195 protein-coding genes and 2 tRNA genes (2 of these 197 cut by a window edge) are annotated in these 228,349 nt (G+C 70.7%); 100 read left to right on the forward strand and 97 right to left on the reverse strand.

Features of this window, described 5'->3' with window-relative positions:
• The 7 genes in view from CRP50_RS17365 to pelG are tightly spaced (at most 25 nt apart) and all read left to right on the forward strand, a layout consistent with a single transcriptional unit that may run on beyond the window.
• Positions 1-364, forward strand: the end of a protein-coding gene (locus tag CRP50_RS17365; protein WP_097280454.1) for a tetratricopeptide repeat protein. It extends 3,047 nt beyond the left edge of the window; only the last 364 of its 3,411 coding nucleotides appear in the window; the start codon falls outside the window, past its left edge; its stop codon occupies positions 362-364.
• Positions 361-1,932, forward strand: coding sequence for a tetratricopeptide repeat protein (locus tag CRP50_RS17370; protein ID WP_097280455.1), 1,572 nt, complete (start codon positions 361-363; stop codon positions 1,930-1,932). Before CRP50_RS17365 ends, CRP50_RS17370 begins: the two co-directional genes overlap by 4 nt.
• 25 nt (positions 1,933-1,957) lie before the next feature.
• Positions 1,958-2,554, forward strand: coding sequence for a hypothetical protein (locus CRP50_RS17375; RefSeq protein WP_097280456.1), 597 nt, complete (start codon positions 1,958-1,960; stop codon positions 2,552-2,554).
• Positions 2,555-2,567: 13 nt separating this feature from the next.
• Complete coding sequence (locus CRP50_RS17380) at positions 2,568-3,977, forward strand: GAF domain-containing protein (RefSeq protein ID WP_097280457.1); 1,410 nt, start codon at positions 2,568-2,570, stop codon at positions 3,975-3,977.
• Positions 3,974-5,062 carry a hypothetical protein gene (locus CRP50_RS17385; protein ID WP_097280458.1) on the forward strand — a complete coding sequence of 363 codons (1,089 nt, stop codon included), beginning with the start codon at positions 3,974-3,976 and terminating at the stop codon, positions 5,060-5,062. Before CRP50_RS17380 ends, CRP50_RS17385 begins: the two co-directional genes overlap by 4 nt.
• Entirely contained in the window at positions 5,055-6,590 is a 1,536-nt protein-coding gene (gene pelF, locus CRP50_RS17390; RefSeq protein ID WP_097280459.1) for a GT4 family glycosyltransferase PelF, read from the forward strand. Before CRP50_RS17385 ends, pelF begins: the two co-directional genes overlap by 8 nt.
• On the forward strand, positions 6,590-7,969 hold the full coding sequence (pelG, locus tag CRP50_RS17395; protein ID WP_097280460.1) for an exopolysaccharide Pel transporter PelG: 1,380 nt from the start codon (positions 6,590-6,592) through the stop codon (positions 7,967-7,969). Before pelF ends, pelG begins: the two co-directional genes overlap by 1 nt.
• Here pelG and CRP50_RS17400 read toward each other — a convergent pair.
• Positions 7,930-8,880: an NAD-dependent epimerase/dehydratase family protein gene (locus CRP50_RS17400; protein ID WP_097280461.1), complete on the reverse strand. Its 951-nt coding sequence runs from the start codon at positions 8,878-8,880 to the stop codon at positions 7,930-7,932. The two genes, pelG and CRP50_RS17400, sit on opposite strands and share 40 nt — an antisense overlap.
• 397 nt (positions 8,881-9,277) lie before the next feature.
• Between CRP50_RS17400 and CRP50_RS17405 the strand changes: the two genes are divergently transcribed.
• The 16 genes from CRP50_RS17405 to CRP50_RS25245 all read left to right on the forward strand — a co-directional run bounded on the left by CRP50_RS17405 (position 9,278) and on the right by CRP50_RS25245 (position 41,597).
• Complete coding sequence (locus CRP50_RS17405; protein ID WP_176525242.1) at positions 9,278-11,029, forward strand: peptidase domain-containing ABC transporter; 1,752 nt, start codon at positions 9,278-9,280, stop codon at positions 11,027-11,029.
• The gene (locus tag CRP50_RS17410; protein ID WP_097280463.1) at positions 11,026-13,248 is read left to right on the forward strand and encodes a peptidase domain-containing ABC transporter; all 2,223 of its coding nucleotides are present in this window, start codon (positions 11,026-11,028) and stop codon (positions 13,246-13,248) included. Before CRP50_RS17405 ends, CRP50_RS17410 begins: the two co-directional genes overlap by 4 nt.
• Positions 13,249-13,264: 16 nt before the next feature.
• A complete protein-coding gene (locus CRP50_RS17415) occupies positions 13,265-14,635 on the forward strand; it encodes an HlyD family type I secretion periplasmic adaptor subunit (protein ID WP_097280464.1) in 1,371 nt (456 codons plus the stop codon).
• A 60-nt stretch (positions 14,636-14,695) separates the two neighbouring features.
• Positions 14,696-28,390: a hypothetical protein gene (locus CRP50_RS17420; protein WP_097280465.1), complete on the forward strand. Its 13,695-nt coding sequence runs from the start codon at positions 14,696-14,698 to the stop codon at positions 28,388-28,390.
• A 149-nt stretch (positions 28,391-28,539) separates the two neighbouring features.
• Complete coding sequence (gene rfbB, locus CRP50_RS17425) at positions 28,540-29,598, forward strand: dTDP-glucose 4,6-dehydratase (protein WP_097280466.1); 1,059 nt, start codon at positions 28,540-28,542, stop codon at positions 29,596-29,598.
• Complete coding sequence (rfbD, locus tag CRP50_RS17430) at positions 29,598-30,497, forward strand: dTDP-4-dehydrorhamnose reductase (protein ID WP_097280467.1); 900 nt, start codon at positions 29,598-29,600, stop codon at positions 30,495-30,497. The genes rfbB and rfbD overlap by 1 nt, the downstream gene beginning before the upstream one ends.
• A 2-nt stretch (positions 30,498-30,499) precedes the next feature.
• Positions 30,500-31,366 carry a glucose-1-phosphate thymidylyltransferase RfbA gene (gene rfbA, locus CRP50_RS17435; RefSeq protein WP_217992078.1) on the forward strand — a complete coding sequence of 289 codons (867 nt, stop codon included), beginning with the start codon at positions 30,500-30,502 and terminating at the stop codon, positions 31,364-31,366.
• Between the two features lie 106 nt (positions 31,367-31,472).
• Complete coding sequence (locus CRP50_RS25240) at positions 31,473-32,468, forward strand: hypothetical protein (RefSeq protein ID WP_141415189.1); 996 nt, start codon at positions 31,473-31,475, stop codon at positions 32,466-32,468.
• 189 nt (positions 32,469-32,657) lie between these two features.
• Entirely contained in the window at positions 32,658-34,103 is a 1,446-nt protein-coding gene (locus CRP50_RS17455; RefSeq protein ID WP_097280472.1) for a UbiA family prenyltransferase, read from the forward strand.
• A gap of 42 nt (positions 34,104-34,145) precedes the next feature.
• Positions 34,146-36,155, forward strand: coding sequence for a hypothetical protein (locus CRP50_RS17460; RefSeq protein WP_097280473.1), 2,010 nt, complete (start codon positions 34,146-34,148; stop codon positions 36,153-36,155).
• Positions 36,156-36,183: 28 nt separating this feature from the next.
• On the forward strand, positions 36,184-37,521 hold the full coding sequence (locus tag CRP50_RS17465) for an FAD-binding protein (RefSeq protein WP_245913513.1): 1,338 nt from the start codon (positions 36,184-36,186) through the stop codon (positions 37,519-37,521).
• Positions 37,522-37,544: 23 nt separating this feature from the next.
• Positions 37,545-38,306 (forward strand): SDR family oxidoreductase, encoded by a 762-nt coding sequence (locus CRP50_RS17470; RefSeq protein ID WP_097280474.1) that lies wholly within the window; start codon positions 37,545-37,547, stop codon positions 38,304-38,306.
• A gap of 12 nt (positions 38,307-38,318) precedes the next feature.
• The gene (locus tag CRP50_RS17475; protein ID WP_097280475.1) at positions 38,319-39,257 is read left to right on the forward strand and encodes an NAD-dependent epimerase/dehydratase family protein; all 939 of its coding nucleotides are present in this window, start codon (positions 38,319-38,321) and stop codon (positions 39,255-39,257) included.
• Positions 39,258-39,291: 34 nt separating this feature from the next.
• Positions 39,292-40,572 carry an NAD(P)/FAD-dependent oxidoreductase gene (locus tag CRP50_RS17480; RefSeq protein ID WP_097280476.1) on the forward strand — a complete coding sequence of 427 codons (1,281 nt, stop codon included), beginning with the start codon at positions 39,292-39,294 and terminating at the stop codon, positions 40,570-40,572.
• Positions 40,569-41,048 carry a GtrA family protein gene (locus tag CRP50_RS17485; protein ID WP_245913514.1) on the forward strand — a complete coding sequence of 160 codons (480 nt, stop codon included), beginning with the start codon at positions 40,569-40,571 and terminating at the stop codon, positions 41,046-41,048. Before CRP50_RS17480 ends, CRP50_RS17485 begins: the two co-directional genes overlap by 4 nt.
• Positions 41,049-41,189: 141 nt before the next feature.
• Positions 41,190-41,597 carry a hypothetical protein gene (locus CRP50_RS25245; RefSeq protein WP_141415190.1) on the forward strand — a complete coding sequence of 136 codons (408 nt, stop codon included), beginning with the start codon at positions 41,190-41,192 and terminating at the stop codon, positions 41,595-41,597.
• Here the strand turns inward: CRP50_RS25245 and CRP50_RS17490 are convergent.
• Positions 41,594-44,035, reverse strand: coding sequence for a beta strand repeat-containing protein (locus tag CRP50_RS17490; RefSeq protein ID WP_097280477.1), 2,442 nt, complete (start codon positions 44,033-44,035; stop codon positions 41,594-41,596). The genes CRP50_RS25245 and CRP50_RS17490 overlap by 4 nt on opposite strands.
• 389 nt (positions 44,036-44,424) lie before the next feature.
• Complete coding sequence (locus CRP50_RS17495; protein ID WP_097280478.1) at positions 44,425-44,709, reverse strand: hypothetical protein; 285 nt, start codon at positions 44,707-44,709, stop codon at positions 44,425-44,427.
• A 135-nt stretch (positions 44,710-44,844) separates the two neighbouring features.
• On the opposite strand from CRP50_RS17495, the gene CRP50_RS17500 reads away from it, so the two are divergent.
• The gene (locus CRP50_RS17500; protein ID WP_097280479.1) at positions 44,845-45,660 is read left to right on the forward strand and encodes a SapC family protein; all 816 of its coding nucleotides are present in this window, start codon (positions 44,845-44,847) and stop codon (positions 45,658-45,660) included.
• A gap of 52 nt (positions 45,661-45,712) precedes the next feature.
• Positions 45,713-46,798 carry a matrixin family metalloprotease gene (locus CRP50_RS17505; RefSeq protein ID WP_097280480.1) on the forward strand — a complete coding sequence of 362 codons (1,086 nt, stop codon included), beginning with the start codon at positions 45,713-45,715 and terminating at the stop codon, positions 46,796-46,798.
• Between the two features lie 75 nt (positions 46,799-46,873).
• On the opposite strand, the gene CRP50_RS17510 is transcribed toward CRP50_RS17505, so the two are convergent.
• The 4 genes from CRP50_RS17510 to CRP50_RS17525 form a co-directional block, all read right to left on the reverse strand.
• Positions 46,874-48,562 carry a hypothetical protein gene (locus CRP50_RS17510; RefSeq protein WP_097280481.1) on the reverse strand — a complete coding sequence of 563 codons (1,689 nt, stop codon included), beginning with the start codon at positions 48,560-48,562 and terminating at the stop codon, positions 46,874-46,876.
• A 19-nt stretch (positions 48,563-48,581) separates the two neighbouring features.
• Positions 48,582-48,902, reverse strand: a complete 321-nt coding sequence (locus CRP50_RS17515) for a helix-turn-helix domain-containing protein (protein ID WP_097280482.1) — start codon at positions 48,900-48,902, stop codon at positions 48,582-48,584.
• 111 nt (positions 48,903-49,013) lie between these two features.
• Positions 49,014-50,417: an HlyD family type I secretion periplasmic adaptor subunit gene (locus CRP50_RS17520; protein ID WP_097280483.1), complete on the reverse strand. Its 1,404-nt coding sequence runs from the start codon at positions 50,415-50,417 to the stop codon at positions 49,014-49,016.
• A 3-nt stretch (positions 50,418-50,420) separates the two neighbouring features.
• Positions 50,421-52,202 carry a type I secretion system permease/ATPase gene (locus CRP50_RS17525; protein ID WP_245913515.1) on the reverse strand — a complete coding sequence of 594 codons (1,782 nt, stop codon included), beginning with the start codon at positions 52,200-52,202 and terminating at the stop codon, positions 50,421-50,423.
• Between the two features lie 533 nt (positions 52,203-52,735).
• Here CRP50_RS17525 and CRP50_RS17530 point away from each other — a divergent pair.
• The 9 genes from CRP50_RS17530 to CRP50_RS17570 all read left to right on the forward strand — a co-directional run bounded on the left by CRP50_RS17530 (position 52,736) and on the right by CRP50_RS17570 (position 67,745).
• A complete protein-coding gene (locus CRP50_RS17530) occupies positions 52,736-54,259 on the forward strand; it encodes an FAD-binding protein (protein WP_097280485.1) in 1,524 nt (507 codons plus the stop codon).
• A 104-nt stretch (positions 54,260-54,363) separates the two neighbouring features.
• Positions 54,364-55,179: an ABC transporter permease gene (locus tag CRP50_RS17535; RefSeq protein WP_245913516.1), complete on the forward strand. Its 816-nt coding sequence runs from the start codon at positions 54,364-54,366 to the stop codon at positions 55,177-55,179.
• A complete protein-coding gene (locus tag CRP50_RS17540) occupies positions 55,169-56,587 on the forward strand; it encodes an ABC transporter ATP-binding protein (RefSeq protein ID WP_097280487.1) in 1,419 nt (472 codons plus the stop codon). Before CRP50_RS17535 ends, CRP50_RS17540 begins: the two co-directional genes overlap by 11 nt.
• 97 nt (positions 56,588-56,684) lie before the next feature.
• Complete coding sequence (locus CRP50_RS17545) at positions 56,685-60,365, forward strand: rhamnan synthesis F family protein (RefSeq protein ID WP_176525243.1); 3,681 nt, start codon at positions 56,685-56,687, stop codon at positions 60,363-60,365.
• Positions 60,362-61,321, forward strand: a complete 960-nt coding sequence (locus tag CRP50_RS17550; RefSeq protein WP_097280489.1) for an NAD-dependent epimerase/dehydratase family protein — start codon at positions 60,362-60,364, stop codon at positions 61,319-61,321. The genes CRP50_RS17545 and CRP50_RS17550 overlap by 4 nt, the downstream gene beginning before the upstream one ends.
• A 9-nt stretch (positions 61,322-61,330) precedes the next feature.
• Complete coding sequence (locus CRP50_RS17555) at positions 61,331-63,514, forward strand: glycosyltransferase (protein ID WP_097280490.1); 2,184 nt, start codon at positions 61,331-61,333, stop codon at positions 63,512-63,514.
• On the forward strand, positions 63,504-65,720 hold the full coding sequence (locus CRP50_RS17560) for a glycosyltransferase (protein ID WP_097280491.1): 2,217 nt from the start codon (positions 63,504-63,506) through the stop codon (positions 65,718-65,720). Before CRP50_RS17555 ends, CRP50_RS17560 begins: the two co-directional genes overlap by 11 nt.
• A gap of 82 nt (positions 65,721-65,802) precedes the next feature.
• Complete coding sequence (locus CRP50_RS17565) at positions 65,803-67,335, forward strand: methyltransferase regulatory domain-containing protein (protein ID WP_097280492.1); 1,533 nt, start codon at positions 65,803-65,805, stop codon at positions 67,333-67,335.
• Positions 67,332-67,745 carry a hypothetical protein gene (locus tag CRP50_RS17570; RefSeq protein WP_097280493.1) on the forward strand — a complete coding sequence of 138 codons (414 nt, stop codon included), beginning with the start codon at positions 67,332-67,334 and terminating at the stop codon, positions 67,743-67,745. The genes CRP50_RS17565 and CRP50_RS17570 overlap by 4 nt, the downstream gene beginning before the upstream one ends.
• On the opposite strand, the gene CRP50_RS17575 is transcribed toward CRP50_RS17570, so the two are convergent.
• The 8 genes from CRP50_RS17575 to CRP50_RS17610 all read right to left on the reverse strand — a co-directional run bounded on the left by CRP50_RS17575 (position 67,711) and on the right by CRP50_RS17610 (position 76,088).
• Entirely contained in the window at positions 67,711-68,601 is an 891-nt protein-coding gene (locus CRP50_RS17575) for a glycosyltransferase family 2 protein (protein ID WP_097280494.1), read from the reverse strand. The genes CRP50_RS17570 and CRP50_RS17575 overlap by 35 nt on opposite strands.
• Before the next feature lies 1 nt (position 68,602).
• Positions 68,603-69,208, reverse strand: coding sequence for a hypothetical protein (locus CRP50_RS17580; RefSeq protein ID WP_097280495.1), 606 nt, complete (start codon positions 69,206-69,208; stop codon positions 68,603-68,605).
• A 79-nt stretch (positions 69,209-69,287) separates the two neighbouring features.
• Positions 69,288-69,722 carry a hypothetical protein gene (locus CRP50_RS17585; protein WP_097280496.1) on the reverse strand — a complete coding sequence of 145 codons (435 nt, stop codon included), beginning with the start codon at positions 69,720-69,722 and terminating at the stop codon, positions 69,288-69,290.
• 11 nt (positions 69,723-69,733) lie between these two features.
• On the reverse strand, positions 69,734-70,300 hold the full coding sequence (rfbC, locus tag CRP50_RS17590) for a dTDP-4-dehydrorhamnose 3,5-epimerase (RefSeq protein WP_097280497.1): 567 nt from the start codon (positions 70,298-70,300) through the stop codon (positions 69,734-69,736).
• Positions 70,301-70,382: 82 nt separating this feature from the next.
• On the reverse strand, positions 70,383-71,354 hold the full coding sequence (locus CRP50_RS17595; RefSeq protein ID WP_097280498.1) for an NAD-dependent epimerase/dehydratase family protein: 972 nt from the start codon (positions 71,352-71,354) through the stop codon (positions 70,383-70,385).
• Positions 71,351-73,252 carry a sulfate adenylyltransferase subunit CysN gene (gene cysN / locus CRP50_RS17600; RefSeq protein WP_097280499.1) on the reverse strand — a complete coding sequence of 634 codons (1,902 nt, stop codon included), beginning with the start codon at positions 73,250-73,252 and terminating at the stop codon, positions 71,351-71,353. Before cysN ends, CRP50_RS17595 begins: the two co-directional genes overlap by 4 nt.
• A complete protein-coding gene (gene cysD / locus CRP50_RS17605) occupies positions 73,252-74,175 on the reverse strand; it encodes a sulfate adenylyltransferase subunit CysD (RefSeq protein ID WP_097280500.1) in 924 nt (307 codons plus the stop codon). The genes cysN and cysD overlap by 1 nt, the downstream gene beginning before the upstream one ends.
• Positions 74,172-76,088: a polysaccharide biosynthesis protein gene (locus CRP50_RS17610; RefSeq protein ID WP_322090857.1), complete on the reverse strand. Its 1,917-nt coding sequence runs from the start codon at positions 76,086-76,088 to the stop codon at positions 74,172-74,174. The genes cysD and CRP50_RS17610 overlap by 4 nt, the downstream gene beginning before the upstream one ends.
• A 174-nt stretch (positions 76,089-76,262) precedes the next feature.
• Between CRP50_RS17610 and pgmG the strand changes: the two genes are divergently transcribed.
• Positions 76,263-77,657 carry a phosphoglucomutase/phosphomannomutase PgmG gene (gene pgmG / locus CRP50_RS17615; RefSeq protein ID WP_097280501.1) on the forward strand — a complete coding sequence of 465 codons (1,395 nt, stop codon included), beginning with the start codon at positions 76,263-76,265 and terminating at the stop codon, positions 77,655-77,657.
• Between the two features lie 10 nt (positions 77,658-77,667).
• Here the strand turns inward: pgmG and CRP50_RS17620 are convergent, their stop codons facing one another.
• Positions 77,668-78,684, reverse strand: coding sequence for an MraY family glycosyltransferase (locus tag CRP50_RS17620; protein WP_245913517.1), 1,017 nt, complete (start codon positions 78,682-78,684; stop codon positions 77,668-77,670).
• A 705-nt stretch (positions 78,685-79,389) separates the two neighbouring features.
• Here CRP50_RS17620 and CRP50_RS17625 point away from each other — a divergent pair.
• On the forward strand, positions 79,390-79,575 hold the full coding sequence (locus tag CRP50_RS17625) for a hypothetical protein (RefSeq protein ID WP_097280502.1): 186 nt from the start codon (positions 79,390-79,392) through the stop codon (positions 79,573-79,575).
• Positions 79,568-79,750 (forward strand): hypothetical protein, encoded by a 183-nt coding sequence (locus CRP50_RS17630; protein ID WP_097280503.1) that lies wholly within the window; start codon positions 79,568-79,570, stop codon positions 79,748-79,750. Before CRP50_RS17625 ends, CRP50_RS17630 begins: the two co-directional genes overlap by 8 nt.
• Before the next feature lie 87 nt (positions 79,751-79,837).
• Here the strand turns inward: CRP50_RS17630 and polA are convergent, their stop codons facing one another.
• Both polA and CRP50_RS17640 read right to left on the reverse strand, forming a co-directional pair.
• Positions 79,838-82,624, reverse strand: coding sequence for a DNA polymerase I (gene polA, locus CRP50_RS17635; protein WP_097280504.1), 2,787 nt, complete (start codon positions 82,622-82,624; stop codon positions 79,838-79,840).
• 145 nt (positions 82,625-82,769) lie between these two features.
• The gene (locus CRP50_RS17640) at positions 82,770-82,964 is read right to left on the reverse strand and encodes a zinc-finger domain-containing protein (protein WP_097280505.1); all 195 of its coding nucleotides are present in this window, start codon (positions 82,962-82,964) and stop codon (positions 82,770-82,772) included.
• Positions 82,965-83,144: 180 nt separating this feature from the next.
• Between CRP50_RS17640 and CRP50_RS17645 the strand changes: the two genes are divergently transcribed.
• The 6 genes from CRP50_RS17645 (at position 83,145) to CRP50_RS17670 (ending at position 87,284) form a co-directional block, all read left to right on the forward strand.
• Positions 83,145-84,149, forward strand: a complete 1,005-nt coding sequence (locus CRP50_RS17645; protein WP_097280506.1) for an ABC transporter ATP-binding protein — start codon at positions 83,145-83,147, stop codon at positions 84,147-84,149.
• Complete coding sequence (locus CRP50_RS17650; protein ID WP_097280507.1) at positions 84,146-85,168, forward strand: alpha/beta hydrolase; 1,023 nt, start codon at positions 84,146-84,148, stop codon at positions 85,166-85,168. Before CRP50_RS17645 ends, CRP50_RS17650 begins: the two co-directional genes overlap by 4 nt.
• A gap of 168 nt (positions 85,169-85,336) precedes the next feature.
• Positions 85,337-86,311, forward strand: coding sequence for a TerC family protein (locus CRP50_RS17655; RefSeq protein ID WP_176525244.1), 975 nt, complete (start codon positions 85,337-85,339; stop codon positions 86,309-86,311).
• 107 nt (positions 86,312-86,418) lie between these two features.
• A tRNA-Arg gene (locus CRP50_RS17660) sits at positions 86,419-86,495 on the forward strand.
• Between the two features lie 160 nt (positions 86,496-86,655).
• Positions 86,656-86,994: a type II toxin-antitoxin system RelE/ParE family toxin gene (locus tag CRP50_RS17665; protein ID WP_097280662.1), complete on the forward strand. Its 339-nt coding sequence runs from the start codon at positions 86,656-86,658 to the stop codon at positions 86,992-86,994.
• Complete coding sequence (locus tag CRP50_RS17670) at positions 86,991-87,284, forward strand: helix-turn-helix domain-containing protein (protein WP_097280509.1); 294 nt, start codon at positions 86,991-86,993, stop codon at positions 87,282-87,284. Before CRP50_RS17665 ends, CRP50_RS17670 begins: the two co-directional genes overlap by 4 nt.
• Positions 87,285-87,288: 4 nt before the next feature.
• Here the strand turns inward: CRP50_RS17670 and CRP50_RS17675 are convergent, their stop codons facing one another.
• Positions 87,289-88,299, reverse strand: coding sequence for an NAD-dependent epimerase (locus CRP50_RS17675; protein ID WP_097280663.1), 1,011 nt, complete (start codon positions 88,297-88,299; stop codon positions 87,289-87,291).
• A 148-nt stretch (positions 88,300-88,447) separates the two neighbouring features.
• Here CRP50_RS17675 and CRP50_RS17680 point away from each other — a divergent pair, with 148 nt between their 5' ends.
• A complete protein-coding gene (locus CRP50_RS17680; protein WP_097280510.1) occupies positions 88,448-89,437 on the forward strand; it encodes an NAD(P)H-dependent glycerol-3-phosphate dehydrogenase in 990 nt (329 codons plus the stop codon).
• Positions 89,438-89,772: 335 nt separating this feature from the next.
• On the opposite strand, the gene nth is transcribed toward CRP50_RS17680, so the two are convergent.
• Positions 89,773-90,426 carry an endonuclease III gene (nth, locus tag CRP50_RS17685; RefSeq protein WP_097280511.1) on the reverse strand — a complete coding sequence of 218 codons (654 nt, stop codon included), beginning with the start codon at positions 90,424-90,426 and terminating at the stop codon, positions 89,773-89,775.
• A 114-nt stretch (positions 90,427-90,540) separates the two neighbouring features.
• Between nth and CRP50_RS17690 the strand changes: the two genes are divergently transcribed.
• Positions 90,541-91,878: an adenylate/guanylate cyclase domain-containing protein gene (locus CRP50_RS17690; protein WP_097280512.1), complete on the forward strand. Its 1,338-nt coding sequence runs from the start codon at positions 90,541-90,543 to the stop codon at positions 91,876-91,878.
• Here the strand turns inward: CRP50_RS17690 and CRP50_RS17695 are convergent.
• Positions 91,850-93,286: a DUF4139 domain-containing protein gene (locus tag CRP50_RS17695; RefSeq protein WP_097280513.1), complete on the reverse strand. Its 1,437-nt coding sequence runs from the start codon at positions 93,284-93,286 to the stop codon at positions 91,850-91,852. The two genes, CRP50_RS17690 and CRP50_RS17695, sit on opposite strands and share 29 nt — an antisense overlap.
• A gap of 90 nt (positions 93,287-93,376) precedes the next feature.
• Between CRP50_RS17695 and CRP50_RS17700 the strand changes: the two genes are divergently transcribed.
• Entirely contained in the window at positions 93,377-94,414 is a 1,038-nt protein-coding gene (locus CRP50_RS17700; protein WP_097280514.1) for a DNA recombination protein RmuC, read from the forward strand.
• A 239-nt stretch (positions 94,415-94,653) separates the two neighbouring features.
• Here CRP50_RS17700 and hslU read toward each other — a convergent pair whose 3' ends face one another.
• Positions 94,654-95,970: an ATP-dependent protease ATPase subunit HslU gene (hslU, locus tag CRP50_RS17705; RefSeq protein ID WP_097280515.1), complete on the reverse strand. Its 1,317-nt coding sequence runs from the start codon at positions 95,968-95,970 to the stop codon at positions 94,654-94,656.
• Positions 95,967-96,518 carry an ATP-dependent protease subunit HslV gene (gene hslV / locus CRP50_RS17710; RefSeq protein WP_097280516.1) on the reverse strand — a complete coding sequence of 184 codons (552 nt, stop codon included), beginning with the start codon at positions 96,516-96,518 and terminating at the stop codon, positions 95,967-95,969. Before hslV ends, hslU begins: the two co-directional genes overlap by 4 nt.
• Before the next feature lie 275 nt (positions 96,519-96,793).
• On the opposite strand from hslV, the gene CRP50_RS25640 reads away from it, so the two are divergent.
• A complete protein-coding gene (locus CRP50_RS25640) occupies positions 96,794-96,970 on the forward strand; it encodes a hypothetical protein (RefSeq protein ID WP_176525245.1) in 177 nt (58 codons plus the stop codon).
• 91 nt (positions 96,971-97,061) lie between these two features.
• Here the strand turns inward: CRP50_RS25640 and CRP50_RS17715 are convergent, their stop codons facing one another.
• Positions 97,062-97,538, reverse strand: a complete 477-nt coding sequence (locus CRP50_RS17715; RefSeq protein ID WP_097280517.1) for a helix-turn-helix domain-containing protein — start codon at positions 97,536-97,538, stop codon at positions 97,062-97,064.
• A 171-nt stretch (positions 97,539-97,709) separates the two neighbouring features.
• Here CRP50_RS17715 and hisB point away from each other — a divergent pair, with 171 nt between their 5' ends.
• A complete protein-coding gene (gene hisB, locus CRP50_RS17720) occupies positions 97,710-98,309 on the forward strand; it encodes an imidazoleglycerol-phosphate dehydratase HisB (protein ID WP_097280518.1) in 600 nt (199 codons plus the stop codon).
• Between the two features lie 206 nt (positions 98,310-98,515).
• Here hisB and CRP50_RS17725 read toward each other — a convergent pair whose 3' ends face one another.
• From CRP50_RS17725 to CRP50_RS17735, 3 genes are all read right to left on the reverse strand, one after another.
• Entirely contained in the window at positions 98,516-98,833 is a 318-nt protein-coding gene (locus CRP50_RS17725) for a nucleotidyltransferase family protein (RefSeq protein WP_097280519.1), read from the reverse strand.
• A 90-nt stretch (positions 98,834-98,923) separates the two neighbouring features.
• On the reverse strand, positions 98,924-99,268 hold the full coding sequence (locus CRP50_RS17730; protein WP_097280520.1) for a hypothetical protein: 345 nt from the start codon (positions 99,266-99,268) through the stop codon (positions 98,924-98,926).
• 75 nt (positions 99,269-99,343) lie between these two features.
• Complete coding sequence (locus CRP50_RS17735) at positions 99,344-104,215, reverse strand: NAD-glutamate dehydrogenase (RefSeq protein ID WP_097280521.1); 4,872 nt, start codon at positions 104,213-104,215, stop codon at positions 99,344-99,346.
• Between the two features lie 248 nt (positions 104,216-104,463).
• Here CRP50_RS17735 and CRP50_RS17740 point away from each other — a divergent pair, with 248 nt between their 5' ends.
• Positions 104,464-104,868, forward strand: a complete 405-nt coding sequence (locus tag CRP50_RS17740) for a hypothetical protein (RefSeq protein WP_097280522.1) — start codon at positions 104,464-104,466, stop codon at positions 104,866-104,868.
• A 4-nt stretch (positions 104,869-104,872) separates the two neighbouring features.
• On the opposite strand, the gene CRP50_RS17745 is transcribed toward CRP50_RS17740, so the two are convergent.
• From CRP50_RS17745 to CRP50_RS17755, 3 genes are all read right to left on the reverse strand, one after another.
• Positions 104,873-105,784 carry a DMT family transporter gene (locus CRP50_RS17745; RefSeq protein WP_097280523.1) on the reverse strand — a complete coding sequence of 304 codons (912 nt, stop codon included), beginning with the start codon at positions 105,782-105,784 and terminating at the stop codon, positions 104,873-104,875.
• Between the two features lie 155 nt (positions 105,785-105,939).
• Positions 105,940-106,614, reverse strand: coding sequence for an RES family NAD+ phosphorylase (locus CRP50_RS17750; RefSeq protein WP_176525246.1), 675 nt, complete (start codon positions 106,612-106,614; stop codon positions 105,940-105,942).
• A complete protein-coding gene (locus CRP50_RS17755) occupies positions 106,611-107,066 on the reverse strand; it encodes an antitoxin Xre/MbcA/ParS toxin-binding domain-containing protein (RefSeq protein ID WP_097280525.1) in 456 nt (151 codons plus the stop codon). Before CRP50_RS17755 ends, CRP50_RS17750 begins: the two co-directional genes overlap by 4 nt.
• A 357-nt stretch (positions 107,067-107,423) precedes the next feature.
• Here CRP50_RS17755 and CRP50_RS17760 point away from each other — a divergent pair, with 357 nt between their 5' ends.
• Positions 107,424-108,119, forward strand: a complete 696-nt coding sequence (locus CRP50_RS17760) for a hypothetical protein (protein WP_097280526.1) — start codon at positions 107,424-107,426, stop codon at positions 108,117-108,119.
• A gap of 163 nt (positions 108,120-108,282) precedes the next feature.
• Here CRP50_RS17760 and gshB read toward each other — a convergent pair whose 3' ends face one another.
• The 5 genes from gshB to htpX all read right to left on the reverse strand — a co-directional run bounded on the left by gshB (position 108,283) and on the right by htpX (position 113,198).
• Positions 108,283-109,233 carry a glutathione synthase gene (gene gshB, locus CRP50_RS17765; RefSeq protein ID WP_097280527.1) on the reverse strand — a complete coding sequence of 317 codons (951 nt, stop codon included), beginning with the start codon at positions 109,231-109,233 and terminating at the stop codon, positions 108,283-108,285.
• Between the two features lie 72 nt (positions 109,234-109,305).
• The gene (locus tag CRP50_RS17770; protein WP_097280528.1) at positions 109,306-110,154 is read right to left on the reverse strand and encodes a SirB1 family protein; all 849 of its coding nucleotides are present in this window, start codon (positions 110,152-110,154) and stop codon (positions 109,306-109,308) included.
• Positions 110,151-110,843 (reverse strand): BON domain-containing protein, encoded by a 693-nt coding sequence (locus tag CRP50_RS17775; protein WP_176525247.1) that lies wholly within the window; start codon positions 110,841-110,843, stop codon positions 110,151-110,153. Before CRP50_RS17775 ends, CRP50_RS17770 begins: the two co-directional genes overlap by 4 nt.
• 82 nt (positions 110,844-110,925) lie before the next feature.
• Complete coding sequence (locus tag CRP50_RS17780; protein WP_097280530.1) at positions 110,926-112,236, reverse strand: RsmB/NOP family class I SAM-dependent RNA methyltransferase; 1,311 nt, start codon at positions 112,234-112,236, stop codon at positions 110,926-110,928.
• Between the two features lie 74 nt (positions 112,237-112,310).
• Complete coding sequence (gene htpX, locus CRP50_RS17785; protein ID WP_097280531.1) at positions 112,311-113,198, reverse strand: zinc metalloprotease HtpX; 888 nt, start codon at positions 113,196-113,198, stop codon at positions 112,311-112,313.
• Between the two features lie 105 nt (positions 113,199-113,303).
• Here htpX and CRP50_RS17790 point away from each other — a divergent pair, with 105 nt between their 5' ends.
• The 4 genes from CRP50_RS17790 to CRP50_RS17805 all read left to right on the forward strand — a co-directional run bounded on the left by CRP50_RS17790 (position 113,304) and on the right by CRP50_RS17805 (position 116,825).
• Entirely contained in the window at positions 113,304-113,546 is a 243-nt protein-coding gene (locus CRP50_RS17790; protein WP_097280532.1) for a succinate dehydrogenase assembly factor 4, read from the forward strand.
• Positions 113,547-113,679: 133 nt separating this feature from the next.
• Positions 113,680-114,147 (forward strand): thermonuclease family protein, encoded by a 468-nt coding sequence (locus tag CRP50_RS17795; RefSeq protein ID WP_097280533.1) that lies wholly within the window; start codon positions 113,680-113,682, stop codon positions 114,145-114,147.
• A gap of 145 nt (positions 114,148-114,292) precedes the next feature.
• Entirely contained in the window at positions 114,293-115,666 is a 1,374-nt protein-coding gene (locus CRP50_RS17800) for a hypothetical protein (RefSeq protein WP_141415191.1), read from the forward strand.
• 133 nt (positions 115,667-115,799) lie between these two features.
• Positions 115,800-116,825, forward strand: coding sequence for an NAD(P)/FAD-dependent oxidoreductase (locus CRP50_RS17805; protein ID WP_097280535.1), 1,026 nt, complete (start codon positions 115,800-115,802; stop codon positions 116,823-116,825).
• A 103-nt stretch (positions 116,826-116,928) separates the two neighbouring features.
• On the opposite strand, the gene CRP50_RS17810 is transcribed toward CRP50_RS17805, so the two are convergent.
• A complete protein-coding gene (locus CRP50_RS17810; RefSeq protein ID WP_097280536.1) occupies positions 116,929-117,492 on the reverse strand; it encodes a hypothetical protein in 564 nt (187 codons plus the stop codon).
• Between the two features lie 163 nt (positions 117,493-117,655).
• Here CRP50_RS17810 and CRP50_RS17815 point away from each other — a divergent pair, with 163 nt between their 5' ends.
• Positions 117,656-119,086 carry an MFS transporter gene (locus CRP50_RS17815; RefSeq protein WP_097280537.1) on the forward strand — a complete coding sequence of 477 codons (1,431 nt, stop codon included), beginning with the start codon at positions 117,656-117,658 and terminating at the stop codon, positions 119,084-119,086.
• Positions 119,087-119,107: 21 nt separating this feature from the next.
• Here the strand turns inward: CRP50_RS17815 and CRP50_RS17820 are convergent, their stop codons facing one another.
• Genes CRP50_RS17820 through hemC form a run of 3 tightly spaced genes read right to left on the reverse strand, consistent with a single transcriptional unit; the run spans position 119,108 to position 123,636 of the window.
• Positions 119,108-120,472: a heme biosynthesis protein HemY gene (locus tag CRP50_RS17820; RefSeq protein ID WP_097280538.1), complete on the reverse strand. Its 1,365-nt coding sequence runs from the start codon at positions 120,470-120,472 to the stop codon at positions 119,108-119,110.
• A gap of 3 nt (positions 120,473-120,475) precedes the next feature.
• Positions 120,476-122,674 carry a uroporphyrinogen-III synthase gene (locus CRP50_RS17825; RefSeq protein WP_097280539.1) on the reverse strand — a complete coding sequence of 733 codons (2,199 nt, stop codon included), beginning with the start codon at positions 122,672-122,674 and terminating at the stop codon, positions 120,476-120,478.
• Between the two features lie 8 nt (positions 122,675-122,682).
• The gene (gene hemC / locus CRP50_RS17830) at positions 122,683-123,636 is read right to left on the reverse strand and encodes a hydroxymethylbilane synthase (protein ID WP_097280540.1); all 954 of its coding nucleotides are present in this window, start codon (positions 123,634-123,636) and stop codon (positions 122,683-122,685) included.
• A 54-nt stretch (positions 123,637-123,690) separates the two neighbouring features.
• Between hemC and tsaD the strand changes: the two genes are divergently transcribed.
• The gene (tsaD, locus tag CRP50_RS17835) at positions 123,691-124,737 is read left to right on the forward strand and encodes a tRNA (adenosine(37)-N6)-threonylcarbamoyltransferase complex transferase subunit TsaD (protein WP_097280541.1); all 1,047 of its coding nucleotides are present in this window, start codon (positions 123,691-123,693) and stop codon (positions 124,735-124,737) included.
• Here the strand turns inward: tsaD and CRP50_RS17840 are convergent.
• From CRP50_RS17840 to CRP50_RS17875, 8 genes are all read right to left on the reverse strand, one after another.
• A complete protein-coding gene (locus CRP50_RS17840) occupies positions 124,727-125,677 on the reverse strand; it encodes a hypothetical protein (protein WP_141415192.1) in 951 nt (316 codons plus the stop codon). The two genes, tsaD and CRP50_RS17840, sit on opposite strands and share 11 nt — an antisense overlap.
• Positions 125,640-127,079 (reverse strand): ParB/RepB/Spo0J family partition protein, encoded by a 1,440-nt coding sequence (locus tag CRP50_RS25645; protein ID WP_097280543.1) that lies wholly within the window; start codon positions 127,077-127,079, stop codon positions 125,640-125,642. Before CRP50_RS25645 ends, CRP50_RS17840 begins: the two co-directional genes overlap by 38 nt.
• Positions 127,076-127,885: a ParA family protein gene (locus CRP50_RS17850; protein ID WP_097280544.1), complete on the reverse strand. Its 810-nt coding sequence runs from the start codon at positions 127,883-127,885 to the stop codon at positions 127,076-127,078. Before CRP50_RS17850 ends, CRP50_RS25645 begins: the two co-directional genes overlap by 4 nt.
• On the reverse strand, positions 127,882-128,487 hold the full coding sequence (gene rsmG / locus CRP50_RS17855; protein ID WP_097280664.1) for a 16S rRNA (guanine(527)-N(7))-methyltransferase RsmG: 606 nt from the start codon (positions 128,485-128,487) through the stop codon (positions 127,882-127,884). The genes CRP50_RS17850 and rsmG overlap by 4 nt, the downstream gene beginning before the upstream one ends.
• Before the next feature lie 59 nt (positions 128,488-128,546).
• Positions 128,547-130,427, reverse strand: a complete 1,881-nt coding sequence (gene mnmG, locus CRP50_RS17860; RefSeq protein WP_097280545.1) for a tRNA uridine-5-carboxymethylaminomethyl(34) synthesis enzyme MnmG — start codon at positions 130,425-130,427, stop codon at positions 128,547-128,549.
• Between the two features lie 2 nt (positions 130,428-130,429).
• Complete coding sequence (gene mnmE, locus CRP50_RS17865; RefSeq protein WP_097280546.1) at positions 130,430-131,767, reverse strand: tRNA uridine-5-carboxymethylaminomethyl(34) synthesis GTPase MnmE; 1,338 nt, start codon at positions 131,765-131,767, stop codon at positions 130,430-130,432.
• Between the two features lie 221 nt (positions 131,768-131,988).
• Positions 131,989-132,366, reverse strand: a complete 378-nt coding sequence (locus CRP50_RS17870) for a (2Fe-2S) ferredoxin domain-containing protein (protein ID WP_097280547.1) — start codon at positions 132,364-132,366, stop codon at positions 131,989-131,991.
• Between the two features lie 10 nt (positions 132,367-132,376).
• Positions 132,377-132,634 (reverse strand): DUF6489 family protein, encoded by a 258-nt coding sequence (locus CRP50_RS17875; RefSeq protein ID WP_097280548.1) that lies wholly within the window; start codon positions 132,632-132,634, stop codon positions 132,377-132,379.
• A 133-nt stretch (positions 132,635-132,767) separates the two neighbouring features.
• Here CRP50_RS17875 and CRP50_RS17880 point away from each other — a divergent pair, with 133 nt between their 5' ends.
• From CRP50_RS17880 to CRP50_RS17890, 3 genes are read left to right on the forward strand one after another with little or no spacing between them, the layout of a single operon-like run.
• Entirely contained in the window at positions 132,768-134,795 is a 2,028-nt protein-coding gene (locus CRP50_RS17880) for a thioredoxin domain-containing protein (protein WP_245913518.1), read from the forward strand.
• Positions 134,796-134,837: 42 nt separating this feature from the next.
• The gene (locus CRP50_RS17885; protein WP_097280550.1) at positions 134,838-135,302 is read left to right on the forward strand and encodes a methylated-DNA--[protein]-cysteine S-methyltransferase; all 465 of its coding nucleotides are present in this window, start codon (positions 134,838-134,840) and stop codon (positions 135,300-135,302) included.
• A gap of 41 nt (positions 135,303-135,343) precedes the next feature.
• Complete coding sequence (locus CRP50_RS17890; RefSeq protein WP_097280551.1) at positions 135,344-136,318, forward strand: quinone oxidoreductase family protein; 975 nt, start codon at positions 135,344-135,346, stop codon at positions 136,316-136,318.
• A gap of 265 nt (positions 136,319-136,583) precedes the next feature.
• Here the strand turns inward: CRP50_RS17890 and rho are convergent, their stop codons facing one another.
• The 4 genes from rho to hemE all read right to left on the reverse strand — a co-directional run bounded on the left by rho (position 136,584) and on the right by hemE (position 140,786).
• The gene (gene rho, locus CRP50_RS17895) at positions 136,584-137,840 is read right to left on the reverse strand and encodes a transcription termination factor Rho (RefSeq protein ID WP_097280552.1); all 1,257 of its coding nucleotides are present in this window, start codon (positions 137,838-137,840) and stop codon (positions 136,584-136,586) included.
• A gap of 350 nt (positions 137,841-138,190) precedes the next feature.
• Complete coding sequence (locus CRP50_RS17900) at positions 138,191-138,631, reverse strand: CopD family protein (protein WP_097280553.1); 441 nt, start codon at positions 138,629-138,631, stop codon at positions 138,191-138,193.
• Between the two features lie 10 nt (positions 138,632-138,641).
• Positions 138,642-139,691: a ferrochelatase gene (gene hemH, locus CRP50_RS17905; protein ID WP_097280554.1), complete on the reverse strand. Its 1,050-nt coding sequence runs from the start codon at positions 139,689-139,691 to the stop codon at positions 138,642-138,644.
• Positions 139,692-139,736: 45 nt separating this feature from the next.
• Positions 139,737-140,786 carry a uroporphyrinogen decarboxylase gene (gene hemE, locus CRP50_RS17910; protein WP_176525253.1) on the reverse strand — a complete coding sequence of 350 codons (1,050 nt, stop codon included), beginning with the start codon at positions 140,784-140,786 and terminating at the stop codon, positions 139,737-139,739.
• Between the two features lie 443 nt (positions 140,787-141,229).
• On the opposite strand from hemE, the gene CRP50_RS17915 reads away from it, so the two are divergent.
• The 5 genes from CRP50_RS17915 (at position 141,230) to dnaQ (ending at position 144,977) form a co-directional block, all read left to right on the forward strand.
• On the forward strand, positions 141,230-142,054 hold the full coding sequence (locus CRP50_RS17915) for a pyruvate, water dikinase regulatory protein (protein ID WP_097280556.1): 825 nt from the start codon (positions 141,230-141,232) through the stop codon (positions 142,052-142,054).
• 117 nt (positions 142,055-142,171) lie between these two features.
• The gene (locus CRP50_RS17920; protein WP_097280557.1) at positions 142,172-142,768 is read left to right on the forward strand and encodes a Maf family protein; all 597 of its coding nucleotides are present in this window, start codon (positions 142,172-142,174) and stop codon (positions 142,766-142,768) included.
• Complete coding sequence (locus CRP50_RS17925) at positions 142,768-143,613, forward strand: shikimate dehydrogenase (protein WP_176525254.1); 846 nt, start codon at positions 142,768-142,770, stop codon at positions 143,611-143,613. Before CRP50_RS17920 ends, CRP50_RS17925 begins: the two co-directional genes overlap by 1 nt.
• On the forward strand, positions 143,610-144,242 hold the full coding sequence (gene coaE, locus CRP50_RS17930) for a dephospho-CoA kinase (RefSeq protein ID WP_097280559.1): 633 nt from the start codon (positions 143,610-143,612) through the stop codon (positions 144,240-144,242). The genes CRP50_RS17925 and coaE overlap by 4 nt, the downstream gene beginning before the upstream one ends.
• A gap of 3 nt (positions 144,243-144,245) precedes the next feature.
• Complete coding sequence (gene dnaQ / locus CRP50_RS17935) at positions 144,246-144,977, forward strand: DNA polymerase III subunit epsilon (protein ID WP_097280560.1); 732 nt, start codon at positions 144,246-144,248, stop codon at positions 144,975-144,977.
• Between the two features lie 19 nt (positions 144,978-144,996).
• On the opposite strand, the gene CRP50_RS17940 is transcribed toward dnaQ, so the two are convergent.
• The 5 genes from CRP50_RS17940 to CRP50_RS17960 all read right to left on the reverse strand — a co-directional run bounded on the left by CRP50_RS17940 (position 144,997) and on the right by CRP50_RS17960 (position 148,072).
• Positions 144,997-145,215, reverse strand: a complete 219-nt coding sequence (locus tag CRP50_RS17940) for a hypothetical protein (RefSeq protein WP_097280561.1) — start codon at positions 145,213-145,215, stop codon at positions 144,997-144,999.
• Complete coding sequence (locus CRP50_RS17945) at positions 145,203-145,667, reverse strand: hypothetical protein (RefSeq protein WP_097280562.1); 465 nt, start codon at positions 145,665-145,667, stop codon at positions 145,203-145,205. Before CRP50_RS17945 ends, CRP50_RS17940 begins: the two co-directional genes overlap by 13 nt.
• Before the next feature lie 54 nt (positions 145,668-145,721).
• On the reverse strand, positions 145,722-146,636 hold the full coding sequence (nudC, locus tag CRP50_RS17950; protein ID WP_097280665.1) for an NAD(+) diphosphatase: 915 nt from the start codon (positions 146,634-146,636) through the stop codon (positions 145,722-145,724).
• A 58-nt stretch (positions 146,637-146,694) separates the two neighbouring features.
• Positions 146,695-147,210, reverse strand: a complete 516-nt coding sequence (locus CRP50_RS17955; protein WP_097280563.1) for a MarR family winged helix-turn-helix transcriptional regulator — start codon at positions 147,208-147,210, stop codon at positions 146,695-146,697.
• A 151-nt stretch (positions 147,211-147,361) separates the two neighbouring features.
• On the reverse strand, positions 147,362-148,072 hold the full coding sequence (locus CRP50_RS17960; RefSeq protein ID WP_097280564.1) for a response regulator transcription factor: 711 nt from the start codon (positions 148,070-148,072) through the stop codon (positions 147,362-147,364).
• A gap of 154 nt (positions 148,073-148,226) precedes the next feature.
• Here CRP50_RS17960 and ribA point away from each other — a divergent pair, with 154 nt between their 5' ends.
• Positions 148,227-149,372 (forward strand): GTP cyclohydrolase II, encoded by a 1,146-nt coding sequence (gene ribA, locus CRP50_RS17965; protein WP_097280565.1) that lies wholly within the window; start codon positions 148,227-148,229, stop codon positions 149,370-149,372.
• A 2-nt stretch (positions 149,373-149,374) separates the two neighbouring features.
• Here ribA and CRP50_RS17970 read toward each other — a convergent pair whose 3' ends face one another.
• Positions 149,375-150,121 carry an SAM-dependent methyltransferase gene (locus tag CRP50_RS17970; protein WP_097280566.1) on the reverse strand — a complete coding sequence of 249 codons (747 nt, stop codon included), beginning with the start codon at positions 150,119-150,121 and terminating at the stop codon, positions 149,375-149,377.
• A 220-nt stretch (positions 150,122-150,341) separates the two neighbouring features.
• Here CRP50_RS17970 and CRP50_RS17975 point away from each other — a divergent pair, with 220 nt between their 5' ends.
• Together CRP50_RS17975 and CRP50_RS17980 are read left to right on the forward strand one after the other, a co-directional pair.
• Positions 150,342-151,460, forward strand: a complete 1,119-nt coding sequence (locus CRP50_RS17975) for a hypothetical protein (protein WP_097280567.1) — start codon at positions 150,342-150,344, stop codon at positions 151,458-151,460.
• Between the two features lie 68 nt (positions 151,461-151,528).
• Positions 151,529-152,029, forward strand: coding sequence for a L,D-transpeptidase family protein (locus CRP50_RS17980; RefSeq protein ID WP_097280568.1), 501 nt, complete (start codon positions 151,529-151,531; stop codon positions 152,027-152,029).
• A 118-nt stretch (positions 152,030-152,147) separates the two neighbouring features.
• Here the strand turns inward: CRP50_RS17980 and CRP50_RS17985 are convergent, their stop codons facing one another.
• The 8 genes from CRP50_RS17985 to CRP50_RS18020 are packed head-to-tail and all read right to left on the reverse strand — an operon-like array spanning position 152,148 to position 159,691.
• Complete coding sequence (locus tag CRP50_RS17985; protein WP_097280569.1) at positions 152,148-152,984, reverse strand: sulfite exporter TauE/SafE family protein; 837 nt, start codon at positions 152,982-152,984, stop codon at positions 152,148-152,150.
• A 4-nt stretch (positions 152,985-152,988) separates the two neighbouring features.
• Positions 152,989-153,756 carry a precorrin-4 C(11)-methyltransferase gene (gene cobM, locus CRP50_RS17990; protein ID WP_097280570.1) on the reverse strand — a complete coding sequence of 256 codons (768 nt, stop codon included), beginning with the start codon at positions 153,754-153,756 and terminating at the stop codon, positions 152,989-152,991.
• 2 nt (positions 153,757-153,758) lie between these two features.
• Positions 153,759-154,253: a hypothetical protein gene (locus tag CRP50_RS17995; RefSeq protein ID WP_097280571.1), complete on the reverse strand. Its 495-nt coding sequence runs from the start codon at positions 154,251-154,253 to the stop codon at positions 153,759-153,761.
• Positions 154,250-156,052: a precorrin-3B C(17)-methyltransferase gene (gene cobJ / locus CRP50_RS18000; protein ID WP_097280572.1), complete on the reverse strand. Its 1,803-nt coding sequence runs from the start codon at positions 156,050-156,052 to the stop codon at positions 154,250-154,252. The genes CRP50_RS17995 and cobJ overlap by 4 nt, the downstream gene beginning before the upstream one ends.
• Positions 156,049-156,750: a precorrin-2 C(20)-methyltransferase gene (gene cobI, locus CRP50_RS18005; RefSeq protein ID WP_097280573.1), complete on the reverse strand. Its 702-nt coding sequence runs from the start codon at positions 156,748-156,750 to the stop codon at positions 156,049-156,051. The genes cobJ and cobI overlap by 4 nt, the downstream gene beginning before the upstream one ends.
• Positions 156,747-157,964 carry a precorrin-6y C5,15-methyltransferase (decarboxylating) subunit CbiE gene (gene cbiE, locus CRP50_RS18010; protein WP_097280574.1) on the reverse strand — a complete coding sequence of 406 codons (1,218 nt, stop codon included), beginning with the start codon at positions 157,962-157,964 and terminating at the stop codon, positions 156,747-156,749. The genes cobI and cbiE overlap by 4 nt, the downstream gene beginning before the upstream one ends.
• Positions 157,961-158,617 (reverse strand): precorrin-8X methylmutase, encoded by a 657-nt coding sequence (locus CRP50_RS18015; protein ID WP_097280575.1) that lies wholly within the window; start codon positions 158,615-158,617, stop codon positions 157,961-157,963. Before CRP50_RS18015 ends, cbiE begins: the two co-directional genes overlap by 4 nt.
• Before the next feature lie 15 nt (positions 158,618-158,632).
• Positions 158,633-159,691: a sirohydrochlorin chelatase gene (locus CRP50_RS18020; RefSeq protein WP_176525248.1), complete on the reverse strand. Its 1,059-nt coding sequence runs from the start codon at positions 159,689-159,691 to the stop codon at positions 158,633-158,635.
• A gap of 247 nt (positions 159,692-159,938) precedes the next feature.
• Between CRP50_RS18020 and CRP50_RS18025 the strand changes: the two genes are divergently transcribed.
• Both CRP50_RS18025 and CRP50_RS18030 read left to right on the forward strand, forming a co-directional pair.
• Positions 159,939-160,838 carry a hypothetical protein gene (locus CRP50_RS18025; protein WP_097280576.1) on the forward strand — a complete coding sequence of 300 codons (900 nt, stop codon included), beginning with the start codon at positions 159,939-159,941 and terminating at the stop codon, positions 160,836-160,838.
• Between the two features lie 61 nt (positions 160,839-160,899).
• Positions 160,900-162,126, forward strand: a complete 1,227-nt coding sequence (locus tag CRP50_RS18030) for a DUF418 domain-containing protein (protein ID WP_097280577.1) — start codon at positions 160,900-160,902, stop codon at positions 162,124-162,126.
• Positions 162,127-162,135: 9 nt separating this feature from the next.
• Here CRP50_RS18030 and CRP50_RS18035 read toward each other — a convergent pair whose 3' ends face one another.
• Genes CRP50_RS18035 through CRP50_RS18055 form a run of 5 tightly spaced genes read right to left on the reverse strand, consistent with a single transcriptional unit; the run spans position 162,136 to position 165,516 of the window.
• Positions 162,136-162,549 (reverse strand): PRC-barrel domain-containing protein, encoded by a 414-nt coding sequence (locus CRP50_RS18035; RefSeq protein ID WP_097280578.1) that lies wholly within the window; start codon positions 162,547-162,549, stop codon positions 162,136-162,138.
• A gap of 49 nt (positions 162,550-162,598) precedes the next feature.
• Positions 162,599-163,246, reverse strand: a complete 648-nt coding sequence (locus CRP50_RS18040; RefSeq protein WP_097280579.1) for a VOC family protein — start codon at positions 163,244-163,246, stop codon at positions 162,599-162,601.
• A complete protein-coding gene (gene thpR / locus CRP50_RS18045) occupies positions 163,243-163,788 on the reverse strand; it encodes an RNA 2',3'-cyclic phosphodiesterase (RefSeq protein ID WP_097280580.1) in 546 nt (181 codons plus the stop codon). The genes CRP50_RS18040 and thpR overlap by 4 nt, the downstream gene beginning before the upstream one ends.
• Before the next feature lie 18 nt (positions 163,789-163,806).
• The gene (locus tag CRP50_RS18050) at positions 163,807-164,937 is read right to left on the reverse strand and encodes an FIST N-terminal domain-containing protein (RefSeq protein WP_097280581.1); all 1,131 of its coding nucleotides are present in this window, start codon (positions 164,935-164,937) and stop codon (positions 163,807-163,809) included.
• Between the two features lie 12 nt (positions 164,938-164,949).
• Positions 164,950-165,516, reverse strand: coding sequence for an arylesterase (locus CRP50_RS18055; RefSeq protein WP_245913519.1), 567 nt, complete (start codon positions 165,514-165,516; stop codon positions 164,950-164,952).
• Between the two features lie 205 nt (positions 165,517-165,721).
• Here CRP50_RS18055 and CRP50_RS18060 point away from each other — a divergent pair, with 205 nt between their 5' ends.
• From CRP50_RS18060 to CRP50_RS18070, 3 genes are read left to right on the forward strand one after another with little or no spacing between them, the layout of a single operon-like run.
• Positions 165,722-166,369: an ABC transporter ATP-binding protein gene (locus tag CRP50_RS18060; protein ID WP_245913520.1), complete on the forward strand. Its 648-nt coding sequence runs from the start codon at positions 165,722-165,724 to the stop codon at positions 166,367-166,369.
• Positions 166,366-167,100, forward strand: a complete 735-nt coding sequence (locus CRP50_RS18065) for a class I SAM-dependent methyltransferase (RefSeq protein ID WP_097280584.1) — start codon at positions 166,366-166,368, stop codon at positions 167,098-167,100. Before CRP50_RS18060 ends, CRP50_RS18065 begins: the two co-directional genes overlap by 4 nt.
• A 4-nt stretch (positions 167,101-167,104) precedes the next feature.
• Positions 167,105-169,651, forward strand: coding sequence for an ABC transporter permease (locus CRP50_RS18070; RefSeq protein WP_245913521.1), 2,547 nt, complete (start codon positions 167,105-167,107; stop codon positions 169,649-169,651).
• Positions 169,652-169,871: 220 nt separating this feature from the next.
• Here CRP50_RS18070 and CRP50_RS18075 read toward each other — a convergent pair whose 3' ends face one another.
• The gene (locus CRP50_RS18075; protein ID WP_097280585.1) at positions 169,872-170,753 is read right to left on the reverse strand and encodes an AEC family transporter; all 882 of its coding nucleotides are present in this window, start codon (positions 170,751-170,753) and stop codon (positions 169,872-169,874) included.
• Between the two features lie 138 nt (positions 170,754-170,891).
• On the opposite strand from CRP50_RS18075, the gene CRP50_RS18080 reads away from it, so the two are divergent.
• The 9 genes from CRP50_RS18080 to CRP50_RS18120 all read left to right on the forward strand — a co-directional run bounded on the left by CRP50_RS18080 (position 170,892) and on the right by CRP50_RS18120 (position 179,789).
• Complete coding sequence (locus CRP50_RS18080; protein ID WP_097280586.1) at positions 170,892-171,353, forward strand: HPr kinase/phosphorylase; 462 nt, start codon at positions 170,892-170,894, stop codon at positions 171,351-171,353.
• The gene (gene rapZ, locus CRP50_RS18085) at positions 171,350-172,312 is read left to right on the forward strand and encodes an RNase adapter RapZ (protein ID WP_097280587.1); all 963 of its coding nucleotides are present in this window, start codon (positions 171,350-171,352) and stop codon (positions 172,310-172,312) included. Before CRP50_RS18080 ends, rapZ begins: the two co-directional genes overlap by 4 nt.
• Positions 172,309-172,713: a PTS sugar transporter subunit IIA gene (locus CRP50_RS18090; RefSeq protein ID WP_097280588.1), complete on the forward strand. Its 405-nt coding sequence runs from the start codon at positions 172,309-172,311 to the stop codon at positions 172,711-172,713. Before rapZ ends, CRP50_RS18090 begins: the two co-directional genes overlap by 4 nt.
• Positions 172,714-172,741: 28 nt before the next feature.
• Entirely contained in the window at positions 172,742-173,008 is a 267-nt protein-coding gene (locus tag CRP50_RS18095) for an HPr family phosphocarrier protein (protein ID WP_245913522.1), read from the forward strand.
• Entirely contained in the window at positions 172,998-174,764 is a 1,767-nt protein-coding gene (ptsP, locus tag CRP50_RS18100; protein WP_097280590.1) for a phosphoenolpyruvate--protein phosphotransferase, read from the forward strand. Before CRP50_RS18095 ends, ptsP begins: the two co-directional genes overlap by 11 nt.
• A 338-nt stretch (positions 174,765-175,102) precedes the next feature.
• Positions 175,103-176,395, forward strand: coding sequence for an adenosylhomocysteinase (gene ahcY / locus CRP50_RS18105; RefSeq protein ID WP_097280591.1), 1,293 nt, complete (start codon positions 175,103-175,105; stop codon positions 176,393-176,395).
• Between the two features lie 133 nt (positions 176,396-176,528).
• Complete coding sequence (locus CRP50_RS18110) at positions 176,529-177,119, forward strand: zeta toxin family protein (RefSeq protein WP_097280592.1); 591 nt, start codon at positions 176,529-176,531, stop codon at positions 177,117-177,119.
• Complete coding sequence (locus tag CRP50_RS18115; RefSeq protein ID WP_097280593.1) at positions 177,116-177,328, forward strand: hypothetical protein; 213 nt, start codon at positions 177,116-177,118, stop codon at positions 177,326-177,328. The genes CRP50_RS18110 and CRP50_RS18115 overlap by 4 nt, the downstream gene beginning before the upstream one ends.
• 31 nt (positions 177,329-177,359) lie before the next feature.
• Positions 177,360-179,789 carry a sensor histidine kinase gene (locus CRP50_RS18120; protein ID WP_097280594.1) on the forward strand — a complete coding sequence of 810 codons (2,430 nt, stop codon included), beginning with the start codon at positions 177,360-177,362 and terminating at the stop codon, positions 179,787-179,789.
• 50 nt (positions 179,790-179,839) lie between these two features.
• On the opposite strand, the gene CRP50_RS18125 is transcribed toward CRP50_RS18120, so the two are convergent.
• On the reverse strand, positions 179,840-182,422 hold the full coding sequence (locus CRP50_RS18125) for an ATP-binding protein (protein ID WP_097280595.1): 2,583 nt from the start codon (positions 182,420-182,422) through the stop codon (positions 179,840-179,842).
• 153 nt (positions 182,423-182,575) lie between these two features.
• On the opposite strand from CRP50_RS18125, the gene CRP50_RS18130 reads away from it, so the two are divergent.
• The 3 genes from CRP50_RS18130 to CRP50_RS18140 all read left to right on the forward strand — a co-directional run bounded on the left by CRP50_RS18130 (position 182,576) and on the right by CRP50_RS18140 (position 185,279).
• Positions 182,576-183,628 (forward strand): transporter substrate-binding domain-containing protein, encoded by a 1,053-nt coding sequence (locus CRP50_RS18130; protein ID WP_176525249.1) that lies wholly within the window; start codon positions 182,576-182,578, stop codon positions 183,626-183,628.
• 36 nt (positions 183,629-183,664) lie between these two features.
• Positions 183,665-184,717 (forward strand): transporter substrate-binding domain-containing protein, encoded by a 1,053-nt coding sequence (locus CRP50_RS18135; protein WP_097280597.1) that lies wholly within the window; start codon positions 183,665-183,667, stop codon positions 184,715-184,717.
• A 76-nt stretch (positions 184,718-184,793) separates the two neighbouring features.
• Complete coding sequence (locus tag CRP50_RS18140) at positions 184,794-185,279, forward strand: hypothetical protein (protein ID WP_097280668.1); 486 nt, start codon at positions 184,794-184,796, stop codon at positions 185,277-185,279.
• A 94-nt stretch (positions 185,280-185,373) separates the two neighbouring features.
• On the opposite strand, the gene CRP50_RS18145 is transcribed toward CRP50_RS18140, so the two are convergent.
• The 3 genes from CRP50_RS18145 to CRP50_RS18155 all read right to left on the reverse strand — a co-directional run bounded on the left by CRP50_RS18145 (position 185,374) and on the right by CRP50_RS18155 (position 187,183).
• A complete protein-coding gene (locus CRP50_RS18145; protein WP_097280598.1) occupies positions 185,374-185,607 on the reverse strand; it encodes a DUF1150 family protein in 234 nt (77 codons plus the stop codon).
• A gap of 184 nt (positions 185,608-185,791) precedes the next feature.
• Positions 185,792-186,271, reverse strand: a complete 480-nt coding sequence (locus CRP50_RS18150; protein WP_097280669.1) for an Hsp20 family protein — start codon at positions 186,269-186,271, stop codon at positions 185,792-185,794.
• Positions 186,272-186,430: 159 nt separating this feature from the next.
• Complete coding sequence (locus CRP50_RS18155) at positions 186,431-187,183, reverse strand: tetratricopeptide repeat protein (RefSeq protein WP_097280599.1); 753 nt, start codon at positions 187,181-187,183, stop codon at positions 186,431-186,433.
• A gap of 83 nt (positions 187,184-187,266) precedes the next feature.
• On the opposite strand from CRP50_RS18155, the gene CRP50_RS18160 reads away from it, so the two are divergent.
• Complete coding sequence (locus tag CRP50_RS18160; RefSeq protein ID WP_097280600.1) at positions 187,267-188,145, forward strand: SDR family oxidoreductase; 879 nt, start codon at positions 187,267-187,269, stop codon at positions 188,143-188,145.
• 292 nt (positions 188,146-188,437) lie between these two features.
• Here CRP50_RS18160 and phoU read toward each other — a convergent pair whose 3' ends face one another.
• From phoU to CRP50_RS18180, 4 genes are all read right to left on the reverse strand, one after another.
• Positions 188,438-189,169, reverse strand: a complete 732-nt coding sequence (gene phoU / locus CRP50_RS18165; RefSeq protein ID WP_097280601.1) for a phosphate signaling complex protein PhoU — start codon at positions 189,167-189,169, stop codon at positions 188,438-188,440.
• Between the two features lie 86 nt (positions 189,170-189,255).
• A complete protein-coding gene (locus tag CRP50_RS18170; RefSeq protein ID WP_245913523.1) occupies positions 189,256-190,764 on the reverse strand; it encodes an ATP-binding protein in 1,509 nt (502 codons plus the stop codon).
• Positions 190,765-190,771: 7 nt separating this feature from the next.
• Positions 190,772-193,051: an NADP-dependent malic enzyme gene (locus tag CRP50_RS18175; RefSeq protein ID WP_097280602.1), complete on the reverse strand. Its 2,280-nt coding sequence runs from the start codon at positions 193,049-193,051 to the stop codon at positions 190,772-190,774.
• A 94-nt stretch (positions 193,052-193,145) separates the two neighbouring features.
• Positions 193,146-193,667 carry a hypothetical protein gene (locus CRP50_RS18180; RefSeq protein WP_097280603.1) on the reverse strand — a complete coding sequence of 174 codons (522 nt, stop codon included), beginning with the start codon at positions 193,665-193,667 and terminating at the stop codon, positions 193,146-193,148.
• Between the two features lie 248 nt (positions 193,668-193,915).
• Here CRP50_RS18180 and mutS point away from each other — a divergent pair, with 248 nt between their 5' ends.
• Complete coding sequence (mutS, locus tag CRP50_RS18185; RefSeq protein ID WP_097280671.1) at positions 193,916-196,549, forward strand: DNA mismatch repair protein MutS; 2,634 nt, start codon at positions 193,916-193,918, stop codon at positions 196,547-196,549.
• 240 nt (positions 196,550-196,789) lie between these two features.
• Here mutS and CRP50_RS18190 read toward each other — a convergent pair whose 3' ends face one another.
• The 10 genes from CRP50_RS18190 to CRP50_RS18235 all read right to left on the reverse strand — a co-directional run bounded on the left by CRP50_RS18190 (position 196,790) and on the right by CRP50_RS18235 (position 204,375).
• Positions 196,790-197,347 (reverse strand): ankyrin repeat domain-containing protein, encoded by a 558-nt coding sequence (locus CRP50_RS18190; protein WP_097280604.1) that lies wholly within the window; start codon positions 197,345-197,347, stop codon positions 196,790-196,792.
• A gap of 24 nt (positions 197,348-197,371) precedes the next feature.
• Positions 197,372-198,148, reverse strand: coding sequence for a cobalt-precorrin-6A reductase (locus CRP50_RS18195; RefSeq protein WP_217992075.1), 777 nt, complete (start codon positions 198,146-198,148; stop codon positions 197,372-197,374).
• The gene (locus tag CRP50_RS18200) at positions 198,135-199,214 is read right to left on the reverse strand and encodes a cobalt-precorrin-5B (C(1))-methyltransferase (protein ID WP_097280605.1); all 1,080 of its coding nucleotides are present in this window, start codon (positions 199,212-199,214) and stop codon (positions 198,135-198,137) included. The genes CRP50_RS18195 and CRP50_RS18200 overlap by 14 nt, the downstream gene beginning before the upstream one ends.
• Positions 199,215-199,266: 52 nt before the next feature.
• The gene (locus CRP50_RS18205; RefSeq protein ID WP_097280606.1) at positions 199,267-200,490 is read right to left on the reverse strand and encodes a multidrug effflux MFS transporter; all 1,224 of its coding nucleotides are present in this window, start codon (positions 200,488-200,490) and stop codon (positions 199,267-199,269) included.
• A 102-nt stretch (positions 200,491-200,592) separates the two neighbouring features.
• On the reverse strand, positions 200,593-201,171 hold the full coding sequence (locus CRP50_RS18210; protein ID WP_097280607.1) for an SIS domain-containing protein: 579 nt from the start codon (positions 201,169-201,171) through the stop codon (positions 200,593-200,595).
• A gap of 91 nt (positions 201,172-201,262) precedes the next feature.
• Complete coding sequence (locus CRP50_RS18215; RefSeq protein ID WP_097280608.1) at positions 201,263-201,529, reverse strand: glutaredoxin domain-containing protein; 267 nt, start codon at positions 201,527-201,529, stop codon at positions 201,263-201,265.
• 92 nt (positions 201,530-201,621) lie between these two features.
• Positions 201,622-202,029, reverse strand: coding sequence for a hypothetical protein (locus CRP50_RS18220; protein ID WP_097280609.1), 408 nt, complete (start codon positions 202,027-202,029; stop codon positions 201,622-201,624).
• Between the two features lie 75 nt (positions 202,030-202,104).
• Positions 202,105-203,484, reverse strand: a complete 1,380-nt coding sequence (locus tag CRP50_RS18225) for a TrkH family potassium uptake protein (RefSeq protein WP_097280610.1) — start codon at positions 203,482-203,484, stop codon at positions 202,105-202,107.
• On the reverse strand, positions 203,481-204,149 hold the full coding sequence (locus tag CRP50_RS18230; protein WP_176525250.1) for a potassium channel family protein: 669 nt from the start codon (positions 204,147-204,149) through the stop codon (positions 203,481-203,483). The genes CRP50_RS18225 and CRP50_RS18230 overlap by 4 nt, the downstream gene beginning before the upstream one ends.
• A gap of 151 nt (positions 204,150-204,300) precedes the next feature.
• Positions 204,301-204,375, reverse strand: a tRNA-Gly gene (locus tag CRP50_RS18235).
• A gap of 309 nt (positions 204,376-204,684) precedes the next feature.
• Between CRP50_RS18235 and trxA the strand changes: the two genes are divergently transcribed.
• The 4 genes from trxA to CRP50_RS18255 all read left to right on the forward strand — a co-directional run bounded on the left by trxA (position 204,685) and on the right by CRP50_RS18255 (position 207,028).
• Positions 204,685-205,611: a thioredoxin gene (gene trxA, locus CRP50_RS18240; RefSeq protein WP_097280612.1), complete on the forward strand. Its 927-nt coding sequence runs from the start codon at positions 204,685-204,687 to the stop codon at positions 205,609-205,611.
• A gap of 144 nt (positions 205,612-205,755) precedes the next feature.
• Positions 205,756-206,424, forward strand: coding sequence for an LON peptidase substrate-binding domain-containing protein (locus tag CRP50_RS18245; protein ID WP_176525257.1), 669 nt, complete (start codon positions 205,756-205,758; stop codon positions 206,422-206,424).
• A gap of 53 nt (positions 206,425-206,477) precedes the next feature.
• On the forward strand, positions 206,478-206,678 hold the full coding sequence (locus CRP50_RS18250; protein ID WP_097280614.1) for a Trm112 family protein: 201 nt from the start codon (positions 206,478-206,480) through the stop codon (positions 206,676-206,678).
• Complete coding sequence (locus tag CRP50_RS18255; protein WP_097280615.1) at positions 206,675-207,028, forward strand: gamma-butyrobetaine hydroxylase-like domain-containing protein; 354 nt, start codon at positions 206,675-206,677, stop codon at positions 207,026-207,028. The genes CRP50_RS18250 and CRP50_RS18255 overlap by 4 nt, the downstream gene beginning before the upstream one ends.
• A 17-nt stretch (positions 207,029-207,045) precedes the next feature.
• Here the strand turns inward: CRP50_RS18255 and queF are convergent, their stop codons facing one another.
• Positions 207,046-207,474, reverse strand: a complete 429-nt coding sequence (gene queF / locus CRP50_RS18260; protein WP_097280616.1) for a preQ(1) synthase — start codon at positions 207,472-207,474, stop codon at positions 207,046-207,048.
• A 125-nt stretch (positions 207,475-207,599) separates the two neighbouring features.
• On the opposite strand from queF, the gene dapB reads away from it, so the two are divergent.
• Complete coding sequence (gene dapB, locus CRP50_RS18265) at positions 207,600-208,406, forward strand: 4-hydroxy-tetrahydrodipicolinate reductase (RefSeq protein ID WP_097280617.1); 807 nt, start codon at positions 207,600-207,602, stop codon at positions 208,404-208,406.
• Positions 208,407-208,539: 133 nt separating this feature from the next.
• On the opposite strand, the gene CRP50_RS18270 is transcribed toward dapB, so the two are convergent.
• Positions 208,540-209,727 carry an O-antigen ligase family protein gene (locus CRP50_RS18270; RefSeq protein WP_101614016.1) on the reverse strand — a complete coding sequence of 396 codons (1,188 nt, stop codon included), beginning with the start codon at positions 209,725-209,727 and terminating at the stop codon, positions 208,540-208,542.
• 91 nt (positions 209,728-209,818) lie between these two features.
• Positions 209,819-210,892: a hypothetical protein gene (locus tag CRP50_RS18275; protein ID WP_097280619.1), complete on the reverse strand. Its 1,074-nt coding sequence runs from the start codon at positions 210,890-210,892 to the stop codon at positions 209,819-209,821.
• A 131-nt stretch (positions 210,893-211,023) separates the two neighbouring features.
• Between CRP50_RS18275 and truA the strand changes: the two genes are divergently transcribed.
• Positions 211,024-211,785: a tRNA pseudouridine(38-40) synthase TruA gene (gene truA, locus CRP50_RS18280; protein ID WP_097280620.1), complete on the forward strand. Its 762-nt coding sequence runs from the start codon at positions 211,024-211,026 to the stop codon at positions 211,783-211,785.
• Entirely contained in the window at positions 211,782-212,096 is a 315-nt protein-coding gene (locus CRP50_RS18285) for a DMT family transporter (RefSeq protein ID WP_097280621.1), read from the forward strand. The genes truA and CRP50_RS18285 overlap by 4 nt, the downstream gene beginning before the upstream one ends.
• Here the strand turns inward: CRP50_RS18285 and CRP50_RS18290 are convergent.
• A complete protein-coding gene (locus tag CRP50_RS18290) occupies positions 212,080-213,027 on the reverse strand; it encodes an alpha/beta hydrolase (RefSeq protein WP_097280622.1) in 948 nt (315 codons plus the stop codon). The two genes, CRP50_RS18285 and CRP50_RS18290, sit on opposite strands and share 17 nt — an antisense overlap.
• A gap of 16 nt (positions 213,028-213,043) precedes the next feature.
• Complete coding sequence (locus tag CRP50_RS18295) at positions 213,044-213,739, reverse strand: gamma-glutamylcyclotransferase (protein ID WP_097280623.1); 696 nt, start codon at positions 213,737-213,739, stop codon at positions 213,044-213,046.
• Positions 213,740-213,917: 178 nt separating this feature from the next.
• Here CRP50_RS18295 and CRP50_RS18300 point away from each other — a divergent pair, with 178 nt between their 5' ends.
• Complete coding sequence (locus CRP50_RS18300) at positions 213,918-215,165, forward strand: MFS transporter (RefSeq protein WP_097280673.1); 1,248 nt, start codon at positions 213,918-213,920, stop codon at positions 215,163-215,165.
• Between the two features lie 4 nt (positions 215,166-215,169).
• Here the strand turns inward: CRP50_RS18300 and CRP50_RS18305 are convergent, their stop codons facing one another.
• Together CRP50_RS18305 and rsmI are read right to left on the reverse strand one after the other, a co-directional pair.
• Positions 215,170-215,562 (reverse strand): YraN family protein, encoded by a 393-nt coding sequence (locus tag CRP50_RS18305; protein WP_097280624.1) that lies wholly within the window; start codon positions 215,560-215,562, stop codon positions 215,170-215,172.
• A complete protein-coding gene (rsmI, locus tag CRP50_RS18310) occupies positions 215,559-216,425 on the reverse strand; it encodes a 16S rRNA (cytidine(1402)-2'-O)-methyltransferase (RefSeq protein WP_097280625.1) in 867 nt (288 codons plus the stop codon). The genes CRP50_RS18305 and rsmI overlap by 4 nt, the downstream gene beginning before the upstream one ends.
• A gap of 167 nt (positions 216,426-216,592) precedes the next feature.
• Between rsmI and CRP50_RS18315 the strand changes: the two genes are divergently transcribed.
• The 3 genes from CRP50_RS18315 (at position 216,593) to CRP50_RS18330 (ending at position 220,633) form a co-directional block, all read left to right on the forward strand.
• A complete protein-coding gene (locus tag CRP50_RS18315; protein ID WP_097280626.1) occupies positions 216,593-217,690 on the forward strand; it encodes a penicillin-binding protein activator in 1,098 nt (365 codons plus the stop codon).
• Positions 217,687-219,063 carry a gamma-glutamyltransferase gene (locus tag CRP50_RS25250; protein WP_176525251.1) on the forward strand — a complete coding sequence of 459 codons (1,377 nt, stop codon included), beginning with the start codon at positions 217,687-217,689 and terminating at the stop codon, positions 219,061-219,063. The genes CRP50_RS18315 and CRP50_RS25250 overlap by 4 nt, the downstream gene beginning before the upstream one ends.
• Before the next feature lie 100 nt (positions 219,064-219,163).
• Positions 219,164-220,633, forward strand: coding sequence for a mannose-1-phosphate guanylyltransferase/mannose-6-phosphate isomerase (locus tag CRP50_RS18330; RefSeq protein ID WP_097280628.1), 1,470 nt, complete (start codon positions 219,164-219,166; stop codon positions 220,631-220,633).
• Between the two features lie 6 nt (positions 220,634-220,639).
• On the opposite strand, the gene CRP50_RS18335 is transcribed toward CRP50_RS18330, so the two are convergent.
• Positions 220,640-225,730: a FecR domain-containing protein gene (locus tag CRP50_RS18335; protein ID WP_097280629.1), complete on the reverse strand. Its 5,091-nt coding sequence runs from the start codon at positions 225,728-225,730 to the stop codon at positions 220,640-220,642.
• A gap of 216 nt (positions 225,731-225,946) precedes the next feature.
• Here CRP50_RS18335 and CRP50_RS18340 point away from each other — a divergent pair, with 216 nt between their 5' ends.
• The 3 genes from CRP50_RS18340 to ddpX form a co-directional block, all read left to right on the forward strand.
• Positions 225,947-227,185, forward strand: coding sequence for a glycosyltransferase family 4 protein (locus CRP50_RS18340; RefSeq protein ID WP_097280674.1), 1,239 nt, complete (start codon positions 225,947-225,949; stop codon positions 227,183-227,185).
• 86 nt (positions 227,186-227,271) lie between these two features.
• Entirely contained in the window at positions 227,272-227,862 is a 591-nt protein-coding gene (locus CRP50_RS18345) for a malonic semialdehyde reductase (RefSeq protein WP_245913524.1), read from the forward strand.
• Between the two features lie 14 nt (positions 227,863-227,876).
• Positions 227,877-228,349 carry the 5' portion of a D-alanyl-D-alanine dipeptidase gene (ddpX, locus tag CRP50_RS18350; RefSeq protein WP_097280631.1) on the forward strand. Its footprint extends 82 nt past the window's final position, so only the first 473 of its 555 coding nucleotides appear in the window; its start codon is at positions 227,877-227,879; the stop codon falls past the right edge of the window.

A 228,349-nucleotide genomic window follows, 5' to 3' on the forward strand; every position in this document is an offset into this window, starting at 1 on the left:
CTACATGGCCGAAATGCTTCAGCGCCGCGGCGAGACGGTGGCGGCGCGCGGGCGCTATGTGCGGGCGCTGGAGGTGATGGAGCGCGTCGCTGGGCGCGACCGCGACTACGTCCTGCGCCGCAGCCACGCCCTGCTGCTGCACCGCGCCGGCCGGTCGGACGCCGGCATCGCCTTGTTCCGCACCCTGCTGGAGGAACGGCCCGACGACCAGGCGACGCGCGCCGAACTGCTCGCCGCCCTGCTGGAGACCCGCCGCTTCGCCGAGGCCGCCGAGGTGATGCGCGGCCGCCAGCAGGACCGCCCCGCCCCCGTTCCGCCCCTGCAGCCGACACCCCGGCCGGCGCTGGCGGAGGCACCGCGATGATCCGCCGCGCTTCCCTCGCCGCCACCGCCGCCCTGGCCGCGGCGCTCGGCCTGCTGCCCGCCGCCGCCGCACCGGCCGCCGCCGCCGGCCGCGTGCTCGCCACCCTGGAAGCCGGGCGCGATCAGATCATCATCGTGCTGGCCCTCGGCGAGGCCTCGGACGTGACGTGGGAGGCCGGCGAGCGCGAGCTGCTGCTGCGCTTCGACGGCGCCGTCGAGGTGCCCGGCCTCGACCAGCTCGGCCCGCGGGCGCCCGAGTGGCTGGAGTACGCCAGCGCCGGCTTCGACACCATGCTGCTGCGCTTCGCCCGCCCGGTGGAGGCCGAGGTCGCCGCCGACGGTCGCGCTGTCGTCATCGTCGCCCGCGCCGCCACCGCCGCCCCGCCGGCCGGTCGCGACGACGAGGTGCGGCGCGCCGGCGCCCTGCGCGACGCCCTGCTGCGCGCCCGTCTGCTGGTGGAGGAAGGCCGCGTCCTGGAAGGCCGCCGCCTGCTGCGCCAGCTCGCCCGCGACTACCCCGACAGCGCCGAGACGCTGGCCTACCTGGGCGTGGTGGAGCAGAGCCTCGACCGCCGCCGCCACGCCCTGTGGTGGTTCGACCAGTCGCTGGCGGTCAATGCCGACGATCCCGGCGTGCGCGCCGCCCGCCGCACCCTGCAGGACGAGTTCCGCCCGCGCGCCTGGGTCGACGTCGACCGCGCCCAGGTGCAGAACGCCGACGAACAGATCATCGCCCTCACCGGTTTCGACAACTTGCCGGTGGGCGACGTGCTGCTGTCCGGCACCCTGGAGACCCGCAGCATCGACACGCCCTCGGTGCTGCGGCCCGACGGCACGCTCGCCCCCTATTCGGCCGACCGCCAGCGCCTGCGCCTGACGGCGGCGCTGCCGCTCGACCCCGAGTGGGAGGCGTCGGCGACGCTCCACCTCACCACCGACGGCGCCGGCCTGACCGGCACCCTCACCCGCCTCGGCCCGGTGGACGAGCTGACGGTGCTGGCGAGCCTGCAGGAGCCCTTCTGGGGCTTCGTCGAAGGTATCGTCGGCGGTGGCGTGCGCGATTCGCTCGGGATGCAGTACCGCCTCGACCTCGCGCCCGACACCGACCTGCTGGTCGGGCTGGCGGGCAACCTCTACGGCACCGACGGCAACGCCTGGAGCGGCGGCACCCTGGCGGCGCGGGCGGTGCTCGGCCACACGGTGCCGCTCGACCCCGCCACGTCACTGCGCCTGGAATACGGCATCGACGGCGAGTACGTCGGCTTCCGCGACACCCGCGACGACCCCAACGGCGTCGCCTTCCAGCCCATCCCGGTGACGACGCGCGAGACGCACAGCGCCGTCGCCACGGTCACCCACATCCCGGCCGCCGGCCTCGCCCTGTCGGGCTACGTCGGCTACGGCCACAACCGCTACGGCACCGGCGGCCTGCTCTACGGCCTGCGCCTGGAAGCCGCCCCGCACGACGACCTGCGCATCGAGCTGCGCGCCGGTCATGCCGAAACCACCTCGCGCGGAACCGGCGGTGCCCTCGACACCGTCGGCGGCCGCCTCACCCTCCTGTTCTGAGCCCCGCGTCCCTGGAGCCCGCCTCATGGTCCTTCGCCTGCTGTCCCGTCTTCTTCCCGGCCGCCGCGGTGCCGTCGTCGCCGTCGCCGCCACCCTCGGCCTCGCCGCATGCGGCGGCGCCGGCGACGGCGCCGCGCTGTCCTACGTGGCACGCGACCCGGCGCCGCAGCAGACCTTCAGCATCGCCGTGCTGCCCCTGGCGAACCTCACCAACCAGACGGAAGCCGGCATGATCGTCGGCCTGCTGGTGGAAAGCGCCCTCTACGACGCCGGCCTCTTCACCCTGCGTGAAGGAACGGCCGTGCGCGCCGCCCTGGCCGAGGCCAAGATCGACGCCGGCCGCCTCGGCAACGACATCGACAGCCGCCTGCTCGCCCAGTTGCTGGACGTCGACGGCGTGCTGACCGGCGCCGTCGGCGAATACGGCTACAAGTTCAGCCTGCGCGAGGAACCGGCCGTCGGCGTGACGCTGCGTCTGGTGGACCGCGAGGGCCGCGTGCTCTACGCCTCGTCCGACGCGGAACTCGGCGGCGGCCTGCTGGCCCGCGACAGTGTCAGCCACGCCGCCGCCCGTCTGGTCGACCGCATGGTCGGCCGCCTGGCCGACGGCGTGCAGCCCTGAGGCCCCGCCGCCCATGACCGCCGCGCCGCCGCGTTCCGCCCTCGCCCCCCGCCGCGCCGCCGCCGCCCCGGCGGACACTCTGGCGGCCGTGCCCCTGCCGGAGCCGCGCCGCCGCGGTTTCCGGCTGGTGGTGCTGGTGGAGATCGGGCTGTTCCTGGCGGCCGCCCTGGCGCTCGACTGGAGCCTGTTCGACGCCGACCGCTTCACCGACGTGCAGCCACATCCGTTCTGGATCATCGTCCTGGTCGCCGCCCTGCAGTACGGCACCAACGAGGGTCTGGCGGCGGCGGCGGCGGCGACGGCGGCGCTGCTGATCGGCAACATCCCGCCGCCGACCATCGAGCAGGACATCTACGACTACTACCTCAGCCTGTCGGCCAACCCGGTCATGTGGCTCATCGCCGCCGTGCTCATCGGCGAGATGCGCAACCGCCAGATCGTCGAACGCGACCTGCTGGCCGCCCGCGCCGCCGAGGCGGAGCGCCGCAACGCCGTGCTGGCCGAGGACTACCGCCGCCTCGACGGCGTGCGCGAGGGCCTCGAGGTGCGCGTCGCCGGCCAGATGCGCACCGCCCTGACCACCTACGACGCCGCCCGCGCCCTGGAGAGCAACGGCACGGCCCAGGTGCTGCGCGGCATCACCGAGCTGATCAACGTGCTGCTCGGGCCGGAGAAGTTCTCGGTCTTCCTGCTGGAGGACGGCGCCCTGGTGGCCGCCGTCACCGAAGGCTGGAGCGCCGAAACGCCGTGGCCGCGCCGCTACGAGGCGGGCTCGCGCCTGTTCGAGCAGGTGGTCGGCCGCCAGCAGATGGTGGCGGTGACCGATCTGGCCGGGCGCCTCGCGCTGGAGGACCAGGGACTGCTCGCCGGGCCGCTGCTGGCGGCCTCGGGCGAGGTGGTCGGCATGCTGAAGATCGAGGAGATGCGGTTCCTCCAGTTCAACCCGACGGCCATGGAGAACCACCGCGTCCTGTGCGCCTGGATCGGCACCGCCTACGCCAAGGCGCGGCAGTTCGAAAGCGCCCGCCGCGACAGCCTCTTCGATCCCGAGACCAACATGTTCTCGGAAGGCTTCTACGACCGTCAGGTGACTTTCCTGTCGGCGCTGGCACGGCGCGTCGGCTTCGACGTGACGGCCGTCGTCATCTCCATCGACGGCATGACCGACGGCGACCGCGCCCAGTTCGGCCAGGTGGTGGAGGCGGTGCTGGCGTCCGTCAACGCCGTGCTGCGCACCACCGACCTCGTGTTCGACCGCCTCGGCTCCGCCCGCACCTTCGAGGTGCTGCTGCCCAACACGCCGGTGGCCGGCGCCCAGATCGTGGTCGACAAGCTGGTCGCCGACCTGGGTGCCAGGCTGGCCGAGGGCACCACGGCCAAGGCCTCGGTCACCGTCCTCTACCACCACGAGGCGCGCCGATGACGGCCGCCGCCGCACCCTCGGTCGGACCGCCGGCCGAACCCTTGCGCATCTGGGCCGCCACCGGCCTCGCCACGGTCGCGGAATGGCTGCTGTTCGCCGCCGTCGCCGGCGGGACCGTGGGACCGGCCGAGGGCACCGCCCTGCACGTCGCCCTGGTCGGCGTCGTGGCGGCGGTGGTGCAGCCGTGGCGCCGCGACGGCGGCCGGTCGCGCTCGCGCTATGCCCTGCTGCTGCTGCCGGCGGTGGCCCTGATGGGGCCGTTCGGCGCCGGCGGCATCCTGCTGTCGCTCGTCGCCTATGCCGCCATGCGCCGCCGCGCCACCTCGTTCGAGGACTGGTACCTGTCGCTGTTCGACCAGGCGGGCGAGACCGACGTCGAGCGGCTGTACGAGCGCATCGTCGCCGGCCGCACCGCCGGCGGCGGCGACGTCGCCTCCTTCGCCGACATCCTGCGCACCGGCACGCTGGCCCAGAAGCAGGCGCTGCTCGCCCTGCTGGCGCGCGACTTCAAGCCGCAGTTCGCGCCCATCCTGCTCGCCGCCCTGAAGGACCCGACGCCGGTGGTGCGCGTGCAGGCGGCCTCGGCCGTGGTCGCCATCGAGACCCAGTTCACCGACGCCACCATCGCCCTGAAGAAAGCCGCCGACGCCGCGGCCGGCGACTTCGCCGCGGTGCACGCGCTTGGCCGCCATTACGACGACTATGCCTACAGCGGGCTGCTAGACCGCGAACGCGCCCGCGAGTGCCGCGCCGAGGCGCTCGGCTCCTACCGCGCCGCGCTCGCGCTGCGGCCCGACCGCCTGGACCTGCGCGCCCGCATCGCCCGCCTGCTGCTGCGCGACGACCGCGCCGAGGAGGCCGCCGACTGGCTGAGCCGCTGCCGCGCCGAAGGCTACCGCACCGCCGAGATGGACGACTGGCTGCTGGAGTGCTTCTACCGCCTGCGCCGCTGGGACGACCTGCGCGACCTGGCGGCGGAACGCGCCGCATCAGGCGAGCCGCTGCCGGCGCCGGTGGCCGAGGCGCTCGCCCTGTGGCGGCCGCAGGCGGCGGCGTCGGTGGTGGAGGCCCCGGCCCGTGGCTGATACCCGCTTCGACGCCGACGTCTGTCTGCTGCTGGAGGGCACCTATCCCTACGTCGCCGGCGGCGTCTCGACGTGGATCCACGACCTGATCCGCGCCCAGAGCCACCTGACCTTCCACATCGTCTGCATCCTGCCGCTGCCGGCGGACCGGCCGCTCAAGTACGAGCTGCCGCCCAACGTGGTCGGCGTCAGCGACATCTACCTGCACGCCATGCCGGCGGGCCGTTTCTGGGTTCCGGGCAGCGCCGCCCTGCTGAAGCGCATCGGGCCGGCGCTGGCGGGCATCCACCGCGGCGGCGGGCTCGACGACCTGCGCACGCTGGTGGAGGCCATCGGGCCGCAGCGCGACCGCCTCGGCCGGCGGGTGCTGATCAACTCGCGCGCGGCGTGGCAGACGCTGCTCGACATGTACGAGGCGACCATGCCGGCCGCCTCGTTCCTCGACTATTTCTGGAGCTGGCGCGGGCTGGTCGGCGGGCTGCTCGCCTGCCTGCTGGCGCCGCTGCCGCGGGCGGCCTGCTACCACGCCGTCTCGACGGGCTACGCCGGCATCCTCGCCACCCGCGCCAAGCTGGAGACGAACCGGCCGGTCCTGCTGACCGAGCACGGCATCTACACCAACGAGCGCCGCATCGAGATCAACATGGCCGACTGGCTGTTCTCGGGCGCGTCCCAGGGGCTGGCGGTGGACGGCCCGCGCAACGACCTGCGCGACGTGTGGATCAACACCTTCGTCAGCTACTCGCGCGCCACCTATGCCGCCTGCGACCGCATCCTCACCCTCTACGGCGGCAACCAGCTGCTGCAGCTGGAGGACGGCGCCGACCCGGCCCGCATGCGCATCGTGCCCAACGGCATCGACGTGGAGCGCTACGCCGCCCTGCAGCGCCGCCCGCACGCGCGGCCGACCATCGCGCTGATCGGCCGCGTCGTGCCCATCAAGGACGTCAAGACCTACCTGCGCGCCTGCGGCATCCTGCGCCGTGCCGTGCCCGACCTGCGGGCGCTGGTCATGGGCCCGACCGACGAGGACGAGGACTACTACGAGGAGTGCCTGCAGATCGTCGACATGCTCGACCTGCGCGACACGGTGGAGTTCACCGGCCGGGTGCGCATCGACGACTGGTTCCCCGAGATCGACGTCATCGTGCTGACCAGCATCAGCGAAGCCCAGCCGCTGGTGATCCTGGAGGCCGGCGCCGCCGGCATCCCGACGGTCGCCACCGACGTCGGGGCCTGCCGCGAGATGATCGAGGGCCAGCCCGGCGAGGACCCGCCGCTCGGCCACGGCGGCGCCGTCACCGCCCTGTCCAACCCGCGCGCCACCGCCGAGGCGCTGGTCCACCTGCTGTCGGACACCGGCTGGCGCCATGCCTGCGGCGAGGCCATCCGCGCCCGCACGCGGGCCATCTACAACAAGGCCGTCATCGACGCCATCTACCGCGACCTCTACGCCGAGGCCGTCGCGTCGCCGCCGACGCGCATCGACACCCTGCCGGTGACCCGGCCCGAGAAGGAGACCGTGTGATGGCCGGCATCGGCTTCACGCTGCGCAACCTGACGCGCCAGGACAACGTGGTCGGCATCGTCCAGGGCTACCTCTACGCCACCTTCGTGACGTCGGGGCCGTGGCTGTTCACCATCCTCGCCCTGGCGAGCCTCAACCTGGTGGCGCAGCGCTTCGTCGACCACGGGGCGCTGTCGGTGTTCCGGCTGGTGGTGATCTACAACTTCTCGTTCTCGCTGATCCTGTCGGCGCCGGTGACCATCATCGTCACCCGCTATCTCGCCGACAGCATCTTCGGCCGCGACACCCGCGACGCGCCCGGCCTGTTCGTCGGCGGCCTGACGCTGACGCTGCTGGTGCAGGCGCCGCTGGTGGTGTGGTTCTACGGCTTCTTCGTCGACCTCGCCATGCCCGAGCGGCTGGCCGCCATGTGGAACTACTGCCTGGTCACCAGCCTGTGGATGGCCGCCGTGTTCCTGACGGCGTTGAAGGACTACCGCACCATCTCGGTCGCCTTCCTGACCGGCATGGGGGTGTCCTTCGCCTCGGCGACGCTGCTGGTGCCGCACTTCGGCGTCACCGGGTTGCTCATGGGGTTCAACGGCGGGCTCGCCATCATCCTGTTCGTGCTGATCGCCCGCATCCTGGCCGAATACCCCGGCCCGGTGCGGCGGCCCTTCGCCTTCCTGCCCTATTTCCGCGAATACTGGATGCTGGCGGTGACGGCATTCCTCGCCAACACGGCGCTGTGGGTCGACAAGTGGATCATGTGGTTCGCGCCGGAAGGCGAGGTGCTGGCCGGCGGCATGGTGTTCTACCCCCACTACGACAGCGCCATGTTCATGGCCTACACCAGCATCCTGCCGGCGCTCGCTATGTTCGTCATGCACGTGGAGACGGCCTTCTTCACAGCCTACCAGCGCTATTTCCGCGACATCGACAACCACTGCACGATGGAGCGCATCCGCCGGAACCACCGCGAGCTGGTGGCGACGCTGGTCGGCGGCCTGCGCAACATCATGGCCCTGCAGGGGGCGGTGGCGATCACCCTGGTTCTGCTGTCGCCGCGCATCTTCGAGGCGCTCGGGCTCAACTTCACCATGATCCACATCTACCGGTTCGGGGTGCTGGGATCGTTCTTCCAGGTGACGCTGCTGTCGCTGTCGACGGTGCTGGCCTACTTCGACCTGCGCACCTCGAACCTCGTGCTGCATTCATTCTACCTGAGCGCCAGCATCACCCTGACGCTGGTCACCCTGTCCATGGGCTTCCCCTACTACGGCCTCGGCTACCTGCTGGCCGGCGGGTTCGGGCTGGTGGCGGGCTACCTGATCCTGTTCGCCCGCCTGGCCGACCTGCCCTACCTGACGTTCGTCGGCAACAACCCGTCGGTGCGCTGAGACACTGCCTTCAGGGTCGCCGCCAGACCGTCGGCCAGGGTCACCTCCGCCCGCAGGCCGAGCAGTGCCGCCATGCGCGACGCATCGCCGAGGGAGGTGTGGATATCGCCGGCACGCGGCGGCGCATGGCGGATCTCCGGCGCCCGCCCCAGCACGTCGCCGAGCGCGGCGGCCAGATCGAGCAGGGTGATGGCGGTGCCGGTGCAGACGTTGCTCACCGGCGCGGTGGTATCGGCCACCTCCAGCGCCGCCCGCAGCGCCCGCACCACGTCGCCGACGTAGACGAAGTCGCGCGTCTGGGTGCCGTCGCCGTAAACCGTCAGCGGCTCGCCCCGCGCCAGCCGGTCGGCGAAGATGGAGACGACGCCGGAATAGGGCGACGACGGGTCCTGCCCCGGGCCGAACACGTTGAAGAACCGCAGGCCGCACGACCGCAGCCCGAGCACCGGCCCGGCGGCGCGGGCGTGCAGCTCGCACCCCAGCTTGTCGGCGCCGTAGGCACTGATGGGCACGGTCGGCGAGGCTTCGGTCAGCGGCACCGTCGCCGGCACGCCGTAGACCGCCGCCGAGGAGGCGTAGACCACCGGCACGCCGGCCTTCACCGCGGCGTCGAACACCGCGAGCGTGCCGCGCAGGTTGGTGTCGTGGGAGCCGACGAGGTCGCGCGTGCAGCGCTCCACCGACGCCACCGCCGCCAGATGGAAGCAGCCAGCCGCGCCGTCCAGCGCCGCGGCCATGGCGGCGGTGTCGTTGATGTCGGCGACGGTCAGCGCCGCGCCCGCCGGCACCGCCTCGCGCCGCCCGACCGACAGGTCGTCCACCACCCGCACCGCATGGCCGTCCGCCAGCAGGTGCCGCACGAGGTGGCTGCCGATGAAGCCGGCACCACCGGTGACCACGTGAATCGCCATGACATCCCGTCCCCTGTTCCGAAGGTAGAGAAGCATGCCTGCGGGGGCCGGTCGCGCCAACGCCTTTCCCCCGGAGTCGCCGAGTCGCCGCCGTCGGAGCAGCGAATCGTAAGACGCACGGCGCCGCCGCGCCGCTCCGATGGATGTGGCGGCGCCTATACTTCCGGTGCATTAACCCTTCATAAGTCTTGTCCGCCCATGATGCGGGCGGGGTGCGAAGGGGCTGGCCGGCGGCGGCCCGCGGCGACGGTACGCCGCAACTGCGGGATGTGCGCCCCCGACCCGGAGGGATAGTGGATTATGCCCTTCGACGTAATCCTGGACTTCCGTCGAGGTGGATGGGCAGTCTCAAACCGCTAAAATTTTATCCAAATTAGGACGTGGCGAGGTCGGCATCGTGAGCAAGGGTTCCCCGACGCAGGCCCGCTGGGGCGGGTGGCGCCGCTTTTCCGGGGTCGGAAAGGCGGCGGTGCCGCTCGCCATCGGCACGATCTTTCTCAACCTGCTGGGACTGGTTCTGCCGCTGTCCCTGCTGCAGGTCTACGACCGTATCATCCCCAACAGCTCCACCGGCACGCTGACGCTCATCGTCCTCGGCGTGCTGTTCGCCATGGTGCTGGAAGTGATCCTGCGCGGCGCCCGCACCGCCATCACCGGCTGGCTGGCGGCGCGGTTCGAGCACAACGCCGGCATGGCCGCCTTCGACCGCGTCCTCGGCGCCCCCGTCCACGAGGTGGAACGCGAGGGCGCCGGCGGCCTGCTGGAGCGCATGTCGGCCATCTACTCGCTGAAGGAACACTACGCCGACCAGGGCATCGCCGTGTTCCTCGACCTGCCCTTCGTGTTCCTGTTCCTCGGCCTGATCTGGCTGCTCGGCGGCGATCTGGTGTGGGTGCCGGCGGCCGTGCTGGTGCTGTTCGGCGTCATGATGCTGTGGCACGGTCGCCAGCTGCGCCGCGCCATCCGCACCTACAACGAGGTGCGCGACCGCCGCCTCAGCTTCAACATCGAGATCCTGTCGGGCATCCACGCCGTCAAGTCGCAGGCCATGGAAGGCCAGATGACGCAGCGCTACGTGCGCCTGCAGGAAGCCGTCGCCCGCGCCGACCACGACGTGGTGCTGCGCAACGCCTCGGCCCAGACCCTCGGCAACATGTTCTCGCAGATGGTCATGGTGGCGACGGTGGCGCTCGGGTCCGTCTACGTCGTCAACAACATGATGACCGTCGGCGGCCTGGCCGCCTGCACCCTGCTGGCGGGCCGCGCCGTGCAGCCGGTGCAGCGCGCCGTCGCCATGTGGACCCGCATGCAGACCGTGTCGCTGGCCCGCGAGCGCGCCTCCGGCCTGTTCGGCCTGCCGGTCGCCGAGCGGCCCGCGGCGCCCTATGTCGCGGCGCTGGCCGGCAAGCTCGAGCTGCAGGACGTGTCGTTCACCTACGGCAAGGACGCGCCGACGCTGTTCGACGGCGTGTCGCTGACCATCGAGCCCGGCGAGTGCGTCGGCATCACCGGCACCAACGGCTGCGGCAAGTCCAGCCTGCTGCGCCTCATGGCCGGGTCGCTGCAGCCCACCGCCGGCCGCGTCCTGCTCGACGGCGTGCCGCTGACCGACTGGGCGCCGGAAGCCCTGGAGCAGGGCGGCATCGGCATCCTGCCGAGCGAGGCCTTCCTGTTCCGCGGCACCCTGCTCGACAACCTGACCATGTTCCGCCGCGAGCTGCGCGAGCGCGCCCTGCAGGCGGCCTCGGACCTCGGGCTCGACGACGTGGTGGCGACCTTCCCCAACGGCTACCTCACCACCATCGCCGGCGGCGCCGCCGACGCCATGCCGCGCGGCATCCGCCAGCGCATCGCCATCGCCCGCGTGCTGGCCCTCGACCCCCGCGTCATCCTGTTCGACGAAGCCAACACCGCCATGGACGGCCCCGGCGACGAGGCGCTGCGCGCCCACCTGGAAAGCCTGAAGGGCGACCGCACCCTGGTGATGGTCAGCCTGCGCCCGTCGCTGCTGAAGCTCGCCGACCGCCGCTTCGAGATCGTCGGCGCCCGCCTGGACGCGCGGGAAGATCCCTCCCTCACCGGCCGCTTCGGCGCCGGTGCCCCCTCGGTGCGCCGGTCTTCCGGCGGTGAAGGAGCCGTCGCGCAATGACCGACGCCGTCATGACCCCCGGCGACGCCGCCGCCCTGCCGGAACCCGGCGGCTGGGGCCGCCCGCGCGAGCAGGCGGCCCTGTCGCACGAACAGATCGTGTCGGGCCGGCTCGGCGGCTTCAAGGCCGTCACCGACCTCGCCCACTGCCTGCTGCCGCTGCTCGAGGCGCTCGGCTGGGACGGCGACCCGCGGCAGGTGTCGGAGGCGCTGCCCCACTTCGCCGACCAGCTGGACCTGACCGACTTCCTCAACGTCATGGCCAACCTCGGCTGGTCGAGCCGGTCGCTGCGCGTGTCGCTGCGCGGCATGGACCCGCGCCTCGCCCCCTGCCTGTTCCTGCCCGACCGCGGCCTCGCCAAGGTGGTGGTGCGGGTGGACGAGACGGGCATGACCCTGTTCGACCCGCAGAGCCAGGACTACGTCACCCAGGCCCGCCCGCGCGGCCGCGGCCGGCTGTACGTCTTCCACCGCGACGAGGACGACGTGGCGGCCGGCACGGCGTCGCGCCAGGCGCCGAGCGAGACCTTCGTGTCCGACATGGTGCGCCGCTTCCGGCCGCTGGTGATCCGTGCCCTGCTGGTCAGCCTGCTGGCCAACGTGCTGGCGCTCGGCGTGCCGCTGTTCACCATGACGGTCTACGACAAGGTGATCGCGACGGGGTCCATGGAGCTGCTGACCAGCATGCTCATCGGCGTCGCCATCGCCCTGCTCGGCGACTACCTGCTGCGCGCCCTGCGTGCCCACATGATCGCCTACATCGGCGCCCGCCTCGACCACATCCTCGGCAACGCCGTGTTCCAGCGCCTCATCGGCCTGCCGCCGGCCTATACCGAGATGGCGAACATCAACTCCCAGGTGGCCCGCCTGAAGGACTTCGAGGTGGTGCGCGAGTTCTTCACCGGGCCGCTCGCCACCGTCATCTTCGAGATTCCCTTCGCGCTGGTCTTCCTGCTGGTCATGGCGCTGCTCGGCGGCCCGCTGGCCTTCGTGCCGATGGCCGGCGTCGCCGCCTTCGTCATCGCCGGCCTGCTGCTGCGCCCGCGCATGCGCGCCGCCGTGGCCGAAGCCGGCCGTGCCTCGTCGCGCCGCCAGGAGTTCCTGGTGGAGAGCTTCTCGCGCCTGCGCGACATCGGCGGCACCGGCGCCCGCAGCGTGTGGCGCGACCGCTACCGCGCCATTTCCGCCGATGCCGCCATCAAGGGTTTCAAGTCGGCGCAGAGTTCGGCCTTCGCCGCCGGCCTGTCGCAGGCGATCATCGTCTGCACCGGCATCGCGACCCTCGGCTGGGGCGTCACGCGCGTGCTGGACGGCGCCATGACGGTGGGCGGCCTGATCGCCTCCATGATGCTGGTGTGGTGGGTGCTGCGGCCGCTGCAGGCCGGCTTCTCCACCCTGTCGCAGATCGAGCGCATGCGCGACTCGGTGGTCCAGATCAACCGCCTCATGCGCCTGGCGCCGGAGCGGCGCGAGGGCGTCTCGGCCCAGACCGCCGCCCGCAAGGCGTGGACCGGCCGAGTGACCTTCTCCAACGTCTCCATGCGCTACGTCGCCGACAACGACCCGGCCCTGTTCGGCGTCAACCTGCAGGTGGAGCCGGGCGAGATCGTCGGCATCGTCGGGCCCAACGGCTCGGGCAAGTCGACCATCCTGAAGCTGGTGCTGGGCATGTACCGGCCGCAGGCGGGCGGCGTGCGCCTCGACACCATCGACATCCGCCAGATCGACCCGGTGGAGCTGCGCCGCAACATCGCCTACGTGCCGCAGCACTGCGAGCTGTTCTTCGGCACCATAGGCCAGAACCTGCGCCTCGCCGACCCGACCGCCACCGACGAGGACCTGCGCTGGGCCTGCACCGAAGCCGGGTGCCTGGAGGAGATCGAGGCCATGGAGCGCGGCTTCGACACCCGCATCGGCGACGGCCGCACCGCGCACCTGGCGTCCAACCTGCGCCAGCGCCTGTCGCTCGCCCGCGCCTATCTGAAGCGGGCCCCGGTGATGCTGTTCGACGAGCCGGCCAACGGCCTCGACTTCGTCGGCGACCAGCAATTCATGAAGGTGCTGGAGCGCATCCGCGGCCACGCCACCGTGTTCCTGGTCACCCACCGCCCGAGCCACCTGCGCCTGTGCGACAAGGTGATCGTCATGCACCAGGGCCAGATCCGCATGATGGGCCCCGCCAAGCAGGTGCTCGACCGCCTGCCCGCCGGCATCTTCTGAGACAGAGACGACGATCATGAGCCAGCTTTCCACCGCCCCGTCGCCCACTGTCGGAAGCCCGCGCAAGGTCCAGCGGGGCAGCCGCCAGATCCGCTACCTCGCGCAGTTCGTGCTGCTGGAGGAAAAGGGCATGTCCTGGCTGGCCGGCGCCGCCGTGCTGGTGGTGGCCGCCCTGGTCACCGCCTTCGTGGCGTGGTCGAGCCTCATCAAGATCGACGAGGTGGCGGTGGCGTCCGGCTCCGTCATCCCGCGCAGCAAGGTGCAGGTGGTGCAGCACCTGGAAGGCGGCATCGTCCGCGACATCCTGGTGGAAGAGCGCCAGGTGGTGGAGCAGGGCGCCGTGCTGGCGCGCCTGGACCCCATTCAGGCGACGGCGGAACTGGAACAGATCCGCGCCCGCCGGATCAGCCTGCAGCTGCGCGAGGAACGCCTGCGCGCCTTCCTGTTCGGCCGCGATCCGGACTTCGCCTTCGTCGAGCCGCGCTACGCCCACCTCATCGCCGACCAGGTCGCCATCTTCCGCGCCGCCAAGGACCGCTGGGACTCGCAGCGCGCCGTGCTGGAAGGCGAAATCCTGCAGAAGGAAGCCGAGGCGGACGCCGCGATGCGCCAGATGGAGGCCGTCGGCCGCCAGGTGCGGCTGCTCGGCGAGGAAGTGGAGATGCTGCGCACCCTGTTCGAACAGGGCCACGCCTCCAAGGTCCGCTTCTTCGAGATCCAGCGCGAGAAGGCCGCGGCGGAAAGCGAGATGTCGCGCCTGCAGGGCCAGCGCGACACCGCCGAGAAGGCGGTGATCGAACTGCGCGAGCGCATCGGCGACCTCGACAACAACCAGCGCCAGGACGCCGTCGGCGAACTGGGCACCGTGACGGCCGAACTCGCCCAGGTGGACGAGGCCATCTCACGCGCCCAGGACATGGTGACGCGCCTGGAGGTGGTGGCGCCGGTGAAGGGCTACGTGCAGAACCTTCAGGTGCGCAACGCCGGCACCGTCATCCCCGCCGGCGGGGTGCTGATGGAAGTGGTGCCGGTCGACGACGAGCTCCGGGTGGAAACCAAGATCGCGACCCGTGACGTTGGTCATGTGGCCGCAGGTCAGATGGTCAAGGTCAAGGTTTCCAGCTATGACTTCGTTCGCTACGGGGCGGTGGAGGGCCGCCTCGAGTACGTGTCTGCCACCACCTACGTGGACGAGCAGAACGGTCAGCCCTACTACAAGGGGATGGTGAGCCTGCCGCGGACGTATCTCGGAGAGAACCCCAACGAAAACCGCATCCTGCCCGGCATGACCGTGCAGGCGGACATCGTGACGGGTGAGAAGACGCTGCTGCAGTACTTGTTGAAGCCGATCTACGTGTCGCTGGCCCACGCCTTCCGCGAACGCTGAGCGACCTAACCAATCCGTGCGGGATGGGCGCCGGGGGCGCCAGAGGGGAGAGAGCAGGTCATGGCCGAGAATGAAGATCGCGACGTGAACGTCACCGAGCCCGCCGCCCCGGGCGGCGAGGGGGCAGGCGGCGACGGTGCCACCGACGGCGGCCAGAGCGCCTCCGAAGGCCTGCACATTCACGGCCAGGGCCACGAGGCGCTGGAGGACGGCGTCGAGCAGCAGGGTACCCCCGACAACCTGCGCCCGTCGGAAGACGTGTTCGGCAACGCCAACGTCCAGAGCGGCCGCCGCTCCACCAACGAAGGCCTGCTGAACGGCCTGCCGGCGCAGGGCGAGACCGTCGCCGACCAGTCGCCGGTGATCGCCGACGACTACGTGCCGAGCGAGCCCGACAACGCCGTCGAGAGCGAGTTCGACGCCCAGCCCGAAGGCCGCCAGCGCACGGTCGCGGCCGACGGCGCCGACGAGGCGGACGAGGACGTCGTCGCCGAGGACGAGCCCGCCGAGCTGCGCCGCACCGAACTGCCGCCCGGCGAGCCGCAGGGCGCGCCCGCCGCCGACCCGGCCCCGCCCGCCGCTCCGCAGGCCGCCGCCTTCGCGCCGCCGCTGGCCGAGGACATCGTGCTGCCGCCGGCCGCCGCGGACGAGACGCCCGCCGACCCCGAGATCGGCGAGACCGATCCGGTCGAGGACCTCTTCCCGACCGACGAGACGCCGACCGCGACCGACCCGACGCCGACGCCGACGCCGACGCCGGATCCCGAGCCGACGCCCACTCCGGATCCCGAGCCGACGCCGCCGACCGACGGCCCGTCCGAACCGCCGCCGCCGCCGACGCCTCCCGAGGAGGAAGAGGAGGAGGAAGAGGAACCGGACACGCGGACCGCGCAGGATCCCAAGGTCGTGGCGGTCGCCGCCAATGGCATCGAAGACCTCGCCATCAAGCTCGACATCACGGCGTCCAGCACTGACAACGACGGTGGCGCGGAAACCCTGTCCGTCGTCATCCGCGACGTGCCGGGCGGCTTCTCCTTCGCCGACGGTGCGGGGGACGCCGTCGGAACGGAGCTGGAGCCCGGCGTCTGGAGCGTTCCCGTCGACGCTCTCGATGATCTCTACTTCGTGCGGCCTCAGCATTACAGCGGTGACGTCACCCTGACGATCGAGGTGACGGCGCGCGAGGTGACGGGGCATACCGCGACCACCACCACGACGCTGCCGGTGCATGTGGAAGCCGTGGCCGACGCACCGACCCTTCAGGCCACAAATGCGGCCGGTACGGAGAACGAGTGGATCGATCTCGACGTCCAGGCCGCCCTGGTCGACGCCGACACGTCGGAAACGCTGACCATCTACATCACCGGCATGCCCGACGGTGCGGTTCTGAACCACGGCACGCAACTCGCGGCTGATCTGGACCTGCCCGGCGGTGTCACCCTGCCCGCCGGAACCTGGGTCCTCTCCTCGACCGACCTGGGCGATCTCCAGGTCAAGTCGGCGGCGGATTCCTCGCGCGACTTCACATTGAACGTGTACGGCGTTACCGAAGAGGACATGAACGGCGACCGGGCCGTCACCGGCCCGGCGACGATCGAGGTCGATGTCGGCGTCGTGAAGCCGACGGTCACGGCGTCGGGCAGCGGTCTCGAGGACCAGTGGGCCGACGTGACCATCGACGCCCAGATCCAGGCCGATGCCGCGGGCGACGGCGAAGCCTTGACGCTCTATGTCGAGAACCTGCCGCCGGATGCCGTGCTCCGCGACAAGACGACCGGCACCATCATCACCGCCGGCCCGGACGGCCGGTACGACGTCACCGCATCGGCGACCTCGCTTCAGGTCCGATGGGCGGAAGGCTCGACCCACGAGCACTCCGACGAGGACATCACCTTCACCATCCGGGCCGTCGTGACCGACGACGACGTCGGGACCGATCGCGACACGCCCCGCGACACCAACGACCAGACCACGACGGTCACGGTCGACGTCAAGGCCGTCGCCGACGATGTCGTCGTGCAGGCCCAGAATAGCGGGATCGAGGATCAGACGGGCGGTATCGCCGTCACGCCGACCATCACGCTGATCGACAAGGACGGCACCGAGTCGCTGACCGGCGACGTGGTGCTGGTGACCACCGACGCGCAGATGGCCGAGGGTGTTCTCAAGCTGAACGGCGCGGCGGTGCCCGTCGTCCACGACGCGGCCGCCGGCACCTGGAGCTATACGCTCGCCGCCAGCGCCTTCACCTTCGACGCCGCGACCAAGTCCTATTCGATTTCCGGCCTGACCTATGAGCCGGAAACCCATTCCGACGTCGACATCAGCTATTCGGTGACGGCGACCGTCACCGACAACGACGGTTCGGTGAACACCAAGACGTACGACGGCGCCTCCATCACCGTCCGCGCCATTGCCGATGCGCCGGATCTGGCCGTCACGCAGGCCGGGGGTACCGAACACACGGGCGGAGCCGCGGACGGCTGGATCAGCCTGCCTGTGGCGGACTTGGCGCTGGTCGACCAGGACACCACCGAAAGCCTGACGCTCTACATCGGTGGCCTGCCCGACGGCGCGGAATTGCGCCTGGACGGCCAGCCTGTGTCCATGGTTGCGGCGCCGACCCTCGGAGGGACTGGTGCCGCCGGCCTGGCGGCCCCGGGTCTGACCGGCTCGGTCGCCATGATTCCGCAGGACATGATCGCCAAGGTTCTGGCCGGCGAGCTCGAAGTCCGCCTGCCCGCGGGCCGGTCGGAGGACTTCTCGCTCCGCTTCGTCGCCGTCACCGAGGAAGCCAACGGTGTCGCCGACCATGGCACCGCCGAGCAGAGCTGGACGGTCGCCGACATGCGCGTCGACGTCGGCGTTCTGGCCCCCGTGGCGTCGGCCGGGACCATGACCGGCACGGAAGGCCAGTGGGCCGCGCTCGATTCCCTGGCGGTGGAGGTCAAGGCACCCACCGCAGGCCTGACCCAGGAAACGCTGACGATCACCCTGAGCGGCGCCGACCTCGACCCGACCAAGTCGGAGTTGCGCGACAATACCGGCAAGATCCTGACGCCGGGCACCGACGGGTCGTACGACGTCTCCGCCTACTACAATGCCACCAGCGGCAAGGTCGAAGGGCTGAGCGCCCGTTGGAAGGATTCCTTCAGCTCGGACTCGCTCGATTTCACGCTGACGGCCAAGGTGGTCGACGGCGATGCCGGCACCGATACGTTCGATGCCGCCGGCACCCCCTATGCCGACGAAGCCAGCCACAGCACCACCGTCTCCGTCTCGTTCGCGCCGGTGGTCAATGACGCCACCATCGCGGCCAATGACAGCGGCAAGGAAGACGCCGACACGCCGTCCGTCGCCGGCGACGGCATCGCCCTGTCGCCGCGCATCACCTTGTCGGCGGACGGCAGCGAGGCCGTCAGCGGGCCGCTCGTGTTCACCTTCGACGCCACCAACGCCGGTCGCGGCACCTTGCGGTGGGTCCCCGCCGACGGAACCGGCGCGGTGGACGATGTACTGACGGCCGGGACCGTCGGGACCGACGGGACCGTGACGTACCAGCTCGCGTCCAGCGTCCTGGTTCCGGGCGCCGGCGGCGGGCTCGTCATCGACCCCTCCATGGGTCGCCTCGAACTGGTTCCGACGGAACACAGCGACGAAGACGTCACCTACGGGATCAGCGTCACCGTATCCGACGGAACCGCGCAAAAGACCTTCGACGGCACCGGTACCGTCACGATCGAGGCGGTGGCGGACAAGGTCGAAATCGTGTCGTCGGGCACCGGCATGGAGGATGAGTTCGCCGGGGCCATCACCGTGCCGCTGACCATCGCGCTCGTCGACAAGGACGGCTCGGAAAGCCTGACCGGAACCATCGACATCGTGCTGGATGCCGAAGCGGCGAAAGCCGGCACGCTGGCCTTCGCCGGCGACCCGTCCAAGTTCAGCGTCGAAACCGAGGCTGACGGCGGGCTCGTCTACCGCATCACGGTCGCCGACAACCCCAACGTCAGCTACGACGCGGCGTCCAAGAGCTACACGGTGTCCGGGCTCACCCTGGATCCGGCGACGAACAGCGACGCGGACGTGGCGTATTCGGTGCGGGCGACGACCATCGAGGCCGATGGCGGCGATACCCGGACCACGACGTTCGACGGCGGTCTCATTACCGTGAAAGCCGTCGCCGACAGGCCGGATCTGGAAGCCGGCGACGTCGGCGGCACGGAAAGCGCCACCGGTGACAACTGGATCACCGTGGATGTCACCAAGCTCGCCCTCACCGACACCGACACATCGGAAAGCCTGACGCTGTACATCGGCGGCGTTCCGGCCGGCGGTGCCCTGCGGTTCGACATGGCCAGCGGCGCGCCGGCGCTCGAAACCGTCGCGGCGGCGGATCTCGGGTGGAGCGGAGTCGACAAGCCGGACACCGTCCCCGCCCTGACCGGGACGGTCTACAAGATCACCGTGGCCGCCGATGCCGACATCGACGCCATCCTGTCTTCGCTGCAGGTGCGTCCGGCCGCCGGAAGCTCCAAGGACTTCAGCCTTCAGCTGGTTGCGGTGTCCGAAGAGCAGCGCGGCGAGGCCGACCACGACGGAGTGCCGGAGCGCAACTGGTCGACGGCCGAGGTGCGTGTCGACGTCGGCGTGCTCGCACCGACCGTCGATGTCTCCGCCACGCAAGGCGCGTCCGGCCTGGAGGAAAGCTGGACGCCGGTCGACGGCATCAAGATCGCACTTGCGGCACCGACCGGTGGCGAGGAAACGCTGACCGTCACCCTGACCGGGGACGACATCGGCGGCATGCTCTTCCAGAAGGGCGACGGATCGGCACTGACGGTGCAGACGGCCGCCGACGGAAGCAAGTATGTCGACGTCACCGGCCTTTACGACGAGGCTTCGAGCGAGATCAAAGGCCTGCAGGTCCGGTGGAGCGACGACGACCGCTCCGATGCGATCGACTTCACCGTCCGCGCCCATGTGGTCGACCAGGACGCGGTCGGCAGCCCGACCCACACTCCGCTCGGGCAGCAGTGGGCCGACGAGGCCGTCGCCGAACAGAGCGTCAGCATCGACATCAAGCCGGTGGCCGATGCCGCCACCGTCACCGCCTCCGGCGTCGGCGTCGAAAGCGATGATGCCGACGCCTGGGTGAAGCTCGACCTGACGTGGAAGGCGAGCGACTCGTCCGAGGTGGTTTCCGGGGTCACCCTGTCCGGCCTGCCGACCGGCGCCGTCGTCCGCTTCCCCGAGGCGGCCGGATCGAGCACCTTCACGGGCGTGACGGCCGATGCGACGGGTGCCGTCGCGCTGCCGACCTTCACGGACGCTGCAGACCAGAGCCGCATCTACATCGAATGGCCGGCGGACGCGAGCACCTGGAACGGCGGCAGCAACACCACGCAGCTGACGCTGTCGGTGACGACGCGGGAACCGGGCGCCACCAATCCGGAAGCCGAAACCACCCACGACACGACCTTCGACGTGCGGGTCTACGGCGATGCCGACACCCCGGAGGGCGCCACCGACGAAACCGCCCACCAACTGGCGGAAGGTGCGTTCCACACGATCCAGTGGAGCGCCGACACGACGCTGTCGGCCGGGGAAGACCTGTATGGTCGCGTGACGGATACGGATGGCTCGGAAAGCCTGACGTTCCGCATCACCCCCGACGACGCCGGTGCCCGCCTGATCATCGACGGCCGCCCCGATCAACCGCCCGGCGGCCCCTGGATCGTCTCCGCCGCCGACCTCGAAAGCGGCAAGGTACACATCGGCGGTCCCGAGCACTGGGGCAGCAGCGAGACCGATCCGGAAATCCGCTTCAAGGTGACGGCCATCGCCACCGAGGCGGATGCGGGTGAGTGGGACAACTCACTCACCGGTATCACCAATCCGGAGACCGGTGTTCCGCTGGCCCGGCAGGGCACGGCCGAAAAGGACATCGGCGATCTCGTGATCAAGGCCACCGCGGCGGCCGACTCGGTCAGCCTGATCGAGGGCACGGCCGGGGATACCGTGCTGGAGGATCAATCGGTCACGGTGGCGCCCAGCTTCACCCTGATCGATACCGACGGCTCGGAGTCCCTCTTCGACGCGCTCTATGTGGAAACGGCCGATCGCGACATGCTGCTCGGCACGCTCACGCTGAACGGTACCGCGCTCGAAGCCTACGAGATCACCGGCCGGGCGGCCGACGGACGGCCGATCGTGGCGACGACCGCCGTCGCTGCAGCCGACGTCGATGCCGGTCTCGACGCCGGCAAAACCTATGCCTACGTCCTGCCGCTTTCGGCGGCGGTGGCGACGACCGCCAACACCTTCGAAGTCCAGGGTCTCGTCTTCGCGCCGCGGGCACAGTCCGACGACGACGTCGACTACAAGCTTCTCGTCACCACCGAAGAAGCCTCCAACGGCGACACCAAGGTCACGTCCATCGACGGCACCATCACCGTGACGGCGGTGGCCGACGCCCCGACGGTCGCCAATGCGACGAACCAGGCGGTGATGGAGCAGGCCGGCACGGTGGACGTGCCGCTCGACTTCGACCTCTCCGCAGTCGACCTCGACACGTCGGAGACCCTGACGGTCTACCTGACGACCAGCCATGCGGGGGCGGGGACGCTGCTGTGGAACGGCACCGCGGTCGACCCTCTCGCTCAATCGACCACCATGCCGAACGGCTCCGTCTTGCCCGGCGCCAGAACCTATGCACTGGTCATCCCACAGGATCAGTTGGACAGCCTCGACACGGTTCTGGACAACCTCGTCCTGCGTCTGCCTGCCGGCGATTCGCGGGACGTCCTCGTCGACATCAACGCGGTCACGCGCGAAGACGACCCCAACGGTCAGCCGCGGGAAGCAATGGCTCTGGCCAGTCAGCAGGTCCGTATCGATGTGGGCACGGAAGAGCCGACGCTGACAGTCGTGGGCAACGGATCGTTCACACTCACGGAAGGCACGTCATTCTCAAATGGCTGGCAGCAGATCAACCTGCTGCAAGACCTCCAGGTGGCTGAGGCCTTCCCGAATGCGGCCGATGGCGGCAAGCTGTACCTGCATCTGTTCGACCTGCCGAGCGATTTGAAGCTGCGGGTGAAGGTTGGAAACACGTGGCAAGACATCAATAAGACCACCGTGCCCGACGAGAACGGCGGCACCAAAGAGGTGTATCGCTTCGAAGCGCAATACGCCGACGAAGTGCGCTTCCAATGGAAGAGCGGCGCGCTCAACGACGACACCAACTTCCAGATCAAGGCCCAGGCCGTCTACCAGGACAAGGACTACGGCACCGCCCTGAGCAGCGGTGTCGGCACCGCTGCCCCCGACATCGCCTTCAGCGCCGTTCAGACCCTCGACGTGGTCGTCGTGGCCAGGCCGGATGAGGCCACGCTGTCCGGGTCTGGCGTCGGCCTGGAGGAGGAGTGGTCGCCGCTGACGCTGAGCGTCGCGGTGAAGGACGCGTCGGAGGAAGTAACCGGCCTCACCCTGGCCGGCTTCCCGAGCGGAACGCAGTTGCGCTTGGACGGTGTCGTCATCACGGCCAACCCCGACGGCACCTTCACCTTGCCGACCGGCGACCTCGTCGCCTTGAATTCCAAGCTGGAGTTCAAGACCCCTGCCGACTTCTCCACCTACGACGGTCAGCTCAATCTCACCCTGAAAGCCACGACGGCGGAAAAGGACTTGGGCGACGGTCGCGAGATCGCGTCCACCAACGAGAAAGAGACGACGACCACCGTCAAGGTCACCGTTTACGGCGACGCCGACGCGCCGACTATCGATGTCGTCGACGCGACGCAGACACTCGCCGAAGACGGCTCCTACAAGCTTTCGGATGGCCTCACCGTCGACTATGGCGAGCCTGATGGCACCGACCTCGACAAGAGCGCCGACGGGTCCGAAAGCCGCTGGTACGAGATCAAGCTCACGGCAGACTCGCCTGCCGGCAAGGGCCGGCTGTTCCTCGACAACGACGGCGACGGCAAGCTCGGCGCCGGCGATACGGTGGTGGAGCAGACGGGCGGCGTCTGGCGCGTCGACGCGTCCGACATGGCGAAACTGCATGTCGGCGCAGTGGACAACTGGTCCGGCGACCTCGGGTTCGACGTGACCGTCTTCGTCCGCGAACACGACGCGGACGCGGCCGCCACCGGCCTGCCCGACGATCTCCTCCCGAAATGGCAGGGCCAGGCGGAAGCGACCGATACCCTGAGCCTGACCATCACCCCCGATGCCGACAGCGTCACCTTCGGCAGCACCGGCGGCGGCTGGGAAGACGGCGTCGAAGGTCATCCCATCGTCGTCACGCCGACCATCACCATGGTCGACGCCGACGGGTCGGAGCAGGTGACGTCCATCTATTTCGTGTCGTCCGACCCAACCCTGTTGGCCGACAGCGTGCGCCTGGACGGTGCCGTGCTGCAACGCCTGACGGTGACGGCGGTCGACGCCGACGGACGTCCGGTGGCGTTCTCCAGCGATCCCGCTGCGGTTGCCGTCACGGACGGTGGGCGGCCGCTTTACGCCTGGGACATCGCCGGCGCCTTCGACGGCACCATCGGCACCTCGCAGTCCGCCTATACCGCGTCGGGCCTGACCATCCAGCCCAAGGCCCACAGCTCTCAGGAGGTCGAGTACCGCCTGTTGGCGACGGTCGAGGATCATGGCGCGGGCGGCAGCACCTCCACGCGCCTCGCCTACAGCCCGAGCGCCCTCAGCATCCGCGTCGATGCCGTGGCCGACGCACCGACCCTGGGGCTGAGCGGTTCGACCGTTTCCGTGGTCGACGGCAAGACGCTGGTCACCGGCACGGAAGACACCTACATCGCCCTCGGCATCGGCACCGACCTGGTCGACAAGGACGGATCGGAAGTCCTGTCCGTCCGCCTCGACGACGTGCCCGACGGCTGGCGAATCGGCTTCATGAACGGCAGCACCTTCCAGGAGGTCAAGCGCCAGGACGACGGGTCGTTCGACCTGGGCGGCGATCCCGCGCGGATCGCGACGGCCGTCATCCTGCCGCCGAAGAACCTGCATACCGAAGTGTCGCCGACCGATCCGACCTACACACAGGCACCGACGATCCGGATCACTTCGACCTCTCGCGAAACCGAGAGTAGTGACAAAGTGGCCGTCGAGACGGCGTCGGTCAGCGAGACCGTCACCATCGTCGTCAATCCCACCGCGGACAAGCCGTTCCTGGTGGTCCGCAACGTCGTCATGAACGAAGACGCGGAGCCGATGTCAATCGACGTCCTGTCCGCTATTACCGACGACGTGAATCCGGAACAGCTGACGGTGCTGGTAAAGGCCGACCTGCCGGCCGGCACCAAGCTGTTCGGGACCGATGGTCAGGAACTGACCGCGACCGTCACCCGCGACGGCGCGACGTGGTACGACGTGACCGCCCACGTGGGGTCCCTGAAGGTTCAGCCGGCGGCCGACTCCAACGTCGACTTCGCCTTGTCCGTCCGCGCCATCTCCACGGAAATCGATGGCAGCGAAGCGGATCGCACCGGCGCTCTCAAGGTGACGGTCATCGGCACCGCCGACGACCCCACCTGGAACGGCGACGCCTTGGCCCCGGGCGCCACGGTCACCGTCGCCACGGTCGATGAAGACAGGACCGACAACGACGGCTGGTTCTCCCTGAACCTCGGCAAGCTCGGCACCGAGGATACCGATGGCTCGGAAACCATCACGCTGGTGCTGCGCGACATCCCCGACGGGATGCAGGTGGCCATGGCGGCGGGCTTCGAGAAGTACATGAAGTTCGTCGGCACCGTCGACGGTGCCCCCCGCTGGGCCATCGAGGGACAATACCTGGACAAGGTTCAGGCGAAGATCACCGACGCCAACTTCTCGGGCCAGAAGGCCGTGGGCGTCGATCTCATCGTGACGGAAGACGACGGCGCCACCAAGACGACGCAGCACATGCTCGCCGTGGACGTCGAGGCGGTGTCCGACCACGCCAACATCGGCATCGTCGCGCGCTCCGGTGGCGACGAAGACAGCTTCGGGGCGACCGGCGTCCCGGTGACCCTCTCGCTCACGCCCCAGGACCTCGTGTTCGAGGCCGAAAGCATCACCGGCGTCACCGTGAACTTCGATGCCCTCGGCCTGACCAATCTCACCCTGCGGGTGGCGGCCGTCGACGACAGCAACGATGTGCTCGAGGTCCAGATCGGCGATGGGGTCGAGCTGACTCTGTCGGGCCAAGACCTCGCCAAGTACTTCGACGCCGCCACCGGCAAACTCGGCGAGATGTCGATCAGCGGTCTGCCGGATCATTGGTCGACGGACATTCCCGTGACCATCACGGCCAGTTCCGGCCATGCCGGCAGTCCCGCCCAGACCACGACGGTCAATACCTCCGTGGTCATCGACGCCGTCGTGGACGAAGCGAAGACCTTCGCGGCCAGCAACGTGACCGGTACGGCTGCCGCCACATGGCACGCCCTGCCGATCGCCCTGGACCTGACCGATACCGACGGCAGCGAAAAGCGCTATCTGATCATCGACGGCGTCCCGGCCACCGCCAAGCTCAACCACGGCTATTTCGCCGGCGAAGGCCGCTGGATCGTCGCCCTGGATGACAAGGCCGGTGTCGATACGCTCGCCGATCTGAAGATCGCCGGCGCCGCAGGAACGTCGGGCACGCTCTCGGTTACGGCGATGATTCGCGACGTCGACCCCGACGACAAGGACGTCACGGTGTGGACCAGCACACAGCCCGTCTTCGTGGCGTTCGCCATCGACAACGGCGGCACCGGCGGCGGCAACGCCGGCGATCCGACCGACACCACGGTCGACACGTTCTTCGAACTGCTGCAACAGAACGGGCTCGAAGACCAGTCGATCGTGTTGCGGGGCAGCCGCGAGCATGTGGTCTCCGGTGAGACCGTACGCTCGGACGTCACCGCCATCGTCATCACCGGCCTCGTCGGCGCAACGCTGGTGGCGAAGACACCGGGCGCCTTCGCTTTCTATGAACCCACCGAAGGCACCTACGTCATCCCGGTCGAGAGCCTGGAAAACGGGGAGATCACCCTCCAGCAGACGCGCGCGGACTCCGATCAGCCCGTCACCTTCCAGATGAAGGTCGTGGCGCAAGGTGACGGCTTCACGACGCAGGAGACTGCAGCGGCTCCCGTCCAAATCCTCGTCGACCCCGAGACGGACGGCGTGACCATTTCGGCTGCCGTCACGACGGTGGCGGAAGACACGGCCTCCGTGCCCCTCGACCTGACGATCACTCCGAATGAACAGGCGAACTTCAGCGAAACCTTCGCCGAGGCCGATCCTGTTCTCGTCATCAAGATGACCAACGTGCCCGCGGGTGCGACCCTGTCGCTCAACGGCCAGACCTTGACGGCCGAATCCGACGGCAGCTTCAAGGTCAGGGTGGCCGACCTCCAGGACGCTGGCGAGTCCCCGGTCGCGGATCTGGCTGCGGCGCTCGAGGCTGGCCATCCCATAACCCTGACCGGGCTCGCCGTCGACAACTTACCCGAGAACTGGCACGGGACAGTCTCGCTCGAAGTGGCCGTGGACATCGCCGACAACGGGCAGGACGTGGAGACCTCGCTCGGCACCATCTCGTTCACCGTGACGCCGCAGACAGAGACCGGGACCTTTGACGTACCAAACGACCCGACTCCCGCAATCGAAGACAATCCGTTCGCGGTAACAGCACGGCTCGACATGGACGACCGCATCGGCAGCGGCGAAGCTCATGCCTCCGAACTCGTCTCGGTCGTCATCCGGGGCGTGCCGGCCGGGGCGGTTCTGAGCGGCGCCAGCAACAACGGCAGCTATACCGTCGACGGCGTCACCTACACCGAATGGGTGGTCAAGGCAGACAACATCGCCGCGGACGGCACGATCCAGGACGTGTCGCTTAGGCCGCCACTCGACTGGACCGGCGACATCAAGCTCGAACTGGTGGCCTACACCATGGAAGAGGATGTCAAGGTACCAGTGGAAGCGGCGCGCTCGACGGTCACGGTCGAGGTCAGCGGTGTGGCGGACGTCGCGACCATCGACCCGCAGGACGTGACGGACGCCCGGGAAGAAACACCCGTGAAGCTGGTCTTCGACGCCGAACTGAGTGACCAGACCGGTGAGACGCTTTACGTGGTCGTCAAGGGCGTGCCGGAAGGGGCGTCCCTCGTCAACGGCGATGGCACCGCCTTCATCGAGGTGAAGGTCGATGCCGACGGCAATGCGGTCTTCGATGTCGCGACAGGCACCCCCGTCGCCGCCGAAGCCGGCGAGGCGACGGGCGTCTGGGTCGTCACCAATCCCGAAGATGCCTACTTCAAGGGAGCCGAGAACGAGTCGGGCACCGTCGAAATGTCGGCGCGGGTCGTGACGGTCGAAGACGGCACCATCGCCCAGTCCGACGACATTCCCTTCACCGTCGAGGTGCTGGGGGTGGCCGATGCTCCGAACCTGAGCATCGCTCAAGACACCGTGACAGGGGCTGAGGATCAGGCCCGCAATCCGGACGGCAGCGCCGACGGCACGGCGGGCATCCCGCTCGGCATCACGGCGTCCCTCTCCGACCTCACCGGCGAAAGCCTGCAGCTGGTCATCACCGGGGCACCGGCCGGAAGCCTGTTCTTCGGCGCCGGCACCGCGCCCTACGAAGCGCAGACGGTGGCTGGTGTACCGACCTGGACCATCCAGGGCGACGACATCGCCGATCTGCGTCTGGTCACGCCACCCGACTACAATGGGACGGCGACGCTGCAGGTGACGGCGGTCAGCCTGGAGGACGGAACCGAGGCGTCATCCGTGACCATACCGCTCACGGTCGAAGTGGCGGCGGTCAACGATGCGCCGGTCATCAGCACCGACACCTTCTACAAGTCTCTGGAAGGCGGTGACGAGCCCGTGCTGGTTCTGCCCAACCCCGAGAATGGAACGGCAGATGTCGTCATCAGCGATGCCGACCTGAACGACGTCATCAAGAAGATGATGATCGCCATCAGCAAGGGCGCGCAGACCGGCGATACCCTCGGCCTCACCGATCAGACGGTGTTGTTCAACCCCTTGAATGGGCGGTTGGAGGTTTCGGTCGAGGGCCACGCCAGCCCCATTGCGCTCAGCTATGACGCCGCCACGCACACCATGACGTTCAGCGGGGAAGCCTCCCACGAGGTGTACGTGTCGCTCGCCAAGAGCGTCATTCTGACGAGCGGCGATGGTGAGCTCATCGGCAGTGAAGAAGAACGGACATTCACCATCACGGTCGAGGACAAGGAGGGCGCAACCAGTTCCGTCGAGACGCAGGTCTTGATAGAGAACGACATCACGCTCGAGGACGACGCCCGCGGCAACCTGTTCTTCATCACGGGCGACACTGCAACGATTACCGGCACGGACGGAGACGATCTCTTCGTCTATGGGGTGGCCGGTGCGGACTACAACGAAGACGTCGTCATCAACGGCATGGGGAACACGCCGGACGGCGCCGACACGCTGGTGATGATGGACGCTGGCGGCGTCGATGCCAATTGGCTGTTCCAGATCGACAGTGACGCGCCCTCGGCCGAGGATCCCGCCGACGGCACCGGCGGGCTGGTCTACGACGTCACTGTCGAGGAGGGCAACGCCACCGTGTCCGACGGCGGCCACACGGTCGATCTCGAACCGGCCGACGGCGGAACGGAAGTGGCGGCCACCATCACCTTCGACGACCACAAGACCGTCGAGACGCACGACGTGGAGCAAATCCTCACCTGAAGCGTTCATGCCCCGTAGCGACGGCGCGGCCCGGGTCGATCCCGGCCGCGCCGCTGCCATGCCCGCATCCGCTGGCCGCTTGAGTGGGGCCTGAAAAGCGGAGTAAGGTGCAGCCAGCTATTGTCACAATTTCGCGCGGAGCTTCTGACGTGAAAGTCCTGGTCACGGGCGGTGCCGGTTTCATCGGGTCCGCCGTCGTCCGCCTGCTCATCGAAGAGACGGATGCCTCGGTCGTCAACGTCGACAAGATGACCTACGCCGCCAACCCCTTCGCCATCGAAGGCGTCGAGGGCAACCCGCGCTACGCCTTCGAGAAGGCCGACATCTGCGACCGCGCCGCCATGGACGCGATCCTCGAGCGGCACCAGCCCGACGCCATCATGCACCTGGCGGCGGAAAGCCACGTCGACCGCTCCATCGACGGCCCCGACGCCTTCATCGAGACCAACATCGTCGGCACCTACACCCTGCTGCAGGCGGCGCTGGTGTACTGGCGCGCCCTGCCGGAAGAGCGCCGCGCCCGCTTCCGCTTCCACCACGTCTCCACCGACGAGGTCTACGGCACGCTCGGCGACACCGGCCTCTTCACGGAAGAGACGCCCTATGCGCCGAACTCGCCCTATTCGGCCTCCAAGGCGTCGTCGGACCATCTGGTGCGCGCCTGGCACCACACCTTCGGCCTGCCGGTGGTGACGTCCAACTGCTCCAACAACTACGGCCCCTACCAGTTCCCCGAGAAGCTGATCCCGCTGATGGTCATCAAGGCCTTCACCGGCCAGCCCCTGCCGGTCTACGGCACCGGCGAGAACGTGCGCGACTGGCTCTACGTGGAAGACCACGCCCGCGCCCTGTGGCTGATCCTCAACGAGGGCGAGCTCGGCGAGAGCTACAACGTCGGCGGCCACAACGAGAAGACCAACATCGACGTGGTGCGCGCCGTCTGCGACCTCATCGACGAGATCGAGCCCGACGCCCGCATCGGCCGCCGCCAGGACCTCATCACCTTCGTCACCGACCGCCCGGGCCACGACATGCGCTACGCCATCGACGCGAGCAAGATCGCCCGCGACCTGGGGTGGACGCCGCGCGAGAACTTCGAATCGGGCCTCCGCAAGACCGTTCAGTGGTACCTCGACAACCGCGGCTGGTGGCAGAACGTCGGCCAGTCCACCTACGCCGGCCAGCGCCTCGGCCAGGGTTCCAAGTGATGCGGCGGGTCCTCGTCGTCGGTGCCACCGGCCAGGTCGGCCGCGAACTCACCCGCGCCCGCTGGCCCGAAACCTTGCGCCCGGTGCAGCTCGACCGCATGGGGCTGGACGTCACCGACCCCGAGCGGGTGCGCCGCGTGATCGCCGAGCAGGCCCCGGCGGTGGTGGTCAACGCCACCGCCTACACGGCCGTCGACAAGGCCGAGAGCGACGCCGAGACCGCCTTCGCCGTCAACCGCGACGGTCCGCGCGCGCTCGCCGAGGCCTGTGCCGAGGCCGGTGCGGCGCTGATCCACATTTCCACCGACTACGTGTTCGACGGCAGCAAGGACGGCGCCTGGGTGGAAAGCGACCCGGTGAAGCCGCTCGGCGTCTACGGCGCCTCCAAGGCCGCCGGCGAGGATGCCGTGCGCGCCGCCCTGCCCGAGGCCCACGTCATCCTGCGCACGGCCTGGGTCTACAGCGCCTTCGGCGGCAACTTCGTGAAGACCATGCTGCGCGTCGGCGCCGAGCGCGACACGCTGCGCGTGGTCGCCGACCAGCACGGCTGCCCGACGGCGGCCGGCGACATCGCGCGCACCATCGTGGCCCTGGCCGACGGCATCGCCGGCGGCCGCCGCGACGGCTTCGGCACCTTCCACTACGCCGGCGCCGGCCCCACCACGTGGCACGCCTTCGCCTGCGCCATCTTCGAGCTGGCGGCGCGCCACGGTCACAAGGTGCCGCAGGTGGACGCCATCACCACCGCCGAATACCCGACGCCGACCGCCCGGCCGGCCAATTCCGTGCTCGACTGCACGGCGATCGAACGCACCTGGGGCATCGCCCCGCGGCCGTGGCGCGACGCGCTGGCCGAGGTGATCGACGAATTGCTGGGCAAGGAGGGGACAGCAGCATGAGCATGAAGGGCATCATCCTGGCCGGCGGCTCCGGCACGCGGCTCTATCCGTCGACCAAGGTGGTCAGCAAGCAGCTGATGCCGGTCTACGACAAGCCGATGATCTACTACCCGCTGTCGACCCTCATGCTGGCCGGCATCCGCGACATCCTCATCATCACCACGCCCCGCGACTCGGCGGCCTTCCAGGAGTTGCTGGAAGACGGCAGTCAGTGGGGCCTGAACATCCGCTACGCCGAGCAGCCGAGCCCCGACGGCCTGGCCCAGGCCTTCCTCATCGGCCGCGACTTCGTCGGCGACGACCCGGTGACGCTGATCCTCGGCGACAACATCTTCTTCGGCCACGGCTTCCCGGAGATCCTGGAGCGCGCCGTCGCCCGCCCGAGCGGCGCCACCGTGTTCGGCTACTGGGTGTCGGACCCCGAGCGCTACGGCGTGGTGGACTTCGACCGCGAAGGCCGCGCCGTCTCCATCGAGGAAAAGCCGGCCAAGCCCAAGAGCAACTACGCCGTCACCGGGCTCTACGTCTACGACAACGCGGTGCTCGACATCGCCGCCGCCGTGAAGCCCTCGGCCCGCGGCGAGCTGGAGATCACCGACGTCAACCGCACCTACCTGGAGCGCGGGACGCTGACGGTGGAACAGCTTGGCCGCGGCTTCGCGTGGCTCGACACCGGCACCCACGACAGCCTGTGCGACGCCTCATCCTTCGTGCAGACGGTGGAAAAGCGCCAGGGCCTGAAGATCGCCTGCGTCGAGGAAGTGGCCTTCCGCAAGGGCTTCATCGACGCCGAGCAGCTGATGAAGCTGGCGACGCCCATGCTGAAGAACGGCTACGGCCAGTACCTGACGCGCATCGCGGAGGGCTGATCCGGCCGGCATGACGCCCCTGTGCGCGCCATCACTGCCGGGGGGTGCCACAGCTTGAAAGAATAGCCACACTGCTTAAAAGACAAAGTCGTGTGGAGTTGAAGTCATGAGCAAGCCATCCTTCGCCGGCGGCGGCCCGTCCAACGGTGGTCCCAAGAAGACCGCTAGCGCCGTAACGGAACCCACCTCGCCCGAAGGTGACGACGCCCCGGCCCCCGTGCCGCTATGGCTGCCCAAGGGTCTGCGTGACGGCCTGCCCGAACATCTAGGGGGCGGCCTGCCGCCGGGCTGGGGCGGCAGCGTTCCCGGCCTGCTGAACACCAAGGCCAACCGGCCGTCCGTCGACGACGGCGGTGATGGCAGCGACGGGGGAGCCGGCAGCTTGCCGCGCTTCGCGGTGCTCGACGACGGCACCCTGTTCGATCGCGCCTTCTATCTGGAGCAGAACCCCGACGTGGCGGCGGCGGCCGTCGACCCGGCCCAGCACTTCCTGCTGTTCGGTCGCGACGAAGGCCGCGACCCCTTCGATCCCGAGGCTCCGCCGGCTCCCGGCGATGCCGGCATCGTGGAACTGGAGGACGGCACGCTCTTCGATCCGGCCTACTACCTGCTGCAGAATCCGGACGTGGCCGCCGCCGCCATGGACCCACTTGCCCACTATGTGGAGTTCGGCCGCCTGGAAGGGCGCGCCGCGTCGAGCATCGACACGCCGGTCGAAGGCACCGCGGATGACGACCTCCTGCAGGGCGACGTAGCCGACAACCTGATCCACGGCGGCGCGGGCAACGATACGTTGGAGGGTGGCGCCGGCATCGACCTGCTGAACGGCGGCGCCGGTGACGACACCTTGACGGGGGGCGAAGGCGTCGACGTCTTCTCGTTCGACTCAGGCAGCGGCAACGACACGGTCACGGACTTCGTGGTCGGCACCGACGTCCTGATGATCGGCGCTGGTTACGGGTTCGTCGACGCCGCGGGCGTCCTGACCGCGGCCGCGGACACCGACGTTGGGGTTGTCATCACCCTGGCGGAGGGCGAGACGGTGATCCTGCAAGGCGTCTCGCTCGCCGACCTGACGGCCGAGTCCCTCCTGCTCGGTTGACGGTCCACCTGCCAACACAGCGGATCCGACCGCCCGGCCCGTCTCGCGGTACCGGGCGGCATCGCTGACGAAGGCCATCGCTGCCAGCGACGATACCCCGGAGCGCGGGCGTCGGGCCGCAATTGGGTAGACAAGCGGTGACAGCGTCTCTATCACTGCCGCACAGGTTCTTCCCACAGCGTATCGGCGATGACATCCGCGCAGACTAATCCGGCTCCGACGGTCCCCGTGCCGCTGGTCGTCGATCTCGACGGCACCCTGATCCGGTCCGACATGCTGCTCGAAAGCTTCTTCGCGCTTCTGGCGACCCATCCGGTGCGCGCGCTGAAGGCGGCGGCGCACGTCCGGCAGGGGAAGGCAGCCCTCAAGGCCGCGCTCGCCGACGAAGCCGTGGTCGACGTCGCCCTGCTGCCCTTCGACGAGCGCGTGGTCGAATATCTGCGGGCGGAAAAGGCGGCGGGCAGGCCAGTCTACCTCGCATCGGCGTCGGATCAGCGCCTGCTGGAGCGTTTCGCCGAACACCTGGATTTCTTCGACGGCGTCTTCGGGTCGGACCGGTCGGTCAACCTGGCCGGCAATGCCAAGGCGAACCGGCTGGTTGCCGAGTTCGGCCGCGGCGGCTTCGACTATATCGGCAACGACACCGTCGACATGGCGGTCTGGAAGACCTGCCGCCGCGCGGTCGTTGTGAATGCGTCGTCCCGGCTGCTGGCTCGCCTGCAGGCCGAACACGCCGACCTCGTCGACCTGGGCGCGCCGGCGCGCAGGCCGCAAAGCTACCTGAAGGCGCTGCGGCCCCATCAGTGGATCAAGAACACGCTGGTCTTCGTTCCGCTGGTGGCCGGGCAGTACCTGGCGGCCATGGAGGTGGTGCTCGCCGTGCTCGCCTTCTGGGCCTTCAGCTTCGCTGCGTCGAGTGCCTATCAGCTGAACGACCTGCTCGATCTGGCCGGCGACCGCGACCACCCGACCAAGCGGTTCAGGCCCCTGGCCAGCGGCGTGGTGCCGCTGCTGCACGGCTCCTTCATGGTGCCGGGGCTATTCCTGGCGGCGGTGATCCTCGGCCTGTTCGTCTCGTACCAGTTCCTGCTGGTCCTGCTGCTGTATTATGCCATCACCATCGCCTATTCCCTGCACCTGAAGCGTCGCATGATGGTGGACGTGATGACACTGGCGGGGCTCTACACCCTGCGCATCGTCGGCGGCATCGTCGCCTTGCAGGCCGAACCGTCGCCGTGGCTGCTCGGATTCTCTCTGTTTGTGTTCTTCAGCCTCGCCATCGTGAAGCGCTATGTCGAGCTGATCGGGCGCCTGCGGGCCGAAAAGGGGCCGCCGCGCGGCCGCGGCTACGTGCTCGAAGACATGAGCATGCTCGCCGCCCTGGGCGCCGCGAGCGCCTTCAGCGCCGTCGTCGTGCTCGCCCTGTACCTGACCAGCGCCGAGGTCAACGCCCTCTATGACCACCCGGAGATCCTGTGGGTGGTCTGCCCGCTCTTCATGTACTGGATAAGCCGCGTGCTGCTCATCGCCCACCGCGGCGAACTGCACGACGATCCCGTCCTGTTCGCCGCCAAGGACCGCATCAGCCTCGCCATCGGAGGCGTGATCGTCGCCCTCGTGATGCTGGCGGTGTGACCCTGGCGGCGCCGCCTCCGCCCCCCTCAGACGGACTCCCGCATGCCCCCCTTCCTGCAGCATTGGCCGGCGCGGCTTTCTTCGGCTCTTCCGGCGCTGCTCTTCGCCGCCGCGGCGATATGGAGCCTGGTCGTCCTGGTCGGCTGGATCGGCGGCCCCATCCTCGACATGTTCGGCTTCCGCCAGACGCAGACGGCCATCAGCAGCGCCTATATGCTGAAGGACGGCCTCGCTCTGCGCTACCAGACGCCGGTGCTGGGCGCGCCGTGGAGCATTCCGTTCGAGTTCCCGACCTACCAGATCCTGACGGCGATCCTCGCCATGGCGGGCCTGTCGGTGGACGTCGCGGGGCGCATCGTCTCCTACGTCTTCTTCCTCGGCTGCCTCCACCCCATCGCGACGCTGTGCCGTCACGCCGGCATCGGCCGCGAGGGCTTCCTGGTGACCGGGGCCCTGTTCCTGTCGTCGCCGCTCTATGTGTTCTGGTCGCGCACCGTGATGATCGAGTCGGCGGCGCTGTTCTTCGCTCTGGTGTGGCTCGCCTTGCTGCTCGACCTGTTGGCGGCCGACCGGCCGGCGCGGCGACCGGTGGCGAGCTGGGCGCTCTGCCTGACGGCGGGTGTTCTCGCGGTCCTGACGAAATCTACCACCTTCCCCGCCTTCTGCGTCGCCGGCTGTCTGCTGGTGCTGGGCGCGGTGCTGCGGGACGTCCCCGATCTGCGCCGGCCGACGGTCGCCGACCTGCGCGGCGGCGTGACGCGGCTGACGGTGGCGGTGGGGGCGTGCCTGCTTCCCATTGCACTCGGTTACGTGTGGGTGCTCTACAGCGATCAGGTGAAGGCCGAGAATCCGTTCGGCGCACTGCTCACCTCGGCCGCACTCGCCAAATGGAACTTCGGAACTCTCGACCAGCGCGTCAGCGCCGCCCTGTGGAGCGACGTCGTGCTCGGCCGCGCCGTGCCGCAGGTCCTCGGCGCCGCGGCCTGGATCGCGCCGCTGGTGCTGGGGGCCGGCCTGGTGCTCCGGCGGGTGTCGTGGCCGCTGGCCGTTTTCGCCGCGGCCTTCGCGGTGCCGTTCGCCGTGTTCACCAACCTGCACATGGTCCACGGCTACTACCAGTACGCCAACGGCCTGTTCCTCGTGCTCGCGGTCGGCATCGCCGTAGCCGCCATCGGGCAGCAGCGCTCGCGCATCGCCGCGCTTGCGCTACTGGCGCTGTTCCTGGCCGGCAATGCCTGGACCTTCCGCACCATCTTCTATCCGCCCATGACGGCGAACTGGAGCGCCAGCGAAGTCGTGCGCATCGGCGAGAAAGTGCAGGCACTGGTGCCCGAGGACGCCGGGATCGTCGTGCTCGGCCAGGACTGGTCATCGGAGGTTCCCTACTATAGCGACCGCCGCGCCCTGGCCGTCGCCGCCTGGTTCCCGCCGGAGCTGGCGCAAGCCGCCCTGGCGGACCCGGACGCCGCCCTGGGCGAGGCCGCTTTCGGGGGGGTGGTGGCCTGCGGTGCCTCCGACCTCTATCCGCCGGCGCTGCGCCCCATGATCGAGTCCTTCAAGGCCGGTCGCCGCGTGCTCGCCACCGCCGGGGGATGTCGCCTGCTGTCGCCGGAGCAGGACCCAGCCGCCGGCGGGGCGAATCGCCTGCAGGTCACCGAACTGCTGGCGGCGGCCCGGGTGGAACGGGCCGACGTGCCGGTCGGCCCGGTGCCGGAAGGGTTCTTCGCGCATCCGTCGTCGCGCCTGGTGGCGAGCGCCCCGGCCGGCGAACGGCTGGACGGTCTGTACGGCTTCCTCGACAAGGTATGGGCGGAAGGCGGCAATCCGCCCCCGGTGACATTCACCCTCACCGCCCGCACCGCCGATGGAAGCGATATGCAGTTGCTCGCCCGCACCCTGGATCCGGCGGCCGGCGAGGCGGCACGCCTGCCGCAGACCTTCTCGGTCGAAGTCCCGGGCGTCGCCGGCACCACCACCGAACTGGTGTTCGAAACGGCCATCTCCGGCACCGACAACTCTTGGGGATGGACCTACTGGGGAAACGCATGGTAATCCCGCCGCACGTCCGGTACGGGAGGCCATGACGGACAGGACCATGCTGCAGCAGCGGACGGTTACATCGTGGGGCAACGTGCGCAAGGGCCGCCACCTGACGGCTGCCCCGGCCTTCCGCGATGACGTGCCCGCCGCCGTCGCCGCCCTGGTCGGCGCCGGGAACGGCCTGCTGCCCTACGGCCTCGGCCGCTCCTACGGCGACAGCTGCCTGAACGTCGGAGGCGGACTGATCGAGACGACCCGTCTCGACCGCGTCCTCGCCTTCGACACCGAGGCCGGCATCCTCCGCGCCGAGGCGGGCCTCAGCCTCGACGCCCTGCATCGCATCACGGTGCCGCGCGGCTGGTTCGTGCCGGTCACTCCCGGCACCCGCTTCGTGACCCTGGGCGGCGCCGTCGCCAACGACGTCCACGGCAAGAACCACCACCTGGCGGGCAGCTTCGGCTGCCACGTGCGGCGCCTGGCGCTGCGGCGGTCCGACGGAACGCTGATGGAATGCGGCCCCGACTGCGAGACCGGCCTGTTCCGCGCCACCATCGGCGGCCTCGGCCTCACCGGCCTGATCGAGTCGGTGGAGATCACCCTCGTCCCGCTGGCTTCCGCCGAGGTGGAGGTGGAGAACATTCCCTTCGACCGTCTGGAGGCGTTCTTCGACCTGTCCGCCGACAGTGCCGACTGGCCCTACACGGTCGCGTGGGTGGACTGCCTCGCGCGGCCGCCGCACCTCGGCCGCGGCATCTTCTCGCGCGGGCGACCGGCGGCGGACGGACCGCTGACCGCGACGCCACCCGGCCGCCCCCTGACCATGCCGCTGGAAGCCCCGAGCGGCCTCATCAACGGCCTGACGGTGCGCGCCTTCAACGCCCTGTACTATCGCCGTCCGGGCGCCCGGTACTGCGGGCGGAGCCATTTCCAGCCGTTCTTCTACCCGCTTGACGGCATCCTGCGGTGGAACCGCATGTACGGCGCCGCCGGCTTCTACCAGTACCAGTGCGTCGTGCCGCCCGACACCGCCCGCACGGCCGTGCCGCGCCTGCTCGACGCCATTTCGCGGGCCGGCGAGGCGTCGTTCCTGGCAGTGCTGAAAACTTTCGGAGACGTGCCGCCGCCCGGCCTGCTGTCGTTCCCCGGGCCCGGCACGACGTTGGCGCTCGACTTCCCCAACCGCGGCCGCAGTACCCTGCGGTTGATGACCGCCCTGGACGACATCGTGCGCAAGGCCGGCGGTCGGCTCTACCCGGCCAAGGACGCCCGCATGCCGGCCGACCTGTTCCGGTCCGGCTATCCGCAGTGGCGAGCCTTCGCCGAGTACCGCGACCCCGCCTTCGCGTCCGACCTGTGGCGGCGCGTCGGCGCCGTCTGACCCCTCTGGAGGACCTGCCCGGCATGTCTGGCGAGACAGTTCTGATCCTCGGCGCCACGTCGGCCATCGCCGAGCGCTTCGCCCGTCTGCGCGCCGCCGACGGCGACCGCCTGCTGCTGGTCGGCCGCGACGCCGGACGCCTGGATGCCATCGCCACCGACCTGAAGGCCCGTGGCGCCGACCCGGCGACCGCCACCCTGGCGCTCGATCTCGCAGCACCGGCCGAGGGGTTCGCGGCGGCGTTCGCGGCCATGACGGCGGCCCTCGGCGGGCATGTGGACGTGGTGCTCGTCGCCTACGGCCAGCTCGGCGACGCCGCCGTCACCACGGCCGACGCCGACCCGGCGGCGGTGGTCGACCTGCTGACGGTGAACATGACCAGCGCCTGCGCCTGGGCGAGCGTCGCGGCGGCCCACATGGAGCGGCGCGGGCGCGGCACCATCGCCGCCATCGGCTCCGTCGCCGGCGACCGCGGCCGGCGGTCCAACTACGTCTACGGCGCCGCCAAGGGCGGTCTGGCGCTGTTCATGGAGGGGCTGGCGCATCGCTTCGCCGGCACGGCCGTACGGGTGGTGACGGTGAAGCCCGGCTTCGTCGACACGCCCATGACCGCCGGCATGGCCAAGGGTGGCCCCCTGTGGGCGACGCCGGACGCGGTGGCGGCCGACATCGACCGCGCGATCGCCAAGGGCCGGCCCGTGCTCTATACGCCGTGGTTCTGGCGCATCATCATGACCATCATCCGCGCCCTGCCGCGCCCGATCTTCAACCGCATGAAAATCTGAGGTCCGCGCCCCATGACGCCCAACGGCAAGATCGTCATCACCGGCGCCGCCGGCCTGGTCGGGCAGAACCTGATCGTGCGGCTGCAGGCGGCCGGCTTCACCAACCTGGTGGGCATCGACAAGCACCCCGCCAATACCGACACGCTGGCCCGCCTCCACCCCGGGGTGACGGTGATCCGCGCCGACCTGTCGCGCGACGACGGCTGGCAGCACGCCCTTGAGGGGGCGGAGGCGCTGCTGCAGTTGCACGCCCAGATCGGCGGCCTCGACTACGCCGAGTTCGAGGCCAACAACATCACCGCGACGGAGCGCGTGCTGGCCGCCGCCACGGCCGCCGGCGTGCCCTACATGGTGCACATCAGCTCGTCGGTGGTGAATTCGGCCGCCGTGGACTTCTATACCGAGAGCAAGAAGGCGCAGGAAAAGCTGGTGGACGCCTGCGCCATTCCCCACTGCACCCTGCGCCCCACCCTCATGTTCGGCTGGTTCGACCGCAAGCACCTGGGCTGGCTCGCCCGCTTCATGCAGAAGGTGCCGGTGTTCCCCATTCCGGGCAGCGGACGCTATATGCGCCAGCCGCTGTTCGTGGGCGACTTCTGCGACGTCATCGTCGCCGCCCTGCAGCAGCAGCGCACGGGCACCTACGACATTTCCGGCCAGCGCAAGATCGACTACATCGACCTGATCCGCGCCATCCGCACGGCGACGGGCGCCCGCACGCCCATCGTGCGCATCCCCTACGGCCTGTTCCGGGCGATGCTGGCGACCTATGCCCTGGTGGACCGCAATCCGCCCTTCACCACCCGCCAGCTGGAGGCGCTGGTCACCCCCGACGAGTTCGTGGTGATCGACTGGCCCGGCCTGTTCGGGGTACGGTCGACGCCGCTCGACGAGGCGCTGGACATCACCTTCAACGACCCGCGTTACTCGCAGGTCGCGCTGCAGTTCTGAGCGACGGAACCAGGAACGGAAACGGGAACGACACATGGCGACGTTGGCTGTCATCGGTGCCGGGGCCATGGGCCTCGCCGCCGCCTACCATGCGCTGAAGGCCGGCCACACGGTGGAGGTCTTCGAGGCCGACGACCGGCCGGGCGGCATGGCGGCCCACTTCGACTTCGACGGCCTGAGCATCGAACGCTACTACCACTTCATCTGCAAGGCCGACCGCCCCACCTTCGCCCTGCTGGAGGAGCTGGGCATCGCCGACACCCTGCGCTGGCGCGACACCTCCATGGGCTATTACATCGACGGCCGCCACTACCGCTGGGGCGACCCGCTGGCGCTGCTCGGCTTCCCGCTGCTCGACCCGCTGAGCAAGCTGCGCTACGGCCTGCAGATGTTCCGCACCAGCCGCATGGCGTCGTTCGACAGCCTGGAAACCGTCTCGGCGCGCGACTGGATCGTCCGCGGCTCCGGCCGCAAGGTCTACGATCTGCTGTGGAAGCGCCTGTTCGAGCTGAAGTTCTACGAACTGGCCGACGACATCTCGGCGGCCTGGATCGCCACCCGCGTCAAGCGCGTCGGCACCTCGCGCAAGTCGCTGATGCAGGAGCAGATGGGCTACCTCGAGGGCGGCTCGGAAACCCTGGTGCGCGCGCTGGTGGACGCCATCGCGGCGCGCGGCGGCCGCATCCATCTGTCCTGCCCGACGGAGCGGGTGGAATGCGAGGGCGGCCGCGCCGTCGCCGTGCATGCGGGCGGGCAGCGCCACCCCGTCGACGCCGTGATCTGCACCGTCCCGACGCCCTTCGTCGCCGGCCTCGTCCCCGACCTGACGGCGGCCGAGAAGCAGGCCTACGCCGACATCGTCAACATCGGCGTCGCCTGCGTGGTGATGAAGCTGAAGCGCTCCGTCACGCCGCACTTCTGGCTGAACGTCAACGACCCGCGCCTGCCCGTGCCCGGCATCATCGAGTTTTCCAACCTGCGCCCGACGCCCGAGCCGGTGGTTTACGTGCCCTACTACATGCCGACCACCAACCCCAAGTGGGGCTGGAGCGACGAGGCGCTGGTGGCCGAGGCCTTCCAGTGCCTGCGCACCCTGAACCCGGCGCTGGCCGAGGACGACCTGCTGGCCAGCCACGTCGGCCGCCTGCGCCACGCCCAGCCGGTGTGCGAGCCGGGCTTCGCCGCCCGCATCCCGCCCATCCGCACCTCCATCGCCAACCTCCAGGTCGCCGACACCTCCTACTACTACCCCGAGGACCGCGGCATCGCCGAGAGCGTGCGCTACGGCCGCATGATGGCCGAGGCGGTGGCGTGAGCGCCGCCGGCAGCGGCGGCGGGGGGCCGGCGGCCGGCGAGGGTGCGGCCGGCGCGACGGCGGACGATCGCCCGGCGGTGGCGCGCGGCGGCGAGTTCCTGCGCTTCCTGATCACCGGCGGCATCGCGGCTGGCGTCAACGTCGGCAGCCGCTGGCTGTTGAGCCACGCCATGCCCTACGAGGCGGCGGTGCTGGTGGCCTATCTGTTCGGCATGACGACGGCCTACCTGCTCGCCCGCGCCCTGGTCTTCGCGCCGTCGGGCCGGTCGCGGCGCGACGAGTTCCTGCGCTTCGCCCTGGTCAACGTGGCGGCGGCGGCGCAGGTGTGGATCATCAGCGTCGGCCTCGCCCGGGTGGTCTTCCCCTGGGCCGGCATGACCTGGTACGCCGAGGACATCGCCCACGTCATCGGCGTCGTCTTCCCGGTGTTCACCAGCTACCTGGGCCACCGGCACTTCTCCTTCGGCCGGAAGTAGGCGGCGCGACCTGGGCAGCCGTAGACGGCCCAAGGGGGGGAGGACGACCAGGTCGGGCATCACGTCCACGACGACGACACGGACCACCAGGACGAGCTCGTCGCCCGCCTGTCCCGCATGTCACCGCGCCACCATGCCGCCTTGCAGATGATCCTGCGGGGCGCCGAGAACAGCGAGATCGGGCGACGGTTCAGCGTCTCCGAGAGCGGTGCGAAGACTTACGTGTGGGGTCTCTACCAACACCTGGGCCTGACCCAGACGCATGGTCACAACAAGCGGGCAAACGTCATCGCGTTGCTGAAAAGCCTGATCGGCGGAATGTCCGATGAGGACTACCTGCGGATTGCCAGCATCCCGAAGGACTGGGTTCGTCGCTACGACCAGATTGGTCAAGACTGGCAGCACGTCTTCGACAAGTCGAGGCGCGTAAACCGGCGACCAGTGTACGGCCCTAGCGGAAACGACTTAGGTTTGTCCGTCTTTTCACAAAACAAAAGGGGTGGTCCCGAAGGACCACCCCAGTTGCATCCGCTCGGGAGAGAGGATTAGGCGATCAGGGTGAAGTCAACGAAGGCACCCTGGTCGACAAGGTTGGCAGCCGTCGCCGCGGTGGCGTAGCCGACCAGAACAACGCCGGAGAAGTCGGAAGTGCCGCCGGTGTCGTCAACGTCGGCGACGAACAGGCTGTCGGCACCCGTCGCGCTGATAACAAACTGGCCGTTGCTGCTGTTGTAGGTGCCGCGAACCAAGTTGGCACCGTTGTCAGCGAACGTGGTGTTGAAAGCAACGGCGGTAACGGCAGTGTTAGCGGCAGCAGCGCCAACGCCGGTGTAGTTGGCAGCCATACGGATAGTGTCGCCAGCGGACATGCCAGTCACGATGTCGAAGCCTTCGGCAACGGTATCGATCGTCGTTCCACCGGTGATGGTGATAGCGGTGTTCTTATCCCCGAGGTCGCCCATCCGGAAATCGTCGGTACCGGTACCGACGTTGATGCGGTCGTTGCCGAGCGACTGGATAATGACATCGTTGCCAGCACCGGCATTGATCACGTCGAGCTGGTTGGAGCCCGTGATGGTGTCTGCACCAGCAGAACCAGTAACCGTAGCGCCGGAGTTAGCAGTACCGTTGAGGGTGATGGTGACAGCGCCAGCACCCGTCACGCCGCTGGCGTCGACCGAGCTGACATTGGCACCCAGAGTGCCGGTGTTGAAGGTCGCCGCGCCGGTGTTGACAATCTTAAGCGTAGTCAGCGCACCATCGGTCATCGCGAGGGTGTGTGCAGTGGTTGCGTTGCTGGCATCCACGTTGACCGTCTCAACACCATTCATCGTAAAGGTGCTGGTGGCCGAGGTGCCGCGGACGTCAAGATTGACAACGTTCGCGGTACCCGGAAGCGTCGCATCCTTGACGTTCAGCGTGACACCAGCAACGGAGCCGTCGAGGCGCACGCTCGCGGTTCCGGTAGAACCGCCGAGGTTATTCACGGTCACGGTTTCGCCACCGGCCTGCGCCTGGGCAGCCAGCCGGAGGTTCACAGCACCAACAAGCGATGCATCAATGGTGGCGTTGACACCCGACGCCGCATCGTCGGTCACCCGAAGAGTCTCAAACTCGGTGACCGAGGTGAGGACAGCTCCGGCAGTGTTGAGCGTATTCCAGTTAGCGGCAGTCGAGGCAATCGTGTCAGTACCGGTGCCACCCTTGACGGTGTCAGCAGAGGTCAGATTGCCACCCATGTCGACGGAATCGTTGCCGGATCCGAGGGTGATGGTGTGCGCGGCAGCACCAATACCGGCAAGCGTGATTGCGCCACTGGCCGCACTAGCATCAATGGTGGTCGCAGTCGTGGTGATGTTCGTTCCCATCGTCAGATTGCCAGCGGAGGAACCGCTAACGACAACCTTGGAGAGGGAGGCTGCAGCGTTGGTGTTCAGGGTAACGCTGTTGGCAGCAGTTCCCGCAGCGCCGGCGAGGACGACGTTGAGGGTCTCAATGCCAGTGGCGCCAGTGGTCGTCGACGTCGTGTTCAGGCTGACAGCGGCGGCATTAGCCTGAGCCACATTGTTCAGCGTCAGCGTGACAGCGTCGGCAGCGCCGGCCACAGCAGCGTCAGCGTAGACAACGCGAGTATCACCGTCGGTGTTCAGAACCTCAACGTTAGCGGCAGAGGCGACGTTGGTAAACTGCTGAACGTCGTTACCACCGGTGGCGTTATTGGCAGAGCCGTTGTTGCGAATGGTGGTCAGGCCGCTGATGCCGGTAAGATTAAAAGTACCACCAGCGGTGCCCACGCCGTCAGTCACCGTAGACGTCACCGACATCACTTCGATGCCGGTAATCTTTGCGCCTCCAGCATAGCTCGCGTTAAGTTCGAGCGAGAGAGTGTCGGTACCAGCGCCGCCGCTGATGCTGTCCACCGCCGAAAACTGCGTGGTGGTCGCGTTGTTGATACCCCCGAAGGTGTCATTGCCGGAGGTGCCATTCAGGTTGTCCGCATTCGCGGTCAGCGTGAAGGTCGAACCAGTCTGACCGGTCGAAGAACCCGGGAGAGTCACAGCGTTGCTGACCGGCGTGCCGTCCTTCAGAACAGCGCCCGGACGGCTCTCGTACTGACCGTTCAGGACGAAGTGCTGCCAAGCGGTCATCTGACCAGCGTCGACAGCAAGCTTCACGTCGTTGTTGGCGGCGAGGTAGGCGGTGGCGTCGAAGTTGTCGGCAACCGACTTGTACTCGGACGACGGAGCGCGGCCTTCCTTGGCACCGTTCGACAGGAAGTGGTTGAACGGGTTGATCTTCGCGTTCAGCACGTCGGTGTAGAGGGTGACGTAGTCCGAGGTGTCGAACACGGCGTTGGGATCGCGCAGCTCACGCCAGCCGAAGTTGTCGAAGTGGAAGCGCGCGCTCGGCATGGAGCCGTTCAGCACGGCGGCCAGCACGTCCGGGTTCTGCTGGAGATAGTACTGCTCGTCAAAAGCGAAAGCCATTGGTTTACCCCTCAATGGACTCGAGTTGGTATGTGCCGATCGATCGGCCCCCCTACGCGAAGAAGGCCCGAAGCGGTGGCGACCGCTCCCCCAGGAACCCGCCATCAATGTGGCGGGCGGGTCGCTGGGGGAGCGGTCGGCGACCCTAAGCGGTACAGCAACTACAACACTTAAGATCGTCGTGCAAGTCGCTGATACGTCATTGGATCGCGGTCAGGCGGGATTTTGCGGCACTGTGACCGGAAAACCCCACTTCGGCTAACCCGATGAGTCGGCGCCTACCTCCCGGGTACAGTAACTTTCACACCATAACCGGTCAACAGGATTCGAAAGGCAGGGGGTGCTCGTGGACCCGGAGGAGTCCAGGAGCACCCGATCTGCCGTCGGCATTAGTTCTGCTTGGCGCGATCCGACAGGTGGCGGCCGATATCCTGCAGCAGCTCGCCGGCGGCGCGCGGGCCGAGCAGCGACGCCAGGTATTCGGCATGGACGTTCACCAGCGCGTCGATGAACTGGCCCGCCGTCAGCTCCATGGCGTGGGCCTTGTCCATCAGCCCGCGGAAGGCGGCGGCCACTTCCTTCTCGGCGAAGGCCGAGGCGACGGGGCCGGTGGACAGCTGGAAGGTGCTGATCTCGGCGGCGGTGAACGTGTTGAGGGAGTCGTCTTTGCTCATGGTGAATTTCCGTTCCTGTGTGGGTGGGGGCGGCCGCACGCCATTGGCCCGGCCGGCCGGTGCCTGCTATGGTGCAGCGGGGCGCCGGTCGTGGCGGTGCACCCCTCCTGATACACATCCTGGGTCAGAATCACCATGTATACCTCGCTCGTCGCCCTCGGCCGGGAGGCTCATGCCGGGCACCGGCTCGCCGCCTCTCAGTCCTTCGCCTTTGCCGCCGCGCTGCCCGTCGTCGGGCTGGTGGGGTCCGAACTGGCGCGCGCCGCCGTCGCCATGCCTGTCGCCTTCGCGCCCGACGGCGCCGAGGACGATGGGGCGCCGCGCTTCACGCCGGTGGCGGTGATGGGGGTGCGGCAGGGACAGAACCTGTTCGTGGCGCCCGACGGCCGCTGGCTCGGCGAATACGTGCCGGCGTTGCTGCGGCGCTATCCCTTCGCCCTGGTGCGGCCCGACGGCGCGGAGCAGGACGCCCGCATTCTGGCGGTCGACGAAGGCTCCGGCCGCCTGACCACCGACGGCACCGGCATTCCCCTGTTCGACGAGGCCGGCGGCCTGTCGGAGCACCTGCAGCGGGTGGTCGGCTTCCTGCAGCAACTGGAGGCCAACGGCGTCGTCACCGCCGCCGCCTGCGCCACGCTGGCGGCGCACGGCGTGATCGTACCGTGGGAGCTTTCCGTGCAGGGGGCCGACGGCGCGCAACAGCCGGTCGGCGGGCTCTATCGGGTGGACGAGGCGGCGCTCAACGCCCTGCCCGACGACGCCTTCCTGGAGCTGCGCCGGTCGGGCGCCCTGGTGGTGGCGCAGTTGCAGCTCGTGTCCATGCAGCGCATCTCCGTGCTGTCGCACCTGGCGCGCGTGCACGAACAGATCGCCGCCGCCGAGGCACAACGGCCCAAGCTCGACGAGATGCTCGATCTGGGCGGCGGCGACGAGATCGCCTTCACGTTCTGATTTCCGTGTTCCGGGCGGCGCCCGCCGTGGCGCCCTTGCAGGACCTTCCGCCATGAGCCAGTTCACCGCCCCCACCACCCTCGCCTGGGCGACGGCGCCCGTGCGGTGGAGCGTCGCCTCCTACACCCTGCTCGATTCCGTGCTGGGCTATACCTACGGCGGCTATCCCGCCTTCGACCGCGCCCTGACGTCGCAGGAGACGGGGCTCGTGCGCCTCGCCTTCGACGCCTGGGCGACCGTATCGGGCATCAGCTTCCAGGAGGTGAGCGACGGCACCTCCACCCAGATCCGCCTGGGGGTGGACGCCGTCGACGGGCCGGGCAACACGCTGGCGCACGCCACCTATTGGTGGACCGGCGGAACCGGCGCCATCGCGCAGGCGGCCGTCGCCTTCGACAGCAGCGACCTGGCGACCGCCTGGATGGGCACGGCCGCCCCGCCGAACGGGCAGTGGTCGTTCTACACCACCGCGGTGCACGAGATCGGCCACGCCATCGGCATAGGCCATCTCTCCGACAGCCAGGCGATCATGTACCCCTACGCCAACGCGACGACGACGCTCACCGCCGCCGACATCGCCGAGGCCGTGCTGCGCTACGGCGCCCCGGCGGTCACCGCACCGGTCACCGTGGCGGCCCCGGCCGACGCGGTCCCGGTGGCGCGCCCGACGACGGCGGTGGCCGCGGTCGATGCGGCGTTCTACCTGGCGCGCAATCCCGACGTCGCCGCCGCGGGCATCGACGCCCAGACGCACTACGCCACCACCGGCTGGCGCGAGGGGCGCGACCCGGTGGCGTGGTTCGTCACCCGCAGCTACCTCGACGCCAATCCCGACGTGAAGGCGGCGGACGTGAACCCCTACGCCCACTTCCTCGACAACGGCCGGCACGAGGGCCGCGACCCCAACGCCTGGTTCGACACCAGCTGGTATCTGTCGCAGTACGGCGACGTCGCCGCCGCCGGCATCAACCCGGTGGCGCACTACTGGTCCAACGGCTGGAAGGAAAACCGCGACCCCTCGGCCGGGTTCGACACTTCGGCCTACCTCGGCCGCAACCCGGACGTCGCCGCCGCGGGCATGAACCCGCTGGAGCACTGGCTGCTGCACGGGCAGGCGGAAGGCCGCGCGCTCGCGTGACGGCCGAGCGGCGGCGGCCCGAGAGAAGGACGGGGCGGATGACCGGAACGGGCGGCGCCGTGGATCCCGGTGTCGTCAGCCGCCGGTGAGGTAGGCGGACAGGACCAGGTCGTGCAGCACCAGCTGCGAGCCGTCGGCGAAGCTGAGCACCGCCGTGCCTTGATCGACCGGCACGCTGGCCTGCCAGCGGTCGGCCAGCAGACGCGGATCGACCAGCAGGACGTCCTCGCCCGCGACGAAGCCGGAGACCGTGGCGTTGCCGCCACCGAAGTAGATCACCTGCTGCCCGGCGCCGAGCACCACGTCGTGGCGATTGTCGACGGTCATGGGAGGCGGGGGTGGGGGCGGCAACGTCGCCTTGCCCGTGCTGCCGGTTGTCGCCGTGCCGTCGGCCGTCGCCGTGGTCGCCGTGGGGGTCGCGGCCTCTGGCACTGCAGCCGCGCCGGCCGGGGCGGTGTCGAGGTGCGCTTCGGTCGGGACGATGAAGGTGATCTGTGTATAGGCGCCCTTGCGGTTGGCCAGCAAGACGTCGTCGATCCGCAGGTCGACCATCATGCGGCCGCTGCTGTCGCCCCCGTCGGTGACGGCGTTCGTGAGGCTGGGCGCAGCCACCCGCGATGCACCGGAGCTGCCGCCCGGTGGCGGTGCCGCCGGCTCGGCGACGGCGACGAGTTGAGCGGGGGCCGGCACAGGAGCCGGCTGCACGTCGAAGGCGGAGCGCTCGCCGTCCCCACTCACCCCAGCAGCAACCGCGGGCGTCACCGGTGCTGGGCCGATGCTGAACTGGTCGGCAGGATCGAAGGCCGCAGCCGCGGCCGCCCACGATGCCGCGTCCCAGGCGGCGGGAAGCGCCGTAACGGTGCCCGAATGCACATCCGCGCCGTCGAGCAGGAAAGCAACCCGTCCGTCGCCGGCAGCGATGGTCACGCGCACTTCGCCACCCAGTGTTTCGACGGCGGCGGGGGCCGCACCCGAGGGGGCATCGTCGTCGGCGGTCAGCGCGAGGCCGCCGTCGAGCCCGACCATGCGGCTTTCCGGCGCGGCGAGACGCAGGCTGTCGGCTCCCGCGGCGGCCTCCTCCGTCTTCAGGACGGTGGAGATGAGAGCGGCTGCGGACGCGAACGTGACGGCGGTGCTCTGGCCGGCCATGGCGGTCAGGAAGTTGGGGCCGCCCGGCAGGCCGCTTTCCCCGTGCCCCGTCGCAGCCTGGCTGGTGCCGCCGAGGCCGCTGCCGACGGCGGAGCCTGCGGCCGGCGCAGCATCGCCGGACTTGCCGGCACGCCGACCGACGCCGTCAGCGTCACCCTCGGTCGCCGCCATGGACTTGTTGGACCACAGCAGGGCCGTCGCGACAAAGGCCGTGAGGACCACCATGGGATGGAGGTAGAGGTTGGTCACCTTGCCCGACCGCTTGCGCGGCTGCGGGAAGACCAGGGGCTCGCAATCCATGATCTTCTGCACGAGATCGCGGAAGCAGGTGCCACGCAGGGGCTTCTCCTGCCCGGCCGCGACGGCGATGTAAACACCGCCGATGCGCGCGAAGTGGGCGATCACGTCACCCGAGTCGGGCGCGAAGAAGACGAACCACGGCTCGTTCTCGTCCGATACGCCAGAGTCTGTTCCCACCGCCATGCCGGCGCGACCCAGCAGATCGGCGATGCGGTAGAGTTCCGCCAGCTCCTGGTTCGTCCAGGGTCCGGGCACGGACTCGGTGCTGCGGCCACGGCCCAGCAGCGAGCGGAAGGAGATGACGGAAGCACCCATGCTCCACCCCTGGCGCAGTTCAGAGACCGTTGCGGTTGGACGCGGTGCGTTCGAACAGCAAGTGGTAGGTTACCGGATCGTAATAACTGAGCAGCCGCTTCACGAAGTCCACCACATCGACGCCCAGCGCCGTAGCGAAGGCCTCGTAACGGTCCGGCGGAATGCGACCGCGGCCGGCCTCGATCTGCGAGATGAACGTGTAGTAGTCCACCCCGACCTCCCGGGCGAGATCGCGCTGCGACAGGCCGGCGGCCTCACGCAGGGACTTCAGCCAGCGGCCGGCATCCTGCCGCAGCTTGGCGACGTCCGTTCCGACACCCTGTTGGGGATGGCTGTACATGGCGCTTCCAATGGCATCATGGCTGGTGAGAATAATACTATGGAAGTCACTGTACAGGACGGCGAAGCAGGAGTCCACCCGCTCCGTCGCCGTTCGATCCCGGGCTACGCCTTATTCTTCCTTCATCGCCCGCATGCTGAACTGCTCGATAGGCTTCAAGAAGTAGTCGAGGGCGGTGCGCTCACCCGTGGTGATGACGACGTCGGCAGGCATGCCGGGCACAAGATGGCGATTGCCGATCTTCAGCAATTCTTCGTCATCGACTTCCACTCGCGACAGATAATACGGTACGCCAGTACGCTCGTCTGTCAGGCGGTCGGCCGAGACGACCGTGACGATGCCGTGGATGGCAGGAATGTCTTGTGTGTGAAAGGCGGAGAAGCGCGCCTCGGCGAGCTGGCCGACCTGCACCTGGTCGATGTCCATTGGCGAAAGGTGTGCCTCGATGACCAAGCGGGCGTCCTGCGGCACCACCTGCATCAGCTCCTCGCCAGGGCGGATGACGCCGCCGACGGTGTGGACTGACAGCTTTTGCACATAACCGGTCTGCGGTGCGCGGATGACGGTGCGCTCCAGCACGTCGCTGGCGACCGTCAGCTTTTCACGCAAATCAGAAACCTGCACCTGAACGTCGCGCAGCTGCCCGACCACTTCCTCGCGGAACCGCTGGCGGGTCTGCTCGATCTGCAGCTTGGCCTCACCGATGCTCTTTTGGGCGCGGGCAATGCCGGACACTGCAGCACCGATTTCGCCTTCCAGCTCGGCGACTTCGCGCTCCATGGCGAGGATGCGGGTGCGCGGCGTGTAGCCCTTCTCGAACAGCTCGCGCAGACCCTTCAACTCTTCGGCAAAAATCCGGACCTGACGCTCCTTGGAGGCTTTCTGAACCTTCAGGCCCTCGATCTCCTGCTGGTTCTGGCCGATGCGCGCGTTGAGAATGCTCACCTGCCCCTCGAGCGACTTGCGGCGCTCGTCGAACTGGCGTTCCTGGGCAGCGACGATGGCGGAGATCTCAGCGTTGCCGACAGCACGTTCCAGCAGTTGGTCGGGGAACACGACCTGCTTGGCGTCGTCGCGCTCTGCCATGAGCCGGGCTTCCTGCGCCAGGGCGGCCCACAGCTGGTTCTCGACCAACGACGAGCTCGCCTGGGCCTGCACTTCCTGCAGGCGGACCACGATCTGACCGGCTTCCACCAGATCGCCGTCGCGCACCAGAACTTCCTTGACGATCCCGCCCTCGAGGTGCTGAACCGACTTGACGTTGCTTTCCACCACGACGGTTCCTGGCGCCACCACCGCGCTCTGCAGCGGCGCGAAGGCAGCCCACGAGCCGACGCCGCCGAAGGCGACCAGGATGATGAGAAGGCCGGCGATAATCGGCCAACGCATGTCCACCGAGGGCGGGGCGACGTCAATCAGATCGGGCGGCAGGGGAACCGCCACCGGACGCAGCTTACGCTCTTCAGCCGAGGGAACGCCGCCAGCAGGAGCGGCAGCAGGCACGGTGTTGGACATGACTCAGGCCTTCGAAAGACTTGCCACGGATGCAGCGGGCGCGGCGGACCCGGCCGAGGCAGGGGCTGTCGGCACAGCCGTCGGGCGGGTGAACTTTGCCAGCACCTCGTCACGGGGACCGAGCATCTCGACCAGCCCTCCGCGCAGCACCAGCACCTTGTCGACCACCGACAGCAGCGACGGCTTGTGGGTGATGACGACCACTGTCTGGCCATTCTCGCGCATGGCGCGGATAGCGGCGGTCAGGGCAGCCTCGCCCTCGGCATCTAGGCTTGCATTGGGCTCGTCCATCACGACGAGGGACGGGCTGTCGTACATGGCGCGCGCCAGGGCGACTCGCTGGCGCTGACCGCCGGACAAGGTCTGACCGCCGGCACCGATGGGAGTGTTGTAACCCTCGGGCAGTTGCTGGATCAACTCGTGCACGCCGGCTTTGGTGGCGGCCTCGATCACCTTGTCGGGATCGACCTCCGTGAAACGGCATATGTTTTCCGCGACCGTGCCATCGAACAGTTCCACGTCTTGCGGCAGATATCCAAGGTAAGGACCGAGCAGACTGCGGTCCCAATGGCTTATGTCGCTGCCATCGAGACGCACACTGCCCTGGAAGGTCGGCCACACCCCGATCATGACACGGGCCAGCGTGGACTTCCCGGCCGCCGACGGACCGATGACGCCGAGCACTTCGCCCGGCTCGAGATTCAGGCTCACGCCGCGCAGGGCCGGTAAGCGGCTTCCCGGCGGGACGGCCACCACCTGGCTGAGCGACACCCGGCCGGCCGGCCGGGGCAGTGGCATCGTGTCGCGGTCGGCCGGGGTCGAGTTCAGAAGGTCGGTCAGGCGGCCATAGGCGGCCTTCGCGTTGATCATGTTGCGCCAGTTGCCGACCGCCATCTCGACGGGCTGCAAGGCGCGCCCCATGATGATGGAACCGGCGATGATCATGCCGGCGCTGATCTGGTTTTCGATCACCAAGTAGGCCCCTAGCCCGAGGACCGCCGACTGCAGCGCCATGCGCAGGGTCTTCGAGATTGACAGCATCATTCCGGCGGTATCGCTGGCGCGGCCCTGCAGGCCGAGCACGGCGCGATGGCGCAGGGCCCAACGCTCGCGGATCTGCGGCAGCATGCCCATGGCCGTCAGCGCCTCGCCGTTGCGCAGCGACGACGAGACATAACCCGTGGCGCTGGTCGAGACGTCGGAGGCCCGCTTCAGGCTCTTCTGCGTGAACCAGTTGTTGGCCAGCGCCAGCACCAGCACCAGCACCATGCCGAAAAGCGACAGCAGGCCGATCAGCGGATGCAGCAAGAAGGCGACGGCCAAGAACAGCGGCGCCCAAGGCCCGTCGAACAACGCCAGCAACCCGGCGCCAGTCAGGAACTCGCGCACCGTGTCGAGGTCGCGTAGCGGCTGCGCCGAGGCGGCACCCGGCTGGTTCACAGTACGCTTGAAGATCGAGGAAAAAATGCGACCGTTCAACTCCTCGTCGAGACGCACGCCAACGCGCACCAGCACCCGCGACCGCATCCACTCCAACAGCGCCATCACGCCGAGAGCACCGAAAGCGGCGATGGTCAGCATCACGAGGGTGGGGACGCTGCGGCTGGTCAGCACACGGTCGTACACCTGCAGCATGTAGAGCGGGCTGACGAAAAGGAGGAGGTTGATGAAGAAGCTGAAGGCCGCCGTGGCGATGAACGCGCCGCGCACCTTCTTCAGCGCGAGGCGCAGCTCGGGCGGCATCTTCTTGTTCGGCGCGTTGTTCATCGCAGGCTGCAAGGCCACGATCGGTCTCCCCCTCGGAACTCGGGCGGGGATCGGTCGCCCGCCCAATGCGACGACAAATCCCGGATGATTATGGCGGAATAGTGATCGCACTATGGGATGCGGTCGGACAGCGATTACCACCAAAGAGGACCAAATGCAAGGACGGCCCAGCGGCGCAACACATCATTAGTGAATCAGTATGAAGATAGCGTTGACTGCGGAAGTCTAGAGCAAAATATCTAATCCACCTCGAAATATCGCTCTCAACAGTAGGCGATCGGTTCCCTCGCCTACACCATGAAAGTCTTGCAGCACTAGCCGTCGCACTGCCACCGAGCCGGGCACGGATCGCTCGGAGATCGCAACCGGTTCTTTCGAAAGAACTTTCCAACCGGCCGGCTGCCGCGCTGGCACCAGGCTTGCCATCCGGTTGATCAACTCGACGTACACACGAAGGCGCGAAGATGGTACTCTCAGCACCCGAAAGAGCCAGATTCACCATCAGACGACGGCGCTGACCAGGGGCCGACGCGCAAGACACGGACTGGGCCATGGACCTGAACTATTTCTTCAACGAGGCTTACTATCTGCGGCGCTACAGCGACGTGAGAGACGGTGTCAACAAGGGTGTCTTTACTTCCGGCCTGCAGCACTATCTCGAGTACGGTGTGCGTGAGGACCGTGATCCGCACCCCTTCATCGATGTCAGTTACTATCTCGACAACAACTCCGATATTGCCGCGAGCGTGGCGGCCGGGCGCACCTTGCCGTTCCACCACTTCCTGGTTAAGGGTGCGGCCGAAGCGCGCGCACCGTCCGCCTTCTTCGACTCCGCATTCTACCTGCTCTACAATACCGACGTCCGGGTTGCCGCCTTCCGCGGTGAGACCACGGCCTTCGAGCACTTTTCGAAAAACGGCCGCGGCGAAGGCAGAGTAGGATCACCCTTTTTCGATCCTATAGCTTACCTGAACGCCAATCCGGATATCCGCACCGCAGTCAACAGCGGCATCATTTCGGCACACGACCACTTTGTGAACTTCGGCGTCGCCGAGTACCGCAATCTCGGCAATGGCATAGACTTGGCGTTCTTCCGGCAGGACACGACCTTCACCACCGCCATCAACGTCGGCAATTTCGGCGCCGCTTTCGACCGGGTTTCCGACGTCGCTCCGTTCATGGCCTCGTGGCAGAAGCCGAAGGACTATGTGCTGCCGAGCACGCTGGCGGTGCCGGAAACCTTTACCCCGCCGGCCGGGCAGGGGCTGGTGCTGCCGGCCGGCAGCACGCTGAAGGCGCCGAGCAAGTCGACGGTGTTTTCGACCCTGACGGTCTCTCTCGATGCCGCCAGTTCCACCGTCACACTGGGCGGAACGCCGTCCAAGGACGGCACCGTCGTCGACCTTTCGGCGACCACCCAGGCGATCACCGATGGCACCCTGACCCTGTCGCTCGGCACCGGCGCCACGTGGGCCAATGTCAGCGCGGCGGCGATGAAGGACGGCGGGCTCACGCTGGTGGGTAACGGCAGCGCGAACACGCTGACCGCGTCCATCGGCGGCAGCACTCTCAACGGCGGCGGCGGCGACGACGTCCTCAAAGGCGGCGCCGGCGTAGACACCTTCATCTTCGCCGACGGCACCAAGGATGCTGCCTGGACCGGTGGCGCCGACACCATCACGGGCTTCACCAAAGGATCCGACAAGCTCTCCATCACACAAGCCGATCTGGGCGGCCTCGGCAACGGCGACACAGTGGTGGACAACGTCTACATCGGCGCGGTCGGAGCTGCGACCGCCGGTACCGACTACGAGGTGATGATCCTCACCGGCGCCGGTTATGCCGACGCCGACGCCGCCGAGGATGCCATCGCCGCGCAGATCACCAGCAACGGCAAGGGTGGCACTTTCATCTTCTACGACAGCGACGACAGGGTGGCCCGCATGGCCTTCGACCCCGACATGGGGGCAGACGGCGCGACCGGCACAGCAAGGGTCATGGCGACCTTCACGGAGATCACTTCGGTCGCATCGCTGGCCACTGCCTTCGGCGCAAGCGACTTCGTCTTCGCCTGAGGAGCTTGCCGGCTTGGGCCGGCAGGTGGCACATGAGGCTTGCAAGGCGGGACGGCGGGGCCTAGATTTCCGCCTCCCCGTCCCGAGGCGAAGAAGCACGTCCCATGACTCCTGTCCATGGCAAGATCAGGCCGCGCGGCGCGCCCCGGCACGAACTCGCCATGGCGCTGGTGACTCGCGACGTGCTCGGCCGGTACCGCGGATCGGCCATGGGCCTGACGTGGACCTTCGTCGTCCCGCTGCTGATGCTGGCCATCTACACCTTCGTGTTCGGCAACATCTTCAAAGCCCGCTGGGGCGGTCATGGCGGAGACGGCAGCACGCTCGACTTCGCCCTGTTGCTGTTCGTCGGCCTCATCCTCCACAGCCTGCTGTCCGAGGTGCTGACGCGGGCGCCGACCATCATCGTCGCCCACACCAACTTCGTGAAGCGCGTCGTCTTCCCGCTGGACCTGCTGCCGGCCATGACGGTGTTCACGGCGCTGTTCCATTTCTTCATCAGCTTCGGCGTGTTCCTGGTGTTCTTCGCCGTGGTGAAGGAGACCATCCACCCGACCGTGCTGTGGCTGCCGGTGATCGTCGCGCCCTTCGCCCTGCTGCTGACCGGCTGCGCCTGGTTCTTGGCCGGTGCGGCGGTCTATTACCGTGACGTCGGCCAGATCATGGGCCTTGCCGCCACGGTGCTGCTGTTCCTGTCGCCGGTGTTCTACCCGGCGTCCATGGTGCCGGCGAACCTGCTGCCGCTGTTCAACCTGAACCCGCTGACCTTCATCATTGAGCAGGCCCGTGCAGTGTCCTTCACGGGAACGGCGCCGGACTTCATCGGCCTCGCCATCTACACGGGGGTGGCGACGGTCGCGGCGCTGCTCGGCCGAGCCTCCTTCCAGGCCATGCGCAAAGGCTTCGCCGATGTCCTCTGATTCGGGCGCGGCGCCCGTCATCACCGTCGAAGGCCTGTCCAAGGTCTTCCGTATCTACGACCGCCCGCGGCACCGCCTGCAGCAGCTCCTGACCTTCGGCGCGAAACGCTACTACCGCGAGTTCACGGCGCTGGACGACATCTCGTTCACCGTCGGCCGTGGCCAGGCGGTCGGCATCATCGGCCGCAATGGATCGGGCAAGTCGACGCTGCTGCAGCTGATCTGCGGTACTTTGTTCGCCACCCGCGGCAGCATCGCGGTCGACGGCCGCGTCGCCGCCCTGCTGGAACTGGGGGCGGGTTTCAATCCGGACTTCACGGGGCGCGAGAACGTCTACATGAACGCCGCCCTGCTCGGTCTGTCGCGGGCCGAGGTGGACGACCGCATGGACGCCATCCTCGCCTTCGCCGACATCGGCCCCTTCGTCGACCAGCCGGTGAAGACCTACTCCAGCGGCATGTTCGTCCGCCTGGCCTTCGCCGTGATCGCCCATGTGGATGCCGACGTCCTGGTGATCGACGAGGCGCTCGCCGTCGGCGACGCCGCCTTCGGCCAGAAATGCATGCGCTTCCTGCGTCGCTTCCGCGAGACCGGCACCATCCTGTTCGTCAGCCACGACACCGCCGCCGTCACCGGCCTGTGCGACCGCGCCATCTGGCTGGACGGCGGCAAGCTGCGTGCCGCCGGCGAGGCCAAGGCCGTGTGCGAACAGTACTTCGGCCACATCTTCGCCGGCGACGCGCCGCCGGTCGCCGAGCCGTCGCCGACGGCCGCTCTGCCCACCCCCGAGGACGCCCAGACCGCCCCGCCCGCCGCCGACCGTCGCCGGGTGGCACCCGAGGATTGGTTAGACGCCCGCACGCCATGGCTCAACCGCACGCCGTTGCGCAATGACATCGAAGTCTTCGCCTTCGATCCGTCGGGCGCCGACTTCGGCGCTGGCGGTGCCGAGATCGAGGACGTGCGCCTCACCGACGACGACGGCCGCCCCTACCGCTGGATCGTCGGCGGCGAAGCCGTGAGCCTGTCGGTGCGTGTGCGCGCCCTGGCGACGCTGGACAGCCCCATCGTCGGCTTCTTCGTCAAGGATCGCCTCGGCCAGACCCTGTTCGGCGACAACACCTTCCTGACCACCCGCGAACCCGCCGGAGACGGGGCCAGCCTGCGTGCCGCCGCCGGCGACGTGCTGCTCGCCACATTCCGCTTCCCCATGCCGATCCTGCCGCGCGGCACCTACACGCTGGCGGTGGCAGTGGCGGACGGGACGCAGGAGGAGCATACCCAGCACCATTGGCTGCACGACGCCCTGACTTTCGAATCCCACACCTCCCATGCCGCTGCGGGCCTGGTCGGCATTCCCATGCTGGACATCCGCCTCGACCGGGCCACGGTAGACGCCGCCTCGTGACTGAACCCGGTTCAGGTGCGTTGCCGGTGGACAAGCCGGCATCGTCTGGCGCAAACATTCCTGTCCGACCCGGTTTGCCAATGAAACGAGTATGGTCATGACCCACGTTCCCGATGCCGCCGTCGCCGCTTCCACCCCGCCGTGGGCACAGGCGCGTCCGGAGATGATGGAGCCGGAACGGCTGGTGCCGCCGGATTCCTGGGTCGGCCACATCCCCTTCATGTTCTGGCTGATGGAGCGCAGCAGGCCGCGGCGCTTTGTCGAGCTCGGGGTGCACACCGGCAATTCCTACTGCGCCGTCGCGCAGGCGGTCACCCGCTTCGGCCTCGGCACCGAATGCTTCGGCGTCGACCACTGGATGGGCGACCCGCAGGCCGGGCACTACGGCGAAGACGTCTTCGCCGACCTGCGGGCCTGGCACGACCCGCGCTACGGCGCCTTCTCGCGGCTGCTGCGCATGAGCTTCGAGGATGCTCGCGACCACGTCGCCGACGGCACGGTCGACCTGCTGCACATCGACGGCCTGCATACCTACGAAGCCGTGCGGACCGACTTCGAGACATGGTTCGCGAAGATGAGCGACCGCTGCATCGTCCTGTTCCACGACACCAACGTGCGCGCCGGCGACTTCGGGGTGTGGCGATACTGGAAGGAAATCCAGGCGCGCTACCCCACTTTCGAGTTCCTCCACAGCAACGGGCTCGGCGTTGCCTACACCGGCAGCCGGCCGCTGCAGGACCCGGACCTCGCCGCCCTGTTCGCCGCCGACTCCCCGGTGGAGGAGGTCAACGCCCGCCGCCGCTACTTCGCGCGCCTGGGCGACGGACTGACGGCCCGCGTACAGCTGACGGAAACCCGTCGGCGCGGCGAGACCGTGGCGCGCGACCTGGCACGAGCGCACCACGTCCTGGCCGAGATCGACCGCGACCGCCTCGGGGTGCGCAAGGACCGCGAACACTGGATGGAGCGGGCCAAGATCGCCGACCGGTGGGAACGGCTGGCGCTGCACTTCGGCGAGGCCCTGCACGTCAACCTCGACGAGGTCGCCGAAGCCATCCGCCGCCTGTACAACGCCGGCAACCCGCAGGCCATGCAGGATCGCCGGATACTCCAGCGCACGCTGACGCGCCTCGTGCGCGAGGGCCGGGTGGAGGTCGGGCTGGAGGATCGCGCCCGTGCAGCCCTGCGCCGGGCCCGCCGCCGGCTCTCGGCCGCGCCCCAGGATGCCGCCAGCCCCGCTGCGGCGGCCGAGGGCGATCCGGTGCTGGCGCAGATGCGTGCCTCCGGCCTGTTCGACGACAGCCATTACGCCCTGACCGACCAAGCGCGGTCGGAAGGCTGGGATCCGCTGGAGCACTACCTGGAGATCGGCGAGCACCTTGGGATCGCGCCGTCCGCCTTGTTCGAGCCCGAGTACTATGCCCGCCGCCATCCCGACGTGGCTGCCTCGGGCGTCGGGCTCCTGCGGCACTATGCCTGCTTCGGACGCGCCGAAGGCCGCCACGGAGTGTCGCCGGCCCGCCGCATGACCATTCCCGCTCTGCCGTCGACCGAGCGGCCGCGGGTGCTGCTGCTGCTGCACGAGGCGTCCCGCACCGGGGCGCCGATCCTGGGCTGGAACCTGGCGCTCAAGCTGCGTGACAGTCACGAGGTGGTCGTCTTCCTGAAGAAGGGAGGCGAGTTGCGCGCCGCCTTCGAAGGCCTCGGCAGCGCCGTGGTCGAGATGCCGGCCGAGGACGCCATCCTGCGCCCCGACGTGGAGGCGGTGGCCCATCGCCTCGCCGCCGAGATCCGCCCTGCCTACGCCATCGCCAACACGGCCGAGGTGCGCGGCTTCATCCCGGGGCTGGTCGCCGCCGGCATCGGGGTCGTCAGCCTGATCCACGAGTTCTCGGCCTACGTGCGGCCGAAGAACGAGGTCTACGACGTGCTCGCCTGGGCCCACCGGGTGGTGTTTCCGGCCCGGGCGGTCTCCGATTCCTTCGCCCATGAACATCCCTACCTGGCCCAGCGGCGTATCGAGATCCTGCCGCAGGGCCTGCCGGCGCTGCCGCCGCGTCCGGAGGACGCCTTCGGCGCCGAGCAGTATTCCGCCGAGGTGAAGCGCCTGCTGCGGCCCAAGGGCAGCGACGGCGACCTGCTGGTGGTGGGCATGGGCCGCGTGCAGTTCCGCAAGGGCGTCGACCTCTTCCTCATGGCTGCCGCCGCCGTGCTGCGGGCCCGACCCGAGGCGGCCGTGCGCTTCGTCTGGGTGGGTGGCGGGCTCGACCCCGCCGACACCCACGAGTTCCCGAGTGCGCTGACCGACCAGTTGGGCCGCGCCTCCCTCGGCGACCGTTTCGCCATGGTCGGCGAGTTGGAGAACCTGGGCGAGGTCTACCGCCAGACCGACGTGCTGGCGCTGACCTCGCGCCTCGACCCCATGCCCAACACCGCCATCGAGGCGATGCTGGAAGGGGTTCCCGTCGTCTGCTTCGACCGCGCCAGCGGCATCGCCGAGCTGCTGGCGAGCGAGCCCCGCACCGCCGGCCTCGTCGCCCCCTACCTCGATGCCGCCGGAATGGCCGACGTCATCCTGCGCCTGCTCGACGATCGCGCGCAGCTCCACGGCCTCGGCGAGGCGGCGCGCGAGCTGGCGACCGCCACCTTCGACATGGACCGTTACGTCCGCGACCTCGTCCGCCTGGGCGGCGAGGCCGCCGCCGACGCCGCGGCCGTGGCGCGGGACCGATCGGTCATCCTCGAGGCCGGTACCGAGGCCTTCGACGCCGGCGTCTACATCGGTGCCCATGCCGATCAGGTCTCGCACGAGGCCGCCGTACAGGCCTATCTGGTGCGCAGCCGCATCGCCAGGCCCGGCCCCGACGGATCGCCGCCGGTGGGCCTGCGCCGCCCGCGTAGCGGCTTCAACCCGCTGGTCTACGCCGAGGACGTGCTGGCGGGAGTGCGGGAGACCGACCCGCTCGCCCACTGGCTCGCCGCCGGCCGTCCGGCGGGACGCTGGACGCCACCGACGGTGACCATCGCACCCGAGACTGCCGTCGCCCCGTCGGCCGGCGGCCAGAAGATCCTTCTGCACGGTCATTTCCACTACGTCGACCTGATCGCCGATCTGCTCTCCCGACTGACCGCCAACGACCTGGCCTGCGACCTCGTCCTGACCACGGCGGACGAGGATCGCGCCGCGGTTCTGCGGCAGGCCGTCGCGGGGTGGGAGCGCGGCACCGCCGTCGTGCGCGCCGTCGGCAACCGCGGCCGCGACATCGGCGCGTTCCTCACCGGCGTCGCCGATCTCGTCGCGAACTACGACATCGTCGGGCACGTCCACGGCAAGAAGTCGCTCCGCCTCGGCGGCGGCGACGGCGACGTGTGGCGCGACTTCCTGTGGGAAACCCTGATCGGCGGGAAGGCGCGGGCCGCCGACGCCTGCGTAGCCGCCCTCGCCGCCGATGGACGCCTCGGTGTGGTGTTTCCCGAGGACCCCAACCTGTGCGGCTGGGACGGCAATGCCGCGCTCGCCCGGGTCCTGGCTGCCCGCATGGGCCGCAACACGCCGCTGCCGGCCGCCTTCGACTGGCCCGTCGGCACCATGTTCTGGGCGCGCCGCGAGGCGCTGGCACCGCTGTTCGCCCTGGACCTGCAGTGGGGCGACTATCCCGAGGAGCCCGTGCCCGAAGACGGCACCATCCTGCACGCCCTCGAGCGCCTGATCCCGCTGGCCGCGGAGCAGGCCGGCTTCGCCTATGCCACCAGCCACCTGCCGGGGGTCACCCGATGACGCGTCACCTCGTTCTCGGCGGTTGCGGCTTCATCGGTCGCCACCTCGCCCTCGCCCTCGCCCGCCGCGGTGACCCTGTGGTCGTCGCCGACATCATGCCACCGCCGCCGGAGCTGGGCGAGGCCGGCATCGAGTACCGGGCTGTCGAGCCCGGCGAGCCGGCATGGGAACCCCTTATCGACGGCTGCGAGGTGATCCACCACTACGCCTGGACCACAGTCCCCGCCACTGCCAACGACGACCCGCTCGGCGATCTCGACGCCAACCTGCGCAATACCGTGCGCCTGCTGGAGACGTTGCGGCGCGAAGGCGGCCGGCGGTTGCTGTTCTCGTCCTCAGGCGGAACGGTCTACGGCCGCCTGACGCAGACGCCGGTGCCCGAGACGCACGCCTTCGCTCCCATCACCGCCTATGGCGCCTCCAAGGCGGCGGCGGAGATCTACATGGGGTTCTATCACGGCTGCCACGGGCTGGACTGCCGCGTCGCGCGCATCTCCAACCCCTTCGGTGCCGGCCAGGACCCGCGCCGCAAGCAGGGCGCCGCAAGCGCCTTCCTGTTCCAGACATTGGCGGGCGAAGAGATCACCATCTGGGGCGACGGTTCGGTGGTGCGCGACTACATTCACATCGCCGACCTGGTGGAGGGCCTGCTGGCCGTCGCCGACGCGCCGGTGCCCACGGCCGCCGCCGCCGCCATGCCGGTCTACAACATCGGCAGCGGCGTCGGCGTGTCGCTCAACGGCATCGTCGACGTGCTGCGCTCGCGCCTGCACCTCGACCCCACCGTCACCTATCTGCCGGGCCGCCCCTTTGACGTGCCCGTCAGCGTACTCGACATCAGCCGCGCCGCGGTCGAACTGAACTGGCGCCCGCGCCTGTCCTTCGCCGACGGCTGCGCCCGCATGCTCGCCGATCTGCGGCGCGGGCAGACCTCCTTCTCGACGCTGTTGGACTAGGATCGCCGCATGCCGAACACGCCGCTCGTCTCCGTGGTGATGCCGGTCTACAACCACGAACGCTATGTGATCGACGCCATCCGCTCGGTGTTCGACCAGACGTGGCGGCCGCTCGAACTGATCATGATCGACGACGGCTCGACCGACGGCAGCGCCGCGGCGATCCGCCGCTTCCTCGCCGACACGCCGGCGCCCGAGGGAGTGACGGTGTCCTTCGACTCGCGCCCCAACAAGGGCGCCCACACCACCATCAACGAGGGATTGGCGAAGGCCGCCGGCACCTACATCGCCGTCCTCAACTCCGACGACGCCTACCTGCCCGAACGTCTCGCGAAGTGCGTGCGGGCGGCGCAGGAGCACGCGGCGCGGCTGATCTTCACCTACGTCGACCCCATCGACGACGACGGTGCACCGCTGCCCCAGGGCCACCGCTGGCGGTCGTGGTACGCCGACGTGATGCTGGAGGAGATGGAACTGTCGCCCAGCATCTCCACCCTGCTGCTGCGCTACAACGTCGGCATCTCCACCGGCAACTTCGTCTTCCACCGGTCGCTGCTCGACGACATCGGGCCCTTCGCCGATTTCCGCTACGCCCACGACGTCGACTTCCTGCTGCGCGCCTGCTTCCTGGAAGAGCCGGTGATCCTGCGCGAGAAGCTCTACCGCTACCGCGTCCACGCCAGCAACACCATCGCCGAGAGCGACGACCGCATCACCGACGAGTATGCCGAGATCGTGCGCCGCTACCTCGCGCGCACGCTGGCGGAGCCGCCGGTCAACCCCGTCGCGCCCAGCTTCGACAACTGGACGTGGTCGCTGGCCGCCGCGCCGTGGCCGCCGCACCTCGGCCGGGCCATGGACCGCCTGCTGACACCGCCGCCGGCGCCACGCGGACCGGCGCGTCCGGCCGCCGCCACCGCGCCGGAACGGGTGCGGGCGCCGCAGGGGGCGCCGCACGTCACCCTGGTCACCCACGAGCTGAGCTACACCGGCGCGCCGGTCCTGCTGCGCGACGTCGGCGCCGCCCTGCACGGACACGGTGTCGCCACCAGCGTCATCAGCCTCACGCCGGGTCCCCTGGCCGCCGACTTCGCGACCATGGGCAGCCCGGTGGTGCAGGAAAGCCGGCTGGCACGCACGCTCACCAGTGCCGGCAACTTCCTCGCGCGCCAGACCCAGCACCCGCGCATGCCGGCCCCGCTCGGCAAAGGCCTGCGCGCCGTGGCCCGGGTGTCCGACGCCGTCGGGCATCGCCTGCGCATCCGCACCTACATGGCGGCGGCGGAAGGCACCCTGCTCATCAACTCCTTCGCCTGCTGGCCGCTCGCCCTGGCGCTGCTGAAGCGCTGGCGCGGCCGCGCTTTCTGGTACATCCACGAGACCTACGAGCCGGGCCTCATCATGCGCAGCGGCGCCATGCACGATCGCCTGCGAGCCCTGGTGGACGACGGCCGGGTGACCCTCATGTTCGGCTCGGACGCCACGCGCGCCGTGTGGGCCGCCGCCGGCTACGACGGCATCGTGCGGTACTGGAGCGGCCTGCCCGCCGCCGGCACCGAATCGTCGCCCGACGATGCGGCGGGCCATCCCGTCGTCCTGTCGGTGCAATCCACCGGCACCCGCAAGGGGACCCGCGCCCTGATCGAGGCCTTTGCCCTCGGCCGCCGCAAGGGCTGGATCGCCGCCGACGTGGAACTGCGCATCATCGGCTGCCACAAGCCGTCGCAGAACCCGCTCATGCGCGACCTGCTGAAGCGCGTTCACCAGCCCGATCTGCGGGGAGCCGTCAGTCTGGTGCCCGGCCAACCGCCGGCGGCGCTCGACCGCCACTACCGCGAAGCCGCCGTCTATGTGCAGTCGTCCATCATGGAATGCCTGCCGCTGGCGCTGCTCACAGCCATGGCGCACGGCCTGCCCATCGTGTCCAGCGACGCCGACGGCTGCCGCGAAGCCATCCTCGAGGGCCGCACCGGCCGTCTGGTGCCGCAGCGCCAGAGCGAGCTCATGGCGCGCGCCATCGCCGACCTGTTATCCGACCGCACCACCGCCGCCGCCCTGGGCCGGGGCGCGCGGGACTGGTTCGTGGAACGCTTCGCCCTGGAAGCGACGGTGCCGCCCCTGGTGGAGACACTGCTTCCGGGCAACGCCGCCATTGCTCCCGTCGGTCGGCCGGAAACCGCCCATGGGCGCTGAGGCACCGCGCCTCCGCCCGGTGGACGTGGTGGTTCCCGTCTACCGCGGCCTCGACGAGACGCGCCGCTGCCTCGAAAGCGTGCTGGCGACGGTGCGCCCGCCCGACGGCATCGTCGTCATCGACGACTGCAGCCCCGAGCCCGAAGTCACGCAGTGGCTTCGCGCCCTGGCGGCGCGCGAGCCGCGCCTGCGGCTGCTGCGGAACGAGGTCAACCTCGGCTTCGTCGGCACCGTCAACCGGGCCATGGCGCTGGAACCGGAGCGCGACGTCCTGCTGCTCAACAGCGACACCGAGGTGTCGGGGGACTGGCTGGCGCGGATGCAGCGAGCGGCCTATGGCGACCCGCGCATCGCTACGGTGACACCGTTCTCCAACAACGCCACCATCTGCAGCTGGCCGCGGTTCTGCGCCGACAACGCCCTGCCGCCCGGCATCGGGCGGGAGGAGCTTCACACAGCCTTCGCCGCCGCCAACGACGGCGCGATCATCGACGTGCCGACGGGTGTCGGCTTCGCCATGTACATCCGGCGCGACGCCCTCGACGCGCTCGGCCTGTTCGACGCCGAGGCCTTCGGCAAGGGGTACGGCGAGGAGAACGACTTCTGCCGGCGCGCCGCCAAGGCCGGCTGGCGCAACGTGCTGCTGGCCGACACCTTCGTCTACCACGCCGGTGCCGTCAGCTTCGGCGTCGATGCCGCGCGGCTCGATACCGCCACCAAGGCGCTACTCAAGCTGCACCCCGAATACCTGCAGGAAGTGCGCCGCTTCGTCGAGGCCGATCCGGCGCTGCCATGGCGCTGGCGGGCGGCCCTGTCGGTCATGCGCCACGGTCACCTGCCCGTGGTGCTGTTCGTCGTCCACCGGCGCGGCGGCGGCACCCTGGTGCACGTGGAGGACCTCGCCCGCCGGCTGGAAGGCCGGACATGGCCGCTGATCCTGGCGCAGGGCGACTGGAATGCGGTCGACCTCACCCTGCCGGCCGGGCTCGGCGGCACGGTGCTGCCCTTCGACCCCGCCGACGAGTGGGACGAACTGGTGGCGATCCTGCGCCACGTCGGCGTCGACCGCATGCACATCCACCACCTGCTCGACATCCCCGAGCGGGTGCTGGACCTGCCACAGACCCTGGGTGTGCCCTTCGATTTCACGGCCCACGACTTCTATGCCGGCTGCCCGCGGGTCGCTCTCGGCGGCACCGACGAGCAGTTCTGCGGCCAGCCCGACGTCGCCGGCTGCAACGCCTGTCTGGCGGCGCCGCCGCGCGCCCCCGTCGGAGACGTCGCCGCTTGGCGCCGTGCCACCGCCACCCGCCTCGGCCGCGCGGAGCGTCGTTTCGCCCCCCATCACGATGCCGCCCGCCGCCTCCAGGCGATGGTGCCGGAGCTGACGTTCCGGCCAGTCCCGCACCCCGATGCGGCCGGGCTCGCCGCCGCTCCGCCGCCCCGGCTGATCCTGCCGCCGCCGGGAGAACGCCTGCGCGTCGTCGTCCTGGGCGCCCTGAGCCGCCTCAAAGGCGCCGACCTCATCGAGGCGACGGCCCTGGAAGCCGCCCGCCGCGACCTGCCGGTGGAGTTCCACCACCTCGGCTACGCCTACCGCACGCTGAACCGCGCCGGAGGCCGCCTGATCCAGCACGGCCGCTATCGGCAGGACGAGGTGGAGAAACGGCTCGCCGCCATCGCACCGCATGTCGCCTGGTTGCCCGCGTGTGTGCCGGAAACCTACAGCTACACCCTGAGCGAGGTGATCCACATGGGATTGCCGGTGGTGGTGAGCGACCTCGGGGCGCCGCCGGACCGCGTCGCCGGCCGTTCCGCGTCGTGGGTCCTGCCCTGGTCGGTGACGCCGGCGGAAGCAGCCGATTTCCTGGTTTCCCTGCGAGAGTCGCCGCCGCCGCCGGAACCGCGGCGCCCGCTGCCACCGCTGCCCGACACCTTCTACGACGAAGCCTATCTGGCCGAGACGGGCCTGCCGGGCGCCCGCCCGCCGCGATCGGCCGAGGCACCCCCGCCGGCCGTGCTGCGCGGCCTCGCCCTGGCCCGCGCCCGCGCCGCCCGCCGCGAGGCCCTGCAGGGGGTGGCGGCCCTGCGGCAGCGGCTGTGGCGCATCATGGTCGTCACCCTGTCCCACCCCGCCTTCGGGCGGCTGGTCCGGCACATCCCCCTCGCGACGCGCGAATGGGTCAAGCGGCTCATCAAGGGTTAGGCGAAGCAGGTCCATTTCCGTTGCGTCGTACAGCCACTCGCCTATCATGACGCCCGCTGAGCAAGGCGTGCAGAGGGGCACCATGAGCGACTGGACCTACGGTTACGTTTCCGACATCGACTACACCCATGGGTTCTACCGTGAGCTGGCACCGGCGCACCTGCGTTTCTGCCTGCTGAGCAAGGGGATCCGGCCGCCGGAGATCGACGGCGACTTCACGTATTGCGAGTTGGGGTTCGGCCAGGGCGTGACGCTGAACGTGATGGCGGCAGCCAATCCGCGCGCCCAGGTGTGGGGCACCGACTTCAATCCCAACCATGCCGCCGGCGCCCGCCAACTGTCCCATGACGGCGGCGTCGCCAACAGCCACTTCTGTGACGACAGCTTCGAGGAGTTCCTGGCGCGCGACGACCTGCCGCAGTTCGACATGATCGTCCTGCACGGCATCTATTCGTGGATCAGCGCCGAGAACCGGGCCGTCATCGCCGCGTTCCTGCGCCGCCGGCTGAAGGTGGGTGGCGCCGTCTACATCAGCTACAACACCCTGCCCGGCTGGGCGCCGGTGATGCCGCTGCGCGAGCTGATGATCCAGCACGCCGCCGGCGGCCGCGACGGCGCCGCGCAGCGGGTCGACCGCGCGCTGGCCTTCGCCAAGAGCCTGGCCGACGACAACGCTGCCTATTTCGGGGCCAACCCGGGCGTTGCCCCGCGGCTGGAGAAGATGGTGAGCATGTCGCGCAACTACCTGGCGCACGAGTACTTCAACCGCGACTGGACGCCGCTCTATCACGCCGACGTCGTGCGCGAGTTGAGCGACGCCAAGCTCACCTTCGCCGCCACCGCCAACGTCATCGACCTGATCGACGCCGTGGCGCTGACCGCCAAGGCACAGGAGCGGCTGGCCGAGGTGTCGGACCCGGTGTTCCGCGAAACGCTGCGGGACTTCATCGTCAACCAGCAGTTCCGCCGAGACCTGTTCACGCGCGGCGCCGTGCGCATGAACGCCTACGAGCAGGCGGAGCGTCTGCGGGCGCTTCGCATCGCCCTTGTGGTGCCGCGCAAGACCATTCCGAATCAGGTCGCCTTCCCCATCGGCACATCGGACCTGAAGGCCGAGGTCTACGCCCCGCTGTTCGACCGCCTGGAGAAAGGTCCCGCCACCATCGGCGAGATCGCGGCGGGCGATCCGGCGCTCGCCGCCCTGCCGCTGGCGGCCATGTTGCAGGCGGTGCTGGTGGGCGTGTCGCAGGGCTGGATCGCCCCCTGCCTCGACGCCTCGGGCGACGGCGCCCGCCGCACCTCCGCCCGCCGGTTCAACGGTGCCGTGCTCAACCGCGCCCGCACCTCGGCCGACCTGACGGTCCTGGTGTCGCCGGTGCTGGGCAGCGGCGTGCCGGTCGACCGCATCACCCAGCTGTTCCTGCTCGCCCGACAGGAGAAGCAGGGCGACATCGCCGCCTTCGCGTGGCAGATCCTGGCCTCCCAGGGCCAGCGCCTGATCCGCGAGGGCGCGACGCTCGAGAGCCCCGAGGACAATCTGGCGGAACTGCGGGCCCGGGCCCAGACGTTCACCGATGGCTTCCTGCCCGTCTACGAAAAGCTGGGACTCGCATGATCATCACCCGCCGCTCCGCCGCCGTCACTTTCGCCGCCGCCTGGCTGCTTCTGCTGCTGGTGGCGGTGCCGGGGGCGAAGGCCGCCCCCGACACCCTGCCGGGGCGCTATGCGGTGCAGGGTATCGGCGCCGACGGCGCCACCACCTACGGCGGCGAGGCGGTGGTGGAGGCGACGGGGGAAACCTACAAGGTGACTTGGCTGCTGCCCGGCGGCCAGGTCTATGTCGGCACCGGCATTCGCCAGGGCGAGTCCTTCGCCGTGACCTACCTCAACGCCCGTGCCGAAGGCGCCTCGGCACCGGGCATCGTGCTCTATACCGTGCGGCCGGACGGAAGCCTGACGGGCATCTACAGCCAGCTCGGCAGCGCCACCATCAGCGCGGAGGCGTGGAACCCGAAGGGAACCTGAGCCCCTTCGGCCCGCGCAGGCCGTTGCGGCGGAAGAAGGTGACGGCCGAGCGAAGGAACAACCTCACGTGCGCCGCCCCCTTGCGCGCCGTGTTGCCGCCGTGATGGACGATGCGCATGGCCGGCAGATAGACGATCCCCCCCGCCTGCGCCAGCCGCAGGCTGAGGTCGAAATCCTCGAAGTAGAGGAAGTACGCGTCGCCGAAGCCGCCCACCGCCCGGGCGGCAGCGCTGCGCATCAGCATGAAACAGCCGCTGGCGATGACGATGCCCGGCACCGGATCGACCGTCTGCGGGCCGAGCACGTCGCGCATCTCGTAGCGCGCCAGCCGCCGCCCGAACAGGCGCCGCACTGCGGCGGGCGCGAAGCCGCGCAGCGCCAGGGTCACCACGTCCGGGTAGCGCTTGCACAACGGTTCGAAGGTGCCGGACGGCGTCTCCACCCGCGGCGCCACCATGGCGACGGTGGAGTGGCGGTCCAGGTAGCCGATGCCCTGGCGCAGGGCATCGGGAGCGATCACGACGTCGGGATTGAGCACGAGGTGGTACGGCGCGGGGTCGGGGCGCCGAATCGCCAGATCGTGGCCGCGGCCGTAGCCGACATTGCCGTGGCCGGCGAGCACGTCCACCGTCACGCCGGCTGCGCGGACCGGCGCGGCGGCACGATCCAGCAGCGCGCGGTTGTCGTCCGGCCCATTGTCGACGAGATACAGCCGTACCGCCGGTCCCGGAAGATCCGGTCCGACGGCGTCCGCCAGGCTTCGAAGGGTGGCGGCGAGCAGCGTTTCGTCCGGCCGGAACACCACCACGGAAACGTCGAGGATCAGCGGCGCCGCCTCTACCGCCGGACCCGTCATGTCAGTTCGCCGGTCGCGACGGCGACGCATCGACGGTGGTGGCCTGCATCCACGCCGACGGCGCCTCCAGATTCCACGCCGCCAGCTTCGCCTTGTCGTGCAGGAGCGCCAGCACCCGATGGGTGTCGCCGCGGTCGAGAGTCATGGCGCAGGCGGGTTCTGCCGCCGCTCCCACCCCGGCTGCGGGGGTGCCGCCGAGCGGCAATCCGATGAAACCGACCAGCAGGTGCGTGGCGCTCGCCCGGACCTTTATCTCGACGGCGAGGAAGGCCGAGGCCGGCTCTTCCTCGGGCGCCGCCTCACCGGCCGCGGCGGTCCCCGCCTGTCCGGGATCCTGCGCCTGCACGGCGGTCAGGGCACCCTGGTGCTCCATCTGCAGGACCTCGACGCGGTGCTCGCCGGGTGTCCGCGCCACCGTTCCCGTGGTCTCGAGGACCTGCGTGACGTGGGCGAGGAGAACGCGCAGCATGCGCCGGGTCAGCAGCACGAGCCGCCGTCCGTGGCCTTGAGTGTGGGCCACCAGAACCAGACGGTCTTCCACCAGATTGACCCCGATGTCGATCGTGCGGGTCACCGGGAAGGTGATGGTGGCGTCGGCGTTCGACATGCTGCCTCCGGCTGCGGATGGATTGGCCCTTCTGCGGCCTGCCTTAACGGAAACCCGCCGCCGCCGCAAGGCTGACGGGTCACGACGCCGCGAGGTGGTCGAAGGCCCAGCGGATGCGCTCCTGCAGTTCACCCACCTGGCGCGCCACCGCCGGGTGGAAGGCGCGCAGAACGGCCTGCGTCTCCTCCCCCGGTTCCGGGAAGACGCGCACCAGATAGCGGTCGCCGCCGTCGGGCCGCTCCACCGAGCGGTAAAGCCGCAGCGGCGCCGTGCGCTGATTGAGAAGCGCGAGGATGCCTAGGAAGACGGCGCCGTCGGTGCAGAAGGCCGAGGGGTATTCGACCGTCGCCTCCTCGTCCAGGTCGGCGGGGCGCAGGGCGTTGCCGTCCAGGCCGACGTCGGCGACGGCCCGGCGCATCTCGCCGGCCGGCCCGACCAGCCGCCAAACGGCGACGCTGGCCGGCAGGTCGTAGTCGAGATGGTCTTCGACCTGTTCGCCCCGGTTCCCCCCCACCACCACCTCCGTCAGCCGTAGGTGAACCAGGCCGGCAGGTCGGCCAACACGGGATGCCGCGTATCTTTTTCCGACAGAACCGCATCACCCGGCGCCACCCGCCAGTCGATGCCGATGGCCGGGTCGTTCCACAGCAGGCCCTTGTCGTGGTCCGGCGCATAGGGTGCCGTGACCTTGTACTGGACCTCGGTATCGGGTGCCAGGGTGGCGAAGCCGTGGGCGAAACCCGCCGGCACCAGGATCTGGCGCCAGTTCTCGGCCGTGATCTCCGCAGACACCCAGCGGCCGAAGGTCGGCGAGCCGCGCCGGATGTCCACCGCCACGTCGAGGATGGCGCCGCGGGTCACCCGCACCAGCTTGTCCTGGGCGTAGGGCGGCGTCTGGAAGTGAAGACCGCGCACCGTCCCCTGTTGACCCGACAGGCTGTGGTTGTCCTGCACGAAGTCGAGATCGATGCCGAGGTCGCGAAACGCCGCGCGACTGTAAGTCTCGCTGAAGAAGCCGCGATGGTCGCCGAAACGGTCGGTCTCGATGATCTTCACGTCCGGGATGTCGAGGGCGCGGATCTTGAATGCCATGTCGTCTGCCGTCGCTGTGGGAGGGAGGGCCACCTAGTGATACCTGCTTCCGGTGGCGTGCGATAGAGAGCGTGGTGGTGGTTCAGCCACGCCCGAGCATCCGCGCGAGGCCCTGGTCCAGCGTCAGCGGCGGCTGCCAGCCCAGCTCCGCCCGGATGGGGCCGTCGTCGACGGTCAGCGAGCCGAACAGCCGGTCCGCCAGCGCACCCCGGCCGAGCAGCCGCAGGGCCGCCGTCATGGCTCCTTGCGGCACCGGAACGAGTCGCGCCGGCCGGCCCTGCGCCCGGCGCAGGCGGCGGATCAGCTCGCCGGTGGAGACGTCTTCGCCGTCGCGCACCAGATAGGTCCGTTGGCCGGCCGCGGGCGCCGCCAAGGCGACGGCGGCCGCGTCGGTCAGGTTGTCAACGGAGATCAGGCTGCGGGCGTTGCGGGTGGCGCCGAAGGGCAGCGGCAGGCCGGTGTCGCACAGGCGGGCGAGGGCGGCGATGTTGGCCGCGACGCCGGGGCCGTAGACCACCGGCGGGCGGATCACCACCGTCTCGAAGCCCGGATGCGCCGCCGCCACCGCCGCCAGGGCGGCCTCCGCCTCGGCCTTGGAGCGGCCATAGGCGTCGGTGGGGGCGGGCGGGTCGTCGGCGCGGTAGGGGCGGCCGGGGGCGGTGCCGTCGCCGTTCACCTTGATGGTGCTGAGGAACAGGAAGCGCCGCACCCCCGCCGCCGCTGCGGCCTCGGCGAGGCGGCGGGTGAGGTCGGTGTTGACGCGGCGGAAGTCGGCCTCGTCGGCCGGCGTCGGGCGCATGACGTGGACCTTGGCGGCCAGATGCGCCACCGCGTCGGCCCCCGCCACCAGGGCGGCGAGGTCGGCGTCGGGCGCCGCCAGGTCGCCGACCACCCGCGCGGCGACTCCGGCCGGCAGGTCGGGCGACGGGCGGCGCACCAGCGCCGTCACCTGCCAGCCGTCGGCCGCCAGCCGGGCGCACAAGGCCCGGCCGACGAAGCCGGCGGCGCCGGTGACGACGACGCGGCGGCCGCCGCCCGGTCCGTCCTGCGTCACACCATGCCCCGCTCGCGCAGCAGCGCCACGACGCGGGCCGCCAAAGCCTCCGGCGTCTCCTCGCCGGCTGCCAGACGCAGTTCCGGCGCCTCCGGCGGCTCGTAGGGGCTGCCGATGCCGGTGAAGTTGGGCAGCTGGCCGGCGCGCGCCTTGCGGTACAGGCCCTTGGGGTCGCGGCTTTCGCAGACGTCGAGCGGCGCATCCACGAAGACCTCGAGGAACTCGCCGTCGCCCATCAGCTCGCGCGCCATGCGACGCTCGCTGCGGAAGGGCGAGATGAACGACACCAGGGTGATGAGCCCGGCCCCGACCATGAGCTTCGCCACCTCGGCGACGCGGCGGATGTTCTCGACGCGGTCCTCGTCGGTGAAGCCGAGGTCGCGGTTGAGGCCGTGGCGCACGTTGTCGCCGTCGAGCAGCATGGTGTGGCGGCCCATGCGGTGCAGTTCCTGCTCCACCAGGTCGGCGACGGTGGACTTGCCGGCGCCCGACAGGCCGGTGAACCACAGCACGCAGGGCACCTGCCCCTTGGCGGCGGCGCGGGCGGCCTTGTCCACCTGGGTGGCCTGCCAGTGGATGTTGCCGGCGCGGCGCAGGGCGAAGTCGATCATGCCGCAGGCGACGGTCGCGTTGGTCAGGCGATCGATGAGGATGAAGCCGCCCATGTCGCGGTTGGCGGCATAGGGGTCGAAGGGCACCGGCCGGTCGAGCGACAGGTTGCACATGCCCACCTCGTTGAGGTCGAGGTGCTTGGCGGCGCTGTGGTCGAGGGTGTTCACGTCCACCCGGTGCTTCAGCTCCGTCACCTGGGCGCCGACGGTGGTGGTGCCGAGGCGCAGCAGGTAGGGGCGGCCGGGCAGCAGCGGCTGGTCGTGCATCCACACCACGTGGGCGGCGAACTGGTCGGTCACCTCGGGCCGCGCCGCGGCGCTGGCGATGACGTCGCCGCGGCTGACGTCGACCTCGTCGGCCAGCGTCAGCGTGACGGCCTGGCCGGCGACGCCGCGGGCGAGGTCGCCATCCATGGTCACGATGCGCGTCACCGTGCTGGTGCGCCCCGACGGCAGGATGGCGACGGTATCGCCCGGCTGCACGCTGCCGCCGACGATGGTGCCGGAGAAGCCGCGGAAGTCGAGGTGCGGGCGGTTGACCCACTGCACCGGCAGGCGGAACGGCTTGGACCGCGCGTCGGACGCGACCTGCACCGTCTCCAGGTGGGCGAGGAGCGTCGGACCCTCGTACCACGGCGTGTCCGGCGACGCCGTCGTCACGTTGCCGCCGGTGATGGCGGAGACGGGCACGCAGGTGACGTGGTCGATGCCGAGCCGCCCGGCGAAGGTGCGGTAGTCGGCGGCGATGCGCTCGAAAGTGCCCTGGTCCCAGTCCACCAGGTCCATCTTGTTCACCGCCATCACCACGTGGCGGATGCCGAGCAGAGACACGATGTAGCTGTGCCGCCGCGTCTGGGTCAGCACGCCCTTGCGGGCGTCCACCAGCAGCACCGCCACGTCGGCGGTGGAGGCGCCGGTCGCCATGTTGCGGGTGTACTGCTCGTGCCCCGGCGTGTCGGCGACGATGAACTTGCGCTTGTCGGTGGTGAAGAAGCGGTAGGCGACGTCGATGGTGATGCCCTGCTCGCGCTCGGCCGCCAGACCGTCGACCAGCAGCGCCAGGTCCAGGTTGCCGGTTCCGGTGGTGCCGAAGCGCGTGGAGTCGCTCTCCAGCGCCGCCAGCTGGTCCTCGAACAGCAGCTTGCAGTCGTACAGCAGGCGGCCGATCAGGCTCGACTTGCCGTCGTCGACGGAGCCGCAGGTGATGAAGCGCAGCAGGTCCTTGCCTTCCTGGCGGGCGAGGTAGTCCTCGACCTCGGTGACGGCGGTATCGCGGGCCTCGGTCATCAGAAGTAGCCCTCCTGCTTCTTGGCTTCCATGGAGGCGCCGGCGTCCTTGTCGATGACGCGGCCCTGGCGCTCGCTGGTGGTGGCGAGCAGCATCTCGCGGATGATCTCGGGCAGCGTCTCGGCGCGGCTTTCCACCGCCCCGGTCAGCGGGTAGCAGCCGAGGGTGCGGAAGCGCACCCACCGCATGTCCGGCGTCTCGCCGGGGTTCAGGGGCATGCGCTCGTCGTCGACCATGATGAGGGCGCCGTCGCGCTCCACCACCGGGCGCGGCTTGGCGAAGTAGAGCGGCACCACCGGGATGTCCTCGCGGTAGATGTACTGCCAGATGTCCAGCTCGGTCCAGTTGGACAGGGGGAAGACGCGGATGCTCTCGCCCTTGTCGATGCGGCCGTTGTAGAGGTTCCACAGCTCCGGCCGCTGGTTCTTGGGGTCCCAGCGGTGGGTGCTGGTGCGGAAGGAGAAGATGCGCTCCTTGGCGCGGCTCTTCTCCTCGTCGCGGCGGGCGCCGCCGAAGGCCGCGTCGAAGCCGTACTTGTCCAGCGCCATCTTCAGGCTCTGGGTCTTCATGACGTCGGTATGGGTGGCCGAGCCGTGGCTGAACGGCCCGATGCCGGCGCGCACGCCGTCCTCGTTGATGTGCACCATCAGGTCGAGGCCGAGGCGCTCCGCCGTCTGGTCGCGGAAGGCGATCATCTCGCGGAACTTCCACGTGGTGTCGACGTGCATCAGCGGGAACGGCGGCTTGGACGGATGGAAGGCCTTCATGGCCAGGTGCAGCATGACGCTGCTGTCCTTGCCGATGGAATAGAGCATGACCGGGTTGCGGAACTGGGCCGCCACCTCGCGCATGATGTGGATGCTTTCCGCCTCCAGCCGTTGCAGGTGGGTCAGGCGGTCGGGGGAGAGCAGGGCGTCCGTCATGGCGTCACTTTCTCGGGCAGGGCAACGGGGGACGAAGGGGCGTATTCGGGCACCATGGCCCGCACGCCGTCGAGCACGGCGGCGGCGTCGCCGGCACGGGCGGCGGCTTCCAGGGCATCCACGGCCTCCGCCACGGCGGCGGCGTCGCCACCGCGCACGGCGGCCAGCAGGATGCCCTGGCGGCCGGTGGGCAGCGGCGGCTCGGCGCCGTGGAAGATTTCCTCGAACAGTTTCTCACCCGGGCGCAGGCCGGTGAAGACGATCTTCACGTCCTCCTCCGGCCGCAGACCGGCGAGGCGGATCATCTGGCGGGCGAGGTCGACGATCTTCACCGGCTCGCCCATGTCGAGCACGAAGATGCGGCCGCGGAACTCGGGTTGGCGGAAGCCGTAGGCGCTGGCCTGCAGCACCAGCTCCACCGCTTCCCGGATGGTCATGAAGTAGCGCGTCATGTCCGGGTGGGTGACGGTCAGCGGCCCGCCGTTCTCCAGCTGGCGGCGGAACAGCGGCACCACCGACCCGGTGGAGCCGAGCACGTTGCCGAAGCGCACCGTCACGAACTGGGTGCCGGCGCCGCCGGCGGTGTCGCGGGTCTGGCAGTAGCGCTCGGCGATGCGCTTGGTGGCACCCATGACGTTGGTCGGGTTCACCGCCTTGTCGGTGGAAATCAGCACCATCAGCTCGACGCCGTGGGCGATGCAGCCGTCGGCGACGATGCGGGTGCCGCCGACGTTGGTCAGCACGCCTTCCACCGGGTTCGACTCCACCATGGGCACGTGCTTGAGCGCCGCGGCGTGGAACACCAGTTCCGGGCGCTGGGCGCCGAACACCTCGGCGATGCGGCGGCGGTCGCGCACGTCGGCGATGAGCGGCCGCACCGGCAGGGCAGGGTGACGCTCGCGCATCTCGGTGTCGATGGTGTAGAGGGCGAACTCGGAGTTCTCCACCAGCACCAGTTCCGCCGGCCCCAGCGCCGCCACCTGGCGCACCAGTTCCGAGCCGATGGAGCCGCCGGCGCCGGTCACCAGCACCCGCCGGCCCTGCACCAGCGCCTGCATGGCGGGGCGGTCCAGTACCGCCTGCGGACGGCCGAGCAGGTCCTCGATGGCGATGGGGCGCAGTTCCAGCTTGTCGGCCATGCCCTGCTTGAGCGCGCTCAGCTCCGGCAGGCGGGCGAGGCCGAGGCCGAGGCTGTCGCACACGTCGAACAGCGCCTTCAGCTGCGACCGTTCCAGCGGCGGCCGGGTCAGGATGACGCGCTGCGGCCGGTCGCCGCGGGCGGCCAGTTTCTCCACCGTCTCGCGCAGGGTGTCGACCGAGCCGAGCACCCGCACCCCCTGGATGTCGCGCCCGACGCGGCCCGGCTTGAACGACAGCATGCCGACGACGCGGTAGGGGGCGTTCTCGCGGCGGGCGTCACGGATGAACAGGTCGGCCCCGTCGCCGGCGCCGATGAGCAGCACGGGGACACGCGGATTGCCGTCCTCGGCGAAGACGCCGATCAGCCCGTCCTTCATCAGGCGGTAGAGGAAACGCGGCGCGCCGAGCATGAACAGCAGGACGAACCAGTTGATGAGAAGCGCCGAGCGCGGCAGCCCCTCCAGCCGCGTCCACAGGAACATGACGCCGAGGAACACCAGGATCGCCAGCGTCACCGCCCGGCCGATGGTCATCAGGTCGCGCAGCGAGGCGTAGCGCCAGATGCTGCGGTACATCCCGTGGCTCCAGAACGCGATGCCGCACAGCGCCGTGAACAGCAGCGTCCAGCGCACCAGCGTCTCGGGCGGGATGAAGTCGAACAGGATGTCGTCGAGCCGCAGATAGAGCGACAGCACGAACGACGCCGCCGCCATGACGAGGTCGTGCAGGAAGACGTAATTGGCCTTGCGGAAGGCGCTGGCGTTGAACTTCACGATCGCACGGTCCTGGCGGGTACGGGCGCTGCGGCGCGCGCGTCAAGATAAAGGGACCACGCGCAAAGGATCAAGCCGATAACCCGCCCGACGACCCGCCGACGGAGGGGGTTGCACCCGCCCCGGTGCCCGGCGCAGACTCGCGGCTCGACCCTTCGATGTACAGAGGACCGCATGGCGCCGCTCGCCCATACCTTCGATCCGACCATCCTGCGGGAATACGACGTGCGCGGCATCGTCGGCGAAACCCTGTCCGCCGCCGACGCCTACGCCCTCGGCCGCTCGCTCGGCACCATTGCGGTGGAGGAGGGCGGCAGCACCGCCTGCGTCGGGCGCGACGGCCGCCTGTCGAGCCCCGAGCTGGAGGCCGCCCTGGTGCAGGGCCTCGCCGACTGCGGGCTTGCCGTCACCCGTGTGGGCTGCGGGCCGAGCCCGATGCTCTATTTCGCCGCCGTAACGTCGAAGGCCGACGTGGCCGTCGCCGTCACCGGCTCGCACAACCCGCCGAGCCACAACGGCTTCAAGATGATGCGCCGCGGCAAGCCGTTCTTCGGCGCCGATATCCGCCGCCTGGGCGAAATCGCCGCCGCCGGCGCCTGGGCGAAAGGGCAGGGCAGCGTGGTGGAGGCGCCCGCCCGCGCCGCCTACGTCGCCCGCATCCTGGAGGACTGGGACGGCGGCGAGCGTGGCCTCACCGTCGTGTGGGATGCCGGCAACGGTGCGGCCGGCGAGGTGATGGCCGATGTCGCCGCCGCCCTGCCGGGCCGCCACGTGCTGCTCAACGCCGCCATCGACGGCACCTTCCCGGCCCACCACCCCGACCCCACCGACCCCGCGACGCTGGAACAGCTCATCGCCGCCGTGCAGGCCGAAGGCGCCGACATCGGCATCGCCTTCGACGGCGACGGCGACCGCATCGGCGTGGTGGACGGGCAGGGCCGCATCCTGTGGGGCGACCAGATCCTGCAGATCCTCGCCGAGGACCTGCTGAAGACCCGCCCCGGCGCCACCATCATCGCCGACGTCAAGGCGAGCCGCGCCCTGTTCGATGAAGTGGCGCGCATGGGCGGGCAGCCGCTCATGGGCCGCACGGGCCATTCGCTCATCAAGACGCTCATGGCCGAGACCGGCGCGCCGCTGGCCGGCGAGATGAGCGGCCACATCTTCTTCGCCGACCGCTGGTACGGCTTCGACGACGCGCTCTATACCGCCGTGCGGCTGCTCGGCATCCTGGCGCGCATGGAGGAGCCGCTGGCGGCCCGCTTCGACCGCATGCCGCGCCTCGTCAACACCCCGGAACTGCGCTTCGACTGCGCCGAAGACCGCAAGTTCTCCGTCATCCAGGCGGTGAAGGACCGGCTGGCGGCCGAAGGGGCGGAGGTCAACACCATCGACGGCGTGCGGGTGAACGCGCTGGGCGGCTGGTGGCTGCTGCGCGCCTCCAACACCCAGGCCGTCCTGGTCGCCCGCGCCGAGGCGCCCGACGCGACGACGCTCGACGCGCTCATGGCCACCCTGCGCGGCCACCTGGAGGCGGCCGGCGTGGCGGCACCGGAAACGGTGGGGTAGGGCGCGCGGCTTACCGCAGGACCCCGGCCGCCCGCGCCCGGCGGGCGAGCAGGGCACAGAAGCCGGCCACCAGCACGGCGGCGGCGGCGAGCCCGGCCCACGGCGCGCCGGCCGCCGCCGCCAGGGCGCAGCCGATCAGGCCGGCGTTCACCACCGCCACCGCACCGCTCACCCGGGCATGGCTCAGGCCGGCGCGGACGGCGCGCTGGTAGAAGTGGCTGCGGTGGGCCTGCCACGGCTTCTCGCCGCGCAGCAGGCGGCGGATCAGCGTTACGCTGGCGTCGACCACGTAGTAGAGCGGCAGGATCAGCGCCGCCGCCAGGTGCCCCGAGCCCGCCAGCACGATCAGCAGGAAGCCGAGCAGGAAGCCCAGCGGCACGCTGCCGACATCGCCCATGAACAGCCGCGCCGGATGCCAGTTCCAGAACAGGAACCCGAGCGCCGCCGCCGTCACCACCAGCCCCGGCATGCCGAGCGCCGCCGGCGCCAGCCCCGCCGCCGCCAGCAGCACGAGGCCGCCGCCGAGGCTCGCCGTCTGCACGCCGGTGATGCCGTCGATGCCGTCCATGAAGTTGTAGAGGTTGACGAACCACAGCCAGCACAGGCCCGCCAGCAGGCGGTCGAGCGGCAGCGGCAGGACGCCCTGGAACACCAGCGCCTCGCGCGGCAGCACCAGCAGCACCGCCGTCACCGCCACGCCCTGCACGAGGAAGCGGGGCAGGGCGGGCAGCGTGAGCAGGTCGTCCAGCCACGACAGCACCGCCAGCACGGCGGCGAAGGCGAGCGCGGTGGCCTCGGGCAGGGCGTCGCCGGCCAGCGTCCAGCCGGTCGCCACCGCCCAGGCCGGCAGCACCACCGCCATGACCGCGAGCCCGCCGCCGCGCGGGGTGGGGCGGGTATGGCTCGACCGCTCGTTGGGCCGGTCGAGGATCTGGCGGCGACGCAACCAGCCGAGCAGCACCCCGGTGGCGAGCACCACGGCGGCAGCGACGGCGGCGAAGAGGGGCAGGGCGTAGGCAGGCATCATGGCGGCGGATGATGCCGCACGATGAGGTGACAGGAAAGCCTCGGCTATAGAACAGGAACGGAAGGTCGTCGCTTCCGCGATGCCTCTAAAGGCGCAAGAGGCCGAGTCGGTGTGAAAGCCACCGTGAGACGAGAAGACTGACGGGCAAAGTAGCCAGGCCGCTCGTGCGGATTGCCGACGACAAGCCATCCGTCATCGCTCGGCTTTTTGCCGTTGGCGGCGCCGGTCGCTCTGGCGTGATAACTGCGTGCGCTACGTTCAGATAGGGACGCGCAGACATAGCTTGGCCAATCACCGGTCAACATTAACAGGATTCAGCAATAACTTGGCAGCCAACCCTCACGTGCGACGCGAAAACGAGAGCCACCCGAAAGAGTGGCGTCAGATTCGCGCTTTAGACGGTCGCTGGCGCGCGAAAGGTCTTTGATGGCAAAATTGGCGTGGAGAGGTGGCATCGTGCACCCAGAGCCGGAAAAGCGGCCTTAGCGGCGACTGACACACCACAGGTGCGTAAAGGGCTTGCCACGTGCCCAAGATATTGAGATGATCTCCACATGCCAGAGGCGAGTCTGCGCTAACAGACCCGCCTCCGAGATGCCCTTCAACCTCGTTGCGATTATCTCGCACCGGGCTGTGAGGTCTTTCCACGAGACTCACGTTACCCGGTTACGTGGCAGATCGCAACCTCTTAGGAGGATCGCCGCCATGGCATCCGTTAACGACCTGTCGGCCCAGGATGTGGCCATCATCAAGGCGCGCCTCAAAAGAGGCGACTACCAGCATGTTATCGCCGCGGACTACGGCATCAACCAGGGGCGGATCTGCGAAATCAACCGCGGAAAGCGGTTCTCGTCGATCAAGCCCGCCCAGGAGGTGCCGTCCCATGGCTAACATCTACAAGCCGGGGCAAGAGACCCCGAAGTCAGGGCAGTACGAGATCGTCGGTCCGCGCGGCGGTCGTACTGGTGTCGAGCGAACGTCCACCGCGGGGAACCCGCTTCCGCCCACTGAAAAGGCCGGCCAGGGTTACATCCTGGTGGATCCTACGAAGCACCGGAAGCCGTGACGAGGGCGGCTGATTTCCTGAGGCCAGGAGCAACTTCCTGAACGAGGGGAGCACGAGGGGAGGCCGTTGCCTCCCCTCGTTTTCTTTTCAGTGCGCTTCCGCCCAGGTGTCGGCGATGCCGGCGTCCACGTCCAGCGGCACCGACAGGGTCGCGGCTTCCTGCATCACTCGCTTGATGACCGGCACCGCCGCCTCCGCCTCGTCGACCGGGGCCTCGAAGATCAGTTCGTCGTGGACCTGCAGCAGCATGGTCGTCTTCAGGCCGGCGTCGGTCAGCGCCAGCGGCAGGCGGCGCATGGCGGTCTTGATGATGTCGGCCGCGCCGCCCTGGATGGGGGCGTTGATGGCGGCGCGCTCGGCGAAGGCCCGCATGTTCGGGTTGCGGTCGTTGATGCCGGGCGTGTAGCACTTGCGGCCCATGAAGGTGGTGACGAAGCCCTGGCGCTTGGCCTCGGCCTTGGTCGCTTCCATGTAGTCGCGGATTTCCGGGAAGCGGGCGAAGTAAGCGTCGATGTAGGCCTTGGCCTCGCCGCGGTCGATGCCGAGCTGGGCCGCCAGCCCGAAGGCCGAGATGCCGTAGATGATGCCGAAGTTGATGGCCTTGGCGCGGCGGCGGATCATGGGGTCCATGCCCTCCACCGGCACGCCGAACATCTCGCTCGCGGTGATGGCGTGGATGTCCTGCCCCTCGTGGAAGGCGCGCTTGAGGGCGGCGATATCGGCGACGTGCGCCACCAGCCGCAGCTCGATCTGCGAATAGTCGGCCGACACCAGCTTGCAGCCCTCGGCGGCGACGAAGGCGCGGCGGATCTTGCGCCCTTCTTCCGTGCGGATGGGGATGTTCTGCAGGTTGGGGTCCTGCGACGACAGGCGCCCGGTGGACGCCACCGTCTGCGAGTACGACGTATGCACCCGCCCGGTGCGCGGGCTGATCTGGCCGACCAGGCTGTCGGCATAGGTGCTCTTCAGCTTCTGCACCTGGCGCCAGTCGAGCACGCGGGCCGGCAGGTCGTGGCCTTGCGCCGCCAGCTGTTCCAGGATGTCGGCGCTGGTGGAATAGGCGCCGGTCTTGCTCTTCTTGCCGCCCTGCAGGCCCATCTTGTCGAACAGGATCTCGCCCAGCTGCTTGGGCGAGCCGGGGTTGAAGGTCTCGCCGGCGAGCGCGTGGATCTGCACCTCCAGCTCCGCCATGCGGGCACCCAGGTCGTCGGACAGACGGCGCAGTTCCACCGCATCGACCTTGACGCCGGCCGCTTCCATGTCGGCCAGCACGCGCACCTGCGGCCGGTCGAGCCCCTCGTAGACGCCCATCATGTGCTCTTCCACCAGCCGGCGGCGGAACAGGGCGTGCAGGCGCAGCGTGATGTCGGCGTCTTCGGCGGCGTAGGCGCAGGCCTTGTCGAGCGGCACGCGGTCGAAGGTGATCTGCGCCTTGCCCTTGCCGCACAGGTCGGTGAACGAGATGCAGGTGTGGCCCAGGTGGCGCTTGGCCAGTTCGTCCATGCCGTGGCCGGTGGTGGTGCCGTCGAGCACGTAGGACATGACGATGGTGTCGTCGATGGGGTCGACGCGCACGCCTTCGCGGGCCAGCACGTGCATGTCGTACTTGATGTTGTGGCCGATCTTCAGCACCGCCGGGCTTTCCAGCAGGGGCTTCAGGCGGGCGATCGCCTCGGCGAGGTCGATCTGCTGCGGGCGCTGTGCCGGTTTGGCGGCGACGCCGCCGAGCAGGTCGCCCTGGGCGCTCTCCGGCTCCGGCGCGGCATCGGGATCGACGTGGCGCAGGGGGATGTAGCAGGCCTTCCCGGGCGCGATGGCCAGCGACACGCCGACCAGCGCGCATTCGTGGCAGTCGAGCCCGTCGGTTTCCGTGTCGACGGCGACGAAGCCCTGCGCCGTGGCGGCCTCGACCCACCGTTCCAGGTCCGCAACGGTCTGGATCAGCTCGTAGGTCACCTCGGCCGGCACCGGCACGGCGGTGCCCCCGGCGGCGGCGGGCGGGGCTTCGCCAGCGTCGGCCAGCTTGGCCTGCATGCGGGTCAGGATGGAGGTGAAGCCGTTGTCTTTCAGGAAGGCCGCCAGCTTGTCGGCGTCGGGCTTCTTCACGGCGAAGGTGTCGAGCGGCACCTCCACCTCGCAGTCGTCGCGCAGCAGCACGAGGCGGCGCGAGACGCGGGCGGCCTCGGCGTGCTCCAGCAGGTTCTGGCGGCGCTTGGGCTGCTTGATCTCGCCGGCGCGGGCGAGCAGCGACTCCAGGTCGCCGTATTCGGCGATGAGCTGGGCGGCGGTCTTCACGCCGATGCCGGGCACGCCGGGCACGTTGTCGGTGGGGTCGCCGGCCAGGGCCTGCACGTCGACCACCTTCTCGGGCGGCACGCCGAACTTCTCCACCACCTCCTCGCCGCCGATCACCTTGTTCTTCATGGCGTCGAACAGGGTGACCTCGCCGTCGCGCACCAGCTGCATGAGGTCCTTGTCCGACGACACGATGGTCACCTTGGCGCCGGCCTCCCGCGCCAGCCGGGCATAGGTGGCGATCAGGTCGTCGGCCTCGAAGCCGTCCATCTCGACGCACGGCAGGTCGAAGGCGCGCACCGCCTCGCGGATCAGGGCGAACTGCGGGATCAGGTCGTCGGGCGGCGGCGGCCGGTGGGCCTTGTACTCGGGGTAGAAGTCGTTGCGGAAGGTCTGGCGGGCCGTGTCGAACACCACCGCGATGTGGTCGGCGTCGGTGTCGGCGACCAGCTTCATCAGCATCTGCGTGAAGCCGTAGACGGCGTTCACCGGCACGCCGTCGGGCCGCGTCATGGGCGGCAGGGCGTGGAAGGCGCGGAAGATGAAGCCCGATCCGTCGACCAGGAAGACGTGTTTCATGGCGCTCGCCCTTCTCGCGGAACCGCCGGACGCGGCACGGGGGACAGGGCGGGACCGAAAGAGGCGGCGGGGCCGCGCCCCGGCCCCACCCAAAGAAGCGGCGGGACCGTCACCGGCCCCGCTGGGGGGATATGACGAAGAGGCCTCAGTGCTGGACGGCGGCGGCGGTCACGCCCGCGTCCAGCACGAAGCGGCGGCTGCAGTACGGGCACACGACGTCGCGGGTGGCCGGGTCGATGTGCAGCCACACGCGCGGGTGCCCGCCGGAAGCGCCGGTGCCGTCGCAGGCGACGTCGTTGGTGGTCACCGCGACGGTGTCGATCAGGTCCTTCTGCGTCATTGCCTCTGTCTCTCTGTGCCCTGGCGGCCGCCGCTGCCGAACGGTCGGCCGGTGCGAAAACGATGCCGGATGATGCCCCGACGCCCGCTCGCGATCAATGGGGGACTCGACCGCCGGCCCCGACCGGACCATATAGGGACGGCCCGCCCGTTTCCCATCCCCGCCTGAACGTCCGAGACCATGCCCCGCGACCTGCCGCCCGACGCCCTGCCCGCCCCCGACAACGCCATCGAGATCGACGGCCTGACCAAGACCTACCGCGGGCGGTTCGGCCAGAAGGAGAAGCGCGCCCTGAAAGGGGTGTCGCTCAGCGTGCCGCGCGGGTCGTTCTTCGGGCTGCTCGGCCCCAACGGCGCCGGCAAGTCGACGCTCATCAACATCATGGCCGGGCTGGTGACCAAGACCGCCGGCACCGTGCGCATCTGGGGCGCCGACATCGACCGCGACGAGCGCGGCGCCCGCCTTGCCATCGGGGTGGTGCCGCAGGAGCTGAACCTCGACCCCTTCTTCACCCCGCGCGAATTGCTGGAAGTGCAGGCCGGCCTCTACGGCGTGCCCAAGGCCGAGCGCCGCACCGACGAGATCCTGGCGCTGGTGGGCCTGTCCGACAAGGCCGACGCCTATGCCCGCACGCTCTCGGGCGGCATGCGCCGCCGCCTGCTGGTCGCCAAGGCCATGGTGCACGCCCCGCCCATCCTGGTGCTCGACGAGCCGACGGCCGGCGTCGACATCGAGCTGCGCCAGCAGCTGTGGGAGCAGGTGAAGGAGCTGAACCGCCGCGGCACCACCATCCTGCTCACCACCCATTACCTGGAAGAAGCGCAGGAGCTGTGCGACCGCATCGCCATCATCAACCACGGCGACGTGGTGGCCTGCGAGCCCAAGGACACCCTGCTCAAGCGCCTCGACAACAAGGCCCTGCACGTCACCGTGCGCGAGGCCCTGACGGCGGTGCCGCCGGCGCTGGCCGCCCTGGCGCCGGAACTGGTGGAGCCGCGCAAGCTGGTGTTCCGCTTCAAGCCGTCGGAGACGGTGATGGGCGAGATCCTGGAGGCGCTGCGCCGCGCCGAGTTGTCGGTGGTCGACCTGTCGACGGAAGAGGCCGACCTGGAGGACATCTTCCTCCAGCTCACCAGCAGCGCCGCCGCCGCCGGCGGCACCAGCAAGGACGCGGCCCGCGCATGAGGCCGACGGCGACGGCGGCGCTGCGGCGGCTGGCCGTCGCGGCCCTGGGGTTGACGCTGGCCGCCTGCACCCCCCGCCTGCTCGATCCCGGCCCCCTGGCCGCCCGACCGGCGCCGCCGGTGCTGACCGACGAGGCCTTCCTCACCCCCGACGGCACCGCCCTGCCGCTGCGGCGGTGGGAGCCGGCGGGCGCGCCGCACGCCGTGGTGCTGGCCGTGCACGGCTTCAACGACCATTCCCGCTCCTTCGAGGGCTTCGGCGAGGCGCTCGCCAACCTGGGCTTCGCCGTCTGGGCCTATGATCAGCGCGGCTTCGGGCAGGCACCGGGGCGCGGCCTGTGGCCGGGGACGGAGACGCTGGCGGCCGACGTCACCGCGGCGGCGCGGGCGGTGAAGGCCCGCTACCCCGGGCTGCCGCTGACCTTGCTGGGCGAGAGCATGGGCGGCGCCGTCGTCATCGCCGCCGCCACCTCCGCCGATCCGCCGCCGGCCGACCGCATCGTGCTCAGCGCGCCGGCGGTGTGGGCGCGCGAGACCATGCCGCTGCTCTACCGCGTCACCCTGGCGGTGGCGAGCCATACGGTGCCGTGGCTGACGCTGTCGGGCCGCGGCCTCGGCTTCATGCCGTCGGACAACATCGCGATGCTGCGCGAACTGGCGCGCGACCCCCACGTCATCCGCGACACCCGCGTCGACACCATCAAGGGCCTGGTGGACCTCATGGACCTCGCCTACGAAAAGGTGCACGCGGTGCCGGGGCCGGTGCTCTACCTCTACGGCGAGAAGGACGAGATCGTGCCGCCGGAGCCGACGGCGGCCGCCGTCGCCGGCCTGCCCGACCGCGGCGGGCGGGTGCGCGTGGTGTGGTACGACGACGGCTGGCACATGCTGCTGCGCGACCTGCAGGCCGAAACGGTCTATGCCGACGTCGCCGCCTGGATCGATCACCCCGCCCTGCCCCTGCCCTCGGGCGAGGAGCTGGGACCGGGCGAGGCGATGGTCGTGCAAGTTTCCCCTTGAATTGCGCCAGCGGTTCGCCATCTTCCGTTCATTCTCGGGTCCGGGCCCCTCTGGCGACGACGGCGGTCGTCGTGATGTCGGATCTTCGTCCGTCATGGCGCTCACGCGGCGCATCTGACAGCCGGAGGTTCCTCCTTGGAACTCCTCGATCTTTTGTTTGCGCCCGTGATGGGGAAACCCGCCTGGGCGTGGCTGGCGTTCGCCGGCATCGTGGTCACCCTGCTCGTCCTCGACCTGGGCGTCCTGCACCGCAAGGCCCACGTCATTTCGATCCCGGAAAGTTTGCGCCTCTCCGCCTTCTACGTCTTCGTCGCCCTGCTCTACGGCGGCTGGGTGTGGTGGTACATGGGCGAGACGGCGGGCATGACCTACCTGACCGCCTATTTCGTCGAGAAGAGCCTGTCGCTCGACAACGTCTTCGTCATCTCGCTGGTCTTCACCTACTTCGCGGTGCCCCGCGAGTACCAGCACCGGGTGCTGTTCTGGGGCATCCTCGGCGTGATCGTCCTGCGCGGCATCATGATCGGCCTGGGCGCGGCGCTGGTGACCGAGTTCCACTGGGTGCTCTACATCTTCGGCGCCTTCCTGGTGTTCACCGGCCTGAAGATGCTGTTCGCCAAGGGCGAGGACGACGCGCCCGACCTGTCGCAGAACAAGATGATCGGTTTCCTGCGCCGTCGCATGCGCGTCACCGACACGCTGCACGGCGAGCGCTTCTGGGTGAAGCAGCCCGACCCCAAGTCCGGCAAGGCCGTGTGGTGGGCGACGCCGCTGTTCCTGGCGCTGGTCGTCGTCGAGGTGTCGGACCTGATCTTCGCGGTCGACAGCGTGCCGGCGGTGTTCGCCATCACCACCGACCCGTTCATCGTCTATACCAGCAACATCTTCGCCATCCTCGGCCTGCGCGCCCTGTACTTCGCGCTGGCCGCCATGGTTCACCGCTTCGCTTACCTGAAGTACGCCCTGGCGGCGGTGCTGATCTTCATCGGCTCGAAGATCTTCTACGCCGACTTCTTCGGCAAGATGCCGGCGGCGGTGTCGCTGGGCGTGACCTTCGGCCTGCTGGCGGCGGGCGTCATCGTCTCGCTGCTGAAGACCCCGCGCGAGGCCCCCGCCGAGCCGGCGACGGAAGACGCGCGCTGACCTGTGCGGCGACGGCCGGCCCCGCCTCCGGGCGCGGCGGGCCGTCGTCTTTTTCCTGGTTGGCAAAGGCGTTCCGGGCAGGTATGGTCCCACCCTGCACCTCCGCTGGACCCGTAGCTCAGCTGGATAGAGTGTCGCCCTCCGAAGGCGAAGGTCGCGCGTTCGAATCGCGCCGGGTCCGCCAGATTCACGAAAACCCCCGCCGGTGACGGCGGGGGTTTTTCATTGCGGCCTGACTGAGGATGCATATCATCAACCCACTGCACGTCCGGCGTGTGCGCATTCGGACGCCCCTCCCCTTGCGCATCATGACCCAGAGGGTTACGTTGAAGCCTGTCGCGCCCTTGATCACGATCGTCGAGACCCGCGCGTTCCTGCAGCGCGCCGCTGCTCTTTTGACGGATGACGAGCGCGAGGACCTGAAGGCGATGCTGGCGGCCGATCCCGAATGCGGCGTCGTCATCCGGGGAACCGGCGGGCTCCGAAAGGTTCGCTTGGCCGTTCAGGGACGCGGCAAGAGTGGCGGCGCCAGGACGATATACTACTACCGAAACGAGACGATGCCGCTGTTTCTGCTGTCCATCTTCGCCAAGAACGAGAAGGACGACTTGTCCCAGGCCGAGCGCCACCAGTTGGCCGACTTTGTGGAACGCCTTGTCGATCAGTACCGGAGACTATCATGAGCCGCGCATTCGACGGACTCCGCGAAGGGCTGGAAGACGCCCTCGCCTACGCCAAAGGCGAACCGGGCCGCGCCGTGGCGAGCCAGGTTGCCGCCGATCGCGTGGACGTGGCGGCGATCCGAGTCGCCATGGGCCTCAGCCAGCCGGCCTTCGCCAAGACCTTCGCCGTCTCGCTCTCCACCGTTCGCAAGTGGGAGCAAGGCCAGCGCGTGCCGAGCGGGCCGGCGCGCGTGCTGCTGCGGGTGATGGAGCGCGATCCTCAGGCGGTGCGCCGGGCCCTCGAAGGCTGAGCCCTCACACCCCGTAATACTCCCGGTACCACTCCACGAAGCGCCGCACGCCGACGTCGATGCCGACCTGCGGCCGGTAGCCGGTGGCGGCCTCGAGTGCGCCGGTGTCGGCCCAGGTGGCGGCCACGTCGCCCGGCTGCATGGGCCTGAAGCGGATGTCCGCCTTGCGGCCGAGGGCGTCTTCCAGGGTGCGCAGGTAGTCCATCAGCGCCTGCGGCTCGCCGCGGCCGATGTTGTAGAGGCGGTAGGGGGCGATGCCGCTGGTGCCGACCGCCGGCGCCGCCGGGTCCCACGCCGGGTCGGGCGTCGCCGGCACGTCGGCGATGCGCACGATGCCCTCGACGATGTCGTCGACGTAGGTGAAGTCGCGGCTCATCTCGCCGTTGTTGTAGACGTCGATGGGCTCACCGGCCAGGATCGCCTTGGCCCACTTGAACAGCGCCATGTCCGGCCGGCCCCACGGCCCGTAGACGGTGAAGAACCGCAGGCCGGTGCACGGCAGGCCGAACAGGTGGGCGTAGGAGTGGGCCATCACCTCGTTCGCCTTCTTGGTGGCGGCGTAGAGGCTCATCTGGTGGGCCGTGCTCTGGCTTTCGTGGAACGGCATGGCCGCGTTGGCGCCGAACACCGAGCTGGTGGAGGCATAGACCAGATGCCCGGTGCCGGCCCGCTTGCAGGCCTCCAGCACGTTGACGAAGCCGACCAGGTTGGAATCCACGTAGGCGAAGGGGTTCTCGACGCTGTAGCGCACGCCGGCCTGGGCCGCCAGATGGATCACCGTGGCGAAGCGGTGCTGCTCGAACAGGGCGAGCACGCCGTCGCGGTCGGCGACGTCCAGCCGCGCCTCGGTGAAGCCGGGGTCCTGCTTCAGCAGGGCGAGGCGCGCTTCCTTCAGGCGCGGGTCGTAGTAGTCGTTCACCACGTCGAGCCCGACCACGGTCTCGCCGCGGGCGAGCAGGCGGCGGGCGGTGTGGAAGCCGATGAAGCCGGCGGTGCCGGTGACCAGAATGGGCATGCGCATCCGTCCTTGTGAGGTCTTCCTGTTCTGCCCGAGCGGTCCCGCCAAGGCAAGACCCGCCACCCGGATGCCTTGCGGCCTAGGCCGGGAGGCCGTAAACCCTGTCCCCACGAGGCACCTCGAAGGAAAGCGGGAGAACACCCCCATGCAGCGTATCGGCGTGATCGGAGGCGGCGCCTGGGGCACGGCGCTGGCGCAGACCCTGCGGCGGGCAGGCCGCGACGTCGTGGTGTGGGCGCGCGAGCCGGCGGTGGTGGAGGCCATCAACCGCCGCCACGAGAACCCGGACTACCTGCCGGGCGTCGCGCTGGACCCCAAGATCCACGCCACCGCCGAGCCGACCGACGCGCTGGCCGCCGACGCCGTGCTGCTGGTCGCCCCGGCGCAGCACCTGCGCGGCGTCTGCGCCCTGCTGGCGCCGCGCTGGCCGACCGGCGTGCCGGCGGTGATCTGTGCCAAGGGGATCGAGCAGGACAGCGGCCTCCTCATGCACGAGGCGGTGGAGGAGGTGCTGCCGGCCGACGTGCCCGTCGCGGTGCTGTCCGGCCCCACCTTCGCGGCGGAGGTGGTGCGCGGCCTGCCGACGGCGGTCACGCTCGCCTGCGACGACGAATGGCAGGGCCGCGCGCTGGTGGAGGCCATCGGCACCGCCACCTTCCGCCCCTACTGGACCGCCGACCGCATCGGCGCGGAGATCGGCGGCGCCGTGAAGAACGTCATGGCCATCGCCAGCGGCATCGTCGAGGGCCGGCGCCTGGGCGACAACGCCCGCGCCGCCCTGCTCACCCGCGGCCTGGCGGAAATCAGCCGCCTCGCCGTCGCCAAGGGCGGTCGGCCGGAAACGCTCATGGGCCTGTCGGGCCTCGGCGACCTCATGCTCACCGCATCGTCGTTGCAGAGCCGGAACTACTCCCTGGGCTTCGCGCTCGGCGAGGGCAAGCCGCTGGCCGACATCCTCGCCGGCCGCAAGGCGGTGACGGAGGGCGTGCACACCGCCTCGGCCGTGGTCGCCCTGGCGCAGCGGCTCGGCGTCGACATGCCGATCTGCGCCGCGGTGGACGCGGTGCTGAACCATGGTGCCGCGCTGGAACCGACCATCCAGGCCCTGCTCGCCCGGCCGTTCAAGGCGGAGTGACGGGGGGGGCGCCGTTCACGCCGGATACGCAAGGCCGACCCGGTCCTCCACGGGCGTCTCCGACGGCAGGCGCGGGCGCCGCCCTCCACGGCGAATGCCGTGCACGCCGTGGATGCCCGGCTCGGAGGCCGGGCATGACAACCTATTGAAATATCGCCATAAATTGTCATGGCCGGGCTCGACCCGGCCATCCACGGCGCCACGGCCGGCGGACGGGAGCGCCGCCCTCACGGCAGATGCCGTGCATGCCCGGCTCGGAGGCCGGGCATGACACATGGTTGATATTTCACGCCAAACCATCAAAAGCGGCCGCCGCCCGGCCCCTCGTCGCGCCCCTACCCCTTCCCCTCCGCCGGCGGCGGGGTTTTCGGCTTGAAGGCGCACAGGTCGGCGATGGGGCAGCGCCAGCAGTCGGGCTTGCGGGCCTTGCAGATGTAGCGGCCGTGCAGGATCAGCCAGTGGTGGGCGTGCAGCTTGTAGTCGGGCGGCGTCACCCGCTCCAGCACCTCCTCCACCTGCGCCGGCGTCTTGCCGGGGGCGAGGCCGGTGCGGTTGCCGACGCGGAAGATGTGGGTGTCGACGGCGATGAAGGGCTGCCCGAAGGCGATGTTCAGCACCACGTTGGCGGTCTTCCGCCCCACCCCGGGCAGCGTCTCCAGGTAGTCGCGGTCGGCCGGCACCTCGCCGCCCGTCTCGGCCAGCAGCTTGCGCGACAGGGCGATGACGTTCTTCGCCTTGGTGCGGTAGAGGCCGATGGTCTTGATGTACTCGGTCAGCCCCTCCTCGCCCAGCGCCGCCATCTTCTCGGCGGTGTCGGCGACCTGGAACAGCGGCCCGGTGGCCTTGTTCACCCCCTTGTCGGTGGCCTGCGCCGACAGCGCCACGGCAACCAGCAGGGTGAAGGGATTGACGTAGTGCAGCTCGCCCTTCGGCTCGGGGTCGAGGGCGTGCAGGCGGGCGTAGAGTTCGGCGATCTTCTTGCGGGTCATGGCGCAAGAGAGTACCCACCCCGGCGCCCGCCGCAAGGCCGACGTTCAGCCTCCGTTAAGGTCTATTCCCACATGGTCCGAAGGGTGACGACACCGGAAGGACCATCCGCCGCCATGCCCGATGCCGCCCTGTTGCCCGTGGACGCCCCCTTTCCGCTGCGACGCCGGTTCCGCCGGCGCATTCTGCCGGGGCTGCTGGTCTTCGTGCTGATGCTGGCCGTGCTGGCGGCCTTCGGCGGGCGGCGCCTGGTGGAGGGCATCTACCTCGACCTCGCCCAGGCCCGCGCCGAGTCCATCGCCGCCCTCATCCAGCGCGAGGCGCCGGAGGGCTGGAGCGCCCTGATCCGGGGCCACGAGCCGCCGGCCGTCGTGTGGGCCGGTCCGCACGCCGAAGCCCTGCGCGGCGCCTTCGCCGAGGCCCTGTCCGACGGTCGACTCGCCCGCCTGAAGGTCTACCGCCCCGACCGCACCACCGTCTTCAGCACCGACGGCGACGAGATCGGCGCGGTGGACGACGGCGATGCCTTGAAGGCCCTGGTGGCGGAGGGCCGGCCCCAGGTGGTCGACAAGCCCGATCCGGACGGACCGCTCTACGAACTCTATGTCGCCCACCGCGATGCCGGCGGGGCGGTGGTGGCCGTGTTCGAGTTGTACGAGCGGCAGGTGTTCCTCGACGCCATCCTGCTGCGCACCCTGGCGCCGGCGGTGGCGGTGCCGGTGGGGCTGCTGGCGGGGCTGGTGTGGCTGCTCGCCCGCCTGGTCGGCCGCGCCCAGGCCGACATCGACGGCCGCACGGCGCGTCTGGTGGACCTGCGGCGCCGCCTGGAAACCTTCGTGTCGCGCTCCGCCGTGCAGGCCACCCGCAGCGGCGGCGGCGCGGCCGAGGGCCGGCGCCTGGTCATGACGCTGCTGTACAGCGACGTGCGCGATTTCTCGGGCTTCGCCGAACTGGCGACGCCGGAGGCGGTGGTGGCCTTCCTCAACCACCTCATGAGCCTGCAGGTGGCGGCGGTGCAGGACCACGGCGGCGACGTCGACAAGATGATCGGCGACGCCCTGCTCGCCCGCTTCGACGGCCCCGGCGCCGAGGCCCGTGCCGTGGCGGCGGCGGAAGACCTGCTGGCGGCGGTGGCGGCGGCCGGCCTGCCGCGCGGCGTCGGCGTCGGGGTGTTCACCGGCGCCGTCGTCTCGGGCGCCATCGGCCCGGCGGAGCGGCGCGACTACACCGTCATCGGCGACGCCGTGAACGTCGCCGCCCGCCTGTGCACCCTGGCGGCGGCCGGCGAGCTGGTGGCCGACGCCGCCACCCTGGCGCGGGCCGGCATCGACGATGCGGCCTGGGCGCCGGTGCAGGCGGTGCCCGTGAAGGGGCGGCGCGAGCCGGTGCCGGTGCGCCGCCGCCAGGGCCGGGTGGTGGACAGCGTCAGTACTGAATGCGCGCCCGGTAGCTGAGCACCGCCTCGCCCTTGGCCGGCACCGTCACCCGCCACACGGCCTGATCGGAGCGCGCCTTTTCGGCGGGGGTGGAGGCCTCCAGGATCTCCCACTGGCCGGGCAGCGGCTCGGCGACGCGCACCGTCACCGCCTCGTCGCGGCCGTTGGTCAGGGTGATGCGGTGGGCGGTTTCGGTCACCCGGTCGGACAGGCGCTTGAAGTCGGTCTGCACGCGCTCCGCCGTCACGTCGAAGGCGCGGCCGAGGGTGACGTGCCCCTCGCGGCCCTCGCCCAGGTGATCGAGCCGGTCGGCCCCCACCAGTTGCAGCAGGCCGGCCGAATCCGGCGCGAAGACCCGCACCGTGCCGGCCGGCAGCGGCTTGCCGAGGCCCGAGGCCGTGTCGTTGGTGAAGGTCAGGCGGGTTTCCACATGCACCGGCGTGTCGCCCATCACCTGATTGAAGAACACGTGCGGCGGGCTTTCCAGGCGGTATTCGGTGGTCACCGGCACCGTCTGGGCCGACAGCAGGGCGTGCTGCACGGTGCGCCCGGCCGGCAGGTCGACCGGGCGGTCGAGGGTGTAGAGGTGGAAGGCCCCGATCTGCTCGCGCGCCGCGTCAGCCATGGGGGCGGCCGCCGGGGCGGCGGCGTATTCCATCATGCCGCCGCGGGCGGCCTTGGCCATCATCGGCGCATCGTCGACCCGCGCCACCTCGCCGGCCACCAGCTTGACGGCCGCGGCGGGGAAAGTCGTGCCGGTGTCGTTGTTCAGGGTCGCCATGGCCTGCAGGCTCAGGCTCTTGGCGTCCTCGCTCAGCGTCGCCGTGTAGTCCGCCTGCCAGCCGAGGCCGCCGGTGAGATAGGCGAGCGTCGCCGCCGGCGCCGTGGCCTCCGATCGCACCAGCCCGGTCCAGGCCGGATGCAGGCGCACGCCGGCCGGCAGGGCGTCGAACACCGGCGTGCCGGGGATGTCGGGGCGTACCTTGCCGTCGACCTCGAACAGCGGCGCCGGCGGCCCGGCGAGGACGCGGGCGCGCACGCTCTCGGTGGCGCCGGTCACCGGGTTGAGGCGCTCGAAGGTCACCTCCTGCCCGACGGCGGCGGCGAGCAGGGCGTCGGGCGTCGGCAGGCTGGTGTCGAGCGACTGCTGCACCACCTGCACCCCCGCCGCCCGCAGGCCGGCACCCGTGGGCTGCACCTCGCGCGGCAAGCCGGGGAACACGAGCCGCGCCTCGCCGGCCGGCAGGCTGACGCTGCGGCGGTCGGTCACCAGCGCCGAGCCGTGGTTGTAGATGGTGAGGCCGAGGGCGGTGCGGGCACCTTCCGCCGCCGTCACCTCGGGCACCGGATCGGCCGCCAGGACGGTCCCCGGTGCGGCGGCGAGCGCCAGGACCAGAACCGCGGCGACGGGGCGGGACGACGACATGGCGTTCTCCTTTTAGTCCAAATCGGTTGCGGGCGCTGCCGCTGTTCTGTAGACCATCAGGAAAGCATGGCGACAAGAGGGCGGTGACCCATGGACGCATCATCCTGGCTCGTGCCCGCGCTGCTGGTGGCGGTGGGGGTGTTGACGCTGCTCCTGCTGCTGCGCCGGGGCAGCGGCGTCGGCGGTGCGGCGGCGGGCGACCTCGGCGGCCGTCTGGCGCAGCTGGCCGACGCCCAGGCCCGCCTCGCCGACCAGCTGGGCGGCCGCCTGCAGGCGCAGGAACGGGCGCTGGCGGAGGTGCTGCAACGCTCCGGCGACCGCACGGCGGCGACCCTGACGGAAGTGCGCGAGCGCCTCGCCGTCATCGACCGGGCGCAGGCCACCATCACCGAGCTGTCGGCCCAGGTGGTGGGCTTGCAGGAGGTGCTGGGCAACAAGCAGGCGCGCGGCGCTTTCGGCGAGGTGCAATTGCACGACCTGATGACGGCCTGCCTGCCGCCCTCGGCTTACGGCTTCCAGGTGACGCTCGGCAACGGCCGCCGCGCCGACTGCCTGATCCGCCTGCCGGCGCCGCCCGGCCCCATCGTGGTCGACGCCAAGTTCCCGCTGGAAAGCTGGCACGCCCTGCGCGAGGCCCACGCCGCCGCCGACGAGCCGGCGCGGGTGGCGGCGACGCGCGCCTTCGCCGCCGCCGTCGGCAAGCACATCAAGGACATCGCCGAGCGCTATCTGGTCCCGGGGGAAACCGCTGACAGCGCCCTCATGTTCCTGCCGTCGGAAGCCATCTACGCCGAACTGCACGCCCGCTTCCCGCAGGTGGTGGAGGCCAGTTGGCGGGCCAAGGTGTGGATCGTCTCGCCGACCACGCTCATGGCTACGCTGAACACCGTGCGGGCGGTGCTGAAGGACGCCCGCATGCAGGAACAGGCGGCGCTGATCCAGGCCGAGGTACGGGCGCTGATGGACGACCTCGGGCGGCTCGACGACCGGGTGGGCAAGCTCGCACGCCACTTCGATCAGGCGGTGGAGGACGTGCGCCAGATCCGCACCTCGACGGACCGCGTGGCCCGCCGCGGCGACCGCATCCAGCGGCTGGAGTTCGGCGAGGAGCCGGAGGCGGCGGAGTAGGGGGGGCGTTAGGGCGCCGGCCCCACGGCAGATGCCGTGCACGCCGTGGATGCCCGGCTCGGTGGCCGGGCATGACAAGTGTTTGAGATCATTGCCAAATGTGTCATGGCCGGACTTGATCCGGCCATCCACGGCGTCCCCGGCGGCGGCCATGGGCGCCGGCCGTCACGACAGATGCCGTACACGCCAAGGGCCCGCGCACGAGGACGGAGGGGACGCCCCTCCGCCCCCCATTCCGCCTACAGAATGAACTTCGACAGGTCGCCCTTCTGGGCCAGGCCGCCGACGCGCTCCTGCACCAGATCGGGCGTGATGGCGATGGTTTCGCCGTCGCGGTCCGAGGCGGTGAAGCTGATTTCCTCCAGCAGCCGCTCCAGCACCGTGTGCAGGCGGCGGGCGCCGATGTTTTCCACCGACTTGTTGATGTCGGCCGCCAGCCCGGCGATGGCGTCCACCGCGTCATCCTGGAAGTCGAGCGTCACGCCCTCGGTCTGCATCAGCGCCTTGTACTGCTTGATGAGGCTGGCCTCGGGCTCGGTCAGGATGCGCTTGAAGTCGTCCTTGGACAGCGCCTGCAGCTCGACGCGGATGGGCAGGCGGCCCTGCAGCTCGGGCAGCAGGTCCGACGGCTTCGCCAGGTGGAAGGCGCCCGACGCGATGAACAGGATGTGGTCGGTCTTCACCGTGCCGTGCTTGGTGGCGACCGTCGTGCCCTCGATGAGCGGCAAGAGGTCGCGCTGCACGCCCTCGCGCGAGACGTCGCCGCCGCGTGCGCCGGCGTCGGAGCGGGCGGTGATCTTGTCGATCTCGTCCAGGAAGACGATGCCGTTGTTCTCGACCGACCGGATGGCTTCCTGCACCACCTCTTCCTGATCGAGCAGCTTGTCGCCCTCTTCCTTCAGCAGCACCTCGTAGCTGTCGGAGACGGTCATCTTGCGCGGCTTCTGCCGGCCGCCGAAGGCCTTGCCGAAGATGTCGTTGAGGTTGAGCATGCCCATCTGGGCGCCCGGCATGCCGGGGATGTCGATGGTCGGCATGCCGGCGTTGCCGGTATCGGCCACCATGACCTCGATCTCGCGGTCGTTGAGCGCCCCTTCGCGCAGCATCTTGCGGAACTTCTGGCGCGTCTCGGGGCTCGCGTTCTGGCCGACCAGGGCGTCGAGCACGCGGTCCTCGGCGGCCAGTTCCGCCTTGGCCGTCACCGACTTGCGCAGGCGCTCGCGCGTCTCGTTGATGGCGATTTCCACCAGGTCGCGGACGATGCTTTCCACATCGCGGCCGACGTAGCCCACTTCAGTGAACTTTGTCGCTTCCACCTTGAGGAAGGGCGCCTGCGCCAGCTTGGCGAGGCGGCGGGCGATTTCCGTCTTGCCGACGCCGGTCGGGCCGATCATCAGGATGTTCTTGGGCAGCACTTCCTCGCGCAGGCCCTCGGGCAGCTGCTGGCGCCGCCAGCGGTTGCGCAGGGCGATGGCGACGGCGCGCTTGGCGTCGCCCTGGCCGACGATGAAGCGGTCGAGCTCGGAGACGATCTCGCGGGGGGAGAAGGCGGTCATAGCGCTTCCACGATGATGTTCTGGTTGGTGTAGATGCAGATGTCGCCGGCAATGGCCATGGCCTTGCGGGCGATCGTTTCGGCATCGATTCCTTCGACGTCCACCAGGGCGCGGGCGGCGGCCAGGGCGAACGACCCGCCGGAGCCGATGCCGATGAGGCCGTCCTCGGGCTCCAGCACGTCGCCGTTGCCGGTCAGCACCAGCGACACGTCGGCGTCGGCGACGGCCATCATGGCTTCCAGCCGGCGCAGGTAGCGGTCGGTGCGCCAGTCCTTGGCGAGTTCGACGCAGGCGCGGGTGAGCTGGCCGGGGTGCTGCTCCAGCTTGGCTTCCAGGCGTTCGAGCAGGGTGAAGGCGTCTGCCGTGGCGCCGGCGAAGCCGACCAGGATGCCGCCGCCGGGGCCGATGCGCCGCACCTTGCGGGCATTCGCCTTCATGACGGTGTTGCCGAAGGAGACCTGACCGTCGCCGGCGACGACGACGCGGCCGTTCTTGCGCACGGACAGGATGGTGGTGCCGTGCCACGTGATGTCGGAAGGCTGGCTCATGAATTCCGCTGCCGTTGGAGGGCGTGGGGCGGGCGGAGCGGTCGTGGTCCGCCCGCGAAAGATGTCGTCGAACATGGGACGACGGCGCCGGGCGGTCAACCCTCGGTCCCGCCGGGCCGCTCGAGGCCTATACAATTTATGAGCGTGCTTCCGCATATGGCGCCCAAAAGTGTTGCCATGCGACCCGTAGGAGAGTATTGGAAAACGGGTAGTTCATCATCACGTGCAACCCCCGGCCAAGCCCTCAGGTCGGGGCCAGGCTTGCGAGGGACTCCGTGACCACCGCCACTCCCCGTTCCGGCCACCGTCCGACGTCGACCGTCCATGTGCGCATCGCCGTCGAAGCCGCCCTGAAGCTCGCCCGCGACGCCGCCCTGGACGGCTGCGTGGAGAAGCTGCGCGGTGCCCTGGCGGAACTGGATACGGTGGCCGGCGGCCGCGACGGCGCCTGACGGCGGCCGCCCGTCAGCGAAGAAAAACGGCCGGCCGGGCTGTGAAGCCCGTGCCGGCCGTCGTGCAACCGCAGCCCCCGCCCGGACCCGCTCAGTCGCGGCGGCCCATGGCCTTGAGCATCTTCAGAACGGTTTCCCGCTGTTCGTCGAGCGGCAGCTTCCAATAGGCCTGCACCAGCTCCAGCGTCTCGTTCTTCTTCATGGGGTCTTCTTCGAAGGGCGCCCGCGGAATGTCGGTGATGCCGGCCTGGGCCGGCAGGTTCTGCGTCGGGCGGTGCGACGTGATGCGGTCGTCGATGTCTTCGAAGAAGTATTGAATGGGCACGCCCATGACGCGGGCGATGTCGTACAGACGCGACGCAGACACGCGGTTGGACCCGCGCTCGTACTTCTGGATCTGCTGGAAGGTCACCCCGACGGCGGCAGCCAGCTGCTCCTGGCTGAGGCCGAGCAGCGTGCGGCGCAGGCGCAGGCGGCTGCCGACGTGCACGTCGACCGGATCGGGACCATATTCCTTCGCCGTGATCGGCTGCCGGCGTCTTTCGAAGGGGCGTTGAGTCTGCGTCACGAGCGGTACACCGTTGTAATTGGGCTGGAAGGTTTTATGCTTAGTATGCGGAAAAGATATATCTCTTGACGTTGCGGCTCCAGTTGATTTCACAACCTGCAACGCTCAAGACGTGTGGGTTTTTCGCCTGCGCTTATCCTGAAGGTTTGTAATCGCCAAGGACATCACCCAATGCGAGTCGCTTCCGTCGACCGGGTCACCCGCGAGACCCAGATCAGCGTCACCCTGAACCTGGACGGCACCGGCCAGTTCGACGGGGGGACGGGGATCGGGTTCCTGGATCATATGCTGGAAAATTTCTCCCGTCATGCGCTAATCGACCTCACCGTTCGCGCGACCGGAGACATCCATATCGACTTCCACCACACCGTGGAGGACACCGGCATCACCATGGGCATGGCGCTGGCGAAGGCGCTGGGCGACCGCAAGGGCATCCGCCGCTACGGCAGCGCGGTCATTCCCATGGACGAAACCTGTTCGGAAGTGTCGCTCGACCTGTCCAACCGCCCCTACCTGATCTGGAAGGTGGCCTTCACCCGCGACAAGCTGGGCGAGTTCGACACCGAGCTGTTCAAGGAATGGTTCCAGGCCTTCTCGCAGACCGGCGGCATCACGCTGCACGTGGTCAACCGCTACGGCGAGAACAACCACCACATCATCGAGAGCTGCTTCAAGGGCCTCGCCCGCGCGCTGCGCATGGCGGCCGAAATCGACCCGCGCGCCGCGGAAGCGGTGCCGTCGACCAAGGGCACCCTGGGCGGCAGCCTGTAACGCGGGCCAGGCCGCCGGCACACCCGGCGGCCTGCTGCACTCATGGCGGGCGCGAACCGCGCAGTGGCGGCAGACGATCGTGCCGCCGTGGATGGCCGGGTCGAGCCCGGCCATGACAACTCTGTGGTGCATACACCGCTCAGACGAAACCGATCACCCCTGGAGCGCGGCGGCGCGCTCAGGCGTAGTCGGGCTCCAGCGGTCGCTCAGAAGGCATAGACTGCGTCCCGCTGGACGGCCGCGCGCACCGGCGGGCGGAGCATGCATGCGTCTGCCACGTCGACGCGGCTTCCGGGCAGGCGGCGGCGGACCATGCCGCCGATGGCGTCGGCTACCGTCACCAGATCGAGAATGTCGCCGATACGTTCGACGTCGTACTCGATGACGATGTCGATGTCGCTGTCGGGGCGCTCGTCGCCGCGGGCGACGCTGCCGAACACGCCGGCATGCACGATCCCGCGCCGCTGCAGGTCGGGCGCGGCGCGGCGGAGTTCGTCCAGGACAGGGGCGAGGCGTGACGTCATCGGTTCGCTGGAAACGGGGTCGATCCAACCACATGCGCCCGCGCGGGCGCCGTCGTCAAGCCTCTCCCCTTCCGGCGCCGCCGTGCTCACTCAGTGGTCGGAGCCGTGCAGGATCTGGTCGCGCAGGCCGGTGTCGTACTCGCGGCCCGCCTGGGTCAGGGTGATGGCGGTCGGGTAGAACGAGCGCGCCAGGCCCTTGCGCTCCAGCGCCTTCCACACCGCCTCGTTGGACAGGCCGGTGGCGTCGGCGGAGCTGACGACGAAGCGGCCCAGGTGGAAGTGGTTGCCATGGGCATGGGGGAACCGGCTGACGGTGGAATCGCCCGTCAACTGGTCGATCATCGCCGTTTCCGGATCGTTGGCCAGTTCCTGCATGAGCGTCAGCGTCTTGAGCTGCAGCGGGTTCAGCTTCAGGGGGTTGGTCTTCGGCGGCATCGTCTGTCCTCGTGACTGGAAAGGGAACCCGCCGGCCGGCCCCCTGTGAGGACCGGCCGGCGGGTCTGCAACGGCTCAGGCGCCCTTCATGGCGCCGAACTGGCGGGCCGCGACCGTCAACATGGCGAGGTCGATGGCGTCGGTGGCGCGCAGCTCGGCGATGAGCTGGTCGGCCCGGTCCACCGCCGGCCCGTTGCCGGCCACCCATACCTCCACCGCCTCGGCGGCCTCGGTGCGCGGGCCGGCCACCGTGAGCACCGCCTCGGCCAGCTCGCGCTGGTCGCGGTACAGTTCCTCGATGATCGCCGCCACCGCCAGCTTCTGCCAGTGGCTGCCGACGGCGAGCGGTTCCGCCACCGCGCGCAGCCAGCCGAGCCCGAAGCGGGCACCCACCGCGAAGTAATGGCGGGCGGCGTCGCACACGTCGGCCATCTGGTGCCGGGCGGCGATGCGGGTGACGTCGGGCGCGCTGGCCAGCAGGATGAGGTTGGCCACCCGCCGCGCCAGGTCGTCGGGCACGCCCGCCGCGCGGTAATGCTCGGCGCGTGCCGCCACCTCGGCCACCACCTCGCCCGAGGCCGCCGTCTCGATGCCCGCCGCCAGACGGTCGACGCCCGGCGACAGTTCGGCGATGACGGCGCCCATGTCGAGCGGCGCCGGGCACTGGCGCAGCACCCACAGGGTACCCCGCTCGATCAGCCGGTTGGCCTCCAGCAGCATCTCCACCTGCGCCGTGGCCGGAACCTTGGCGTCCAGCGCCTCGATCTCGCTCCACAGGTCGCGCAGGCGGAAGGCGTCGCGGGTGATGATGTAGGCGCGCGCGATGTCGGCCGGCTTCACCCCGGTCTTTTCCATGATCTGGGTGACGAAGGTGCCGCCGACCCGGTTGATCATGCTGTTGGTGGCATGGGTCGCGATGATCTCCCGCCGCAGGCGATGGCGGCAGATGGCATCGCGGTACTTTTCCTGCACCGCCGTCGGGAAGTAGCGCACCAGATCGTCGAGCAGCATGGGGTCGTCCGGCAGGTCGGAGTCCACGATCTCGTCGAACAGCCACAGTTTCGAATACGGAATGAGCACGGCGATTTCGGGCCGTGTCAGGCCCTTCTTGGCCGCGAAGCGTTCCGCCACCACTTCGTCGTCGGGCAGGAACTCGATGGCGCGGTCGAGCCGGCCGGCGCGTTCCAGCATCTTCATGAGCCGCAGCTGGTGGTCGAGGATGTCGACGCCCTTGGCTTCGGTCAGGGAGATGGCGGCGGTCTGCAGGTAGTTGTCGCGCAGCACCAGGTCGCCGACCTCTTCCGTCATGTCGGCGAGGATCTGGTTGCGCTGCTTCTCGGTCATGTCGCCGTCGCCGACGATGCCGTTCAGCAGGATCTTGATGTTCACCTCGTGGTCGGAGGTGTCGACGCCGGCCGAGTTGTCGATGGCGTCGGTGTTGAGCTTCACCCCCGCCAGCGCCGCCTCGATGCGGCCGCGCTGGGTGCAGCCCAGGTTGGCGCCCTCGCCGACCACCCGCGCCCGCACGTCGCGGCCGTCGATGCGGATGGCGTCGTTGGCGCGGTCGCCGACCTCGGCGTTGTTCTCGGTGGCGGCCTTGATGTAGGTGCCGATGCCGCCGAACCACAGCAGGTCCACCTGCGCCTTCAGCAGGATGCGCATCAGCTCCGCCGGCGTCACCACCTCCTTCTCGATGCCGAAGGCGGCGCGGATTTCCGGCGTCAGGTGCAGCGTCTTGGCGCGCCGTTCGAAGATCATGCCGCCCGGCGACAGCACCGACTTGTCGTAGTCGGCCCAGGTGGAGCGCGGCGTGTCGAACAGCCGCTTGCGCTCGGCGAAGCTCGCCGCCGGGTCGGGGTTGGGGTCGACGAAGATGTGCAGGTGGTTGAAGGCGCCGAGCAGCTTGATGTGCTTGGACAGCAGCATGCCGTTGCCGAACACGTCGCCCGACATGTCGCCGATGCCGACGCAGGTGAAGTCCTGCGTCTGGGTGTCGTGCCCCATCTCGCGGAAGTGGCGCTTCACCGCTTCCCAGGCGCCGCGGGCGGTGATGCCCATGGCCTTGTGGTCGTAGCCCTTGGAGCCGCCGGAGGCGAAGGCGTCGCCGAGCCAGAAGCCGTACTCCAGCGACACCGCGTTGGCGATGTCGGAGAAGGTGGCCGTGCCCTTGTCGGCGGCAACGACCAGGTACGGGTCGTCCTCGTCGCGGCGCACCACGTCGGGCGGCGGCACCACGGCGTCGCCCTTCAGGTTGTCGGTGATGTCGAGCAACCCGCGCATGAAGGTCTGGTAGCAGGCGATGCCTTCCGCCAGCTGGGCGTCACGGCCGCCGTCGGCCGGCGGCTGCTTGACCACGAAGCCGCCCTTCGACCCCACCGGCACGATGACGGCGTTCTTCACCATCTGCGCCTTCATGAGGCCGAGGATCTCGGTGCGGAAGTCCTCGCGCCGGTCGGACCAGCGCAGGCCGCCGCGGGCGACCTTGCCGCCGCGCAGGTGGATGGCCTCGACCCGCGGGCTGTAGACCCACACCTCCACCCACGGCCGCGGCAGCGGCAGGTCTTCCACCGCCCGGCTGTCGAGCTTGAACGAGACATAGGGCTTCGGCCGCCCGTCGGCGCCGGTCTGGTAGTAGTTGGTGCGCAGGGTCGACCGCACGAGGTTGAGGTAGCGCCGCAGGATGCGGTCCTCGTCGGGGTTCGCCACGTCGTCGAGCAGCTGCTGGATCTCCAGCACCAGCGCGCCGGCGTTGGCGCCCGCGCCCTTGGGGTCGAACTGGGCGTGGAACAGCAGCACGAGGCGGCGGGTGATCTGCGGATGCGCCGCCAGGGCCTGTTCGATGTAGCTCTGGCTGAAGGTGAAGGCGGCCTGCCGCAGGTACTTGGCGTAGGCGCGCAGCACCGTCACCTCGCGCCAGGTCAGGTCGGCGCGCACCACCAGGCGGTTGAACCCGTCGTTCTCGCCCTCGCCCTGCCAGATGCGCTCGAAGGCTTCCTGGAAGCGCTCGCGGGCCGCCCCGACGTCGATGGTGGAGCCGTCGGCCGCCGTCATCTCGAAGTCGTGCACCCAGACGCTGCGGCGCTGCCCGCCGTTGCCGCCGTTGCCGGCCAGCTGGTCCTCGCGGATGCGCACCTCGAAGGGCACCTCGCCCATGACGCGGAAGCCCATGTTTTCCAGCATGGGCAGGATGTCGGACAGGGAAAGGGCGCGGTCGGCGTGGTAGATCTTGAACCGCACCTGATCTTCCGACACCTCCACCGGGCGGTAGAGGTTCATGCCGAGCGGCTTGTGCTCGGCCAGCATGGTCTCGATGCGGTCGATGTCGGCAACGCCCGCCTGCACCGTGTAGCGTTCGCGGTAGAAGCCGGGGAAGGCATGGGCGTAGCGGCGGAACAGCCGGGCGCCCTGCTCCTCGCCGCGGGCGGCGTAGAGGGCGTTCTCCAGGTGGTCGGACCACTGGCGCGCCGCATCGGCCAGCCGCGCCTCCACTTCCCGCAGGTCGAAGGGCGGGATCTGGAACGGCGTGGTGCGGATGATGAAGTGCAGCCGGGCGAGCGGGCTGTCCACCACCTGGGTGTAATAGGCGGTCATGACACCGCCGAAGGCCTTTTCCAGGATGTCCTGGGCGGTCAGACGCAGCTGCGTGTCGTAGCGGTCGCGCGGCACGAAGACGAGGCAGGAGACGAAGCGCTCGAACTCGTCGACGCGGGCGAACAGGGCGACGCGCTGGCGTTCCTGCAGATGGAGGATGCCGAGCGCGGTTTCGAGAAGCTGCTCGTCCGACGACTGGAACAGCTCGTCGCGCGGCAGGTTCTCCAGGATGTTCATCAGCTTCTTGCCGTCGTGGCTGCGCGGCCGGAAGTTGGCGTTGCGCAGGATGCGGTCGATCTTCCGCCGCAGCACCGGCACGAACATGGGGCTGTTGGTATAGACGTTGGACGTGAACAGGCCGACGAAGACGTGCAGCCCCACCACCTCGCCCGAGGCGTCGAAGCGCTTGATGCCGATGACGTCCATGTGCACCGGCCGGTGCACCCGCGCCCGCTGGTTCGCCTTGGCGATGACCAGGTAGTTGGGGCGCATGAGGAAGCCCTGCACGTCATGCGGCAGCTGGGCGCCCTCGCCCAGTTCGTCGAACACCAGCGTGTCATCGTCACGCAGGATGCCGAGCGCGGTGTCGCCGCGGGCGTGCACCCGGGTGGCGCCATCCGCGCCGCGGGTGAAGTCGTGGTCGCGGTAGCCGAGGAAGGTGAAGTGGTTCTCGCTCAGCCACTTCAGGAAGTCGCAGACTTCCGTGTGGTCTTCCACCGTCAGACCGGCCGGCGCGGCGGGCAGGTCGCCCATGACGGCCGCCATGCGGTCGTTCATGCCCTGCCAGTCGACGACGGCGGCACGCACCTCGTGCAGCACCCGCTCGATCTGCTCGGCGATGGCCGCCAGCACGGCGGGTTCGCCCTGCTCGGTGATCTCGATGAGCATGATCGACTCGGGGTGCGCCGACTCGTCCTCGCCCGTCTCCGAAAGCTCCGCCACGCGGCCCGAGTCGTCGCGGCGCAGATGCACGATGGGGTGGATGACCAGATGCACCACCAGGTCGAGCCGGTTCAGCTCGGCCGTCACCGAGTCGACGAGGAAGGGCATGTCGTCGTTGACCAGTTCCACGATGGTGTGGTCCGACGTCCAGCCGTGCTCCTCGAAGTTGGGGTTGTAGACCCGCACCTTGGGCGTGGCCGGCTTGCGCGAGCGCGCGAACTGCCACAGGCCCATGGCCGCGCCATAGAGCGACTCCGGGTCCTTGTCGAGGATGTCGTCCGGCGGCACATGGCGGAACATGTGACGCACGAACCGACCGGCCTGCTCGGCCGCCTCGGGATCCAGCCGGTCGGAGATCAGGCCGACGACGCGGTCGATCAGCTCCGCCTTGAGCGACACCGCTCGCTGGGACATTTGGGTTTCCTCCAGGGACGTTCGTTTCTTAAGGTTATGCTCGGGCTAGGCAAACAGCTTCGCGCCGTTGGCATTTTCTTTCAACCGCTTGCAGCACGGCCGATGCCCGACTTTTTCGCATTGCTGACGCGCGCCGCCGCCCGGCCGTTGCGCATAGACCGTAAGTCGTGGCGGAACGACCTTGACCGCAGTGGGGTCTCTCGGGACACTTTTGCGACAGCGGGAGCGGCGGCACGGAGAGGGCGGCCATGACGGAAATGATCGGGAATGCCGGCGCGGGGCGGTGGCCGGCGGAACTGCCGCCGGCGACGGCGGCGGCGGAAGAGGCGGCGATTCTCGCCCGGCTGCCGCCGGAGTTCGTCGCCTCGCTGTCGGCGGAGCAGCGGCGCTCCTTGCGCACCGCCCTGCCCGGCCAGCCGTGGCGGCGCCACCCGGTGGACCTGCGCTTCACGCTGCCGCTGTTCGGCCGCGGTCTCTACGTCACCGTGATCGCCGGCAGCGAGCGCCGCAATTCCGTGCGCCGCCGCGACGACCGTCTGCGCCATCCGCTCCACACCACCGGCAACCTCGCATTTCTCGTGGCGCTGGCGTCGCTGCTCTACGCGCTTGTGCTGACCGGCCTGGTGCTGGCGCAGGCGTCCTTCCCGGGCTGACGGATCACGCCGACGCGCGCCCCTGGACGCGCTCGCGGTGCCAGATGTAGACGCCGCTGCCGACGATGACGGCCGAGCCGAGCAGCGTCGTCGCCGTCGGCACGTGGCCGAACACCGCGAGCCCGATGACGCCGGCCCACACGATCTGCGCATAGGTGAAGGGCGCCAGCGTCGAGGCCTCGCCCAGGGCATAGGCCTTCACCGCCAGCACGTGGCCGGCCACCGCGAAGGCGCCCATGGCGGCCATGAGCACCATGTCGCCGCCACTCGGCATCACCCACACGAAGGGCACGGCGACACCGGCGCCCACCAGGCCGACGAAGCCGGTCCAGAAGCTGGTGACCAGCGCCCCGTCGTCGGTGCCGATGCGGCGGCTGGCGATGACCGCGCCGGCCCAGCTGACCGCCGAGCCGAGCGCCAGCACCGCGCCCCAGCCGATGGGGTCGCCGCCGGGCCGCACCACGATCAGCATGCCGACGAAGCCGGCGCCGACGGCGATCCACCGCCGCGGCCCCACCTTCTCGCCGAGCAGCGGAATGGCGAGCGCCGTCTGGATCATGGGACAGACGAAGAAGATGGCCGTCGCGGCCGCCAGCGGCGTATCCGCCAGCGCGGTGATGAAGAACAGGGCGGACGCCAGCATGAGGGCGCCGCGCACCACCTGCAGGACCGGCCGTTTCGGCCTCAGAACGGTCGTCAGGGTGCGACGGCCGCCCTTCAGCAGCAGCGGGCTGAGGAACAGCAGGTAGAAGACGTAGCGTCCGAAAGCGACCTCCACCGGCGGCACCGAGCCGGTGAGGAACTTGGACACGCCGTCCATGGCGGAAAACACGACGGTGGCGGCCAGGATCAGCATCGCGGCACGCGACGCCGATCCCGGTGCTGCGGCCGAAGACGCGGCGACGGGGGTGGTCATGGGTGTGATACTGCCGGCGGGATGCTCTCACGACGCCCGGCCGCGGAGCCCGCCCCGCCGACGCGACGGCTCCCGAATCCGGCACCTCCCCTCATACGCCCCTTCGCAGCGGCGGAGAAGAGCCGTTATCGCAGGGCGCCGGGGAGGCCGGTGAATCAGGCTTCCGCCACGGTGGGAACCGGATCGCCGTCCCACGTCAGGAGCAGACGGCGCCCGGGGCGGGGCAGTTCGACCAGCGGCGGCCGGAAGCAGACGAGGCAGTCCCCCGCCCCGCGCACCGACGGGTACACGAGCCCCGGCTCCCCCGCCCCCAACAGCCGGGCGGCCAGCGCCTGGCCCGCCGGATAGCCATCGGCGGGGTCGGCGGCGAGGCAAGCGGCGAAGCGATCGTCGCCGCGGATGTCGGGCCAGTCGCCGGAGAAGTCGGCCACCCACTCGTCGCGGTGGCTGACGTCGTGGAAGCGGTCGATCTCGGCAAGCCAGCGGGTGTGATGCCAGATCACCTCCGCCACTGCCGTTTCCAGGCCGAAGGCGGCATACCACGCCCCGCGCTCGCCGCTGTTGAAACGGGCGCCGCCGGGGCGGGCGTGGGTGAAGGCGTCGTTGACGAGGCGGGCGTAGGGCACGCCGTAGACCAGCTCGCGGGCGTCGATGCCGGGCAGCAGGTCGGCGTGGCCGAGCAGCCGCTCGTCGGTGGCGCCGACCAGGTCGTCGAGGGCGTCGCGCTCGGCCTCGGAGTCGGCGAGATCGGCCAGGGCCGGGCGGGCATACTCGGCCGGAATGAGCCGCGATGCCGCGGCATGGTCGAGCCGCACCGTCGCCGGCGTCACGCGCCGAGGCTCCGCCGCGCATCGAGCAGGCGGCGCACCTGCTGCAATCCCGGAATGCCGCCGCGGATCATGACGTCGAGCGGCCGGCGGCCGGCGAACATCTGGTTGCGGTTGGGCAAGGCCGGCCACTGGTCGGCCAGCGGCGGCGCGTGCAGCACCCGCAAGGAGCGCGCGATGCCGAGCAGCAAGGAGAGGCGCGTCAGTTCGTCCTGGCTGAGCGCCCGTACCGCCGCCTGCGTCTCCACCGCCTTGCGCAGGGACAGGAAGCGGGCGTGGCTCATGCCCCCCAGCAGGGCACGGGCGTCCTCCTCCCGCAGAGCCCAGGCGGCCGCCAGACGGAAGAAAGCCTTGAGCGCCGGCGCCGTCAGCCGCGCCCGTTCCCGCGGATCGGCGAGGTCGACCGGGTGTTCGATGGGCGCGCGTTCCGGCGCCCGTTCGGCGGCATAGCCCATGACACTCCTCCTGCCGGCGGCTTCCTGATGGAATATGGGTCGAAACCGACATGTCAACAAGTCGATTTCGACAACCGCCCACCCCATGAACCGCCCGTCATCTTGCGGTTGCGCGCCTTGTCGGCGGGGTTGCCGCCACCACTTTCGGGACGGGCGCCGCCCGCGTCGACAGCCACGGCGGGCAAGGAACTTTCGGTTCGGCCTCATCCAAAAGGGGAGGAGGCACTTCGCTCCGGAACCGAATCACCGGCATGCGGGTTCTACACCCGTTCGGATGCGACGGTTCAAGAAAAACGGGACAAATGTCCGGCCCGTCGCCAGGCAGAGCGCAGTCAGGATGATGCGGGAGAAGCGGTGATGCAGCGGAACGAAACTCTGGCGGCCAAGGCCGTGGCGCGGCAGACGGCGGCCTGCGCCCAACGGGTTCACGACCTCGGCTGTCCGGTCGAGACGCGGGTCGAGGACCGGCTGCCGGAGATGCTCGGTCGCGGCATGCAGGACGAAGCCGTGGAGATGGCGCTGGACGCCGCCCACATCGGCGTCTTCTGCTCGCGCAGCTGCCCCGCGGTCGATCCGCTGCTCGGCATCGTCAACCGCGCCGCCGAGGAGGAGGCTGCCGATCCCGACGGCCTCCTGCACGGCGGCGACGCCGACGGTGCCGCGTCCCCCACAGTGCGCCGCCTCAACCGCCTGCCGGCCGATGCGTCGGAGCCGGCGCGGCACGCCTTCCTGCTGGTGCGCGCCGCCTATCGCCTGCGCCAGGCCCGCACCGCCGATGCGCTGTGGCAGGCGGTGGACGGCAACGTCGGCTGCTGGATCGCCCTGCGCGCGGCGGTGGAGAGCGGCCGCGTCCGCCTGCCGGCCACCCGCCGGCGCCAGATCCTGCAGTACGCCGCCTACGTCGAACAGATGACCCGGGTGACGCGGCCCATGTCCGATCACCTGGTGGAAGCCTTCATCCGCCTGGGGCGGTCCGCCGCCGTGTGGCTGACCGAGGACGCCACCGACCGCGTCGTCGAACACCGCACCGTCCACGCCGTCGCGGCGGAGTAATCCCGCTCCTCGACGACCCCGATCCTCGACGAGCCCGATCGTCGCGGATCGGACGGCGCGACCGCGCCGCGCGGCCCCTGCCGCGGGAGCCAAGCGCGCGACGCGCGCGTCCGGCGCCTGAGGGCGGTGCGGTGATCGGCTCCGATCACTGCACCAACCAGACTCACCCCGCAGCGGATACCTTGCGCTCGATGACGTCCCAGATGTCCTTCTCGAGCTGGGTGCCGTCGAAGCGCGCCACTTCCTGCAGGCCGGTCGGCGAGGTGACGTTGATTTCCGTCAGGTAGTCGCCGATCACGTCGATGCCGACGAACACCAGCCCCTGCGCCTTCAGGGTCGGCCCGATGGCGTCGCAGATCTGGCGGTCGCGGTCGGTCAGCAGGCTCTTTTCCGCCCGCCCGCCGACATGCATGTTGGAGCGCGCCTCGCCCTGCGCCGGCACCCGGTTGATGGCGCCCAGCGCCTCGCCGTCGATGAGGATGATGCGCTTGTCGCCCTGGCGCACCGCCGGCAGGTACTTCTGCACGATCAGCGGCTCGCGCGAGCGCTGGCTGAACAGTTCCAGCAGGCTGTTGAGATTCTCGTCGCCCGGCGTGATGTGGAACACGCCGGCGCCGCCGTTGCCGAACAGCGGCTTGACGATGATGTCCTCGAACTCGTCGCGGAAACGCTTGATCTCGGCCACGTCCGAACTGATGAGCGTCGGCGGCATGAGGTCGGGGAAGTGGGTGACGAACAGCTTCTCCGGCGCATTGCGCACGCTCGCCGGGTCGTTCACCACCAGGGTCTTGGGATGGACGTGCTCCAGGATGTGGGTCGCCGTGATGTAGGCCATGTCGAAGGGCGGGTCCTGGCGCATGAGCACCACGTCCACCTCGGTCAGGTCCAGCGTCTCCCAGTCGCCGAGGGTGTAGTGGTCGCCGACCTTGCGGCGCACCGTCAGGCGGCGCGCCTTCGCCAGCACGCGGCCCTCGCGGAACGACAGGTGGCGCGGCTCGTAGTGCCACAGGGCGTGGCCGCGGGCCTGGGCCTCCAGGGCGAGGACGAAGGTGGAATCGCCGGCGATGTCGATGGCCTCGATGGGGTCCATCTGGATGGCGACTTTAAGCGTCATTGTGCAGCTCTCCGGATTGGCGCCGGCCGGGGGCGGCGCCGCAGGAACGGAAGGGATGGCCGCAAATGTCGTCTAGTGGAGGCGCTGGCGCAACTCCTGCAGCACCTGATCGATGCGCGTGCGGTCCGGGCCGTCGGCGGCGCGCGCCACGTATTCGTCAAGTGCGGCGATGGCGCCGGGCAGGTCGCCGACCCGCATGTGCATGAGCCCGCGCTCGCGCCACAGGGCCGGATCGTCGGGCGCCAGCAGCTGCATGTCGGTGATGGTCTCCAGCGCCTGGGCGAAGCGGCAGGCCTCCATGTGGCGCATCTTGACGTTGCCGAGCAGCCGCATGAGGACGCCGCGGTCGGTGAGCGGCTGGTACAGCTCCGGCGTCAGTTCCGCCGCCTGCCCCTGCACCGCCTTCAACAGCTCGCGCAGGTCGTGGGCCTCCACCGTGCGGCCCTGGTGGAAGGGGTCGAGGATGACGCGCTCGGCGTCGCCGCCCTGCACCCGCAGCAGGAAGTGGCCGGGGAAGTTGAGCCCCACCACGTCCCACCCCAGCGCCCGGGCGGTCTGGATGTACAGGATGCCGAGCGCCACCGGCAAACCCTTGCGGCGGTCGATCACCCGCATCAGGTCGGCGTTGTCGAGGTCGTCGTAGGTCTCGTCGTCGCCGGCGTAGCCGTGGCGCACCGCCAGCACGTCGGCCAGCGCCGCCGCCTGGTCGACGGCGCCCGACGCCTGTCCGGCGGCGCGGTCGCCCAGGTCCTGCGCCAGTTCCTTCAGGTGGGCGCGGTAGGGATCGAGCGAGACGCCGGGATGGCGCAGGGCGGCCAGGGCCAGGGCGGCCTCGGCGAGGTCGAAGTCGGCCTCGCCCTTGGCGGCGATGTCCGACAGCACGGCGCGCGGATCGGGGGTGGTGCGGGTGGGCTCGGTCACGGCCGCGCCTCCTCGGCTGTGGCGGGGGCAGTGTCTGGGGTTGCGGCGGGACCGACGCCGGGCGGCGGCGTGCGACGGTGGGCGCGGCGGCGGTCGGTCTTGAGGATCGAGTGGTCGACCACCCGGCGCACGTAGTCGGTGCCGCGGGCATGGGCGATCACCCGCCGCTGCTCCGCCTCCGACTGGGCGATGCCGAGCAGGTAGACGACGCCGTCCTCCACGTCGAGCGCGTAGTTGATGGCCAGCACCTCGCCGTCGAAGGTCAGCGCCGTCCGCAGGTCGGCCTCGATGAGGGCGTCGCGGGCGGCGGTGCCGGTGGCCGGTTCGGGCGTCAGGACCACTTCGTTGATCACCTCTTTCACCCCGTCGATGCTCCAGGCGATGCGCACCGCCTCGTCGAGGACGGCGGTCTCGGACGTCTGGCCGGTCAGCAGGACACGCCCTTCCATGATGGTGGCCGCGATGCCGCGGAACAGCACGCCCTTCTCATCGAAACGCTTGAGCAGCGTCACCTTGATCTCGACGTCGCGGGCGGCGCCGTCGAGGCCGCGTTCCTCGGCCGCGGCCGTGCCCACCATGGCACCGGCGCCCACCACCATGCCGACGGGGGTGCAACCGCCCGCCGCCAGGGCGCAGGCGGCGGCGAGGAGCAGCCCGGACGGGCGGCGGCGGAGCTGTCTCGGCGTCATGGTCTTCCCGTGCCGGCGGGCCTTGGTGGCGACCACCATAAAGGCTCGTCCGCACGAGAAAAGGGGAAAATGGCCCCGGGCGTCAGACCTTGCGGAAGCGGGCGGCGAAGAAGCCGTCCATGCCGCCGCGGTCGCCCAGGTGGAAGGGCAGCGTGCGCAGGGTGCCGTCGGGCGTCACCGCCTCGGCCAGGCCCCCCACCTCGGCCGCGTCGATGGGCTCGGGCGTCAGCGGCAGGGCGGCGGCGGTCGCCATGCGGGCCGGCCCTTCCTCGGGCTGCAGCGAGCACACGCAGTACACCAGCCGGCCGCCCGGCTTCAGCATGTCGGCGGCGGCCGTCAGCAGGGCGTCCTGGGTGACGGCGAGCGAGGCGGCGTCGCCCGACTTCTTGAGGCGCGGCACGTCGGGATGGCGGCGGATGGTGCCGGTGGCGGTGCACGGCGCGTCGAGCAGCACGGCGTCCACCGGCGCCTCGGGCCGCCACTGGGCGGCGTCGGCGACGACCGTGGTCACCCGCTCGGCGAGGCCGAGGCGCTGCATGTTCTCCGCCAGACGGCGCAGGCGCGCCTCCGACCGGTCGACGGCGATGACGGTGGCGCCGGCGGCGGCCAGCTGCGCCGTCTTGCCGCCCGGCGCGGCGCACAGGTCGATGACCGTCAGCCCCGCCACGTCGCCCAGCAGGCGGGCCGGCAGGGCGGCGGCGGCGTCCTGCACCCACCACGCGCCTTCGGCGTAACCGGGCAGCTGGCTCACCAGCCCGCCCTCCTTGCGGCGCAGGCTGCCGGTGGGCAGGATCTCTGCCTTGAGCTGCTCGGCCCAATGCGCGGCGTCGCCCTTGACGGTGATGTCGAGCGGCGGCTCCTCGGCGTCGGCGGCCAGGATGCGGCGCGCCGTTTCCTCGCCGTAGGTGGCGATCCAGCTGTCCCACATCCAGCGCGGCGTGTTGAGGCGCGGGTCGACCTCGGCCAGCACCGCCTGCCCCTCGCGCGCCAGCCGGCGGGCGACGGCATTGACGAGGCCGGTGAGCCCCGGCGCCTTCAAGAGCCGCGTCAGTTCCACCGAGGTATCGGCGGCGGCGTGCGGCGGCGTATCGAGGAACAGGATCTGCCCGGCGGCCAGCCGCAGCACGTGCTTCACGGCCCCGTGGCGGCGCGCCAGCGGGCGGTCGAGGAAGGCCTTCAGCACCGCGTCGATCTGGCCGAGCCGGCGCAGCGTCGTGGTCGCCAGCATGCGCACGAAGGCGCGGTCGCGGGCGTCGAGCTTGGCGACGGCGGCGTCGAACTGCTCGTCCAGCGGCTCGCCGTGGTCGAGCACGGCCTGCAGCAGGCGGAGCGCGGCGCGGCGCGGGGCCAGCGCCTTGGCGATGGCGGAGCGGGAGGGTTTGGACTCGGTCATACAGGCTCAATACGGCGAAAGGCCCGGCGCGACAAGAGGCGCCGGACCCGCGGTTTCGTTACGGGGTGAAAACGTCAGCCCCAGGGGCCGGTGGCGGCCAACCGCCCCATGCCGCCGACGCCGGCCATCTCGCGCAGGCGGGCGACGCGGTTGGCGGTGGCGGGGTGGGTGGAGAACAGGCTGTCGACCTTGCGGGCGTGCAGCGGGTTGACGATGAACAGATGGGCCGTGGCCGGGTTGTTCTCGGCCCGCGGCATGTCGATGTGGCGGGCGCCGGCCTCCAGCTTCTCCAGCGCGCTGGCGAGCCACAGGGGCTGGCCGCAGATCTCGGCGCCGGCGGCGTCGGCGGCGTATTCGTTGGTGCGGGAGACGGCCATCTGCACGATCATGGCCGCCAGCGGCGCCAGGATGGACAGCAGCAGCACGCCGACGAAGCCGAGCGGGCTCGGGTTCTCCTCGTCGCGCGAGCCGCCGAAGAAGAAGGCGAAGTTGGCGAGCATGCCGACGGCGCCGGCCAGCGTGGCGGTGATGGTGCCGGTCAGGGTGTCGCGGTGCTTCACGTGCGCCAGTTCGTGCGCCATCACGCCGGCCAGTTCCTCGGCGTTGAGCAGGCGCATGAGGCCGGTGGTGGCGGCGACGGCGGCGTGCTGCGGGCTGCGGCCGGTGGCGAAGGCGTTGGGCTGGGCGCTGTCGATGACGTAGACGCGCGGCATGGGCAGGTCGGCGCGGCGGGCCAGCTGCTCGACGATGCCGTAGAGCTGCGGCGCGCTGCGGGCGTCCACCTCCTGCGCGTTGTACATGCGCAGGATCATGCGGTCGGAGTTCCACCACGCGAAGACGTTCATGCCGGCGGCCGCCAGGAAGGCGATCACCATGCCCGTCTGGCCGCCGATCAGCCAGCCGACGGTGAGAAACAGCGCCGTCATGCCGGCGAGCAACAGACCGACGCGAAGGGTGTTCATGGGCCTCTCCGAGCGCTATATCCCCGTTCATCAATAGTGTGCGGCGTCGCCTTCTTCAAGGGGAATGCCGCAGTGCAGCAACCCCTCAGCCTCAGGATTTCCGCCATGTCCGACCCGAAGACGCCGGCCGCCGAGGCCGACCCCGCCGAGACCGGCTCCGCCGCCCCGGAAGACGCCGCCGAAGCCGCCGAGGCCGCCGAGGCCGCGCGCGAGGAAGAGTCCGGCGTGCGCACGGTCAATCTGCGCGACATGCCGCCGTCGCAGGCCGACGAGATCGGCGGCCCGCGCGGCCCCGAGCCGACCCGCTACGGCGACTGGGAACGCAAGGGCCGCGTCTCCGATTTCTGATCCCGGCACCGCCGACGGCGGGAGAGACGAGGCGAAATACAACGGGGACGTTCTTGCAACGTTCTTCTTGTCGGGTTAGACTGATGCATCCATAACTAGATGCGCGCGATTTTACGCGCAATGGATGCTGCCGATGCGCCTCTCCGCCTGTCTCGCCGCCGCCGCAGCGGTCGCCGCCGCGTTCGCCCCCGTCACCGCCGGCGACGGGCGGGCCACGCCCTACGGCGAGATCGCAGGGCCGGTGGAGGCGCGCGTACTGGAGGTGTTGGACGGCGACAGCCTGCACGTCCGCGCCCGCATCTGGCTGTCCCAGGAGGTCGAGACGGTGGTGCGCCTGGCCGGGATCGACACGCCGGAACTGCGCGGCCGCTGCGACGACGAGAAGGAACGCGCCAAGGCGGCCCGGGATTTCCTCGAAGAGTACGTGGCGGCGGCCGAGCGCGTCGTGCTGCTGCGCGACGTCTCGCAGGACAAGTACGGCGGGCGCGTGATCGCCACCGTCGAGGACTCCTACGGCACCGACTTCGCCAAGGCGCTGGCCGAGGCCGGGCACGCCCGCCTCTACGACGGCGGCCCGCGCCAGCCCTGGTGCCCGCATTAGCGGCTCGCGCCTGCGCCGCCGCCGCCCCGTGTGATCGCGCGCACTTGAACCCCCCGGCGATTCTGGCATCATGCCTTCCTCGCGGTGGAAGACGCGCCGGTTTCATCAATCGGTACGGCTGCGTCGCGTCGGGAGGGGGAAACGCATGGCATTGAGGGAAACCTTGCGCCGACTGGTCGGCGGCGGGCGGACTTCCGGTACGGCGGAAGACGGCGTGCCGCCGCGTGCCGCGGCCGGGCCGGTGCGCGTGCTGGTCGCCCAGTTCGGCGGCGACGACAGCGGCGCCGTCCAGGGCAACCTCGTTTCCCGCCTGTCGCACCGCTCCGCCTTGCAGGTCGCCGCCCTGCCCCGCCCCGTCACCACCGCCGCCGAGCCGTTGAAGCGCATCGAGGAAGCGGTGAAGGTCGGGCGCAACGCGCTGGAGAAGGCGGGCGGCGAAGTGCTGGTGTGGGGCGAGGCCGCCGGCAGCGCCCTGCGGCTGCGCTTCGTCACCCGGCCGCCGGCCACCGACTACGGGTCCGGCGCCGCCATCGCCACCGAACACCTGGACCTGCCGCTCTATCTGTCGGACGAACAGGCCGACGTGGCCGAGCTGATGATCCTCGCCGCCGCCCGGCCGCTGGAGGACGAGGTCCGCAAGGCCCGCGTCGACGCCCTGCGCACCGCCCAGACCGCCGGCCTGCGGGTGGTCAAGAACGGCGGCCTGCCGGAGGCCTGCCTGCCGGCCCTGAAGGGCTGGCTCGCCAACCTGGAACTGCACCCGTCGCTGCGCAACGAGGGCATGACCGACGTGGAACTGGCCGCCGGCCACTACCGCGGCGCCCTGGCGCACGGCGCCGAGGTGCTGGGCGAGCCCATGATCGCCGCCCTGCGCGGCCACCTGGGCGCCGCCGTGGCCGCCGTCGCCTCGGAACGGCGCGACGCCGAGGCCATGGACGAGGCCGCCATGCTGGTGCGCGCCGCCAGTGCCGTCATCACCCGCGAAGCCCTGCCCGACGAATACGCCGCCCTGCAGGGCCTGCTGGGATGGATCCTGCAGCGCCAGGGCACGCTCGCCAACCGCACCAACTACCTGCGCGAGGCCGTCGCGGCCTATCAGCTGGCGTGTTCGGTGTGGACGCGCGGCGCCAACCCGACGCGCTGGGCCGAGATGCAGGTGAACATCGGCCGCCTGCTCACCACGCTGGGCGAGTTCACCCACACCAAGGAATTCCTCGACCAGGCGGTGACGGTGTTCCGTCAGGTGGCCGGCGTCTACACGCGCGAGAAGGCGCCGGTGTTCTGGGCCAACCTGCAGAACAACATCGGCGCCGCCCTGTTCGCCAAGTCCAAGCACACCAACGACGCCGCCGACCTCACCGCCGCCGCCTTCGCCTACAAGGAGGCGCTGGCGGTCTACGAGGAACGCCAGATCACCAAGTCCATGCACGTGGCGAAGAAGAACCTGCAGCGCGTCGAGCGTCTGGTGCAGATGCGCGCCGCCGCCGCCCAGCCGGCCACCAAGCAGCCGGCGGGCTGAGCCGGGCGGCGCGCGCCCGTCCGCCGGCGCGCCGGTCCCCTTTCCCGCGCCTTGGCCCCTTGATCTTCGCCGCCGCCGCCGCCATTGTCGGCGGCGACCGTTTTTCCTCGCGCAACCGTTCAGGCGTTCCCCCATGCAGACCACCTTCCAGACCGATGCCATCGTGATCGGGGCCGGACCCGTCGGCCTGTTCACCGTCTTCCAGTGCGGCATGGTCCGTATCCGGTGTCACGTGGTGGACGTGCTGGACGAGATCGGCGGCCAGTGCACCGCCCTCTACCCGGAAAAGCCCATCTTCGACGTGCCCGGCTTCCCGCGCATCGAGGCCGGCCGCCTGATCGAGCAGCTGCACGCCCAGGCCGAGCCCTTCCACCCGGTGTTCCACCTGGGCCAGCAGGTCGACCGCCTGGAGCGCCTGGAGGCCGCCGGCACGTGGCGCGTCGCCACCAGCAAGGGCACCGTCATCGAGGCGCCGGTGGTCATCATCGCCGCCGGTGTCGGCGCCTTCGGCCCCAACCGCCCGCCCATCGACGGGCTGGAGGCCTACGAGGGCTCGTCGGTGTTCTACATGGTCGGCCGGCGCGAGCAGTTCCGCGGCAAGCGCGTCGTCATCGCCGGCGGCGGCGACAGCGCCGTCGACTGGGCCGTCTCGCTGGCCGAGGTGGCGGAGAGCGTGCAGGTGGTGCACCGCCGCGCCAAGTTCCGCTGCGCCCCCGACAGCTACGACAAGCTGAAGGCCCTGGAAGGCGCCGGCAAGGTGGAGCTGGTGGTGCCCTACCAGCTGGCCGGCCTGGAGGGCGACGGCGGCGCCCTGTCCGCCGTGGTGGTGGCCGACCTGGACGGCGTCGACCGCCGCCTCCCGGCCGACGTGCTGCTGCCGTTCTTCGGCCTGTCCACCAACCTCGGCCCCATCGCCGAGTGGGGCCTCGAGATGGGGCCGAAGGGCACCATCGCCATCGACCAGTCCACCGCCGAGACCTCGGCAAAGGGCATCTTCGCCGTCGGCGACATCGCCAGCTATCCGCACAAGCTGAAGCTCATCCTGACGGGCTTCGCCGAAGCGGCCCAGGCGGCCCACGCCGCCTTCGCCTACGTCCACCCGGGCGAGGCGCTGCACTTCGAGCACTCGACCACCACCGGCGTGCCGGCGGGGGCCTGACACTCACCGAAGGTGGCACGGCGCGACCGCGCCGCGCGGCCCCTGCCGCGGGAGCCCGGCGGCCGCAGGCCGCGCCCGGCGCCTGAGGGCAAAAAAACTCCCCCTACTCCTCGCGCACCAGGTTCAGCACCCAGAGATCGCGCACCCGCTCCCCGGCCTGGGCCGGCGGGGCGGGGTCGAGGCGGTAGGGGCGGCGGCCGAAGGCGTGGTCGGCGGCGGTGAACAGGCGGCCTTCCAGATAGTCGCGCCAGGTGGGCGCGTTTTCCGCACCGTCCCAGCGTTCCACCGTCACCGCCTCGCCCAGGCTGGCGGCGATGGTGTCGGTGAGCCAGTCGAGGCGCGGCTGGCCGTCGAGCCCCTGCGCATCCGCCTCGGCATGCAGACGCAGGCCGTCGAAGGCGCCGGCATAGGCGGGATCGGTGATTTCGGTGGTGCCGTCGCGCCACAGGCTGGCGACCATGCGGCCATCGTGGCGGAACACCGCCTGTGCTTCACGGATCAGTGCCGCCACGTTCACCCGCGCCGGCTCCATGCGGCCGCCGAGCCGCGTCATGAGATCCTGGAACAGCGCCTGACCCGTCGCTTCCGGCGGCCGCACCACCGTCGGACGCGGGCCGCGCGCACGCAGGCCGTCGGGACGGTCGGATGCGGCGGGCGTGTGGGTCATGGCTCGGGTCCTCCGGGACGGGCGGAAGCGGTCCAAGCAACAACCGGGCCAGCGGAAATCCCCGAAAACGGCCCGGTCGCGCTATTCTTGCCGGCAGCAAGGCGGCAGGTCCTGCCGGGAACATGTTGCCCGGTGCGCCCCTTGTGCCGACAATGCCGCCACCATGCCGCACGATCACGACCACGCCCCCGCCGCCGCTCCCCCTGCCCCGCCGCCGGGCTCGCCCCTGCGCGATCCCGCCTACCGCCGCCTGTTCCTGGCGCAGGTGACGTCGCTGGTGGGCACCGGATTGACCACCGTCGCCCTCGCCCTGCTCGCCCACGACATGGCCGGCGGCGACGCCGGGGCCGTGCTCGGCAGCGTGCTGGCGTTGAAGATGGTGGCCTATGTGGTGGTCGCGCCGGCGGTGGGCGGCATCGCCCACCTGCTGCCGCGCAAGAGCCTGCTGGTAGCGCTCGACCTGATCCGCGCCGCCATCGTCGCCTGCCTGCCGCTGGTGAGCGAGCTGTGGCAGGTCTATGCGCTGATCGTCGTGCTGAACGTGGCCGCCGCCGGCTTCACGCCGACCTTCCAGGCGACCATCCCCGACCTGCTGCCCGACGAGGCGCGCTATACCCGCGCCCTGTCGCTGTCGCGCCTCGCCTACGACCTGGAGGCACTGGCGAGCCCGGCGCTGGCCGCCGCCGCCCTGGCGGTGATGACCTACGACGGCCTGTTCCTGGCCGATGCCGCCACCTTCGTCGTCTCCGCCCTGCTGGTGGCGGCGACGGCCATCCCCGCCGCCCGGCCGGCGGAGCGCACGCGCGGCGTGCTGGCGAATCTCGGCTTCGGCCTGAGGGGCTACCTGAAGACGCCGCGCCTGCGCGGCCTGCTGGCGCTCAACCTCGCCGCCGCGGCGGGCGGCGCCATGGTGATCGTCAACACGGTGGTCTATACCCGCGACCGCCTCGGCCTCGACGACACCGCGACCGCCTGGGCCATGGCGGCGGCGGGCGGCGGGTCCATGGTGGCCGCCATCCTGCTGCCGCGGGTGCTGAGCGCGGCGCGCGACCGGGCGGTGATGCTGGGGGCGGCGGCGCTGCTGCTGACGGCGCTGGTGATCGGCGCCGTGCGGCTGCCGGCCTTTCCCGGGCTGATCGTGCTGTGGATCTTCGTCGGCCTGGCCGGCAGCGCCATCCAGACGCCCGGCGGCCGGCTGCTGCGCCAGAGCTGCCGCCCCGGCGACCGGCCGGCCTTCTTCGCCGCCCAGTTCGCCCTCAGCCACGCCTGCTGGCTGGTGGCCTACCCGACGGCCGGGCTGGTGGGCGCCTGGGCCGGGCTCGATGCCGCCTTCTGGGCGGCGGCGGGGCTGGTGCTGATTGGTCTTTGCGCGGCGGCGGGGCTGTGGCCGGCCACCGATGCCGAGGTGCTCACCCACCGCCACGCGGCGGTGGACCACGAGCACCTGCACGTCCACGGCGACCACCACGACCACGCTCACGAGGGCTGGGAGGGGCCGGAGCCCCACCGTCACCCGCACCGTCACCGGCCGGTGACCCACGCCCACGCCTTCACCATCGACCTGCACCACCCCGACTGGCCCAACCGGGGCTGAGGCCGGCCGTCGCGCCCTCGCCTACTCCGCCGCCTGCGGCGCGGCGGCGCCGGAGGTGCCGGTCAGCGGCACCAGGGCCCGTGACGGCGCCGTCCAGGCGATGGTGGCGAAGCCGTTGCACGCGGGGCACGACGGCGACCACTGGCGCGGCACGTGGGCGCAAGCGGTGCAGTGCCAGTGCGCCGGCACGATGGCCGTATCGCCGGTGGAGGCGTTCTCCGCCGCCTTGTGCAGCCAGCCGAGCGCCGCCTTGGCGTCGCCGTGCTCGCCCTCCTCCAGCCGGGCCATGAGGCGGGCGAAGCGCGGCCCCACCGGTTCGTCCTTCAGGGGCGTCAGGCGGGCGCGGGCCTGGCCCCACAGCTGGGCGTCGAGCGCCGCTTCGGCCACCAGCAGGCGGCTTTCGCGGTGTTCCAGGTTGACGGCGGCCAGCGCCTCCGCCCGCTTCACCCGCTTCAGGGCGTCCTCGCCGGACCACAGGTCCAGGTAGGCGCGGGCGAGGTCGGGGTGCGGGCTGCGCTTCCAGGTCTCTTCCAGCACGTGGGCGGCCTTGCGCTCCTTGCCGTCGCGCTGGTAGCCGCGGGCGAGCAGCAGCGCCGCCGGCACGAAGGCCGGGTCGGCGTCATGCGCCTGCTTGCCGAGCTTCACCGCTTCCCACTGGCCGTCGCCGGCCAGCGCCGCCTCGCCCTGGGCCACCAGCAGGGTGGCGCGCAGGGTGCGCGTGTCGCGGCCGTCGAAGGCACCGGCCTTCATGCCGCCGTCGAGGGTCTGCAGCGCCGCGGCGTAGTCGCGCGCCGCCACCTGCAGGTCGAACAGCGCCTGCGCCGCCCACGCCGGGCGGGTCTTGTCGGCATAGGCCGCCTCGGCATGCTCGCGGGCGCGGACGCGGTCGCCGTCGGCCAGCGCCTGGTCCATCAGGCCGCGCAGGGCTGGCAGGCGGGTCTCGGGCTTGTCGGCCAGCGCCTCGTAGCGCTTGCGGGCGTCGGGGCCGTCGCCGGCCAGCAGGGCCGCCTGGGCGCCGAGCAGGCGCGTCGCGACGCTGTCGTCGAGCAGCTTCTCGGCATCGCCGGCGTAGGAGCGGGCGCGGCGCGGATCACCGGCCGCCACGGCGGCATAGCCGTTGGCGAGCGCCGTCAGGCCGCGGCGGTGCCGCTTGGCGCGCACGCTCTCGCGCACCATGCCGGGCACCCGGCCGATGCCGCGCAGCAGGCGCCACACCAGCGCCACCACGGCCATGAAGGCGAGCACGGCGAGCAGCAGGATCGGCACGCTGGTGTCGACCCGCCAGCCGAACCATTCCATCACCACTTCGCCCGGCCGTTCGGCGAGCCAGACGGCGCCGGCCACGATGGCGGCGACGACGACGAGATAGGCGATAACGCGGATCATGGCTCAGCCCCCCGTCTGCGGCTGGGCCTGGGCGGCCTCGGCACCACCGGAACCGGCGCCGGCGGCGTCCCCGCCGCGCTGGGCGGCGGCGAAGCGAGCCAGGGACTCCGACGTCAGGTCGGCCAGCGCCTTGTCGGCGGCGAGGCGCGCTTCGGCCCCGGCCAGCCAGTCGTCGGCGACCACGGCGGCATCGCCCTGCAGCTTCTTCAGCTCGGCGACCGCGGTCGCCAGATCGCCGGCCTCTAGCGCGCTGGCGGCACGGGCGACGACGGCGGAGGCACCGTCGCCCACCGCCTCGCCGTCGGTGCGGCGCACGGTGACGAGGCCCATGAGGCGCTTCACCGTGCTCTGCACCCATTCCGGCGCATCGTCGGGGGCGGCGGCGGCGCGGATGATCTCGGTGCCGAGGCGGCCGAAGCGCTCCTGCAGCATGTCGCGGGTCGGGATGCCGGCGTCGGCGAAGTCGGCCAGCACCGGCGCATCGATGGTCACGCCCGACATGCCGTCGGCGATGGCGCGCACGGTGCGCAACTCGGTGGCGAAGGGGTTGCCCTGGTCGACCGCCTGGCGCAGCTGCGCCGTCGTCAGCATGAGGCCGAGGGCGGTATCCTGACGCGACGCCGTCTGACGGGCGATGGCGGCAACCTCCTGCAGGCGTTCCTGCATGGCCAGCACCGTCTGGGCATCGGCGGTGCCGCGGCGCAGCTGGTCCAGTTCCTCGGCCAGGGCGTCGAGGCGCGCCTGCGCCTGCTCGCCGGCCTGGGCCATGCTCTGCAGCGCCTGTGGGTCCATGCCCGACAGCAAGGTCTGCAGCTGCGCCTGCATGTCCTGCACCTGCTGCTGCAGCTCAGGCGAAGCGCCGCCGCCCTGCCCGGCTTCGGCGACGCGGCCTTCGACGTCGCCGAGTTGCGCCGTCACCTGCTCCAGGCGCTGGCGCAGGGACTGGACGTCGGACTGCAGCTGCTGGTTCTGCTGGCTCAGTTCGGCGACACGGGCGGTTTCCTGCGGCGGCGCCGGCAGCCAGGCCTTCAGCGGCTCGGGCGCGCTGTCGCGCCACCACGGCAGGGTGGCGAAGCCGACAAGGACCACCAGCACCAGCAGGACGAGGATCGCGGCAATCGCCTTGCCGCCCCCGCCGCCGCTCTTCTTCGCCGGCGTGGAGGCAGCAGCGGAAGACGTGGAGGGCGAGGACGCCGAAGCGGTCGCCGCCGAAGACGACGATGTCGGCTTCGGGGTGCCGCCGCCCACCGTGGCGGAGGACGTGCCGGTGCTCGCCGTGGCGGGCGGCACGCTGCCGACGCCGCCGGCCTTCCTGGCGCCGGAGGCATCGCCCGCGCCGGCCTTGGCCGGGTCGGGCGCCGGCCCGGAGGGTGCCGCGGTGGCCTCGGCCTTGGTCTTGTCCTCGGTCTCCTTGGCGTCCTTTTCCGGACGGTCGGTCATGACGGCTCCTCCCTCGGCATCAGCATAGGCGCCGGCGGCGCGGTCTTCGTCGAGCAGCGCCAACAGCGCCTCCTGGGTCGGCGTCGCCGCCACCCGCAGATGGGCGAAGGGCACTCCGCCCAGGTCTTTCGCCACGGCCTCGGACAGGCAGTAGGCGCGAATATCCCTGCAAGCGTCGGCGAGATCGGCGCGCTGCGCAAGCTCGGCGAAGATCCGCGCCGTGCGCGGTGAATAGAATAACGCGGCGTGAAGCGCTCGCGTGGCAATCAACCGTTGCGTATCCCGCGACAGGGCGACGGCCGCCCGCGTCTCGTAGAGCCGTTCGCGGCGCACCGTATAGCCGGCCGCCTCCAGCTCGCCGGCCAGGTCGCCGGCCAGCTCGGTCCCCGCCGCATGCACCAGGGTGCCGCCCGGCGGCCGCACGCGGGCGCGCACCAGGCGGGCGAGCGAGGTGACGTCGCCCTCGGCGGCCAGCACCTGGGTGAAGTCGTGCTCGCGCGCCGTCTCCGCCGTGGCGTCGCCGACGGCGTAGACGGGCAGTTCGCGGGTCAGGGGGTTGTCGGCCGGCAGGGCCTGGGCCAGCGCCCGCACCCCGTTGGCCGAGGTGACGAGATAGCCCTGCACGCCGTCCAGCGCGACGGCGGCGGCGGGAATGTAGGAGATGGAGAACAGCGGCTCGATCACCGCCTCCACTCCACGGTCTTCCAGCAGCCGGGCGGTGCGGCGGGCGTCGTGGAGGGGGCGGGTGATGAGGACTCGCATGCCCGGCCTCAGCCTCCCTGCCCCGGCACCGTGAAGTAATCCGGCGTGCACGAGGCGGCCAGTTCGCGCCCCGCGTCGTCGCACAGCGCGACCGCGTCGGCGCGCGGGCCGCTGCGGCTGGTTTCCAAAAGGCCGGTGCCGTCGGGGCGCACCACCAGCCCGTCGAACACCACGCCGCCCTGGCCGTCGAGCCGCGCCCAGCCGGCGATGGGCGTGCGGCACGAGCCGTCGAGCCGCTTCAGGAAAGCGCGCTCCGCCGTCACGCAGTCGAAGGTGTCGGCACAGTTGAGCGGCGCCAGCCAGCGGTGCGAGGCTTCGTCGTCGGCGCGGCAGGTGATGCCGACCGCGCCCTGCCCCACCGCCGGCAGCATCTCGTCCACCGCCAGCGGCGCCGTCGCCTTGTCGGCCATGCCGAGGCGGTTGAGCCCGGCCATGGCGAGCAGCGTGGCGTCCACCTGGCCCTCGCCCAGCTTGCGCAGGCGGGTCTGGACGTTGCCGCGGAAGGTCACCACTTCGATGTCCGGCCGGCGCGCCTTGATCTGGGCGCCGCGCCGCAGGGACGCGGTGCCGACCACCGCCCCCTGCTTCAGCTCGGCGATGGAGGCGGCGCTGGGGCACAGGAAGGCGTCGCGCACGTCCTCGCGCGGCAGCATGCAGGGCAGCACGATGCCGTCGGGCAGCACCGTCGCCACGTCCTTCATGCTGTGCACGGCAAGGTCGATGCGGCCGTCCAGCATGGCCTCGTCGATTTCCTTGGTGAACAGGCCCTTGCCGCCGATTTCCGACAGCGGCCGGTCGAGCACGGCGTCGCCGGTGGTCTGGATGACGACGATCTCGATGGACTCCGGCGCGGCGGCCAGGTCCGGGTGGGCGGCGAGCAGGCGATCGCGCACTTCGTGGGTCTGCGCCATGGCGAGCGGAGAGCCACGGGTGCCGATGCGAATCTTGGGCGTCTTGGTCATGACCAAAGTTTGTAAGGGCTGACCCCGACGGAGAAAAGGGCTAAATAGGCGGACATGATCGTACTCGGACTCGAAACCAGCTGCGACGAAACGGCAGCCGCCGTCGTCGACGATTCCGGCCTCATCCTGTCGGAGGTGGTGCTCTCGCAGTTCGAGGAGCACCGGCCCTACGGCGGCGTGGTGCCGGAAATCGCCGCGCGCAGCCATCTGGACCACATCGACCGCCTGGTCGACGAGGCCATGACGCGCGCCGGCCTCTCCTACGACGCGCTGGACGCGGTCGCGGCGACCGCCGGGCCGGGGCTCATCGGCGGTGTCATCGTCGGCGTCATGACCGCCAAGGCCATCGCCGCCGTGCACGGCAAGCCCTTCCTGGCCGTCAACCACCTGGAAGGCCATGCGCTGACGGCGCGGCTGACCGACAAGGTCGCCTTCCCCTACCTGTTGCTGCTGGTGTCCGGCGGGCACTGCCAGATCCTGGCGGTGGAGGGGGTCGGCCGCTACCGGCGGCTCGGCACCACCATCGACGATGCGGCCGGCGAGGCCTTCGACAAGGTGGCGAAGATGCTCGGCCTCGGCTACCCCGGCGGCCCGGCCGTGCAGGCGGCGGCGGAGCGCGGCGATGCCAGGCGCTTCCCCTTCCCCCGCCCCATGAAGGGCCGGCCGGGGTGTGATTTCTCCTTCTCCGGCCTCAAGACCAGCGTGCGGCAGATGGTGGAAACCCTGCCGCCGGGGCCGCTGTCGGAGCAGGACAAGGCCGATCTCGCCGCCGGGTTCCAGGCCGCCGTGGTGGACTCCATCGCCGATCGGGTGAAGCGGGCGCTGGCCGGGTTCCGCGGCACCGCCTTCGTCGTGGCCGGCGGCGTCGCCGCCAACAGCGCCTTGCGTGAGAAGCTGCAAGCCCTTGCCGCACAAGCAGGATTGCCGTTCGTTGCGCCGCCGTTACGGCTGTGTACGGACAATGCGGCGATGATCGCCTGGGCGGGCATCGAGCGCCTGAAGGCCGGCGAAAGCGACCCGCTCGACTTCCGCCCACGACCGCGCTGGCCGCTCGACCCCGACGCCCCCAAGAGCACCGGCGCCGGCGCCGTCAAGGCCTGACGGCCGCCGCCCGCACCTCCACCAGCGACACGATGAGCCGCCCGCCGGTGCGTTCCAGCACCAGCCGGCGCAGATCCGGCGCGCGCCGGGGGTCCTTGGCCGTCAGCACCGGCGCCTCCCCCAGCAGGACGCGGAAGGTGCCGTCGACGGTGCGTTCCAGCACCAGGTCGCGCACCTCGCCGCCGGCCAGGGTGTACGGCAGGGTCTGCGACGCCAGCGTGCTCTCCCCCAGGCCGCTGTCGCGGCTCAGCACCAGACGGCTGCGGCTGCCGAAGGACTCGATGGCGAGGCCATAGCCCTGGTCGCGCTTGGCGTCCCCGTCGGTCAGCCGCAGGGCGACGGCATGAGCGCCGGGCTCGTCCTCCAGCGTCACCAGCAGCCGCACGCGGAAGGCCTGCGGGATCGCCACCGGCAGGGCGACCGCCGCCGGTGCGGGGCGCGTGGTCGGGGCCTGGACGGGCGCGGGCGGCGGTGCGGGCTCGTCCTTCTTGCGCAGGCGCTCCACCAGTTCGGTCACCGCGCCGATGCGCTCGCGCAGGGCCTCGACGTCGTCGGGCGGCTGGGTGGGCGTGGTGAGCGCCGGGCCGGTGGGCGGGCTGACGACGCTGCCGGCGACGGCCTGCCAATCCCCCGACAGCACCCGCCATGCCGGATCGGAGGTATAGGTGCCGTCCTGGAAGGTATCGCGCACCAGCACATGCGCGAAGGGCTCGTCGTAACGACCGACGAGCCCCTTCAGCGTCTGCAGCAGGTGGTCGCGCGGCACGTCGCGCGCCTCGGCATCGCCGATCACCCGCCGCAGGTCTTCCACCAGCGCCTGGGTGCGCGGATCGCTCGGCGCACCCTCCTGCGCCGCCGCCGGCTGCACCAGGGCGGCGAGAAGCAGGAGGGCCGCGGCGTGCCTAGCGATGACCGGAGGTCTCCTCGTCGTCGGCGGCATCGTCCGCGTCACCGGCTTCGGAGTCGGCGTCGTCTTCCTCGTAGAGGGCATCGAGTCCCTCCTCGCGCAGCGCCTGCGTGATGGCCTCGGGGTCGAAGGCGGCTTCGTCCTCGGCCGTCTCGGCCTCCTCCTCCGCCGACCAGTCGAGGCCGTCCAGACCGTCGGCGGCGAGCGCAGCCTTCAGGTCGGCTTCGGCCTGTTCGATGCTGACCGGCGCTGCGGGATCTTCGCCATCGGCGGTCGCCGCAGCGTCCTCGGTGGCGTCGTCGGCGTCTTCCTCTGCGTCCTCCTGGACGACGGCGTCGAGGCCGCCTTCCCACACCGTCTCCTTCAGGGTCGGCGTGTCGACGTCGAGATCGTCCGCCTCGGCTTCCTCCGCCGCGACGGATACGTCGGCGGTCGCCAGTTCGTGGGCGATGGCGGCGTCGAGGTCTTCGTCGGCCTCCAGCGGCTCTTCCACCGCGCCCATCTTGTGAGCGCCGTCGGACAGGCGGTGCAGGATGTCGTCGAGCTGCTCGAGCGTATCGTATTCGATGCTCAGCGCCCCGCCGCGGCCGGCGAAGGTGATGGAGACCTTGAGGCCGAGCAACTGCGACAGGTCGCGCTCCAGCGCCACCGTGTCGGCATCCTTGTGCATGGACTCGACCGGCGCCGTGCCCTTCTTGCGCGGCTGCTTCTTGCCCTCGGTGACCGCCAGCTTTTCCGTCTGGCGCACGTTGAGGCCGCGGGTCACCACGCGCTCGGCGAGCGTCACCGGATCCTCGGCGTTGAGCAGCGCACGGGCGTGGCCGGCGGTGAGCTTGCCTTCCCGCAGCATGCCCTTCACCGGGTCGGGCAGGTTCAGCAGACGCATCATGTTGGCGACGTGGCTGCGGCTCTTGCCGACGGCCTTCGCCAGGTCTTCCTGGGTGTGGTGGAATTCGTCCATCAGGCGCTGATAGCCCTCGGACTCCTCCAGCGCCGTCAGGTCCTGGCGCTGCAGGTTTTCCACCAGCGCCACTTCGAGGGCTTCGCGGTCGGTGAAGGACTTCACCAGGACCGGCACCTCGTGCAGCTGGGCCTGCTGCGCGGCGCGCCAGCGGCGTTCGCCGGCGATGATCTCGAACAGGTCGCCATCGTCAGGGTGCTTGCGCACCAGGATGGGCTGGATGATGCCCTTCTCGCGGATCGACTCGGCGAGGTCGTCGATGGCCTGCTGGTCGAATTCCTTGCGCGGCTGGAACCGGCCCGAGCGCAGGCGGCCGATGGGCACCAGGCGTTCGGAGGTCAGGCGCTCGCTCTGCTCGGCTTCGCCCGCCGCGGCCGGGCCGCCGGCGGCGGCGACCTCTTCGTCGAGGCCGTCTTCGGTGTCGCCGAACAGGGCGGAAAGGCCCCGCCCGAGGCCGCGTCGTGCCGCGCTCATGCCCGCACCTCCTGCTTCTCACGCTTCAGAACTTCGCCGGCCAGATGCACGTAGGCCTGCGCCCCCTGGGACCGCAGATCGTAAAGCAGCACCGGCTTGCCGTGCGACGGGGCTTCCGAGACGCGCACGTTGCGCGGGATCACCGTGTCGAACACCTTGGCGCCGAAATAGCCGCGCACGTCGGCCGCCACGGCGTCCGACAGATTGTTGCGGCGGTCGAACATGGTCAGGACGATGCCCTGGATGTCGAGGTCGGGGTTGAAGGCCTTCTTCACCCGCTCGATGGTCTTCACCAGGTGGCTGACGCCTTCCAGGGCGAAGAACTCGCACTGCAGCGGCACCAGCACCTTGTCCGAAGCCACCAGCGCGTTCAGCGTCAGCAGGCCGAGCGCCGGCGGGCAGTCGATATAGATGTAGTCGTAGGCCATGTCGGCGAGCCGGCCGGAGATGGCGTCGCGCAGGCGGCTTTCGCGGCGGGCGACCGACACCAGTTCCAGCTCCGCACCCGCCAGATCGACACCCGAAGGCACGAGGTCGAGGCCGGGCACGTCGCTCTTCACCACCGCCTGATCGAGCGAGGCTTCGCCCATCAGCACGTGATAGCTGGACACCTTGCGGTTGGCGCGGTTGATGCCGAGCCCCGTCGAGGCATTGCCCTGCGGGTCGAGATCGACGATCAGCACCTTCTTGCGCACCGCGGCCATGGCTGTCGCCAGGTTGATGGCGGTGGTGGTCTTGCCGACGCCGCCCTTCTGGTTGGCAATCGCCATGACGCGGGGACGACGGGTCGGGGACACAGTATTCATTTGGGGCGCACCTCTCGCACACGCAGCACGATTCCGGACGCATCGGTTCGGCTGGGGGACCGGTCTTCGTCGAATATCCAGATTTTGCGGGCCGAGGTCAATTCTTCCTCTATATTTTGGCCCTTCAGGAACAGGCACTGTCCGTTTGATTCGAGCAACGGGATCGCCAGGTCCAGCAGTTTCGGCAGTGCGGCAAGGGCTCTGGCCGTCACCACCGGCGCCTTCAGGTCCGTCAGCGTCTCGATTCGCGCCGAGTGGACGGTGACGCGCGCGCCTGTCTGGCGGGCCACTTCCCGCAGGAAGGCCCCCTTTCGCAGGTCCGACTCGACCAAATGCACCTCGGGCACGCCGAGGATGGCCAGCACCAGCCCGGGAAATCCGGCGCCGGAGCCGATGTCGATGAGACGGGGCGTGGCGGGCGGCAGCAGCGGAAACAACTGCGCCGAATCGAGCATGTGGCGGCGCCACAGGTCGGGCAGCGTGGCCGGGCCAACCAGATTGATGCGCGCCTGCCACTTTTCCAGCAGCTCGGCGTAGGTCCGCAGGCGGTCAAGTGTTTCACGTGAAACACCGGTCTCGGCCTGGAACTGCTCCGGGGTCAGGGATGAAGGCATGGGGTCCTGTGTTTCACGTGAAACAGCGGGAGCCCCTTATACCCCCCTCAGACGGCCTGCGCCACCGTCTCCTCGCGTCGCGCGCGCTTGACGTGACCGAGCAGGGCCGTGATCGCCGCCGGGGTGACGCCGGGGATGCGCGCCGCTGCGCCGAGCGTCGCCGGCCGCGCCTGCTCCAGCTTCAACCGCACTTCGGCCGACAGGCTGCCGACGCTGGCGTAGTCCAGGTCATCGGGAAGCACCAGCGCCTCGTCGCGGCGGAAGGCGCGAATGTCGGCCTCCTGCCGCGCCAGATAGCCGGCGTAGTGGCCTTCGATTTCCAGCTGTTCCGCCACGTCGGGGCGCAGATCGCCCAGTTCCGGCCACAGGTCGCGCAGCCGTGCCATATCCACGTTGGGATAGCCGAGCAGGTCCATGGCGGATCGACGGACGCCGTCCTGGTTCACCTTGATGCCGCGGTCGGTGATCTCGCGCGGCGTCATGGCGAGGCTGCGCAGGCGCGCCCTGCCCTCCTCCAGCAGCGCCGCCTTCTCGGTGAAGGCGCGTGCCCGCTGCGGCCCCACCACTCCCAGGTCCATGCCCTTTTGCGTCAGGCGCAAATCGGCATTATCAGCCCGCAGCAGCAGGCGGTATTCCGCCCGGCTGGTGAACATGCGATAGGGCTCCTGGGTGCCGAGCGTGACCAGGTCGTCGATCATGACCCCCAGGTAGCCATCGGCGCGGTCCGGCGTCCATGGATCACCGCCACCGGCAAGGCGTGCCGCATTGAGGCCGGCGACCAACCCCTGCCCCGCCGCCTCCTCATAACCGGTGGTGCCGTTGATCTGACCCGCCAAGAACAGGCCCGGCACCTTGCGGACCTCCAGACTCGGGCGTAGTTCGCGCGGGTCGACGAAGTCGTATTCGATGGCATAGCCCGGCCGCACCATCACCGCCTTCTCCAGGCCGGGGATGAGGGCGATCATATCCCGCTGCACCTCTTCCGGCAGGCTGGTGGAGATGCCGTTGGGATAGACCGTCGGGTCGTCGTAGCCTTCGGGCTCCAGGAAGATCTGGTGGCGGTCGCGGTCGGCGAAGCGCACCACCTTGTCCTCGATGGACGGGCAATAGCGCGGCCCGATGCTCTGGATCTGGCCCGAATACATGGGCGCCCGGTGCAGGTTGCCGCGGATGATGGCGTGCACCTCGGGCGACGTCCAGGTGATGCCGCAGGCCACCTGCGGCTGGGTGATGGCGGTGGTGAGGTAGGAGAACGGCTGCGGCGGTTCGTCCCCGGGCTGGCTGTCGAGCGCCGCCCAGTCGATGGTGCGGCCGTCGAGTCGCGCCGGCGTGCCCGTCTTCAGCCGCCCCAGCGCCAGGCCGACGCGGCCCAGCGTCTCCGACAGGCCGAGCGCCGGCGCCTCCCCCACCCGGCCGGCGGGGATCTGCACCTCGCCGCAATGGATCATGCCGCGCAGGAAGGTGCCCGTGGTCAGGACGACGGCACCGCAGGCAATGCGCCGGCCGTCGCCCGTCAGCACGGCGGTCACCCGCCCCTGCCCGTCCAGCTCCAGGTCCTCGACGGCGGCGGCCTGGATGGTGAGGTTGGCCGTCTCGGCCAGCAGCGCCTGCACCGCCTCGCGGTAGAGCTTGCGGTCGGCCTGGGCGCGCGGACCGCGGACGGCGGGGCCCTTGCTCTGGTTCAGCATGCGGAACTGGATGCCGCCACGGTCGATGGCGCGCGCCATGATGCCGTCCAGCGCATCGACCTCGCGCACCAGGTGGCCCTTGGCGAGGCCACCGATGGCAGGGTTGCACGACATCTCGCCGATGGTTTCCACCTTGTGGGTGAGCAGCAGCGTCGCCGCCCCCGTGCGGGCGGCCGCCGCCGCGGCTTCGGTGCCGGCGTGTCCGCCGCCCACCACGATCACGTCGTACCGTTCCGTCATGCTCATTTACCGATGCAAAAGTCGCGAAAAATGACGTCGAGCAGCTCGTCCACCTCGACGCGGCCGGTGATGCGGCCGAGCGCCCGCGCCGCCATGCGCAGGTCCTCGCCCGCCAGTTCCGGCAGGGCCGCGGCCCGCGCTTGCGTCAGGGCCTCGACACACTCGGCCAGCGCCCGCCGGTGCCGTTCCCGCGTCAGGGCGGGTGCGCCGGTGCCGCCGGCGAGGCGGGCGCCGACCTCTTCCGTCAAACGCGCGAGCAGGCGGTCCATGCCCTGCCCCGTCTTCACCGACAGACCCAGCGCCGGCCGCCCAGCCACCGTCGGGGCCTCGGGCACGGCGGCCAGATCCGCCTTGTTGACCACCACCAGGGCCGAGTCGTCAACCAGCGACAGCGTATGGGCATCGAGATCCGGCCAGGCCGCGCCGTCGAACACCGCCAGCCGCAGGTCGGCCTGTTCCGCCCGCGCCCGCGCCCGCCGGATGCCCTCGGACTCGATGGCCTCGGCCGCCTCGCGCAGGCCCGCCGTATCGGCCAGCACCACGGCATAGCCGCCCAGGTCCAGGTGAACGTCGACCACGTCGCGGGTCGTGCCGGCGATGTCGGAGACGATGGCCGCCTCCCGCCGCGCCAGCGCGTTCAACAGGCTCGACTTGCCGGCGTTGGGCGGGCCGATGATGGCGATGTGGAAGCCGTCGCGCAGCCGCTCGCCGCGGCGACCGTCGTTGAGGTGGGCGGTCATCTCGGCGATCAGGGCCTCGACGGCGCCCCAGATGGCGGCCTGCGCTTCCGGCGGCAGGTCTTCGTCGGGGAAGTCGATGAAGGCCTCGAAGTGGCCGAGCGCCTTCACCAGGCGGGTGCGCCAATCCTCGATGAGGCGGGCGAGCGCGCCGTCCATCTGCCGCAGGGCTTGGCGCCGCTGCGCCGCCGTTTCGGCGTCGATGAGGTCGGCGAGCGCCTCGGCCTGGGTGAGGTCCATCTTGCCGTTCTCGAAGGCGCGGCGGGTGAACTCGCCCGGTTCGGCGACCCGCAGGCCCTCCTGCGCCGCCAGCAACCCCATGACCGCCTCGAGCACGGCGCGGCTGCCGTGCAGGTGCAGTTCCACCACGTCCTCGCCGGTGAAACTGGCCGGTGCCGGGAAGCGCAGCGCCAGGCCGTCGTCCACCGGCTCCCCGTCGGCATCCACCACCTTCACCCGTGCGGCCCGGCGCGGCGCCGCCAAGGGCGCACCCGCCGTCAGCGCCGACAGCGCCGCGTCGGCGGCCGGGCCGGAGATGCGGACGATGGCGACGCCGGCGCGGCCGGGTGCCGTGGCGGGGGCGAAGATGGTATCGGGGTGCATGGGGTTCGGCTTCATTTTTTTAAACCACCAAGACACAAAGACACCAAGGCGGTGGGGGCAAGCGTTGGCGACGGTACTTCAGGGGCTGATCTGGTTCGCCTACTTCAGCAGCAACATGCTCGCTGGCAGCGCCGAGCGTCGACCTGACAGTCGGCACGATCTCTTGGTGTCTTCGTGTCTTGGTGGTTCAACAGGTTTAGGGGTGGCTCACGAAGCAGACGCTACTCCGCCGCCTCACCGACCCGTTCCGCGACCTGCGCCCGCTCCGTCTCCTCCGGGCTCAGCATCAGGCGCGCGACGCGACCGCCGTCGATGAGGTGGGTCTGCAGGATCTCGTCGATGTCGTCGGCGTTGCGCACCGCGTACCACACGCCCTCGGGGTAGACGACGATCACCGGGCCCAGTTCGCAGCGGTCGAGGCAGCCGGAATTGTTGACGCGCACGCCGTCGATCTTCAGTTCCTTGGCGCGCGCCTTCATGTAGTTGCGCAGCTTCTCGGCGCCGAAGCGGGCGCAGGAGCCGCGCGGGTGCCCTTCCGGGCGGACGTTGGTGCAGGCGAAGACGTGGGCGCGGTAGTACGGCGCGGGGTCGGCGGACAAGGTGGGCTCCCTACTTGTCGGAGGTCGAGCCGCCGCCGGCGGAGCGGTTGAGCTGCGACCAGAAGAATTTCTGCATCTGCTCGAACCCCTGCACGCTGGCCGGCAGCCAGGTGCGGTACAGGGCTTCCGGCTCCATGGCCTGCAGGTTCTGCATCATGCGGCTCTGGATTTCCTGCAGCATGGCGTCCTGCATGGGCTTCACGTCGGGCAGGCCGAGGAAGGTGCGCGCCTCTTCGGGCGTGCAGTCGACGTCGACGGTGATCTTCATGGGGGTCCCCTTCCCGCGTCCGGTTGCATCGGCGGCATGGCAACACAAAGTAAGGCACCGGCCCCGGCGGCGCAACGTTTCCCGCCTGGAATCGCTTGACTCGCCGACCCTTTTCCCCCGGGAGGACCGCGCCGTGAACCTGCTCCGCCACGAGACAAGCCCCTATCTGCTCCAGCACGCCGACAATCCGGTGCACTGGCGCCCCTGGGGGCCGGAGGCGCTGGCCGAGGCGCGGGCGGCGGGCAAGCCGGTGCTGCTGTCGGTCGGCTATGCCGCCTGCCACTGGTGCCATGTGATGGCGCACGAGAGCTTCGAGGACGCCGACACCGCGGCGGTCATGAACGACCTCTTCGTCACCATCAAGGTGGACCGCGAGGAACGCCCCGACGTCGACGCCATCTATCAGGCCGCGCTGCAGCTCATGGGCCAGCACGGCGGCTGGCCGCTGACCATGTTCCTGACACCCGAGGGCGAGCCCTTCTGGGGCGGCACCTATTTTCCAAATACCGCCCGCTGGGGCCGGCCCGATTTCGTCAGCGTGCTGCGCCAGATTTCCGAAACCTACCGCACCGCGCCCGACAAGGTGCAGCATAACACCGGCCTGCTGGTGGATGCGCTGCGCAAGAACATGCACCTGCCGCAATCGAGCGACACGCCGCAGAGCCTTTCCCTCCCCCTGGTCGACGCCGCCGCCGGATCGCTGGCCGGCTACGTCGATCCCGAGTGGGGCGGCCTGCGCGGCGCGCCCAAGTTCCCGGTGGTCTTCGCCTTCGATGCCCTGTGGCGCGCCTGGCGCCGCACCGGCCGCCAGGACATGCGCGACGGCGTGCGGCTGACGCTCGACCGCATGTGCCAGGGCGGCATCTACGATCACCTGGGCGGCGGCTTCGCCCGCTACTCCACCGACGCCGAGTGGCTGGTGCCCCACTTCGAGAAGATGCTCTACGACAACGCCCAGCTGATCGACCTCATGACCAGCGTGTGGCAGGAGACGCGCAGCCCCCTGCTCGCCGCCCGCATCGAGGAGACGGTGGAATGGCTGGAGCGCGAAATGATCGCCGAAACGGGCGCCTTCGCCGCCACCCTCGACGCCGACAGCGAAGGCGAGGAAGGCCGCTACTACGTCTGGACGGAAGACGAGATCGACGCCCTGTTGGCCGACGACACCGATCTCGCCCGGCTGTTCAAGGCCGTCTACGACGTCAAGCCGGGCGGCAACTGGGAGGGCAAGACCATCCTCCACCGCAACGCCTTGGCGGTCGAGGACTACCCGGAGACGGAGCGCAAGCTCGCCCGCGCCCGCGCGCTGCTGCTGCGCGCCCGCGACCGGCGGGTGGCGCCGGGGCGTGACGACAAGGTACTGGCCGACTGGAACGGCCTGATGATCCACGGCCTCGCCCGCGCCGGCTGGGTGTTCGACCGGCTGGACTGGGTGGACCTCGCCCGCAGCGCCTACGATGCCGTCCGCGCCACCATGACCCGCGACGGTGGCCGCCTCGGCCACAGCTTCCGCCGTGGCAAGCTGCAGCCGGTCGCCATGCTGGACGACTACGCCGCCATGATGCGCGCCGCCCTCACCCTGCACCAGGTGACGGCGGAACCGCAGTTTCTCGACCATGCGCTGGCGTGGCTCGCGGTGCTGGATGCCGACTACGCCGACCCGGCCGGCGGCTACTTCCTGACGGCGGCCGACGCCACCGACCTGATCCTGCGCACCAAGACGGCGCAGGACAACGCCACGCCCGCCGGCAACGGGCTGATGGCGGTCAGCCTCGCCACCCTGTGGCACCTGACCGGCGACGACGCCCACCGGACCAAGGCGGAAAGCCTGATCCGGACGTTCGAGCCGATGGCGCTGAACGTCTACCCCCACTCCGCCACCCTGCTCGGCGGGTTCGAGCTGCTGGAGTCGGCGGTGCAGGTGGTGGTGGCCGGCGATGCGACCACGGCGCGGCCGCTGGTGCGCGCCGTGGCGGAGTCGCCGGTGGTCGGCCTGGTGCTGAGCCAGGTGCGCCCCGGGCAGGAGCTGCCGGAAGGGCACCCGGCGCGCGGCAAGGGGCCGGTGAACGGCGTCCCCGCCGCCTACATTTGCCGCGGCCCGGTGTGTTCGGCGCCGGTGACCGATCCGGAGGAATTGCGCACCCAACTGACGGCGCGCTAACGTCAGGGGTCCCTTCCTCTCCAGCGCCGGAGCCGCCGCGCCATGCCCCAGATCTCCGTCCACTCGCCCGTCGGCGACCTGACCCTGTTCGAGCACGACGGCCACATCGTCGCCGTGGAATGGGGCTGGGTGGAGGACCAGGAGGAAACGCCGGTGCTGGTGGAAGCCCGCCGCCAGCTGGAGGACTACTTCGCCGGCGACCGTCGCGACTTCGACCTGCCGCTCGACCCCGCCGGCGGCACCGCCTTCCAGAACAAGGTGTGGGCCGCCATGCGGGCCATCCCCGCCGGTCAGGTGCGCACCTACGGCGACCTGGCGACGGAGCTGGGCTCCTCGGCCCGTGCGGTCGGTACGGCCTGCGGGCGCAACCCGCTGCCGATCCTCATTCCCTGCCACCGGGTCGTCGCCGCCAGCGGCCGCCTCGGTGGCTATTCGGGGTGGGAGGGCACCGACACCAAAAAGCGCCTGCTGGCGCTGGAAGGTGCCACCCTGCCCACCCTCGTCTGATCCTGTTCCATTGCCCCAAGATCCATAACGGAGGAAACACAGTGGCGACCGTCATTCGCATTCATGAAAACGGCGGCCCCGACGTCATGCGCGTCGAGCAGGTGGACGTCGGCGAGCCCGGTCCGGGCGAGGTTCGTATCCGCCAGACCCATTGCGGCGTGAACTACATCGACACCTATCACCGCAGCGGCCTCTATCCGGTGGCGCTGCCGTCGGGTCTGGGGCTCGAGGGTCTGGGCGTGGTGGAAGCGCGCGGCCCGGGCGTGACGGAGCTGGAGGAAGGCGACCGCGTCTGCTACGCCACCGGCCCTATCGGCGGCTACGCCAGCGCCCGCCTCATCACCGCCGAGAAGCTGATCCGCCTGCCGGAAGACATCCGCGACGATCAGATCGGCGGCCACATGCTGCGCGCCATGACCGTGCAGTACCTGCTCCACCGCACCTACCCGGTGAAGAAGGGCGACGTGGTGCTGTTCCACGCCGCCGCCGGCGGCCTCGGCCAGATCGCCGTGCAGTGGCTGAAGCACCTGGGCGCCGTGGTCATCGGCACCGTCGGCAGCGACGAGAAGGCGGAGGTCGCCCGCAAGCTCGGCGCCGACCATGTCATCAACTACTCGACCGAGAACTTCGTCACCCGCGTCAAGGAGATCACCGACGGCAAGGGCGTGCCGGTGGTCTACGACGGCGTCGGCAAGGCGACGTGGGAGGGTTCGCTGGACTGCCTAGGCCTGCGCGGGCTGATGGTCAGCTTCGGCAATGCGTCGGGTAACGTCGACCCGTTCGCGCCGGGCATCCTGGCCGCCAAGGGCTCCCTCTTCCTCACCCGCCCGACGCTCGCCAGTTACACCAGCACCCGCGCCGATCTGGTGGAAACGGCGACCGGCGTGTTCCAGGCCATCGGCTCCGGCGCCGTGCAGATGGGCCAGGCGGTGGAGTATCCGCTCGCCGACGCGGTGCAGGCGCACAAGGACCTGGAGGCCCGCAAGATCGTGGGCTCGACGGTGCTGAAGCCCTGATCCACTGTTTCACGTGAAACACGGGCGCCGGAGTCGCGAGGCTCCGGCGCCATTTTTTTAACCACCAAGACACAAAGACACCAAGGGTGTGGTGCCGGCTGAAGCGGTGGACCTTGCATCCGAAGACTCTGATTTCTCATGTAGCCGGGTGGTCAGTGCAGCCTGCACGACCTCCTTGGTGTCTTCGTGTCTTGGTGGTTAATCAAAACAAAAAGCCCGCGACTCCCCGAGCCGCGGGCTTCTGTCTGTCCGGACCCGACAGCGATCAGGTGTTCATGCTGTCGAAGAAGTCGCCGTTGTTCTTGGTTTCCTTGATCTTGGAGACCAGGAATTCCATGGCGTCCTGGGTGCCCATGGGCGACAGGATGCGGCGCAGGACCCACATCTTCGAGAGCGTCCCACGGTCGACCAGCAGTTCTTCCTTGCGGGTGCCCGAGGACGTGATGTTGATGGCCGGGAAGATGCGCTTGTCCGACAGCTTCCGGTCCATGACGATTTCCGAGTTGCCGGTGCCCTTGAACTCTTCGAAGATCACTTCGTCCATGCGGCTGCCGGTCTCGATGAGGGCCGTGCCGATGATGGTCAGCGAGCCGCCTTCCTCGATGTTGCGGGCCGCGCCGAAGAAGCGCTTGGGGCGCTGCAGGGCGTTGGCGTCCACACCGCCGGTCAGCACCTTGCCCGAGGACGGCACCACGGTGTTGTAGGCGCGCGCCAGACGGGTGATGGAGTCGAGCAGGATGACGACGTCGCGCTTGTGCTCCACCAGGCGCTTGGCCTTCTCCAGCACCATCTCCGTCACCTGGACGTGGCGGACGGCCGGTTCGTCGAAGGTGGAGGAGACCACCTCGCCCTTCACGCTGCGCGCCATGTCGGTCACTTCCTCCGGCCGCTCGTCGATGAGCAGCACGATGAGGTAGACCTCGGGGTGGTTGGTGGCGATGGCGTGGGCCAGGTTCTGCAGCATCACGGTCTTACCCGTGCGCGGCGGCGCCACCAGCAGGGCGCGCTGGCCCTTGCCCAGCGGGGCGACGAGGTCGATGACGCGGCAGGTGTAGTCCTTGCGCGTCGGGTCGTCGATCTCGAGCGTCAGCTTTTCGTTGGGATAGAGCGGCGTCAAGTTGTCGAAGTTGATCCGGTGGCGCACCGCCTCCGGGTCTTCGAAATTGATGGTGCTGACCTTCAGAAGCGCGAAGTAGCGCTCGCCGTCCTTGGGCGCCCGGATCTGGCCTTCCACCGTGTCGCCGGTGCGCAGGCCGAAGCGCCGCACCTGGCTCGGGCTGACGTAGATGTCGTCCGGGCCGGGCAGGTAGTTGGCTTCCGGGGCACGCAGGAAGCCGAAGCCGTCCTGCAGGATCTCCAGCACGCCGTCGCCGTAGATGGGCGTGTCGTTGTCCGCCAGTTGCTTGAGGATGGCGAACATCATGTCCTGCTTGCGCAGGGACGACGCGTTCTCGACCTCGAGTTCCTCGGCGAAGGCGAGCAGCTCGGCGGGCGACTTCTGCTTCAGCTCCTGAAGATGCATGTTCTGTCCAACGATACAGGGCGTAAAGGGGGGACGGAGCGTCCGGGGGGAGATCGTCGAGGACCGTCGCGGAGGGTGCGTCTGCGTGACCACCGAGCCGGAAGCCCGACGAATGATCGGACGGAAGGGCCGGAGGAAACCGCATCTCGGGACGAGATCGTCGCGATGTCGAGGTGGGAAAAGCGCGGAAAACCGGGTGGTGCCGCGACTTTCCGGTCACCATACGCAATCGACGGTCCAAGTCAACACTTCTTGCGGCGCCGATGGTCACAACATGCGAAGCCGCGACTCGTTCCATGGCGCGGAGTCAGATGGGGGCCGCCGCCGCCGGGGCAAGACCCCCTGCCCGCTCAGAACGGCTTGAAGATCACCAGCGGAATGATCACCAGCAGCAGGACCGTCGGCACCTCGTTCATCCAGCGGTAGAACACGTGGTCGCGCGTATTGCGGTCCTCGGCGAAGGCGCGGCGCCAGCGGGCGTAGAAGCCGTGCATGGCGGCCATGCCGAACACCAGGAGGACCTTGGCGTGCATCCAGCCGTCGGTCATCCAGGTCGGGAACAGCAGGAAGCCGGTGACGAACACCAGGATCATGGACGGCGTCATGATGCCGCGCTGCAGCTTGCGCTCCATGACCTTGAATCGCTCCGACGTGGCCGAGCCCACTTCCTCCATGGCGTGGTAGACGAACAGCCGCGGCAGGTAGAACAGCGCCGCCATCCAGGTGATGATGCTGAGCACGTGCAGCGTCTTGATGGCGTCGTAGAGCACGCTGCCGTAGTCGAGCGGCATGGGGGCCTCCTCAGGCTCGGTTGGGGCACTGGCCGCAGGTGCCGGGGCAGATCCGCCCGCCCTGCTGGCTGAGGGTCGTCTCGGCCGCCGCCCCCGCCGCCCGCCGCACCAGTCCGGCGAGCCCGTCGACGAAGACCGGCGCCGACAGCACGGTGGAGACGCGGCGGTAAAGCGGCACGCCGGACGTATGGGCCAGCTCGCCGTATTCGATGTCGAGCTCCACCAGCGTTTCCGAGTGTTCCGACACGAAGGCGATGGGCACCACCACCAGCGGCTTGCCCTCGCGCCCGGCGGCCTCGATCTCGCTGTCGGTGGCGGGGCCGATCCACTCCAGCGGGCCGACGCGGCTCTGGTAGGTGACGCGCCAATCCAGGTCCGGCCGGTTCAGCGCCGCGGCCACGGCGGCGGCCGACTGCTCGACTTGCCACTGGTAGGGGTCGCCGCCGGCGATCACCTTCTTGGGCAGCCCGTGGGCCGAGAACAGCACCCGCGGCGGCGGATGGTCGCCCCGCTCGGCCTCCAGGGCATCCAGCGCGTCGGCCACCAGGGCCGCCTGGGCTTGCACGAAGCCCGGGTCGGTGGGGTAGCAGCAGACAGTGGTGGTGGGTGCCCTCAGGCCCGCTGCAGCGGCCCGCGCGCGCCACTGGCCGATGGAACTGCCCGAGGTGGTGCGCGAGTACTGCGGATAGAGCGGCAGCAGCACCACCTGGTCCGGGCCGAACTGTTTCACCGCCGCAACGGTCTCGTCGGTCATGGGGTGCCAGTAGCGCATGGCGATGAACACCCGTACCTCGTCGGCGGCCCCCGCCAGGGCGCCTTCCAGCGCCCGCGCCTGATCCTCGGTATGCGGCAGCAGGGGCGAGCGGCCGCCCAGGTGCTGGTAGATCTCCCGCGCCACCGGCGCCCGGCGGCGGCTGATGACCTGCGCCAGCGCCCAGCGCACGGGCGTCGGGGCGCCGATGATGGCGGGATCGTTGAACAGGTTGAACAGGAACGGACGGACGGCCTCGGGGCTGTCCGGTCCGCCCAGGTTGAACAGAACGACGGCGAGCTTCTTCATGCGGGACGGGTCCGGCGACGGGAAGGCGACCGACCCCGGACGGGGTCAGCCCTGGAAGGACCGGATGCGGTCGGCGAGCTGGGCCACATGCTCCGGCGGTGTTTCCGGAACGATGCCGTGGCCGAGGTTGAATACGAAGGGACCGCGCCCGAGGATCTCCAGGATGCGGTCGATTCCGTCCAGCATGGCCTGCCCGCCGGTGACCACCAGGATGGGGTCCAGGTTGCCCTGCACGCAGCAGCGGCTCTGCAGGCGGTCGCGGGCCCACGCCAGCGGCACGGTGGTGTCCAGCGACACGGCATCCACCCCCGTGGCGTCGATGAAGCCCTCGTAGAGCAGCCCGGCGCCGCGCGGGAAGCCGATGATCGGCACGCCCGGCCGCGCCGCCTTCACGCGGCGGACGATTTCGCCGATGGGGCGGGTCACCCAGCGGGTGAAGGCCTCTTCCGGCAGCACGCCGGCCCAGCTGTCGAAGATCTGCAGGGCCTCGGCGCCGGCGTCGACCTGGGCGATCAGGTAGTCGGTGGTCACGTCGACCAGCAGGCCGATGAGACGGTCGAAACCCTCGGGGTCGCCATAGGCCCACTTCTTGGTGGCCGCATAGTCCTTGGAGCCGTGCCCTTCCACCATGTAGGTGGCGACCGTCCAGGGTGCGCCGCAGAACCCGATGAGCGCGGTCGTCTGCGGGATCTCCCCTGACAGCCTCTTCACGGTCTCGAACACGGGCGCGAGGTGGGGAAGGACGCGCTCGGGGTCCAGGCGCGACAATTCCTCCGCCGAGCGGATGGGGTCGAGCTGCGGCCCCTCCCCCTTCACGAAGCGCACGCCCTGCCCCAGCGCATCCGGGATCACCAGGATGTCGGAGAACAGGATGGCGGCGTCGAAGCCGTAGCGGCGCAGCGGCTGCAGCGTCACCTCGACGGCGAAGTCGGGCGTGTAGCACAGCGACAGGAAGTCGCCGGCCTCGGCGCGCGTGGCACGGTACTCGGGCAGGTAACGGCCGGCCTGGCGCATGAGCCAGAAGGGAGGCGGCGTCAGCGCCTCGCCCCTCAGGGCACGCAGGAACCGTTTCTCGGAAGAGGCGGACATGGCGATCTCGCTTGGTTTGTCCCCGGACCCTCATAACAGACGGAAGGGTTTTGGTAAAAGGGTTGTGGTTGGTAGTAGGGCCTGTGAATCCTGTGGATGATTCGCCGTCCACAGGTCCGTCCACAGCGACTCCGGCGCGCTGGCGGTGTTTCACGTGAAACTGTGGACCGGCGCGGGAGGGCGCGGCACACTCCTCGGGAGTCCGCCGAGTCGCCGGGCGGTGGAGAAGTCTGGGGATTATGTGGATAACCTGCCCCGCCGGGCCGGTTCTCCCCGACTCTCCCGCAAGGTCCGCCGCCGCGGCCCACAGACTCACCTCCCTCCGGGCGGTTTCCCGGTGACCGTGGGAGAAATTCGGCGCCTTGGGAAAACAGGGCCGCTTATCCCCGACTCCCCACAGTTGTCCACAGGCCGCGAGTCGCCGTCGACCAGAGAAGAAGGAGCCCCGCGTGCGCAGCTTCCATCTGCACCTCGTGTCCGATTCCAGCGGCGAGACCGTCAGCGCCATCGCGCGGGCCTGCCTCGTGCAGCTGACCGACGTTCACCCCGACCAGCACCTGTGGTGGCTGGTGCGCACCCGCGGCCAGGCCGTCCGCGTGCTGGAGGGCGTGCGCGAACATCCCGGCGTGGTCCTGTGCACGGTGGTCGACCCGGAAATCCGCAGCCTGCTCGAACAGGGCTGCCGCGAGGCGGAGGTGCCCTTCATCCCCGTGCTCGACCCGGTGATGCAGACGCTCGGCGCCTATCTGCAGGTGGAGCTGGGCCGCGAGCCCGGCCGCCAGCACCTGCCCGACGCCGACTACTTCCGCCGCATCGACGCCATGCACTACGCCATCGAAATGGACGACGGTCAGGGCATGGAGCGGCTGGAGGAGGCGGACGTCATCATCATGGGCGTGTCGCGCACCTCCAAGACCCCCACCTGCATGTACCTCGCCAACCGCGGGCTGAAGGCGGCCAACGTGCCCATGGTGCCGGGCATCGGCATCCCGCCCGAGGTGCTGGCCTGCAAGCGGCCGCTCATGGTGGCGCTCACCCGCGACCCGCGCAGCCTCGCCGACATCCGCCGCACCCGCCTGCGGGTGATGAACGACGCCGCCAACGCCGAATACGCCGACGTGGAACGGGTGCGCGAGGAAGTGCAGGAAGCCCGCCGCATGTTCACCCGCCACGGCTGGCCCGTCATCGACGTCACCCGCCGCTCCATCGAGGAGACGGCGGCCACCATCATGCAACTGCACCGCAATCGGCTGGCCAAGGTGGGCGGGGTGTGAGGCGGATTGTCTGAACCACCAAGGCACCAAGACACCAAGGGGGCGGGGCTCGGTGGCGTCGGCGGCGCCCAGGCGGTAAAAGACGGTGCGTGGATATTCTTTCGTGATGGAGGTTCGATGGCCGAGCTGATTCTCGCGTCCGGCAGCCGCACCCGGCAGACCCTGTTGTCCCAGGCCGGCGTGCCCTTCGCCGTCGACGTGCCGCGGGTGGACGAGGATGCGGTCAAGGCCGCCATGCGGGCCGAAGGCGCCCCGCCGGGCGACGTCGCCGAGGCCCTGGCGGAGCTGAAGGCGACGCGCGTCAGCCCCAAGCACGTGGGCGCCCTGGTGGTCGGCTGCGACCAGATGCTCGCCTGCGAGGGCACCTGGTACGACAAGCCCACCGACCGCGCCGCCGCCCGCGACCAGTTGCTCGCCCTGCGCGGCCGCACCCACGAGCTGATCTCCTGCGCCGTGGTGGTGCGCGACGGCGAGCGCCTGTGGCACCACGTCGACCGCGCCCGCCTCACCATGCGGCCGTTCACCGAAGCCTTCCTCGACGAGTACCTGGACCGCGCCGGCGACGCCGTCTCCCAGTCGGTCGGGGCCTATCAGCTGGAAGGGCTGGGGGCGCAGTTGTTCGCGCGGGTGCAGGGGGACTATTTCACCATCCTCGGCATGCCGCTGCTGCCGCTGCTCGATTTCGTCCGCAATCACGGGGTGGTGACGCCATGATGCTGTCCGGCAAGGCCCGCGTGGCCGGGGTGATGGGGTGGCCGGTGTCGCACTCGCGGTCGCCGCGGCTGCACGGCTTCTGGCTGCGCGAACACGGCATCGACGGCGCCTACGTGCCCCTGCCCGTGCGGCCGGAGGATTTCGCGGCGGCGGTGCGCGCCCTGCCCAAGCTCGGTTTCGCCGGCGCCAACGTCACCGTGCCGCACAAGGAAGCGGCGCTGGCGGCCTGCGACGAGGTCAGCCCGCTCGCCCGCCGCATCGGGGCGGTGAACACCCTGGTCTGCCGGCCCGACGGCAGCCTCTGGGGCGACAACACCGACGGCTTCGGCTTCCTCGAGAACCTGCGCGCCGGCTGCCCCGGCTGGCGGCCCGAGGCGGGGCCGGCGGTGGTGCTGGGGGCCGGCGGTGCGGCGCGGGCGGTGGTGGCGGCGCTGCTCGACGCCGGCTGCCCGCAGGTGCGCCTCACCAACCGCACCCGCGACCGCGCGGCGGAGCTGGCCGCCGACCTCGGCGGCGCCATCGAGGTGGTGGCGTGGGAGGAGCGCCGCGCCGCCCTGGCCGGTGCCGGGCTGCTGGTCAATACCACCACCCTCGGCATGACCGGCGCGCCGCCGCTGGATCTGGCGCTCGACCCCCTGCCCGCGGCGGCGCTGGTGACCGATATCGTCTACGCGCCGCTGGTCACCGATCTGCTGGCGCGGGCACAGGCGCGCGGCAACGCGGTGGTCGACGGCCTGGGGATGCTGCTGCACCAGGGCCGGCCGGGCTTCGAGGCCTGGTTCGGCGTGCGCCCGGAGGTGACGCCCGCCCTGCGCGCCGCCGTGCTGGGGGATGCGCCGGCATGATCGTGCTGGGGCTCACCGGCTCCATCGCCATGGGCAAGACGACGGCCCACCGCATGCTGCTGCGGCTGGGGGTGCCGGTGCACGACGCCGACGCAACGGTGCATCGCCTGTTCGCCCGCGGCGGCGCGGCGGTGGCGCCCATCGGCGCGGCCTTCCCCGGCGTGGTGGTGGACGGCGCCGTCGACCGCGTTCGTCTGTCGCAGGCGGTGCTCGGGGACGAGGCCGCCTTCCGCCGGCTGGAGGGCATCGTGCATCCGCTGGTGCGGGCGGCGGAAGTGGAGTTCCTGAAGCGCCGCCGCCTCGCCCGCGTGCCGCTGGTGGCGCTCGACGTGCCGCTCTTGTTCGAGACCGGCGGCGAGGCGCGCTGCCATGCCGTCGCCGTGCTGTCGGCGCCGCTGTTCCTGCAGCGCCAGCGCGTGCTGCGGCGGCCGGGCATGACGGAGGCCAAGTTCCAGGCTATCCTGGCGCGCCAGATGCCCGATGCGGAAAAGCGCCGGCGGGCGGACTGGGTGGTGCCGACGGGCCTCGGGAAAGCCTTGACCCGCCGGGCCCTGGCCGGCATCGTGCGCGACCTCCAGGCCGGCCGCCTGCCCCGCCGCTCCCCCGGCCGCCGCCGCAAGCCCGAGTGAGCCATGCGCGAGATCGTCCTCGATACGGAAACCACGGGCTTCGAGCCCTCGGAAGGCCACCGGCTGGTGGAAATCGGCTGCGTCGAGCTGGTCAACCACGTCGCCACCGGGGCGCACTTCCACAAATACTGCAATCCGCAGCGGGAGATGCCCGAGGAGGCGTTCCGCGTCCACGGCCTGTCCAACGACTTCCTGGCCGACAAGCCGCTGTTCGGCGACATCGCCCAGGAGTTCGTGGACTTCGTGGGCGACAGCCCGCTCATCATCCACAATGCCCAGTTCGACATGAAGTTCATCAATGCCGAGCTGGTGATGTGCGGCCGCCCGCCCCTGCCCTTCGAGCAGGCGGTGGACACCGTGCAGATGGCCCGCCGCAAGTTCCCCGGCGCGCCGGCGAGCCTGGACGCCCTGTGCCGCCGCTTCGGCATCGACAACAGCTCGCGCACCTATCACGGCGCCCTGCTCGACGCCCAGTTGCTGGCGGAAGTGTACCTGGAACTGGTGGGCGGCCGCGAGCCGGGCCTGGCGCTGGCGACGGGCGGACGGGATGCGGGCGGCGGCGGCCGCGGCATCGTCGTCGACCGGCCCTACCGCGCGCCACGCCCCCACGCGGCGACGCCCGAAGAACTGGCGGCCCATGCGGCCTTCGTCGAGAAGCGCCTGAAGAAGCCCCTGTGGCACGAGCTGGAACCCCCGGCCCCGGCCGAACCGGCGGCGGAAGCGGTGTCGGCCTGAGCCGGCCGGCTTGCGTCGGTCAGGGCTGCTGGCGCCGCTGCTGCCGCTTGCGGGCGTGCCAGCGCAGGAAGGCGACCAGCACGTAGAGCGCGATCCCCGACAGCGTCACCGGCCAGATCACCACCACCAGCGGCAGGGCGGAGACGGCGGCGAGCAGCACCGACAGGACCAGCGCGATCGGCAGGATGCCGATCACGAAACCGAACAGGGACCGCAAAAGAAGGTTCAGGAACGGCACTTCTCGTAGGTTTCGCTGGTGCCACCCTTCAGATTGTACTTCTTCAGGATGGAGCCGGAGACGGTGATGACCTGGTCGGGGTCCTCGCTGGTCTGCACCAGCCGCTGGAGGCGGAAGAACACCCGATAGGCCTGCGGGCTGTCGTAGCGGTACTTGCCGCGGGCGAACCCCCAGTCGGTGCGCGAGGTGCGCCAGCGGTAGCCGCCGTCGGAAAAGATGACGAGCAGGCTGTCGTCGTCCTGGCAACGCCCGTCCTTGGCCCAGGTTCCCTTGATCTGTTGCGGTGCCGGGTTCACCCACTCGCCGGGGCGGAAGTTGAAGGCCTCGGCGCCGGCGCGCTTCAGGTCGCTCTCGGTGAACAGCATCAGCAGGCCGAGAATGGCCGGAATGATGACGATGGCCGCCATGCCGGCCTTGGCGACCGGGTTCTGATACCACTTCTCGTCGGCCACGGCGGCCTCCCCCGCGTTACCCCTACCTCCTTCGGATCATAGCAGAAAAGCGGCTCAGCGGGTGCGCCACGTCTCGATCAGCCAGCGCGAGATGCTGTCGGCGCGCGGCAGCTTGGGCCGGTCGGTGCCGTCGCCCCATTCGCCGAAGCCGGCCAGCTCGTCGCGGTGGACCCAGCAGGCGGTTTCCAGCTCCTGGCGGTCGATGTGGATGTCGGTGGTCTCGGCGGTCGCCCAGAAACCGAGCATGAGCGACGACGGGAAGGGCCACGGCTGGCTGCCGCGATAGACGACGTCGCGCACGACGACGCCCGCTTCCTCCTGAACCTCGCGGGCGACGGCCTCCTCCAGCGTCTCGCCCGGCTCGACGAAGCCGGCGAGCGTCGACAGCGCGCCGGGCGGCCACCACGCCTGGCGGCCGAGCAGCACGCGGTCGCCGTCGCTCACCAGCATGATGACGGCGGGGTCGGTGCGCGGGAAGTGCGGCGCCGCGCAGTCGGCATTGGTGCACTGGCGCTGATGGCCGCCCTTGCGCACCTCGGTCGGGGCGCCGCAGCGGCCGCAGAAGCGGTGGTTCTGGTGCCAGAACATGAGCCCGCGGCCGTAGGCGAGCACGCCGGCGACGTCGCGCGGCTGGGTATTGCCGAAGCCGCGCAGGTCGATCCAGCGGGCCGCCGCCGGCACCTCGGCGGCGGTGCCGGGGCCGAGGTCGCGGTCCTCGCCGTCGACGGCGGGGAGGTGCGACAGGTCTTCCATGAACCACGCCGTGTCGCCGGCGAGGCCGAGGAACACCGCCGCCTCGCCCAGCGGCGTCCGCCGCCACACCGGCGCGCCGGCGGCATCGAGGGCGTGGCGCCCCTGCCAGAACGGCAGGATGCGGACGTCGGGGCCCGAGAGGAAGCGCGCGGCGTCCTCCCGCAGGTGGTCGGCGCGGTCGAGGGGGGCGCCCGTGTAGTGCGGCGGCTGGATCATGGGCAGCAGCATGCCACGGCGGCGGAGGAGCGGAAAGGGCCGGTGCGGCGGCCGGCGGTCAGTCCGCCGCCGCCGCCTCCAGCGTCCGCAGCAGGGCGGCCAGCGCCGCATCCAGGGCCGCCCGCTGGTCGGCGTCGAGGCCGCCGAGGATGCGGTGCTCGTTGGCGACGTGGTCGGTCACGGCGGCGTCGATGAGCGTCAGCCCGGCGGGCGTCAGGCGCACCAGCAGGCTGCGGGCGTCGGCGGGGTCGGCAACACGCTCCACCAAGCCGCGGGTCTCCAGGCGCTTGAGCCGGTGCGTCATGGTACCGGAGGTGACCATCAGCGACGAAAACAGGGCGGTGGGCGCGAGGCAGTGGGGCGGGCCGGCGCGGCGGAGCGTCGCCAGCACGTCGAACTCGCCGCGCTGCAGGTCGTAGGCGGCGAACACGGCATCGAGCCGCTCGCGCACCAGCACCGCGCAGCGCCCGAGACGGCCGAGTGGCCCCATGGGCGAACAGTCGAGATCCGGCCGCTCGCGCGCCCACTGGGCGAGGATGGCGTCTACCGCGTCGCCCGGACGGTCGCTGGTCATGGGTTCGTTTCCCTCCCGGAACATCTGCGTCGAGACCGCTGCGCCCCCTCGGCGCCGCCGGGGTATCTTGACGTGGAGATACGGCCCTGTCCAACCGTGCGGGCGGCAGGCTCGATCGTGGGACGGGGAGAGGGTGGGCGGCGACGCGGGTTCAGCCCGCCGCGTCGCCCGTCGCGGCCAGGCGGTAGCCGCCGTCGGCGGTGAGCAGCAGCGTCACCTGCCCGGCGACGGGCTCGATCTTCTGGCGCAGGCGGTAGACGTGGGTTTCCAGGGTGTGGGTGGTCACCCCGGCGTTGTACCCCCAGACCTCGCCCAGCAGCTGGTCGCGCCCGACGGCGCCGCCGGCGCGGTAGAGGTACTTGAGAATGGCCGTTTCCTTCTCCGTCAGGCGGATCTTGCGGCCCTTGCCCTCGTCCAGCAGCATCTTGGTCGCCGGATGGAACTTGTAGGGCCCGACCTGGAAGACGGCGTCGTCGCTCGCCTCGTGGCTGCGGATGTGGGCGCGCAGGCGGGCGAGCAGCACGGCCAGGCGGAACGGCTTGGTGACGTAGTCGTTGGCGCCCGCCTCGAGGCCGGTGATGGTGTCGTCGTCGCTGTCGGCGGCCGTCAGCATGATGATCGGAGAGCGCACGCCGGCCGTACGAAGGTCGCGGCACACGTCGCGGCCGTCGGCGTCGGGCAGTCCGACGTCGAGCAGAACCACGTCGAACGGCTGGCCCTCGGCGGCGACGCGGCGGGCCGCGGCGGCGGTGGGGGCCTCGACGATTTCGGCGAAGTCGCCCTGGGCGGCCAGTTGTTCGACCAGCGAGCGGCGCAGAAGATCGTCGTCGTCGACCAGAAGCAGGCGTCGTCCAGCGCTCATCGTATTCGTCCGTATGCGAGTCCCCTTGTTCTAGCACCGCCCTTGCAATAATTCGACACGGTTGTTCCATGGCCCCCATCGCCCGCACGAAAGCGGCCTTTTGCCTCGCCGCCCGACCGGCTATTGTTCCCGCCCACGGAGAAACGCGCCCCCGATGACCGATCCACGTCCCCTGCCGACCGCCCCCGCCGCCCCTGCCCTGACCGCGCCGCTGACCGCGGTGGACCGGGCGTCGGCGGAAGTACGCCGCGGCGGGCTCGTGGTGGTGACCGGCGACGACGGCGAGACGGCCTGCCTCGTGCTCGCCGCCGAGGCGGTGACGCCGACCGCCCTGCAGGCCGTGCGCCTGCTGGCCGGCGTCGAGCCGGCGGTGGCGGTGACGGCGCGGCGCGCCCGCCTCCTCGACCTGGCGGCGGAACAGACGGAGGTGGCGGTCATTGCCTCCGACCACCCGCTGACGGCGGAAACCCTGCGGGCACTGGCCGAGCCGGGCGCCGGCGTGGTGGAACACGGCCTGACGGCGGAGCCGCGCGCCCTCGCCACCCCGGCCGGCGCGGCGGTGCAGCTCATGAAGGTGGCGCGCCTGCTGCCGGCGGCGGTGATCGCGCCGGTGCCGGCCGTCGGCGAGGCCGAGGCGGCGGCCTGGGCAGCGGGGCACGACCTGCCGCGCGTCGCCGCCGCCGATGTCGTCGCCTACGAGGAGACGGCGGCGCGCACCCTTGCCCTGGTGGGCGACGCCCGCGTGCCGCTGGAGGGGGCGGAAAATGCCCGCATCCTCGCCTTCCGCCCGGCGGACGGCGGTACCGAGCACCTCGCCATCCTCATCGGCGAGCCCGATCCCGGCCAGCCGGTGCTGGCCCGCCTGCATTCGGAGTGCTTCACCGGCGACCTGCTCGGATCCCTGCGCTGCGACTGCGGCGATCAGCTGCGCGGCGCCATCGAGGCCATCGGCAAGGCCGGCGCGGGCGTGTTGCTCTACCTGGCGCAGGAAGGCCGCGGCATCGGCCTCGTCAACAAGCTGCGGGCCTATACCCTGCAGGACGAGGGCTATGACACGGTCGACGCCAACCGCCAGCTCGGCTTCGACGACGACGAGCGCATCTATGCCCCGGCGGCGGAGATGCTGCGGCGGCTCGGCTTCGGGTCGGTGCGGCTGATGACCAACAACCCGCTGAAGGTGGAGCAGCTGGCCCGCCACGGCATCACGGTGACCGAGCGGGTGCCGCACGTCTTCCCGTCCAACCCCCACAACCTGCGCTACCTGCAGGCCAAGGCGACGCGCAGCGGCCACCTGTTCTAGGATTACCGCGCCATCAACGCGAAGACGCCCCAGCCCAGGTATTCCCGGGTGTAAGCGGCATAGCGCCGGGGTTCCGAGGCCAACAAGGCGCGAACCTCCGGCGCGAACTCGTCGTCGGGATTGGCGTCGAGCCACCGGCGCATGGTGAGCCACTTGGCCGCTTCGTAGCGGTCCCAGCCGTCCTGGTTCGCCAGAACCATTTCCACGACGTCGTACCCGAGATCGGCGAACGAGGCGATCAGGTCGGGCAGCGTCAGAAAGTCGGCGATCGACCCGGCGCCGCATCCCTCGGCGACCTGTTGGTCGGGTGGCACCCGCAGCCAGTACGGTTCGCCGACGAGGATGATCCCCCCGGGGCGCAGGCTTTTCGCCAGAAGCGCGATGGTGCCGGCGACACCGCCACCGATCCACGTGGCCCCGACGCAGGCGGCCACCCCGACCGGATCGGCGGCGACGTAGCCGGCCGCGTCGCCATGGATGAACGCGACGCGATCGGCGACGCCGAGCTGTTCGGCGCGGCGCTTCGCTTGCGCGGTGAACAGCGGGCTCATGTCGATGCCGGTGCCGGTGATGGCGTGATCGCGGGCCCAGGTGCACAGCATCTCGCCGGATCCGCTGCCGAGATCCAGGACGCGGGTGTCCGGCTCCAGGCGCAAGGCCGCGCCGAGCGTGGCGTAGTTGTCCGCCGTGAAGGGATTGTGGATGCGGTGGGCACTTTCGGTGATGGTGAAGATGCGCGGAATATCCACGGCAGAAGCCCCCTGGTCGGTGCGCGGTGCCGGCCCGACAGCAATACACGAGTTCCGCCGCTCCGTCGCCGCCCTGACGGGGGAGCCCTGCGATGGACACTTTCTTGCCCGGCAGATTCTGCCGCCGGGCGGCGATGCACCGCCTGAACCCGCGGAAATCCTCGGCTGCCGAGTTGGACTCGTCCTTGCATGGGAGGGCGGTGCAGCAGAGGACCCGCCCATGAGCACCGTCGCCAACGCCCCGGTCGTCATCGACAACATCCGCCCCGGCGGTTCCGCCACCGGTGCGCCCGCCGGCAAGGCCAAGGCGGGCGACGACGACGTGTCGTTCTGGGACTTCGTCGACATCATCAACCCGCTGCAGCACCTGCCCATCATCTCGACCATCTACCGCGAGATCACCGGCGACACCATCAAGCCGCTCACCCGCGTGGCGGGCGGTGCGCTGTTCGGCGGCGTCATCGGCGTCGCCGCCGCCGTGGTGACCCAGGTGGTGGAGGAAGCCGCCGGCCTGCAGGAAGGCGAGACGCTGCTGTCGCTGTTCGACGGCGACGAGGGCGAGGCGCCGACCCAGGTGGCCCAGGGCGACAGCGCCACCGACCGCATCGGCCGCTACGCCACCGCGACGCCCGCCGGCGCCGAGGGGGGCGAGGTGCAGACCGCCGCCGCCATGCCCGCCTCCGCCGGCAACCTCGCCGCGCCGCCGGCCTCCGCTCCCGCTGCCGCCGGCGAGACGACCACGGCCGGGGCCGACGCCCGGTTCTTCCCGGCCGCCCAGGCGCCCGCCGGCTTCATGCCCATCCGCGCCTCCGACTTCCGCCCGACCGGCGCCCTCACCCGCATGCCGGCGCCGGAGAAGCGCCCCGCCGGCCTGTCGCCCGCCGACCAGATGGCGGCGCTGCGCCCGAGCTACGGCGCCGCCGCGGCGCGGCCTGCCCAGGCCGACGACGACGGCGCCCAGTACCTGAGCGTGCCGAGCAAGGCCCAGATGGCCGCCGCCGAGGCGCAGGGCACCGTCGCCCAGGCCTCCGCCGACGATGCGGTGATGCGCGCCCTGGAAGCCCAGGGCCTGAAGGGCGAGGCGGCCAAGCATCCCATGCTGCAGGCGGCCTTCCGCCCGGCCTCCGCCGCTCCCCTGGCGACCCCCGCCGCCGCCTCCGCCCCGGTGACCGGCGCGGCGGGCTATGCGACGGCGGCCGAATCGGTCGCCGCCGCCGAAGCGGCCGCTGGCGGCGAGCAGGGTCCGCAGGCCATGCCGGGCTGGTTCGACCAGGCCATGCTGAAGGCGCTCGACCGCTACCAGCAGACCGGCCGCCTCAACACCGCCACCGCCGGCTGAGGCTTGACGCCGGGGCTGCGGGCGCGCCAAGTGAAGGCCGCAACCGCCACAGCCCCGGATGACCCGCCGTGCCGCTTCTCGTCGATCCCGCCGGTTTCCTGATCCAGGGCGAGCGCCGCCTGCCCTGCGCGCTCGGCAAGGGCGGCATCGTCGCCGACAAACGCGAGGGCGACGGCGGCACGCCGGTCGGCACCTTCGCCCTGCGCCGCGTGCTCTACCGCCCCGACCGCCTGTCCACCCCGCCGCAGACCGCCCTGCCCGTGGCGCCCATCGCGCCCGACGACGGCTGGTGCGACGCGCCGGGCGATGCGGCCTACAACCGCCCGGTCAAACTGCCCTACCCCGCCAGCACCGAGGCGATGTGGCGCGACGACGGGCTCTACGACGTGGTGGTGGTGCTCGGCCACAACGACGATCCGCCGGTGCCGGGGCTCGGCAGCTGCATCTTCCTGCACGTCGCCCGCCCCGCCTACGCGCCGACGGAAGGCTGCGTGGCGCTGGCGCTGGAGGATCTGCTGGCGGTGCTGAAGGGGTGCGGGCCCGGCGAGACCCTTACCGTTCCGGGTTGATTTTTTGCCCTCAGGCGCCGGGCGGGCGCGTGCCGCGCCCTTGGCTCCCGCGCCAGGAGGCGCGCGGCGCAGTCGCGCCGTGCACCCGGCGAGGGGCTCCGCCCGTCACCGGGTGAGCCTACCCCACCAGCCCCCACAGCATGCGCAGGGCCGTCAGGAACAGGAAGACGGCGAAGGCGGCGCGCAGCTTGCGGGGGTCGATGGCATGGGCGATGCGGGCGCCCCAGGGCGCGGCCAGCACCGTGCAGGGCACGATGAGCGCGAAGCCGACGAGGTTGACGTAGCCGACCGTCCCCGGCGGCAGGTTTTCCGCCCCCAGGCCCGACAGCAGGAAGCCGATGGCCCCCGGCACGCCGATGATGAGGCCGATGGCGGACGCGGTGCCGACGGCGCGGCGGATGGGGTAGGCGAAGGCCGAAAGGATCGGCACCGACAGCGTGCCGCCGCCGATGCCCATCATGACGGAAATCCCGCCGATCACCACGCCGAGGGCGCCTTGCGCCGGCTTGGAGGGCAACTCGCCGCGCAGGGTCCAGCCCTCCTTGCGGAAGGCCATGTTGGCGGCGACGGCGAGCGCCACCACGGCGAACACGCCCGTCAGCACCGGCCCCTTGACGCCCGTGCCGACCACGGTGCCGATCACCACCCCGACGAACACCGCCGGACCCCAGCGCTTCAGCAGATCGAGGTCCACCGCCCCCTTGCGGTGATGGGCGCGGATGGAGGAGAGGGAGGTCGGGATGATGGTGGCGAGCGAGGTGCCGACCGCCACGTGCATACGCACCGCCTCGTCGACGCCCAGCAGCGTGAACAGGTGGAACAGCATGGGCACGATGACGATGCCGCCGCCGACGCCGAGAAGCCCGGCCAGCACGCCCGCCGCCACACCTGTCACCAGCAGGGCGGCGACGAGGCCGGCGAGGAACCACGGGTCGGCGGCGAGCAGGGCCTCCATGCCGTCAGTCCGCCGCCGCCGGGCGCAGCACGTGGGTGTGGTCGGCGGCGTAGAGGCGGCTGTCGGTGAAGGCACCGTCCTGATCGAACACCCGGCCGACCAGGATGAGCGCGGTGCGGGTGATGCCGGCCGCCTTCACCTGGGCGCGGATGTCCGACAGGCGCCCGCGCAGGATCTGCTGGTCCGGCCAGGTGGCGCGGTAGACGATGACCACCGGGCAGTCGGCGCCATACAGCGGCGTCAGCTCGTCCACCACATGCTTAAGGTTGTTGATGGACAGGTGGATGGCGAGCGTGCCGCCCGACTTGCCCAGGGTCGCCAGCGTCTCGTCGTTGGGCATGGCCGAGGACCGCACGGCGGTGCGGGTGAGGATGACGGTCTGCGCCACGTCGGGCAGAGTCAGTTCCTGGCACAGCTCCGCCGCCGCCGCCGCGAAGGCCGGCACGCCGGGGCAGACGTCGTAGGGAATGGACAGCGCATCGAGCCGGCGCATCTGCTCGGCGATGGCGCCATAGACGCTGGGGTCGCCGGAATGGACGCGGGCGACCGCCTTCCCCTCCGCATGGGCCCGTTGCATGATCGCAATGATCTGGTCGAGGTGCAGGGGGGCGGTGTCCACCACCTCGGCGCCGGCGGGCGCCTCGGCCACCACCTCGCGCGGCACCAGCGACCCGGCGTAGAGCACCACCGGGCAGCGGCGGATCAGGTTCAGGCCGCGCACGGTGATGAGGTCGGGGGCGCCGGGGCCGGCGCCGATGAAGTGGACGGTCATGGTCAGAGGACGTCCTTCAGGATGTCGAGGATGAGGCGGGTGCCTTCCTGCACCAGCACGACGTCGCTGCCCACCACCACCGGGCGGGCGCCGCGGTAGGACGGCAGGCGGCCGAGCAGGTCGGCGGGCAGCGGCAGCATCTGCACGTCGTCGGGCAGGCGCTGGCCGCGCTGGATCTGGCGGGCGATGCCCGGCGGCACCTTGCCTTGCTTGGCGAGGCCGGGCGGCAGGGCGCTCGGCGGCGTGCTGCGGAAGTAGTCGCCGATCAGCTGGCGCTCCAGCTCGCCGAGCACGGCGGCGGCCACCGCATCGCCCAGGTCGGGGGCGCCGGTGCCGGTCACCTTGGCCGGCTTGCCCTTGTCCGGCCCCTTGTCGGCCTTGTCCGGCTTGCCGGCGTGCTCGGGCTTGCCCTTGCCCTCCGGCGGGGATGCGGCGGCCGGGCCGGCGACGGCGAGGGCGGCAGCGATGGCGGTCGGCAGCAGGAAACGACGGATCATGCGGTTTCTCCCATGGCGACGGGCTCACCCAGCTTGGCGGCATAGCCGCGCGGCGTATAGAGCCAGCGGCGGCCGCCGTGGTCGACGAGGCGGCTTTCGCGGCTGCCGACCAGCACCAGCGTCAGCATGTCGGCCATATCGGGCGAAAGTTCGGCGAGCGTGGTGACGGTGACGCATTCGTCGGGCCGGCCGAGGTTCCGCGCCAGCACCACCGGCGTCGTGCCGGGCCGGCCGGTCAGCAGGATCTCGCGCGCCCGCGCCAGATGGTCGCGGCGGCGCTTGGAGACGGGATTGTAGAAGGCGACGACGAAATCGCCGGCGGCGGCGCCGCGCAGGCGGGCGTCGATGACCTCCCACGGCGTCAGCAGGTCCGACAGCGAAATGGTGCAGAAGTCGTGGCCGATGGGGGCGCCGGACCGTGCGGCGGCGGCCTGGATGGCCGAGACGCCGGGTTCCACCGTCACCTCCACGAAGCGCCACGCCGGGTCGGCCTCGTGGGCGATCAGTTCGAACACCAGGGTCGCCAGGGCATAGATGCCGGCGTCGCCCGAACACACTAGCGCCACGTCGCGCCCCTGCCCGGCCAGGTCGAGGGCGGCGCGGGCGCGGTCGGCTTCCGCCCCCAGGTCCGACTGGTGGCGCCGCTTGCCCGCGGCGGCCGGGCCGAGCAGATCGAGGTAGAGGCCGTAGCCCACCAGGTCGCTCGCCCGCGCCACGGCGGCGGAGACGGCGGGCGTGCGCCAGCCGGCCTGCCCCGGGCCGATGCCGACGACCGTAAGCCGCCCGAGGCCACGCCCGACGGCGGCGGCGTCGATGGGCGCCGGGCTGCGGGCGACGGCGCAGGTGGCGCGCGGCGACTTGGCCTTGGGCACCACCAGCGCCGCATCCGGACCGGCGGCGGCCAGGGCGGCGCCCTCGGATACGCCATGGCAGCCGACCTCGGCGAAGACCACGTCCGACGGCGTGGCGAGGCGCGGCGTCTCGCGCTCCAACTCGGCAGCCGTGAAGAACCGCGCCGGCACGTCGAGATCGGCGGCGAGCGCCCGCACCGCCGCCTCGTCGGCCTTGAGGTCGAGCGAGCAGACGCAGGCGACGGCTTTCTCGGACAGGCCGGCTGCGGCCAGCGTGCGCGCCACCAGATCGCGCAACTCGGCCGGGTCGGCACCACGCTCGCAGCCGACGCCGAGCGCCAGGGTCTGCGGGTGGACGACGAGGCCGGTGCAGTCGCGACCCTCGGTGACGGTGACGACATGGGCGGCATCCGTGCTCTGCGGCAGGGCGGCGAGCCAGGGGGCGATGCCGTCGAGGCGTACCGGCTGCCCGGCGGCCAGCGCGGCCATGACCGGCTTGGCGGCGGCGGGGTCGGCGAGGCGCCACCCCGGCGGCGGTTCGTCCAGGGCGATGCCGTGGACGACGTCGCCGGCGGTGGTGACGGCGGCGGCGACGCCCAGCACCTCGGCCAGCCGGCGGGCCAGGGCGTTGGCGCCGTGGTGGCCGCCGAGCAGGGGCACGACGGCCGATCCGTCCTGGGCGACGGCGATCACCGGCGGCTCGGCCTGCTTGTCGGCCAGCAGCGGCGCCACGGCGCGGATCAGGATGCCGGCGGCGCACACCCCGACGATGGGCCGCCCGGCGGCGAACAGGTCGCGGAGGTGGGCGAGCGTGTCCGCGAAGGTGGCGTCCGCCCCCTCCGTCCGTCCGGCGAGGCCGTGGACCTGCGCCTCCGGCAGGGCGGCGGCGAGGCGGCGGGCGAGCGCGAGGCCCGGGCCGGTGAGGGCGACGAAGACGGGAGAGGTCATGGGCGCTTCCGCACGAGCAGCAGGGAAAAATAGGGGACGCCCTCGGCGAGCGCCTCCGGCAGGGTGAGCAGGCGCTGGTCGGGATGGCCGGCGCGCACGACGATGCGCGCGTCCTCCGCCAGGCCGAGACGCGCCAGCACCGCCGCCACCTTGGGCAGATGGCGGCCGAGCTTCATGACGGCGGCGGCATCGGCGGCGACGAGGCGGGCTTCCAGCACGTCCTCGGCGAGCGTCGCCGGCAGGACCGTCAGCACCTCGTCCAGCAGCACGACGGGGCGGGCGGCGACGGCGGCGCAGGCGGTCATGCTGGTGATGCCGGGCACGACGGAGACCGGGAACCGCCCGCCCAGCCGCGCCAGGATATAGGCGAAGGAGCCGTAGAACAGCGGATCGCCCTCGCACAGCACGGCGACGTCGCGGCCCGCTTCCAGGTGCCCGGCGATGGCGGCGGCGGCGGCGTCGTAGGCGGCATTGGCGGATGTGCGGCCGCGCGAGACGAAATCCATGGTGACAGCGATCTCGGTCTTGCCGGGCGGAATCCACGACGCCACCACGGTGCGCGCCATGCTGTGCCCTTCCGGATTGGCGGGCCAGGCGAGCACCGGCGCTTCGCGGATCACCCGCAGCGCCTTCAGCGTCACCAGCTCCGGGTCGCCGGGGCCGACGCCGACGCCGATCAGGGTGCCCGGCGCGCTCACGGCTTCACCGCCACGAGCTGGGTGACGGGCGCCAGCGCCTCCCACAGGTGCAGGCCGCCGGCGGTTTCCTTGAGGTGCGACACGGCGAGGCGCGTCAAGTCGCCGTCCCAGGCGGCGCGGCGCTCCAGCAGGCGGGCCTCGGCCTCGGCGGTGACGGCGTTGGCGACGAGGCGCCCGCCGGGCTTCAGCGCGTCCCAGCAGGCTTCCAGCACGCCGGGGCGCGAGACGGCACCGCCGACGAACACGGCATCCGGTGCCGGCCCGGCCTCGGCCAGGGCTTCCGGCGCGCGGCCGGCGACGATGGTCAGGCCCGGCGTGCCGAGGGCGACGGCGTTGTCGGCGATGAGGGCGCGGCGGCCGTCGTGGCTCTCGATGGCGACGGCGCGGGCATGGTCGGCGGCGCGCATCCACTCGATGGCGATGGAGCCGCAGCCGGCGCCGATGTCCCACAGCAGGGCGTGGGGCCGCGGCTGCAAGGCGGCGACGGTGGCGGCGCGCACCACCCGCTTGGTCAGTTGCCCATCGTGGCGGAAGGCGCCGTCGGGCAGGCCGGGGGTGCGCGGCAGCACGCGGGCGCCGGGGGCGGCGACGCACTCCACCGCCATCACCACCAGATCGGGCGTCGGCTCGGGCGTCCAGGCGTCGGCGGTGGCGTCGCGGCGGCCTTCGGCGGGGCCGGCGAGGTGCCACAGGGCGGTCAGGCGGCTCGGCCCGAAGCCGTGGCGGCACAGCAGGTCGGCCAGCGCAGCCGGCGTGGTGCCGTCGGCACACAGCACCAGCAGGCGGGCGCCGGGGATCAGGTGCGGCACGATGCCCGCCACCGGCCGACCGTGGGCGGTCAGCAGGCGGCAGTCGGCGATGGACCAGCGCAGCCGCGCGGCGGCCAGGGCGAAGGACGACACGTGCGGCAGCACCACCAGCTCGGCGGGATCGAGCCGGCGGCTGAGCGTGGTGCCGAGGCCGAAGTGCAGCGGGTCGCCGCTCGCCAGCACCACCACGCCCGGTCGGCCGCGCAGGGCCTCGACGGCGGCCAGCGTCTCGCGCAGGCCGCCCCACTCCAGCCGCTCGGCGCCGGTGTCGGGTACCAGCGCCAGCTGGCGAGCGCCGCCGACCAGGACGGAGGCCGTTTCGATGACGGAACGGGCGGCGGCGGACAAGCCGGGCAACCCGTCCTCGCCGATGCCGACGACCGTGAGCCAGGGCGCCGCCGTCACGGGCGGTCCTCCTGCTCGGCGTCGAGCGGGGCGGCGAGCGCGTTCACCGCCGCGGCCGCCATGGCCGAGCCGCCGCGCCGGCCGCGCATGGTGACGAAGGGCACGCCGAACAGCGGGGCGTCGGCGATGAGGGCTTCCTTGCTCTCGGCCGCACCGACGAAGCCGACGGGGAAGCCGAGGATCACCGCCGGCCGCGGCGCCCCTTCCGCCAGCAGTTCCAGCAGGCGGAACAGGGCGGTGGGGGCGTTGCCGATGGCGACCACGGCGCCGAACAGGTGTTCGCGCCACAGGTCGACGGCGGCGGCGGAGCGGGTGGTGTCCAGCCGGCGGGCGATGATCGGCACCTCGGGCCGCGACAAGGTGCAGATCACCGGCGACTGCACGCGCCGGCGGATGACGCCGTGCGCCACCATCTCCACGTCGCACAGGATGGGCCGGCCGCCGGCGAGCGCGGCGCGGCCGGCGGTCATGGCGTCGGGCGAGAAGGCGAGGTCGGCGACCGCATCCACCATGCCGCACGCATGCACCACCCGCACGGCCAGCGGCCGCAGCGGCTCGGGCACCGCCGCCAGGTCGGCCTCGCGCCCGATGGTGGCGAAGCTTTCCCGATAGATGGCGGCGGGGTCGCGCAGGTAGGTGTAGCGGCCGCTCATGGCCGGCTTCCTCCGTCAGGCCTTTTCGTCTTCGTTGTCGTGGTGCGGGTGGTCGTGGTCATGGTCGTGGGAATGACCGTGGCCATGATCGTGGTGGTGATGGCCGTGGCTGTGGCCATGATCGTGGTGATGGTGATGCCCGTGACCGTGGTCGTGCCCGTGATGATGATGGTGGCCGTGGTCGCCGTCGGTGCCGATGCCGCGCACGTGGTGGTGATGGCCGGCCTGCACGGCGCCGACGTCACCCTCGTAGCCGATCACCTGCTCGCGGTACTTGCACAGCTGGCAGTTCATGGCGACCGACCCGGCCAGGATGTCGCCGACGCGCTCCACGAAGCTCTCGATCACCATGGGGTGGTCGTTGAGGTAGGGCGCCTTGACGAATTCCACGTCCGGATGGGCGGCGGCCACGGCGTCGGCCTGGTCGTAGATGCGGCGGACCAGGATGCCGGTGAACAGGAAGTACGGGAACACGATGATGCGCTTGAAGCCGAGCTTCACGGCGCGCTCCAGGCCGGCGTCGACGCGCGGGTGGGCGACGCCGGAATAGCACGTCTCGGCCCAGCCGAAGCCCATGCCTTCCCAGAGCATGCGGGCGACCTTGCAGACGTTGGAGTTGGCATCGCTGTCGTTGGTGCCGCGCCCGACCACCATGAGCAGGGTGTCCTGGCGGTCCACCTTGGTGGCGCAGGCGGCCTCGGCTTCCTCGATGCGGGCGGCGGCGGCCTTCAGCAGCTTGGGGTCGATGCCGAGTTCGCGGCCGTATTCCACGCTCAGGCCGGGGAACTCGGCGGCGTAGGAATTGACCTCCCACGGCAGGTCGTTCTTCACGTGGCCGGCGGCGAACAGCATGCCGGGTACGGCGAGGATGCGGGTGACGCCGGCCTCGCGCAGCTTTTCCATGCCGTCGCGCAGGATCGGGCGGGCGAACTCCAGGAAGCCGCTTTCCACGGGGTACTGCGGCAGGCGGTCGCGCAGGTGTTCGGCGAGGCGGGTGAATTCCGTCACCGCTCCCACGTCGCGGCTGCCGTGGCCGCAGAGCATCACGCCGATCTTTTCCGGTTTGCTGGTCATGTGCGCCTGGTCCTTGCCTTCGAGCGTCGTTTCATCCCATTGCCGCGCCTGGTCACGGCCTTCGGGCGGGCGGAGCGGACTATAGAGGCGCCGCCGCCGCCTGTCATGCCCCGTGAGGCGGAGGGGGGCGCCCCTTCGTCATGCCCGCCCTTCCCGTCTCCATAGGGTGGAACTGCCGCCCCCCTTTGAGGTATCCTGCGGTTTCGTTACACCGCCGGAGCGGTCGGGGTTCGGCAAGGGGAACGGCATGACGCAACCCGGGAACGGCACCAGCACCAACGCCGCGCGCGATCCGTCGCGCGCCTTTCTCGTGCGCCTCATCGAAGCCGCCAAGGAAGGCCAGCGGCTCGCCGATCCGCGCGACGTGGAGACGCTGAAGCGCTGGGTGCGCATCTGCGAGGGCATCCCCGACGCGCCCCTCATGCAGATCGTGCCGAAGACCGTGCGCGCCCTGTTCGGCCACCCCGACTACCGCGAGCCGCTCGTCCGCACCGGGCTCGACCCCCGGCAGCCGCTGCAGCACGAGGCCATCGCGCCCTACGTCATCGCTTACCGCCGCTATGTCCGGTCGCGCCGCAACACCGGCGATCCCGGCGAGATGCGCGACACCATCGACCGCCTGCGCAGCGAACTGCGCGAGCTGAAGGCGCAGTTCGACGCCGTCTTCGACAACGCCATGCAGCTGGAGGCGGAGCGCGACCGCCTCGCCCGCGAAAACGACAGCCTGCAGACCCGCCTGCTGGCCGAGCAGATGCGCGCCGAGGAAGCCACCCGCGCCCTCACCGAAGCGCGGCAGAAGGCCTTCCGCCTGTTCCGCGTCTACCTGTTCCTGCTGAAGGAAGAGCGCGACCGCCTGTCCAACGACCCCATGCGCGAACGCCTGCTGACCGCCGAAATCGCCGTCGAGACCCACTCCGCCACCCTGGAGGCCCTCGGCATGCGCGGCGAGGCCGAGGACACGGCGCTCGAGATCCTCGGCGAGCCACTGTTCCAGGAATACTTCCGCGAGACCGACAGCCGCCGCGTGCCCGACCCCGATACCGTGCAGGGCGAGTTGTTCGGCGGCGGCAAGGCGCCCGACCCCAAGAGCCAGGGCGGCAGCGTCCATCCCTTCCCCAAGCCGCGCATCGTCGGCGGCGAACGTTGAGCGCCTGACGGCCTGACGGAGCTGGCGCAACCGCGATACCGGCTGCGGCCGTTCATGCGTCATGAACCAGCACGCAGCGCGGGAGAACCGCCGGGCCGAAGCCTCGCCCGCCGACCGGGACGGGGCGGCGCAGAAACAGCGGGTCCAGGTCATCGACGCCGTCCGCGCCGCCGCCCTGTTCGGGGTGGCCGTCATGAACCTGCGTGCCATGAGCGGCCTGGAGTGGATGACGCCGGACCAGTGGGCGGCGGTGTCCGACGGGCTCGACCGCGTCGTCCACCATGGCCTGATGATCCTGGTGGACGCCAAGGCGCTGTCGGCCTTCTCGTTCCTGTTCGGGCTGTCGTTCTCCATCATGCTGGCGCACGGCGGCGACGACCGCCGCGCCTTCCTGTTCCTGTACGCCCGCCGGCTGGTGATGCTGGCCACCTTCGGCGTCGTGAACTTCACGCTGCTGTTCTGGGGCGACATCCTCATCGACTATGCCGTGCTCGGCGCCCTGCTGCTGCCCTTCGCCTTCCTGCCGCGGCGGGCGGTGCTGGTGCTGGCGGGGCTGCTGCTGGCGGGGGTGCCGCTCGCAATCGCCGCCTTCGCCCCGCTGCCGCCCGGCGGCGAGGACACCAGCGCCGTGGGCGACACGGCGGAGGCGGCGGCGCTGCGCCTCTACGCCACCGGCACCTATGCCGAGGTGGTGGCGCACAACGTCCACCGCTACTTCGCCCTCAGCGATTCGCTGCCGGTGCTCAACGTCTGGTACCTGACCAACATCTTCGGCCTGTTCCTGCTCGGCCTGTGGACCGGGCGCGGGCGCATCCCGCAGACCCTGGACCGCCACCGCACGCTGCTCGTGCGCACCGCCTGGGTCGGGCTCGGGCTCGGGCTGCCGCTGGCGGCGGTCAACGGGCTGCTGGTGGGCGGGGACATGCCGCGGCTGTACCGGGCGACGCTGGTCGGGATCCCGCTGCTCGCGCTCGGCCTCATCGCCGGCGGCACGCTGTGGATGGAGCGCCGCGGCGGCAGCGGCCTGCGGGCGGCCATGGCACCGGCCGGGCAGATGGCGCTGACCAACTACCTCGCCATCGGCGCCCTCGGGCAGCTGTACTTCCACGCCTACGGCTTGGGCCTGCTCGGCCGGGTGGGGGCGGCGGAGGTGCTCGGCCTGGCGGTGGTGGGCTATGCCGCGTTGGTCGGGTTCAGCCACCTGTGGCTGCGCCGCTTCCGCCGCGGCCCGGCGGAATGGCTGTGGCGCACGGTCACCAAGCTGCGGGTCGAGCCCCTGCGGCGCTGAGCCGCCGCCTCAGTCGGGCCAGCGGCCGAGGGTCTTCAGGTCGGCGGGTGTGAGGCTGCTGTCGAGCGCCTGCGCCTCGCCGGGACCGGCCAGCCGCAGGCGGTCGAGCGGCAGCACCAATTCCACCTCGCGCGCCGGGTCGATGAGCCGGGTTTCCAGCACCAGGCCGACGATGCGGTCGCGGTCGTCGCCGAGGAACTCGTCCACCCGGCCGATCTCCCGCCCGTCGGCGCCGCGGACGATCAGGCCCTCGAAGTCGGCCAGCCTGTGGCCGCGCACCTCGATGGTCTGCTCGCCGGCGCCGATCTCGTGCCGGGACTCCGCCGTGGCGCCGCCGAGCGTCCCGCCCTCCGGCACGGCGACGTCGGCCTGGGCGTTGATGGCGGCGACCAGCAGGGCGAGGATGGATGGGCCGGCGGTCATGGCGGGGCTCCCGGTCGTGGCGTCTCCCCCACAACGCGGCACCCCCCGGTCAGGGCTCCGGCAGGTCGATACGGAGCGGCGCACCGCCGTCGGCGCGGGCGACGGTCAGCGTGAGGCGCCACGCCGGCGCATCCGTCTCCACGGTCAGCAGCCCCGCACCCGCCAGGGCGAGAAGATCCGGGTGCGGAACGACCCCCGCAGGCAAGGCGAGCCCGAGGCCGATCACTTCGGTCAGCCCTGCCGCCGTCTGGCGGGCGCCGGCGCGGCCGTCGGTCCAGGCGTCCGGCCGGGCCGCACCGGGCGAGCGGAAGACGAAAGGCTGGCGCGGGTCGGCGCTCAGGTCGGCGACGGTGATGGACAGGCCCGGGGGCAGGTAGGGCGGCGTCCACTCCCACCCCGGCACGGGCAGGTCGCCGCGCAGGGCGATGCCGAAGGGGCAGGCGCCGGTTTCCCGCCACGCCGCGCGTGCCGCCAGGCCGGCCGGCGCGATGGCGGGCGCCGTCAGGGCGGCGGCATCGGTCACCCACAGCAGTTCCAGGTAGCTGTCGTCGAAGCAGAAGCAGGCGTTGGCGGTGCCCTGCCCCGGGTGCTCGCGCCGGAAGCTCTCCGCCAGCCCCGCCGGCGGCGTCGGGTCGGGGTCGCCGAAGACGAAGACGTGGCAGAGCGCCGGGCGGGCGGTGGAGGTGTCGGCGGTCACCCCGCCTCCGTCAGCGGATAGTCGGCTTCGGCCGTGTAGGTGGGGCCGCCGCGGCCGAGGTCGCTGGAAAACAGGGTGAAGCGGTCGACGCGGAAGGGCTCCGACCGGAACAGATTGTGGTGGGCGATGAAGTCCTGGACCTTGTGCACCGGCGCCTGCTTGACGCTCGCCAGGGTGACGTGCGGCGCGAACTTGCGGCGCTCGGGCGGCAGGCCGGTGCTGACCACGGCACGCTCCACCTTGTCGCGCAGGTGAACGAGCGGCGGGTCCTTGGGCACGCCGGCCCACAGGGTATGGGCGCGCTGGCCGTTGTCGAAGGCGCCGATGCCGGCGACGCAGAGGTCGAAGGCCGGCGCCCGCACCTCGGCGAGGGCGTCGTGGATGTCCTCACAGCGGTCCTCGTCCACCTCGCCGATGAAGCGCAGGGTGACGTGGTAGTTCTCCGCCGGCCGCCAATGGGCGCCTGGGATGCCGCCGGTCAGCAGGTCCAGCGCGTCGCGCAGGTCGGCCGGCAGGTCGAGGCCGACGAAGAGGCGGATCATGGCGTCGGTCCTTTCGGATCACAGGAACAGGGTCAGGACGCCCGCGTGGGAATAGAGGCGATTATGGCTGATTTCGCCGCTGCCGAAAAAGCCGGTGAGGGGAAACTCGCCCAGTTCCTCGGCGATGAGGCGGGCTTCGCGGGCGGTGCCGCCGAAGACGCGCGGCCCGCGGGCGAGGCAGCCGACGTAGACGCCGCCCCGCGGCGTGCGGTTGCCGAGGCGCGCCTTCAGGCGGCGCAGCATGGCGCGCATGTCGTCTTCGACCGTGCCGGCATCGCGCCGCACGAAGCGCAGACGCTGCCCGGGCTCGAGCCCGCAGCCGGTGGCGATCCAGCCGTTCTTCGGGTCGATGGCGACCAGCGGCAGCACCTCGAAGTCGCCGCGGTCGGACCCGGCCAGCGGCACCCCGACCCCGACGACGCCGGCCAGCGCCTCCAGTTCGGCGCGGCTGCGGGCGCCGGTCTCCTCGCGCAGGACGTCGAGCGGCAGGCGGTCGTCGAGGCCGGCCACCGCCATGCGCGCCGTCCCGGTCACCGTGTGCCAGCCGCCGATGGGACGGCATCCCTGCGTCACCCCCACCAGCGCCGGCAGGTGACCGCTGAACAGCACGCCCGACAGGCCGCCGCGGGTCGGCAGCCCGGCCACCTGCAGCGGCACCGAGGCGTCGGCCACCGCCGCCGTCACGCCGCCCACCAGGAAGCCCTCGGTCTGGTCCACCAGATCGTGGATGACGAAGGGCAGCGCGCCGTTGTCGGGGTCGCCGTGGACGAGGCCGAGCACCGGCGCGACCGGCCCGACCCAGTCCATGACGTCCTCGTCCGGGCCGTCGCCGTTGCGCATGAGAGTGGCGAGCAGCCGCCAGTCCTCCGCCGGCAGCGGCGCGATCATCACCGACACGGCCGGCGCTTCGTGCTCTTCCCAACCCGTCGCGATGACGCCTGAGCCGACGGCGCCCACCCAGTGCTCCACGCCGGTGCCCTCGCGCAGGGCGGTGAGGACGGCCCCCAGGTCGCGGGCCAGCGCCCGGGTGACGTAGACGAAGCCGAGCGCCTCCCCCGGTTCCGCCCGCAGGCGGGACAGGCAGGCGGCGACGCAGGCCCGCCAGTCGGACCCGCGGCCGAGCGCGTGCAGAAACCTCTCCGCCGTCATGACGTCCCCGGTTCACCCGCCGGCGCGGCGTGCCCGTTCGATCAGGGCTTCGACGTGCGGCAGGATGTTGTCGACGATCACCTGCACCCCGTCGGCGTTGGGGTGCAACCCGTCGGATAACAGATAGCGGTCCTGCAAGGCCACCCCTTCGAGGAAGAATGGGTAGAGCGGCACGTCGAACCGCTCGGCGAGGCGCGGGTAGAGGCCGTCGAAGGCGGCGACGTATTCGGGCCCCAGGTTGCGCGGCGCCATCATGCCGGCGAGCAGCACGGGGATGCCGCGGTCCTGCAGGATCTTCAGGATGGCGGCCAGGTTCTCCTCCGCCTTGGCCGGCGGCAGGCCGCGCAGGGCGTCGTTGGCGCCCAGCTCGACGATGACGGCGTCGGGCGTCTCGCCCGACAGCAGCCACTCCAGGCGGGCGAGGCCGCCGGCCGTGGTGTCGCCGGAAACACCGGCGTTGACCAGCCGCACGTCGTGACCCCTGGTCCGCAGGGTCTTCTCCAGCCGTACAGGGAAGGCGTCGTCGGGCGGCAGGTCGTAGCCGGCGGTGAGGCTGTCGCCCAGCGCCAGGATGGTCACGGGCTCGCCCGCCGCCGCGGCGGCCCCGCCGCTCCCGGCGTTGACAAGGGAGAACACGAGGCCAAATGTGCAGAGGGCTCGCAGCAGTGGAAATCGCATGACAAGAACATCTCCGGCTTCGTCGATGGCTTCGGCGTCGGCAACGGCATCGTCCCCCGCCCCCGTATCGTCCAACGCCCCGACCATCGATATGCGGTCGGTTCACGTGACCTTGGAGGGGCCGGCCGGCCCGGTCAACATCCTGCGCGGGCTCGACCTCACCGTTCACCCCGGCGAGGCGGTGGGCGTGGTGGGGCCGTCGGGCAGCGGCAAGTCCACCATGATGATGGTGATCGCCGGCCTGGAACGCGCCACCTCGGGCCATGTCGGCGTCGCCGGCCACGACCTGACGGCGCTCGGCGAGGACAAGCTGGCGCTGTTCCGCCGCGACACGCTCGGCATCGTCTTCCAGGGCTTCCACCTGGTGCCGACCATGACGGCGCTGGAGAACGTGGCCGTGCCGCTGGAATTCGCCGGCCGCAAGGACGCCTTCGAGCGCGCCGCCGAGCAGCTCGAGTCCGTCGGCCTCGGCCACCGGCTCGACCACTACCCCGGCCAGCTGTCGGGCGGCGAGCAGCAGCGCGTGGCGCTGGCACGCGCCTTCGTGGTGCGGCCGCGGGTGCTGCTGGCCGACGAGCCGACCGGCAACCTGGACCAGGAAACCGGCGCCCACGTCATGGACCTGCTGTTCGACATGGCCAAGCGCCACGGCGCAACGCTTCTTCTCATCACCCACGACCCGCGCCTCGCCGGGCGGTGCGACCGTGTCGTGTCGCTGCGCGACGGCCGCATCAGCGAGGCCCGCGCCGCATGACCACCGACACCCTCGCCGCCGAAAAAGGCGTCCCCGGCAACGCTTACAAGGCCGACCACGCGCGCCGCTACGACGACACCGTCCGCCGCGTCATTCCCGGCTACGACGCCCTGCACTCCATGACCGGCGTGCTGCTGCGCGACGCCATCCCCGACGACGGCCGCATCCTGGTGGTCGGTGCCGGCACGGGCAGCGAGCTGCTGGCGCTCGGTACCATGGGCCCGCAATGGCGCTTCACGGCCTGCGACCCGGCGTCCGACATGCTGGCGGTGGCGCGCGACCGCCTCGCCGGCCAGCCGGTGGAAGCGCGCACGACCCTGCACGCCTGCATCACCGACGACCTGCCGGCGGCGGAAAGCGGCTTCGACGCCGCCACCTGCCTGCTGGTCATGCATTTCCTGCCCGACGACGGCAGCAAGCTCGCCCTGCTGAAGAGCATCGCCGCCCGCCTCAAGCCGGGGGCGCCGCTGGTGCTCGCCGACATGCACGAGGACCCGGCGAGCGAGCGCTGGCAGCGCATCCTGCGCGCCTGGGCCGGCTGGCAGGTGAGCAACGGCATCGACCCCGAGATGGTGGAACGCGGCCTCCAGCACGTGCGCCGCAGCGTCCACTTCGTGCCGCGGGCGCGCATGGAGGCGCTGTTCGACGAAGCGGGGTTCGAGCCGTCCATGGATTTCTGGCACGCCTTCCAGTTCGGCGCCTTCCTCACCCGCCGCAAACAGGAGGCCTGACCCCATGGCCGACGGCATGCTGAGCCCGCGTCGCTTCACCGGCCTGCCGGTCGCCTGGCGCTTCGCGCTGCGCGAGCTGCGCGGCGGGCTGAAGGGCTTCCGCATCTTCCTCGCCTGCTTGGCGCTCGGCGTGGCCGCCATCGCCGCCGCCGGCTCCATGAACCGGGCGGTGACCACGGGCCTGGCGGAAGACGCCCGCGTGCTGCTCGGCGGCGACATCGAGATCGAGCTGAACTACCGCCCGCCGACCGACGAGCAGTTCGCCCTGATGGAGCGCTACGGCCGCGTCTCGCGCACGGTCGAAATGCGCGCCATGGGCCGCAGCGCCGATGACGGCACCCTGGTGCAGATCAAGGCGGTGGACGACGTCTATCCGCTCTACGGCGCGGTGGAGCTGGACCCCTTCCAGCCGCTGGCCGAAGCCCTGGCCGAGCGCGACGGGCGCCACGGCGTCGCCGTCGATGCCGCCCTGCTGGTGCGCCTCGACCTCGCCATCGGCGACACCTTGCGCATCGGCGACACCGACTATGCGATCCGCGCCACCGTCGCCCGCGAGCCCGACCGCGCCAACACCGTCTTCGCCTTCGGTCCGCGCGTCATGATGGGCGTCGAGGCCTTGCAGGCCTCCGGCCTCGTGCAGCCGGGCGCCCTGGTGGAATACGAGACGCGCATCGCCACCGACCGCCCCGACGCCCTGCGGGCCGAGCTGCTGCAACGCTTCCCCGATACCGGCTGGCAGATCCGCGGCCTTGATCGCGCCGCGCCGGGGCTGGAGCGCTTCCTCGGCAACATCACCCTGTTCCTCACCCTGGTCGGCCTCACCGCCCTGCTGGTGGGCGGCATCGGCGTGGCGAATGCCGTGAAGGCCTTCCTCGACACCCGCATCCAGACCATCGCGACGCTCAAGTGCCTGGGGGCGAGTGCCGAGCGCATCTTCCACATCTACCTCATCCAGATCAGCCTGATCGCCGCCCTCGGCATCGCGCTCGGGCTGGCGTTGGGCGCCGCGGTGCCCTTCGTGGCGGCCGGCTTCCTGAGCGGCCTGCTGCCGGTGGAGGCGCGCACCGGGCTCTATGCCGGGCCGCTGCTGCAGGCGGCCGGGTTCGGCATCCTGACGGCGCTGGTCTTCGCCTTGTGGCCGCTGAGCCGCGCCCGCCGGGTGCCCGCCGCCGCCCTGTTCCGCAGCGTCGTCGCCGTGCCGCGCGGCCGGCCGCACGGGGCGGATCTGGCGGCGCTGGTGGTGCTGGCCGGGCTGCTGGCGGCGCTGACCGTGGTGACGGCCGAGAATCCGGGGCTGGCGGCGTGGTTCGTGGTGGGCTCGCTGGCGACCCTCGGCCTGTTCCGTGCCGCGGCGGCCGGCGTCCAGGCGCTGGCCCGCAGCCAGGCGTCGGGCGCCCGCGGGCGGCCGGGGCTGCGCCTCGCGCTCGCCAACCTGCACCGGCCGGGGGCGCCGACCGCCTCGGTGGTGCTGTCGCTCGGCCTCGGCCTGACGGTGCTGGTGGCGGTGGCGCAGATCGAGGGCAACCTGTCGCGCCAGATCAATGAAAGCCTGCCCGACGAGGCACCGTCGTTCTTCTTCATCGACATCCAGCGCGACCAGATGGAGCCCTTCCGCCGCGTGGTGGAGAGCGTGCCCGGCGCCCGCGTGCTGCAGACCGCCGACATGATCCGCGGCAACATCGTGCGCCTGAACGGCGAGCCGGTGAACGAGGCCACCGTCGACCCCGAGGTGCGCTGGGCCGTGCGCGGCGACCGCGGCCTGACCAGCGCCGACCGGCCGCCCGCCAATGCCACCGTGGTGGCCGGGGAGTGGTGGCCCGAGGGCTACGACGGCCCGCCACTGCTCAGCCTGGCGCGCAACATCGCCGAGGGGCTGCACATCGGCGTCGGCGACACGGTGACCATCAACGTGCTGGGGCGCGAGATCACCGGCACCATCGCCAACCTGCGCGAAGTCGACTGGGGCACGCTGGAGATGAACTTCAGCTTCATCCTGTCGGAGAACACGCTGGCCGGCGCGCCGCGCTCGTGGATCGCCACCGTCGATGCTCGCGGCGACGCCGCCAATGGGCTGGAGAAGGCCATCTCGGCCGAACTGCCCAACGTGTCGGGCATCCGCGTCGATCAGGCGCTGGCCGCCGTCAACACGGTGATGGAGGCGGCCGGCAACGCCGTGCGCGCCGTCGCCGCCGTGACGCTGGCCGCCGGTGCCCTGGTGCTGGCGGGCGCCATCGCCGCCGGCCATCGCCGCCGCGTCTACGACGCCGTGGTGCTGAAGGTGCTGGGGGCGACCCGGCGCGACGTGCTGCGCGCCTTCCTGGTGGAATACGGCATCCTGGGCGCCGCCACCGGCGTCATCGCCGTCGCCATCGGCTCGGTGGTGGGCTGGGCGGTGCTGACCTTCGTCATGCGCGGCGCCACCTGGGCCTGGTTGCCCGGCATGGCGGGCGGCACGGTGGTGCTGTGCGTCGCCATCACGCTGGCGGCGGGCTTCGCGGGCACGTGGCGGGCGCTGGGGGTGAAGGCGGCACCGCTGCTGCGCAACGAGTAGGGGGTGGGGGCGGGCCCTTTCGCCCTTCCCCTCTCCCATCATTGTCATGGCCGGACTTGATCCGGCCATCCACGGCGCCACGATCGTCGGCCGCTTCCCCGCCGCCCCAGCGAGAGGGCCGTGCATAGGCGGCCGATGCCGGGGACGCCGTGGATGCGCGGATCAAGTCCGCGCATGACAAGGAGGGGGAATGGAGGTTGGCGAGGGGCAGAAGGCCCCCCTACAGCACCACCAGCAGCAGCAGCGGCAGCGTGGCGAAGGACAGCGCCGTGGAGATCACCACCATGCCCGCCACCTGCTCCGGCGCCGAGTGGTAGCGCACGGCGAAGAGGTAGTTGAACACCGCCACCGGCATGGTGCTCTCCAGGATCACGACGCCGCGCGCCGCCCCTTCCATGCCCAGCGCCTCGGCCGTGCCCCAGCCGATGACGAAGCCGACGGCGAGGCGGAACACCGCCAGCACGGCGCTGCGGCCGAGCGTCGCCACCTGCAGCCGGCCGAGCGAAACGCCGAGCGTCAGCAGCATGAGCGGGATGGTCATGCCGGCCAGCAGGGTGACCGTGTTGTCGACCCACTTGGGCAGCGTGACCCCGCCCATCATGAGCGCCAGCGCGACTACGACGGAAATGACCACCGGATTGCGCACGATCTCGCGCACCGAAAAGCGGCCCGAGGCGACGCCCATGCCCAGGGTGAACTGCATCACCGCGAAGACCACGAAGTACCCGATGGCGAGCGCCAGCCCTTCCTCGCCGAAGGCGAACAGGCAGAGCGGCAGGCCCATGTTGCCCGTGTTGCCGAACACCAGGCCCGGCAGGTAGGCGCGATAGGACCACCCCATCACCTTGAGGAAGCCGAAGGCCACCAGCGCGTTCACCGACAGGGCGATGAAGGCCGCGCCCGCCATCTCGGTCAGCGCCTCGCCGGTCAGGTCGGCCTTCAGCAGCACGTTCACGATCAGGCACGGCACGCCGATGTTGATGACGAGCAGCGTCACCATGGGCGTGTCGAAGGTCTTGCCGCTGCGCCCCCACAGCCAGCCGATGAGCGCGATGAGGAACACCGGCGCGATGACGGAGAACAGGGTCTGCAGAACGTCCATGGGCGGCGGCGGCTCTCGGCGGCGGGGCGAAGGGCCGCAGGCTAGCAGCGGCGGGCGGTGGAGGGAAGCGGGCGGGGAAATGGCCCCCATCCGCCGCCGTGCATTGACACCGGCCGCGGGCGCGCCCACCCTTCCTCCATGACCACCACCATCCACGCCACCACGGTGGCGCTGTCCGGCCACGGTGTCCTGCTGCGCGGCGAGTCGGGAAGCGGCAAGTCCGATCTCGCCCTGCGCCTGCTCGACGACGCCCGCGGCGACGTGCGGCTGGTGGCCGACGACTATACCGACCTGAGCCTGCGCGACGGCGCCCTGTGGGCCGCCGCCCCCGTCACCATCGCCGGCCTGCTGGAGGTGCGCGGCCTCGGCGTGCTGCGCCTGCCGGTCGAGCGGGTGCAGGCGGAGGGCGCGCGGGTGCGCCTGTGCATCGATCTCGTGCCGTCGGACACGGTGGAGCGCCTGCCCGCCCCCGCCGCCGTGACTCTGCTGCCCGATCAAGTCGTTCCGCTGGTCCGCCTCGACCCCTTCGCGGCGAGCGCGCCGGCCAAGGTTCGGCTTGCGGTCGGGCTCGCTGTGGGGGATATACTTCCCGCACCATGACCGTCGAGCGAGACACCGCGCCGCCCGCAGCGGCCCAAGACCACCAAGCGCCGCTCGCCGTCGGCGGAGCGGGGCGCGTGGTCGTCGTCACCGGGCTGTCGGGCGCCGGCAAGACCACGGCGCTGAAGGCGCTGGAGGACATGGGATGGGAGGCGGTGGACAACCTGCCGCTGGCCCTGCTCGACGGCCTGCTGCACGCCGGCGGCGGCATCCGCCGGCCGCTCGCGCTCGGCATCGACATCCGCACCCGCGATTTCGACGTCGCCGCGCTCAAGCGCATCATGGCCGCCCTGCGTGCCGAAAACGACCTCGACGCCCGCCTGCTGTTCCTCGACAGCGACACCGAAGTGCTCATGCGGCGCTTCACCGAAACCCGCCGCCGCCACCCGCTGGCGGTGGACCTGCCGCTGCTCGACGGCATCCAGATCGAGCGGCAGATGCTGAAGCCCCTGCGCGACGCCGCCGACGTGGTCATGGACACCACCCGCCGCCCGCCGCGGGAACTGCGCGCCGACCTCGAGAACCTCTTCGCCCTCGGCGTTTCCCCCGGCCTGACGGTCTGCGTCACCAGCTTCGGCTTCCGCGAAGGCCTGCCGCGCGACGCCGACCTGGTGTTCGACGTTCGTTTTCTGACCAACCCGCACTACGTCCCCGACCTGAAGCCGTTCACGGGGCTGGATGCGCGGGTTGCGGCCTATGTGGAGGGCGACCCCGACTGGGGCGCCTTCTACGGCAACCTCACCACCCTTCTGGACCCGCTGCTGCCGCGCTACGAGGCCGAGGGGAAGAGTTATCTGACCATCGCCATCGGCTGCACCGGCGGCAAACACCGCTCGGTCTTCACCGCCGACCGGCTGGCGCGGTGGCTGCGCGAGCGGGGCTTGCGCGTCATCGTCCGTCACCGCGACGTCGATCCCCAGGCCTTGCCCGAGGGGTGGGAGAAGAGGGAAACCCTATGATCGGTATGGTACTCGTAACCCACGGCCGGCTCGCCGACGAGATGGTGGCGGCCCTGGAACACGTGGTCGGTCCGCAGGAGCAGATCGCCACGGTCTGCATCGGCCCCGAAGACGACATGGAGCAGCGCCGCTCCGACATCCTCGAGTGCGTCTCCCGCACCGACACGGGGGCCGGCGTCGTGGTGCTGACGGACATGTTCGGCGGCACGCCCTCCAACCTCGCCATCTCCATCATGGACAAGGCGAAGGTGGAAGTGATCGCCGGCGTCAACCTGCCCATGCTCATCAAGCTGGCCTCGGTGCGCGGCACCAAGGATCTCGCCGACGCCGTGGCGGCCGCCCAGGAAGCCGGGCGCAAGTACATCAACGTGGCCTCCAAGCTGCTGACCCAGGAATCGTGAGGCCGAGACCATGGGGACCGTCCAAGACATGATCCGACGCGAGGCGACCATAAAGAACAGCCGCGGCCTGCATGCCCGTGCCGCGGCCAAGTTCGTCAAGCTCGCGGCCGAGTTTTCCGCCGACATCACCGTGGTGAACCGCGGGCAGGAAGTATCGGGGCGCTCCATCATGGGGCTGATGATGCTCGCCGCCTCGCCCGGCACCACCATCGAGATCCGCGCCGCCGGCGGCGACGCCGAGGCGGCCGTCGCGGCCATCGTCCAGCTCATCGACGACAAGTTCCATGAAGACTGACGGGGCGCCGCGCACAAGCCGGCGGCTCGAAGGCCTGGGGGTGGCGCCCGGCATCGCGGTGGGAACGGTGCACGTCCACGACGCCGGTGCCCTGCACGCGCCGGAGTACCGCATCCCCCCCGGCCGCATCGAGTCGGAACAGAAGCGCTTTGCCGACGCCGTCCAGGCCGCGACGCGCCAGCTCGGCACGCTCAAGCGGCGGGCCGGCAAGCTGCCGGGCGCGGCGGGCGAGGAACTCGGCTACCTGCTCGACGCCTACCAGCAGATGCTGGGCGGCTCGCGCCTCGTGCGCGGCGTCAACGCCCGCATCGCCGAGCAGCGCCTGAACGCCGAGGCGGCGGTGAAGCACGAGATCGGCGACCTGCTGACCGCCTTCGCGGCCATGGAGGACAGCTATCTCGCCGGCCGCATGGTCGACATCCGCGACATCGGCCAGCGCCTCATCCGCAACCTGACCAAGACGCCGGTGCGGGCGTTCTCCTCCCTCGGCCGCAACACCATCATCGTCACCGAGGAACTGAGCCCGGCCGACACCGCCCTGCTCGACCCCGACACCGTCAGCGGCTTCGCGACGGAAGTGGGCGGTGCCGACAGCCACACCGCCATCATGGCGCGCTCGCTCGGCATCCCGGCGGTGGTCGGCGTCCAGGGGCTGACCCATGCGGTCTACAGCGGCGACGCCATCGTCATCGACGGCACCGCCGGTCAGGTGATCCTCAATCCCGACGAGGAGACCCTCTGCCTCTACCGCAAGCGCCGCGCCGACTTCCTGCGCCAGCGCCGCAGCCTGGGGCGGCTGCGCGAGGTGCCGGCCGTCACCCGTGACGGCTGCCGCATCCACCTCAACGCCAACATGGAACTGCCGGCGGAGATCGACGCCACCCTGGCCGCCGGCGCGGAAGGCGTCGGGCTCCTGCGCAGCGAGTTCCTGTTCATGAACCGCGACGACCTGCCCGACGAAGACGAGCAGGTGGAGCTGATGCGCCCGGTGGTGGAGGCCATGGACGGCCGCCCCGTCACCGTGCGCACCCTCGATGCCGGCGGCGACAAGCTGGGGTCGCTGGTCGGCGGCCGCATCTCGCCCAACCCGGCGCTGGGGCTGCGGGCCATCCGCCTCAGCCTCGCCCACGTCGACCTGTTCGAGGCGCAGCTGGCGGCCATTCTGCGGGTCGGCGCCTACGGGCCGGTGCGCATCCTGCTGCCCATGATCGGCACGCCCGAGGAACTGGTGCAGGCCCGCCGCATCATGGACCAGGTGGTGCGCCGGCTGCACCGCAAGCGCGTGCCCCTGCCCGACCCGCTGCCGCCGCTCGGCGTCATGATCGAGGTGCCGGGCGCGGCGCTGGCGGCCGATGCGCTGGCCTACCACGCCGACTTCTTCGCCATCGGCACCAACGACCTGACCCAGTACACGCTGGCCATCGACCGCTCCGACGACACCGTGGCACACCTCTACAACCCGCTGCATCCGGCGGTGCTGCGCCTCATCCAGTTCAGCTGCGAAGCCGCCCACCGCGCCGGCATCCCGGTCTCCGTCTGCGGCGAGATGGCCGGCGACCCGCGCCTGACGCCGCTGCTCCTCGGCCTCGGGTTCCGCGAGCTGTCCATGTCGTCGACCAACATCCCGCGGGTGAAGCACCGCATCCGCCAGATCGGCCTGCACGACGCGGCGCGGCGCGCCATGGCCATCATGAGCGAATGGGACGCCGCCCGCATCGGCGCCCTGCTCGACGACTACAACGCCGCGCTGGCCTGAAGGAAGGATGCGAGGGAGGGGAGGCCCTCCCTCGCGCTCCCTCCGGGAGGGGGCGTCGTCCTCCACGGCATCCGCCCGGGGAGCCGTGGATGCGCGGGTCGAGCCCGCGCATGACAAGGTGTTGAAAAACAACCCGAATTGTCATGGCCGGACTTGATCCGGCCATCCACGGCGTCTCCGGCCGCGGCCACCGGCACCGTCCTCCACGGCGCACGGTGGGAAAAGGCCGGCCACCCCTCCCCATTCGCATCACCATATAAAGATATCTTTATATCCCCCTTGCCAGCGGGCCGGCGCGAGGGTATATCCTCCCCAATGCCCAAGCCTGGAGGACCCCCATGAGCTTTACCGATTTCAAGGTCAAGGACATCTCGCTGGCCGATTGGGGCCGCAAGGAAATCGCCATCGCCGAAACCGAGATGCCCGGCCTGATGGCGCTGCGCGAGGAATACGGCGCGGCCCAGCCGCTCAAGGGCGCCCGCATCGCCGGCTGCCTGCACATGACCATCCAGACCGCCGTGCTGATCGAGACGCTGACCGCGCTCGGCGCCGAAGTGCGCTGGTCGTCGTGCAACATCTTCTCGACCCAGGACCAGGCCGCCGCCGCCATCGCCGCCGCCGAGATCCCGGTGTTCGCCTGGAAGGGCATGTCGGAAGAAGAGTTCTGGTGGTGCATCGAAGCCACCATCGAGGGCCCCAACGGCTGGCGCCCGAACATGATCCTGGACGACGGCGGCGACCTCACCCAGATCATGCACGACAAGTACCCCGAGTTGCTCGCCGACGTGCGCGGCATCTCGGAAGAGACGACCACGGGCGTCCACCGCCTGTACGAGATGGCCAAGAAGGGCACGCTCAAGGTGCCGGCCATCAACGTCAACGACAGCGTCACCAAGTCGAAGTTCGACAACCTCTACGGCTGCCGCGAAAGCCTGGTGGACGGCATCAAGCGCGCCACCGACGTGATGCTCGCCGGCAAGGTCGCGGTGGTCTGCGGCTACGGCGACGTGGGCAAGGGCTCGGCCGAGTCCCTGCGCAGCCAGGGCGCCCGCGTGCTGGTCACCGAGATCGACCCGATCTGCGCCCTGCAGGCTGCCATGGAAGGCTATCAGGTCACCACCATGGAAGACGCGGCGGCGGCCGGTGACATCTTCGTCACCACCACCGGCAACAAGGACGTCATCACGCTCGACCACATGCGCGAGATGAAGGACCGGGCCATCGTCTGCAACATCGGCCACTTCGACAGCGAGATCCAGATCTCGGCCCTGCGCAATTACAAGTGGCACAACGTGAAGCCGCAGGTGGACGAGGTCGAGTTCCCCGACGGCAAGCGCCTGATCGTGCTGGCCGAAGGCCGCCTGGTGAACCTGGGCTGCGCCACCGGCCACCCGAGCTTCGTCATGTCCGCCAGCTTCACCAACCAGGTGCTGGCGCAGATCGAGCTGTGGAACCACGCCGACAAGTACGACCGCCAGGTCTACGTGCTGCCGAAGGCGCTGGACGAAAAGGTCGCCATGCTCCACCTCGCCAAGCTGGGCGTGAAGCTGACGACCCTGAGCAAGGACCAGGCCGACTACATCGGCGTGCCGGTCCAGGGGCCGTTCAAGCCGGACCACTACCGCTACTGATCCGGCGGTACGGTCGAGCAAAAGGGGCGTCCGGCGGCAGCCGGACGCCCTTTTCGCATGTGCGGCGGCGTGCGTTGCCAGACTCAACCTGAAGGGGTACGCTTTCCGGCGCAACGTCAGGGGAGGCGGCGGCATGGCGGAGACGGTGCCGTGGTTCTGGATCATCGGCGGGCCCAACGGGGCGGGGAAGACGACCATCGCGTCGGTGGTCGTTTCGGCCGTCGCGCCGTCGGCGCAGTTTCTGAATGCCGACATCATCGCAAGCGGGCTCGATCCGCAGCAGCCGGAACGCGCTGCGATGCAGGCGGGCAGGCTGTTCCTCGACCGGTTGTCGGAGGAACTGTCGGCGCGCCGTCCGGTCGTGGTCGAAAGCACCCTGTCGTCCAGCAGATACGCCCGTCTGGCGCAGGATCTGAAGGGCCAGGGCTGGCGTGTCGGCCTGATCTACGTCTATCTGCGGGAGGCGGCCCTGTCGCCGCACCGCATTGCTTCGCGGGTCAGCCGTGGCGGCCACTTCGTGCCCACGGCTGACGCCATCCGGCGGTACGATCGGAGCCTCGGGCTCCTGCGCCGCCACTTGGATCTCGCCGACTGCTGGACCATATACGACAACAGCGGCAGCGAACCCGTACTTGCCGCGCGAGGAGCCGGGATGCACACTGAGCTTCTGGCCTGTGACGACCGTCTCGCCCAAGTGCTTACCCGTTCCGGAGTCCGACCATGACCGACGTCGCGCTCGATCCCGCCTCCCCCGACTTCGCCGCGCAGTTGACCGTCCGTGTCAGGCAGGCTGTGCGGGATGCCATCGCCGATCATGGCGCCGCCGGTACCGACATCGCCTACATGAAGGACGGCGCTATCGTCGTCGGTCCGGCCTCCGATCTGATCGCGGTCACGGACGCCCGGCCGCAGCGCCGCGCCGCCGGCCGATGACGCTCCGCCCGCACCAAAGCACCTCCCCCGCGTGACCCCCGACCTCCTGCCCGGCCTGCAGACGGCCGCCGTCGCCGCCATTGCGGCGGCGGGGCTGATGCTCGCCTTGTTGCTGCTGCAGATGCGCGCCCGCCGCGCCGCCGAGGACGAGGCGCGGCAATGGCGGGTGCGGGCGGAAGCGGTGGGCGAGGCGCTGGGGGCCGCCCCCGACGGCCATTACCTGTGGTACCACGGCGTCGAGGACGGCGGGTTGGGGCGGTGCTCGCGGCGGCTCGCGGTGCTGCTCGGCCTGTTCGACGGCACCGGGTCCGACTGGGACGGCGTGCTCGACGGCTTCGGCGATCAGGGCGGCGCCGAACTGGGCGGTGCCGTCGCCGTGCTGCGGGCGGAAGGCGAAGGCTTCGAGCTGGAACTGGAGCATGCCGCCACCGGCCGCCGCATCCTCGCCGTCGGCATCCGCGCCGTGCGCGACGACGGCGAGCCGCTGGCCGACCTGGTGTGGATGCGCGACGTCACCGAGGGCACCATCGCCGTCGAGGGCCTGACCCGCGAGACCACCCACCTGGGGGCGGAACGCGACATCCTGCGCGCCGCCCTCGACGGCCTAGACTGCCCGGTGTGGCTGCGCGACGAGAACCTGTCGCTCATCTACGCCAACCGCGCCTATCAGCTGGCGGTGGATGCCGAGGAACCGGGCCAGGCCGTCGCCGAAGGGCGCGAGCTGGCCTCCACCACCACCGCCCGCCGCCTGCGGGCGCTCGCCGCCGCCGCCCGCGCCGCCGGCGAGATGCGCCAGGACGCCGTGCCCATCGTGGTGCGCGGCAACCGCCGCCTCATGGAGGTGACGGAAATGCCCATCCACCTGCCGGCCCGCTCCCGCCACGAGCTGCCGCGGCTGGTCACCGCCGGCATCGCCTACGACGTCACCAGCCGCGAGGATCTCGCCAAGCGCCTGGCGCGCGAGGACGCCGCCCACGCCGAGGTGCTGGAGCGCCTGTCCACCGCCATCGCCATCTTCGACGGCGACGCCCGCCTGCGCTTCTTCAACGTCGCTTTCGCCGAACTGTGGCGGCTCGATCCCGAATGGCTGGCGCAGGGGCCGCGCTACGGCGAGTTCCTCGAGGAACTGCGGGCCAACCGCCAGCTGCCCGAGGTCGCCGACTACCCCGCCTACAAGGAAGGGGAACTGGCCCGCTTCGCCCGCCAGCTCGGCCCGACGGAAGATCTGCTGCACCTGCCCGACGGCTCGACCCTGCGACGGGTCATCGCGCCGCACCCCATGGGCGGGCTGCTGTGCACCTTCGAGGACGTCACCGACCGCCTGGCGCTGGAACGCAGCTACAACACCCTCATCGCCGTCCACCGCGAGACGCTGGACCACCTGCGCGAGGCGGTGGCGGTGTTCGGCGACGACGGGCGCCTGCGCCTGTCCAACCCGGCCTTCGCCCGCATCTGGGGCGTGGCGCCGACCGATCTGGCGGCCAAGCCGCACGTGGTGGAACTGGTGGACGGCCTGCGCCCGCTGTTCGCCGACGACGGCGAGGCCGAACGCTTCCGCGCCGTGCTCGCCCTGCCCGCCGCCGCCACCGGCGAGCGCACCGCCCGCCGCGCCCGCCTGCGCCGCGCCGACGACTCGGTGCTGGAGGCGGTGACCGTGCCGCTGCCCGACGGCGGCGCGCTCGCCACCTTCGCCGACGTGACGGCCAGCGCCCAGGTGGAGCGCGCCCTGCGCGAGCGGGCCGAGGCGCTGACCGCCGCCGACCGCCTGAAGAGCCAGTTCCTCGCCAACGTGTCCTACGAGTTGCGCACGCCGCTCACCACCGTGTCGGGCTTCGCCGAGATCCTGGCCGACGGCTATTACGGCGACCTCAACAGCCGGCAGATGGAATACGCCCGCGCCATGGCGGAAACGGCGCAGTCGCTGGTCACTCTCATCGACGACATCACCGACCTCGCCTCCATCGAGGCGGGCGAGCTGGCGCTGGAACTGGACGCCTTCGACGTCGGCGCGGCGCTCGCCAGCGTGCTGGCGCTGACGCGCGAGAGCCTGCGCCGCAAGTCGGTGACCATGCACTTCGACTGCCCGCCCGACACCGGCTGGATGGTCGCCGACGAGAAGCGCGTCAAGCAGGTGCTCTATCACCTGTTGTCCAACGCCGTGCGCTTCACGCCCCAGGGCGGCAGCGTGACGCTGGCCGCCCAGCGCGACGGCGCCGACGTGGTCTTCACGGTGGCCGACACCGGCGCCGGCATCCCGCCCGCCGACCAGGACTTCATGTTCGACACTTTCGCCCGCGGCCCCGGCTCGCCGGGCCACGGCCTCGGCCTCGCGCTGGTGAAGAGCTTCGTGGAGCTGCATGGCGGGTCGGTGGAACTGGTCTCGGTACCCGGCGAGGGCACCACCGTCACCTGCCGCCTGCCGGCCGGCACCGGTCCCGGCGCCGCCGCGTCGGCGGCGTGAGCGGGAAGCCGGCGTCGTTTCGATGTCGTGACGAGCCGGCGCCGCCTGCCCTATTCCGCCGCCACCACCGCCTTCTGCGCCGGCGGCAGGGTGACGTGGAAGCTGGTGCCGATGCCGTCGGCGTGGGGCTCGGCCCAGATGCGGCCGCCGTGCAGTTCCGCCACCTTGCGGCAGACGGCGAGGCCGATGCCGGTGCCCTCGTAGCGGCTGCGCGGGTGCAGGCGCTGGAAGATCTTGAAGATGCGCTCCGTCTGGTCGGCCGGCACGCCGATGCCGTTGTCGCTGACGGTGACGCGGATGCGGTCGCCGTCGGGCCGGGCGGAGACGACGATGACCGGCGGCCGGTCGGGGTGGCGGTACTTCACCGCGTTGCCGATGAGGTTCTGCAGCAGGCGCACCATGTCGCTCGGGTCGGCGAAGACGGTCGGCAGGAGGCCGTCGGACGTCACCGTGGCGGCGGTCTCGGCCAGCGCCACCGACAGGTTGCGCAGGGCCGTCTCCAGCGGTTCGGCCAGCGGCACCGCCGCCGCCTGACGATCGGAGCGGCCGACGCGGGAATATTCGAGCAGGTCGAGGATCAGCCGGTCCATGCGGCGCGCGCCCTCGGTGGCGAAGTCCATGAACTCGCGCGCGTCGGGCGGCAGGGTGCTGGCGTAGCGCCGTTCCAGCAGGCCGAGGTAGCTGGTCACCATGCGCAGCGGCTCGCGCAGGTCGTGGGACGCGACGTAGGCGAAGTCTTCCAGCTCGGCGTTGGACTGTTCCAGCTCGCGCACCAGGGCGCGCAGGTGTTCCTGGTAGGTGCGCTGGGCGGTGACGTCGTGCGCCACGCCCTCGACGCCGACCACCCGGCCCGCCTCGTCCAGCACCGTCGCCTCCACCACGGAAATGGCGCGGCGGCTGCCGTCCTCGTGGATGTAGGCGCATTCGTACGAGCGGGTGAAGGGCACGCCGGCGTGCAGCTGGGCCTGGCGTTCCTTCCACCGTTCCAGCTCGTCGGGCGGCATGTAGCGGGTGTAGTCGGCCCGCAGGTCGTCGAGCGTATGGCCGAGCACGTCCTCGGCCGAGGGGCTCAGGTAGATGAAGCGGCCGTCCACGTCGTGGGCGAAGACGGCGTGGTTCTTCAGGTTCTCCACCAGGCCGCGGTACTTCTCCTCGCTTTCGCGCACGGCCTGTTCGGCCTGGCGGCGGGCGGCGATGTCGACCAGACCGAGCAGCAGCACCCCCTCGCCCTTGAACAGCGCCGGCGCGGCCGACAGCAGCACCCAGCCGCGGCGGCCGTCGGCGGTGCGCACCGCCACCTCGCGGTCGGTCACCGGGTCGGTGCCGGCGCCGGCGTCGGCCAGCCGCAGGCGGTCGGCGGGCTCGATGAGGAAGTCGTGGAGGTGCGCCGTCTCGGCCAGCCCGAGCAGCCCTTGCGCCCGCTCGTTGCGCTGGAGCACCAGCCCGTCGGACACCCGCGCCATGAGCAGCGGGAAGGGCGCGGTCAGCGCCAGCATGCGGAACAGCTGCTCGCTTTCCCGCAACTCGGCCTCGCGGGCGGCGATGACGTCGAGGAAGAAGCGCAGGTTGCGCCCCATGTCGCCGATCTCGTCGCCACCCTCCGTCGGAACCGGGTGGCTGCGGCCGGCGATGTGGGCGGCCATGGCCGATTGCAGGGCCCGCAGGCGCAGGATGACGCTTTCGCGCAGGTACAGGAAGGTCAGCAGCATGACCACGCCGGTGGCGGCCAGCACGGCGGCGAAGGTGATCTGCGAGCGGTCGAAGCGGTCGGCGGCGGCGTTGGCGGCATCGCGCGCCGCCTGTTCGCCGTCGAAGAACAATTGCGCCGAGGCGGCCCGCAGCAGGTCCGCCAGCGAGCGGTTGCGGCCGAGCATGCCGCGGATGGAGTCGTCGAGGGCCAGCAGCCGGCGGCGCAGCGGCAGCACGCCGGACACGGGATCCTCCGCCCACGACGCGAGCGTGCGGCGCACGTCGAGCGCGCCGGCGCGTTGTTCGGGCGGCAGGTCGGCCGCCACGGCGTCGATCGACTGCAAAGCCGCGGTCAGGCTGCGCACTTCGCGCTCGAACACCGCCGGATGCTGGGCGAGGGCGCTGGCCTGCAGCGCCTCCAGGGCGGTGCGGGCGCCGTCGTGCCACGCCAGGGCGCCGCCGTCCCCGTCGTGCAGGTCGGGGCGCGCGCGCAACACGTGGGTGGTGGTCTGCTCCAGCGCCCGGCGCAGGCGGTGGCGTTCCGCCACCTGGGCGTCCAGCTCGCCGAGCGTTTCGACGAATCCGTCCTTCAGGCGCCGGATGGTGGCGACGCTGTCGTCCGGTGTGCCACCGGCCGCCAGTTCCTCGGTCAGCCGGTCGAGGGTGCGCACGAGGTCGAGGATGCGCATCATCTCGGTCTCGCGGGCGCCGTTGGTGTCGGTCAGCACGAGCGCGGAGGCCTGCGCCGACAGCAGCGCCGCCTGGCGGTCCAGCTTGGCGGCGGCGAGGATGGCCGGCAGGCGGTCGCGGGCGAGCCCGCTCACCTGCCCTTGCAGGTCGCCGAAGGTCCGCAGCGCGAAAGCGCCCAGCATCACCGTCAGGCCGACGATGATCAGCAAGGCCGCCAAGACGCGGAACGCCACACCGATACGCCAGCGGCCCATGCCGCCCCCTTGTCCGCCCGCGGGCGACCAGCCGCCCCCGATATGTCCCCCTGCACGACCCGGCCGCCAGCACAGCCGTCGCGAAAACAGGCGACAGTATGTATCATCGGATAGCACAAGGGAATGCCGCGCGAGCGGAACCAAGGGGGCCGCATGACCGACCGATGGAAACACCTGTGCCGAGGCGCCGGCAGCCTGCTGGGGGCGGCCGCCGTCGTCGCGGGCCTGGCGGTACCGCCGGCGACCGCCGCCGACACGGTGGCGGCGGTGCGCGAACGCGGCGTTCTGGCGTGCGGCATCGGCGAGATCCGCGGCCTCGCCGAGCGCCGCGACGACGGCCGATTCGTCGGCTTCCGGGCCGACGTCTGCCGTGCCGTGGCGGCGGCGGTGCTGGGGGAGCCCGACGCGGTGGAGTTCGTGCCGCTGGTCGCCGGCGCCCGGTTCGAGGCCCTGGCGCGGAACGAGATCGACGTGCTCGTCGCCGGCGCCACCTGGACGCTGGCCCGCGACGCCGGCCTGCCGATCCAGTTCACCGGCGTCCACTTCTACGACGGCCAGGGCTTCGTCGCCCACCGCCGCAGCGGCTGGACCAGTCTCGACGACGTGACCGAGGCGCGCGTCTGCGTCGTCAGCGACACCACTTCGCTCGACAACCTGCGCACCTTCGCCCGCACCACCGGCCGCCGGCTGGAGCCGGTGGAACGGGTGACGCGCGAAGGGGCATGGGAAGCCTTCGTCACCAACGGCTGCGACCTGATGACCCAGGACATGACGGCCCTGGTCGCCGGCCTGCGGGCTCGCGCGGTCGACCTCGCCGACTACACGGTGCTGCCGGACCGTATCTCGCGCGAGCCGCTGTCGCCCGCCGTGCGCGACGGCGACAAGCGCTGGGCGGCGCTGGTGCGCTTCGTCGTCAACGCCCTGGTACTGGCGGAAGCGGTCGGGGTGACCCAGGCGGTGGCGGCCGATCCCGCTGCGGCGGCGCCCGACGATCCGGAGGCGCGCCGCCTGCTCGGACTGGAGCCTGGCCTGGGGGCGGACCTCGGCCTCGACGACCAGTGGGCGCGGCGGGCGTTGGCCGCCGTCGGCCACTACGGCGAGGTGTTCGAGCGCCATCTGGGCGCCGGATCGCCGCTCGGCCTGCCGCGCGGCGACAATGCCCTGTGGCGCGACGGCGGGCTGCTCTACCCGCTGCCCATGCGCTGAAGAAGAAAGCCGACGAAGAGAGAGAGGGGGATTCCGATGACGACGAAGACGAGGGGGAGGCTGCGGGCGCTGGCCCGGGCCGCAGTGCTGGGCGGTGCGTTGCTGGCGGGCGTCGCCGCGGCCACCGATGCGCGGGCGGACACGCTGGAGGCGGTGCGCGAGCGCGGCGTCCTGCTGTGCGGCGTCGGCGAGGAATCGGGCTTCGCCAAGCGCGGCCCCGACGGCCGCGTGACCGGATTGCGGGCCGACATGTGCCGCGCCATCGCGGCGGCGGCCATCGGCGACGGCGAGGCGGTGACCTTCGTGCCGCTGTTCTCCGCCGCCCGGTTCGACGCCCTGCGCGACGGCGAGATCGACGTGCTGGTGGGCGGTGCCACCTGGACGCTCGGGCGCGAGGCGACGCTCGGCATCCACTTCACCGGGGCGACCTTCTACGACGGCCAGGGCTTCATCGCCCACCGCGCCGCGGGCTTCCGCCGCCTCGCCGACGTGACGGAGGCGCGCGTCTGCGTCGTCGCCGAAACCACCAGCATCGAGAACCTGAAGGCGTGGATGCGCGCCAGCGGCAAGACGCTGACGCCGGTGGAACTGGTCACCTCCGACGGGTCGTGGAACACTTTCCTCGGCCATGGCTGCGAGATCATGACCAACGACATCGCCGGCATGGTCATGGCGCTGAGCGACCGCGCCCCCGACCCCGAGGCCTTCGTCGTCTTCCCCGACCTGATCTCGCGCGAGCCGCTGTCGCCGGCGGTGCGCAACGACGACCCGCGCTGGGAGACGCTGGTGCGCTTCGCCATGAACGCTCTGATTCTGGGCGAGGCCAAGGGGGTGACGCAGGCCATGGCCGCCGATCCCGCGGCGACCGTCGACGACCCGGAAACCCGCCACCTGCTCGGGCTCGAACCGGGCATCGGGGCGCCGCTCGGACTGGACGACGGCTGGGCGCGGCGCGCCATCGCCGTCGCCGGCAATTACGGCGAGATCTTCGACCGCAACCTGGGCGCCCAGTCGCGCTACCACATGGACCGCGGCCTCAACGCGCTGTGGACCGACGGCGGCCTGCTGTATCCCCTGCCGATCCGCTGACGGCGGCAGGAACCCTGGGCACACGGGGGCGTTCATGGGCCAGAACACCCCCGATCTGCCGCAGGAGACCCGCGCCATGATACCGGATACAGCCGCCCGCATCCGCGATCACTCCGCCGACAGCGCCAACGCGCGCATCGACGACGAGACCGAGCGCCGGGTGCTGACGGCGGCGCACCGGCTGCAGGAACTGCAGGGCCGCATGCACGACCTGGAAAGCCGCCTGCGCGACCTCGACGGCGAGTGGGACGTGGAGCGCACGCTCATGGCCAATGCCGCCACCCTGACGGTGATCGGCAGCCTGCTGACCGCCTTCGTCGACCGCCGCTTCGTGGTGATTCCGGCGGTGGTGTCGAGCTTCCTGCTGCAGCACGCCTTGCAGGGCTGGTGCCCGCCGTTGCCCCTCTTCCGCCGCCGCGGCGTCCGCTCGGCGCGCGAGATCGAGGAGGAACGGGTGGCCCTGAAGGCCCTGCGCGGCGACTTCGACGGCCTGCCCGGCACGCCGGCCACCGGCGGGCACGACCGCGGCCGCGCCGCCCTGGCGGCGGCCCGCCGCGCCTGACCCGGTTCATCGCCGACGAAAAAGGGGAGCCGCGGCGCGCGGCTCCCCTTTTCCTGCAAGGCGGGGCGGCGATGGTGCCGCAGCAGTGGCGGCGTCAGTGCACGCTCACCGGCTCCAGGTCGTTCTGGCGGATGGCGGCCCAGGCGAGATCGCGGCTCTGCGCGACGCCGAGCTGGGTGCCGTCGCCGGCGTGGATGGACCAGAAGACCTGCCCGTCGACGTCCATGTACTTGGCGTAGGCCAGGTCCTCGGCCCCCAGCGCGGCCAGTTCGGCGGGGCTGATGGTGGGGCGGGCGGTCTGCTCCAGGCTCTGAATCTTGTCGGTCATGGTGTCCCTCGCTCCGCGGTCGCCGACCCGCCCTACGCGGCATCGGAACGAACACGGTCATTGTGCTCTTATGATGTGAACGAAAGGTTTCCGCCCGCCGTTCGCGCGTTCTGCAGCGCGCGCAGGCCTGCCCGGTGGGAAATGCCCGGTCCGGGCGGCGGACCTCGCCGATCGGAGCGCGTCGTCAGTCGCGGCCGTCGGGCTTCATCTCGATGGTGCGGGCGGCCTTGCGGCCGTCGGCGCCGGCGCCTTTGGTCTCGATCTTGATCTGGCAGACCTTGGGTTCCGGCATGGGGCGTTCGAGGTCGATGTTGAGCAGCCCGTTGTCGAGCCACGCCCCCTTCACCACGATGCCTTCCGCCAGCACGAAGCTGCGCTGCCACTGCCGCGTCGCGATGCCGCGGTGGAGGAACACGCGGTCGGCGTCGTCGCGGGTCTGACGGCCGCGGATGACCAGCTGGTTGTCCTCGGTGGTGACGGCCAGGTCGTCGTCGGAGAAACCGGCGACCGCGAGCGTGATGCGCAGGCCGTTCTCGCCGATCTGTTCGATGTTGTACGGGGGGTAGCCCTCGGCCGAGCTTTTGGCGACGCGGTCGAGCACGCGCTCGAACTGGTCGAACCCGAGCAGCAGGGGGCTGTTGAAGACGGACAGGCGGGTCACGATCGCGTTCTCCTCATTCGCCTGAGCGAGCCCGGCGCGGGGCCCGTGCGGCACCCCGTTTCGGTCGTGGAGCGCCCGACCGCAGACGGCATCGGGCGCAGAGCATATTTCGGGAGAACCGCCCTGATCGTCAAGTGTGCTGCGGGCGGGGGTCCGTCGGCCTCAGCCGCCGATTTCCAGGCGGGCGATGTTGTCCTGCGCCTGCTGCGCCTCGGGGCTGTCGGGCGGGGCGACCGCCAGCAGCGCCTTCCACGCCGCCCGCGCCGCCGCGTCGTCGCCGCCGAGCCGGGCGAGGACGCCCTTCTCCAGCAGCGCCCCCAGGGCATCGGGGTCGAGCGCCAGGGCGCGGTCGACGTCGGCCCGGGCATCGGTCAGGCGGTCGAGGTAGCGGTAGGCGGTGGCGCGGTAGACCAGGGCGTCCACCCGGTTCGGGTCGAGCTCCAGCGCCCGCGTCAGGTCGGCGGCGGCCTCGGCGTAGTTCTTGGCCGAGCCCAGCGTGACGGCGCGGTCGACGAGCAGCACCGGGTCGTCGGGCGTCAGTTCGAGCGCGGTGGTCTGGGCGGCGTTGGCGCGTTCCAGGTTGCCGTCGAGCATCCAGGCCTGCGCCGCCTGCGCCAGCATGCCGGCCCGCACCTCGGGCGCGCGGGTGGAGGTGGTGGCGAGCATTTCCAGGCGCTCGGCCGCCTCCTTGTACTCTTCGAGGCCGATGAGGGCGACGGCGGCGCAGTGGCGGGCGGGCTCGCCGCCGGCGAGGCCGATCCACTGGCCGGCCTTCTCCCACGCCTCCTTGGGCTGTTCGGCGGCGAGGCGCATGCAGTCGCGGTACATCTGCGCCTCGGTCACCTGCTGGGCGGCGGCGGGCGAGGCGGCGGCCGGCAGCAGCAGGGCGGCGAGGGTGAGCGGCAGGATCTTCATGGGGTCGCACCGGGTCGGCTTGAGGGGCGGGCGTCGGGGCCCTACAGTCGGAGGCCAATGTGGCGAATTTGCAAGAGGATGTCATGACCGAACCCGGCCGCCTGTTCGTCTTCGGCCTCGGCTTCAGCGGCACGGTGCTGGCGCGCCGCTTTCTGGCCGCCGGCTGGCGTGTCGCCGGCACCAGCCGCTCGGCCGAAAAGCGCGACCGGCTGGCGGCGCAGGGCATCGAGGCCTACGCCTTCGACCGCGACCATCCCCTGCCGGCGGAGGCGCTGGCCGGGGCGACCCACGTGGTCGTCTCGGTGCCGCCCGACGAGGCGGGCGACCCGGTGGCGGCGGTGCACGGGGCGGACCTCGCCGCCCTGCCCTCCCTGCGCTGGCTCGGCTACCTGTCGACCACCGGCGTCTACGGCGACCGCCGGGGCGGCTGGGTGGACGAGACGACGCCCGTCGCCCCCGACGTCGGCCGCAGCGAGCGCCGCGTGCGGGCGGAGGAGGCGTGGCTCGCCCTGGCGCGCGACCACGGCCTGCCGGTGCACGTCTTCCGGCTGGCGGGCATCTACGGCCCGGGGCGCAGTGCCATCGACATGGTGCGGTCGGGCCGGGCGCGGCGGGTCATCAAGGAGAACCAGGTGTTCTGCCGCATCCACGTGGAGGACATCGCGACGGTGCTGCAGGCGAGCATGGCGCGGCCGCGTCCGGGCGCGATCTACAACGTCGCCGACGACGAACCAGCGGCGCCCGAGCTGCCCATCGAGGAAGCCGCCCGCCTGCTCGGCGTCGCCCCGCCGCCGGCGGTGCCCTTCGAACAGGCCGACCTGTCCCCCATGGCGGCGAGCTTCTACCGCGACAGCCGCCGGGTGCGAAACGACCGCATCAAGGACGAACTGGGCGTCCGCCTCGCCTACCCCACCTACCGCGAGGGGCTGCGGCAGGTGCTGGCGGCGGAAGGGGACGGCTGAGGGCCTTCACGGCCGCCGGGCGCCGGGCGTGACGCCGTGAACGGCCGGATCAAGTCCGGCCATGACAATTTTCTTCTGCTTATAAAACACTTGTCATGCGCGGGCTCGACCCGCGCATCCACGGCTCCCCTGCCGTTCATCGTGGAGGACGGCGCCCACGGCTGTCGGTCGTGACGCCGTGGATGGCCGGGTCGAGCCCGGCCATGACAATTTTCTTATGTTCATCAAGCACTCACCCCGCCCCGGCCCCCGAGTCGGGGGCCTTGGGCGCGTGGCGTCGCCGTCCCGCCTCTCAGCCGTCGAAGTGCTTCGGTTCGACGATGGTGAAGCTCGACGTGTCGTTCTTCGGGCGGTCGGTCTTCAGTGTCTTGCCGGTGACCAGGTAGTAGGTCATTTCCGCCAGGTTGGTGGCCTGGTCGCCGATGCGCTCCAGGTTCTTGGCGATGAACAGCAGATGGGTGCACGGCGTGATGTTGCGCGTGTCTTCCATCATGTAGGTCAGCAGCTCGCGGAACAGGCTGGAATAGAAGTCGTCCACCTCGCTGTCGCGGTTGCGCACGGCGATGGCGCGCTCCACGTCGCGGCGCAGGTAGGCGTCCACCGACTGCTTGAGCATGTCGAGCACCAGCCAGCCCATGCGCACCGCCGACTTGAGCGGCGGCACCGCCGGGCTTTCGTGCAGCACGTGGACGCGCTTGGCGCAGGAGGCGGCGTTGTCGCCGATGCGCTCCAGCGTCGCCGCCGCCTTCAGCGACTGGATGATGGCGCGGAGGTCGTCGGCCATGGGCTGGCGCAGGGCCAGCATGCGGATGGCGAATTCCTCGACGTCGGTGTGCACCACGTCGATCTGGTGGTCGTCTTCCACCACGCGCTTGGCCTTGGCCTCGTCGCCGTCCAGGATGGACTGCAGGGCGTCGGCCAGCTGCGTTTCCGCGAGGCCGCCCATGCGCGCGATCATCTCGTTGAGGTGCGTCAGCTCCTCGTCGAAGGAACGGACCGTATGGGGATCGCCGTAGCCGGCCATGTCTCGGACACTCCTGTGGATTGCGGGCACAGCGTGTGCGCCGTTTCCTGACAATTACCGCAATATGCCGGTCATGAAAGTTAAATTTACGAGGCGGTTCCGGGGCCGCCCGGCGCCTGCAACGGCAGGTGGACGGTGAAGGTGGAACCCTCGCCGACGGTCGAGTCGATGGTCAGCGCCCCGCGGTGGCGCGCCACGATGTGCTTGACGATGGCGAGCCCGAGCCCGGTGCCGCCGAGCTTGCGCGAGCGCGCCGTGTCGACGCGGTAGAACCGTTCCGTCAGGCGCGGCAGGTGCTCCTTGGCGATGCCCTCGCCGCGGTCGCGCACCGACACCCGCAGGCACGGGCCGCGGCTGGTGGCCGGCATGTTGGCCGGGCCGCGCGGCACCACCACGGCGGTGACGTCTACGGTGGTGTCCTCCCGCCCGTACTTGAGCGCGTTGGCGAGCAGGTTCTGGAACACCTGCGCCAGCTCGTCGCGCTCGCCGGGCACGGCGGGAATGGTGTCGGGAACGTGCAGCCGCACCGTCATGGCCTTCTTGTGGGCCTGCGGCTCCAGCCCTTCCACCGTCCGGGTGAGGATCTCGCGCACGTCGGCGGTGCCGGTGGGCGGCGTGTGCTCGTGCAGCTCGATGCGCGACAGGCTGAGCAGGTCCTCGATGAGGCGGCGCATGCGCTCGGCCTGGTCCTGCATGATGACGAGGAAGCGGTCGCGCGCCTCGGTGTCGTCGCGGGCCGGGCCGCGCAGGGTCTCGATGAAGCCGAGCAGGCTGGCGAGCGGCGTGCGCAGCTCGTGGCTGGCGTTGGCGACGAAGTCGGCGCGCATTTCCTCCATGCGCACCAGCGTCGTGATGTCGTTGAGCACCAGCAGCACGCGCGAGCCGTCCGCCGCCGGTGCCGGCAGCGGCTCCACCACCAGGGTGAAGGTGCGGCCCGAGGGGGCGGACTGGGTGAACTGCAGCTGCCGCCCGGCGCCGCCGGCCATGACCTCGCCCACCGCCTCCAGCACGTCGGGCGCGCGCAGCACCGTGGCCAGGTTGGTGTCGCGCGCCTCGCGCCCGGCGAAGCGGCGGGCGGCGTCGTTGGCCCAGGTGATGCGGCGGTCGGCGCCGACCATGAAGAGCGGTTGCGGCAGGCTGTCGAGCACCGCCTCGGTGGAACGCGCCGAGGCTTCCGCCTTCTGCCAGCGGCCGGCCCAGTGGCGGGCGAGCTGGCCGGCGGCGGCGGTGACGTCGCGCGCCGGTTCCGACCAGTGCAGGCGCGGGGCGGCCGGCGGGCTCGGCGTCGCCTCGGCCACCAGCCGGCGGATGTAGGAAACGGCGGTGTAGAAGTCGGTGGCGAACAGGCGCACCAGGAAGGCCGTGGCGGCGAAGATCAGCACGCCCCACAGCATGGCCGGCACGACGCGCAGCTGGCCGGCCAGCACCATGACGATGAAGGCGACGGCGGTCGGCGCGCAGACCAGCGCCGTCAGCCCGATCACCCGGGCGAACGGCGCCGGCGCCCGCCGGCCGGGCGGCGGGGCGGGGGTGTCGAAGCCTTCGGCCATCTCGTCCTCCACCGCCGCGGCGCCGCCGGCCATCGCTGCCGTCACGTCCGCCTCAGCGCCGCACGGCGTCGTGGGCCGCCAGCACCGCCATGTGCACCATGTCGGAGACGGTGGCGTCCATGTTGACGATCTGCGCCGGCTGCGACAGGCCCATGAGGATCGGCCCGATCACCGTGCCGCCGCCCAGCTTCTGCAGCAGCTTGTAGCTGATGTTGGCGGAATGCAGGCCGGGCATGATGAGCACGTTGGCCGGCCCCGACAGGCGGGTGAAGGGGTACTTCTCCTGCAGCTCGGGGTCGAGGGCGGTGTCGGCGCCCATCTCGCCGTCGTACTCGAAGTCGACGCCGCGGTTCTCCAGCTCGGCGACGGCGAGGCGGACATGGCCGGGAACCTCGCCCTCCGGGTTGCCGAAGTTGGAGTAGGACAGCAGCGCGACGCGCGGCTCGTGGCCCATCTGGCGGGCCTTTTCCGCCGTCTGCACGGCGATGTCGGCCAGCTGCTCGGCGGTCGGGGTTTCATGCACAGTGGTGTCGGCGATGAACACCGTGCGGCCGCGGATGACCATGACCGTCAGGCCGAACACCAGCTTGCCCGGCTCGGGGTCGATGGCGCGCTGGATCTCGGTGAAGGCCTGGTAGTAGCTGCGGGTCAGGCCGGTCACCATGGCGTCGGCGTCGCCCATGGCGACCATGGTGGCGGCGAAGATGTTGCGGTCCTGGTTCACCAGACGCTGGGCGTCGCGGTAGAGGGCGCCGCGGCGCTGCAGGCGCTTGTACAGGAAATCGGTGTAGCGGGCGTTGTGCTGCGACAGCTTGGCGTTGACGATCTCCAGGCCCTGGGCGGCGCCGGCGAGGCCGAGCTGCTTCAGGGTCTCGGCGATGCGCTCCTCGCGGCCGACCAGGATGGCCTGGCCGTAGCCGGCGTTGCGGTAGGCGAGCGCGGCGCGGATGGACTTTTCCTCCTCGCCCTCGGCGAAGACCACGCGCTGCGGGTTGGCGATCACCTGATCGGCGATGGCCTGCAGGCTGGCCGCCGTCGGGTCGAGGCGGGCCGACAGTTCGTGGCGGTAGCCGTCCAGGTCGATGATCGGCCGGCGCGCCACGCCGGTGTCCATGGCCGCCTGCGCGACGGCCGGCGGGATGGTGTAGATGAGGCGCGGGTCGAACGGCACCGGGATGATGTATTCCGGCCCGAAGCGCAGCTTGCGCCCCGAATAGGCGGCCGCCACCTCGTCGGGCACGTCCTCGCGCGCCAGGCTGGCGATGGCCTGGGCGGCGGCGATCTTCATGGCCTCGTTGATGGTCGTCGCCCGCACGTCGAGCGCCCCGCGGAAGATGTAGGGGAAGCCCAGCACGTTGTTGATCTGGTTGGCGTAGTCGGAGCGGCCGGTGGCCATGATGGCGTCGCCGCGCACCGACTGCACCTCTTCCGGCGTGATCTCGGGGTCGGGGTTGGCCATGGCGAAGATGATGGGGCGGTCAGCCATGCCCTCGACCATCTCCGGCGTCACGGCGCCCTTCACCGACAGGCCGAAGAACACGTCGGCGCCCTTCATGGCGTCTTCCAGCGTGCGCACGTCGGTCTCGATGGCGTGGGCGCTCTTCCACTGGTTCAGGTCGGTGCGGCCCTTGTGGATGACGCCCTTGGTGTCGCACAGGGTGACGTTGTCGTGGCGCACGCCCATGGCCTTGACCAGCTCGACGCAGGCGATGGCGGCGGCGCCGGCGCCGTTGACGACGATCTTCACCGTGTCGATGGAGCGCTCGGTCATCTCCAGCGCGTTCAGCAGGCCGGCGGCGGCGATGATGGCCGTGCCGTGCTGGTCGTCATGGAACACCGGAATGTCCATGATCTCGCGCAGCTGCTGCTCGATGATGAAGCACTCGGGCGCCTTGATGTCTTCCAGGTTGATGCCGCCGAAGGACGGACCGAGGAAGCGCACGCAGTTGATGAATTCATCCACGTCGCGGGTGTCGACCTCGAGGTCGATGGCGTCGACGTCGGCGAACTTCTTGAACAGGACGGCCTTGCCCTCCATCACCGGCTTGCCGGCCAGCGCGCCCAGGTCGCCCAGGCCGAGCACGGCGGTGCCGTTGGAGATGACGGCCACCAGATTGCCCTTGGCGGTGTAGTCGTAGGCCAGCGACGGGTCGCGGGCGATTTCCTTGCAGGGCGCGGCGACGCCGGGGGAATAGGCCAGCGACAGGTCGCGCTGGGTGGTCAGCGGTTTGGTCGGCGTGATCTCGATCTTGCCCGGCCGCCCGGAGGCGTGCATGAGCAGGCTTTCGTGTTCGAGATTCTTGCGGCTCTGCTTGCTGGTATCGTCTTCCATGGTGCTGACCGTTTTCCCCGGGGTGTTTGCGGCGCCCGGGGTGGTCCCGGGCGCCGCAGGGTCGTGAAGGGCGGACTGAGGGGCGCGCGGACCGTTACGGTTCGGTGCGGGCGGGACCGACGTGCAGGTGGATGTTGCTGGCGCCGTGGCGTTCCAGGATCTCCCGCGCCTTGGGCTCGCGCGCGGCCGGATCGGCGGTCACGTCGGCCCACAGGGCGACGGAGCCGGCGGCCAGCTCGCGGGCGAATTCCTCGGTGTCGGGCAGCGAGGTCACTTCCTCCACCAGGTCGCGCACGGCGGCGATGCCGACGCCGGCCCCCACCAGGGCGGCGATGGCCGCGCCGGTCGGGCCGGAGGCGAGCGCGATGAGGCCGGCGCCCACCAGCGGCACCTCGTAGCGCCATTCGGTCAGCAGCGGCAGCAGGCGTTCGCGCAGCGACAGCTCGCCGTCGCCGCGGCCGACGTCGATGGCCTCGTGGCTGGTCAGCAGCGACAGGTCGGTGCGGTCGAAGCCGGCGGCGCGCAGGTCCTTGATGGCCTGTTCCAGGCTGTCGCGGTCGGCGAACAGGCCGACCACTTCGCGGTGTTCGGGCGTGCCGGGCGTGGTGTCGGACAAGGAGATCGTTTCCCGTAGGCTTGGGGTTTCGCAACAAAACTTCGGGCGCGTATTCTGCCCCACAGGGCCCTTCATGCATAGCCCCGCGTGAGGGTATAACGGGCCCGTCACACTGCCCGCCGCATCCGCCACCCGAGCAACCAGCCGGAGCCCCCGTGTCCCTGACCGCCCCCGCGACCGCGACCGACGGACTGCCGACCGCCGCCCCCGAGGACCCCGACGCCGCCGCGCTGGACGGTGTCACGCCCATGATGGCGCAGTACCTCGCCATCAAGCGCGAGCATGCCGACTGCGTGCTGTTCTACCGCATGGGCGACTTCTACGAGCTGTTCTTCGACGACGCCGTGAAGGCGGCGGAAGCGCTGGACATCGCGCTCACCAAGCGGGGCAAGCACCTCGGCGAAGACATTCCCATGTGCGGCGTGCCGGTGCATTCCCACGAGGCGTATCTCGCGAAGCTCATCCGCAAGGGCTTCAAGGTCGCCGTGTGCGAGCAGATGGAAGACCCCGCCGAAGCGAAGAAGCGCGGCGGCAAGACCCTGGTGAAGCGCGAGGCGGTGCGCATCGTCACCCCCGGCACGCTGACGGAAGACAGCCTGCTCGACGCCCGCCGCCACAACTACCTCGCCGCGCTGGCCGATGCCGGCGGCGGGCTCGGGCTCGCGTGGCTCGACGTCTCCACCGGCGCCTTCACCTGCCAGCCCATCGGCGAGGCGCAGGCCGCCGCCGCGCTTGCCCGCCTCGCCCCCGGCGAGCTGCTGGCGCCCGACCGCCTGCTGCAGCGGGAAGGCCTGTTCGAGGTCTTCGCCGAGTACAAGGACCGCCTGTCGCCCCTGCCGTCGGCCCGCTTCGACAGCACCAACGCCGCCAAACGGCTGGAGGCGTTGTACGGAGTGAAGGCGCTGGACGCCTTCGGCGGCTTCTCGCGGGCCGAGATCGCGGCGGCCGGCACCCTCGTCGACTACGTGGAGCTGACCCAGAAGGGCAAGCTGCCGCGCATCGGGGCGCTGCGCCAGCTGGCCGCCGGCGCGGTCATGGAGATCGACGCCGCCACCCGCCGCAACCTGGAACTGGCCGAGACCCTGACCGGCGAGCGCAAGGGCTCGCTGCTCGCCGTCATCGACCGCACGGTCACCGGCGCCGGCGCCCGCCTGCTCGCCGCCCATCTGGCCGCGCCGCTGACCGACCCGGCGGAAATCGCCGCCCGCCACGACGCCGTGCAGTTCTTCACCGAGGCCGGCCGGGTGCGCGAGGACGTGCGCGACCGCCTGCGCCAGTGCCCGGACGTGGAGCGCGCCCTCACCCGCCTGTCGCTCGGCCGCGGCGGTCCGCGCGACCTCGCCAACGTGCGCGACGCGCTGGGGCAGGTGCCGGGCCTGCGGGTCGCCATCACCGAAAGCGGTTTCGCGAGCGTCCCCAAAGGCCTGACCGAGACCTGCAAGCGCCTCGGCCGGCACGACGTGGTGGTGGAGCGGCTGATGCGGGCGCTCGACGCCGACCTGCCGCTGCTCGCCCGCGACGGCGGCTTCATCGCCGCCGGCTATCACCCGCAGCTGGACGAGCTGCGGTCGCTGCGCGACGAGAGCCGCCGCCTCATCGCCGGCCTGCAGCAGACATACGTGGAGGAAACCGGCATCTCGTCCCTGAAGGTCAAGCACAACAACGTGCTCGGCTACTTCCTGGAGATGCCGGCCAAGCAGGGCGAGAAGCTGCTGGCCGACAAGGACGGCCCCTTCATCCACCGTCAGACCATGGCCAATGCCGTGCGCTTCACCACGGTCGCCCTGTCGGAGCTGGAGGACAAGATCCGCGGCGCCGCCGACAAGGCCCTGGCGCTGGAACTGGAGCTGTTCGCCGATCTGGTGCGCGAGGTGCTCGACCGCGCCGCCGACATCGCCGCCGCCGCCGAGGCCCTGGCGGAGCTGGACGTCTCCGCCGCGCTCGCCGAACTGGCGGTCGACCGCCGCTGGGTGCGGCCCGAGGTGGAGGAGACGACCGCCTTCCACATCCGCGCCGGCCGTCATCCGGTGGTGGAGGCGGCGCTGGCCCGCGCCAACGAAGGCCCCTTCGTCGCCAACGACTGCGACCTGTCGCCCGAGCAGCGGCTATGGCTGGTCACCGGCCCCAACATGGCCGGTAAGTCCACCTTCCTGCGGCAGAACGCGCTCATCGCCATCCTGGCGCAGATGGGCAGCTTCGTGCCGGCCGAGAGCGCCCGCATCGGCGTCGTCGACCGCCTGTTCTCCCGCGTCGGCGCCGCCGACGATCTGGCGCGCGGGCGCTCCACCTTCATGGTGGAGATGGTGGAAACCGCCGCCATCCTGAACCAGGCGACCGAGCGCAGCCTCGTCATCCTGGACGAGATCGGCCGCGGCACCGCCACCTTCGACGGCCTGTCCATCGCCTGGGCGACGGTCGAGACCCTGCACGAGGTCAACCGCTGCCGCGCCCTCTTCGCCACCCATTACCACGAGCTGACGGCGCTGACGGCGCGGCTGGCGCGCCTGTCGTGCCATTCCATGCGCATCAAGGAATGGCAGGGCGAGGTGGTGTTCCTGCACGAGGTGGCGCCGGGTGCGGCCGACCGCTCCTACGGCATCCACGTCGCCAAGCTGGCCGGCCTGCCGCCGGCGGTGGTGGCGCGGGCCGAGGAAGTGCTGGCGACGCTGGAGTCGGGCGAGCAGTCCTCGGCCATCACCCGCCTCGCCGACGACCTGCCGCTGTTCGCCGCGGCGGTGAAGAACGTGGAGCGCCAGGAGGCCCAGGCCGCCGCCACCGGCCCGTCACCGGCGGAAGAGGCGCTGCGTGCCCTCGACCCCGACGCCATGACCCCGCGCGAGGCCCTGGACGCCCTCTACCGGCTTAAGGGGTTGCTGGGGTGAGCATGGCCGTTTCCTGAGAAAGTGTCATGGCCGGGCTCGACCCGGCCACCCACGGCGCCACGGTCGGCGGCCGTGGGCGACGTCCTCCACGGCAGACGCCGTGCACGCCGTGGATGCCCGGCTCGGTGGCCGGGCATGACAAGGTATTGAAACGTCACATCAAATTGTCATGGCCGGGCTTGACCCGGCCACCCACGGCGCCACGGTCGGCGGCCGTGGATGCAGCCCCGCCGCTTCCCGTCACTTCGCCTTGTTCAACTCCGCCGTGACGCGGTTGCCCTGGGGGCCGCCGGCCCAGCCGAAGGCGTCGCGGCCGGTGTAGTCGGACAGGCGCGGGTCGGCGCCCGCGGTGACCAGCTGGCGGACGACGGCCACCTGCCCGTCGCGCGCCGCCGCCATGAGCGGCGTGACGCCCTGGCGGTTCTGGTTGTCGGTCTTGGCGCCGGCCGTCAGCAGGCGCTCCACGATGTGGGCGTGGCCGGCTTCCGCGGCCCAGTAGAGGGCGGTGTTGCCGAGGCGGTCCACCGCGTCGGGGCGGGCGCCGTGGTGCAGCAGCGTTTCGATCATGTCGAGCCGGTTGGCGCGCGTCGCCACCACCAGCAGCGGCTGGCCGTCGTTGTCGGTGGCCGCCGGGTTGCCGCCGCCCAGCAGGTAGGCGGTGAGGCCTTGCGCGTTGCCGTCGCGGATGTTCTCCACCACCTCCTTCTCGAAGCGGATGATCATGTTCGCCTGCGCGTCCGGCGCGGCGGCGAGCAGGATCAGGGTGGCGGCGAGGACGGCGGCGGAACGGCGGACCATGGAACTCTCCCGGAGCTTCGGCCTTCAAGGGCGCTTCGGTTGGGGATTGTCGGGATGCGCAAGGGTGCGGTCAAGCCACTCGAGCGCAGCGGCAATCGTCGCCACCGCCTCGCCCGGCTCCGGCGGCGGGCGGCGGATCATCACCACCGGCAGCCCGAGGGCGCGCGCCGCCGCCAGCTTGGCCTCCGTCGCCGCCCCGCCGCTCGCCTTGGTGACCAGGGCGTCGACGCCGTGGGCGCGGAACAGCGCGATCTCCTCCGCCTGCGAAAACGGTCCGCGCCCGGCGACCACGGCGGCGCCGGGCAGCGGCGGAGTCGGCGGCGGCTCGATCAGGCGCACGACGCAGGGAAGACCGGCGAAGGGGGCGAGGTCGGCGGTGCCGAGGGTCACGAAGGGCCGGCGGGCGACCGCGCGCACCCGGGCGGCGGCCTCCGCCGTCGAGTCGACCGGCAGCCAGCGGTCGCCGGTCTGCGCGATCCACTCCGGCCGGCGCAGGATCAGGCGGGGCAACCCGGTCGTTTCGCAGGCGAGACGGGCGTTGCGGCTGATGGTGGCGGCGAAGGGATGGGTGGCGTCGACGACGGCGCCGATGCCGTCGCCCCTCAGGAAGGCCGCCAACCCCGCCGCGCCGCCGAAGCCGCCGACACGCACCTCGACCGGCGGCGGGCGGCGCGCTTCCGCCCGGCCGGCGAGGGAATAGACGACGCGCAAGCTCTCGCCCCGCCGCTCCGCCACGGCGCGGGCCAGTGCCGCCGCCTCGGTGGTGCCGCCGAGGAGGAGCAGGGCGTCACGGGCCGGCACGGCCGACCTCCCGCCCCTGGCGGTCGAAGGCCAGCACGGCGACGGCGACGCCGCCCGACAGGGTGGCCAGCGCCACCTCCCGCGCCCGCGCGCAGATCAGGTCGCCGAGGCGGCGGTCGAGGCCGAGGGCGCGGGCGATCTCCAGCACCGCACCGGCGGTGGTCGCCGCGCCGGCGGCGTCGACGGCATCCGGCGGGGCACCCAGGTCGTGCAGCATGACGGCCAGCGCGCCCTGGTCGACCCGGCTGCGACTGGAGTGCAGGTCCATGTGGCCGTCGGCCAGCTTGCTGATCTTGGCGAGGCCGCCGGCCAGCGTCAGGCGCGGCACCGGGTGCTTGCGCAGGTACTTCAGCACGGCGCCGGCGAAGTCCCCCATGTCGATGAGCGCTTCCTCGGGCACCGGGAAGAGGGCACGGGCGGCCCGTTCCGAGGTATCGCCGGTGGCGGCGAGGAGGTGGTCGCAGCCGGCGGCGCGGGCGACGTCGATGCCGCGGTGGATGGAGTGGATCCAGGCGGCGCAGGAATAGGGCACCACCACCCCCGTCGTCCCCAGCACCGACAGGCCGCCGAGGATGCCGAGCCGGGGGTTCATGGTCTTCAGTGCCAGCGCCTCGCCGCCGACGATGCCGACGGTGACTTCCGCGTCCACCGGCTCGCCGCCGGCGGCCAGGGTCAGGTTCTCGGCGATCATGGCGCGCGGGGCGGGGTTGATGGCGGGTTCGCCCGGCGGCAGCGGCAGGCCCGGCTTGGTGACCGTGCCGACGCCCGCCCCGGCGCGGAACACGACGCCCGATCCCGGCGGCAGCAGGCGCACCGAAACGACGATCTCCGCCCCGTGGGTGACGTCGGGGTCGTCGCCGGCGTCCTTGATGACCGACGCGGTGGCGACGCCGCCTTCCAGGCTCGTGCGGTTGAGCGCGAAGGCCGGCGTCAGGCCCTTGGGCAGCAGGATCTCCACCGGATCGGGGAAGGCGCCCGTGCGCAGGGCGGTCAGGCAGGCGCGCGCCGCGGCGGTGGCGCAGGCGCCCGTGGTCCAGCCTTTGCGCAAGGGGCGGGTGTCGGTCATGGCGCGACTGTACACCGGCCGGCGGGGAGCGTCATGTCCCCGCACCACCCCCTCACTCCGCCGCTGCGGCCTCGGCCCGGTGGCCGCCGCCGCGCACCAGCAGTACGAAGCACAGCAGCGCCGCGACGCCGCAGAGCGCCATGGAGGTGGTCATCACCCGCGTCGTGCCGTCGTGCAGCAGCCCGACCAGCCAGCCGGTGAGTGCGCCGGCGCCCATCTGCAGGAAACCGAGCAGCGACGATGCGGTGCCCGCCATGCGGGGAAAGGGCGAGATGGCGCCGGCTGTGCCGTTGGGCATGAGCACGGCGGCGCCGAAGAAGTAGATGGACACCGGCAGGATCACGGCCACCACCGTCTCCACGCCGGCCCAGGCGAGGCCCGCCGCCGCCACGCCCGCCAGCGCCGCGACGAGGGAGCCGAAGGCGAGCAGGCGCTCGATGCCGAGGCGCCCGCTCAGGCGGCCTCCGCCGAAGGCACCGGTGATGTAGCCGACGACGACGGCCATGAAGGCGAAGCCGAAGTACTGCGGGTCGACGCCGAGCACGTCGATGACCACGAAGGACGATCCCGAAATGAAGCTGAACAGCCCGGCGAATCCGAGCGCCACGCACAGCGTGTGGCCCATGAAGACGCGGCTCTTCAGCAGGTAGCCGAAGTTGGCGGCGAGCCGCGAGGGCCGTGTCGCCAGCGGGTCGCGGTGGGCGTTGGTCTCGCGCAGCATGGCCCAGGTGGCGACGGTGACGGCGATGCCGAAGACCGTCAGGGCGACGAAGTTGGCGCGCCAGCCGAAGCCGGCGTGCAGGGCGCCGCCGATCATGGGCGCGACGGCCGGCGCCAGCGCCATGGCCGAGGCCATGTACGACAGCATGCGGGCGGCTTCCGTCCGGTCGTAGACGTCGCGTACCACGGCGCGGCCGATGACCGGCCCGGCGCAGGCGCCGATGGCCTGCAGAAAGCGGCCGACCAGCAGCGCCTCGATGCTCGGCGCCACCATGCAGACGACGCTCGCCGCCACGTAGAGCGCCGCCCCGCCGATGAGCAGCGGTCGCCGCCCGAAGCGGTCGGACAGCGGCCCGTAGACCAGCATGCCGAAGGCGAAGCCGGCCGCGAACACCGACAGGGTGAGCTGCACCATGCTGACGGAGGTGTCGAAGGCCCGCGTCATGTCGGGCAGCGACGGCAGGTAGAGGTCCGTCGACATAGGGCCGAAGGCGACCAGCGCCGTCAGCAGCACGGCGACGGGAAAGGACCGGGGATCGAATTTGGCGGCGGACATGCGGCGGGCGGGCTTCCGGCGTTCGATTGCAGGTGAAACGAACGCCGATTGAGCCCCGCCCGACCCACCGGGTCAAGCGCCGGATGAACCGGCAGGGGCAGGTCAGCGGTCGGCCAGGGCCTCTTCCACCAGCTCGCAGATCAGGTGGCCGCAGGCGATGTGCATTTCCTGGATGCGGTCGGTGCGGGTGGCGGGCACCACGAGGGCGATGTCGCTCGCCTCCTTCAGCTTGCCGCCGGCCCCGCCGGTGAAGCCGAGCACGGTGACGCCCATCTCGCGCGCCGCCTCCACCGCCTTCATGACGTTGGGGCTGTTGCCGCTGGTGGTGATGGCGACCAGCACGTCGCCGCGCTTGCCGAGCCCCCGCAGCTGGCGGGCGAAGATGTCGTCGAAGCCGAAGTCGTTGCCGATGGCGGTCAGCGCCGAGGTATCCACCGTCAGGGCCACGGCCGGCAGCGGCGCGCGGTCGATGCGGTAGCGGCCGAGCAGCTCGGCGGCCAGGTGCTGGCTGTCGGCGGCCGAGCCGCCGTTGCCGCAGAAGAACACGGTATTGCCACGCGACAGGGCGGCGACCACCGCTTCGGCCATGGCGGCGACGGTGGCGGCGTGGGCGTCGAGCGCGCGGAAGTTCTCGGCGATGGCGGCGAAGGTGTCGGCGGCGCGGCGGGCGTAGTCGGTCATGGTGCGGGCGGGGGTCCCTGAAACGAGCGGGGCGGCGGCCGCTGGCGGGCCGTCCGCCCCCGGAATGCCGGACGGGTGACGGTCCGGCGGATCAGGCCTGCGCCTCGGGGTACATCTTGCGCAGCTTCTCGAGGATCGGCTGCTCGTATTCCATCAGGTTGTCGTAGCCGCCGATGAGGTGGCCGTCGATGAGGATCTGCGGCACGGTCTTGGCCTCGGGCAGGCGTTCCTTCATCTTGCCGAAGTCGGCGACGGAGGACACGTCGATCTCCTCGTAGGGGATGTTGTGTTCCTTGAACCAGGCCTTGGCCTTCTGGCAGTACATGCAGGTCTGCTTGGTGTAGATCTCGATCGCCATGGTCGTCTGCAATCCTCTGGGTCTGCGGGTGCGGGGGCGTGAGGCAAAGGTGGCGCGGATCGGCCCGCCTTGCAAGCCGCCGCGGCCGGATTTCAGCGCGCCGCCGCCTCGCCGTCGTGAAGGGTGACGCCGGCGCCGGCGCGCAGGTCGTGGATGGCGCAGTACTTGGCGCGCTTCTTCAACTCGCGGCACAGCACCGGCGCCAGCGCCGGGTCGCCGACCAGGTAGAGGCGGGTGAACATGCCCTTGCCGGGGATGTCGACCACCTTGGTCATGCGCTTGAAGTACAGAACGCCGGGCCAGAAGTCGGCCAGCTTCCACCAGTCCGTCGGCGCGTTGCCGGGCATCTTGTAGGACCCGACGTGGACCGCGAAGGCGAGCGCGCCGGCTTCGGCCTCGGCCTCGGTGATCTCCATGTCCGGGCCGGCCGCGGCCGCCGGTCCCGGCGCGGCGACGAGGGCCCCGACGGCGATGGCCGCCGCCGCGATGATGGTCCGCATGGCCGTTATCCCCCTGCCGTGGCGCGATGATCGTCGAAACGTGCTTGTTCTTCATCGCCCAAGGCGACCGCAGCGTCAACCGGTGAGCACGTCGGCGCGCGGATGGGAGATGCGCGTCGGGCGCGGGGTGAGCAGCGCGTACCCCAGCGCCAGCGGCCCGAGGCGGCCGGCCAGCATGAGCACGATGAGCACGATCCGCCCGGCGGTACCCAACTCGCCGGTCAGGCCGCGCGACAGGCCGACGGTCGCGTGCGCCGACACCGCCTCGAAGCTGGCGTTCAGGAAGTCGGCCTGCGGCTCCGCCACCACCAGCGCGAAGGTGCCGAGCGCCACCGTGCCCACCCCGACGACCGCGATGGCGAGCGCCCGGCGCACGGTGTCGAGCGTGAGGGAGCGATCGGCCAGCACCACCTCGTCGCGGCGGCGCAGGAAGGCGGTGGTGGCGGCCAGCATGATGACGGCGGTCGACACCTTGATGCCGCCGCCGGTGGAGGTGGGGCCGGCGCCGATGAACATGAGCACCATGACCACGAAGGCGGCCGCCGTGCCGAGCCCGCCCATGTCGATGGTATTGAAGCCGGCGGTGCGCGTCGTCACCGACTGGAACAGGGCGGCCAACGCCTTCTCCACCGGGTCGTGCAGGCCGCCGAGGGTCGCAGGGTTGGACCATTCCAGCAGCGCAATGACCGCCCAGCCGAGGCCGACGAGGGCCAGCGAGCCGAAGATCATCACCCGCGTGTGCGGGCTCCAGCGGCCGGGCGGCGTGCGGCTCGCCAGTTCGTGCAGCACCGGGAAGCCGATGCCGCCGAGGACGATGAGCGTCACCACCACGGCGTTGCTGACGGGGTCGCCGGCGAAGCGGGTCAGGCTGTCGGGCCACAGGGCGAAGCCGGCGTTGTTGAAGGCGGACACGCTGTGGAACAGGCCGTTCCACGCCGCCTGCCGCAGGCCCATGGTCGGCGTCCACCAGGCGGTCAGCAGCACCGCCCCCGCCGCCTCGATCAGCAGCGTCATGCGGCCGATGCGCAGGGCCATGGCGAGCACATCGCCGACCGCCGTCACGCCGAGGGATTCGCCCAGGTTCAGCCGGTGCCCGAGGCCGAGCCGGCCGCCGGCGGCGATGATGGTGAGCGCGCCGAGCACCATGATGCCGAGCCCGCCGACCTGGATGAGGGCCAGGATCACCCCCTGCCCCGCCAGCGTGAAGGCGGTGCCGGTGTCGGCGACGGCGAGGCCGGTGACGGTGACGGCGGAGACGGCGGTGAACCATGCGTCCAGCGGCCCGAGGCCGGCGCCCTCGGTGGTCATGCCCGGCAGCAGCAGCAGCGCCATGCCCGCCGCCGACAGGATCACCAGCGACAGGGCCAGCAGGTGCGGCGGCGCGAGGCGGATGACGCGATGGTCCGGCCGCCGCCCCGCCGGCGGGCCGAGGCCGTGGCGGCTCTTGTCGATCATTGCGGCGGCTCGAGCCGCGCCAGGCGTTCGATGGCCGGCCGCTCGCCCAGGATGACGAGGCGGTCGCCGGTTTCCAGCTCCAGCCCGAGCGCGGGGTCGCGCAGGATCTCGCGGCCGCGCTTGAGCACCAGGACCTGCAGCGGCAGCTGGTCGGGGATGCCGGCGTCGGCGAGCGTGCGGCCCTTCAGCTGGCCGTCGATGCGGTACTCGGCCACATAGGTGTCGTCGCCGAGCGGCATGTAGTCGGTGATGCCGGGGTAGACGAGGGCATGGGCGATGCGCACGCCCATCTCGTGCTCGGGCAGGATGACGCGGTCGGCGCCGATGCGGGCGAGGATGCGGCGGTGGTCGTGGGTCAGCGCCTTCACCCACACGCGCGGCACCTTCATGGCCTTCAGGTGCAGGGTGGCGAGGATGCTCGCCTCCAGGTGTTCGCCGATGGCGACCACGGCGCCGTCGAAGTCGGCGACGCCCAGTTCCTCCAGCACCTTCTCGTCGCGCACGTCGGCGACGACGGCGTGGGTGAGCAACTCGGCGGCGCGCTCCACCCGCTCGCGGTGGCTGTCGACGCCGAGCACGTCGTGGCCCATGCGCATCAGCTCCTCGCCCAGCGGCAACCCGAAACCGCCGAGCCCGACGACCAGGAACTGCTGCTTCGATGCCATGGCGGGACGCCTTTCGCTGCCGAGGGTGCGGCGCGACCATAGCACGGCGGCGGGCATCGGGCGATGTGACGGCGCGGCGGCGGGTGGCTGCGGTCGGGCGAGGGCTGGAAAACGCGAAAGGCCGGTTCCATCGGAACCGGCCTTCCTGTATTGGAGCGGGCGAAGGGATTCGAACCCTCGACCCCAACCTTGGCAAGGTTGTGCTCTACCCCTGAGCTACGCCCGCATCGGGTAAACTGCCTCAACTCCTTGGTGCCGTTCGTTTTTTCGTCCGGCTCGGCGTCGCGGCGTGGAGGGGAATATATACAGGTCGAAAAACGATGCAAGCCCTTTTTTCAGAAATTTTCGCGACCCCCTCGCCGCCTCGCCGGGGCACGCCGATCCACCCCCGACGGTTCCGCGTTTGGCCCTTGCCAGGAAAGCGCCGTCGCGCCATTTACGTAAGCGAATTGCGATCATCTTCCACACGTGCGGCGGGCGCCGGGCCGCGGGCCGGGCGCTTGCGCCGCACCAGCACGACCGGGGACGGACCGACATGAGCTTCATTCTCGACGACGGCATGGGCAAGCCCCAGCCCCAGCAGGGCGCCGGCGGCGACGCCGTCAAGGAGACCACGGCGGCCACCTTCATGGCCGACGTCATCGAGCAGTCGCAGACGGTGCCCGTCATCGTCGACTTCTGGGCGCCGTGGTGCGGCCCGTGCAAGACCCTCGGCCCGACGCTGGAAAAGCTGGTGCGCCAGTCGGGCGGCCGGGTGAAGATGGTGAAGATCAACGTCGACGAGGAACAGCAGCTCGCGGCGCAGTTCCGCATCCAGTCCATCCCCACCGTCTATGCCTTCAAGGACGGCCGCCCGGCCGACGGCTTCCAGGGCGCGCTGCCGGAAAGCCAGCTGAAGCAGTTCATCGACCGCCTGGTGGGCGGCGGCGCCAACGTCATCGACGACGCGATCGCCCAGGCCAAGGAAGCGCTGGACGCCGGTCAGGCCGAACAGGCCGCCGCCATCTATGAAGAGGTGCTGGGCGAGGACCCGGCCAACCCGGTGGCGCTCGCCGGCATCATGCGCTGCTACATGGCCATGGGCGAAGCCGACGCGGCGCGCGAGGTGCTGGGCCAGCTGCCGGCCGACATTCTGGCGCACCCCGAGGTGCAGGGCGTGAAGACGGCCCTGGAACTGGCCTCGGAAGCCGGCAAGTACGCCGACGAGATCGCCGAGCTGGAGGCCCGCGTGCAGGCCGCCCCCGCCGACCTCGACGCCCGCTTCGAGCTGGCCAACGCCCTCTATGCCGCCAACAAGCGCACCGAAGCGGTGGATCAGCTGCTGGAAATCTTCAAGCGCGACCGCACCTGGAACGAGGAAATGGCGCGCAAGCAGCTGGTGAAGTTCTTCGAGGCCTTCGGGCCGACCGATCCGGCCACCATCCACGGCCGTAAGAAGCTGTCGCTGCTGATGTTCGCCTGAGCCGCCGGAAGGGCGGCGGCCGCGCCCACCGCGCGAGACGCCGCCCCGCCGCCATGCTAGACTCCGGGTCCGGCCGTCGGTGCCGGCGCAGTCCTGCGCCAGCCTCGGCCGCGCCCGATTTGCGGGGAGACCGACGTCGTGACCATGCCAGGGCCGTTCCACCCCCGCCGCGAGGATCTTCCCGACGTCGTTCCCATCTTTCCGCTGGCCGAGGTGCTGCTGCTGCCTAGCGGGCGCCTGCCGCTGAACATCTTCGAACCGCGCTATCTGAACATGGTGCTCGACGCGCTCGGCGGTGGCCGCATGATCGGCATGGTGCTGCCGCTCGACAACGGCCCGCTGCAGCCCGGCCGCGACCGGCCGCAGGTGTTTTCCGTCGGCTGTGCCGGGCGGATCTCGGCCTTCTCCGAAACCGACGACGGCCGCATCCTCCTGACGCTGACCGGCGTTTGCCGCTTCGGTGTCGGCAAGGAACTGCCGCTGCATCGCGGCTATCGGCGGGTGGAGGCGCAGTGGGGCGACTTCGTGCAGGACCTGGAGCTGCCGGGCGACATCAGCCTGAACCGCGAGCGCGTGATGGCGGCCCTGAAGGCTTTCTCCGCCCGGCACCGCATGCAGATCGACCCGCAGATCGTCGGCGCCCTGACGCCGCTCAACCTGGTGACCAGCCTCGCCATGCTGTGCCCCTTCTCGCCGGTGGAGCGGCAGGCGCTGCTCGAGGCCGACAGCCCGCAGGAGCGCGCCGACACCCTGGTGACGCTGCTCGAAATGGGCGCCTTCGACCGCGGGCTGCCGCCGGCCAGCCGCCAGTGACCCTTTCACCGTCCGCCCGCCCCGCCGCGGGCGTCTTCACGAGGACCCGACCGATGCCGCAATCCGCCGCCGCCATCGACCCGAAACTGCTGGAAATCCTGGTCTGCCCGCTGACCAAGGGGCCGCTGCGCTACGACCGCGAGGCTAACGAGCTGATTTCCGACAAGGGGGGCCTCGCCTACCCCATCCGCGACGGCATTCCCATCATGCTCATCGACGAGGCGCGCCCGCTCGACGAAGGCCACGGCGCATGACCGACGCCTGGCCGGAAGAAATCGGCGTCGACCGCGCCGAGCGCACCCTCACCGTCGCCTTCGACACCGGCGAGCAGTTCGTTCTGCCGGCGGAATATCTGCGCGTCCACAGCCCTTCGGCCGAGGTGCAGGGCCACAGCGCGGCGGAGAAGAAGACGGTCGCCGGCAAGCGCGGCGTCGGCATCTCCGACCTCGAGCCGGTGGGCAACTACGCGGTGCGCATCCTGTTCGACGACGGCCACACCACGGGCATCTTCACCTGGCAGTACCTGCTCGACCTCGGCCGCCGGCAGGGCGAACTCATGGCCGCCTACGAAGCCGACCTGGCGTCCAAGGGCCTGAGCCGATAGGGGGAACCGCGGGGGCGTCAGCCCTCGCGCGTGTACTCGATGCGCGGCCAGAACGAAATGCCGCCGCGCGGGGTGAACTGCCCCTCGATCACCATCCACGCGGGATCGAGCAGCGCCACCAGGTCGGCGTGCATGCGGGTGACGCAGCTTTCGTGGAACTCGCCGATGTTGCGGAAGGACATCAGGTAGACCTTCCAGCTCTTGCTCTCCAGGCACCAGTCGCGCGGCGTGTATTCCAGTACGATGGTGGCGTAGTCGGGCTGGCCGGTGAGCGGGCAGAGCGACGTGAACTCGGGCGCCACCACCTTCACCACCGACCGGCCCTTGGCGGCCTTCATGGGATTGGGAAAGCGCTCCAGCAGCGCCGGATTGGCGGTGTCGTACTCGTAGCGGGTGTCGCGGCCCAGCTGCGTGAGCGTCGAGGTATCGGAGAGCTTCTCGGTCATCGGTCCTGTCCAGGCTTGGCAAAAGCGGAAGATGGAGCGCCCCCGCCCCGGGTGGCAAGGTTGCCCGCGCCGCCGGGGCTGCTATAACGGCGGAACCATCCCGTATCAACGATAGGACCGCCGCCATGAAGATCGGAATCGTCGGCTGCACCGGCCGCATGGGCCGCATGCTGCTGCAAGAGGTGCTGAAGACCGATGGTGCCGGGCTCGCCGGCGGCACGGCACGGGCAGGGTCTCCCCACGTCGGCCGCGACGTCGGCCTGCTGGTGGGCTCCGAAGAGGTCGGCGCTCTGGTGACCGACGACCCGGCGGTGCTGTTCGCCGCCGCCGACGCCGTCATCGACTTCACCTCCCCCACCGCCACCCTCGCCCACGTCAAGCTGGCGGCCGAACACGGCACCGCCCTGATCGTCGGCACCACCGGGATCAGCGCGGCCCAGGAAGCCGAGATCCGCGAGGCCGGCGGCAAGACGGTCGTGGTCATGGCGCCGAACATGAGCGTCGGCGTCAACCTGCTGTTCGCCCTGACGCAGCGGGTGGCGGCGACGCTCGGCATCGACTACGACATCGAGATCGTCGAGATGCACCACCGCCACAAGGTGGACGCCCCCTCGGGCACCGCCCTCGGCCTCGGCCGCGCCGCCGCCGCCGGGCGGGGCGTGGCGCTCGACGACGTGGCGGTGTGGGCGCGCGAAGGCTTCACCGGCCCGCGCGAGCAAGGCGCCATCGGCTTCGCCACCCTGCGCGGCGGCGACGTGGTGGGCGACCACACGGTGGTCTTCGCCGCCGAGGGCGAGCGCGTGGAACTGACCCACAAGGCCTCCAGCCGCGCCGTCTTCGCCAAGGGCGCCGTGCGCGCCGCCCTGTGGTGCGACGGCCGGGCGCCGGGCTTCTACACCATGTTCGACGTGCTGGGGCTGCCGGCGGAGTGACGGGGCGCGGTGAGGGCCGAGTCGCGCTCGGTCCTCACCGGACGGTGCGACTGCGCCGCGCGGCTCCTGCCGCGGGAGCCAGGCGGCCGCAGGCCGCGCCCGGCGCCTGAGGGCGCTGTCGGGATCGCCCCGATCACGGCAGCCGGACAGACGCCTCGCTGCGCGAGGCCGCCAGGGCGAAGACGAGCAGCACCAGCCCGGCCAGCCACCAGCTCTGCCAGACGCCGTAGCCGGTGAGCCAAGCGCCGGCGAGCGCGCCGAGCGCCCCCAGGGTGCAGGCGCGCTCGGCCGTCGGCAGGCGGCGGGTGCGCAGCATCAGCCACGCGACGAATCCGACGCACAGCGCATAGCCGACCAGCCCCGTCTCCAGCATCACCTGGATGTAGGCGTTGTGGGTGTGCAGCGGGATGATGTCGGCGTCCGGCGCCACGAACAGGTTGGTGACGCCGAAGTTGGGCATGGCGCGCGCCGTGCCCAGGCCCCAGCCGAACAGCGGCTGCTCGGCGATGCGGTCGCCGGCGAAGCTCCAGATGAAGAAGCGGTGCAACAGCGAGCGCGGCAGCGCCGTGGAGTCGCCCAGCCACTCGTGGAATTGTGCCGCCAGCGGAACGACCACCACGGCGCCGGCCGTGAAGCCCGCCGCCAGCACCGCCGGCGCCGCCCGCAGCACCAGCGCGAGCCCGCCGGCTGCGACGCCGGCCACCGCCGCCATGCCCGCCGTGCCGCTGTCGAGCCCGACCGCCGCCGCCAGCGCCAGCGGCGGCAGCGCCAGGGCGAGGCGCCTGCGGCCGAGCGCGGCCGCCGCCTGCGCCGCCGGCCAGCTCAGCAGCACCATCATCAGGGTGGCGCGGTTGAGGACGTAAGGATCGGCCGACGCCGCCCAGCCGAGGGCATGCACCAGGCTGTGGTAGGGTCGGCCCAGGTGGCCTTCCAGGACGATGACGGCGATCAGGGCCGCGCCGGAGACCAGCGTCGCCCGCCGCACCGGGCCGCGCGCCGCCTCGGGCAGGGCGCAGGCGCCGCCGCCGAGCAGGGCGAGGGCGAGCAGCAGTCCCGCCAGTTGCCCGGCCTTGCCGAAGGTCTCGCCGGCATCCAGGCTCCAGGCGGCGGTGGCGAGGCCCCAGGCGAGGAAGGCGAGCGGGGCGGCCAGCATGGTCCGCGTCGGGCGCGGCCGCAGCCCCGCCGCCCACAGCGCCCCGGCGAGGCCGAGGGCGGTCACGGCGGCCACCACCGTGGTGCCGAGCGGCGCGAGAAAGACGATCAGGTGGGCGAGGACGATGCCGGCGACGGCGACGGCCGCGACGGGGACGGATTTCTGCATGACGCTTCCTGCCGAAGGCATCCGGCTCGGGCCGCCGGTGCCGGGTCGGCGCGTACCATAGCCAGCGGCCGCGCCGTCGGCAACGGCGGCTCTACCCCAATTGCGAGAGCATGGGGGCGGCGTTCTCGAAGGACTTGATGCGGTCGAAGCCCTGGCGCATCTGCGTCATGATGAACTCGGCCCGCCGCACCGGGGCGCTGTCCACCTCGCCCGGGAACTGGCGCACCCAGGCGTTCATCTTCACCGTCAGGGCGCACAGCACGCCGCCGATTTCCGTGTGGTAGCTCTGGATCAGCTCCTTCACCCGCTGGAAGCGGATGGCCGAGATGTTGGACCACATTTCGGCGGTGGAACGGTCGAAGTTCTCGAACCGCCCGGTCACCGCCGCCGCCAGCTCGTTGAGGCGGGCCTCCATCATGGTGCAGGTCTGCATGAGCGACTGGTCGTTCTTCAACTGCCAGTTCTTGCGCAGGCAATCGACGCTGTCGATGAAGTTGTCGAGCAGCGGCTGGATGCGGTCCAGGCACTGGCGGTAGTAGGACAGCGACAGGAAGATGTCGCCGTAATCTTCCAGGAACTGCGGGATCTCCATCATGTCGATGGACAGCTTCTGCGCCATGATCCGCAGCTTTTCCTTGGCCTTCTTGACGTCGGGGTCGCGGAACAGGCGGACGATGTCGTCGAAGTCGTGGATCGCCACGTCGCTGTCGCCGTAGACCTGCAGGATAAGTGGCCGCGTGAAATTGGTCATGTAGTCGCCGAGTTCGGCGTTCTTTTCCGGCGACAGCTTCAGGGCGGCGTTGTCGCGCACGGAAATGCCGAGGCGGCGCAGCAGGATGCGCAGCGAGAAGACGTCGTAGGTGGGCAGCAGCGCCAACTGGCGCAGGGTCACCAGATCGGGGTGGGGCTTGCGCGGCTCGCCGTCGTCCTCGTCCTCGTCGTCGGCCGGGACCCAGCCGAACATCTTGGGCAGGGTGTCGATCTCGAGCTGGCCGGAGCCGGTCTCGCGCTCGGAATAGATTTCCACCACGCTGCGCAACTGGTGATTCTTGATCATGCGCGCGCGTTGCAGCGCCTTGGTCTCGATCGGGATGATCGAGAGCGGCAGGACATAGAGCGAGTCCATGTCCGAATCGACGATCGGCGTCACGGGCTTCGTACCCATGGCGGTGGTCCCCTCCTGCTTCGGTCGCCGCGCCCGCACACGCAGCGCGGACACTCTACCACAAATGCGTCATGGGGAAGATGCCGTCAGCGGCTCTGGCGGTGCCTGCGGCTTCCCGCTACAAAGGGGCCATGCCGCGCTACAAGCTCCTCATCGAATACGACGGCGGACCCTTCGTGGGCTGGCAGCGGCAGGCCAACGGCCTGTCGGTGCAGGAAGCCCTGGAGACGGCCGTCAACCGCTACTGCCAGGTCGACGCCGTGGTCCATGCCGCCGGCCGCACCGACGCGGGCGTCCATGCCCTCGGCCAGGTGGCGCACGTCGACATCCCGCGCGACGACCCGCCCGACCGGGTGCGCGACGCCCTGAACTTCCACCTGCGGCCGCACCCGGTGGCGGTGGTGACGGCGGAGGCGGTGGACGATCGCTTCCATGCCCGCTTCTCGGCGCGCGAACGCTCCTATGTCTACCGCATCCTCAACCGCCGCGCCGCCCCGGCGCTGGAGGCCGGGCGGGTGTGGTGGGTGGCGGCGGCGCTCGATGCCGAGGCCATGCACGCGGCGGCGCAGGAACTGGTCGGCCACCACGACTTCACCACCTTCCGCGCCCGCGAGTGCCAGGCCCAGTCGCCGGTGAAGACGCTGGACGAGATTTCCGTCACCCGCCACGGCGAGGAAATCCGCCTGTTCTGCCGCGCCCGGTCGTTCCTGCACCATCAGGTGCGCAACATGATGGGCACCCTGCGGCTGGTCGGCGAGGGCAAGTGGACGGCCGCCGACGTCGCCGCCGCCCTGGCCGCCCGCGACCGCGCCGCCGGCGGCCCGACGGCGCCGCCGCAGGGCCTGTACTTCCTGCGGGTGGAGTACCCGGCGTCGGAGGATGCCGCCCCGTGACGTGGCTGATCCTGTTCGCCGCCATCGCCTTCGAGGTGGCGGGCACCACCAGCATGAAGCTGTCGGAGGGCTTCACCCGGCTGTGGCCGTCGGTGGCGCTGTTCGTGTGCTACGCCGCCGCCTTCGCCCTGCTGACGCTGACGCTGCGCACCATGGGCGTCGGCCTCGCCTATGCCATCTGGTCGGGCGTCGGCACCGTGGCGACGGCGATCATCGGCTACATGATCTTCCAGGAACCCATGGGACCCATGAAGATCGCCTGCATCGGCCTGGTCACCGTCGGCGTCGTCGGCCTCATGCTGGCTGAGTGACCGGCGTCGCCGCGCCCTGCGGCCCAGGCCGCTGCCACCGCGGTCCGCCGCCGGTGACGCGGGCGAGGAAGGCGTTGATGGTGGGCGTCGCCACCTCGATGCGCTCGACGCTGTCGTGGTCGCAGCGGGTGTAGATCACCAGCTCCACGTCCTCCTCGGTGCGGCGGTTGCCGTGGATGGCGTAGGCGTCGGCCACCGGAACCATGCGGTCGTCCTCGCCGTGCAGCAGCAGCACCGGGCAGAGCGCGCGGCGGATGGTGTTCTTCGGCGCGATATCGCGGAAGCGCCAGCCGATGCGCCATTCCACGTAGCGGTTCACCAGCCAGCCGAGCGGCCGGTAGGGCACGCGCACCCGCTCCATGAACCGCCGCATGACCGTTTCCGGGTCGGCGAAGGCCGACAGCGACACCGCCCCCACCAGGTCGGAGCGCCGCGAGGCGGTGAGCAGCGCCGCGCAGGCGCCGACCGAATGGCCGAACACGGCGATGCGGTCGCGGTCGACCTCCGGGTGGGTGCGCAGCCAGTCGACGCCGGTGGACAGGTCCTCGGCGAAGCGCGGCATGCTGGCGAAGCTGTCCTGCTCGCTGTCGCCGTGGCAGCGGCTGTCGAGGAGCAGGAGGGCGTAGCCGGCCGTGTGCAGCGGCGCCACCACCGGCAGCAGCTGCGATCGGTTGGAGCCCCAGCCGTGCATCACCGCCACCGCCGGCGCCGGGCGCTGCACGCCGGGCGGCGGCGGGATGTACCACGCCGCCAGCCGCTTGCCGTTGACCGCCGTCAGGGCGACGTCGCGGCTCGGCAGGCCGAGGTCCTGCGGGTGCACGTCGTTGGGGTCGCGGGTCGGCCGGAAGCCGACGTCGATGACCAGGAAGACCGCCAGCAGCACCACCGTCGGGCCGATGATCGCCAGGGTCCAGATCAGCCACGGCGCCATGATCGCCGCCCTCCCCTCACTCGGCGCCGGCGGCGGAGGCCGCGGGACTCTGTTCGGTCGCCGCGACGACGTGATCGCGCAGGGCTCGCAGGCGGCGGTCGGGGATGCCCAGGTCCTCCAGGTGTTCGACCGTCGACAACAGGTATTGGGCGCAGGTGCCGAGCCGGCCGGTGGCGCGGGCGATGACCGACGCCGCCTCGGGCACGCTCAGCTTGCCGGCGTAGCGGGCGGCCTCGCGGTTGATGGTGAAGGCGATGGCGCGCACCTCGCCGGCGTCGGTGCGCACGCGGGTCCAGCGCGGCAGGTAGCCGTCGGAGACCATCTCGCGCCGCCACACGATGTCCAGTTCCTCCCACGCCTCCGCCGCCCGCACCCGGAAGGCGACGCCGCGGCAGGCGCCGCCGCGGTCGAGCCCGAGCACCAGGCCCGGGCATTCCGGCGTGCCGCGGCCGAGCGGCGTCCACAGGCAGAACCGGCGGTGCCAGCCGTGCAGGGTGCCGAGGCGGCGTTCGGCGAAGTGGAAGGCCGGGTTCCAGATGAGCGATCCGTAGCCGAACACCCACACGTCCTCGGGCGGCGTGCGGCGTCCCCCCAGCATGGCGAGGATGGAGGCGTGGCGTTCGGCTTCGGTGGTGAGGCGGATGGGGCAGCCGCTTTCCTCGATCATGCGCTGCAGGACGCCGTCGCGGATGCTGTCGCGGGTCAGGCTCAAGGCGGGTCACCTCGGGGAAACGTTTCAGCCACGGTACACCATAATGACGGCGACTTGGTGGCGGAACCGCACGGGGCCTCCGACCGAAGTGGCCCTGGTGGCCGGCCGACGCGCCGTGCTTAAGTCGGACGTCCGGGAAGCCAAGCCGTCCCTGCTGCTCCGAAAGGTCCGCCACCTCATGCCCGCCCTGCCCGCGAGCGCCCGTCTGCCGCTCGGCTCCGTGATCGCCCGCGTGTTCCTGCCTTTCGCGCTCGGCTATTTCCTCTCCTACCTCTACCGCAGCGTCAACGCCGTCATCTCGCCCTACCTGCGCACCGACGTGGGGCTGGAGGCGGCCGACCTCGGCCTGCTGACCAGCGCCTACTTCCTCGCCTTCGCCCTGGCCCAGCTGCCCATCGGCGTGGCGCTGGACCGCATGGGGCCGCGGCTGGTGGAAGCCTTCCTGCTGCTGTTCGCGACCGCCGGCGCGGTGCTGTTCGCCGTCGGGCAGGACACGGCGACGCTGGTGGCGGGGCGTGCGCTCATCGGCCTCGGCGTCGCGGCCTGCCTGATGTCGGCGCTGAAATCCATGACGCAATGGTTCCCGCTGGAGAAGCTGCCGCTGGTCAACGGCATCGTCGTCGCCTCGGGCGGCCTGGGCGCCCTGGCGGCGACGGCCCCGACGGAGCTGATCGTCGATGCCGTCGGCTGGCGGCCGGTGTTCTGGGGGCTGGCGGCGGTGACGCTCGCCTGCGCCGTGATCCTGGTGGTGGTGGTGCCCGAGAAGCGGCGCGAGGGCGCGCACGAAAGCCTGATCGACAGCCTGCGCACGCTCGGCGCCATCTTCCGCAGCCGCGCCTTCTGGCGCATCGCGCCGGCGGTCGCCATGAACCAGGGTGGCTTCATGGCCATCCAGGGTCTGTGGGCGGGGCCGTGGCTGCGCGACGTGGCCGGCCTGTCCAAGCCCGAGGCGGCGAGCGTGCTGCTGCTGACGGCGGCGGCCATGGTGGGCGGCCAGTTGGGCCTCGGCATCGTCGCCGAGCGCGCCGGGCGCGTGGGCGTGAAGCCGCTGACCGTCTTCGCCGTCGGCATGGGCCTGTTCATCACCGCCGAGGCGCTGCTGGCGCTGGGGGTGGTGAGCCTGACCGTGCCGCTGTGGATCGCCTTCGGCTTCTTCGGGACCGTCGGCATCCTGTGCTACGCCGTGCTGTCCAGGCAGTTCTCGGCCGCGCTCGCGGGGCGGACCAACACCAGCCTGAACCTGACCATGTTCGCCGCCGCCTTCGCCTTCCAGTGGGGCATGGGCGCCATCATCGGCCAGTGGCCGCAGGACGCCGCGGGCGCCTATCCGCCGGCCGCCTACAGCGCTGCCATCGGCACCGTCGTGGTGCTGCAGACCCTGGCCTGGGGCTGGCTGATCGTGAGCGGGTGGCGGGAACGCGCCTGAGCCCCTACCACCCCGGCCGCCAGGCGTCCTCCAGGTGGACGGGGGCGGTCAGGCGGCCGACCAGCATGACGTCGAAGCGGCAATCCAGGTCGGCCAGCTCCGGGTTGGCGGCCAGGAAGACCTCGGCGGCGCGAGCGATGCGCTGCTGCTGGCGGGGCGTCAGGCTTTCCGCCGCGTCGGTCTCCGTCTCGCGGGCCTTCACTTCTATGAAGGCGAGCACACGGCCCCGGCGCGCCACGATGTCGATTTCCCCCGCCCCCTGGCCGCGCGGCGGGCGGAAGCGGGTGGTGACGACGTTCCAGCCGCGCAGCCGCAACGCCAGCACGCAGGCCGCTTCCGCGGTGCGGCCGAGCTTCTCGGCCTCGCGCCGTTCCGTCGTCGGCCGCGGCCGGGTCATTGGCCGGCGATCTCCAGGGCGCGGGCGTAGACCTCGCGCTTCTTGCGGCCCGTGGCGGCGGCCACGGCGGCGGCGGCGTCGCGCACGCTGTCGCCGCGATCGAGCGCGGCGCGCAGCAGGGTGTCGAGGTCTTCCTCCGTCGCCGCGGCGGCGGCCGGCGGCGGGCCGACCACGATCACCACCTCGCCCTTGGGCGAGCCGGCGGCGGCGTAGTGGGTCGCCAGATCGGTCAGGCTGCCGCGGCGGGTTTCCTCGTAGAGCTTGGTGAGTTCGCGGCAGACGGCGGCCTCGCGCGTCGGCCCCAGCACCTCGGCCATGTCGGCCACGCTGTCGGGCAGGCGGCTCGGCCCTTCGTAGATGACCAGGGTCGCCTGTACGGCCGCCACCTCGGCCAGCCAGTCGCGCCGCGCCTTGGTCTTCTGGGGCGGGAAGCCGCAGAACAGGAAGCGGTCCGACGGCAGCCCCGCCACCACCAGCGCCGCCAGCGCCGCCGAGGCGCCGGGCAGCGGGATCACCGGCAGGCCTTCCTCCACCACCGCGCGCACCAGCTTGTAGCCGGGGTCGGAGACCAGCGGCGTGCCGGCGTCGGAAACGAGAGCCACCGCCTCGCCGTTCTTCATCCGGGAGATCAGCTTGGGGCGCATCGCCTCGGCGTTGTGTTCATGGTAGGGCACGAGCGGCGTGCGGATGCCGAGCTTCTGGCACAGGCCGCCGGTGACGCGCGTGTCCTCGCAGGCGATGACGGCGGCGTCGCGCAGGGTGTCGAGCGCCCGCAGCGTGATGTCGCCCAGGTTGCCGATGGGCGTGGCGACGACGTGAAGCCCCGGTGCGAGCGGCCGGCTTTCGCCTTCCCTTCGCCCCATTGCGCGACTAGGCTGTTGCCCCGTCGGCCCGGAGTCCAAGGAGGTTGCCCGTGCCCCGCGCGGATCGTCGTCGGAAGTTTCGTGTCCTGCCATCGCTCGCCGTCCTGGCGGTTGTTTCGCTGGTCGCCGCCTGTGCCCAGCAACCCATAGCACCCGAACAGCCGCGTGTGGAAGCGCCGCGGCCGGCGGAACCGGCTCCGCAGGCGCCGGTCGCCCAGGAACCGGCGCGCCCGGACCAGACCCGCGTCGCCATGCTGGTGCCGCTGACCGGCCCGGCGGCGTCGGCCGGCCAGGGCCTGCTCAACGCCGGCCAGATGGCGGTGTTCGACGTCGCCCAGGAAGACTTCATCCTGCAGCCCTACGACACCAAGGGCACCGCCGCCGGCGCCCGCGAGGCGGCGTCGCGCGCCGTGGCGGAAGGGGCGCAGCTCATCCTCGGCCCGCTGTTCGCCGAAAGCGTCCGCGCCATCGCGCCGCAGGCGCAGGCGGCGAACGTGAAGATCGTGTCGTTCTCCACCGACACGACGGTGTCCGGCAACGGCATCTACGTCATGGGCCTGCTGCTGACCGAACAGGCGCAGGCGCTGGTCAGCTTCGCCCGCACCCAGGGGCTGGAGCGCTTCGCCGTGCTGGCGCCGGCCTCCGATTACGGCCGCGCCATGGCCACCGCCTTCCGCGACGCCGCCGGCCAGGCCGGGGCGCAGGTGACGGCGGTGGAATACTACTCCCCCGGCGGTCCGCCCGACGAGGCGGTGAAGCGTCTGGCCCAGGCCGGCGGCTTCCAGGCCCTGCTGGTGCCCGAGCGGGCGCAGAAGCTGCGCGAGGTGGCGGCCATGCTGCCCTTCCACGGCATCCGCCCGGAACAGACGCAGGTGCTCGGCACCCTGCTGTGGGCCGACGACCGTGACCTCGGCCGCGAGCCGGCGCTGGTCGGCGCGTGGTATCCGGCGCCGTCGCCGCAGAGCCGCGACTACTTCACCACCCGCTTCCGCGAAGCCTACGGCACCGAGCCGCCGGCCATCGCCTCGCTCGGCTACGACGCCGCGGCGCTGGCCGCCGTGCTGGCCTCGCGCAGCCAGGACGCCACGCCCTTCGACGACGGCGACCTGACCAACGCCAACGGCTTCATGGGCGTCGACGGCCTGTTCCGGCTGGAGCGCGGCGGTCTGGTGGACCGCACCTTCGCCATCATGCGGGTGACCCCGAACGGCACCGAGCTGATTGCCCCGGCGCCCGACGCCTTCACGCCGCGCGTCGGATCGTGACCGGCGCCGTGCTCGCCCCCTGCCCGGCCGCAGCCGCGGCGGGGAGCGCGATCCTGGCCGAGGGCGGCAGCGCCGCTGAAGCCCTGGTCGCCGCCGCCGCCGTCTGCGCCGTCACCCTGCCGCGGGACTGCGGCCTCGGCGGCGACGGCGTGTGGCTGCTCGCCGAGGGGGCCGACGCGCCGCCGGTGGTGATCGAATCCTTCGGCCGCGCCGCCGCCGGGGCGCCCGATGCCCTGGCGGGTCACGACTCCGTGCCGGTCGACGGGCCGCTGTCGGTGTTGACGCCGCCGGGTGCCGTCGCCTCGTGGGCCGCCGCGCTGGAGGCCCAGCCGGGCCGCCTGCCGCTCGCCCGCCTGCTGGAGCCGGCGACGGCCGCCGCCGAGGGGGCGCTGAAGGCGACGCTGGAACGGCTGGCGACGGCCGGCCTCGACGATCTCTACCGCGGCGACCTGGCGCAGGTGCTGGCCGCCGATCTCGCCGCTGCCGGTTCGCCGGTCGCGGTGGCCGATCTCGCCGATCACCGGGCGGAGCGGCGCGCGCCCCTGCGGCTGCCCCTGCGCACCGGCCTCGCCTATGCCGCGCCGCCGCCGAGCCAGGGGCTCGCCGTGCTCATGCTGCTCGGCCTGCTGGACCGGCTGGAGCTGGGGGCGCAGGCGGGCGGCTTCGACCATCTGCACAACCTGATCGAGGCCGCCAAGCAGGTCGCCCTGGTGCGCGACCCGGCGCTGGCCGAACCCGCCGCCATGACGCTGGACCCGGCGCAGATCCTGGCGCCGCGTTTCCTGGCCGAGCGGGCGAGCGACATCGTTCCCAATCTGGCGCTGCAGTGGCCGCTGCCCGCGGGCGGCGGCGATACCGTGTTCCTGGCCGCGGCGGACGCTGCCGGGCGGCTGGCCTGCACGCTGCAGAGCCTGGGCGCGGCGGGCGGCAGCGGCATGGTGTCGCCGGCCACCGGCATCGTGCTGCACAACCGGGGGGCGGCCTTCGTCCTCGACCCCGCCAGCCCGCGCGCCCTGGCTGCCGGGCGGCGGCCCTATCACACGCTGGCGCCGCTGCTGCTGCGCCTGAAGGACGGCCGCACGCTGCTGGCCGGAACCGCGGGCGGCGACGCCCAGCCGCAGATCCTGGGGCAGATCCTCAGCCGCCACCTGCGCTTCGGCGAGCCGCTGGCCGCCGCCCTCGCCGCCCCGCGCCTGCGGCTGGCCGAGGCGGTGGCGGCGGAACCGGGGCTCGATCCCCGTGTGGTGGACGGCCTGCGCGCCGCCGGTCATGCGGTGGAGGCGGCGGCGGAGGCCATCGGTGCGGCCGGCGTGCTGGCGGTGGCGGCCGACGGCGGCGTCACGATTGCCGGCGACCCCCGTCTTTCGCCGTAAGCCGCCCAGCGGCCGCCCTGCCGCTCCTGCGTCTTTGAGGCGGCGGCGGCGGGCGGCCTAGCATGGGCGTTCTCCTGTCCCCCGGACCAGAGGACGCGCCATGCCCGCTTCTGCCCCCATCCCGACCTCGTCCATCGTGCCGGTGATCCTGTCGGGCGGCAACGGCACGCGGCTGTGGCCGCTGTCGCGCGAGACCTACCCGAAGCAGCTACTGCCGCTGGTGGGGCCGGAGAGCATGCTGCAGCAGACCGCCCGCCGCGCCGCCGCCATCGCGCCGCCGCTGGTGGTGTGCAGCGACGCCCACCGCTTCCTCATCGCCGAGCAGCTGCGCCAGGCCGGCACGCCGCCTGCCGCCCTGGTGATCGAGCCGGTGGGGCGCAACACCGCGCCGGCCGTCGCCTGCGCCGCCCTCATGGCGGTGGAGCGCGACCCGCAGGCGCGGCTGCTGGTCATGCCGTCGGACCACCGCGTGCGCGACGGCGCCGCCTTCGCCCGGGCGGTGGAGCAGGCGGCGGCGACGCCGGCCGACCTGGTGTGCTTCGGCGTGCCGGCGACGCGGCCGCACACCGGCTACGGCTACATCGAACTGGGCGAGCCGGTGGGCGAGGCCGGGGCGCGGCGTATCGTCCGCTTCACGGAAAAGCCCGACATGGCGACGGCGGAGTCCTTCGTCGCCGGCGGCCGCCACGCCTGGAACGCCGGCATCTTCCTGTTCCGCGCCGGCCGTATCCTCGACGAACTGGCCGCCCGGCGGCCGGAAATGCTCGACCTGTGCCGCGCCGCCGTGGCGCAGGCGCGGGTGGACCTGGACTTCGTGCGCCTCGCGCCCGAGCCCTTCACGGCCATCACCGGCGAGAGCATCGACTACGCCGTGATGGAACACGTGGACGATGCCGCCGTGGTGGCGCTCGACGCCGGCTGGTCCGACATCGGCTCGTGGTCGGCCTTGCACGAGGAAAGCGACCAGGACCCGAGCGGCAACACCCTGGTCGGCGACGTGCTCGCCATCGACTGCCGCGACAGCTACGTGCGGTCGGAAAAGCCGCTGGTGGCGACGGTCGGGCTGGCGGGGGTGACGGTCATCGCCACCGACGACGCCGTGCTGGTGGCCGACGCCAGCCGCGACCAGGAGGTCAAGGCGGTGGTGGCGCTGCTGCAGGCGCAGGGGCGCAAGGAAGCCGCCGCCCACAGCCGCGTCCACCGTCCGTGGGGCTGGTTCCAGAGCATCGACGCCGGCCCGCGCTATCAGGTGAAGCACATCCTGGTGAAGCCGGGCGAGAGCATCTCGCTGCAGATGCACCATCACCGCAGCGAGCATTGGGTGGTGGTGGAAGGCACGGCGGAGGTGACGCGCGGCGACGACGTCTTCCTCGTGCGCGAGAACGAGAGCACCTACATCAAGGCCGGCGTCGTCCACCGCCTGCACAACCCCGGCCGCCTGCCGCTGCGCCTCATCGAGGTGCAGTCGGGCGCCTATCTCGGTGAGGACGACATCGTCCGCCTGGAAGACGCCTACGGCCGCCTGCCGCCGGGGCTGGTGCGCCCGGCGGCGGCGGAGGTGGGAGAGTAGGACCCCTCAGAGGCCGTTGGCGACGCTGATGGTGATGTCGCTGTCGATGTGGATGGTCTTGCCGTTGGTGTTTTCGTAGGCCGTGTAGCCGCTGAAGCTGCTGGTGGTCAGGGACCATTCCGGTCCCGAATAGTTAACCAGCTGCAAGCTGTCGCCGGCCTGGCCGTCGATCACCAGATCCGTCTCCGCATCCATCATGTGGGCGATCGAGCCGCCGGTGATAGCGGTGAGTCCGACGTCCGCAGTCGGGTCCAGCACGATGCGGTGCAGTCCCGTGACGGCACTGCCGCTGAACGACAACATGCTCATGCTCGTGGAGGACCCCGCCTCGATCTGCAGGAAGGCCGCGGCGTCAGACAGGTCCACCGTGCCGCCGCCGTCGAAACCCGACCAGCCGGCGGCAATGGCGATGCCGCCGCCGTTGATGTCGAGCGTCGCCCCATTCCCGACGGTGACCGTCGGCACGAAATAGGGGCCGGGCGCGTTGCCGGAGGTCGCGGTAAGGTCGAGGAAGGCACCGTTGGACAGATTGAGCGTGGTGTCGTTGTAGACCGCCATGCTGGAGTCGTCGTCCATGGACAGGCGGAGCTGGATGTCGTGGGCGGCGTTCACGGTCACGGAGCCCGTATCGACCCCGTATTGGTCGCCGACGGTCAGGTAGGACACGCGGCTGGTATAGCCCGTATCGGTCAGCGACAGGGTGATGTCGGCCGCCGTCGGGCGCAGGTCGAGCTCGATGAGGCCGACGTAGCGCGCCGCGAGCGAGGTCGCCGCCGTTTCGGCGGTTACGGAGAGGCTGGCGGAATAGGACTCGGTGTTGCCCGCGACGGAGCCGAGGGTCGAGGACCCGTCGGTGACGACGGTGGCAGCCCCGTCCATCCACAGGTTCAGGCCGGTATTGGACAGCGAGGCACCGTCGAGGGACGCCGCAGCACCGTCGAGCGTGATGGTGCCGCTGCCGGCGATGGCGCCGCCGGTGACGCTCAGCCCGTTGGTGATGGTCATGCCGCCGCCGAGCGTCAGCGTACCGGCGGAGACGTCGAGGGAGTCGAGGACCGACCCGCCCGCCGACAATGTGATCTGGCCGCCGGCCAGGCGAACCACGCCGGACCCGTCACCGTCGAAGGTGGAGGCCTTCAGATGGCTGCCCGCCACCACTTCCAGGCCGGCCATGGCGTCGAGGTTCACCGTGCCGTAGGTGGGGCCGATGCCGCCCTCATCGTACTGCACCTGGGCGCCGGTGATGGTCGGGTTGTCGCCGGGGCCGGGCTGGGCGCCCCAGTTGCCGCCGTTGGACCACAGCCCTTCGTAGGGGCCGGTCCACTGAGGCGTCGAAGGCAATAGCCCGAAGTTATTGCGAGTGATTCCGCCCTCGATGTAGATCTTCTGCCCCCCACCATTCTGGAACTTGAGGTAGCTGTGGCGGCCGGCGCTCACGACACCGTAGTAGGACCAGTCGCCGTCGGTGGTGCTGACGGTGTCGTTGCCGTCGCCGGTGATGTAGATCTCGGAGAGGAGGGCATCGCCCATTGCCGCCGCGGTAATGGCGAATGACATGGCGGCCTGATCGTCGAGCGCGACGCCTTCGAACTCGCGGCCCGCGAAAGTGAAGCCGTACGACGACGCCATGGACTCGAAGGCTGTAAGCGAATAGGTGGCCGTCTGGCCGCGCAGGCCGACGAAGTCGATGTAGCCGACGCCGCCGTTTATGGTTCCGTTGCCCTGCCACATGATGACGTCGTCGCCATCGCCGCCGTAGACCACGTCGGTGCCGTCACCGACCAGGGTGTCGTCGCCGCTGCCGCCAACGAGCGAGTCGACGCCATCGCCGCCGACCAGCGAGTCGTGGCCGTCGCCGCCCCACAGCGTGTCGTCGCCGAGGCCGCCGATCAGGGTATCGTCGCCGTCTCCACCGATCAAAATGTCGGCAGATGCGTCACCCGACATACTTTCGTTGGCGCCGGAGCCGATCAGAAAATCACTTCCTGCCGTTCCTAGCGCACCGCCGGCGCTACGTGTAACGGTGTAAGTGGTCCCTCCGTATTCAAAGTAATCTAGGACACCGCTGACCGATGCTACGCCATTGGCGCCAAAACCAAAGACCAAAGTATTATTATAATCGACGTCAAAATCAATCAGCGTTCCTGCATTTATCACAATTGTATTGCTTCCGCTCATATCGCGGATGAGGTCCTGACCAAATATTCCGTCAAAAATATATTGGTCATCACCTAGGCCGCCCGCCAGATAGTCGTTCCCGCTTCCGGCGTGAATGACGTCGTTGCCGGCATTCCCGAATATGGCATCGTCACCAGCGTCACCATCGAGCGTATCAGCGCCAGCTGTGCCAACGACAACGTCATTATCTGAAGTACCAGTCGAATAGAAAACGACAGAGCTGATGGTCGTTGAGAAATGTGAGAACACGAAGTTCTCGATCTTTCCAACGCCGAAGTAATTCTCCACAGTGATAGAGCCGTATCCGCCGCTATCGATCAGTAGGTCCCGGTTTACAATCTCAAAACTAGTTGGGGCGGATTCAATTCCGCTGGGCAGCTCTATTGTGTCTGTATGGTTGACAAAAACGCTTCCGAAAGCGCTAGGCGCCGTGTCGAAAGAAGAAAAGTCATAACCTGCTTCAAAATCTATAGTAAGACCATTCGTTTCGTCCCAGGAGGCACTCTGGACAGCCGACAGAGCCTGAATTGCAGCGGCGGAGGCAGACAGATTAGTAGGATCGACGTTCAGTATCTGGGCTGTTGTGATGTCTGTGTGCGCCGGGCCAGTAAAGTATGTGAGAACAAAATCATTGTCCGTTACATCCGTTACAGACCCCAAGGTGAACCTGTCCGCGGCAATCCGGTACGTGCCTGAGGATCCGTCTATTCCGTCGTCGTCTGCGATTCGATCACTTCCCCAAGCCGCTTCCGGATAATCGTAGACGTAAACGTCGCTTCCCCCGCCACCTTTCAAGGTGTCGTTCCCACCCAGGCCGACCAGCGTGTCGTTGCCGCCGCCGGCATCGAACGTGTTGGCGGCGCTGTTGCCGAACAACGAATCGTCGCCGCTGCCGGAGCGGATGTGTTCGAAGCCGAGCAGGGTGTCGTAGTCGACGTCGGCGCCATAGGCCGTGCCGTAGTTGGTGCCGTAACCGTCGGTCAGCGTCACGGTCACGCCGCTGACGGCGCTGGTGTAGATGAGCCAGTCGTCGGCGCTGTCGTCGGTGGTGGTGCTGCCGCCGTAATAGACATCGTAGCCGGCGCCCGAACCGCCGACCACGCTGTCGCCGCCCGAGCCGCCGTAGACGGTGTCGTTGCCATCGCCGCCGGTCAGGCTGTCGTCGCCGCCGCCGCCGTCGATGTAGTCACCGGCCGCGCCGCCGGTCACCGAATCCGAGCTGGACGAGCCGAACAGGGCCTGCGGCGTGGTGGCCGACGAGAAATCGGCCACGCCGCCGGTGAGCGTGGTTTGCGTGAAGCCGGCGAAGGGGTCGCTCGGGGTGTGGCCACCGCCGCCGCCACCGCCACCGCCGCCACCACCGTCCGTGCCGCCGTCCAGGTCGTCGTCGCCGTCGTCGCCGTCCAGGTCGTCGTCGCCGTCGTCGCCGCCCAGGTCGTCGTCGCCATCGTCGCCGCCGAGGCCGTCGTCGCCGTCCCCGCCACCGAAGTCGTCGTCGTCGTCCCCGCCGAGGTCGCCGTCGCCGAAGTCGTCGTCGTCGGGAAGCTGGCCGATCTGGTCGTCGTCATCCAGGTCGTCGTCGCCGAAGTCGAAGTCGTCGTCGTCGTCGTTCCCGACGTCGTCGTCCCCGAGCCCCAGTCCCAGTTCCACGTCGTCGTCGCCGGCGTCCCCGCCGCCCGCCAGCAGATCGGCCACCGCCTGGGTCAGCAGGGTCTGCAACTTGGGCGGCAGCGAGCCGGCGCCGGTGTCGCTGCCCGGCGGCGCCGGCGGCAGGCCGACGGCGGCGCGCAGCTCGTTGGAGCGCAGCACCGTGCGGATCACCGAGGCGGCGGCGATCTGCGTCGGATCGGGGCCCTCGCCCTCGGGGCCCGTGTCGGCGGCCGGGTCCTGCTCGTCGGGCGCCTCGCCCTGCACGGCGTCGTCGAAGCTCGGCACCGTGCCCTGGGGCAGCTGGCTCAGGCTGGTGCGGATGGACGGGTCGTTGAAGAACTCGGCGGTGACGGTGAATTCGCTCACCTGGCCCTGCTGGCCGCCGTCGGTGCCGAAGTCGCCGCCGGAGAACTGGACGATGCGGAAGCCGGTGTTCACCTGGTTGATGGTCTGCGTCACGCCGTTGAAGGCGCGCACCACGATCTCGCCGCTGTCGAGCAGCGCCACTTCGATCTGGCTGTCGGCTTCGCCGTCGCCGTCGGTATCGAAGGCGCCCACCTTCACCACGCCCTTGGTGCCGCGGATGCCGATGGTGGCCACCGGCGTCTTCACGGTCATGGCGTCGGGACCCGACTTGGCGATCTGGCCCGACACGAAGGAGAAGGCGCCCGACACCAGCGAGAACGAGCTCTCGCCCGAGCCGCTGTCGGGGTCGTAGATCATTTCGTCCAGCACCAGCCGGCCGCTGCTGCCGAGCGACATTTCGGTATTGTCGACGAAGGTGACGCCGACGGCGCCATCGGACGCCGTCTCGATGATGTCGCCCTGGAACACCTGGTCGCCGGAGGCCAGCTGCACCCGCGTGCCGTCGGCGCGCTGAGCGAAGACGATGCCGGTCAGCTTGGTGACGGTGCCGATGGCCTCGGCGCCCTGCGCCAGCTGCGCCCCGTCGACCGTCGCCTGCGCCACCTGGGCCGGGGCGCGCGGACCGGCCAGCGCCGTCACCAGCGGCCCGTCGAGCTGCAGTCCGGCCGGGCCGGCGATGGTCGGCGCCGTCTGGTGGGTGAAATAGTCGGTGATCAGCACGCCCTGCCCGTCGGCGCCGCGGATCAGCAGGTCGGGGCCGAGGCGTACGTAGCGCCCGGTCAGCAGCAAGCCGGCGTCGGCGATGGCGAGTCCCTCGCCGCCGTGCCCGTCGATGACCGTCAGGCCGTCCGTGTCGATGCCGTCGAAACCCGCAGCGGCGGCGCCCGCGCGCATGATCCCCATGAGTGATCCCCCTTACTCGGCAATCCGCCTTCCGGTTGGGTGGCAGACGCACGGCACCACCTTCGATCCCTCCCTCGCCTCTGTCAAGTACATGCACGAAAAGTATGACCATGGGCAGGGGCGCGGCAGAACCGTCGCCCGCCGCCGCCGTTGACGCTGGCGACGGCGGGCGACATTGTCGTCCATCGATCGTGTCGCAGCGCCGGGATGGCCGCCTTGAACGTCCTGTTCGTCCACCAGAACTGCCCGGGGCAGTTCAAGCACCTGGCCCTGCACCTGGGGCGCGACCCGGCCAACCGGGTGGTCTTCGTCACGCAGCCCAACGCCGCCCGGCTGCCGGGGGTGACGCGCGTCGACTACCAGCCGGCCCGCAAGCCGGGGGCGCAGACCCACGCCTACCTGCGCGACACCGAGGCGAGCGTGCTGAACGCCCAGGCCGTGGTGCGCAAGTGCGTGGAGCTGAAGGCGCAAGGTTTCGTTCCCGACGTCATCGTCGGCCACAACGGCTGGGGCGAGACGCTTTATGTGAAGGACGTGTGGCCCGACCGGCCGCTGTTGTCCTATTTCGAGTTCTATTACCGCACGCACGGCGCCGACCTCGGCTTCGACCCCGAGTTCCCGTCGGCCGCCGACGACCTCTTGCGGGCGCGCACCCGCAACGCCGTCAACCTGCTCGGCCTCGCCGGCTGCGACGCCGGCATCACGCCCACGGAATGGCAGCGCAGCCGCTACCCCGAGCAGTGGCAGGACTTCCTGACCGTGCTGCACGAGGGGGTGGATACCGACCTGGTGCGCCCCGACCCCGACGCCACCATCACCCTCGGCCGCGACGGCCTCGTCCTGTCGCGGGCCGACGAGGTCATCACCTTCTCGGTGCGCAACCTGGAGCCCTACCGCGGCTTCCACGTCTTCATGCGGGCCCTGCCGGAGATCCAGCGGCGGCGGCCGAACGCGCGCATCGTGGTGGTCGGCGGCGACGAGGTGTCCTACGGCCGCCGGCCGCCCGACGGCGTCACCTGGCGCCGCCGGCTGCTGAAGGAACTGGCGGGGCAGTTGGACATGCGGCGCATCCACTTCCTCGGCCGCATCCCCTACGCCGGCTATCTGCGGGTGCTGCGGGTCAGCCAGGCGCACGTCTACCTGACCTATCCCTTCGTCCTCAGCTGGTCCATGCTGGAAGCCATGAGCGCCGGCTGCCTGGTCATCGGTTCCGCGACGCCGCCGGTGCAGGAGGTGATCGAGGACGGCCGCAACGGCCTGCTGGTCGACTTCTTCGACGGCGCCGGCCTGGCCGACCGCATCGACGCCGTCTTCGCCCACCCCGACCGCATGGCCGACCTGCGGGCAGCGGCGCGGCGGACCGTGGTCGAGCGTTACGACCTGAAGACCCGCACCCTGCCCGCCTACCTGCGCCTGCTCGATCACTGGGCGAAGGCCGGCGGCCGCCCGCTCTGATGCCGCCGCCGCCCTGCCCTGCCTTGCATCGGCGGCGCGGGGCGGCGATTTTAGGGGCGCCCTCGCCAACCACAGGAGACCGGACCGTGCGACAGCCCCTGCCCGACGCGGCCCTCGACCAGCTTTTCCGCACCGCCCGCACGCACTGGCACTGGACCGACCGGCCGGTGAGCGACGAGACGCTGCGCGCCCTCTACGACCTGTGGAAGCTCGGCCCCACCAGCGCCAACAGCTCGCCGGCGCGGGTGACCTTCGTGCGCTCGCGCGAGGCCAAGGAGAAGCTGGCCGAGTGCATGGCCGGCGGCAACCGCGAGCAGACCCTGGCGGCGCCCGTGACGGCCATCGTCGGCTATTCGCCCACCTTCTATGAAGAGCTGCCGCGCCTCTATCCGCACGACGACGCCCGCTCGTGGTTCGCCGGCAACCCGCCGCTCATCGAGGAGACGGCCTTCCGCAACTCCACCCTGCAGGGCGCCTACCTCATGCTGGCGGCGCGGTCGCTCGGCCTCGACTGCGGGCCCATGAGCGGCTTCGACCGCAGCCTGTGCGACGCGCTGTTCTTCGAGGACGGCGACGTCAGATCCAACTTCCTCGTCAACCTGGGCTATGGTGACGAGACGAAGCTGCTGCCGCGCGACCCGCGGCTCGACTTCGCCGACGCCTGTTCCATCGTGTGAGCCGCCCCGATCCCATGCTGACCGAAATCACCGCCGACGGGTTCGGCGTCGACCTCGACATCGTCTACGCCACCGACCGCAACTTCACCGGCCGGCCCGTCTACGCCCGGCCGGCCTGCTTCCTCAACCCGGAAGCGGCGGACAAGCTGGCCAAGGCGCGCGACCTCGCCGCCGCCGTCGGCCTGACCTTGCGCATCTTCGACGCCTTCCGTCCGGCCGAGGCGCAGTGGAAGCTGTGGCACCACACGCCCGACGCCACCTTCCTGGCCGACCCGCGCCGCGGCTCGCCCCATTCCATGGGGGCGGCGGTCGACCTGACGCTGCTCGACCGCGAGAGCGGGCAGGAACTGGACATGGGCACGGGCTTCGACGCCATGACGCCGCTGTCCTTCCACGCCAGCACCGAGGTTTCGACGGCGGCGCAGAAGAACCGCTTCACCCTGCTCGGCATCATGTCGGCGGCGGGCTTCGACTTCTATTCGGCGGA

The sequence above is a fragment of the Caenispirillum bisanense genome (assembly GCF_900230255.1).
In the GTDB taxonomy this organism is placed as follows: domain Bacteria; phylum Pseudomonadota; class Alphaproteobacteria; order Rhodospirillales; family Rhodospirillaceae; genus Caenispirillum; species Caenispirillum bisanense_A.

Excerpts from the sequence above, each read along its gene's own strand:
- hemH (WP_097280554.1), bottom strand. The coding sequence starts at position 139,691 with ATGAAGAAGCTCGCCGTCGTTCTGTTCAACCTGGGCGGACCGGACAGC.
- CRP50_RS17575 (WP_097280494.1), bottom strand. The coding sequence starts at position 68,601 with ATGACGGGTCCGGCGGTAGAGGCGGCGCCGCTGATCCTCGACGTTTCC.
- CRP50_RS17495 (WP_097280478.1), bottom strand. The coding sequence starts at position 44,709 with ATGAGCAAAGACGACTCCCTCAACACGTTCACCGCCGCCGAGATCAGC.
- CRP50_RS18110 (WP_097280592.1), top strand. The coding sequence starts at position 176,529 with ATGGCGGAGACGGTGCCGTGGTTCTGGATCATCGGCGGGCCCAACGGG.
- CRP50_RS17975 (WP_097280567.1), top strand. The coding sequence starts at position 150,342 with ATGAGCACCGTCGCCAACGCCCCGGTCGTCATCGACAACATCCGCCCC.
- tsaD (WP_097280541.1), top strand. The coding sequence starts at position 123,691 with ATGATCGTACTCGGACTCGAAACCAGCTGCGACGAAACGGCAGCCGCC.
- gshB (WP_097280527.1), bottom strand. The coding sequence starts at position 109,233 with ATGACGCTTAAAGTCGCCATCCAGATGGACCCCATCGAGGCCATCGAC.
- hemC (WP_097280540.1), bottom strand. The coding sequence starts at position 123,636 with ATGACCAAGACGCCCAAGATTCGCATCGGCACCCGTGGCTCTCCGCTC.
- CRP50_RS18130 (WP_176525249.1), top strand. The coding sequence starts at position 182,576 with ATGACCGACCGATGGAAACACCTGTGCCGAGGCGCCGGCAGCCTGCTG.
- CRP50_RS18270 (WP_101614016.1), bottom strand. The coding sequence starts at position 209,727 with ATGCAGAAATCCGTCCCCGTCGCGGCCGTCGCCGTCGCCGGCATCGTC.
- CRP50_RS18175 (WP_097280602.1), bottom strand. The coding sequence starts at position 193,051 with ATGGAAGACGATACCAGCAAGCAGAGCCGCAAGAATCTCGAACACGAA.
- CRP50_RS18115 (WP_097280593.1), top strand. The coding sequence starts at position 177,116 with ATGACCGACGTCGCGCTCGATCCCGCCTCCCCCGACTTCGCCGCGCAG.
- CRP50_RS17790 (WP_097280532.1), top strand. The coding sequence starts at position 113,304 with ATGTCCGACCCGAAGACGCCGGCCGCCGAGGCCGACCCCGCCGAGACC.
- CRP50_RS17570 (WP_097280493.1), top strand. The coding sequence starts at position 67,332 with ATGATCATCACCCGCCGCTCCGCCGCCGTCACTTTCGCCGCCGCCTGG.
- CRP50_RS17550 (WP_097280489.1), top strand. The coding sequence starts at position 60,362 with ATGACGCGTCACCTCGTTCTCGGCGGTTGCGGCTTCATCGGTCGCCAC.
- CRP50_RS18250 (WP_097280614.1), top strand. The coding sequence starts at position 206,478 with ATGCCGCAATCCGCCGCCGCCATCGACCCGAAACTGCTGGAAATCCTG.
- CRP50_RS17840 (WP_141415192.1), bottom strand. The coding sequence starts at position 125,677 with ATGCCGCCGACGACGAGGAGACCTCCGGTCATCGCTAGGCACGCCGCG.
- CRP50_RS18245 (WP_176525257.1), top strand. The coding sequence starts at position 205,756 with ATGCCAGGGCCGTTCCACCCCCGCCGCGAGGATCTTCCCGACGTCGTT.
- CRP50_RS18155 (WP_097280599.1), bottom strand. The coding sequence starts at position 187,183 with ATGAAGATCCTGCCGCTCACCCTCGCCGCCCTGCTGCTGCCGGCCGCC.
- mutS (WP_097280671.1), top strand. The coding sequence starts at position 193,916 with ATGATGGCGCAGTACCTCGCCATCAAGCGCGAGCATGCCGACTGCGTG.
- pelG (WP_097280460.1), top strand. The coding sequence starts at position 6,590 with ATGGCCGGCATCGGCTTCACGCTGCGCAACCTGACGCGCCAGGACAAC.
- ahcY (WP_097280591.1), top strand. The coding sequence starts at position 175,103 with ATGAGCTTTACCGATTTCAAGGTCAAGGACATCTCGCTGGCCGATTGG.
- CRP50_RS17420 (WP_097280465.1), top strand. The coding sequence starts at position 14,696 with ATGGCCGAGAATGAAGATCGCGACGTGAACGTCACCGAGCCCGCCGCC.
- CRP50_RS17620 (WP_245913517.1), bottom strand. The coding sequence starts at position 78,684 with ATGATGCCTGCCTACGCCCTGCCCCTCTTCGCCGCCGTCGCTGCCGCC.
- CRP50_RS17385 (WP_097280458.1), top strand. The coding sequence starts at position 3,974 with ATGACGGCCGCCGCCGCACCCTCGGTCGGACCGCCGGCCGAACCCTTG.
- CRP50_RS17695 (WP_097280513.1), bottom strand. The coding sequence starts at position 93,286 with ATGTCGTCGTCCCGCCCCGTCGCCGCGGTTCTGGTCCTGGCGCTCGCC.
- CRP50_RS17520 (WP_097280483.1), bottom strand. The coding sequence starts at position 50,417 with ATGTCCAACACCGTGCCTGCTGCCGCTCCTGCTGGCGGCGTTCCCTCG.
- rfbD (WP_097280467.1), top strand. The coding sequence starts at position 29,598 with ATGCGGCGGGTCCTCGTCGTCGGTGCCACCGGCCAGGTCGGCCGCGAA.
- htpX (WP_097280531.1), bottom strand. The coding sequence starts at position 113,198 with ATGAACACCCTTCGCGTCGGTCTGTTGCTCGCCGGCATGACGGCGCTG.
- CRP50_RS17690 (WP_097280512.1), top strand. The coding sequence starts at position 90,541 with ATGCCCGATGCCGCCCTGTTGCCCGTGGACGCCCCCTTTCCGCTGCGA.
- CRP50_RS18025 (WP_097280576.1), top strand. The coding sequence starts at position 159,939 with ATGACGCAACCCGGGAACGGCACCAGCACCAACGCCGCGCGCGATCCG.
- CRP50_RS17375 (WP_097280456.1), top strand. The coding sequence starts at position 1,958 with ATGGTCCTTCGCCTGCTGTCCCGTCTTCTTCCCGGCCGCCGCGGTGCC.
- coaE (WP_097280559.1), top strand. The coding sequence starts at position 143,610 with ATGATCGTGCTGGGGCTCACCGGCTCCATCGCCATGGGCAAGACGACG.
- CRP50_RS18255 (WP_097280615.1), top strand. The coding sequence starts at position 206,675 with ATGACCGACGCCTGGCCGGAAGAAATCGGCGTCGACCGCGCCGAGCGC.
- CRP50_RS18300 (WP_097280673.1), top strand. The coding sequence starts at position 213,918 with ATGCCCGCCCTGCCCGCGAGCGCCCGTCTGCCGCTCGGCTCCGTGATC.
- CRP50_RS18070 (WP_245913521.1), top strand. The coding sequence starts at position 167,105 with ATGGCCGACGGCATGCTGAGCCCGCGTCGCTTCACCGGCCTGCCGGTC.
- CRP50_RS17370 (WP_097280455.1), top strand. The coding sequence starts at position 361 with ATGATCCGCCGCGCTTCCCTCGCCGCCACCGCCGCCCTGGCCGCGGCG.
- CRP50_RS17675 (WP_097280663.1), bottom strand. The coding sequence starts at position 88,299 with ATGCCCATTCTGGTCACCGGCACCGCCGGCTTCATCGGCTTCCACACC.
- CRP50_RS17850 (WP_097280544.1), bottom strand. The coding sequence starts at position 127,885 with ATGAATACTGTGTCCCCGACCCGTCGTCCCCGCGTCATGGCGATTGCC.
- CRP50_RS17760 (WP_097280526.1), top strand. The coding sequence starts at position 107,424 with ATGCAGCGGAACGAAACTCTGGCGGCCAAGGCCGTGGCGCGGCAGACG.
- CRP50_RS17515 (WP_097280482.1), bottom strand. The coding sequence starts at position 48,902 with ATGTACAGCCATCCCCAACAGGGTGTCGGAACGGACGTCGCCAAGCTG.
- rho (WP_097280552.1), bottom strand. The coding sequence starts at position 137,840 with ATGCATCTTCAGGAGCTGAAGCAGAAGTCGCCCGCCGAGCTGCTCGCC.
- hisB (WP_097280518.1), top strand. The coding sequence starts at position 97,710 with ATGCGAGTCGCTTCCGTCGACCGGGTCACCCGCGAGACCCAGATCAGC.
- CRP50_RS17745 (WP_097280523.1), bottom strand. The coding sequence starts at position 105,784 with ATGACCACCCCCGTCGCCGCGTCTTCGGCCGCAGCACCGGGATCGGCG.
- CRP50_RS17400 (WP_097280461.1), bottom strand. The coding sequence starts at position 8,880 with ATGGCGATTCACGTGGTCACCGGTGGTGCCGGCTTCATCGGCAGCCAC.
- CRP50_RS17535 (WP_245913516.1), top strand. The coding sequence starts at position 54,364 with ATGACTCCTGTCCATGGCAAGATCAGGCCGCGCGGCGCGCCCCGGCAC.
- pgmG (WP_097280501.1), top strand. The coding sequence starts at position 76,263 with ATGGCGCCGCTCGCCCATACCTTCGATCCGACCATCCTGCGGGAATAC.
- CRP50_RS17795 (WP_097280533.1), top strand. The coding sequence starts at position 113,680 with ATGCGCCTCTCCGCCTGTCTCGCCGCCGCCGCAGCGGTCGCCGCCGCG.
- CRP50_RS17735 (WP_097280521.1), bottom strand. The coding sequence starts at position 104,215 with ATGTCCCAGCGAGCGGTGTCGCTCAAGGCGGAGCTGATCGACCGCGTC.
- rapZ (WP_097280587.1), top strand. The coding sequence starts at position 171,350 with ATGACCGTCGAGCGAGACACCGCGCCGCCCGCAGCGGCCCAAGACCAC.
- CRP50_RS17490 (WP_097280477.1), bottom strand. The coding sequence starts at position 44,035 with ATGGCTTTCGCTTTTGACGAGCAGTACTATCTCCAGCAGAACCCGGAC.
- CRP50_RS17995 (WP_097280571.1), bottom strand. The coding sequence starts at position 154,253 with ATGATCCGTCGTTTCCTGCTGCCGACCGCCATCGCTGCCGCCCTCGCC.
- CRP50_RS18140 (WP_097280668.1), top strand. The coding sequence starts at position 184,794 with ATGATACCGGATACAGCCGCCCGCATCCGCGATCACTCCGCCGACAGC.
- CRP50_RS18015 (WP_097280575.1), bottom strand. The coding sequence starts at position 158,617 with ATGAGCGGCCGCTACACCTACCTGCGCGACCCCGCCGCCATCTATCGG.
- CRP50_RS18075 (WP_097280585.1), bottom strand. The coding sequence starts at position 170,753 with ATGGACGTTCTGCAGACCCTGTTCTCCGTCATCGCGCCGGTGTTCCTC.
- CRP50_RS17725 (WP_097280519.1), bottom strand. The coding sequence starts at position 98,833 with ATGACGTCACGCCTCGCCCCTGTCCTGGACGAACTCCGCCGCGCCGCG.
- CRP50_RS17825 (WP_097280539.1), bottom strand. The coding sequence starts at position 122,674 with ATGCGAGTCCTCATCACCCGCCCCCTCCACGACGCCCGCCGCACCGCC.
- rfbC (WP_097280497.1), bottom strand. The coding sequence starts at position 70,300 with ATGGCATTCAAGATCCGCGCCCTCGACATCCCGGACGTGAAGATCATC.
- thpR (WP_097280580.1), bottom strand. The coding sequence starts at position 163,788 with ATGATCCGCCTCTTCGTCGGCCTCGACCTGCCGGCCGACCTGCGCGAC.
- CRP50_RS17730 (WP_097280520.1), bottom strand. The coding sequence starts at position 99,268 with ATGCCGCCGAAGACCAACCCCCTGAAGCTGAACCCGCTGCAGCTCAAG.
- CRP50_RS17565 (WP_097280492.1), top strand. The coding sequence starts at position 65,803 with ATGAGCGACTGGACCTACGGTTACGTTTCCGACATCGACTACACCCAT.
- CRP50_RS18095 (WP_245913522.1), top strand. The coding sequence starts at position 172,742 with ATGATCCGACGCGAGGCGACCATAAAGAACAGCCGCGGCCTGCATGCC.
- CRP50_RS18020 (WP_176525248.1), bottom strand. The coding sequence starts at position 159,691 with ATGACCAGCAAACCGGAAAAGATCGGCGTGATGCTCTGCGGCCACGGC.
- CRP50_RS17545 (WP_176525243.1), top strand. The coding sequence starts at position 56,685 with ATGACCCACGTTCCCGATGCCGCCGTCGCCGCTTCCACCCCGCCGTGG.
- CRP50_RS17470 (WP_097280474.1), top strand. The coding sequence starts at position 37,545 with ATGTCTGGCGAGACAGTTCTGATCCTCGGCGCCACGTCGGCCATCGCC.
- CRP50_RS17540 (WP_097280487.1), top strand. The coding sequence starts at position 55,169 with ATGTCCTCTGATTCGGGCGCGGCGCCCGTCATCACCGTCGAAGGCCTG.
- CRP50_RS17510 (WP_097280481.1), bottom strand. The coding sequence starts at position 48,562 with ATGGGTGCTTCCGTCATCTCCTTCCGCTCGCTGCTGGGCCGTGGCCGC.
- CRP50_RS17640 (WP_097280505.1), bottom strand. The coding sequence starts at position 82,964 with ATGACGCAGAAGGACCTGATCGACACCGTCGCGGTGACCACCAACGAC.
- CRP50_RS17700 (WP_097280514.1), top strand. The coding sequence starts at position 93,377 with ATGGACGCATCATCCTGGCTCGTGCCCGCGCTGCTGGTGGCGGTGGGG.
- CRP50_RS17460 (WP_097280473.1), top strand. The coding sequence starts at position 34,146 with ATGCCCCCCTTCCTGCAGCATTGGCCGGCGCGGCTTTCTTCGGCTCTT.
- CRP50_RS17650 (WP_097280507.1), top strand. The coding sequence starts at position 84,146 with ATGAGGCCGACGGCGACGGCGGCGCTGCGGCGGCTGGCCGTCGCGGCC.
- mnmG (WP_097280545.1), bottom strand. The coding sequence starts at position 130,427 with ATGACGGAACGGTACGACGTGATCGTGGTGGGCGGCGGACACGCCGGC.
- CRP50_RS17655 (WP_176525244.1), top strand. The coding sequence starts at position 85,337 with ATGGGGAAACCCGCCTGGGCGTGGCTGGCGTTCGCCGGCATCGTGGTC.
- CRP50_RS18305 (WP_097280624.1), bottom strand. The coding sequence starts at position 215,562 with ATGACCCGGCCGCGGCCGACGACGGAACGGCGCGAGGCCGAGAAGCTC.
- CRP50_RS17740 (WP_097280522.1), top strand. The coding sequence starts at position 104,464 with ATGACGGAAATGATCGGGAATGCCGGCGCGGGGCGGTGGCCGGCGGAA.
- mnmE (WP_097280546.1), bottom strand. The coding sequence starts at position 131,767 with ATGCACCCCGATACCATCTTCGCCCCCGCCACGGCACCCGGCCGCGCC.
- CRP50_RS17900 (WP_097280553.1), bottom strand. The coding sequence starts at position 138,631 with ATGCCGCTCGACTACGGCAGCGTGCTCTACGACGCCATCAAGACGCTG.
- CRP50_RS17630 (WP_097280503.1), top strand. The coding sequence starts at position 79,568 with ATGGCTAACATCTACAAGCCGGGGCAAGAGACCCCGAAGTCAGGGCAG.
- CRP50_RS18145 (WP_097280598.1), bottom strand. The coding sequence starts at position 185,607 with ATGACCGACAAGATTCAGAGCCTGGAGCAGACCGCCCGCCCCACCATC.
- trxA (WP_097280612.1), top strand. The coding sequence starts at position 204,685 with ATGAGCTTCATTCTCGACGACGGCATGGGCAAGCCCCAGCCCCAGCAG.
- CRP50_RS17960 (WP_097280564.1), bottom strand. The coding sequence starts at position 148,072 with ATGAGCGCTGGACGACGCCTGCTTCTGGTCGACGACGACGATCTTCTG.
- CRP50_RS17810 (WP_097280536.1), bottom strand. The coding sequence starts at position 117,492 with ATGACCCACACGCCCGCCGCATCCGACCGTCCCGACGGCCTGCGTGCG.
- CRP50_RS17625 (WP_097280502.1), top strand. The coding sequence starts at position 79,390 with ATGGCATCCGTTAACGACCTGTCGGCCCAGGATGTGGCCATCATCAAG.
- CRP50_RS25240 (WP_141415189.1), top strand. The coding sequence starts at position 31,473 with ATGAGCAAGCCATCCTTCGCCGGCGGCGGCCCGTCCAACGGTGGTCCC.
- CRP50_RS18210 (WP_097280607.1), bottom strand. The coding sequence starts at position 201,171 with ATGACCGACTACGCCCGCCGCGCCGCCGACACCTTCGCCGCCATCGCC.
- CRP50_RS18050 (WP_097280581.1), bottom strand. The coding sequence starts at position 164,937 with ATGACGGCGGAGAGGTTTCTGCACGCGCTCGGCCGCGGGTCCGACTGG.
- hslV (WP_097280516.1), bottom strand. The coding sequence starts at position 96,518 with ATGAGCCAGCCTTCCGACATCACGTGGCACGGCACCACCATCCTGTCC.
- CRP50_RS17780 (WP_097280530.1), bottom strand. The coding sequence starts at position 112,236 with ATGACCGAGTCCAAACCCTCCCGCTCCGCCATCGCCAAGGCGCTGGCC.
- CRP50_RS18160 (WP_097280600.1), top strand. The coding sequence starts at position 187,267 with ATGACCGAACCCGGCCGCCTGTTCGTCTTCGGCCTCGGCTTCAGCGGC.
- CRP50_RS18275 (WP_097280619.1), bottom strand. The coding sequence starts at position 210,892 with ATGGGTACGAAGCCCGTGACGCCGATCGTCGATTCGGACATGGACTCG.
- cysN (WP_097280499.1), bottom strand. The coding sequence starts at position 73,252 with ATGACCGAGGCCCGCGATACCGCCGTCACCGAGGTCGAGGACTACCTC.
- CRP50_RS18035 (WP_097280578.1), bottom strand. The coding sequence starts at position 162,549 with ATGACCGCCGGCCCATCCATCCTCGCCCTGCTGGTCGCCGCCATCAAC.
- CRP50_RS17955 (WP_097280563.1), bottom strand. The coding sequence starts at position 147,210 with ATGACCAGCGACCGTCCGGGCGACGCGGTAGACGCCATCCTCGCCCAG.
- CRP50_RS17475 (WP_097280475.1), top strand. The coding sequence starts at position 38,319 with ATGACGCCCAACGGCAAGATCGTCATCACCGGCGCCGCCGGCCTGGTC.
- CRP50_RS17775 (WP_176525247.1), bottom strand. The coding sequence starts at position 110,843 with ATGACGCCGAGACAGCTCCGCCGCCGCCCGTCCGGGCTGCTCCTCGCC.
- CRP50_RS25645 (WP_097280543.1), bottom strand. The coding sequence starts at position 127,079 with ATGAGCGCGGCACGACGCGGCCTCGGGCGGGGCCTTTCCGCCCTGTTC.
- cobJ (WP_097280572.1), bottom strand. The coding sequence starts at position 156,052 with ATGACCTCTCCCGTCTTCGTCGCCCTCACCGGCCCGGGCCTCGCGCTC.
- CRP50_RS18330 (WP_097280628.1), top strand. The coding sequence starts at position 219,164 with ATGCCCGCTTCTGCCCCCATCCCGACCTCGTCCATCGTGCCGGTGATC.
- CRP50_RS18215 (WP_097280608.1), bottom strand. The coding sequence starts at position 201,529 with ATGGCGATCGAGATCTACACCAAGCAGACCTGCATGTACTGCCAGAAG.
- CRP50_RS17925 (WP_176525254.1), top strand. The coding sequence starts at position 142,768 with ATGCTGTCCGGCAAGGCCCGCGTGGCCGGGGTGATGGGGTGGCCGGTG.
- phoU (WP_097280601.1), bottom strand. The coding sequence starts at position 189,169 with ATGGCCGGCTACGGCGATCCCCATACGGTCCGTTCCTTCGACGAGGAG.
- CRP50_RS18225 (WP_097280610.1), bottom strand. The coding sequence starts at position 203,484 with ATGATCGACAAGAGCCGCCACGGCCTCGGCCCGCCGGCGGGGCGGCGG.
- nth (WP_097280511.1), bottom strand. The coding sequence starts at position 90,426 with ATGACCCGCAAGAAGATCGCCGAACTCTACGCCCGCCTGCACGCCCTC.
- CRP50_RS18080 (WP_097280586.1), top strand. The coding sequence starts at position 170,892 with ATGACCACCACCATCCACGCCACCACGGTGGCGCTGTCCGGCCACGGT.
- CRP50_RS17805 (WP_097280535.1), top strand. The coding sequence starts at position 115,800 with ATGCAGACCACCTTCCAGACCGATGCCATCGTGATCGGGGCCGGACCC.
- CRP50_RS17645 (WP_097280506.1), top strand. The coding sequence starts at position 83,145 with ATGCCCCGCGACCTGCCGCCCGACGCCCTGCCCGCCCCCGACAACGCC.
- CRP50_RS17555 (WP_097280490.1), top strand. The coding sequence starts at position 61,331 with ATGCCGAACACGCCGCTCGTCTCCGTGGTGATGCCGGTCTACAACCAC.
- cysD (WP_097280500.1), bottom strand. The coding sequence starts at position 74,175 with ATGACGGACGCCCTGCTCTCCCCCGACCGCCTGACCCACCTGCAACGG.
- hslU (WP_097280515.1), bottom strand. The coding sequence starts at position 95,970 with ATGACCGCCTTCTCCCCCCGCGAGATCGTCTCCGAGCTCGACCGCTTC.
- CRP50_RS17410 (WP_097280463.1), top strand. The coding sequence starts at position 11,026 with ATGACCGACGCCGTCATGACCCCCGGCGACGCCGCCGCCCTGCCGGAA.
- CRP50_RS17920 (WP_097280557.1), top strand. The coding sequence starts at position 142,172 with ATGGCCGAGCTGATTCTCGCGTCCGGCAGCCGCACCCGGCAGACCCTG.
- nudC (WP_097280665.1), bottom strand. The coding sequence starts at position 146,636 with ATGATCCAGCCGCCGCACTACACGGGCGCCCCCCTCGACCGCGCCGAC.
- CRP50_RS17380 (WP_097280457.1), top strand. The coding sequence starts at position 2,568 with ATGACCGCCGCGCCGCCGCGTTCCGCCCTCGCCCCCCGCCGCGCCGCC.
- CRP50_RS18290 (WP_097280622.1), bottom strand. The coding sequence starts at position 213,027 with ATGGCGCCGTGGCTGATCTGGACCCTGGCGATCATCGGCCCGACGGTG.
- rfbA (WP_217992078.1), top strand. The coding sequence starts at position 30,500 with ATGAAGGGCATCATCCTGGCCGGCGGCTCCGGCACGCGGCTCTATCCG.
- CRP50_RS17820 (WP_097280538.1), bottom strand. The coding sequence starts at position 120,472 with ATGATCCGCGTTATCGCCTATCTCGTCGTCGTCGCCGCCATCGTGGCC.
- CRP50_RS18335 (WP_097280629.1), bottom strand. The coding sequence starts at position 225,730 with ATGGGGATCATGCGCGCGGGCGCCGCCGCTGCGGGTTTCGACGGCATC.
- CRP50_RS18230 (WP_176525250.1), bottom strand. The coding sequence starts at position 204,149 with ATGGCATCGAAGCAGCAGTTCCTGGTCGTCGGGCTCGGCGGTTTCGGG.
- CRP50_RS18065 (WP_097280584.1), top strand. The coding sequence starts at position 166,366 with ATGACCACCGACACCCTCGCCGCCGAAAAAGGCGTCCCCGGCAACGCT.
- CRP50_RS18135 (WP_097280597.1), top strand. The coding sequence starts at position 183,665 with ATGACGACGAAGACGAGGGGGAGGCTGCGGGCGCTGGCCCGGGCCGCA.
- ribA (WP_097280565.1), top strand. The coding sequence starts at position 148,227 with ATGACCGATCCACGTCCCCTGCCGACCGCCCCCGCCGCCCCTGCCCTG.
- CRP50_RS17530 (WP_097280485.1), top strand. The coding sequence starts at position 52,736 with ATGGACCTGAACTATTTCTTCAACGAGGCTTACTATCTGCGGCGCTAC.
- truA (WP_097280620.1), top strand. The coding sequence starts at position 211,024 with ATGCCGCGCTACAAGCTCCTCATCGAATACGACGGCGGACCCTTCGTG.
- CRP50_RS18205 (WP_097280606.1), bottom strand. The coding sequence starts at position 200,490 with ATGTCCGCCGCCAAATTCGATCCCCGGTCCTTTCCCGTCGCCGTGCTG.
- queF (WP_097280616.1), bottom strand. The coding sequence starts at position 207,474 with ATGACCGAGAAGCTCTCCGATACCTCGACGCTCACGCAGCTGGGCCGC.
- CRP50_RS17480 (WP_097280476.1), top strand. The coding sequence starts at position 39,292 with ATGGCGACGTTGGCTGTCATCGGTGCCGGGGCCATGGGCCTCGCCGCC.
- CRP50_RS18190 (WP_097280604.1), bottom strand. The coding sequence starts at position 197,347 with ATGGTCCGCCGTTCCGCCGCCGTCCTCGCCGCCACCCTGATCCTGCTC.
- CRP50_RS18090 (WP_097280588.1), top strand. The coding sequence starts at position 172,309 with ATGATCGGTATGGTACTCGTAACCCACGGCCGGCTCGCCGACGAGATG.
- CRP50_RS17885 (WP_097280550.1), top strand. The coding sequence starts at position 134,838 with ATGCCCCAGATCTCCGTCCACTCGCCCGTCGGCGACCTGACCCTGTTC.
- CRP50_RS17800 (WP_141415191.1), top strand. The coding sequence starts at position 114,293 with ATGGCATTGAGGGAAACCTTGCGCCGACTGGTCGGCGGCGGGCGGACT.
- rsmI (WP_097280625.1), bottom strand. The coding sequence starts at position 216,425 with ATGGGGCGAAGGGAAGGCGAAAGCCGGCCGCTCGCACCGGGGCTTCAC.
- CRP50_RS17985 (WP_097280569.1), bottom strand. The coding sequence starts at position 152,984 with ATGGAGGCCCTGCTCGCCGCCGACCCGTGGTTCCTCGCCGGCCTCGTC.
- CRP50_RS18030 (WP_097280577.1), top strand. The coding sequence starts at position 160,900 with ATGAACCAGCACGCAGCGCGGGAGAACCGCCGGGCCGAAGCCTCGCCC.
- CRP50_RS17465 (WP_245913513.1), top strand. The coding sequence starts at position 36,184 with ATGACGGACAGGACCATGCTGCAGCAGCGGACGGTTACATCGTGGGGC.
- CRP50_RS17815 (WP_097280537.1), top strand. The coding sequence starts at position 117,656 with ATGCCGCACGATCACGACCACGCCCCCGCCGCCGCTCCCCCTGCCCCG.
- CRP50_RS17500 (WP_097280479.1), top strand. The coding sequence starts at position 44,845 with ATGTATACCTCGCTCGTCGCCCTCGGCCGGGAGGCTCATGCCGGGCAC.
- CRP50_RS18200 (WP_097280605.1), bottom strand. The coding sequence starts at position 199,214 with ATGACCGACACCCGCCCCTTGCGCAAAGGCTGGACCACGGGCGCCTGC.
- CRP50_RS17670 (WP_097280509.1), top strand. The coding sequence starts at position 86,991 with ATGAGCCGCGCATTCGACGGACTCCGCGAAGGGCTGGAAGACGCCCTC.
- CRP50_RS18220 (WP_097280609.1), bottom strand. The coding sequence starts at position 202,029 with ATGCGGACCATCATCGCGGCGGCGGCCATCGCCGTCGGGGCCCTCGTC.
- CRP50_RS17505 (WP_097280480.1), top strand. The coding sequence starts at position 45,713 with ATGAGCCAGTTCACCGCCCCCACCACCCTCGCCTGGGCGACGGCGCCC.
- dnaQ (WP_097280560.1), top strand. The coding sequence starts at position 144,246 with ATGCGCGAGATCGTCCTCGATACGGAAACCACGGGCTTCGAGCCCTCG.
- CRP50_RS17755 (WP_097280525.1), bottom strand. The coding sequence starts at position 107,066 with ATGGGCTATGCCGCCGAACGGGCGCCGGAACGCGCGCCCATCGAACAC.
- CRP50_RS18125 (WP_097280595.1), bottom strand. The coding sequence starts at position 182,422 with ATGGGCCGCTGGCGTATCGGTGTGGCGTTCCGCGTCTTGGCGGCCTTG.
- CRP50_RS17560 (WP_097280491.1), top strand. The coding sequence starts at position 63,504 with ATGGGCGCTGAGGCACCGCGCCTCCGCCCGGTGGACGTGGTGGTTCCC.
- CRP50_RS17580 (WP_097280495.1), bottom strand. The coding sequence starts at position 69,208 with ATGTCGAACGCCGACGCCACCATCACCTTCCCGGTGACCCGCACGATC.
- CRP50_RS17455 (WP_097280472.1), top strand. The coding sequence starts at position 32,658 with ATGACATCCGCGCAGACTAATCCGGCTCCGACGGTCCCCGTGCCGCTG.
- ptsP (WP_097280590.1), top strand. The coding sequence starts at position 172,998 with ATGAAGACTGACGGGGCGCCGCGCACAAGCCGGCGGCTCGAAGGCCTG.
- cobM (WP_097280570.1), bottom strand. The coding sequence starts at position 153,756 with ATGACCGTCCACTTCATCGGCGCCGGCCCCGGCGCCCCCGACCTCATC.
- dapB (WP_097280617.1), top strand. The coding sequence starts at position 207,600 with ATGAAGATCGGAATCGTCGGCTGCACCGGCCGCATGGGCCGCATGCTG.
- CRP50_RS17875 (WP_097280548.1), bottom strand. The coding sequence starts at position 132,634 with ATGAAGATCACCGTCGACGTCGACTGCACGCCCGAAGAGGCGCGCACC.
- CRP50_RS17680 (WP_097280510.1), top strand. The coding sequence starts at position 88,448 with ATGCAGCGTATCGGCGTGATCGGAGGCGGCGCCTGGGGCACGGCGCTG.
- polA (WP_097280504.1), bottom strand. The coding sequence starts at position 82,624 with ATGAAACACGTCTTCCTGGTCGACGGATCGGGCTTCATCTTCCGCGCC.
- CRP50_RS17415 (WP_097280464.1), top strand. The coding sequence starts at position 13,265 with ATGAGCCAGCTTTCCACCGCCCCGTCGCCCACTGTCGGAAGCCCGCGC.